The sequence below is a fragment of the Sphingosinicellaceae bacterium genome, from assembly GCA_019285715.1.
Classification (GTDB): Bacteria; Pseudomonadota; Alphaproteobacteria; order Sphingomonadales; family Sphingomonadaceae; genus Glacieibacterium.
Genome location: CP079108.1, coordinates 112,191 through 340,852 on the forward strand (window position 1 = coordinate 112,191; position 228,662 = coordinate 340,852).

A 228,662-nucleotide genomic window follows, 5' to 3' on the forward strand; every position below is an offset into this window, starting at 1 on the left:
GCCGTCGATCAGGTAATCGCCGCGCCGGACATAGTCGCCTTCCTGGACGGCGACGTGCCGGCCCTTGGGCACCAGGTACTCGGCGACGTCGGCACCGGCCTCCTCCGGACGGATGCTGATCCGGCGCTTGGTTTTGTAGTCCTTGCCGAACTCGACGCGGCCGTTGATCCGGGCGATCACGGCGTTGTCCTTGGGGATACGCGCCTCGAACAGCTCGGCGACGCGCGGCAGACCACCGGTGATGTCGCGGGTCTTGGCAGCCTCACGCGGAATGCGGGCGACGACGTCACCGGCCTCCACGTCCTGGCCGTCGTTGACCGACAGAATGGCATCGACCGCGAGCAGGTAACGCGCACTCTCGCCGCTGCTCTCGTCGAGCAACGTGATACGGGGGCGCAGGTCGTCCTTCTTGTTGATCGAGCGCCAGTCCTGCACGACCTTCTGGGCGATACCGGTCGCATCGTCGACGTTCTCGGACATCGAGACGCCTTCGATGAGGTCCTGGTATTTGATCTTGCCCGACTTCTCGGTGATCACCGGCAGGGTGTACGGATCCCAGTCGGCCAGGCGGTCGCCCTTCGCCACGATCGCGTCATGCAGGTGCATAAGCGTCGCGCCGTACGGGATGCGGTGGATCGAGCGCTCGCGACCGTCGTCGTCCATCAGCACCAGTTCACCGTTGCGCCCCATCGAGATGTTGCGCCCGCGCGAGTCGCGGATGGTGTGCAGGTTGCGGAGATGGACCTTGCCGTCGACCGGAGCATCGAGCGTCGACTGCTCGCTGACCTGCGCCGCACCACCGATGTGGAAGGTACGCATGGTCAGCTGGGTGCCGGGCTCGCCGATCGACTGTGCCGCGATGACGCCGACCGCTTCGCCGGTGTTGACCGGGGTACCGCGGGCGAGGTCGCGACCGTAGCAGGTCGCGCAGACGCCGATCTTTGTCTCGCAGACCAGCGGCGACCGGATCTTCACTTCCGGCACCGCGGCCTTCTCGATCCGCGTCACGTCGACTTCGCTGAGCAGCATGCCCGCCGGTGCGATGACCTCGCCGGTCTTCGCGTCGACGACGTCGTCGAGCACGGTGCGGCCCAGGATACGCTCGCCGAGCGAGACGATCGTGCTGCCGCCCTCGACGATCGCCTTCATGACGAGGCCGCGGGTGGTGCCGCAATCGTCCTCGAAGACGACGCAGTCCTGCGACACGTCGACGAGGCGACGCGTCAGGTAGCCCGAGTTGGCGGTCTTCAACGCGGTGTCCGCGAGACCCTTGCGGGCGCCGTGGGTCGAGTTGAAGTACTCAAGGACTGTCAGGCCTTCCTTGAAGTTCGAGATGATCGGGGTCTCGATGATCTCGCCCGACGGCTTGGCCATCAGGCCGCGCATGCCGGCAAGCTGCTTCATCTGCGCCTGCGAGCCACGGGCACCCGAGTGGGCCATCATGTAGATCGAGTTGATCTGCATTTCACGACCGTCCGGATCGACCTTCTTGGCGCTGATCTCCTTCATCATCGCGTCCGCGACCTGGTCGCCGCAACGCGCCCAAGCATCGACGACCTTGTTGTACTTCTCACCCTGGGTGATCAGGCCGTCCTGGTACTGCTGCTCATAGTCCTTGACCTGCGCCTTGGTCGCATCGACCGTGGTGATCTTGCTGGCGGGGATGACCATGTCGTCCTTGCCGAAGCTGATCCCCGCCATGAAGGCGTGCTTGAAGCCCAACGCCATGATGGCGTCGGCGAACAGCACGGTCTCCTTCTGGCCGGTGTGCCGGTAGACCTCGTCGATGACGTCGCCGATGTCCTTCTTGGTGAGGAGCCGGTTGATCGTCTCGTAGGGCACCTTGTGGTTCTTCGGCAGCGTCTCGCCGAGCAGCATGCGGCCCGGCGTGGTCTCGACGCGGCGGAGGACCATGTTGCCCTCTTCGTCGGTGGTCTCGACGCGCGCCGTAATCTTCGAGTGGAGGGTGACCGCCTTCGCCTGCAGGGCCTGGTGGACCTCGCTGATGTTGGCGAACTTCATCCCCGCGCCGGGCTCGCCGTCACGGTCCATCGACAGGTAGTACAGGCCCAGCACCATGTCCTGCGACGGCACGATGATCGGCTTGCCGTTCGCGGGCGACAGGATGTTGTTGGTCGACATCATCAGGACGCGCGCTTCCAACTGGGCCTCGAGGCTCAGCGGGACGTGGACGGCCATCTGGTCGCCGTCGAAGTCGGCGTTGAAGGCCGAGCAGACCAGCGGGTGCAGCTGGATCGCCTTGCCCTCGATCAGGACCGGCTCGAACGCCTGGATGCCCAGGCGGTGCAGCGTCGGGGCACGGTTCAGCAGCACGGGGTGCTCGCGGATAACCTCGTCGAGGATGTCCCAGACTTCCTTGCGCTCCTTCTCGACCCACTTCTTCGCCTGCTTGAGGGTCATCGACAGACCCTTGGCGTCGAGGCGCGAGTAGATGAACGGCTTGAACAGCTCGAGCGCCATCTTCTTCGGCAGGCCGCACTGGTGCAGCTTCAACTCAGGCCCGGTGACGATGACCGAACGACCCGAATAGTCGACGCGCTTGCCGAGCAGGTTCTGGCGGAAGCGGCCCTGCTTGCCCTTGAGCATGTCGGACAGCGACTTCAGCGGACGCTTGTTGGCACCGGTGATGGTGCGGCCACGGCGACCGTTGTCGAACAGGGCGTCGACCGCCTCCTGCAGCATGCGCTTCTCGTTGCGGACGATGATGTCCGGGGCGCGCAGCTCGATCAGGCGCTTCAACCGGTTGTTGCGGTTGATGACGCGGCGGTACAGGTCGTTCAAGTCCGACGTCGCGAAGCGGCCACCGTCCAGCGGCACCAGCGGACGCAGCTCGGGCGGGATCACCGGCACGACCTGCAGCACCATCCACTCGGGCTTGTTGCCGCTCTCGATGAAGGACTCGACGACCTTCATGCGCTTGATGATCTTCTTGGGCTTCAGCTCCGACTTGGTCGTCGCCAGCTCCTCGCGCAGGACCACCATCTCGCCCTCGAGGTCCATTTCCTCGAGCAGCTTGCGGATCGCCTCGGCGCCGATGCCGGCCTGGAAGCCGTCCTCGCCATACTCGTCCTGTGCGGTCGCCAACTCGTCCTCGGTCAGGAGGTCGAACTTCTTCATCGGCGTCATGCCGGGCTCGAGCACGACGTACTGCTCGAAGTACAGCACGCGCTCGAGATTTTTGAGCGGCATGTCGAGAAGCATGCCGATGCGCGACGGCAGCGACTTCAGGAACCAGATGTGCGCGACCGGGGCGGCCAGCTCGATATGGCCCATGCGCTCACGGCGGACCTTCGAGACGGTGACCTCTACGCCGCACTTCTCGCAGACGATGCCCTTGTACTTCATGCGCTTGTACTTGCCGCACAGGCACTCGTAGTCCTTGATCGGACCGAAGATGCGCGCGCAGAACAGGCCGTCGCGCTCGGGCTTGAACGTCCGGTAGTTGATGGTCTCGGGCTTCTTGATCTCGCCGAACGACCAGCTGCGGATCTTGTCCGGGCTGGCGAGCGAGATCTGGATCTGGTCGAACGTCTCCGGCTTCGCGGCCGGGTTGAAGAAGTTCATCAGTTCCTGGTTCATGGGTACCGTCCTTCTAATCCTTCCCTCCCCCCTTGAGGGGGAGGGACAGCCGCCTCTTCGGCGGCAGGGAGAGGGGTCGGGGCTCAACCCCTCACCCTGGTCGCCAAGCGGCGACCTGTCCCTCCCCCTCAAGGGGGGAGGGACCCGGTTCTTAGTTCACTCGACCTTCTCGGCGTTCTGGAGCTCGACGTTGAGCCCCAGCGAGCGCATTTCCTTGACGAGCACGTTGAAGCTCTCCGGAATGCCGGCCTCGAAGGTGTCGTCGCCCTTGACGATCGCTTCGTAGACCTTGGTACGGCCGATGACGTCGTCCGACTTGACGGTGAGCATTTCCTGCAAGGTGTAGGCGGCGCCGTAGGCCTGCAAGGCCCACACCTCCATCTCACCGAACCGCTGCCCACCGAACTGCGCCTTACCACCGAGCGGCTGCTGGGTGACGAGGCTGTACGGCCCGATCGAGCGTGCGTGGATCTTGTCGTCGACCAGGTGGTGGAGCTTGAGCATGTAGATGTAGCCCACGGTCACCTTGCGGTCGAACATGTCGCCCGTGCGGCCGTCGAACAGCTCGACCTGACCCGAGGCATCGAGCCCGGCCAGTTCCAGCATGCCCGACACGTCGGCTTCACGCGCCCCGTCGAACACCGGCGTCGCCATCGGCACGCCGAGCGAGAGGTTCTGGGCAAGCGCGCCCATGTCTTCCTCGCTCATGCCGGCGATGTCGTCGTCGTACTGCGAACCATAGATCGACTTCAGCTTCTCGCGCAGCTCACCGGTGTTGTCGGTGTGCAGGCCCTTCGCCTTGGCGTGGATGTCCTCGAGCATCTGGCCGATCTGCTTGCCGAGACCGCGAGCGGCCCAGCCCAGATGGGTTTCGAAGATCTGCCCGACGTTCATCCGGCTCGGCACGCCGAGCGGGTTGAGCACGATGTCGACCGGGGTACCGTCCTCGAGGAACGGCATGTCCTCCTGCGGGAGAATCCGCGAGATGACGCCCTTGTTGCCGTGACGGCCAGCCATCTTGTCGCCCGGCTGCAGCTTGCGCTTCACCGCGACGAAGACCTTGACCATCTTGAGCACGCCCGGCGGCATTTCGTCACCGGACTGGAGCTTGCCCTTCTTGTCGTCGAGGCGCGCGTCGATGTTGCCCTGCGCGTCTTCCCACTGGCCCTTCAGGGCCTCGAGGTCGGACTGGCGCGCATCGTCGGCGACACCGAACTTCCACCACTCACGGCGCGGGGTCTCTTCGAGCAGCGCGGCATCGACGACGCCGCCCTTCTTGAAGCCCTTGGGACCGGCTGCGAGTGTCTGGCCCATCAGCATGTCGCGCAGGCGGGCGTAGGTCGCACGGTCGAGGATGCCGCGCTCGTCGGCGGCGTCCTTGTCGAGCCGGTCGATTTCCTCGCGCTCGATCTGGAGCGCGCGCTCGTCCTTGTCGATGCCGTGGCGGTTGAACACCCGGACCTCGACGACCGTCCCGGCAACGCCCGGCGGCAGCTTGAGCGAGGTGTCGCGGACGTCGGAGGCCTTCTCGCCGAAGATGGCGCGGAGGAGCTTTTCCTCCGGCGTCATCGGCGACTCGCCCTTCGGCGTGATCTTGCCGCACAGGATGTCGCCCGGCTCGACCTCGGCCCCGATGTAGACGATGCCGGCCTCGTCGAGGTTGCGGAGCGCTTCCTCGCCGACGTTCGGAATGTCGCGGGTGATGTCCTCCGGCCCGAGCTTGGTATCGCGGGCCATGACCTCGAACTCCTCGATGTGGATCGAGGTGAAGACGTCTTCCTTGACGATCTTCTCGTTGATGAGGATCGAGTCCTCGTAGTTGTAGCCGTTCCACGGCATGAACGCGACGAGGGCGTTGCGGCCCAGCGCCAGTTCACCGAGCTCGGTCGACGGGCCGTCGGCGATGATGTCGCCCTTGCGGACGATATCGCCGACCGTGACCAGCGGACGCTGGTTGATGCAGGTCGACTGGTTCGAGCGCTGGAACTTCATCAGCGTGTAGATGTCGACCCCGGATTTGCCGGCGGCGACGTCCTCGGTGGCGCGGATCACGATGCGCGTCGCGTCGACCTGGTCGATGATGCCGGTCCGGCGTGCGGCGATGGCGGCGCCGCTGTCACGCGCGACAGTGCCCTCCATGCCGGTGCCGACGAACGGTGCCTCGGCCTTGACCAGCGGCACCGCCTGCCGCTGCATGTTCGAGCCCATCAGCGCGCGGTTGGCGTCGTCGTTCTCGAGGAACGGGATCAGCGACGCGGCGACCGACACCAGCTGCTTCGGACTGACGTCCATCAGCGTGATGTTGTTCTTCGGGCTCATCAGGAACTCGCCCGCTTCACGCGACGAGATCAGTTCCTCGACGAAGCTGCCCTCGCCGTCGACTTCGGCGTTGGCCTGCGCGATCGTGTGCTTGGCCTCCTCCATCGCCGACAGATAGACGACGTCGTCGGTCAATTTGTGGTCGACGACCTTGCGGTACGGCGTCTCGATGAAGCCGTACTTGTTGACGCGGCTGAAGGTCGCGAGGCTGTTGATCAGGCCGATGTTCGGGCCTTCCGGAGTCTCGATCGGGCAGATCCGGCCGTAGTGGGTCGGATGGACGTCGCGGACTTCGAAGCCCGCACGCTCGCGGGTAAGACCGCCCGGCCCGAGGGCCGAGACGCGACGCTTGTGGGTGACTTCCGACAGTGGGTTGGTCTGGTCCATGAACTGCGACAGCTGCGAGGAGCCGAAGAATTCACGCACCGCGGCGACCGCCGGCTTGGCATTAATCAGGTCGTTGGGCATGACGGTGTCGATATCGACCGACGACATGCGTTCCTTCACGGCGCGCTCCATGCGGAGCAGGCCGACGCGGTACTGGTTCTCGAGCAACTCGCCGACCGAACGCACGCGCCGGTTGCCGAGGTTGTCGATGTCGTCGATCTCGCCCTTGCCGTCCTTGAGGTTCACGAGCGTCTTGACGACCTCGAGGATGTCCTCGCGGCGCAGCACGGTCATGTCGTCGGCGACATCGAGGCCCATGCGCATGTTCATCTTTACGCGACCGACGGCCGAAAGGTCGTAGCGGTCGGGATCGAAGAACAGGCCGTAGAACATCGACTCTGCGGTCTCCCGCGTCGGCGGCTCGCCGGGGCGCATGACACGGTAGATCTCGGACAGCGCGTGGTCGCGCTCTTCGACCTTGTCGGCCATCAGAGTGTTGCGGATCCACGGACCGACCGAGACGTGGTCGATGTCGAGGAGTTCGATCGAGGTCTGGCCCGACTGGTCGATCTTCTCGAGGTTTTCGGCGGTGAGTTCGTCACCGGCCTCGATGTAGATCTCGCCGGTGGCCTCATTGATCAGGTCGAACGCCGAGTAGCGGCCGAAGATTTCCTCGGTCGGGATCAGCAGCGTGGTCAGGCCGTCGGTAACCGCCTTGCGGGCGACGCGCGGCGTGATCTTGGTGCCGAGCGGGAACACGACTTCGCCGGTCTCGCCGTTGACGATATCGAAGCTCGGCTTCTGGCCGCGCCAGTTGGCCTCGACGAAGGGCACGACCCAGCCGGCCTCGCCGCTCGAGCCGGCGGTTGCCGACTTGCCGTGGCCGCGGACCCAGACGACGCGCTTGTAGAACTCGTTGAGGATTTCCTCCGAGTTATAGTTCAGCGCGTAGAACAGGCTGGTGACCGGGAGCTTGCGCTTGCGGTCGATGCGGACGTTGACGATGTCCTTGGCGTCGAACTCGAAGTCGAGCCACGAGCCGCGGTACGGGATGACCCGCGCCGCGAACAGGAATTTGCCCGACGAGTGCGTCTTGCCACGGTCGTGGTCGAAGAACACGCCCGGCGAACGGTGCATCTGGCTGACGATGACGCGCTCGGTGCCGTTGATGATGAAGGTGCCGTTGCCCGTCATCAGGGGCATGTCGCCCATGTAGACGTCCTGCTCCTTGATATCGAGGACCGACCGCGCCTCGGTGTCGGCGTCCACTTCGAACACGATAAGACGCAGCGTGACGCGCATCGGCGCCGCATAGGTCATGCCGCGCTGACGACACTCGTCGGTGTCGTACTTGGGATCCTCGAGCTCGTAATGAACGAAGTCGAGTTCGGCGGTGCCGGCGAAGTCGCGGATCGGGAACACCGAGCGCAGCGTCTTCTCGAGGCCCGAGACGTATCCGTCCTGGGGGCGCGAGCGCAGAAAATGCTCATAGCTTTCGCGCTGGACCTCGATGAGGTTCGGCATCTGCACGACCTCATGGATCTTGCCGAAGGTCTTGCGGATGCGCTTTTTCGCCGTGAACTGCGCGAGCTGCGTTGCCATGCGTCTTAGTGTCCTCATTACCGCCGCGAGGAGGCACGCCCCCACGCGAAAAAGTGCGTGCCCGGGGCTCTCCGGACCGCACCGTTAGCGTGATGAAACCTTGACCCTGTCCCAATTCTGCGCGGCGGGGTCGCTTAACCTGCCGTGTCCCGGGACCGGGAAAGGCGGCCGATAGCGCGAGCGTCACGCAACCGACCGGGATGTCTGTGTAGCGGCTATATAGGCGACGTGTTGGATTAGGGGAAGGGCTATCTCGCCGCATGCCGGAGGGGCGGTCGCCAAAGCCCCGTCATTGCGTCCGGTAGCGCGCCTCGCACCAGGTGCCAATGGCAAGCGCGAGCAGCACGGGGTAGGCCCAAAACGCTTCCGCCGTCGCATAAGCGTTCGGCCAGATCGTGACATCGACGAAGCGCGCGACATGGATCAGCGTCCCGACGATCTGGAAACCGGCCGCCCACATCGGCCAGAACCGGTCGCTGACCATCGCAAGCATGATCAGGAAAACGAACAGCGCCGCGTCGATTGCAAGAATGCCGAGCTCGGGACCGATAAACGAGGTCGTCGCCACCAGCGGCGAAACGAATGCTGCCGCCAACAGCAGGACCGCCGTCAACCGCTCGCTCGCGCGACCTTTCCAGAGCGCGATGCCGCAACCGCCAAAAAGAAAGACCGAGAAGATTATCGTGATCAAGGGTGCCTCCCTTCTGAAGTCGCGGGTTCGGCCGCCTGCCGAACCCGCCCTTTATCAGGCGGCGACGGCAACCGCGGCAACGCTGCGCAAAACGCGGCCTTCGTCGAGCTGAGCGGCCGGCTTCGCATAGCTGCCGAACGCCACTGCGCCGAGGCCCATCTGCTTCTGCGCGACACTCAGGGCCTTGTGGGTGGCGACGATCGAACCGCGCGCCTGGACCAGTGCGGCGCAGGTCTGCGCGGCCTCCATCAGCGCGTCCTGGCCGATCAGGGCCGACAGCCCGGCACTGCCCCGCACCGACGGCATCATGCCGGTCAGGGTCGCGGTCGCGGCGATCGCGGCATCGATGGCGGCTTCGGCGGCGAACAGCTGGTCGGCGACCGACTGCGCGATTTCGCGACGTTCCTTGAGCATGACATGATCCTTCGATCGCGCCGAAGCGCGTGACTGCAGAACTGCCGGACGGACGTCCGACGGTCTTAGAGTAGCTTCTTGAGCGCTTCGAGCGCGCCCAGAATGGCCCCGAACCCTAGCGACGAACCGATCGCGATCATCGCGACCCAAGCGAGCCTGGCACCCGGCGAAAGCGTGTTGCGCGCGCCCCAGGGGAGCGAGCCTGCGAGTGGCGTCTCGACGTTTCGTCCGTCCGCCTTGATCTTCGCGACGGACCCCGTCCCGAGGGGGTTACCGACGAAGGGCAACGATGCGCCCGCCAGACGGGGAGGGCCGCTGGCGGGCGGACCGAAGTCCGGACTGAACCGCGTATCCGAATGCTGGGTCGCATATTCGTCGCTCGTGGTTGAGGCCGGCACCGTCACTGTGCCCGTCACGCCGCCCACGGCAACGTCCGGTGCCTGATATATCAAGGGCCGGTAGGAATTGGCGGTGGCCGCGCCCTGCCCCTCGGCCTCGACCAGCGCCCGCGCCGCCTCGATCCGGCTAGAGACACCAAGCGTTTTCAGGGCGTTGCGGATACGCATGTCGACGGTGTGCGGCGAGATGCCGAGCACGCGCGCGATATCCTTGGAGGTCATGTGGTCATAGACCAGCCGCAGGCAATCGCGCTGCCCGTCGGTCAGCTGCCCGACGCCACGGCTCACCGCGACATCCCGGGGTGACTTATGCTCATAGGACAGCGGATGCGTCCGCGGCGCCGTGACGTCAATGCCGTGCGACCGGGCCATGCCAGCCCGGAGTCGCGTCTGCCAGTCGAGTGTACCCAGGTCTGCATTGTCCGCCATGACGTTCATGCCCGTCCTGCCTTGTCTTACCCGCTGATGAACAATGCATAGTAAATTATGAACGGAGTCTACAGGCCCTGGCCTTGGTCGCGACGGGGCACACGTGATGAGCGGGCACGAAAAAGGGGCGGTCCCGCGGGACCGCCCCTCCAGTCGATCGAAGTCGGGCTTACTTGAGTTCGACGGTTGCGCCGGCGGCCTCGAGCTGAGCCTTGATCTTCTCGGCTTCCGCCTTGTTGATGCCTTCCTTGACGGCCTTGGGAGCCGACTCGACCAGCGTCTTGGCTTCAGTGAGGCCCAGGCCGGTGATGGCGCGGACTTCCTTGATGACGTTGATCTTCTTGCCGCCGTCGCCGGTCAGGACGACGTCGAACTCGGTCTTCTCTTCGACGGCAGGGCCGGCGGCAGCGGCCGGGCCGGCAGCGGCAGCGGCCGGAGCGGCGGCGGAAACGCCCCACTTCTCTTCGAGCATCTTCGCGAGGTCAGCAGCCTCGAGGACGGTCAGGGTCGAAAGCTCTTCGACGATCTTGTTAAGGTCAGCCATGTGTAGTCTCCAGATTGGGGCGGCATAGAGCGCCCGGATGTTGCTTCGGCGTTATGCCGCTTCCTTGATGGCGTAGGCCCCGAACACGCGGGCAAGCTTGCCCGCCGGCGCGTTGACAAGCTGTGCGATCTTGCTCGCGGGTGCCTGGATAAGGCCCACGATCCGACCACGCAGTTCGTCGAGCGAAGGCAATGCTGCCAACGCCTTGACGCCGTTGATGTCGAGTACGGTCGTCCCCATCGCGCCGCCGACGATTTCGAACTTGTCGTTCGTCTTCGCAAAATCGACTGCAACCTTGGCTGCAGCGACCGGATCGGTGGATGTGGCGAAACCGATAGGACCCGTCAGCAGCTCGCCGATCGGCTGGTAGGGCGTGCCTTCCAGGGCGATCCGCGCGAGGCGGTTCTTGGTCACTTTGAAGCTGGCACCCGCCTGCCGCATCTTCGTCCGGAGATCGGTGACCTGGGCCACTGTCAAACCATGATTGCGCGTGACAACGACCACGGCAGTCTCGGACAAAGTCTTGGCGAGGGCGGAGACCTGCTCTGTTTTCTGAGCGCGATCCATGCTCTCTCCTCTACTATAGACGCTGCGTTTCCGCCGCGCCGGTTGAGCCTGACCGTTGCCGGTCAAGCCCGTCCGAGGGGTCGTCGTCCGTCGCGCCGGCCCCTTTCGGGGCGAAGGCGTTCAGGACCCGGAGCACCATCGCACGATGGCTGCCGGTAAACTCTCCCCGTCTCATGCAGGCCTTTTGGCTTAAGCTCCGAAGAGCACCTGCAATCTCGGACGGCTATCTCCACCCGGAGGTGGAAAACTCTTGTCCCCCGCGTGTCATCCCGGCGAACGCCGGGACCCAGCTAACCCAAAGGCGAGGCCCTTGGTAAACTGGGTTCCGGCGTTCGCCGGAACGACAAGCCGAGTAGTATTCTAACTCAGACCACGTGTCCGACGGTCGTCGTGTCGACCTTGACGCCGACACCCATCGTCGAGCTGAGCGCGACCTTCTCGAGGTACTTGCCCTTGGCGCCCGACGGCTTGGCGCGGACCACCGCGTCGAGCAGAGCGTCGAAGTTGGCGCGCAGGTCTTCCTTGGGGAAGCTCGCCTTGCCGAGGCGGCCGTGGATGATCCCGGCCTTCTCGACGCGGTACTCGACCTGGCCGCCCTTGGCGGCCTTGACCGCGTCGCCGACCGCCATGGTGACGGTGCCGAGTTTCGGGTTCGGCATCATGCCCTTCGGGCCGAGGACCTTGCCGAGGCGTCCGACCAGACCCATCATGTCGGGCGTCGCGATGCAGCGATCAAAGTCGATCTTGCCGTTGGTGACGATCTCCAGCAGGTCCTCGGCACCGACGATGTCGGCCCCGGCGGCGAGTGCCTCCTCGGCCTTGGCGCCGCGTGCGAACACCGCGACGCGAACCGTCTTGCCGGTGCCCTTGGGCAGGGTAACGACGCCGCGGACCATCTGGTCGGCGTGGCGCGGATCAACGTTGAGGCCGAACGCGACTTCGATGGTCTCGTCGAACTTGGCGGTGGCGTTGGCCAGCACCATGCCGAGCGCGGCATCGAGGTCGTACAATTTCTCGCGGTCGACGGTGGCGGAGATCGCCTTGACCTTCTTGCTCATGGCCATCGGATCAGCCCCCCACCACTTCGAGACCCATAGAGCGCGCGCTGCCCTCGATGGTCTTCATTGCCGTCTCGATGCTGTTGGCATTGAGGTCGGTCATCTTGGCTTCCGCGATCGAGCGGATCTGCGACTGGCTGATCTTGCCCGCGAACGCACCCTTGCCCGGCGTCGTGCCGCCGGCCTTCAGCCCAGCCGCCTGCTTGATCAGGTAGCTGGCCGGAGCGGTCTTGGTGATGAACGAGAACGAGCGATCGGCGTAGACCGTGATCACGGTCGGGATCGGCATGCCCTTCTCGAGCTCGGAGGTCTTGGCGTTGAACGCCTTGCAGAACTCCATGATGTTGACGCCGCGCTGGCCGAGCGCCGGTCCGATCGGCGGGCTGGGGTTGGCGGAACCCGCCTTCACCTGCAGCTTGATGTAGCCGGTAATCTTCTTTGCCATGACGGCACTCCTAAATGTGGTTCAAACGACGGGCCGAAGCGCGCCTCCCACTTCCAAACTTTACGAATTTTACGCTTATTTCGGCTTCTCGACTTGTTCGAAGCCGAGCTCGACCGGGGTCGCGCGCCCGAAGATCGAGACCGAGACCTTGACCCGGCCGTGATCGAAATCGAGTTCCTCGACCATGCCGTTGAACGAGGCGAACGGACCGTCGAGGACCTTGACCTGGTCGCCGATATCGAAGTTGACCTTGAGCTTCGGCTTGGCGGTCGGCGACACCGCGTCGTCGACCTTGGTGTTGAGGATGCGGCTGGCCTCGCTCTCGCTGATCGGCTGGGGCTTGCCCTGCGACCCGAGGAAGCCAGTGACCTTCGCGGTGTTCTTGACCAGGTGGTAGACGTCGTCGGTCATCACCAGCTTGGCGAGCACGTAGCCCGGGAAATACTTGCGGTCGCTGACGACCTTTTTACCGCGGCGGACCTCGGTGACCTTCTCGACGGGCACTTCGACCGACTCGATGAAGGCGTCGAGGCCCATCCGGGTCGCGTCGGCGACGATCGAGTCGCGGACTTTGTTCTCGAAGCCCGAGTAAGCGTGAATGATGTACCAGCGCGACATCGTGTTCCCTAGTTCGCCAGCGTCAGCAGGGTTTTGACGAACGTCCCGAGCAGCGTGTCGACACCGAGGAAGAAGACTGCAAGCACGGTGGTCATGATCAGCACCATGATCGTCGTGGTCACGGTTTCACGGCGCGTCGGCCAACTGACCTTCGCGGTTTCGGCACGCACCTGGCGTACGAACTCTCCGGGTGAAACTCTCGCCACTATCGTCCTTCGTTTCCGTCCACGTCTTGCCCGTTCACGCTTCCGTCACAGCAAGAACCAGCCAGCGACCCCTTCGTCCGGAGCCGCCGGCTGGTCCTCAAATAACTCTCGAACCTTACGCTGCAAGCCCTTGAGGCGCAAACCTCGCGGACTGGCAGGAGTGGAGGGGCTCGAACCCCCGGCCCTCGGTTTTGGAGACCGATGCTCTACCAGCTGAGCTACACTCCTCCGGTTCCGAGAGCGGGGCGTATACCCATGGCGGCCCCGAACGGCAAGGGGCTACGGGATCGCCGGGCAGCATCGCACCGGCCGGGGCTTGTCGCCGAGGCTCCGTGGCGGTAACTGCCGCCCTCCAAGCGGGTATAGCTCAATGGTAGAGCAGTAGCCTTCCAAGCTTCATACGAGGGTTCGATTCCCTCTACCCGCTCCAGCCTCCCGCCCGGTTAAGCCCGCGCTCGCCGCGCCGTTTCTTCGCCGACGCGGAGGAACACGATGACCGATCAGGCAGGACTGCCGCAGGGCAGCGCGGGCGAGGCAGTCGCCGGGCGTACGCGCGGCGGACTCGGCCATCCGCGCCTGCTGCTGTTCGATTCGGTGCGCGCGATGCTGGTCGCCAGCGGCCTGCCGCCCGAAACCAGCGTCATCGACCTGCTGATGCGCCACGCCGAGGGTGACGACCCGCTGCTGTCGGCAGCCGTAAGCGAGCAACTCGCCGAGCCCGGCCTCGACCTCGCCGGTGTTGCCGCGCTGCGCCGCGCGCATTGCGGCGACCTGCCCCCGGGTGAAGTCGCGGCGCTGGTCGAGGCGGCGTACGATCAGGCCGAGGCGCTGACGGCACGCCTGGCCGAGAGTGCCAACGATGCCGCCCGCTACGGCGAGGCGATCGCGGCCGGCGATGCGGCGCTGCGCGGCCCGGACCTGCGCGGACCCGCCCCCGACGCGGCGGCGCTGGCGCGGCTGATCGACCGGCTCGGCCAGGCGACCGCGACGATGCTGGTGGCGAACAGCCGGCTCGAGGCCGAGCTGACGCTGGCGGCACACGAATCGGCGCGGCTGCGCGACAAGCTGAGGACCGCCGAGACGGTGGCGGTGACCGATCCGCTGACCGGCGTGCTCAACCGGCGCGGCGCGTTCCGGCGGCTGGAGGCGGCACAGGCGGCATCGACGGCGCTCAGCGTCGCAATGGTCGACATCGATCATTTCAAGCGCGTCAACGACCGCTTCGGCCACGCCATGGGGGACCAGGTCCTGCGCTACGTCGCCGACCACCTCGCGCACGCGGTCGGCAAGGACGGCGCGGTCGGGCGACTCGGCGGCGAGGAGTTCGTCGTCATGCTGCCCGGCGCCGGCCTCGACGAGGCAACCGCGGCGATCGACCGGGCGCGGGCGGCACTGGCGGCGCGGATCATCCGCCGCAGCGACGACGGCACCAGCATGGGCCGCGTCAGCTTTTCCGCCGGCACGGCGAGCGACAAGGACGGCGAGACCGCCGACGCGCTGGTCGCCCGCGCCGACGCCGCGCTGTACGACGCGAAGCGCATGGGGCGGGACCGGGTCGTGCCGGCGCGGTGAGTTGCTGGGAATGGCCCTGGCGGGGAAATTGCCGCCTTGCCCGGCAAGCTTGGTCTCGCCAGCCGTATCTGACGTTGGCGAAGGTTGCCGGCGCGCCGACGCTTTCCCTCCGCACCGGTCCGCGCCTATGACCCTCCTTCGCGCACGCACCGCTGGAGGAACGATGACCGTCGACGAGATCATGGGGCTCGCGCCCGTCGTGCCGGTGCTGGTGATCGACGATGCCGGCAGCGCGGGCGAGCTGGCGAAGGCCCTCGTCGCGGGCGGCATCGCGGCGCTGGAGGTGACGCTGCGCACTCCCGCGGCACTCGACGCGATCCGCGCGATGGCGGCGATCCCGGGTGCGGTGCCGGGCGCGGGCACGGTGCTCAACGCCGACGACGCGCGGCGTGCGGTCGATGCGGGAGCGCGCTTCCTGGTCAGCCCGGGGCTGAGCGAAGGCGTGGCGCGCGCCGCGCTCGATCTCGGCGTGCCGCTGCTGGCGGGTGTCGCGACCGGCACCGAGATCATGCGTGGGCTCGACCTCGGGCTGACGCGCTTCAAGTTCTTCCCCGCCGAGACCAGCGGCGGCGCGGCGGCGGTGGCGGCGTTCGGCGGGCCGTTCGCGCAGGTGCTGTTCTGCCCGACCGGGGGCATCACCGCGGGGACCGCGCCGGGCTACCTCAAGCTCGCCAACGTCGCCTGTGTCGGTGGCAGCTGGCTCGCGCCGCGCGGCCTGGTCGCGTCCGGAGACTGGAGCGCCATCACCGCACTCGCCCGGACCGCGGCGGGGCTGTCGTCCGCGATCTGACAAGAAAGTGGTGGAGGGGGTTGGATTTGAACCAACGTAGGGCGAACCCGGCAGATTTACAGTCTGCTGCCATTGACCGCTCGGCCACCCCTCCACGGGGCTCGCAGGCGACCGGGGCCGCTGCGAGCGCGGGTTAGTGGCGAAAGCGCCCCGCACTGTCAACGTCTCCGGCAACGCCCTCACGGCTAGCGGCACGCCCTGAACCCCGCTAGGCAGCGGCGATGGGCCGAAGACCACATCCGCGAAACGCTGCCGGGCAGAAAAGCCAGTACCCCCGCCTTTATGGCCGCCACGCCGTGATCGCGGCGCTGTCGAACCCCGAGCGCGTCCACCGCAAGCTCCACATCACCCACGCCGCGATGAAGGCGCTGGAGGCGGACTACGACCTGCCCAAGGGCTTCAACGTCCAGTACGGCGACGACGCCGACCTCGGCCGGCTGGTCCCCGCCGATGCGCCGCACCAGGGCCTCGTGCTCGAGGTCGAGCCGCTCGAGGCGCCGTACCTCGGGGATATTCTCGCCCTCGATACCGGCAACCGCGCTCTGGTCGTGCTCGACCAGGTCACCGATCCGCACAATGTCGGCGCCATCCTGCGCTCGGCGGCGGCATTCGGCGCGGTCGCGATCGTCACCCAGGATCGCAACTCACCCAGCGAATCGGGATCGCTGGCGCGTGCGGCCTCGGGCGCACTCGAACTGGTGCCGTGGGTCCGCGTGGTCAACCTGGCGCGCGCGCTCGGCGAGATCGGCGACGCCGGCTACTGGCGCATCGGCCTCGACGGGGCCGCGACCCGCACCATCGAGCAGGCGCTGGCCGACACCAAGCCCGCGTTGGTGTTCGGGGCCGAGGGCGAGGGCTTGCGCCACAACACCGCCGAGCATTGCGACGAGATCGCCAAGCTGCCGATTGCCGCGGCGATGGAAAGCCTCAACGTGTCCAACGCCGCCGCGATCGCGCTCTACGCGGCGGCGCGCCGGGGGTGAGGGCGGGGAGAGGTTCTCCTCCCGAGGCCCCGTTGTCATCCCGGGCTTGACCCGGGACCCAGCTAACCCAGCGCTCGGACTCCGGGGTCAGCTGGGTTCCGGGTCAAGCCCGGGATGACAAATCGGGGTTAAGCCTCCCCGCCCAGCGGCTCGTCGTCGCCGAGGTACAGCCGCCGCACCAGCACCAGCACGACCACCGTCAGCGGCGTCGCCAGCAGCACGCCCACCGGCCCGAACAGGATGCCCGCCGCGATCAGCGAGAAGATCGTCAGCGCCGGCGGCAGGTCGACCATCTTCTTCTGCAGCAGCGGCATCACGAGATTGCCCTGCAGCTGCTGCACGCCGATCAGCACCGCCAGCGTCCACAGCCCGGTGTCGGTGCCCTGGCTGAAGCCGAGGATGGTCGCCGGGATCACCGCCACGAAGGTGCCGAGATAGGGTACGAATTCGGCCAGCCCCGCGACCAGTCCGATGGCGAGCGCCGCCGGTACGCCGACGATCGCGAGCCCGATCGCGGTGCCGACACCGACGAAGACCATGCCGTAGGCCTGGCCCTTGAGCCAGCCGCGGAGCGAGGCGGCGACGGCATCGAAGGTCTCGATGGTCTGCGCCTGCCCGCGTCGCGGGATCAGCCGGACTAGCCCGCCGCCGTACAGGCCGGGCTGGGCGGCGAGATACAGCCCGCCGACGATGACCACCGCCAGCCCCGAAAGGATGCCGCCGCCGATACTGATCGCGCTGGTCAGCAGGGCGACGATATTGGCGCTGCTCGGCGCGAATTCCTGGGCGCGGGCAAGCAACGTCGCGCCGATCGTCGACTGGCCGAGGCGCTGTTGCACCGCCGCCCAGGCCGCGGGCAGTCGCTGGATGAGTTCGGAGAACTGCGCCGTCATCGTCGCCCCGAAGAACCAGAAGGCGCCGCCGAGAACCAGCGCGATGATCAATACCGTCAAGGTCAGCGCGGCCGCATAGGGCATCGGGAAGCGACGCCGGATCACATTGGCAATGGTGACGAGGATCAACGCGGTCAGCGCGCACGCGAACAACAGCAGCAAAAGGTCGACGAGCCGCCACAGCAGGTAGGCCGCCGCAGTCGTGGCCAGCACGATGACGCAGGCCTGGAAGATCCGGCGGTCGAAGCTGCGCTCGGCGCGCGGAGTATCATTCGGCATCTATGGCGGTTCCTTGCTGCACGCGCGCCGTGCCCGCGGGTCATAACGCGCCTCCAGGTAAAATGCAGCAATGCCCGCGTAGGGTACCGTAAGGCCTCGTTTACCGATCGCGAAACGTCACGACAGCTTGCCGAGCGGATTGCACGGCCCGAGTGTTCCAGCGGGCCGAATTGGCAGTTGATGGTTTATCGGGGATGAACAGTCTTCGGGGTCATTCGGACACCGTTTCGAGGTAGTGGATTGCACCGCACGACTGAATGTTCATTTGTTCATTTTGGTGGCTGTTGTACCGAATCGTGGTTTAAGGCCGCACTGTACTTGACGTTTCGGGTAAAGCAGGGTGTATGTCGCGCCGTTGGCACCACTGACGGTGCGACGCGCATTTTTATCAAGGTTTTTCGAATGGATACCACGCAGCAGCAGGATCTTACCGAGCTGACCGTCGAGCTACTGTCGGCTTTTGTCGCGAACAATGCTGTCCGCAGCGATGACCTGCCCGCATTGATCGCCTCGACCCACGCCGCGCTGTCGGGACTGACGGCAACGACTGCCGAGCCGGCCGCCAGCCCGGACCAGCATCAGCCCGCGGTAACGGCGCGCAAGTCGCTCGCCAATCGCGACTTCATCATCTCGCTGATCGACGGCAAGCCCTACAAGAGCTTGAAGCGTCACCTGACCGGTCACGGCCTGACCCCGGAAGAGTATCGCGCCCGCTACGGCCTCGCCGCTACCTATCCGATGGTTGCGCCGGGCTATTCGGACGCGCGCCGTGAAGTCGCCAAGCGTCTCGGCCTCGGCCGCAAGCCGCGCGCCGCTCCCGTCGAGGAAGCCGCACCGACACCGACTCCTCGCAAGCCGCGCGCCAAGAAGGACGCGACCCCGGCCTGAGGGTTTCGGCTTAATACCGGACCTGTCCTCCCGGCGAATGCCGGGTCCCAGTTGCGTCACGGACTCAAAGATTGAGTTCGCGGGGTAACTGGGTCCCGGTGTTCGCCGGGATGACTATTTGCGGCCGGGACGACAGTCCTAGGCCAGGACGACTATCGGTCTGAGAACCACGCGCGCGGTTAAAGCCCGCGCCCCATCTGCAGGAACTTGTCGCGGCGTTGCTTGCGCAGCGCCTTCGCGTCGAGCCCGTCCATTCCCGCCAGCTCCTCGGCAATCGCCGTACCCAGCCGCGTCATCGCGGTGGCGGGGTCGCGGTGCGCGCCGCCGGTCGGCTCGTAGACGATGCGGTCGATGACGCCGAGGCGCAACAGGTCGGCGGCGGTGATTTTCATCGCCTGCGCCGCATCCGCCGCGCGGCCCGCCTCGCCGCGCCACAGGATCGAGGCGCAGCCCTCCGGCGAGATCACGGCATAGACGGCATGCTCGAACATCAGCACGCGGTTGGCCGCCGCTAGCGCCACTGCGCCGCCCGATCCGCCCTCGCCGACGATTGCGGCGACCATCGGCACCGGCAGGTCGAGGCAGGCCTGGGTGGCGCGCGCGATCGCTTCCGCCTGCCCGCGCTCCTCGGCATCGAGGCCCGGGAACGCGCCCGAAGTATCGACCAGCGTCACCACCGGCAGCCCGAAGCGCCCGGCCAGCTCCATCAGGCGCGTCGCCTTGCGGTAGCCCTCAGGGCGTCCCATGCCGAAGTTGTGCTTGACCCGGCTGGTCGTGTCGTTGCCCTTTTCATGGCCGATGACGACGACCGCGCGGCCCGCCATCCGCCCCATGCCGCCGACGATCGCCGCGTCCTCGCCGAAGCCGCGGTCGCCCGCCATTGGCACGAAGTCCTCGACCAGTGCCGCGACATAATCCTTGAAGTGCGGGCGCGATGGGTGCCGTGCGACCTGCATGCGCTGCACCGGGGTCAGCCGCGCGTAGAGATCGGCGAGCGCCCGGTTGACGCGCTCCTCGAGCCGCGGCGCCTCGGCGAGTGCGTCCGGGCCGCCCGACGCACGCAAGGCAGCAGCGCTGTCGGCGAGCGCCGCGACCGGTTTCTCGAAGTCGAGCCATTCGTTCATGGTCGCGTCATTAGACCGGCCCGCCCCAGTTCTCAAACGCCGTGATTTTCAAACGCCCTGACACGCCTCCGTGTCCACCAGTCCGCCAGCAGCAGCAGCGCGAGCAGCGGCACCAGCCAGATCAGCCGCGACTGGTAACGCGCGAACGGCCCCGACAGGATACCGCACACCGCGGCGTTGACGATGACGGCGACGATGATGAACCCGGCGATGGCGGGAAGGCGACGGTCGCCGGTGGCCGAAGTGCCGCGCCGCCGGGCCAGTGCCGCGGCCACCGCCAGCGCGGCGGCGATGACGATGCCGCCATGCCAGATGCGCGAGACATGCGCCGTCAGCCGGGGCGCGCACTGGCGGCCGTCGCGCCCGCAGCCACCCATCGATTCGATCAGCTCGGGCAGGTTGGTGTCCTTCCAGTAGCTGTCGGTCAGGTAATAGACCGGGTCGCGGACGGGATCGTCGACCTCGATACGCAGTGCCTGCCGCCACCAGTTGCCGAGCGCGGCGCGGACTTCGCCGATAAAGTCGTAGCGCAAGGTGCCGATGACGAAGCGCGCCTCCTCGTCCTCGAGCGCCATGCGGGTCTGGTAGCTGCTAACGTTGAAGATGCCGTTCGGCGGATCGTCCCACAGGATCTCGTCCGAGTTGTCGAGCGGCGCGTGCTTGAAGCGGCACAGGGTGTACGGCGTCGCGTGCGCGCAGGCGGCGCGGAGATAGTCGCGGCCCGGCCCGTCGGCGAGCACCCGCGCGACCAGGAACGGCGGGCGCCGCAGCGGGTCGCCGGTGCTGTACTGGACCCAGGCACCGTAGCCCGAGTTGACCAGCACGCCGAGCATGAGCGCCAGCCCGACCACCGCCATCCGCGCCGCCGCGACCGGCCGGGCGACGCCCTGCCAGCGCAGCAGCGGCCATGCGGTCCCGAGCAGCACGACCCCGACGAGGACATGGGTGGTGTGGACCGCATAGGCATAGCCGAGCAGCAGCGCGACCGCCGTCCGGGTGCCACGCCCGAGCCGGTCGGCGCTGGTCAGCAGCAGCGCCGCCATGATCACCGCCAGCGGTGCGAAGATGTCGGGCATGGCGAACCCGGTGAACAGCGGCAGCGAGCTCGCGACCGCCAGCGCCGCCATGACGCCGAGATAGCCGCGGCGGCTGCCCCCGGGCACGGCGACTCCCCACAACAGCCAGATCAGCCACGCCGCCAGCGCCGACTGGATCGCCGCGAGCAGCCACAATGTCCCGAGCTGGTGCACCGGATAGACCGCCAGTGCATAGGCGACCGATCGTGCCGCCATCTGGCTGCGCGCCATGTGCGCGTCGCGCGCGGCATCCTCGGGGGCGGGGCGCCAGCCTGCGTCGGCGGCGGTCGGACGTCCGGCGAGCAGCGTCGCGGCCCCGTCGGCGATCTCCTGACCGAGCGAGTAATAATCGTCGGTATCGGTGAACACGCTGGGGCGGCCGACCGCGAGGATCGCTGCGAGCAGCAGCAGCGTCGCGGCGATGACCGCCGCGAACGACGCGAGGCGCGGCCGGGCGGTCATGCCGCGCGGCCCCGGCCCGACGTGGCGGCGTCGTCGATCAAGCGGGTCCGTCGCCCCGGAGCGCCGAGGCCGTCGCCGACTGGGTCGTCGCATCGATCGGCCAGCCGCGTACGGTCCACGCCGCCGCCAGTGCCAGCAGCACCGGCAGCCCCGCGAACAGCCCGGTCACCCAGGCGATCGCCTCAGGCGAATTGTCGCCGCCCTTTGCCGCGGCGAAGCCGACCGCTCCGAGCAGCGGATACAACAGCCCGATCGGGATCGCGTAGCCGAGCTTTTGCACCGCCACCCCGGCGGCATAGAACAGCCCGGTCTTGGCGTTGCCCGAGCTCAGCGTCTCGGCATCGGCGAGGTCGGCGAGCATGGCGCGCAGCAGCAGCGTCGAGGCGCCGTAGGGGATGCCCGCCAGCGCCATGCCGAGCGCCGCGACCGGCCAGTTGCTGGCAGGCAGCGAGAAGGTCAGTGCCTGCGCGACGCAATAGACCAGCAGCGCGACGATCATCGCGTAATGCTTCGAGGTCAGGCGCGCGAGCCCGGTCCACAGCGGCACGCCCGCCAGCCCGCCGAGGAAATAAACCAGCAGCAACGACGACGCGGCCGCCGGGGCATAGCCCTTCACCGCCTGGAAGAAGAACAGGAACAGCGCGCCGGTGACGCCGGGCGCGAGGTTGGACAGCATGTCGACGAGCAGCAGCCGGCGCATCAGCGGGTTGGCGAGGACAGCGCGGAAGTCAGACAGCTTGCCGACGTGACCGCCGGGCCGCGGTCGCTCGCGCACGACGGCGCAGCACCACAAGGCCGCCAGCGGCGCGCCGGCGATGACCAGCCAGCCCATCGCGTGGATCCCGGCGGCGACGCCTGCCCCCGGGATCAAGCGCGGCAGCAGCGGCGGCAACGTCAGCACGATGAGCATCCCGGCCTGGGTCAGCGCCATCCACCAGCCGAAGACCCGGCTGCGCTCGTGATAATCGTCGCTCAGCGTCGCGCCCCACGCCGTCTGCGCGACCATTGTCGCCGAATAGCCGAAATACATCACCGCCAGCCCAGCCAGCGCGGCGACCGCGCTGATCCCGGGCTGCGCCATGAACGCGGCCAGCGCGCCGAGCGACAGCAGCACCGCGCCGCCTACCAGCCACGGCTGGAAGCGCCCGAAGCGCCCGCGGGTGCGGTCGATGAGGTGACCGAGGATAGGGTCGAGCGGGATGTCGATCAGGCGAACGACCAGGAAGATGATCCCGACCGCGGGCAGCCCGAGCCCAAGTTCGTGGGCGTAATAAGGCGGCAGGTAGACCACGACCGGCAGCCCGACGGCGGCCATCGGCAGGCACGGTGCGGCGAATGCAAACAGCGTCGCCCGGCTCAGTTGCAACGCGGACCCTCCCCCGGGGCCTCCCGAGCCCCTCGCCGTCGACTGTGGCGGGCGGGCGGGCCCCGCGCAAGCGTCACCGGCCGATCCGCAGGCTTGCACGGGCGAAACCGCAAGCTAGTGTCGCGCCAACCAAAAAGGGGATTTCATGCGCTGTATCGTCCTGGCCGCCGCGCTGCTTGCGGCGCTGCCCGCGACTGCCGAAACGCTCGTCGTCCGCACCGGGCGGCTGGTCACCGACGCCGCGTTGCCGGCGCGGGGGCCGTCGAGCATCGTCGTCACCGACGGCAGGATCGTCGCCATTGGTGCTCCCGACATGGCGGTGCCGGCGGGGGCCCGCGTCATCGACCTGTCGACCAAGACCGTGATGCCAGGGCTGATCGACGCGCACGTCCACCTGACCGAGGATTCGGGGCTGCCGTGGTATGCGACGCTGCGCCCGAAGTTTTCGGAGCCGTATGCCGCGACCATCGGCCTGAAGAACGCGCTGATCACCGCGCGCGCCGGCTTCACCACGGTGCGCGATGCGGGCGGGCCGCTGCTCGCGTCGCTGGCGATGCGCGATGCGGTGGAGGAAGGCGCCTTCCCCGGCCCGCGCATCCTGGTTGCCGGCACGCCGCTGTCGATCCCGGGCGGACACGCCGACGATACCGTCGGCATGCCGCCCGAACTCGCCGACGCGATGAACGCGCAGGGGCTCAACCCGGGCATCTGCACCGGCGCGGAAGCGTGCGCGATCCTGGTCCGCAAGATCGCCGCGAAGGGCGTCGACGTGATCAAGTTCATGGCGACGGGCGGGGTCCTCGACGACGGCGCGATCGGCCTCGAGCAGCATTTCACCGACGCCGAGATGAAGGCGATCATCGACACCGCGCACGGCGTCGGCCTGAAGGCGATGGCGCATGCCCACGGCGCCCGCGGCATCGAGGCGGCGGTCAATGCCGGCGTCGATTCGATCGAGCACGGCACCTACCTCGACGACAAGGGCGCCAAAGCGATGAAGGCGCACGGCACCTGGCTGGTGCCGACCCTGATGGCCTACGAGGGCCTCAAGCTCCACGTCGGCAAGAACTTCTACACGCCCAACGTCGAGGCCAAGGCGCTGGAAACCATGAAGATCGTCGGCCGCAACATCGGCATCGCGCAGCGCAACGGGGTCCACATCGCGCTCGGCACCGATGCCGCGGTCTACCCGCATGGCCGCAATGCGGAGGAACTGGCGCTGATGGTCGATCACGGCATGACGCCGAAAGACGCGCTGATCGCCGCGACCAAGGGCGGCGCCGAGCTGCTCGGCATCAGCGCCAAGACCGGCACGCTCGAGGTCGGCAAGGCGGCGGACCTGATCGCCATCGACGGCGACCCGCAGGCCGACCCCAAGGCCGTGCTGAGCGTCAGCTTCGTGATGACCCAGGGGCGTACCATCCCGATGAAGTGATCTTGCACCGTTCCATTAACCGTCCTACCTTAACAACACACTTCCCGGGAGCCTGCCCAATGATCGCCCGCCTGCTGCTGCCTGTCCTGCTGCTGTCGACCGCGCTGCCGCTTGCGGCACCCGTCGCTGCCGCGACCACCGCCGCCCCCAACGTGCCCGCGTCGGCCGAGCTCAAGGCGCTGTTCGCCGCCAGTGACGAGGACCAGCTCCGGCGCAACCCGATCCAGGCGCTGTTCCGCGGCGACATGCGCTACGCCCCGCAGTTCGGCGACTTCATCACCGACGCCTATATCGCCGGCGAGAAGGCAGCCGGCGAAGCCGACCTCGCGTCGCTGCGCAAGATCGACCGCGCCAAGCTCAACGCCGACGACCGCATCTCCTACGATGTCTTCAAGTACCAGACCGAGATCGGCCTGCGCGGCTTCGAGCCCGGCCTGCTGAAGGCCTCGATCGAGCGCCCGATCGACCATTTCGGCGGCTTCCAGGTGTTCATGCCCGACGTATCCTCCGGCGAGGGCGCGGCGCCGTTCAAGACGGTCAAGGACTATGAGGACAACCTCAGCCGCCTGAACGGCTATATCGTCTACCTCGACCGCGCCGTCGGCCGCATGAAGCAGGGCCTCGCGGACGGCATCACCAATCCCAAGCTGGTCATGCAGAACGTCGTCGGCCAATTCGACGCGCTGGTTCCCCCGAAGGTCGAGGACAGCGTCTTCTACAAGCCGGTGCTCAAGTTCCCGGACAGTTTCTCCTCAGCCGACAAGGCAAAGCTGACCGCGGAGTATGCGGCGTTCATCCGCGACAAGCTCAACCCGGCGCAGGTGCGCGTCCGCGACTTCATCAAGAACGACTATCTGCCCAAGGCGCGCGACACGGTCGGTCTCGGCCAGATGCCGGGCGGCGCGGCGCTGTACCGCTACATGGTCGAGCAGACCACGACGACGACGATGACGCCCGAGGAAATCCACAAGCTCGGCCTCAGCGAAGTCACCCGCATCCACGCGGGCATGGAGAAGGTGAAGCAGCAGGTCGGCTTCAAGGGCACGCTCGCCGAGTTCTTCGTAGACATGCGGACCAACCCCAAGTTCCACCCGGTCAGCGCCGACGCTATGAAGCAGGCCTTCCTCGACATCGACAAGCGCATGCTGCTGGTCGTCGGCAAGGATTTCGACACGATCCCGAAGTCGCCGCTCGAGATCCGCCCGGTGCCGCCCTACAAGGAAAAGACCGACGCCGCCGGTTCGTACCAGCAGGGCACCCCCGATGGCTCGCGCCCCGGCGTGTTCTACTACAACGCCTACGACCTGCCCTCGCGCTCGGCGTTCGGCTTCGAGACCCTGTTCCTGCACGAGGGCATCCCGGGCCACCACTTCCAGATCAGCCTGGCACAGGAGAAGGAGTCGCTGCCGGCGTTCCAGCGCTTCGGCGGCAACACTGCCTATGTCGAGGGCTGGGCGCTGTACGCCGAAAGCCTCGGCTATGAACTCGGCTTCTACAAGGACCCGTACCAGGACTACGGCCATCTCGACGACGAGATCCTGCGCGCCATGCGGCTGGTTGTCGACACCGGCATCCACTCGCAGGGTTGGACCCGTGACCAGGCGATCAAGTACATGCTCGACAACTCGGCGATGGGTAAGACCGATGCGACGTCGGAGGTCGAGCGCTACATCGCGATCCCGTCGCAGGCGCTGGCCTACAAGGTCGGCCAGCTCACCATCCGCCGCCTGCGCACCAAGGCCGAGAAGGCGCTGGGGCCGAAGTTCGATGTGCGCGATTTCCACGCCCAGGTGCTGATGTCGGGGGCGCTGCCGATGGAAGTGCTGGAGCGCAAGATCGACGACTGGATCGTGACGAAGGGCGGGAAGGCGTAGAAAACTGAACTCAGGTTTGTCATCCCCGCGTAGGCGGGGACCCATGAACACCGTCTGTCGAAGTGCTGACCGGCGGGACGCGCAAGCAACCTGCTGCCGTGTTCATGGGTCTCCGCCTGCGCGGGGATGACAAAACGAACGCGGCTCACGATCGCAAGGCACGCTGCTCGCGACCACGTTGGTCGCGCGGCCTAAGCCGCCCCCTCACCCGACGTTGTTGAACGGCTCCAGCTTCTTGACCAGCGCCCGCGCGCCCTTGACGTCCTTCGCGTCGATCAGCGCCAAGACCTGCTGCGCGGCCTTGTGGTTCTGGCCGTCATAGGCATCCTGGACCGGCAGTGCGATCGCGGTGCGGAGCAGTGACGTCACCTTCGGAACACTGTCGTCGCCGATGTCGAGCAGGGTGAAGGCATAGGTCACCGGGTGGACGATCTCCTTTGGCTCCCTGGCCATCGCGAGTGTCAGGTAGCGGTCCATGTCCTTGCGGTTGGCGCCCAGCAGGGTCGACGCCAGGAACGAGCCGATGGTCGCGACGGCGCCGCCGTGCCAGGCGCCCAGCGCGGCGTTGGCGAGCGCGTAGTTCGGGTCCTTGGCGAGCACCGCCTGCATCTGGTCGCGAGCGTCCTTGCCCTCGCCCGGCGATTTGTCGATCTTGGCGCGGTAGCCCGTCGCGATCGCCTTGTTGGTGCGCGCGTCGAGGCTGTTCGGAGCCTTGGCGATGGCGCGGTCGAAGTCCTGCTCGGCGGCACTGATCGCGGCCTTGGCCGCATCCCTGCCGCGGCTCTGGTAGCCCGCGATCGCGAGTGTCGCACGGCCCGCGAGGACCAGCGAGGCGGCGGTGTTCTCGGCGCGGCCCTCGGTGATCGCCTGCTGCCAGCGCCCGGCAGCGAAACTTGCCGCCGCGTCGGCGGAGGCGGCGGCAGGCGTGGCGACGATCACCGCCGCCAGTATCAGGTTACGCATCCTTCAGAGTCTCCGTGGGCGTCGCGGCGAGCGTTTCGGCGATCAGTCGCCGGGTCTCGCCGAGCCCGTATAGCTTGATGAACGAGCCCATTCGCGGGCCCTGGCTGGTGCCGAGCAGGGTTTCGTACAGCGCCTTGAACCAGTCCCGCAGCGGCTCGAAGCCCGCCGCCTTGCCTGCTTCATAGACCTCGAACTGAAACGCCTCGGCGCTCGCATCGGGTCCGAGCGCGGCAAGACGCCCATCGAGATCAGCCAGTGCCGCCGCCTCGCGGGCATCCGGCGCACGGCGCTTCAGGCCCGGCAGCACGAAGTCGCGGGCGTAGGCGATGGCGTAGTTCACCAGCGCATCGATCTGCGGGTGCGTCGCGGCGCTGGTACCGGGCACATAGCGCGACACGAAGCCCCACAGCACGGCGGGGTCGTCGGTGCCGGCGACGGTCACCAGGTTGAGCAGCAGCCCGAAGCCGAGCGGCAGGTCGACCGCCGGCGGCTCGCCCTCGTGGACGTGGAAAACCGGATTGCCGAGGCGTTGCTCGACCGGCTGGTCGGGGAAGCCGCTCAGGAACTGGTGGTACTCCTCGACCGCCTTGGGGATGACGTCGAAGTGCAGCCGCTTCGCCTTGCGCGGGCTCTGGTACATGTACAGCGCCAGCGTGTCCGGCGCGGCATAGGTCAGCCACTCGTCGATTGTCAGGCCGTTGCCCTTGGACTTGGAGATCTTGGTGCCCTCTGCATCGAGGAACAGCTCGTAGTTGAAGCCTTCCGGCGGCCGCGCGCCCAGCACTTTCGTCACCGCGCTCGACAGCGTGACCGAGTCGATCAGGTCCTTGCCCGCCATCTCGTAGTCGACCCCGAGCGCGACCCAGCGCATCGCCCAGTCGACCTTCCACTGCAGCTTGGTGTGGCCACCGGTGACCGGCACGGTGATGGTCTCGCCGGTCGCGGGGTCGGCGAAGCTCACCGTCCCGGCGTCGACATCGCGCCCGGTCAGCGGCACCTGGAGGACCTCGCCGGTGACCGGGTGCAGCGGCAGGAACGGCGAATAGGTCGCGCGCCGGTCGGGGCCGAGGGTCGGCAGGATGACATTGATGACCGCGTCGTAGTTTACCAGCACCCTACGCAAGGTGTCGTCGAAACGCCCCGAGGCGTAGCACTCGGTCGACGACAGGAACTCGTAGTCGAAGCCGAAGCGGTCGAGGAAGGCGCGCAGCCGGGCGTTGTTGTGCGCGGCATAGCTGGCGTGCGTCCCGAACGGGTCGGGCACCCGGCTCAGCGGCTGGTTGAGGTGCGCGGCCAGCATTTCCTGCTGCGGCAGGCCCGGCGGGACCTTGCGGAAGCCGTCCATATCGTCGGAGAAGGCGATCAGCCGCGTCGGCACGCCCGGCGCGATAATCTCGAAGGCGCGCCTGACCATCGTCGTCCGCGCGACCTCGCCGAAGGTGCCGATGTGCGGCAGGCCCGAGGGCCCGTAGCCGGTCTCGAAGACAACGCCCGCGGCCGGGAACGCGCCCTTGTACCGCGCGACGAGCTTGCGCGCCTCCTCGAACGGCCAGGCCTTGGAGACGAGTGCGGCTTCGTGGAGTTCGGGGGTCGGGGTCATGATGCGGGGGTGTGTCGGGAATATTGGCGCGGAGGGCAAGGGCCGGGCTAGGAGAACGACGCGCCGATATCGCGGCCGGCATGGATGACCTGAAGGATCGTCACGACCTCGCGGTCGAACGTGTACGCGATCGTCGCCCGGCGTTCGAACGGTGCCGTCCGCAATCCCGGGAGCAATTCGTCGTGCGGGCTGCCGGCCAAAGGAGCGTCTCCCATCGCACGGCAGCGCGCCTCGAGCCGGCGCACGTAGGCGCTGGCGACGTTGGCACCTGCATGGGCACTGACGTAGGCGAATATCGTCAGGATGTCGTTGGAGGCACGTGGGTCGAACTTGACCTCATACATTATCCTTCGCACACCTCGCGTCGATGCGCGCCCAGATCTGCTTGAACGCCTCGTCGATACCGATCGCCGGCTGCGGGTCCGCTATGACTTGCCGCACGCGTTCGCGCAGCAGCTCGTCAATCATTTCATCTTGACGGTCGAGGGCACGCAGGCCGTCGCGCAACACCTCGCTCATGGAAGAATATCGGCCCGAGCGAACGCGCGCGGCGGCGCGCTCGGTCAGTGCACCCAATGTCACGGTTACAGGTTTCGCAGACGCCATCGCAAATCTCCTATGATTTTATCATAGTCTCCGGGCAGCTTTGGAGCAAGGGCGGCTAGCACCAGTTGTTCCCACTCCGTTCCCCCGCTACATTACTCCCGTGAGCCCCGACCTGCCCTATCCCGCGCTCGTCGCCAACCACGGCGGCACCTGGATCGCGGGTCCCTCCGGCGGGTCGGAGGCAGTGTCGGCGCGGGATGCGGTGCGGCGGGCGGCGGATACGCCGATGCTGATTCTGAACGCGGCGGTGACCGCGAGCCGGCTCGGTTTGCCCGAAATCTCGGGGCTCGACCTGCTGGAACTGTTTGCCTTCGTCCATCCGGCGAAGTTCGCGGTGCCGACCGCGGGCGGGCTGGCGGCGGCGCTCGGCTTGCCGGTTCCGGGCGGGCAGGGGGACGAGGCAAAATTCCTGCGGGTCGCGGCGGCGAAGATGCTCGACACGCTTGGCGATCCCGCATGGCCCGAGCGGCACGGTGCGTGGGGCGTTCTGCAGTCACTGGCGCGGCTGCGCTGGTCGTGGGGCGGCGAGGTCGGGCGGCGGCTCAGGCAGCCCGAACGGCCCGAGCGCACGGTGTTCACGACCCTGCCGAAGTGGGAGGACGCTGCGCCCCGCCCCCGGCCGCGCGACATCGCGCTGCCCGACGGGGCGGTCGACGGAGCGCTCGACAAGCTGCTCGGGCTCGGCTCGGAGCGCCGCACCGGGCAGCGCGACTACGCCCGCGCGGTGGCGCACGCCTTCCGGCCGCGTAGCATGGCGACCGCGCCCAATGTCGCGCTGGCGGAGGCCGGCACCGGCATCGGCAAGACGCTGGGCTACCTCGCCCCGGCCGCTTTGTGGGCGAGCGAGGCCGGCGGCACGGTCTGGCTGTCGACCTACACCAAGGCCCTGCAGCGCCAGCTCGATCACGAGGCCGGGCGCGCCTACCCCGACGCCGCCGCCAAGCGGGCCAAGGTCGTCGTCCGCAAGGGCCGCGAGAACTACCTGTGCCTGCTCAACCTCGAGGACGCGGTGCAGGGCGGTTTCCTGGGCCGCGCCGGGATCTTCGCGCAGCTGGCGGCACGCTGGGCCGAATACTCGCGCGATGGCGACATGGTCGGCGGCGACTTGCCGGGCTGGCTCGCGACGCTGTTCGGGCGCGCCGCGTTCTCGGGGCTGACCGACCGGCGCGGCGAGTGCATCTACGCCGGCTGCCCGCACTACCGGACCTGCTTCATCGAGCGCAGCACCCGCGCGTCGGCACAGGCCGACCTCGTCATCGCCAACCACGCGCTGGTGATGATCAACGCCGTGCGCGGCCGCGACGAGGCCGGGCGGATGACGCGGATCGTCTTCGACGAGGGGCATCACCTGTTCGACGCGGCGGATTCGACCTTCGCGCTGCACCTGTCGGCGCGGGAATGCGTCGAGCTGCGCAGCTGGATCCTCGGCCCCGACAAGGCGGCGCGGGGCCGGCGGCGCGGGCTGGCGGCGCGGCTGTCGGACATCATTGCCTACGACGACGCGGGGGCGCTCGCGCTGGAGGCCGCGGGCAAGGCGGCACGCGCGCTCCCCGCCGACGGCTGGGGGCAGCGCCTGGTCGGCGGCGACCCCTACGGCGCGGTCGAGGGCCTGCTCAGCGCGGTCCGTGCCCAGGTCCATGCCCGCGCCCTCGGCGGCGAGGCGGGCTACAGCCTCGAGAGCGAAGTCGCCGAGGTGCTGCCGGTGGTGATCGACGCCGCCGGACCCGCGGCCGCAGCCTTCGAGGCGCTGGCGGCGCCGCTGCTGGCACTCGAGGCGCGCCTGATCGCGGTGCTGGAGGAGGCACCCGACTGGCTCGATGGTCCATCGCGGGCGCGGCTCGACGGTGCGGCGGCGGGCCTGCGGTTGCGCGCGCAGCTGCTGCAAAGCTGGATCGTGCTGCTCGCGCGGCTCGGCGGCCCGGCGGACCCCGAGTTCATCGACTGGTTCGCGGTCGACCGGGTCGAGGGGCGCGAATACGACGTCGGCATCCATCGCCACTGGCTCGACCCGACGCGGCCCTTCGCCAAGGCGGTCCTCGAACCGGCGCACGGCGTGCTGGTGACGTCTGCAACATTGCGCGCGCGGGGCGTCGCCGATTCGGACGACGACCGCGAATGGCGCGATACCGAGATGCGCACCGGCGCGACCCACCTCGCACTACCGCCGCACCGCTTCGCCGTCGACAGCCCGTTCGACTATGCCGCGAACTCGCGGGTGTTCGTCGTCACCGACGTCCGGCGCGGCGACCTGCCGGGGCTGGCGGCGGCGTACAAGCGCCTGATCGTGGCGGCCGGCGGCGGCACGCTCGGGCTGTTCACCGCGATCGCGCGGCTGAAGGCGGTCCACACCCGCATCGCCGACCCGCTGCACCGCGCCGGGCTGCCGCTGTTCGCCCAGCACGTCGACCCGATCGATACCGGTACGCTGGTCGACATCTTCCGCGCCGACCCGCACGCCAGCCTGCTCGGCACCGATGCGCTCAGGGACGGTGTCGACGTGCCGGGCCACTCGCTGCGGCTGGTGGTCATGGAGGGCGTGCCGTGGCCGCGGCCGACTGTGCTCCACGCGGCGCGGCGCGCGGCGTTCGGCGGCGCGGCCTACGACGACCTGGTGACGATGGGCCGGCTGGCGCAGGCGTTCGGGCGGTTAATCCGCCGCGCCGACGACTGCGGCGCGTTCGTCCTGCTCGGGCCGGCGGTGCCGTCGCGGCTGCTCGCGGCGTTCCCGCCCGGCACGCCGGTGGCGCGCGTCACCCTCGACGAGGCGGTCGCGGCGATCGCCGGAACGACGACCGCTGCGCTCGCGGCAAACGCGGTCGCGCCGGCTGCGACAACCAAAGCGGACCCGCTCGTCGACATAAGCGGCTGAAAGCGACTTCCATCTGTCACCCTGCCGACGCATGGTGCAGCCCGTGAAGAAATTAACCCTTCTGCGTCATGCCAAGTCGTCGTGGGACGACACCGTCGAGCGCGACTTCGATCGCCCGGTCAACGGCCGCGGCCGCCGTGCCGCTGCCCGCATCGGGCGCTGGATCGCCGACGAGGGGCTGGCTTTCGACCATGTCGTCGCGTCGCCGGCGGTGCGCGTCCGCCAGACCATCGAGGGTGTCGAGGATGGGCTCGGCCGGCCGCTGCGCCCATTGTGGGACACGCGAATCTACCTGTCATCCGCGGCGACGCTGTTGCTGCTCATCCAGCAGCTCAGCGACGAGAAGCAGGACGCGCTGCTGATCGGCCACAACCCCGGCTGCGAGGACCTGCTGCTGATGCTGGTGCCGCCCGGCGGCGACATGCGCGGCGAGGCCGAGCTGAAATACCCGACCGCAACGCTGGCGCGCATGGAGCTCGACATCGAGCGCTGGGCCGACGCGGACGAGAATATCGGCAATCTGGTGCGCTTCATCCGGCCGCGCGACCTCGACCCGACGCTGGGGCCGGACGACTGAGCGTCGGTGCTGCGGCGACGCGTGATTGAGCGACTTGACCGACCCCCAAAACGCATCCGCCCCGACGCCTGACTTTGGCGTCGGGGCGGTGCCGTGGCACGCCGGGGTCAAGCGACGTACCGCGGGTGGCACACACGGCAGGGCCGTGCCGTGTGCACCGTCTCGCAACCCCGGCAACCGAAGGATTTCGACATGCCGGGGTCGCGGGGGACCGTGAGTCTGGAGTTTTTCCGGTCTGCTCTGCCCGCCCCCGGAGTTCGGTGGGCAGGAAGGCGCCGGTCATTGCCCCGTGCTCGTGGCGCTCTTATGCCCACCCGCCATCGGCGTGAGCAGGTGCAACAACCGTCGCCAACGCGCATGCAACCGTTGCGCGATTAGTTGCACCGTGTTGCAGTAAAGTTGCATTCGAGTCTTGCCGCCGTCACGACCGCGCGGCATGAACCGTTCATAATGGCGAGTGGGGTCAGCTTTGCGAACCGTCTCGAACTGGTCCTCAAGGCCCTGTCGATGTCGCGCGCCCGTCTCGCGGCCGATCTCGGCATCGACAAATCGCTCGCCGGTCGCTGGGTGTCGGGTGCGGTTCAGCCGTCGGCCTATAACATGGAGCGGCTGACCGCGCTGATCGCCGGGCGTTGCGCGGGCTTTACCATGCTCGACTGGGACCGCGACCTGTCGGCGCTGGCCGAACGGCTCGGCGTCGCCCCGACCGACGGCAACGGCTCCGGCCTGCCCCCGGAGGATCGCCGCCAGGCGCTGCTGCCGCCCTTGCCCTACGGCCTCGTCGAACTGGCGCGGCGCGAGACCCGGCGGCGCGGCGCCGCCTATGAGGGGCGCTGGCGGACCACCCGGCTGTCGAGCTCGGGGGCGCTGCGCTACATGGTCGAGCACGCGCTGATTCGCTGCGACGGCGATTCACTCGAGTTTCGACACTTTGGCGGTGGCTGGGCGGTACGCGGCTGGCTGCTGGTGCTGTCGGTCCAGCTTTACGGCGTGATCTGCGACGGTTCCGACGATTCGATCGGCTTCTACGTGCTCAATGGGGTCACCGCGGCGCGTGCCGATTGCTTCGACGGGATCTTCTCGACGGTCTGCGCCGACCGCGGACTGACCCCGAACGCGCAGGTCATCGTCTTCGAGCGCGTCGGCAACCTCGGCGCTGACGACGACGACTGGATCGCCGGCCATGTTTCACAGAGCGCTGTCGTCGATGCCGACGATATTCCCGCCAACATCCGGGCCGCGGTCGCGCCGGATATCGGCCCCGCCGCGGTCGCAGCCGGGGGCGATGCGATGCTGCGCGTACCGATTTCGCGTTCCCTGTGCGTCGGCGCCCTCGGCGGGATCGAGCGCGTCGGGGCGCTCGGCGGGATCGAGCGCTAGCCGGTCAGACCCGGATCGGCCTGACGCCGAGGCCGTGGTCGCCGCTGCAGTCGGGCTCCTCGGTGATGCGGACGCCGTGGCCGGTCAGCGGTACGAAGATGCGCAGCGCCGCATCGTCGGGGCACGGCCGATAGCTCCACACGAACTCCCAGCCGTCGGGCCACGTCAGCCGCCGCGCCTTGCCGAAATGCACGACGGGGTCACCACTCGATGCCACGAAGCGCACCGCCGTCGCCTTGGCGATGCTGTCGGCCTGCGCTTCGTTGATGACCCGCGGCGCGTACCACAGCCACGCCGCGACACCCAGGATCAGGCCGGCGGCAATCAGCTTGAGGGCGGCCCAGCGCGTCATGCCTTGCGCCAGGTCGCGAGGCGGAAAAGGTAGGTCGCGAGCGCGATGCCGATGACGCCGTACGACACCGGCCCGAGCCACTGCTCGATCTGCGGCAGCGCTGATTTCCCCAGCCTGTAGCCCGCCAGCGTCAGCGCGCTGGTCCATACCGTCGTGCCGAGCGTCGACCAGGCCAGGAACGCCGGCCAGCGCATGCCGACCATCCCGGCAGGGATCGAGACGATGCTGCGCACGCCCGGCACGCAGCGCCCGGCCCCGACCACCCACGGCCCGGCGCGCTCGAACCAGTGCCGTACCCGCTCGACGCTGGCGCGGTCGAGGGTGAGCCAGCGGCCGTGGCGGTCGATCCATGCCTCGAAGCGCTCGACGCCGAGCCGGCGGGCGAGCGCGAAGAACGCGATGTTGCCGCCCATCGAGCCGGCGACGCCACCGAAGATCGCCCCCGCGATCGGCATGTCGCCGCGCGCCGCCGCGACCCCGGCGAGAGGCATCACGACCTCGGACGGGATCGGCGGGAAGAAGGTCTCGATCAGGGTCAGCGCCGCGACGCCCGCGATGCCGCCATTCCCGATGACATCGGCGATCCAGCTCACAGGACCCAGCTCACAGGGGCGAGCTCACAGGGCCCAGCTCATCGCAGGTCGATAATCCGTATCACCGGGCCGCGTGCCGGGCCTCGATCGCGTCCCAGATCAGGCCGGGCGTGTCGGTGCCGTTGAAGCGGTCGATCGCGACGATGCCGGTCGGCGAGGTCACGTTGATCTCGGTCAGGTAGCCGGCGATGACGTCGATGCCGACGAAGACCAGCCCGCGGCGCTTGAGCTCGGGGCCGATGGCGAGGCAGATCTCGTGCTCGCGGGGGCTCAGGTCGGTCGCTTGTGCGCTGCCCCCGGCGGCGAGGTTGGAGCGGATCTCGCCGGCCTTGGGCAGGCGGTTGATTGCCCCGGTCGCAACGCCGTCGACCAGCACGATGCGCTTGTCGCCGGCACTGACGTCGGGGAGGAACTTCTGCACCATGAACGGCTCGTGCCAGACGTCGCTGAACAGCTCGACCAGCGCGGGCAGGTTGGCGTCGCTCTCGCCGATGTGGAACACCGCCGAGCCGGCGTTGCCGTATAGCGGCTTGACCACGACCGCGCCGTGGCGGGCGCGGAACTCGACGGCATCGTCGAGGCGGCGGGTGACCAGGGTCGGCGGCATCAGGTCGGGGAAGCCGAGCACGAACAGCTTTTCCGGCGCGTTGCGGACCTCCGCGGGGTCGTTGACGACAAGCGTCTCGGTGGCGGCACGCTCGAGCAGATGCGTCGCGGTGATGTACGCCATGTCGAACGGCGGGTCCTGCCGCATCAGCACGACGTCGGTGTCGTGGCCGATGTCGATGACCTGAGTCTCGCCGGTCCAGTCGAAGTGCCGGCTGCCGTCCCGCCTCACGGTCAGCGGTCGCGCCCGGGTCCGTACGCGCCCAGCCTCGTACGACAGGTCGGTGGCGAGGTAATGCCACAGCCGGTGCCCGCGCTCCTGCGCCTTGAGCATCAGCGCGAAGGTCGAGTCGCCGGCGGTGTTGACGGTCTCGATAGGGTCCATCTGGACCGCGACCCGCAGGGCCATGTGCAATGTCTCCGGGTTGGTGGCCGGGTCTAGCGGGTTGGCGGAGCGGGGGCCAATCTTTTGCTCCTCCCCGGCTTCGGGGAGCAGCAAGACCTCAGCTGTTCGACCGCGCCAGCGCCTGCAGCGCGTCAGCGATCCGTGTCCTCGTGCGCGGGTCACGGGTGGTGTCGAGCATTGCCACCAGGCTGGCGCGGGCCGACACCGAGTCGCCCGCGAGCTGCTCGAGCCGGGCGCGCTCCCACCACAGGCCGGTCAGGCGCGGTGCCAGCGCGGTCATCCGCTCGGCGAGGACAAGCGCGCGACCGGTCTCGCCGCGACGGCGGGCGCGAGTCGCCTGGTTGCTGAGCAGGCGGACCAACACCTCGCGGTTGCTGAGCGGGCGGAGATGCTCGCGCTCCGGCGTGACGTGGCCGCCGAGTGCGCGGTCGACGAGCTCGCCGATGCCGTCCGCATCGAGCGTCCGGCCATGGTCGAAGGGGTCGAGGACGATGCGGTCGCCGTCGCCGCCGAGCGCCATCACGACATGGCCGGGCAGGCCGAGCACCTGCGCCGTCCAGCCGACGCGCCGGGCGATCGCCGCGTACAGCAGCGACAGCGTCACCGGGAGGCCGCGGCGGCGCTCGAAGACCATCGCCAGGTCGGCGTTGGCGGGGTTGTCGTAATCCTCGGTATCGCCGCCCAGGCCCTCCTCGCCCGACAGCAAGGCGACCAGCAGCGCGGCCCGTTCGGCGCTGGCGGTGATGCCTGAGCTTTGGGCCAGCAGGCGCCCGGCCAACCCGGCGATGCGCGCCTTGAGCGGCGACAGGTCGCTGCCGGGGCGGTCGGCACCAGCGCAGGCGAGGGCCGCGTCGGCGAGGTCGATGTCGGCGTCGTCGAGCAGCCCGAGACGAGCCAGCGCCGGGTCCATCGCGGGGTCGATCCCGCCGGAATCCATCGACTTGCGTACCATCGACCTGCTCCTACCAGTCCCCTGACCATATCGAACGCAAGTGAACCGGCCATTTCCACGGCAGCACGATGATGGCGTCGATCCGGGTCGTCGTGCAACCATCTCCGTAACGCGCGGCGAGGATTTCGGCAGCACGGGCGACGCGTCGCAGGTCCGCACGCCGCAGCGCTTCCTGTCCGGCGACGAGCGTCGCGCGCGCCTTGACCTCGACGAAGACCAGCGTGTGTCCGCGCCGCACGACCAGATCGACCTCACCACCGGGGACTCGGGCGCGGCGCGCCAGGATCGCGTAGCCGTGGCAACGCAGCCACCACGCGGCGATGCCCTCGGCACGACGGCCCCGGCGCTCGGCGGCGTTGCGGCTCGCGGTGTCACGCATCCCGGAGTTCGAGAGCGCGGGCATAGACCGCCTTGCGCGGCAACTTGAGGTCGGCGGCGACCTGGCTCGCAGCGGCGCTCAGGCTGGCCCCCGCCATCGCGGCGCGGAGCGCGTCGTCGAGGGTGTCGGCGTCGGCCGCGGGAGCCTCGCCGGGCGGCCCTACGACGATCACGACCTCGCCGCGGGGCGGCGTGTCGGCGTAGCGCGCGGCGAGGCTGGTGAGCGAACCGTCGACCGTCTCCTCGAACTTCTTGCTGATCTCGCGCGCCACCGCCGCGGGGCGGTCGCCGAGGCCCTCGGCCAGCGCGGTCAGCGTCGCCGCGGTGCGCCCCGCCGATTCGTAGAACACCAGGCTGGCGCGGAGCGTCGCGAACTCGGCGATCGCGGCGGCCTTGGCGCCACTGCGGACGGGCAAGAAGCCCGCGAACAGGAACCGGTCGGTCGGCAGGCCCGCCAGCGTCAGCGCGGCGACCGCGGCGCACGGCCCGGGGATGGTGACGACGGTGATCCCGGCAGCGCGCGCGTCGCGAACCAGTTTGTAGCCCGGATCGGAGATCAGCGGCGTACCGGCATCGCTGACCAACGCCACCGCCTCGCCCACCATGCGCGCGATCAGGCGCGGGCGCACGGCGTCGGCATTGTGGTCATGGTACGGGGTCATCGGGGTCCGCGCGCCGATGTGCGCCAGCAGGCGCGAGGTCACCCGCGTATCCTCGGCGGCGATCAGCGCGACGCCGGCCAATACCTGCGCCGCACGCGGCGACAGGTCACCGAGATTGCCGATCGGCGTTGCGACGATGTAGAGACCCGGCGGTTGGGGAGTAATCGCTGGCGCGGCCTCGGTCGGGCCGGGGTGGAGTTTGGACATATGGCTATCCTGAAGCGCTTCGTGGGCGCGCGGCAACCGGTAAGACTCGCCGGGCTGTTGCTCGCGGCCGTGCTGGCTGCCTGCTCGTCGCCGTCGAACCGCGTCGTCAGCACGGCACCGCCGGCCGTCGTCGTGCCGGCCGAGACCAGTACGACCGCGGCCCCGCTGCCGTCCGCACCGCAGAACCGCGTCGCGCTGCTGGTGCCGCTGACCGGGGCTAATGCCGCGGTCGGCCAGTCGATCGCCAACGCCGCCAACATGGCGCTGCTCGAATCGGGCGAGCGCCGGATCAACCTGCGCGTCTACGACACGGCTGCCGGCGGCGCTGCCGCCGCGGCAGGCAGGGCGATCGGCGACGGCGCGCGGCTTTTCCTCGGGCCGCTGCTGGCCGGCGACGTCCGTGCCGTGCAGGGCATCGCAACCGCCAACACCGTGCCGCTGATCAGCTTTTCGAACGATGCCGCACTCGCCGGAGAGGGCACCTACGTGCTCGGCTTCCAGCCCGGCCAGTCGATCGCGCGCGCCGTCGCTTATGCCCGCAGCAAGGGTGTCGTGCGGTTTGCCGCGCTGATCCCGAGCGGCATCTACGGGCAGCGCGCCTCGACCGCGTTCCTGCGCGCCGTCGAGGCCAACGGCGGCAAGGTCGTGTCGGTGGTCAACTACACCCGCACCCCGCAGAAATTGCTCGCGGCCGCGCGCGCCGTCACCGACTACGACAAGCGCCTCGCCATTGCCGCCAAGACCCCGGCGCTGCGCCCCGACGGGTCGGTCGCGCCGGTCACCGCGCGGATGCCGCCGGTCGCCTTCCAGGCGCTGCTGATCGCCGATGCGGGGCCGGTCGCCGCCGCCTTCGGCCCGGCGCTGACCCAGTACGGCGCGAGCGGCGTGGTCATCCTCGGCACCGAGCTGTGGAACAACGAGCCCGCGCTGCGCAACGCCAAGGGCCTCGCGGGTGCGGTCTTCGCGAGCGTTCCCGACGACCGGTTCGCGCAATTGAGCGGCCGCTACCGCGCCAAGTTCGGCGCCGGCCCATCGCGACTGGCCAGCTTCGGCTACGACTCGGTGCTGCTGGTCAACAGCCTGGCGGACCGCTGGCCGCTCGGCGAGCCGTTCCCGCGCGCGCTGCTGGCCAACCCCGACGGCTTCGCCGGCATCGACGGGGTGTTCCGCTTCACCCCCTCGGGCGTCGCCGACCGCGCCCTCGAGGTGTCCCGCATCCAGGGCGGCGCGATCGTCACCGTCGCGCCCGCACCGCGCACGCTGAAGGGCGGCTGAAGGCCTTCATTACGCTAGCTTCGGAACGAACACGTAACAGTATTAACTCGTTAGGCTTACACGTTCAAACTGGCTCTGCTGGTTGCGTGATGAAGTTGAACGATATCCTACAGGTCAAGACACTCGAAAGGCCGTCGCCCGCACCTGCAGGGCGGCGGCAGACGTGAGCAGATTCCGCTCGCTCGCCGTCCGGATCTATGGTGTCGCCGCCCTCACCGCCGCCGCGGCGCTGCTGTTCGGCCTGGTTCTGCTGCAAAGCAGCTCCCGTTCCCAGGAAGCGTTCGGCTGGGTCAAGCACACCCAGGAGGTGATCGTCAGCCTCGATACCGTCGAGAGCCGGCTCAGTCGGGCGGAGTCGGCCCTGCGCGGCTACCTGATGACCCGGGACGAAAGCTATCTTGCCGGGTTCACGACCGACGTGGCGGAAGCGAACGCCTTGACGGCGAAACTGACCGAACTCGTCGTCGACAACCCGGTCCAGGAGGCGCGCGCGCTGCAGCTCGCGAGTGTCGCGGCCGAGAAGGGCCGGGTCATGGCCGCTGCGGCCCAGCGTATGCGCGCGAGCCCGCTCGGTACGCTCCCGGACGCCAGGGAGCGGATGCGCGGCCGCAACATGATGACGGGGATCACCCGGCAGGTCGGCGCGATGCGCGATCAGGAACGCGGGCTGCTTGCGGTCCGGACCGGCAACGCCGAAACCGAGGCGCATCAGGCAAGGGCGCTGCTGCTGTATGGGTCGCCCTTCCTGGCGCTGCTGATCGCCAGCATCGCGTGGCTGATCCGCACCAGTATCTCGCGGCCGCTCGCGAATCTGCTCGACGTGGTGACGCGCTTCGGTGCCGGCGAGCGTACTGCCCGCGCCGCGACGAGCGCGGGGAGTATCGAGTTCAGGGAGCTGGCGGCCGCCTACAACGACATGGCAGACCGCCTCGTGGTTGCCCTCGACAAGCAGGAGGTGCGTCAGCATTCGGCCCACGTGCTGCACGAAATGGCCCAGCGGCTGCAGGCGATTCAGGTCGACGGTGAGTTGGCGGAGGTGCTCGACTGCTTCATGCCCCAGCTGCTGCCCGACATCGCCGGCGTGCTCTACGTGCACAATCATTCGCGCAACATGCTGCTTCGCGTCGCGAGCTGGGGCGATCCGCAGGCCTCGCCTGAGATGTTTCCCCCGAACGACTGCTGGGGTCTGCGGCGCGGCCAGACCCATATCGTCGAGACACCGGGCGCGGACCTGGTCTGCGCCCACGCCACCGAGCCCGCGGTCGAACGACGCTGCGAGCCGATGCTCGCGGGCGGCGAAGTGCTCGGGCTGCTCTACATCGAGGGGCACATCGCCGGGGAGAACGACTTCCGCCTCGGCATGCTGATGGAGAATGTCGCGCTGGCGCTGGTCAACGACAACCTGCGTTCACGCCTGCGCGAGCAGTCGATCCGCGATCCGCTGACCAAGCTGTTCAACCGGCGCTACATGGAGGAAGCGCTCGCCCTGGAGACGGCCCGCGCCGAACGAAGCGGCGTGCCGCTGTCGATCGTCATGTGCGACATCGACCATTTCAAGCGCTTCAACGATGGCCATGGCCACGAGGCGGGCGATCTCCTGCTGGCTGCGGTCGCCGGCCTGATCCAGTCGCACTTCCGGCTCGGCGACATCGTCTGCCGTTACGGCGGCGAGGAGTTCACGGTGATCGCGCCGGGGGCCTCCGTCGCGCTTATCCACAGCCGCGCCGAAGCGCTCCGCATCGCCGTCCGCGAGCTGACGGTCGACCATCAGGGCCACCGGCTTGGGCCGGTGTCGATGTCGTTCGGCATCGACAGCTGGTCGGCTGATGGAGACCGGGTGCTGAGCGAGTTGCTGGTCGAGGCGGACCGCGCCTTGTTCAAGGCCAAGCGGCTCGGTCGGGACCGCGTCGAGTTCGCCTCCCCGATCGCCGCTGCCGGACTTGCCACGACCACGGCGCCCGTCCTGCAGTTCCAGAGCTTCGGCTAGTCACCGCTCCGCCCGCCGCTTTTCGAGTGCGGTGCAGCAGCGGGCGCACTATATCGGTCGGGATGTCCGAAGCCCTGTACAACACCGCGATCCTGCGCCTCGCCGCAAGCCCGGCCGCGCCGCGCCTCGACGCGCCGCACGCCAGCGTTGTCCGCGTCTCGCCGGTGTGCGGCAGCCGGGTGACCGTCGACGTCGATCTCGGCGACGATGGCCGCGTGCTGCGCTTCGGGCAGGAAGTCCGCGCCTGCGCGCTCGGGCAGGCGTCGGCGGCGTTGCTCGGGCAGCATGTCGTCGGGCGCTCGGCAGACGAGCTGAGCGCGGCGCGCGCCGGGCTCGCGGCGTTCCTCAAGGGCGACGCGGACAGCCCCGGCGACTGGCCCGGCCTCGGCATCTTCGCCCCAGCCCGGCCGCACAAGGCGCGCCATGCCTCGATCCTGCTCGGCTTCGACGCCGCCGCCGCCGCCGCCACGCAGGCGGCACAGGCCCGTGCAACCCAAAGCGAAGTCGCCGCGGCGTGAACGGGCACGTGCCCGGCGTCCTCGTCGAGGCGGTCGCCTACCTTGCCGCTGTCGTGCTGCTGGTGCCGCTGTTCACCCGCCTCGGGCTCGGCGCGGTGATCGGCTACCTCGCCGCCGGCATCCTGATCGGGCCGTCGGTGCTCGGGCTGGTCCGCGACCCCGAATCCGCCAGCCAGCTTGCCGAGTTCGGTATCGTGCTGCTGCTGTTCGTCATCGGCCTCGAATTGAAGCCGTCGCGCTTGTGGTCGCTCCGGCGCGATATCTTCGGGCTCGGCGCGGCGCAGGTGCTGGTCTGCGGCGCGGCGCTGACGGGCATGCTGCTGCTGCTGACCGGCCTGACCTGGCAGGCGGCGCTGGTCGTCGGCCTGCCGCTCGGGCTCAGTTCGACCGCGTTGGTCATGCAGCTGCTGGCCGAGAAGGACATCACCAACACGCCGTTCGGGACGCGCAGCTTCTCGATGCTGCTGTTCCAGGACCTCGCCATCGTGCCGCTGCTGACCGTCGTCGCGGCGCTGTCCAACGTACCCGACCCGAACGCCCATCCGGGCTGGCTGCAGGCGGTGCTGACCGTCGGCGCGCTGTCGGTGCTGGTGCTGGCGGGGCGCTATGCGATCAACCCGGTGTTCCGCCTGCTCGGCCAGTTGAAAGTCCGCGAGGCGTTCGCCGCCGCCGCGCTGCTGACCGTGCTCGGCAGTGCGCTGCTGATGCAGAGCCTCGGGCTGTCGATGGCGCTCGGCGCGTTCGTCGCCGGCGTGATGCTGGCCGAGTCGCCGTATCGCCACGCCCTCGAAGCCGATATCGAGCCGTTCCGCGGGCTCCTGCTCGGGCTTTTCTTCGTTTCGGTCGGCATGACCCTCGACCTCGGCGTCATCGGCGACAGGCTCGGCACGGTCCTGCTGCTGGTCGTCGCGCTGATGACGACCAAGACCATCGTCATCGGCCTGCTGGCGCGCGGCTTCGGCACCGGCTGGCTGCGCGCCTTCCAGATGGGCCTGCTCCTCGCGCAGGGCGGCGAGTTCGGCTTCGTGCTGTTCGCCTCTGCCGAACGGGGCCTGCTGATCGAGCATGAGGCGGCGCAACTGTTCGGCGCGGTCGTGACCTGCTCGATGGTGCTGACGCCGTTCCTGATCCGCCTCGCCAGCCGCTTCAACCCGGCCGAGGCGCCGCGCGACGACCTCGACGGGCCCGATAAGGTCGTTCACCGCGATGCCGCGGCGCGGGTCGTGCTGGTCGGTGGTGGCCGGGTCGGGCAGGGCGTCGCGCAGATGCTGCTGGCCCGCGGCGTCGAGGTCGTCGCCATCGACAACGACCCGGAGCTGATCGACGTCAGCAAGCTGTTCGGCAACCGGGTCTACTTCGGCGACGGCCGCCGCACCGACATCCTGCGCGCCGCCGGGGCGGACCAGGCAGACGCGCTGGTGCTGGCGCTCGACGGGGCCTGGGACCCGGAGGCGACGCTGGGGCCGATCCGCGCCGCCTTCCCGGGCCTGAAGATCGTCGCCCGCGCCTACGACCGCCTCCACCTGCTGGCGTTGCGCAAGGCCGAGGTCGATGTCGCCCTGCGCGAGCTGTTCGACGGTTCGATCGCGCTCGGCCGCGCGACGCTCGAGGTCCTCGGCACCGATCCCGAGACGATCGCCGCGATCGAGGAGGAGTTCCGCCGCCGCGATGCCGAGCGTCTCGACCTGCAATTGTCGACCGGCGACCAGCTGTCCGGGGCCGAGCGCCTGTTCCGCCCCGGCGTCACCTTCGTCCCCGACGCGCTCGGCGAAATCCCGTTCAGCGGCCCGCTCGACGAGCCCGAGCCGGCGCTGGCCTGAGGGCTTCGCGTTCCCGGCGCGGCGATGCTAGGACTTTGCGAAACCTTGGGAGACGGACATGGACTCGCGCGAAATCCGGCTGAAAAGCCGCCCCGTCGGCATGCCGACCGTCGATCATTTCGAGGTCGCGACCGTCACCGTCGGTGACCCCGCGGCGGGCGAAGTCCAGGTCCGCAACACCTGGATGTCGGTCGACCCCTATATGCGCGGCCGCATGTACGACCGCCCCTCGTACATCCCGCCGTTCCAGATCGGCGAGGCGCTGCAGGGCCACGCCGTCGGCGAGGTGGTCGCGTCGAACGACCCCGGCTTCGCGCCCGGCGACATCGTCGGCTCGATGTGGGGCTGGCGCGAGGGCTTCAACTGCAGCGGCAAGATGCTCCAGAAAATGCCGCGCATCGACGGCATTCCCGACCAGGCGTTCATCGGCGTCCTCGGCATGCCCGGCCTGACCGCATACGCGGGCCTGCTCGAGGTCGGCCAGCCCAAGGAAGGCGAGATCGTGTTCGTCAGCGGTGCGGCCGGTGCGGTCGGCTCGATCGTCGCCCAGATCGCCAAGATCAAGGGCTGCACGGTCGTCGCCAGCGCCGGTTCGGACGAGAAGTGCGACTGGCTGCGTTCGGTCGGCGTCGACCAGGCGATCAACTACAAGGGCGGCAATCTGCTCGAAGCGGTCCAGGCGGCGGCGCCGCAGGGTATCGACGTCTATTTCGACAACGTCGGCGGCGAGCATCTGGAGGTCGCCATCGAGGTCGCCAACGGCTTCGCGCGCTTTGCCGAGTGCGGGATGATTTCGGCCTATAATGCCACCGGGCCGGTGCCGGGGCCGCGCAACATGGTGCTGATCGTCGGCAAGCGCCTGAAGATCCAGGGCTTCATCGTCAGCGCCTACGACCACCTCCGCCCGCAGTTCCTCGCCGACATGAGCGGCTGGATCGCGTCGGGCCGGATCAAGTGGGAGGAGACCGTCGAGGACGGCATCGAGCGCGCGCCGCACGCTTTCGCGGGGCTGTTCACCGGCGGCAACACGGGCAAGATGCTGGTCAGGCTGTAGGGGTTCGCCCCGCTCGATGATTGTGATCCCCGCGCAGGCGGGGACCCATGAACACTCAGCTACGGGTTCATGCGGAAAACCGTCGAGAATCACGGTGGAAGACTGTGTCCATGGGTCCCCGCCTGCGCGGGGATGACAGCAAACGTGTCGACACAAAAAGACGGCCCGGACGAAGAACGTCCGGGCCGAATGAGTGGGGATACGTGCTCCGGCGGCTGCCGTAGCGACGCTCCCTTCGGGTCGCAGGCGGTGGATAGGCCGTTAGACCCGTATCGAATTGTATGGATTCGACAAATCGCGGGCGTTGCTCGCTTTTCCGCGCCCGCTTGCCGGGCGGCCGCGCAGCCGCCAGAACGTTCGGCGAATGTTCGACATGCTCCGCCCATTGCTGTTCGCCCTAGACCCCGAGACGGCACATGGCCTGACGCTGGCCGCCCTGCGCACCGGGCTCGTTCCGTCCGCTGGACCCGACGATCCGATCCTGCGGACCCGCCTCGCGGGCCTCGACCTGCCCAACCCGGTCGGGCTGGCGGCGGGCTTCGACAAGAACGCCGCGGTCCCGGATGCGATGCTGCGGCTTGGCTTCGGCTTCGTCGAGGTCGGCACCGTCACGCCGGTCGCGCAGGCCGGCAACCCGCGTCCGCGCATCTTCCGGCTGCCCGAGCAGTCCGCGGTGATCAACCGGCTCGGCTTCAACAACGCCGGGCTGGAAGCGGCAGCGCTCCGCCTGCGCGCCCGCAGCGGCCGGCCCGGCATCGTCGGGGCCAACATCGGGGCCAACAAAGACAGCGCCGACCGGGTCGCCGACTATGTCGCCGGGGTCCGCGCCGCAGCACCGCTGGCGAGCTACCTGACCGTCAACATCTCGTCGCCGAACACGCCCGGCCTGCGCGCCCTGCAGGACCGCGCCGCGCTCGCCGAACTGGTCGCCGCGGTGGTCGCGGCACGCGGCAGCATCGCCACGCCGATCTTCGTCAAGGTCGCGCCCGACCTGAGCGCCGCCGAAATCGACGACATCGCGCGCGTCGCCATCGATGGCCGTATCGACGGGCTGATCGTCTCGAACACCACGCTCGAGCGCGGCGGCGTCACCAGTACCGAGGCCGGCGGCCTGTCCGGCACCCCGTTGTTCGAGCGCTCGACCGCGGTGCTGCGCGCGATGCGCGACGCGACCGGCGGCGCGTTGCCACTGGTCGGCGTCGGCGGCATCGGCAGCGGCGCGGACGCCTATGCCAAGCTCGGTGCGGGCGCGAGCGCGGTGCAGCTTTACACCGCTTTGGTCTACCACGGCCCCCGGCTCGTCGGCCGGATCAAGCGCGAACTCGCCGACCTCCTCCACCGCGACGGTTTCGCCAGTGTCGCTGCCGCGGTCGGGCACGCCGCATGATCGTGCCGCTTACCGAGGCGGATACCGCTGCCGCCGTCGCCCTCTGGGAGGTGGCCGGCCTGACCCGCCCATGGAACGACCCTGCCGCCGACATCGCGCTGGCGCTCGCCTCGCCCCAATCGACGATCTTCGCTGCCCGCGACGGGGCGGCGCTGGTCGGTACCGTCATGGCCGGCGTCGATGGCCACCGCGCCTGGGTCTACTACCTCGCCGTCGCGGAAACTGCGCGCGGCACCGGCCTCGGCCGCCGCCTGATGGCCGCCGCCGAAGCATGGTGCACGGCCCACGGCGTCGCGCGGCTCAACCTGATGGTGCGCGCCGACAACGACGCCGTGCTCGGCTTCTACGCCCGCCTCGGGTACCGCCGATCCGACGTCGCCGTTCTTCAGCGCGACCTCGAGTGACGTCGCGGTGCTCCAGCGCGACCTAGGGTGACGGCGCGGATTGGCGTCGCTAGGGTCGCCGCCATGATCCGCCTCAACTCGTTCGCTCCGCTCGTCGCCTTCGCGCTCGCCGCCTGCGCTGCACCCGCGACTGCCCCCCTGAATACGCCCACCGCGGCGAAGGCTCCCGGGGTCTATACCGGGCTGGTCTCCGCTGCCGAGGGCCGCGCCGCCGAGGCTGGCGTCGCGATGCTCAAGCAGGGTGGCAGCGCCGCCGACGCCGCCATCGCGACGATGTTGGCGCTGACCGTGGTCGAGCCGCAGTCCTCGGGCATCGGCGGCGGCGGCTTCCTCGTCTACCACGACGAGGCCGGGCATATCGTCACCCTCGATGGCCGCGAGACCGCGCCCGCCGTCGCCAGTCCGAAGCAGTTCCTCAGCCCCGACGGCGCGCCGATGCCGCAGTCCGAAGCCGCGACCGGCGGCCGCAGTGTGGGCGTCCCGGGCAATGTCGCCATCGCCGCCGAGGCTCACCGCCGCTGGGGCAAACTGCCGTGGGCCAAGCTGTTCGAGCCCGCCATTGCCCTCGCCGCCGGCTACGACGTCACGCCGCGCATGAACCGCTTCATCGCCTACGGGCGGGACGGCCTCGTCCGCCAGCCTGCCGCCGCGGCGCTGTACCTAACCCCTGCCGGCACCCCCCGCCCGGCCGGCGACCACATCGCCAACCCCGCGCTCGCCGCCACCCTCCGCACCATCGCGGTCGAGGGGCCGAACGCCTTCTACACCGGCAGGATCGCCGCCAGCATCGTCGACGCGGTCAGCCACGCCCCGACCAACCCGACCGCGATGACTCTCGCCGACCTTGCCGCCTACAAGGCCAAAGACCGCGCGCCGATTTGCGGCCGCTACCGCGCCTACCGGGTCTGCGGCATGGGGCCGCCGTCCGCCGGCGGCGTCGCGGTGCTCCAGATCCTCCAGCAGCTCGAGCGCTTCGACCTCGCCAAGCTCGGCCCCGACAGCCCGCTCGCGTGGCACCTGATCGGCGAGAGCCAGCGCCTCGCCTACGCCGACGTCTACAAGTGGCAGGGTGACGCCGACTTCGTGAAGGTCCCCATCGCCGGGCTGACCGCGCCTGCCTACATCGCCGCGCGGTCGAAGCTGATCAGCGAGACCGCGACCATCCCCAAGGCCGAGGCCGGCATGCCCGCAGGCGCCCCGCCGCGCATCCCCGCCAACGACAACAACGTGCACGGCACCACCAACTTCGTCGCGGCGGACGCGCGCGGCGGCGTCGCGGTGTACACGGCGACCGTCGAGCGGCCGTTCGGGTCGGGGCTGGTCGCGGGCGGCTTCGTCCTCAACAATGAGCTGACCGACTTCAACTTCAACCCCGCCGACAAGGATGGGCTGACCGCCAACCGCGTCCAGCCCGGCAAGCGCCCGCGCTCCGCGATGTCCCCGACATTGGTCCTCGACAGCAAGGGCAACGTCGTCCTCGCCATCGGCGGGGCCGGCGGCATCACCATCATCGCGCAGGTGGTCAAGACGATCATCGCCGTCGTCGACTGGAAGATGCCGGTCCAGCAGGCTATCGCCGCGCCCCAGCTGATCGCCATCGGCGACCGCTTCGCCATCGAGAAGGGCAGCCGCCTCGAGGCCCTGCGCCCGGCCCTCGAAGCCCTCGGCCATACCGTCAGCGCCCCCAACAACCCGTTCCTCAAGCTCAACGGCGCGGAGCGCGTCCCCGGCGGCTGGAGCGGCGGCGCGGACGCCCGCACCGACGGCCAGGTCGTGGGGTACTGACGATGGCCCGCTCCCCCCGCCCCACGCCGCACGTCGCCCGCATCGACCGCTGGCCCAATTTGACGCGGATGTTCTTCGAGCAGGCCGCCCGCCTCGGCGACGCGCCGTTCCTGTGGCGCAAGACCGCCGGCACCTGGCAGTCGATCAGCTGGTGCGAGGCATCGGAGACCGTCGCCAGCCTGGCCGACGCCCTGATCGCCCTCGGCATCCAGCCCGGCGACCGCGTCGTGCTGGTCAGCGAGAACCGCCCCGAGTTCTGCATCGCCGACCTCGCGGTGATGGCGGCGGGCGGCGTCACCGTGCCGACCTACGTCACCAACACCGAGGCCGACCACCTCCACATTCTCGAGAACTCCGGCGCGCGGCTGGTCATCGTCTCGACGCAGAAGCTGGCGAGCGTGCTGATGCCCGCGGTCTACAACGCCCACGCCTGCACCACCGCGATCGGCATCGAGCCGCTGCGGGTCGGCCCCGACAACGACATCGCCCTCCACGACTGGAGCACGTTGCTCGCCGCCCACCCGCCCAGGGTCGCCGACGTCGCCGCCCGCCAGACCGCGACCCGCGACGACCTCGCGTGCCTGGTCTACACCAGCGGCACCGGCGGCGCCCCGCGCGGCGTCCGCCAGCACCACGGCGCCATCCTGCGCAACATTGCCGGCTCCACCGCGATCGTCGAGGAGGACTTCCCCGAAACCCCGGGCAGCGAGGTCTTCCTCAGCTTCCTGCCGCTCAGCCACGCCTACGAGCACACCGTCGGCCAGCACATGGTCATCGGCATGGGCGGCCAGATCTATTACGCCGAAGGCCTCGACAAGCTCGCCGCCAACATCGAGGAGGTCCGCCCGACGATCATGGTCGTCGTGCCGCGCCTGTTCGAGGTGCTCCGCGCCCGCATCGCCAAGGCCATCGAGAAGCAGGGCGGCGTCGCGGTCGTGCTGTTCAACCGCGCGCTCAAGCTTGGCCGCAAGCGCTACGAGAAGGGCCACCTGTCCCTCCTCGAGCGCCCCGTCGACGCGATGCTCGACCGCACCGTCCGCGCCAAGGTGCAGGCGCGCTTCGGCGGCCGCATGAAGGCGCTGGTCGCGGGCGGCGCGCCGCTCAACCCCGATGTCGGCATCTTCTTCGAGGCGCTCGGCCTGACCCTGCTGCAGGGCTATGGCCAGACCGAGGCCGGGCCGCTGATCAGCTGCAACCGCCCGTCCGCACGGATCAAGATGCACACCGTCGGGCCGCCGCTGAAGGGCGTCACCGTCCGCATCGCCGGCGACGGCGAGATCCTGGTTGCCGGCGAGATGGTCATGCACGGCTATTGGCAGAACCCGAAGGAATCGGCGAAAGTCCTCGTCGACGGCTGGCTCCACACCGGCGACGTCGGCCGCATCGACCCCGACGGGCACATCGTCATCACCGACCGCAAGAAGGACATCATCGTCCTCGACAAGGGCGACAACGTCTCGCCCCAGCGCGTCGAGGGCATGCTCACCCTGCAGCCCGAGATCGTCCAGGCGATGGTCCACGGCGACCAGCGCCCCTACCTCGTCGGCGTCGTCGTGCCCGACCCGGAGTGGGCGCTGAACTGGGCCCGCGCCGAGGGCATGACCACCGACCTGGGCAAGCTGTCCCGCGAACCCGAGTTCCACCGCGCCCTGATGGCCGCCGTCGACCGCGTCAACGCGCGCCTCGCGGTCACCGAGAAGGTCCGGCGCATCGTCGTCGCGGACGGCCCGTTCACGGTCGACAACGAGCAGATGACCCCGAGTTTGAAGATCCGGAGGCATGTGCTGAAGGGGGTTTATGGGGAGCGGCTGGACCGGTTGTATGGGGGGTGAGTGTGCGTGAAATACTACGTAATTGCTTGCGCTACAAAAGCAGCACGTAATATTTCACTAGGCCCGCGCTCCTTCACGCCAAGAACCATAACCCGATATCGCGCTCTAGTGACTGCGACATAAAGTTTGTTGTGTGCTGCAAACGACATGTATGCGCGACTTTGCGCATGTCCCTCGATCACGGGCGGCACCCGACCCTTGTCAACACCAACAAGGATGATTCCGTCAAACTCCAGGCCACCGATATAGTCGGCTAGCGAGAGCACGAAACGCTCACTACCCTTTGCGCGACGCACGACATCTTCATCCCCTCGATGTTTTAGCACTTCAAAGGGCTTGTTGTGCTCGCTTGCTAAGCGCTCCATCGTGTGGAACAGTTCATCACTGAAGGCAACGACCGCGATTCCTCCTCGAGACGACGACATTTCGTCCTTCATGGTTTCCGCCAACGAGAACGCCGCGTCGATCATCGACTCGTCGCTGACAAACTCGACGTATTTTGGTGGGGAAGCGCGCTTCTCTTCTGCATATCCCATGTTACTGTGAGCAAGGAGCATAGGGTCTTGAAAGTTGGTAAATAGACTGGCTCCGGACGATGTAATCGTAAAAGCTAGATTGACAATGTCCGGTGACGACCTGAAAATCCCATTCACATTGACACGGAGACTGTCAGATACTTCCTTTGCGACCGGCATCAAAGAAGTAACGTCAATATCATCAGTCCATCCGCGATCGCCTATTGCTTGCGAACGATCCACTGCAAAAGCGATCGGAAACTTGTCTTCGGATCTTGTCAACTGATGAAATATCGATAGTTCGTTCATGTTAAAAAGGTGAGTCTCATCAACATAAATCGCGTCAAAGCCATCACGCACCCGCCGCCTACGCCAAATGGGCGTCGACAATTGACTTAGTGCAGTCAGTACAACATCGTCAGTATCAAACTGACCTCCAGCAACGAGTTGTCCCCTATAGATTTCATATATTCGCCACAGAAATCCTTTATCGCCCGCAGTGCGAACAGGAAGGCCGCTTGGAATAGATGGTATGAGCTTATAGGTGTCTAAATTCTCTCGAGCTCGGCCCTTGATGACAACGGCAATCTCATGCTGTATCAATGACGTTTTAAGATCCGGATCTTCGTCTTCAATATACGAAAGTAGTTCGGGAGACATAAACTTTTTATAACTAGCGAACTCAGGCTCCACTTGACGAAGCGCTTCTTCTACATACATCGACTGAAGTTGTTTAGCATCGTAGGCGTCCGGATCCACGAACTCGGTCGCAGAAAGATCTTGTCTAAGTATCTCTGCGCAATAACCCTGCAGCGTTTGAACTCTTAGATTCCGAATAGCTGACTGCTCAGACATGAAGGGTGTTGCACCCATAGCGTGCAACACGGTCGATATGCTTCTACGACTTGCCTCGCTATGAGTAAGAAATATCGATTGAAACTCCAAGCCGCCCTCTGCTGCAACCTTCAACGCGTGTACTGCAGAAAAGGCGAGAGACGCCGTTTTGCCAGTGCCGGCTGGACCGTCAATACGGGCGGGGTGAATAAGCGGTGCATAGGCGAACCGGCGTTGGTCTGTTGTAAGCCGATGTGACCAAGTTTCGTAATTCTGGTGTATGTCAATCTGTGAGTCCAGATCGGTGAGCGTCGTACTTGTCAGGCCGCTGAGGGCGTGCCCAGGCGCCTCAGCTAGTAGAGCCTGTTTCTTCGCCGCCTCGAACGGAACGAGATCGTCTAAAAAGCGTCTAAATGTACTAATGCTTGCAGTCTCATTAGCGCCGCCACCCTCTTCAGTTCCGGCCTTATAGACGAGCAGAAAGCGTCCGGACATGTTACGCTTGGCCAGCCGCTCTACGTCTGGATTTAGGTCAATTGTGACCCTGAAGCCAGTCTTCTGACTTAACGGAAAAGGAAATATAGCAGCCGTCCTGCCGCCAACAACACGCTCAGCAGGAGTAAGAACGCCTCTGTCCCAGTACTTAATAGAAAATCTCAGCGTTCTTTGTATAAAAAGGACCACATTGTGAGCAGACTGATTGAGGAATAAACCGCTCTGCTTTAGATCGATAACGACGTAGCGTGTCTCAGCCGAGTTAGGGCCGTATATAATCAATCCATTCAATGCTGTCTCATTTGCGATGCGGGGTCCAGCGCTGATGACAGATCCATTGATCAAGGCGCGCGCCAATGATACGCCTTCGTCAAAGTCTGTCGACTGGAGCGATCGCTCCGCTATAATTTCTTCAGCAGCGTCACGACGGATCGCAATGTAATTCATGCTGCAGCCCTATTTTCAATCGGCACTAGCGCACACAGCATTTGCAACCTCTCGGGCGGAAAATCGGTAACACCGATGCGGGAGAATAAATTTGTGATCCGCTGCATAATGAATTCAATGTACGGAGATGCGACCATCCCTACAGGCATTGCGTAGTCATCCATCGAAGATATAGCTAGCTTATCCCTGAACCGAGGGTTTAGGTCACAAGCGCGACTGAATGCTTCCAGATCCAGCCCCGACAGGATTAAGTCTGCTACAATCGCGGGCACAAATCGCACCTCGCGAAGAAGCGCCACATATCCGCTACTAACTTCATCGGGCTCAGACCGATCAATATAATGTGCGTCTGCGATGCTCCCAGTAACAAGCTCTTTCATCAGCCTGTTAAACAGGGGTTTGTTTTCATTTATAAAAACGCCCACCTCGGGCGCCGAAGACGACGCTAAACGAGCTTGTCGGGCAGAGTGCAGGCTCAACCTTGCTTCGCTAAACCGCTTCGCAGAAGCCTGCGCGGCTTTACCGCTTGTCTCATGTAGTACGGCAGATATATTATCGTAATCGATATTCTGCATTATCGACGAAGCCAGTCCAGCCTGCAATATAGCGCCCTGCATCGATGATAGGGCGGCTGCCTCAGCGCGCTGTGCTAAGATGCGACGACCGTCCTCACGCAACCAATCCTCTAGCCGGACGACGGGAATATAGCTTAGAATGCTTGCTTTACTCTGCGCAACATCACAACGCGCAGTGATAATCATTCCTAAAACCGGTATATTCGAATATTCTTCCGCAAAAGCGCATGTGAAGATTGTGCCCTGCGTTAATTCTCGCGGGTCCGGACTTGCAATCATGCAACACGCTAGACCATCTAACCCAGCGCGTCCATCTGATGTTGCCGGTTCGCCTACCCCTTAGCCCGCTCAATCGCCTCCAAAATCATCGTCGCAGCCCCCTCGGCGTCCGCCCAGTGGCTGACCTTGACCCACTTGCCCTTCTCCAGGTCCTTGTAGTGCTGGAAAAAGTGCTCGATCTGGCGGGTGATCAGGGGGGGCAGGTCGGTGTGGTTGATGATGCCCTCGTAGATCGGGTGGAGGGCGTCGACGGGGACCGCGAGGATCTTCTCGTCGCCGCCGCCCTCGTCCTCCATGACCAGTGCACCGATCGGGCGGACGCGGACGACCGTGCCGGGAAAGAGCGGCGTCTCGCCGACGATCAGCACGTCGATCGGGTCGCCGTCCATCGACAGCGTGTGCGGGATGAAGCCGTAGTTGCCGGGGTACGACATCGCGGTGTGCAGGAAGCGGTCGACGAACAGCGCGCCGGACGCCTTGTCCATCTCGTACTTGACCGGCTCGCCGCCGGCCGGGACCTCCACGATCACGTTGACGTCGTAGGGCGGCGTGCGGCCGATCGGGATGCGGGTAATATCCATGCGAAGGGGATTAGCCCCGGCAGGTTAACGACGCGAGTCCCGGCCCCGAAATATTTTGCTGCGCTGCGGCAGGGCGGTTCAGGCGGGCTGCCAGTCGACCGCCAGTTCCTCGCGGAAGGCGAAGCGCTTGAGGTGGTCGGCGACGACGCTTTCCATGCGGGCGACGTCGCCGGCGGCGGGCGCGCTGAGGGTCAGGGTCAGCGCGTCGGGGGCGGCGCCGAGCGTGAGGGCGGCGGCCCCGAACTCGATGCGCCCGGCGGCGGCATCGAACTCGGTCTCGAACTTGTGGTTCCAGTGCTTGCACAGTTGCTGGAGGTAGCGCGAGGCGTTGGTCGTGGCGACGTTGGCCGTCGCAGTGGCGGTGGCGACGTTGGCCGTCGCAGTGGCGGTAGCGACGTTAGCCGTCGCAGTGGCGGTCGGGACGTTGGCGACGGCCTGGGGGGTTGCTTGCATCATGGTGTCAGCTCCTTTCGATTTCGAGCGCGGCGGCGTCGAGCGCGGCGGCGATCTTGGCGGCTTCGGTCTCGGCCAGCCCGCCGCGCGACATGCGCAGCTTGAGGGCGAACCTGAGGTTGGCCATGGCGCGGAGGATGCGGGGGCTGAAGTCGCCGTCGCCGCCGGCGTCCGCGATGCGTGCGAAGATCGCGTCGACGGTGGCGTGGTTCTCGGCCAGGTTGGCGGTGCCGGCCTCGGTGATGGTGTACTGGCGCTTGTTGCCCTCGGTCGCCTGCGCGGTGACGAAGCCGAGCTCCTCGAGCATGGTCAGCGTCGGGTAGACGACCCCGGGCGAGGGCGCATAGGCACCGCCGAGGCGGGCCTCGATCTCGCGGATGATCTCGTAGCCGTGGCGCGGGGCCTCGGCGATCAGCGCGAGGATGAGCAGGCGGAGGTCGCCGTGCTGGAACATGCGCCCGCCGCGCCCGCCCCGCATCCCGCCAAAGCGCATGCCGCCGCCGCGCATCCCGTCGTGCCGCATCCCGCGCCCGCCGAACTCGTCGCCGCCGCCCATGCCGTGGTCATGGCCGTGGCCGCGATGGCCTCTGTGATGTCCGAACATATATCTGTCTCCTATTTCGATATGTCGATTTGCGAGATATATCGAAACCGCTTCGGAATACAAGAGGTAGTCGCGCAAACCCCGCGTAAGCCTACCAATCCAACCGTTCGGCCGGTCAGTCCTCGCTGAGGTCGGTGTCCTCGGCCGGGTTGCCCGGCACCGCGTAGGCGTCGCCCAGCCAGTTGAGCAGGTCGCGGTCCTGGCACCGCCGCGAGCAGAACGGCGCATGGTCGCGGGCGACGGTGTCGCCGCACAACGGGCAGCGGGGCTCAGGAGGCGAGGACGGCGGCATGTCCAGCCGCTATGGCGAGGTCGGCGTCGGCCCGCAACCGCACCGGGCTGCCGCTGCGACGCTCCAGCTCGGCGACGAGGTCGGGATGCTCGGTCAGCCACGCGATGACCGACGGTGCGGCGCTCAGCTCGCGCACCCCGGCTCCCGACGCACGCAGCCCGGAGCAGAGCAGCGCCAGCGCGGCGGTGTCGACGGGGGTGTAGCGCAGCAGCTCGATCAGCGAGGCGCGGAGCCGGGGCCGCACCACCTGCACGAAGCCGAAGCCGTTGACCGCGGTCCGCTCGAACGGCGGCGGCAGCAACGCATCGAGCCGCTCCCCCAGCCGGGTCCGCCCGCCCTTGTCCCCCAGCGTCGGGAAGTCGATGCCGATCGAGCCCGTCATCCCGAAGCGCCGGATCGCCGCCGAGGCTGCCACCGCGGCAGCGTCCGCAAGCTGGGCGAGGTCCCCAGCGCCGTCGACGTCGATGACCGTCATCGCGGGCGTCGGGCTGATCGTGAGCAGCCCGCCCGCGAACGCGACGTGCCCGGTGACCGCGCTCTCCGCGACCTCGCTCCACCCGAGCATCTCGAGCCGGTCGCGAGGGTCGTGGGTGACGTCGCGGACGACGTGACCGGCGGCCACCAGTCGCTCGGCCAGCGTCGGGCCGTGAGCGATGCGCCCGGGGCCGCGGACTGTGCCAAGCTGGGCGCGGACCTTGGCGAGGCGCGCGCGCCCGGCCTCGGCGACGGCTTCGCGCACGACCTCGACGCGCACCAGCCCGCCGTCCGCCAACCCTGCCGGGATCGGCTCGAGCAGCGCCTCCTGCCCGCCCGCGTCGACGATTCCACGCTGGTGGGGCACGAGGATCTTGACCAGCCGGGCCGCGAACACGTCGCCCGCCCGCAGCGCGCCGTCGTCGCGCTCGACGTGCGCCTCGAGGATGGTGTCGCCCTCGATGACGACGGCGCGGACCTCGCCGATGCCGTTGTCGATCAGTGCCTCAGACATCGAAGCCGGCTCCCATGAGTAGTGCCCGCGTCTCGAACAGCGGCAGGCCGACGATCCCGGACCAAGAGCCGGACAGCGCGCGGACGAACGCCTCGGCGCGGCCCTGGATGGCGTAGCCGCCGGCCTTGCCGGACCACTCGGCGGTAGCGAGGTAGGTGTCGATCTCGCTGCCCTCGAAGCGCTTGAAGATGACGGTGCTGTGCGACAGCTTGTGCCGCGCGACGCCCCCGGCGATGACGGTGACACCCGTGAAGACGCGGTGGCGCCGGCCCGAAAGCAGGGTCAGGCACGCCCGCGCCTCGGCCTCGGTCTCGGCCTTGGGGAGGACGCGCCGCCCGACCGCGACGACGGTGTCGGCGGCGAGCACGATCGCATCCGGATGGCGCGCTGCGACAGTTGAGGCCTTCAACGCCGCCAGTCGTGCGGCATGGACCGGCGGCAGCTCGCCGGACGTCCAGCTCTCGTCGACATCGGCGGGGTCGGTGGCGTCAGCCACGAGTCCGAGCCGTGCGAGCAACTCGACCCGTCGCGGGCTGGCGGAGGCGAGGATCAGGCGCGGGGTCACAGCAGCCACCTGACACTCGCGCCGTGGGGGTGGGCGTAAGCGAGGTGCCGGTCCTCGCCGCCGGGCCAACTGAGCAGGCGCAGGGTCGGCGGCGACCCCGAACCTGCCGACACGTCGAGCTCGTAGCGCAACCACGCCAGTGGCGCAGACGCCGTCGCGAGCGCGCCCTGCGCGGCCATGTGCGCGGTGATCCGCGCCTGTGTGTCGGGCGGGAAGTACTGGAAGGCGATCGAGTGCATGACCACCGTCGCTCGCCCCTCCACCGGCGCGATGCGCGCCTCGACCCACGCCGCGGCGTCGCCCCGGTCTAGCGGTGGCGGGTCGGCGGCGGCAGCGGCGATCGCGGTTGCCATCGACTTGAGGCGCTCGGGCTGGTCGGGCCAGACATAAGCGAGCATCCGCGCCTGGTCTGCCAGCGACGTGACGTCGAGCGGATTGAGGTCGACGCCGCGCCGCTCGACGATGCTGACCTCGGCCTCGGGCGGCGGCGCACCCTCCCACTTCGGCACCAGCCGCAGCGGCGCGCCGGCCAACCCGAACTCGTCACCGCCCAGATCGTAGGCGTAAGCGTCGAGACGCAGGTTGAGCCCGGCGCTCGCGCCCAGCTCGAACACCGCCAGCGGCAGCCCGGTCTCCGCCGCGACGACGCGCAGCCCCGCCATCAGCACTGCCGAGCGCCCGACCTCGTTGGTCTGCGGGGCGGATTCGAGCCACGCCGCCAGCTCCGGATGCGCGAGTGCCGCCGCGAGTTCGGCCCCAAGCTCGGCCTCGCCGGGCATCGGGTTCGGCGGGTAGAGCGCGGCCAGCGCGGGCAGCTTGCCCGCCCGGACCAGCGCGTGCAGCCCGCCGGCCAGGCGCAGCACCAGCGCATCGGCGATCGGCTCGCCCGGCCAGTCGAGGACGCGCGCGCCTACCACTGTCGAGCGGTCGAGATCGCGACCAAGCACGGTGAACACCCGCTCCATGAACGGCGTGCCCAGCTTCTGCGACCACAGCCGCTGCTGGTCGAACGCCGCGCGGATGCTTGCCTCGGTCATCGGCGTCCTGTGACACTCGCGCGCGGAGCGTGCAAACCGGGGCCTCGTGCTGGACGCGCACCCGGCGGGCGGCTACCCACCGCGTCGTGTCCGCCGAACTGATCATCGCCCTGCCCAAGGGCCGTATCCTGCGCGAGGCGCTGCCCGTGCTGGCGCGTGCCGGGATCGTGCCCGAGCCGGCGTTCAGCGACGAGGACAGCCGTGCGCTCAAGTTTGCGACCAACCTCGACGGCGTCAGCCTGATCCGGGTGCGCTCGTTCGACGTCGCGACCTTCGTGGCATTCGGCGCAGCGCAGATGGGGATCGCCGGCAACGACGTGCTGATGGAGTTCGGCTTCACAGAGATCTATGCGCCGGTCGATCTCGGCATCGGGCGCTGCCGGCTGTCGGTCGCGGAGCCCGCCGAGCTTGCCGCCAGCGACGACCCGCGCGGCTGGAGCCACGTCCGCGTCGCAACCAAATATCCCAACATCGCCAAGGCGCACTTCGCGGCGCGCGGCGTCCAGGCCGAGTGCGTCAAGCTGAACGGCGCGATGGAACTGGCCCCGCTGCTCGGCCTGTGCCCGCGCATCGTCGACCTCGTGTCGACCGGGCGCACATTGGTCGAGAACGGCCTGGTCGAGGTCGAGACTGTCGCCGAGATCAGCTCGCGGCTGATCGTCAACCGCGCCGCCTTCAAGACCGACCCGCGCATCGTGCCGTGGGTCGAGCGCTTCCGTGCCGCCGTCGCTGCCCCCCGGACCGTCGATGCCGCTTCGACTTGATGCGTCGGACCCCGGCTTCGGCGCGGCGTTCAGGGCGCTGGTCGAGGCCCGGCGCGACGGCGAGCCCGGCATCGCCAGCGACGTCGCCGCGATCATCGCCGAGGTCCGCGCCCGGGGCGATGTCGCGCTCGCCGAGCTGACGCTGCGCTTCGACAAGGTAGACGTGTCCGCCGGCAGCCGCATCGACGCCGCCGAGATCGCCGCCGCCCGCGCGGAGGTGCCGCCCGAGACCTACGCCGCGCTCGAGTTCGCCGCCGCCCGCATTCGCGCCTTCCACGAGCAGCAGCGCCCCGCCGACCTCGACCGGACCGACGCCGCCGGTGTCCGTGCCGGCTACCGCTGGTCGCCCGTTGCTGCCGCCGGCCTGTACGTGCCCGGCGGCCTCGCCAGCTATCCGTCGTCGGTGCTGATGAACGCCATTCCCGCGACCGTCGCCGGGGTCGCGCGGCTGGTCATGGTCACCCCGACACCCGGAGGCCGGCTCAACCCGCTGGTGCTTGCCGCCGCCGAACTAGCGGGTGTGACCGAGGTCCGCCGCGTCGGCGGTGCGCAGGCGGTCGCAGCGCTCGCCTACGGCACCGCGAGCATCGCCCCGGTCGACAAGATCGTCGGCCCCGGCAACGCATGGGTCGCCGAGGCCAAGCGCCAGCTGTACGGCACCGTCGGCATCGACATGGTCGCCGGGCCATCCGAGATCGTCGTCGTCGCCGATGCGAAGTCGAACCCTGAGTGGGTCGCCGCCGACCTGCTCAGCCAGGCCGAGCACGACCCCGTCGCCCAGTCGATCCTGATCACGGACGATGCCGCCTTCGCCGATGCCGTCGCCGCCGCCGTCGAGCGGCAACTGCCGACCCTCGCCACCGAGAAGATCGCACGCGCTAGCTGGGAGGCCTACGGCGCGATTATCGTCGTCCCCCATCTGGATGCCGCCGTACCGCTACTCGATGCGCTCGCTGGCGAGCATGTCGAGCTGATGGTCGACGATCCGGACGCACTGTTTGCGAAGATGCGCCACGCCGGCTCGGTGTTCCTCGGCCGCCACACGCCTGAGGCTGCCGGAGACTATGTCGGCGGGCCCAACCACGTCCTGCCGACCGGTCGCCGCGCCCGCTTCGCCTCGGGGCTGTCGGTCACCGACTTCATGAAGCGCACCACTTTCCTCGATTGCGGCCCCGCCGGGTTGGCCGCGATCGGACCCGCCGCGGCGACCCTCGCCGACGCCGAGGGCCTGCCTGCGCACGCGGCTTCGGTACGCATCCGGCTCGGCTGAGCGCTAGCCGCGTCCGGAAGCCGCCAGACCGTACTGCCGCCCGCGCCTAGTCAAAGGTCTCCAACCGGAGACGCCCAATGACCTTTCAGATTCTCGCTCTTGACCCCGCGCCGTTCGTCCCGCTGTTCGCGTTGTCCGACGCGGAGCTTGCCGAGCGCCACATCGTCCGGCGCGTTGCCGACAAGTCCGTCGGCTTCCCGTGCCGCGTCAGCCTCGCCGATGCCGACGTCGGCGACACGATGCTGTTGCTCAATCACGAGCACCTGCCCGCCGCTTCGCCCTACCGCTCGACCCATGCGATCTATGTCCGCGAAAGCGTCGCCGCCGCACACCTCGAGCCCGATACCGTCCCCGCCGTCGTCGCCCGCCGCATGATCTCTGCCCGCGCTTTCGATGCCGACGGCATGATGGCCAGCGCCGAGGTCGTTCCCGGAGCGGACGTCAACGCGGCCCTCGACCGGCTGTTCGCCGATCCCGCGGTGGTCCACGTCGACCTTCATAACGCCGCGCAGGGGTGCTTCGCTGCGCGGGCGGTACGGGGCTAGGGGCGCGCCCTAGAAGCTGAAGCTGACCGTCCCGAAGAACTGGCGCGGCGGCAGCGGGAACTCGTTGAAGGTGCCGGTCGGCTGGGCGATGCTGAGCGTCGAGGCGGCCTTCTTGTCGGTGATGTTGGTGACGTTCAGGCTGACCACGGCGTTCTTGACGAAGCTGGCGTCGCTGAGCGGCACCTTGGCGGCGATGCGGCCGGCCATGGTGAAGTAGCCGGGCACCGACAGGTCGTTGGTGAAGGTCGCATAGCGCTTGCCGAGATAGTCGCCGACCAGCTGGACGTCGAAGATACCGTAGTTGCCGCTGACCACGAACTTGTCGGTCCACGCCGGCGAGCCCGGCACCTTCTTGCCCGCGGTTGGCACGATCACGCCCGCAAGCCCGACCTTGTAGTCGTCCTGGTAGCGTGAGCTGTTGTACGACACCGCGTTGTAGATCGAGAAATGCGAGCCGAAGCGCAGCGTGCCAGCAACGTCGATACCGTCGGTTTTAACGCTGCCGACGTTGGCCAGGATCGCCGCGCCGCTGATGATCGAGGTAATCACCGTGGTCGGGCTGATCGCCAGCAAGCGGTTGCTGAAGTCGACGTGGTAATAGCTGATCTGGCCCTCGAAGCCGGTGATCGGGCCGAGGTCGAAGGAGCGGCTGGTGCGGACGCCGGCCTCGTAGGTCCAGCTCGTTTCGGGCTTTACGTTCTGCTTGAAGTCGTCGAACACCGCCTGGCTGCCGAGCGCGAACGGCGACAGGCCGGCGGCCGCGCTGGTCTGGAACTGGCGGATGTTCTGCTGCGCGTTGACGAACACCTGCTCGTGGCCGGTCGCGTCCCACAGGGCACCGAGCTGCGGCAGGAACGCCTTGTCGGTGTTGATCTTGCCGACCGGCAGCGCCGTCGAATTGGAGAAAGAGCCCGGGATCGGCTGCACCGGCACCGCCTGGGTGGCGCGCTGGAACGTGCTCTTGAAGCCGCCCTGGATCGTCAGGCTCGGCAGCACCTGCCAGCTGTCCTGGATGTGGGTCTGGATCTCGTCGACGCGGATCTGGCTGCCGTACTGGGTGATCAGCGGGGTCAGGCTGTCGCCCGGGCGCTGATAGGGCGTCGACGGGTTGTTGACGTCGAGCGCGTACCAGCGGCGGAAGGCGGCCGAAGACTGGTGCTCGTACCAGCCGCCGAGCTCGATCTTGTGGTTGCCGAATTCGGCGCGGAGTGTGGAGATCATGCCTTCGCGGTCGATCCGGTACTCGGTGGTGCGGGTGGCGTAGCCCGAGCCGCCGAAGATCGTGCTGAGCCGTGCGAGGTTCGCCGCGCTGGTCGGCGAGCCGGCTCCGGGGAAGTAGAAAGAGAACAGCCCGGGCAGCCCGGCGACGTCGACGGGACCGGCAACGACCCCGACGCCGTCGTCGTGGTGGTAATAAGCCTGGTTCGACCAATCGATCTTGTCGCTCACGTGCCAGTCGTACTTGGCGTAGGCGAGGTAGTCGGTGCGCTGGGCGTCGCTGTAATAGTTGCGGTAATTCGAGCCCGCGGCCTTGTAAGCGCCCGACGCCAGATAGGTCTGGGCGGCGGCGAAATCGGGGAACAGGAACGGCCGAGTGTAGGGCGCGGTGGCACGGTTGGCGACGGTGATGACGGTCGCGTCCTCGTTCGGCTCGGTCTTGTCGGAATAAGCGCCGTACAGCGTCAGGCGGCCGGTCGCGTCGTCGTGGACGAACTTGCCATTGGCCTGGTAGCCGCCCTGCTTGCCGCGGAAGTCCCAGGCGCGCGCGTCCTGCCGGACCCCGGACAGGTACAGCGAATTGCCGTTGCCGAAAGTGCCGCTGTCGACGCGAACGTAGGTCCGGAACGCCGAATAGCTGCCGATGGTCTGGGCGATGGTAGCGCCCATCTTGTCGGCGGGATCGCTGGAGAAGGTGTCGATGGTGCCGCCAAGGTTGCTCGTCGACGCGGTGCCGAGATCGCCGGCACCCGAGGCCAGCGTCACGCGCCCGACGTTCTCCGAGATGATCGCGCGTTGCGGCGAGAGGCCGTTGTAGTTGCCGTACTGCTGGTCGCCGAGCGGGACGCCGTCGAGGGTGTAGCCGAGCTGCTGCTGGTTGAAGCCGTGGATGAACAGCGAGATGTTCTGCTCGTTGTTGCCCCACGGATCGGCGGTCAGGTAGGACACGCCGGGCAGCGTCTGGATCGCCTGGAGCGGACTGACGCCGGGCAGCAGCTTCTGGATCTCGAGCGCCGTCACCTGCGTCACCGAGCGGGTGGTGCGACCGGTGACGACGATCGTGTCGGCCGCGGCGCTGTCGTCCGCAGCCATGCTCGCGTCCGCGGCGGCAGCGTCAGCGGCAGCCGCTTCGGCGGCGACTGCGGGCATGGCGAGGAGCCCGGCGACGGCGACGCTCGCGAGCATGGCGGCGGCGGTGCGTGACTTGATACTCATCGAATAATTCCCTGCCGACGGCCGGCGTGGGCGATCGGTCAGGTGCCGGTAGGGGTGAGTTGCGACAGACTTGTTTCAGTTGCGCGAAACTTCCGCGACGGCGCAGGCGGTCGCGCTCAATTCGGGCTCGGCTGTCGGAGAAGCCAGGCCTGCCGCGCACACGGCGACGCACCGGGCGGTTCCCTACCGCCCGGTGCGCCTCGCGACGTGGAAATGGCGCTTTCGGTTGCTAGGCGACGACGGCGGTCCGGCGACGAGCGGCGGCCCCGACCAGGCCGAACCCGACGATCATCAGCGCCCAGGCCTGCGGCTCGGGCACGACGGCGAAGCTGAAGCCCGTCACCAGTGCGCCACCGCCCGAAAACACGCCGTTCTCGGTGTCGACGGCGCGGCTGGTCTGGGTGCCGGTGTAATCCGCCTGGAAATAGCCTTGCATGTTGTTGCGGATGTTGTCCTGGTTGGTCACGACGATGTCGAGCAGCAGGTTGCCGGCAGCTGGGTCATAGGCATAATTCGCACCGTCGATGGTGAAGCTGCCGTCGAACGCTCCGCCGAGATTGCCGGTGAAGAAGTTCGCCGTGTTGCTCAGCGCGGTGATCGCATAAGCGCTGCCGAGCGCCGCCGTCGTCGTCGACAGCGTCACCGTGTACGTCCCGTCCAGCACCTTGGTCGCCGGGATCGCCGCCCAGCTGAAGAATGTCAGCGCGTCGATGACGCCGGCGCCGTCGAACGCTGTGCTCGAGTATATCTGCTGATAGTGGAATGACTGGCCGGTCGCAGTGCCGCTGTCGTTGCAGGCGAACGGCTGGCAGTTGCCGTTGTTGTTCGAGCCGATGACCAGCGCGTTCGCGGCCGATCCAAGGGACAGCGCAGCGGACGTGACGATCGCGAGAGATTTAAGAAACATCGGGTACTCCAGGAACGGCGTCGAGTGCCGTTACCGTTCGCTTAACGAGGCTGTGTGACGGCTCGGGAGCGAAACGGAAATTTCATGCCGGTGTCGGTCCGCCACTGGGCAATGCCTCACTCGAAACTGTACGGGTCGACGTCGACCGTTCGCGCGGCGTTGGCGCACCGGGTCACCCCGGCAACCACCCTTGCCTCGACCAGCGAAGCTATTTCAGGTTTTGAACGATGGCGGCGGTTGCGTCAGCACTCTTCTTGGCCACGTTCGACAGGGTCGTCATGAACCTGCTCAAACGGTCCATCGCCATCTGCAGGCGGAGCGACTCCGTTTCGCCCATCTCTCCCAGGCGTCGCGTGTGTCCTGATCGACATTCCCGGCAAGCCGGACCTGATCGATAGCCTTGAGCCGCGCCAGGCTCTCGCTGATCATCGCCTGCTCGGCAGCGGCGGCATCGAGCATGAGGGTAAGTAGCGCCGCCTGTACGACCTCCGGGCCGCTGTGCGCGGGCAACGCGGCAAGGTGCTGCAAATGGGTAACGAGGCTCGGGCGCGACTCCACCCTCGGACCTTACATGAAACTATACGGGTCCACATCCACCGTTACCCGGACGCTGTTCGGCACCTCCACTCCCGACAGCCAGTCGCGGAGCACATCCTGGAGTTCCAGCGAACGGCGTGCCTGCACCAGCAGGCGCTGCCGGTGGCGGCCGCGGAGCATCGCCAGCGGGGCGGGGGCGGGGCCGAGGACGCTCAGGCCTTCGAGGTGCGGGGCAGCGCGGCCGACGGCGCGCGCGGTGCCGACGGCGGCGGACTCGTCCTCGCTCGACACGACGATCGCGGCCCATCTCCCGAACGGCGGAGCGGCGACCGACCGCCGCTGCTCGGTCTCGGCGGCGAAGAAGCCTTCCGCGTCGTACTCGATCAGGGCGCGCATGATGCGGGCGTCGGGCTGGTGGGTCTGGAGCAGGACGCGGCCGGGTTTGTCGCCGCGACCGGCGCGGCCCGAGACCTGGGCGATCTGCTGGAAGGTGCGCTCGCCCGCGCGCAGGTCGCCGCCGGTCAGTCCGAGGTCGGCGTCGACCACCCCGACCAAGGTCAGCCCGGGGAAGTGGTAGCCCTTGGTGACCATCTGGGTGCCGATCAGGATGTCGATCTCGTGGTTCTCGACCGCCGCCACGAGGCTCGCGGCGCGCGCGGGCGAGGTGATCGTGTCCGACGTGACGAGCGCGACGCGCGCCTCGGGCAGGATGCGCGCGACTTCCTCGGCGACCCGCTCGACGCCGGGTCCGCACGGCACCAGCATGCCCTCCGCGCCGCACTTCGGGCAGGCGGGCGGCGGCGGCGTGGTGAAGCCGCAGTGGTGGCACAGCAGCCGGCGGGTGAGGCGGTGCTCGACCATCCACGCGGTGCAGTTCGGGCACTCGACGCGCTCGCCACAGGCCCGGCACAGGGTGAGCGGCGCATAGCCGCGGCGGTTGAGGAACAGCAGCGACTGCTCGCCCGCCGCGAGGTTGGCCTGCAGCTCGGCAACCAGCGGCGGGCTGAGCCAGTTGCCGCGGTCGGGCGGCGTGCGGCGCAGGTCGACGGCGCGGATCACCGGCAGCTCCGCCCCGCCAAAGCGCGCCGGCAGGTCGAGCCGCTTGTAGCGCCCGCGCTCGACCTGGACCCGGGTCTCGATGGCGGGCGTCGCGGTCGCCAGGATGACCGGGATTGCCTCCAGGCTGGCGCGGACCACGGCGACGTCGCGGGCGTGGTAATGGACGCCCTCCTCCTGCTTGAAGCTGGTCTCGTGCGCCTCGTCGACGACGATCAGCCCGAGGTCCGCGAACGGCAGGAACAAGGCCGAGCGCGCGCCGACGAGGACCTGCGCCTCGCCGCTGGCCGCCGCGCGCCAGACCCGGCGGCGCTGGTTGGACTTGAGGTCGGAATGCCACGCGACCGGCGGGCAGCCGAAGCGCGCGGCGAAACGCTCCAGCCATGGCGCGGTCAGCGCGATCTCCGGGACCAGTACCAGCACCTGGCGGTTGAGGCGGAGTGCGGCGGCGACCGCCTCGAAATAGACCTCGGTCTTGCCGGAGCCGGTAACGCCGTCGAGTAGCGTCGGGGCGAAGGCGCGGGCATCCACGTCGGCGACGAGCGCGGCGGCGGCCTCGGCCTGCGCGGCTTCGAGCCGGGGGAGGTGGTGGTCGGGGTCGGGGGCCGGGAGCGGCGCGTCGAAGCTGACCTCGACCTTCTCCAGCGCGCCGCAGTTGACCAGTCCGCGGATGACGCCGTCCGACACCGCGCCCCAGCGCGCGAGGTCGCGGACCGAGCCCTGCCGCCCGGCGATGGCATCGAGCGCGGCGGTGCGCTGCGGCGTGATGCGCGGCGGCAGGCTTCCGGTCGGGCGATACTCGATCGAGACGCGGTGGCCGCCGAGCGCCGACGACACCGACAGCGCCATGCGCAGCACCGCGGCGGGCGGCGCGACATAATAGTCCGCGACCCACTCGACCAGCCGGCGCATCGGCGCAGTCAGCGGCCACACCGGCAGCTTGTCGGCGACGGCGCGGAGCTTGGTGTCGGGCACGTCCTTCGCCGCCAGCCGCTCGGGCTCCCAGACCACGCCCGTGATCCGCCGCGGTCCGAGCGGCACGTCGACGACATCGCCGGGCGCGAGGTCCAGCCCCTCGGGCACCGCATAATCGAGCGCGCCGAGGCCGTGCTGCAGGACGAGGACGCGGACCCGGGGCTTCACCAGGGTGAGATAGGGCTGGACGAGGGAAATGCCCACCGTGCTCCCAGGCAGGACGAGCGCGCAAAGCTGGCGCGGCCGTCTACTCGGGTCCATAGCCGCCCCCATGAGCGATGATGATTACGTCTACGACGAAGCCACCGGCGAGTGGGGGCCTGCCCCCGCTGCCGCTGCCGCAGACGGCCCCGTCGAGGTCCGCGACGCGGTCGGTAACCTGCTTGCGGACGGCGACAGCGTCACGTTGATCAAGGACCTGACCGTCAAGGGCGCGGGACAGACGCTGCGGCGCGGCACCGTTATCAAGTCGATCCGCCTGACCGGCGACGTGCAGGAGATCGACTGCCGCTACGACGGCATCAAGGGCCTCGTACTCCGCGCCGAATTCGTCAAGAAGCGTTGATACCTATCTAACTGAATGGGTTCATCCGGCGCGAGTTGTTTCACGTGAAACGAGGGGCGACCGCTCGCTTGCCCCACCACCGTTTGCAGCCTAGTTTCGGAGCCGAACGGAATCGGCACAGGGGCATCGGCATGGCGAAGTTCATCGTGGTGGCAGCGACGCTGGCGGGCGCGGTGCTCGGTACGGCGATCGGCGCGGTCGCGCAGGGCGGTTACTTCCCGCCGGCGCAGACCTACCGCCAGCCCGGCAATGCGCATTACCAGCCCTATATGGTCGATGCCCTGCAGGCGCTCCAGCACGCCCGCGGCCTGCTCGGCTCCGCCCCGCTCGACAAGGGTGGCCACCGCATCCGCGCGCTTGCCGCGGTCGACCAGGCGATCAACGAGACGAATGCCGGCATTCAGTACGCGAATACCCACGGGTAGGTGGGCTCCGGTTGAAGCTCCAATGCAACGAGCGGATTGATTACGCCTCCCGTCGCTGACTTCTGCTCGCAGGCGCGAAGGGCTGCAATTGGGCCGCAAGCCGCCACCTCACCCCAGCGCCCGGTACCTCGCCTCCGCCTCGGCGATATAGTCGCGCGTCAGCGGCAGCGCGTAGCGGTCCTTGGCCATCTGGACCTGAACGTTCATGTGGCCGTCGTTGCGGAACGCGGCGGTCGCGGCGGCGAGGTAGAACAGCCACATCCGGTAGAAACGCTCGTCATAGAGGGCGACGATGTCGGCCTTGTGGGCAACGCAGCGGCGGTACCATTCCTCCAGCGTCAGCGCGTAGTGGACGCGCAGCACCTCGATGTCGGTGATCCACAGCCACGCCTTCTCGATGTGCGGGACGATCTGCGACAGCGCCGGGGAATAGCCGCCGGGAAAGATGTACTTGGCGGTGAACGGGTCGGTCGCGCCGGGGCCGTCGGCGCGGGCGATGGTGTGGAGCAAGGCGACGCCGTCGTCGGCGAGCAGGCTGTGCACCTTGTCGAAGAACACCCGGTACTGCGGCAGCCCGACGTGCTCGAACATACCGACCGAGACGATGCGGTCGAAATGGCCGGTCAGCGCGCGGTAGTCGATCAGCTCGTATTTGACGTGGTCGCTGACGCCCGCGGCCTCGGCACGCTCGCGGGCGACCTTGAGCTGCTCCTCCGACAAGGTAACGCCGAGCACGTCCGCCCCGGAGACGCGGTGCAGGTACAGCGCCAGCCCGCCCCAGCCGCAGCCGATGTCGAGGACGCGGCTGTCGGGGCGGAGGTCGAGCTTGGCGGCGATGTGCGCGAGCTTGTCGGCCTGCGCCTGCTCCAGGCTGTTCGCCGGATCGGTGTAGTAGGCGCAGCTGTACTGGCGGTCGGCATCGAGGAACAGGTCGTACAGCCGGTCCGACAGGTCGTAGTGATGAGCGACGTTGCGCTTCGACCGCGCCGCCTGGTTGAACTGGCCGAGCCAGCCCGCCAGCGCCGCCTGCCGCCACAGCGCGAAGCGCACCGGGTTGTCGCGGCTCCAGCGGACGTTCCAGGTGACGGCGTTGACGACGTCGTTGATGTCGCCGCGCTCGACGATCATCGTACCGTCCATATAGCCCTCGGCGGCGCCCAGCGCGAGATTGCGCGCGATGGCCCGGGCCCGGGCAGCGGTCGTGCAGCGGAACGTCGCGGGCGGCACGCGGTCCGAGGGCGCGCCGAACCGGTGGACGACGCCTTTGTGGTCGATGACTTGCAGGTCGCCTTCGCGGATGATGCGGTCGAACAGCGTCTTCAATAGATACATGGCGCGTGGTCTATCGGGCGCGGGCGGTTTGGCCTAGCCTTTCCCCGGGCACGGTGGGGATACGGCACGATGGCGACACGGCGGCAGTTCCTTCACGCGGTCGCCAGGGCCGGCGGCTATAGCGCGACGTATGTCGCGATGCAGTCGATGGGGCTGCTCGCGGCGGCGTCCGCGGCACCGGCGCGGCCGTTCGCGCTGCCGCCCGGAAGCGGCAAGGGCATCCGCGTCGGGGTTCTCGGGGCGGGCATCGCGGGGCTGGTGGCGGCATACGAGTTGCAGCGCGCGGGCTACAGCGTCCAGGTCTTCGAGGGCAACAACCGCGTCGGCGGGCGGGTGTGGTCGGTGCGCGGCGGCGATACCGTCGTCCAGGCCGGCCGGCCCGACCAGCATTGTGCCTTCGACAAGGGGCTGTACCTCAACGCGGGCGCGGCGCGGCTGCCGACGCACCACCATCTGATGATGGGCTATGCGGCGTCGCTCGGCGTGCCGCTGGAGGTGGTGGTCAACGTCAACCGCAGCGTCCGTTACGACAACGAGGACCTCGTCGAGGAGCGGCAGGCGGTCAACGACACGCGTGGCGCGATCAGCGAACTGCTGGCCAAGTCGATCAGCCGCGGCGCGCTTGACGCCGAACTCAGCGGCATCGACCGCGAAGCGTTCTTGACGCAGCTCGACGGCTACGGCGCGCTCGACAAGACGCACCGTTATCTCGGCAGCGAGCGCTCGGGCTATGCGTCGCTGCCGGGCGCCTACGACAACACCGGCAAATTGCGCCCGCCGCTCGACCTGAAGAGCATTGTCAAGCACCGGTTCTGGGGCGCCGGCCTGAGCTTTGAGGAGCTGTTCGACCAGCAGGCACCGATGTTCGAGCCGGTCGGCGGCATGGACCGCATCGCTTACGCGCTTTACGAGCGGGTCAAGCCGCTGGTCGCGATGAACACCCGCGTCACCCGGCTCAGGCGCTCGGAGCGCGGCGTCACGCTGGGCGTCGGCGAAGGCGCTGCTGCCCGTACGGTGGAGGTCGATTTTGTCGTCTGCACTTTACCGGTGACCATGCTCAGCAAGGTCGACACCGACTTCACCCCGGAGCGCAAGGAGGCACTGGCCCGCACCCCGATGGCCCCATCCACGAAGGTGGCGTTCGAGGCGCGGCGGTTCTGGGAGCAGGACGACCACATCTACGGCGGGCTGGCGTGGACCCGGGCCGAGAACGAGGTCGTCTGGTACCCGTCGTCGGGCTTCAATTCGGCCAAGGGCGTGCTGATCGGGGCCTATGCCGCGGGCTACGAGGGCGAGGAGTCCGCGGACCGGTTCAGCAAGCGCTCGTTCGCCGAGCGCTTTGCGATCTCGACCGAAACCATCGAGCGCATGCACCCGGGCCTCTCACGCGAGCTGACCAAGCCGCTGACCGTCGGCTGGGCGCAGGGCCCGTGGTCGGGCGGCGTCGCGGTGTTCTGGGACGAGGCCGACGGCGGTGCGGGTCGTGGGGCGGACTATAAACTACTGTGCGCGCCGGAGGACCGGGTCGTCTTCGCGGGCGAGCATCTGAGCTATTTGCCGGCGTGGCAGGAGGGGGCGGCGGTGACCGCGCAGGCGGCGATCACGCTGCTCGCGGGGCAGGCGGCGGAGAAAAGGGTGGCGGGTTAGGGGCGGCCGCCACCCTCACCCGTCATCCCCGCCTACGCGGGAATGACGAACGCGATAGTGAGCTTCAGGCGGCAACCGTCTCCGCCCAGCCCGCTTCCTTTTCCGCCGCGCGCCGGTCGAGATCCGCCCGGCTGACCTTCTCGCTCGACGACTTGAGCTGGCCGCACGCCGCCATGATGTCCCGGCCGCGCGGGCGGCGGATCGGGGCAGAAATGCCGCCGGCGAAGACGATGCGCGAGAAGCTGTTGACGCGGTCCGGGGTCGAGGTCTCGTAGTCGCTGCCGGGCCAGGGGTTGAACGGGATCAGATTGACCTTGGCGGGCAGGTCGTACTTGCGGATCAGCCGGACGAGTTCGTAGGCGTCGGCGTCGCTGTCGTTCTTGTCCTTCAGCATGACGTACTCGAAGGTGATGCGGCGCGCGTTGTTGGCGCCCGGGTAGGCGGCGCAGGCCGACAGCAGTTCCTCGATGCCGTAGCGCTTGTTGATCGGCACGATCTCGTCGCGGATTTCCTTGGTCACCGCGTGCAGCGAGACCGCGAGGTTGACCCCGATCTCGGCACCCGCGCGCGCCATCATCGGGACGACGCCGCTGGTGCTCAGCGTGATCCGGCGCTTGGACAGGCCCAGCCCCTCGCGGTCCATGACGATCGCCAGCGCATCGCGGACGTTGTCGAAATTGTACAGCGGCTCGCCCATGCCCATCATCACGATGTTGGTGAGCAGGCGGCCTTCACCGTTTGTGGGCCACTCACCGAGCGCGTCGCGGGCCAGCATGACCTGCCCGACGATCTCGGACGCGGTCAGGTTGCGGACCAGCTTCATCGTGCCGGTGAAGCAGAAGCGGCAGTTGAGCGTGCAGCCGACCTGGCTCGAGACACACAGCGTGCCGCGGTCGGCGTCGGGGATGAAGACGCATTCGGCCTCGTTGCCGTCGTCGAAGCGCAGCAGCCACTTGCGGGTGCCGTCGCTGGAGACCTGCGCTTCCGCGACCTCGGGCCGGCCAACGACAAAGTGCGCGTCGATCAGCGCGCGCGCGTCCTTCGAGACGTTGGTCATCGCGTCGATGTCGGTGACGCCGCGGTTGTAGACCCAGTTCCAGATCTGGCTGGTGCGGAGCTTGGCCGCCTTGGCGTCGAGCCCGGCGGCTTCGAGGGCGGTGCGGAGCTGAGTGCGGTCGAGGCCGACGATCACGGTCTTGCCGTCGGCGCGCACGGTCGCCGCGCGCGGTACCGGGACCGGGTCGATGAGGCCGGGAATCTGCATCGGCGGCATGTAGGCGTCGAGGGCGGCGAAAGAAAGGCGCGCGGGGGTGAACCCCGCGCGCCCTGTCAGCTAGCCGTTGTGGCCGTCGCGACCACGGCCTTCGCCACGACCGCCGCGATCACCACGTCCGTCACCGCGCCCGCCCTGCTGGCCCTGCGGCTGAGCTTGCGGCTGCGGCTGGCCCTGCGGACGGGCCTGACCCTGGGGTCGAGCCTGGCCCTGACCGTTCTGGTTGCCCGGCCGGATGCCGAGCTGGGCGGCGCGCGGGTCGTTGGGGTTACCCTGATAGCCGCCGCGGTTGCCACCGTTCCCAGGCCACCCGTCACCCGGCCGCCCACCATTGCCATTCGCGTAGCCGGGTCGGCCACTGCCCGGTCGTCCATCGCCGAAGCCGGGTCGGCCACCGTCGGGCCGTCCGTCGCCCAGGCCCGGGCGTCCACCATTGCCGTTGTTGCCATAGCCCGGCCGTCCACCGTTACCGTGGTTGTCGTAACCGGGGCGCCCACCGTTACCGTGGTTGCCGTAGCCCGGACGCCCGCCGCCACCGTTGGCGTAGCCGGGGCGACCGCCGTGATAGCCGCTCGGGCGACCGTGGTTGCGCCAGTAATTCTGCTGGTCGCCCGACCACCGCCGGCGATGGCCGCCGCGGTCGTAGACGTAGTAGCCGGTGCCCGGGTAGTAGAAGTCACCGAACCAGCCGAAGCCGACGCCGGCATAACCGTAGGGCACCGAGCGGTAGCCGTAGGGATCGCCGTAATAGCCGTCGTAACCACCATCGTAGCCGGCGTTATAACCGCCGTCGGCATAATAGCCGCCGCCGTCGTCATAGCCGCCGCCACCCTGATAATAGCCGTCGCCGCTGGCGTAAGCGACACCGCCGCCACCATAGCCGTACTCGTCGGCACAGGCGGCCAGCCCGATCGTCGCAACGCCGATCAGGGCCGCTCGCATTAGGTTCAAACGTAACATGGGGAAGTCTCCGATCTGATACCCCCTTAACGCACCGGGCGGTTGAACGGATACTGAAGGCTATCGTAAGCCGCCGTTCACAGATCGTTTCGAAACCGCGACGGACGCTATTTGAGAGGATACGGCCCCTTCCCGCCCTCAGCGATGAAGCGGTCGATGCGCGCCGTCAGCACCGGCAGCGGTACCGAGCCGAGCGCCAGCACGGTGTCGTGGAAGGCGCGGATATCGAACTTCGGACCGAGCGCAGCCTCCGCCTTGGCGCGTGCCGCGACGATCGCCAACTCGCCGAGATAATAGCTCAGCGCCTGTCCCGGCCAGCCGATGTAGCGGTCGACCTCGGTGGTGATCTCGCGGTCGCTGAGCGCGGTGTTGTCGCGGAAGAACTGCTGCCCGCGCTCGCGGCTCCAGCCCTGCGCATGGATGCCGGTGTCGACAACCAGCCGGGCGGCGCGCCACATCTGGTAGCTCAGCATTCCAAAGCGCTCGTAGGGGGTCCGGTAGATGCCCATCTCTTGCCCCAGCTTTTCGCAGTAGAGCGCCCAGCCCTCGCCATACGCTGAGATGTACGACTTGGAGCGGAACGCCGGCTGCCCGGTCGCCTCGGCGGCGAGCGGGATCTGGAAGGCATGGCCGGGTGCCGACTCGTGCAGGGTCAGCGCCGGCAACTGGTAAAGCGGCCGTGACGGCAGGTCGTAGGTGTTGAGCAGGTAGACCCCGGGGCCACCGCGCCCGGCGGTGTAGAATGGCGCGATCTCGGCCGGCACCGGCACGATGCCGAAGCGCCCGCGCGGCAGGTGGCCGAACCACTTCGCCGCGACGTTGTCGAAGCTCTTGGCGGTCCATGCGGCGTCCTTGAGCAGCTCGTCGGGCGTCCTGGCGTAGAACTGCGGGTCGGTGCGCAGGAAGTGCAGGAACGCCGGCAGGTCGCCCCTGAAACCGGTCTCGGCCATGACGCCGAGCATCTGTGCACGGATCGTCGCGACCTCGCGTAAGCCCAGGTCGTGGATCGCCTCCGGAGTCATGTCGAGGGTGGTGTATTCGCGGATTTGCGCGGCGTAATAGGCCTTGCCGTCGGGCAGGTCGTAAGCCGCCAGCGTCGTCCGCAGGCCCGGCAGGTAGGTTTCGCGCAGGAACTTGAGCAGCGCCTTGTGCGCCGGGATCACCGCGTCCCGGATCGCCGCCGCACCCTCGGCCCGCAGTTCGGCCTGCGTCGCGAGCGCGATCCCGGCGGGCATTGCCAGGAACGGCTTGTAGTAAGCGGTCGCCTCGGGGCTGGCGGCGTCGGCGACGGCCGAGACCCCGGCGTCGCGGCCCGTCATCGTCACCGCGGGCGGGGTGTAGCCGCGGGCCAGCCCGGCGCGCATGTTCGCGGTCGCCTGCTCGAAGAAGCGTGGGATGTCGCGCATCTGGCTGATCCAGTTGCGGTAGTCCGCCTCGCGCGGGAAGCCGCGTTCGCCCTGCGAGGCGAGGTTGGACCAGAAGCTGCTGTCGGGGTTGGCGGGCATCTCCCAGTCGCGGAATTTCTGGCCGGCGACCATCGCATCGAGCTGGCCGGCATAGATGCCCCGGTCGACCTGGCTTTCGGGCGACAACTGGGCTGCGGGAATGGTGTCGAGCTCGGCGCGCGCCGCGGTCCATACCCGCAGCCGTTCGAGCTGCGCCGCGACGCCGATGTCGGGCAGGTGCGCGCGGACCGGCGCGTCGTCGTCCTCGTCGCCGCCGGTCTGGAGCTGCCGCCACGCCCATTCGCGGGTGTATAAGGTCTTGAACCGCGCCTCGGTCGCGGGGTCGGCGAGGGCGGGGGCCACCTGCACCAGTGTCAGTGCAACAACCGCCCCAACCAGCCACGTCTTTCGCATCGGTTCACCCTTGCAACTCCTTCCCGCGATTGACCGGCGCGGCCCGGCGGGTCAAGGACTGCGCTTCATGGATGACCCCGCCGACTTCGACCCGCGCGCGCTGCGCGATGCCTTCGGCGCCTTCGCGACCGGGGTCACCGTCGTCACCGCGGTCGACGTCGACGGCAACCGCGTCGGACTGACTGCCAACAGCTTTTCCAGCGTCTCGCTCGACCCGCCGCTGCTGCTCGTCTGCCCGGCGCGCACTGCGTCGGCGCTGCCGGTGATCCAGGCGAGTGGACGCTACGCGGTCAACGTCCTCAACCTCGACCAGCAGTCGGTCGCCGAGCAGTTCACCCGGCGCGGCGTCGACCGCTTCGCCGATGCGCCGTGGAGCGACTGGCACGGCCTGCCGGTGCTGGCCGGCACTTGCGCCAGCTTCGTTTGCGACCTCGAGGCCGAGCTCGACGGCGGCGACCACGCGATTCTCGTCGGCCGCGTCCGGGCGCTGCGCATCGATGCCGAGGCCGAGCCGCTGCTTTATGTTCGCGGCCGCTACCGCCGGGTCCATGTCGCGCGTTAGGCGGGAGTGACGCCGCCCGCCGCTTCCCGAAACGCCGCTGCCGGGCAGGGTGGAGGCGCGACAACAGACGACGACCCCGCTGCCGCCGCCGAGACCGCCGCGCTCGCCAAGGGCGGCCGCACCAGCTTCTTCGGTTTCCTGCTGCGCCTGATGGCGCGGCTGCCGTTCCTGTTTATTGCCGGGCGCATGACGGGCTACGGCGCCGACGCGCTCGGACGCTTCGCCTACGCCACGTTGGTCGTCGAGCTGATGGCGCAGCTGGCGACAATGGGTCTCAAGCGCGGCCTCGCTGCCGAGCTTGCGAGGGGCGACCGCCCCGATACGCACGTGGTGGCCGACGCTCTGCTGCTGGCGTGGATCGGCGCGGCACTCGGGGCGGTGCTCCTGATCCTGCTGCCGTGGGTGGTGTTTCCGGAGCGCGACATCAGCGGCTTCGACCGCTTCTTTCCGCTGATCGCGCTCGCGATCGTCGGCTCCGATGTGTCCCTGGCGGCGCTGGCGTTCCGTCGGGACATCGGTGCGACGGTGCGTGCGCGCTCGGTGGTGGAGCCGTGGACACTGTCGATTTGCGCCGGGCTGCTGGGCTTCACACAGTTGGGCGGTGACGGACTGATCGTCGCCTACGCGATCTCGCTGACCGCGGCCTGCACCGCGTCGCTGGTGCCGCTGCTACGCAATTTCGGGTTGCCGCGCGGCTGGCGGCCGCACCCCGGGCGCATGCTCGCGATGGCGCGCGCCAACCTGCCGCTGGCGGGTGCCGACGTCGCCGACTGGGGCTCGCGGCGGCTCGACCTGTTCATCCTCGGGCGTTTCGCCGGGCCCGAGATCATCGGGATCTACTATGTCGCGCAGCAGGTCGCTTCGCTGCCGCAGAAGCTCAAGACCAGCTTCGACCCGATCCTCGGGCCCGTCGTCGCGGTCAACCTCGCGAAGGGTGATACGCACGCGGTCGCCGGGCATATCCGCCAGATCGGCTTCTGGATCGGCGCAGCGCAGCTCGGCATCGTGCTGGCGCTTGGGCTGCCGGGCCGTGCCCTGATGGGGCTGTTCGGCCCGGCCTTCGCCGCAGGTGCGCCGATCCTCGCGCTGCTGCTGACCGTCGAGCTGTTCGCGGCGCAGGCTGCGGTGACCGAGGGCGCGCTGATCTACATCCGCCGCCACGCCAATTTGCTGTGGTCGCTGGCCGGGATTGCGGTGCAGGTCGCGGTCACCCTGCTGCTCGTCCAGCGCTATGGCGGCGTCGGTGCGGCGGCCGGCCTCGCCAGCGCAGCGCTGTTCCTGTCGATCGTCAAGACGCAGGTCCTCGGGCGTGCGCTCAAGGCCCCGGTCAGCGGCTGGCGCTGGTCGTTGCTCGGGGCGGGCATCCCGGCCTTCGCGGTCGGGGTCGCGGTCCAGCAGATCCCGCGCGGGCTGGTCGTCGCCGGGGTCAAGATCGGCGAGACGCTGCAGCTGACCGTCGGCATCATCGCGATCCTCGGTGTGTTCGGCGGGCTGGTCTGGACCTTCGGCTTCAAGGGCCCCGACCGGCTGTTGTTCAAGCGCTCGCTCGGCTAAGCATCGCCCCAACAAAGGGGAGCGTCATCGTGGCCGAATTGAACCGTACCGTCCGTCTCGCGCAGCGCCCGACCGGGCTGCCCGACGCCGCGACCTGGGCGATCGCCGACGAGGCGATGCCCGAGCCCGGTCCTGGCGAAATCCTCGTGCGGGTCGACTATCTGTCGCTCGATCCGGCGATGCGCGGCTGGATTAACGCGGGCCGCTCGTACATCGCGCCGGTCGAGATCGGCGCGGTGATGCGCGCCGGTGGCATCGGCGAGGTACTCAAGTCGAACACCCCCGCCTACGCACCCGGCGACCTCGTCCACGGCATGCTCGGCATCCAGAAATTCGCCGCGCTCCGCACCGACAGCAGCGAGCCGTCGCAGCGGATGTACAAGATCGACACCGGCCTCGCGCCGCCGCAGACGTGGCTCGGCCTGCTCGGCCTGCCCGGGCTGACCGCATACTTCGGCCTGCTCGATGTCGGCGCGCTGAAGGACGGCGAGACGGTCGTGGTGTCGGCGGCGTCGGGCGGCGTCGGCGCGCTGGTCGGGCAGATCGCCAGGCTTAAGGGCTGCCACGTCATCGGCATCGCCGGCGGACCCGAGAAGTGCCGCTTCGTGGTCGACGAACTCGGCTTCGACGCCTGCATCGATTACAAGGCCGACGGGCTGTACAAGGCGTTGCAGGGCGCGCTCGGCGAAAAGCGCATCGACGTGTATTTCGACAATGTCGGCGGCCCGATCCTCGAAACCTGTATGACCTTGCTCGCGATGCACGCCCGGGTCGTGATCTGTGGCGCGATCGTCGGCTACAACGATAGCTCCAAGATCCAGGGGCCGCGGACCTACCTAAACCTGCTGGTCAGCCGGGCGCGAATGGAGGGCTTCGTGGTCTTCGACTATGCAGACCGCTACGCAGAGGCGCAGGCGGCGATCGGTGGCTGGCTTCGATCGGGCAAGGTCAAGCCACTGGAGGACATCCGCACCTGCATCGACAACTTCCCGGGCGCGCTCAACGACCTGTATTCGGGCGGCAATTTCGGCAAGCTCATTCTGAAGCCCTGACCGATCTCCGTCTCGGCCGGCGGAGCGCGAGCCCGGTTGCGGCGAACCCGGTCACCAGCATCGCCCAGGTCGCGGGTTCCGGCACCGCCTCTAAGGCCGCGAAGCCGGCTGCACCGTTGGCGGCGAACTGGAACTTCAGGACCCGGCCGCCATAGTCGACGACGTAGAGGTTGTGATTGCCGTCCTCGCCGAACGACGACGGGCTGATCGGGCCGAATCCGCTGAGCGCCGATGAAATGTCGGTGAAGCCGCTGCCGTCGAGGCCCATGGTGAAGATCTTGCCCGCGACGAAATCGCCGAACACATAGCGCCCCGACAGTTCGGCGAGCTTGGCGCCGCGGAAGACGTAGCCGCCGGTGATCGCCTGGCCGACGCCATGGTCGTAGGTCACGATCGGCGCGACCGCGTTTGAGGGAGCGGGGTCATTGACCCCCGGCGTCGGAATGTTGCCCTCGAGCGCCCTCCAGCCGAAGTTCTGGCCGCTGGTGCCGGCGGCGATGCGGTCGATCTCCTCGCGTGCGCCCTGACCGACGTCGCCGATCCACAGGTCGCCGGTGGTGCACCGGCTCGTAAAGCATCGGTTAGCGGAGGTGCTCCAGGACCGCGAACCCATAGCGACCGAGGTCGACGCGGAGGACCGAAACTTCACCGAGCACGAGGTCGGCAAGGCTGTCGATGCGGCGCCCGGCCATGCGGCACAGCGTTTCGTACAGCGATGAGCACTCGGTCTCGAAGCTGCGGTCGAGCCGCCGGTCGAGCCTGTAGACGTCGACTTGAATCACGCTAACCCCCCGGCTGGTGCGGAACGACCAGAGTGAATCACGACCGCGTTCCCCCGGCAAGAGCCAAACGGTCAGGCATGTTGCAGCGCAGCGCAAATCGTCGCGGATCAGTGTCTGAAATGCCGCATCCCGGTGAACACCATGGCAAGTCCCCGTTCATCGGCCGCCGCGATCACGTCGGCGTCGCGGATCGAGCCGCCGGGTTGGATGACCGCGGTCGCACCCGCCTCGGCGGCGGCGATCAGCCCGTCGGCAAACGGGAAGAACGCGTCCGAGGCGACGACGCTGCCGATCGTGCGCGGCTTGGCCCAGCCAGCGGCGGTGGCTGCGTCATCGGCTTTCCACGCCGCGACCCGGGTGGAATCGAGGCGGCTCATCTGGCCCGCGCCAATGCCGGCAGTGCTGCCATCGAGGGCATAGACGATCGCGTTCGACTTGACGTGGAGCGCGACGGTCCAGGCGAACAGCATGTCGCTGAGCTCGGCCGCGGTCGGTGCGCGCTTGGTCACGACCTTGAGTTCGGCCTCGGTCACCATGCCGTTGTCGCGCGTCTGGACGAGCCAGCCGCCGCCGATCTGGCGCACCGCGAGGCCGCTCCGGCGCGGGTCGGGGAGGTCGCCGGTCAGCAGCAGCCGCAGGTTCTTCTTGCCCGCGAACACCGCCTTCGCTGCATCGTCGGCGTCGGGTGCGATGACGACCTCGGTGAAGATCGCGGTGATCGCCAGCGCGGTCGCTTCGTCGAGCGTGCGGTTGAGCGCAACGATGCCGCCGAACGCCGACACCGGGTCGCAGGCCAACGCGGCGGCGAACGCCTCCGCCGGCGTGTCGGCCTGCGCGACGCCGCATGGGTTGGCGTGCTTTATGATCGCGCACGCGGGGCGACCGTCGCGGAACTCGGCGATCAGCTCGAGCGCACCGTCGGCGTCGTTGAGGTTGTTGTAGCTCAGCTCCTTGCCCTGGACCTGGGCCGCCTGCCCGACACCGCGCCCGTGCGGCCCGGCCGGGGTGTAGAAAGCCGCCTGCTGGTGCGGGTTCTCGCCGTAGCGCAGCACCTGCGGCGCGTGCAGGACGAGCGGCAGCACCTCGGGGAACAGCTGGCGCTGGTCAGCGAACCCAAACCAGCTGGCGATCATCGAATCGTAGGTCGCGGTCGCCGCAAAGGCCTTGGCGGCCAGTGACTTGCGGAACGCCAGGTCGGTGGTGCCGCCGCCGGCATCGAGCGCCTCGATCAGCCCGGCATAGTCGCCGGGTGCCGTGACGCAGGCGACATAGGCGTGGTTCTTGGCCGCCGAGCGCACCATCGCCGGGCCGCCGATGTCGATGTTCTCGACGATCTCGTCGCGGGCCGCACCCTTCGCAACGGTTGCCTCGAACGGGTAGAGGTTGACCACCAGACAGTCGATCGGCGCGATCTCGTGCTCGGCCATCGACGCGGCATGGGTCGCGTCGTCGCGCAGCGCCAGCAGGCCGCCGTGGACCTTGGGGTGGAGGGTCTTGACCCGGCCGTCCATCATCTCCGGGAAGCCGGTGTGGTCGGCGACGTCGGTGACGCTCAGCCCGGCGTCCCGGAGCGCCATGGCGGTGCCACCGGTTGAAAGCAGTTCGACGCCGTGGCGGGCGAGCGCGGTGCCGATCTCGACCAGCCCGGTCTTGTCGCTGACGGAAAGGAGCGCGCGGGTGATCTTGATACGGTCGGGCATGGCAGGTCCTGGTCGGTAGCGAAGCGCGAGCGCTTAGGCGAAATTACCGACCGGGGCGAGGCGCCCGGCTACTTTCCCGCCCGCTTGAAAGACCAGTGGACGCTGTCGGCGGCGGGCGCGGTGATCACCAGCTGCTGGGTGCGGACGGGGCGACCGTCGTCGCCGATCCACAGGCTCGCCTCGACAGCGAGGCTGCCGCCCCGCGTGCGGAACTGCCAGACCCGGCCGCCCTCGAGCCGCAGCAGCGCGCCGAGCCCGTCGGCGGTCGGCAGCGCCTCGACGCCGGGCCCGAGGTGGAAGCGCACGTCGATGCGGCCAGCGGGGCGGCGGCCGCGACGGCCGGTTACGGGCTCGAGTCCGTCCTCGCCGCGGAGGTCGGCACCGTCGGCGCTGAGGAACAGCCGGCGGCGGTGCATGACGCCGTGGCGGCGCGCATAGCCGTCGTGGGCGAGGTCGAGCCAGTGGCCCGCCTCGCTCTCCTGCCGGTGCGCGACGACCTCCTCGACCCCGCGCCCGAGCGCGCCATCGGGCCGGATGCGGGTCGAGTTGGTGTCGTCGAGGATCAACGTCGAGTGCGCCGCGGTGGTGCGCAGGCCCGCCGCGAGTTCGGGGGGCAGTGGCTTCGGCAGGCCGCGCCCGCCGCCGCAGTTGACCACGAGCAATAGCGGCCCATCGGAAAGCTCGAACGCCAGGGTGCCGGCATGCGCCCCGACCGCGACCCGGGCGACCGGCGGTGGGCCGGCGTCGGCGACCAACAAAGTTCGTCCGGCGGACAGCCTCTGGTAGCCCGAGTCCGCTCCGTGCCGCGCGGCGCGCACCGCTTCCCCGCCCGCCAGCGCGATGTCGCGGTCGACCCGAGCCGCATCGACGCCGCTGCTACCGTGCCAGTGGCCGGGGCGGCCGTCGCCCATCGTCACAGATTTCAGTGCCGGGATCAGGCGGGCGATCGCCTGGCCAAGCGGGGGCGTCGCCGGCTCCTGCCGCGCCGCATAGACCGCCTCGAGCAGGAGCAGGAGTTCGAGCAGCTCGACCTGGTCGACGGGGGCGCGGGTGACGATGCCGCCGTCGGGGAGCAGCACCGCGTCGAGGCTGCGCGCCAGCCCGGTCTCGCCGCGGGTCCGCCGCGCCTCGCCGCCGGCGATCAGCAGCCCCGCCGCGATCAGCCCGGCGAAGGCGGTGACGCGGGGCAGCCCATCGGGCAATTTGTCGATGGCGCGGTCGAGGTGGCGGGCCCAGCGCGCCATCGCGTTGAGCACCGCCGACCGGTAGACGTGGTCGGTCGACGACAGGATGTACGGCGCATAGGCGGAGCCGAACAGCAGCCGGCTGGCGCACAGGTCGGGGCGCCAGCTCAGCGTCTCGAACTCGGCATGGGCGACCAGCCAGCGCGCCACCAGCGGTTCCGCGGCGCGGGCGCCCTCGGCGCGACCGGCGGCGGCGGCCAAGTCGCGGAGCCAGGCGAAACCATTGACCCAGTCGCGCCAGGCCTCGGGGGCGGACGGGTCCTGGAAGGCGGCGGTGGCGGCCCCGGCGTTGTGGCCGGCGTGGATCAGGCGGCCCGCGAGCAGCCGCTCGCCGACGCCCGCATCGCCGGGGATCGGGTCGGTCGGCACCGCGACGAGGCGCAGCGGGTAGCGGCCGCGCAGGCGCAGGCGGTGGAGCGGGGAACGGTAGCCGATGTGCTGGAGCCGGTGACCGAGTTTCTCTGACAGCGACAGCCCCTTGTCGCCGCCGATCCGCAGTAGGCGCTGGCCCTGCGGCGCGATGACGGTGCCGCCGGCACTGTCGACACTTGAGCCCGCGACAACGTTGACGCCGGGGAACCGCGCGTCGTCGTCGTCGTGGTTCACCCGCGGAGCCGCGCGATGTTGGCGGCATACTGCGACGGCCCGCCGGTAAACGTCGCGGTCCCGGCAACCAGCGCGTCCGCCCCCGCCGCTATCGCCAGCGGTGCGGTCGTGGCGTCGATGCCCCCATCGACCTCGAGGTCGATGGCGCGGCCGCTGGCATCGATCATCTTGCGGATCGCGGCGATCTTGCGGAGCTGGCTGTCGATGAAGCGCTGCCCGCCGAAGCCCGGGTTGACGCTCATCACCAGCACCAGGTCGATGTCCTCGATGATATAGTCGAGCGTCTTGGCAGGCGTCGCCGGGTTGAGCGACACGCCGGCGCGCTTGCCCAGGGCCTTGATGCGCTGGACGGTGCGGTGAAGGTGCGGCCCGGCCTCTGGGTGGACGGTGATGGTGTCGGCCCCGGCCTCGGCGAATGCCTCCAGGAAATGATCGACTGGCGAAATCATCAGGTGAACATCGAAGGGCAGGCCGCAATGGGGCTTGAGCGCCTTGATCACCGCTGGGCCGATCGTCAGGTTCGGCACGAAATGCCCGTCCATGACGTCGATGTGGAGCCAGTCGGCACCGGCTTCCGCGACGGCGCGGACTTCCTCGCCGAGCCGGGCGAAGTCGGCGCTCAGAATGGAGGGGGCAATGCGGACAGGTTGCTGCATGATCAGGGTCTAGCAGGGCATTACGTACGCCGGAAGCGTTACGACTTGCCAAATTTTGGGGGTCACCAATGCTTTAAACGCCGAAGGGCGCGCCCAGCCCCCCGGACGCGCCCAACTCGGTGACGAGCCGAAACTGGTCAGGCGGCGAGCGCCCCTCAAGCGGATACGTGGAACTCGAGCATCCGTAGTTTTAATCACCTTGTCGCCGGAAGCATCGCAAGACTCATGCCAACCGATCCTTCCACGGTGATCGGTACGCCTCCGGAAGGAAACTGTAAGGCCTGGTTTACACTTTGGTAACGCGCGCGACGAAAAAGCCGTCGAGGCCGCCGACTTCGGCGAGCATGCCGGGCAGGATTCGAAGGTCGTTGTCGGGCGTTGGAACGATGCCCTGCGGCAGTTCCGGCATTCCACTCGCGCGGCTCATGTCGGGGTTGCGCGCCAGCAGCGCCGCAAGCTGGTCCTCGCCCTCGCGGCGCTCGAGCGAGCAGGTCGAGAAGACCAGCGTTCCTCCCGGCACCAGCCAGCCGCACGCGCGGTCGAGCAGAGCCGCCTGGAGTTCGAGCAGCGGCGCGAGATCGCGCGACGAGCGGGCGTAGAGCACGTCGGGATGGCGGCGGAAGATCCCGGTCGCCGAGCACGGCGCATCGAGCAGGATGCGGTCGTACTGGCGCTTGGGCTGCCACTTCAGCGCGTCGGCGACGATCAGCTCGGCCTTGAGCTGTGTGCGCGTGAGGTTGTCGCGAACTCGCTCCATGCGCTGCGCCGAGATGTCGAGCGCGGTCACCGAGGCTCCGGCCGCCGCGAGTTGCAGCGTCTTGCCGCCGGGTGCGGCGCACAGGTCGAGCACCGCCTCGCCGGCTTTCGCCCCGAGCACGCGCGCCGGCAGGCTCGCGGCGAGGTCCTGGACCCACCACGCGCCGTCGCTGAACCCTGCGAGCTGGGGCACCGCGATGCCGCGCGGCAGGCGGACGTGGCCCGGCATCAGGCTGGTGCCACCGAGTGTCTCGACCCAGGTGTCGGTGCTTCCGGCGTGATGGAGCGTCAGATCAACCGGCGGCTCGCTGGCCAGTGATACCGCGGCGGCGGCGGCAACGTCCGGCCCCCACGCCTCGCTCCAGCGCAGCGCGAACAGGTCGGGCAGCGTCGGCACGTCCGGTAGTTTGGCTTCCTCCCGCAGCAAGCGCGACAGCACCGCATGCGCCAGCCGGCGCGGCCCGCCCTCGAGCTGCGCCAGCGTCGTCGCGATCACCGCGTGGTCGGGGGTGCCGAGGAGCAGGTGGCCCGCCATGCCGGTGCGCAGCGCCATGCGGGCGCGGGCATCCTCGGGCAGCGGGCGTTGGGTGGCAGAATCGATGATCCGGTCGAGGTCGGGCAGCCAGCGCAGCACCGAACTGGCGAGGTTGCGCGCCAGGGCCCGGTCGTCGGGTCGCTGGATGCCGCGCAGCGAGGTGTCGAGCGCGCCGTCGAGCGGCAGGCCGCGGTTGAGGACCGCATCGAGCAGCCGCGCGGCACCGCGCCGGGCCGGCAGGCCAGGGGGCTCGGGGGCTCTCAAGTCTTGATCTGACGGCTCAAGAAATTACCGATCTTCTTGAAATAGGTTTCGGGAAACAGGCGGACGAGACGGTCGATCATGCGGGCGTCGGGGCCGATCAGGACGCGGTGGCGGCCCTGTTCCATGCCGTCGACGATGACCTGAGCGGCCTGTTCGGGAGTGGTCGGCGAGCTTTTCTCGAATGTGTCGGCCTGGTCGAAGTTGGAGGGTATCGGCATCGCGCCGACGTACTTGCTGTTGCGCACGACGTTGGTCTTGATGCCGCCCGGATGGACGCGGACGACACGGATCGCGGGATGCGACACCGCGAGTTCGAGGTGCATCGCCTCCGACAGGCCGCGGACCGCGAACTTCGATGCATTATAGGCCGACTGTCCGGGATAGCCCATCATGCCGAAAACCGAGCTGATGTTGACGATCCAGGCCTGCGGACGGTCCTTCAGGTGCGGCAGGACGTGGCGGCAGCCGCTGACGACGCCGCCGAAGTTGACCGCCATGACGCGGTTGAAGTCGGCCGCGGGGGTGTCCTCGAACGAGCCCATCACGGTCAGGCCGGCGTTGTTGATGATCCCGTCGAGGCCGCCGAACTCGGTCGCCGCGGCGTCGATCCAGCCGCCGACCGCGGCGTCGTCGCTGACGTCGAGCACGGTCGTCGAGTGCGGATAGTTGCCGAGCATCGTACCGGTCGCGGCCAAAGTGTCGGCGTCCTTGTCTGCGAGGGCGAGCTTGCAGCCCTTCTTCGACAGGTTGAGCGCGAGAGCTCGCCCGATGCCGCTGCCGGCACCGGTGATCGCGATCGTACGTCCGTCGAGTTTCGCCGCAGGATAGATCATGACCGGTCCCCTTCGCCGTTGTTCGGCGTTGCATTGGGGAGTAGCGCAACGAGCTTCCACGGAGAACCCCCATGGCGACACGGCCCGACGACCTCCCCGACCATTTCCCGGTGCCGACCGAGCCCGAGCCCGAGATGGACCCGTCGCTGCCGCCCGATCCCGAGGTCGGCGGACGCGGCGGGCTCGACCCGGTGCGCTACGGCGACTGGGAAAAGGGCGGGATCGCGGTGGACTTCTAGAGAGAGCGACTTCTAGCGCTCCGACTTGAGCGGGCGGTCGAGCAGCGCGGCGATCACCGGGCCGACCGGAGCGCCCGCCAGTAGCGCCGCCACGGCTTCCGCGATCGGCATCTCGACCCCGGCCGAGCGCGCCGCCTCAACCAGTACCGGCGCGGTCGCGGCACCCTCGGCGACGGTGTCGCGGTTCGACAACAGTTCAGCGGCCGGGCGACCTTCGCCGATTGCGAACCCGAGGCTCATGTTGCGCGACTTTGGCGAGCCGCAGGTCAGTACGAGGTCGCCGAGCCCCGACAACCCCGCGAGCGTCTCGGGGCGGCCGCCGCGTGCCACCGCGAACCGCGTCATCTCGGCATAGCCCCGGCTGAGCAGCGCCGCGCGGGCATTGTCGCCGAGGCCGCGCCCGGCGACCACGCCGCACGCGATCGCCAGCACGTTCTTGACCGCGCCGCCGATCTCCGCGCCAGTGACGTCGTCGGTCAGGTAGGGGCGGAACGAGCGGGTCGCGAGCCGTGCCACCAGCTTCGCACCCAGTTCGGCGTCGGCGCAGGCGAGCGTGATCGCGGTCGGCTGGCCGCTCGCGACTTCGGCGGCGAAGGTCGGGCCCGACAGGATCGCCAGCGCCGCGCCGGGCAGCGCTTCGGCCGCGACCTCGGCCATAAGTAGGTGCGTGCCCGCCTCGATGCCCTTGGCGCACAGCACAAGCGTCCGCAAACCTTGAGGCGCGGCGGCGAGGACCGAGCGGAGGTGCTGGGCGGGCGTTACCACTAGCCAAGTATCGCAGGCATCGAGCGCGGCGAGGTCGGTGGTCGCGGTAATTCCGGCGGGTAGCTCGACCCCGGGCAGGAAGCGTGTGTTGCGCCGCGCGTCGTTGATGCTCGCGACGACGTCGGCCTCGCGCGCCCAGAGCGTCACCGCCTCGCCCTTGCCGGCGAGAACGGCAGCGAGCGCCGTCCCCCATGCGCCGCCGCCGAGAACGCCGATGCCACTCATGCCTTCACCCCCGCACCGCGCGCGGCCTCGGCGTTCGGGTCGAGCGGCCACCGCGGGCGCGCCGCCGCGTCGAGCCCGTCGACCAGCCCGAGCGCCAGCCGCTCCGCCCCCGCCCAGGCGATCATCGCGGCGTTGTCGGTGCACAGCCACGGCGGTGGTGCGACGAATTTCGTGCGCGCAGCAGTGGCCGTCGCAGCAAGCATCGCGCGGACCGCGCTGTTCGACGCGACTCCCCCCGCGACGACGAGCGCACTCGCCTCGGGCATTGCCGCGAGCGCCAGCCGGGTGCGGTCGGTCAGGCAATCGATGGCGGCCGCCTGGAACGACGCGGCGAGGTCGGCGATGCTGTAGTTGCCGGTGGCGTGGGCGCGCAGGACCGCGCTCTTCAGGCCCGCGAACGAGAAATGCGGCTCGGCGCTGCCGACCAGCGGGCGGGGCAGCGGTACTGCAGAGGGGTTACCCCCCAGCGCCGCGCGTTCGACCGCCGGGCCGCCGGGAAAGCCGAGGCCGAGGATCTTGGCGGTCTTGTCGAACGCTTCGCCGACCGCATCGTCGATCGTCGTCGCGAGTCGCCGGTAGCGCCCGACGCCCTCGACCGCGAGCAACTGGCAGTGCCCGCCGGAGACGAGCAGCAGCAGGTAAGGAAATGCCAGCCCCGGATCGATCAACCGCGGGCTCAGCGCGTGCCCCTCGAGGTGGTTGACCGCGATCAGCGGCTTGCGGGCGGCAAAGCTGAGCGCCTTGGCGGTGACCAACCCGATCATCACCCCGCCGATCAGCCCTGGGCCGGCGGTGGCGGCGACCGCATCGACGTCGGCGAGCGCGACCCCGCCCTCGGCCAGCACCCGCTTCACCATCGGGGTGAGCGCGGCAACGTGCTCGCGCGCCGCGACTTCGGGGACGACGCCGCCGAACGGCCGGTGCGCAGCGTCCTGGCTGGCGACCGCTTGTGCAACGATCGTGCGGTCGCCGCGCACGAGTGCGACCGCGGTTTCGTCGCAGCTCGATTCGATACCGAGGATGAGAGGACTGACGCTTGCCATGCCCGGCGCGCCCTAGCACAAGCGGCGGCGATGGATGCAATTCTGAAGCTCGGGACCCGGGGCTCGCCGCTGGCGCTCGCGCAGGCCCGGATGGTGGCCACCGCACTGGCGGGGCGTGGCACGCGGTCGGAGATCGTCGTCATCTCGACCGTCGGCGACCGCGTCCAGGACCGCCCGCTTGCCGAGATCGGCGGCAAGGCGCTGTGGACGCGCGAGCTCGACGCGGCGCTGATCGACCGCCGCATCGACTTCGCGGTGCACTCGATGAAGGACGTCGAGACCGACCTCGCTGATGATATCATGCTGGTCGCGATGCTGCCCCGCGCCGATGTCCGCGACCGGCTGATCGGGGCCGAGTCGCTGGCGGCGCTACCGCAGGGCGGCCGGGTCGGCACGTCGAGTCCGCGCCGCGCCGCGCAGCTTCATGCGGCACGGCCTGACCTGGTTATCGAGATGCTGCGCGGCAACGTCGCGACCCGGCTGGCCCGGATCGAGGCGGGCGACTTCGACGCGACCCTGCTGGCCGCTGCAGGCCTCGACCGGCTCGGCATCGACGCGGGCGTCGCGCTGGAGATCGACGAGTGGCTGCCGGCCCCGGCACAGGGCGCGGTCGGTATCGCGGTGCGCAGGGGCGACATCGCCGTCGCCGCCGCGGTCGCCGCGATCGACCACGACGACACCAGCACCGCGGTGCGGCTGGAGCGGCATTTCCTCGCCTGCCTCGATGCCGATTGCCACTCGCCGGTCGCGGCCTTGGCGCGGGTCCACGGTGCGGGCCTGCAGTTCACCGGCGAGATCATCCTGGCGGACGGTTCCGAGCGCCAGCGTGGCTCGGTCGAGGCAACGCGCGACGGTGCCGCCGACGCGGTTGCGGTGCTCGCCGCCGAGCTGCTGGCGCGTGCCAGCCCGGCGCTCAGGGCGCAGTTCGGCGAGTGACCCGCCCGGCGCGCCGCTAGCGATGCGCGTCCTCGTTACCCGCCCGGAGCCGGCCGCGTCGCGCACCGCCGCCCGCCTGCGCGCGCTGGGCCACGAGGTCGTCGTCGCGCCGCTGCTGGTCCCGCGCGCGGTCCCGTGGAGCGTGCCCCGCGGTGACTGGCACGCGGTCGCCTTCACCAGCGCGAGCGCCCCCGGCTTCGGTGGAGCCGAATTGAAGCCCCTCACCCATCTCCCCGCTTATGCCGTCGGCGAGGCGACCGCCGCTGCGGCGCGCGAGGCCGGCTTCACCGACGTTCGCCCGGCACGCGGCGATGCGAGCGCGGTCTTCCGACTCGCTGCCGGCGACGGCATCGCGCGGCTTCTTCACCTCGCCGGCCGCGACCGCAGCGAGGCGACGGTGCCGCCCGGGCTGACCGTCGGGCTCGCGACGGTCTATGCCGCTGACCTCGCGCCCAGCCTCCCCGGCTTCGCGGGCGATGTCGTCCTGCTCTATTCCGCCCGCACCGCTGCGCACTTCGCCGCGCTGTTTACCGGTGACCGGGCACGCGTGACGCTTGCGGCGCTGAGCCTGTTCGTCGCCGCTGCGGCGGGTCCCGGCTGGGCGCTCGTCGTCGTCGCGACCGAGCCGACCGAGGATGCCCTCTTTGCCGCCGCCCGCCTGACGTGCGAGAGTCCGGCCTGAAACCCGCACGGAGCGCGCATGGACAACGTCGACTCGCAGGACGCCACCGACCGTTTCCGGGCGCGCATGGCTGCCACCCCGATCGCGATGACCCCGCGCCGCGACCGCAGCGTCGCGCCGTGGGTCGTCGCCGCGCTGCTGCTGGTGTTCGCGCTCGGGCTGATCGCCAACCCATGGTTCGAGCGCAGCGTTCGCAGCCAGTTGCCGGGCTTCGATGCGGTCGACGGTGCCGCCCCCGACGTCTCCGCCTTGCGGAGCCAGCTTGCCGCGCTGGACGCGCGTCTTCGCGCCGTCGAGGCGCGTCCGGCCCAGCGCCTGCTCGCGCCCGCCGCCGGGACCGGGGCCAATGAGCGCGTCGCTGCCGTCGAGGCGCGGCTCGACGGGCTCGAACGCGCCGGTAACGCCGGGACCGCGCGGATCGACGCGCTGACCAGCAGCGTCGCCGCACTGACCGGGCGCGTCGATGCCAGCGCCGGACAGACCGTGCTGACCCTACAGGCGGCGCGTGCCGATGCCGACCGGGCGCAGGGCGCGCTCGCGGTGCTTGCCGCCCGTCGCGCCATCGACACCGGACGCGCTGCGCCGGGCCTTGCCGGTCCGCTCCGCACCCTGTTCGGGCAGCGCGCCAGCCCGGCTGTCGAGGCGGTCGTCGCGGTGACCGTGGCTCCGGTGACACTCGCGGGCCTGCGTACCGGCCTCGCCCGGATGCGCGACACGACCGCGGCACCCGGCACCGGCTGGTGGAACGAGCTGACCGCGGGGCTGTCTGACATCGTCACGGTCCGCGACCGCGGTACGACGACCGGGGATCCGCTGGCGCAGGCCGATGCGGCACTGGCGGCGGGCGACCTGCCGCGTGCCGTGATGCTGGTCGAGCGGCGTCCGGTCACTCCGGCGCGCGAGACGTGGCTGGCGGCGGCGCGGCGCTTGCGGGCGGGGTTGAGCGGGCTGGCGAGCCTCGAGGACACCGCCGTGGCGACGCGGCCGGCGCTGCCGTAGGGGCGGGGTCATCATCCGACAATCGTGAGTTGGTGCCGCCGACTCCACCCGCAGCCAAGCCGGCCCTGTCCTACAGCGCGCCGATTTGGTACATTGGCCTCAAGCCCGAATTAGGACCTGCTCTTTCTCATCGCCGAGCGACAAAACCACTGGAATCGCGCGCTTTTCGCGCCACCGCGCCAGCCGCCGCCGAAATCGCAAAACCCGCGTGGGTGTAAACTCTGACAACTCTGACAACTCTGGCCACTATCCGGCGCACCAGAATAGGACCGCTTCGCCCCTCAGTCCCGATGCTCGGCCTCGAGCCGGTCGCGCAGGCGGCGCATCAGCAGCCACACCGTCAGCACCAGCAATGGCGCGATGATACCGGTCGCCAGCACCGCGTCGAAGCTGGGGCGGACATGCTCGATGCCCTTGAACACATAGCCCGCGAGCGACAGCAGGTAGTAACTGATCGCCGCGACCGAGAGGCCCTCGACGAGGCGCTGCAAGCGAAGCTGGAGTTGGGCGCGTCGGTCCATCGAAGCGAGTAGCGCGGCGCTGCTCGATTCGGCCGCGACGCCGACGCGGATCGCCAGCATCTCGCCAGTGCGGGCAATCCGCTCGATCGCGTCGCGCTCGCGCGCCGCGACGGTGTCGCAGGTCCGCATCGCGGGAGCGAGCCGCCGCTCCATGAACGCGCCGAGCGTCTGCAGCCCGGCGATCGGGGTCTCGCGCAGCGCCGCGATGCGGTCGCGGACGATGTCGTGATAGGCGGACCCGGCGCCGAAGCGAAAACTCGTGCGGGCGTTGAGCGCCTCCGCCGCGCCGGCCAGCACGACGAGGCGTGCGAGCAGCCGCCGGTCTTCATCGACGCCGCTGTCGCGCGCCAGTTGCGAGGCCAGTTCGCGCGCCTCGACCTCGATCCGCCCGAGCTCCTGGCCGGCGGCGCGCGCCACCGGGAACGCCAGCAGCGCCATCAGCCGGTAGGTCTCGATCTCGAGCAGGCCGAGCGCCAGCCGGCCGGCGCTGGCCGGGTCGTCGCCGTTGTCGAGCAGGAAATAACGGGTCATGCCGCCGGCGTCGGGGCGCAGGTCGGTGAACACCGAGGCCGCACCGTCGAGCAGCTGCGCACCGATGGCGTCGCCGCCGAGCATCGCCGCGATCGACGATGCGCTCTCGCGCGTGCGGAGATCGAGGGTCGTCGCGACCAGCAGCTCGCCGGGCAGCGCCGCCAGCCAGTCGCGCGGGGCGCGGTCGAAGGCGTCCTCCAGAAACGGGTGGCTGCGGTCGGAGCTGCGGAAGAAGGTCCACGTCGAAAATTCGGTGTGGCGCTCCCAGCGCAGCGACCAGCTGCCGGCATCGAGCGCGCACCAGCGCGACTCGGGCCCGGGCTCGGCGGAGGCTAGGCTCCGGCACAACGCCGCCATGTGATCACGGTCGGCGGCGAGGCCCGATTCGCCGGACAATGTCGCCAGCCGCGACGCGACCATCGGGCTGACTAACGGCGTGTACGGGCGGGCGTGGGCCTCGGCGAGCAGCGCCGCGCGGTCGGGGTGAAAGTGCCAGGTGTTCGCCATGTGGGCTCCAGTCTAGCGCCGGGATCGAACGACGCCAGACCGCTGGAAAATGTGCGGCTGCGCGCTTTGGTCCCACGTTCGGAACCTTACTCCGGCTTCGAGATTGTATATCAACGACGGACTACGTCCGTAGCTCACTGGGGAGTTTACATGCAGAAGTTTGGTTTGATCGTCGTTGCCACCGCCTTTGCCGCCGTCCCGGCTTTTGCTGCTCCCGGGCCGTCCCCGGCCGCAGTCGCCGCGTATGCCAAGCTTCACGGTGATGCCGCCGCCGGGGCTAAGGTCTTTACGCAGTGCAAGACCTGTCACGTCACCACCCCTGGCGTGAACCGCATCGGGCCGTCACTCCACGCCGTCGTCGGGCGCAAGGCCGGTATCGAGCCGAAGTATGTCTACTCGACCGCGAACAAGACCAGCGGCATCACTTGGACCGAGGCGAAGCTGTTCGAGTATCTCGAGGCACCGCGCACCATCGTTCCCGGCACCAAGATGAGCTTTGCCGGTCTCAAGAACCCTCAGGACCGCGCCAACGTCATTGCGTACCTGAAGACCCAATAAGCCGCGTCTCAGGTGGGCGGCCTGAGCCGCCGCCTCAGATCGTACAGGTGAGCGGGGAGGCTGAGTGCCAGCAGCCCCGCCACCCACTGCCAGGTTGCGCCGACCTGAGCTTCCCACATCGCCCACAGGATCAGGAACCCGGGCAGCAGCGCTGAGAACAGGTCGGTCCGGCGACGCAATGCCAGCCAGACCAGCTCGATCACGATGACGAGCATGATCAGGCGCACGGCGTTGCCGTGCAGGAAGAAGTCGCTCAATTGACCCGTGCCGGCTTCGGCTTGCCGATCGACTGGATCAGGTGGAGCGTGTCCTTCGCGAAGATGCGGACATGCGCCATCGGGTCGCGGCGGACGAGGGCCTTGTTCATGTACGCCTCCCAGGTCAGGCGCTGAACGTCGGGGTCGCGGCACATCTTGACGAAGCGCTCGCGGCGTTTGTCGCTCGAATACCAGAAATACTGCATGATCCCGAGCACCCGGAAGACCGTGCCGTGGGCCTTCATGAACTGCTTGCGGGCCTGCCGCAGCGCCCTCGCATCGCCGGTGTCGAGGAACTGGCCGACCGCATTCGCCGCGAGGTCGCCGCATGTCATGGCGTAATAGATGCCTTCGCCCGAGGCCGGCGCGACGACGCCCGCGGCATCACCCGCGACGACGATGTCGCGGCCGTTGTCCCAGCGCTTCAGCGGCTTGAGCGGGATCGGCGCGCCCTCGCTGCGGATCGTCGTCTGGGCGTCGAGGCCGGTCTCCTGGCGCAGGCGCTTGACCGCATCTCGGAGCTCGAAGCCCTTGTTGGCGCTGCCGACCCCGATCGAGGCCTGGTCGCCGTGCGGGAAAATCCAGGCGTAGAAGTCTGGCGACAGCTTGCCCTGGTAGTAAACGTCGCACCGCGCCCGGTCGAAGCCCTCGGTGTCCCCGACGGGAGAGGCGACGACCTCGTGGTAGGCGAAGACGCACGGCATGCGCTCGGCGCCCTTGAGGTTCTGCCGCGCCACCGCCGAGCGGGCACCGTCGCAACCAATGACGGCGCGGGTGCGGACCTGCTCTACCGGGCCGCTCCGGGTGCGCCGGTAGTTGACCAGTGCGGTGCCGTCGGTATCGCGGGTGACCTTCTCGAAGGTGCCGGTGCGGCGCTCGGCCCCGACCTCGGCGGCGCGGGCGCGGAGCCACTCGTCGAACTCGCCGCGGTCGACCATGCCGACGGTGCCTTCGCCGACCGGCATGTCGACGGTCTTACCCGACGGCGCGATCATCCGCGCCAGACTCGCCTTGCCGACGATCAAATGGTCGGGGATCGCGAAGTCGCGGATCGCGACCGGGGGCACTGCGCCGCCGCACGGCTTGATCCGCCCGGCGCGGTCGAGCAGCAGTACCTTGCGTCCCGCACGCGCCAGCGTCGTCGCGGCGGTTGCTCCCGACGGGCCGCCGCCGACCACCACCGCATCATAAGTCTCGCTCATGCCGAAGCTCCCACCATGTCGGGCGTCTTGCGCGCCACCTTGCCGATCTGCAGCGCCAGCAGCGCCGCGACGACGAACAGCGCCGCCTCTGCCGCGAACACACTGGCGAATGATGTCGGCGCGTCGCCGGTGACGGCGCGCAGCACATCGACCCCCGCCGCCCCCGCGAACCCACCGATGCCGAAGGCGACCGCCTGCGCCGCGCCCCACACGCCCATCCTGAGACCCTCGCGTCCCGGACCGTCGGCCCCCGCGAGGCCCATCATCGAACCGATCGCCGCCACCGCGAAGACGCCGTTGGCAAAGCCGAGCAGCGCGACGTTGGCGGTCAGCGGCCAGGCCATGCCGACCCGCGCCGCCATCACGAGTCCCGCCAGCGCCACCGCCGAGCCAAAGCAGCCGCCAACGGTCCAGCCGCGCATCCAGCCCGCGTCCTTCGAGAAGGCGTTGCCGCCGATGCCGACGAGCAGCATCCCGGCCAGCACGCCGCCGTGCTGGATGCCCGAAAGGCTGGTCGACTGGCCCGGCGTCAGGCCGAAGCGCAGGCCCGCGAATGGTTCGAGGATCAGGTCCTGCGCGCTGTAGGCGAGCATCGAGACGAAGACGAAGATGGTGAAGCGCCGCGCCCGGTCGTCGGCCCAGATCTCGGCGATGACAGTGCCGAAGGCGGGCGAGGTGTCGCCGTGGACGGGCAGCACGCGGGCGCGCTCGACCCCCGAGACTGCGAGCAGCGACACGACCAGCGCGGTCAGTGCGATCCCGGCGACGACCGCGGTCAGGCGCTTGGGGCTGAACGGCTCGATCAGATGGCCCGCCAGTCCTGCTGTCCCGGCAATGCCGGCGATCATCATGATCCACGTCATCGCGGCCGCCGCGGGGCGACGCTCGGGCGCAACCTCGCTCGCCAGCAGCGCCAGCAGTGAAGTCCCGGCCGCGCCGACGCCCGCGCCGATCAAGCTGAACCCGGCGACCGCGAGCACCATGCCGAACACCGGGCGCGCTGCGATGGTCAGTGTCGCGTCGGTTGCCAGCATCGCGCCGAGCGCCAGCGCCGCCATTCCCGCCATGATCCACGGCGTCCGCCGCGAGCCCTTGTCGGAGCCATGGCCCCAGTGCGGGCGCGTCATCTGCACCGCATAATGCCACGCGACGAGGCCCGCCGGCAGCGTCGCTGGCAGCGCGAACTCGACGACCATGACGCGGTTGAGCAGCGACGTCGCCAGCATCACGATCGCGCCGATCGAGGCCTGCACCAGCCCGAGCCGGACGATGCCCGGCCAGCCGAGGCTGTCGGCGCCGGTCCTCACGATGCAGTCCTCACGATGCGGCGATCCCGAACGCTGCCGCGAGCATGCCGCTGACGTACAGCGTGACCCCGGTGGCGTTGTACCACGGTGCATACCTGCGCGGGTCCCTGAGCAGCCGGACCATGCACAACAGTTGCACGACGAGCACGCTTGCGACGATCGCCGCCGACCATTCGCGGTCCCATTGCAGCAACAGCGCCGCGACGACGATCTGCGGCACTGCCATCACGGCGCATGCCAGTCGTGCCGCGGTGTCGACCCCGAGCGTCACCGGTAGCGAGCGCACGCCCATCTGTGCGTCGCCCTCGACCGCCTTGAAGTCGTTCAGCGTCATGATGCCGTGCGCGCCAAGGCTGTAGAGCAGGATGACGATCAGCACTGGCACCTGCGGCACGGTCCCGGTCATCGCGCTGGCGCCGGTGAACCACGACAGCCCCTCGTAGCTCAGCGCGCAGACCGCCGGACCCCACCAGCCGCTTAGCTTGAGGCGCAGCGGCGGCGCGCTGTAGGCCCAGCCCGAGGCCAGCCCGACAACTGTCGCGAGCAGCACCCACGGTCCGATCGCGGCACCGACTGCCAGCGCCACGACATTGCCGATGAGCGCAATGTAGAGCCCCCAACGCCCGGCAATGCGCCCCGACGGGATCGGCCGGCCGGGCTCGTTAATCGCGTCGACGTGGCGGTCGAACCAGTCGTTGATCGCCTGCGATGTGCCGCACACGATCGGCCCCGCGAGCAGCATCCCGGCGACGAGGAACGGCCAGCGCTGCGCCAGCGGCTCACCCGATGACACGACCCCGCACAGGAACGCCCACATCGGCGGGAACCAGGTTACGGGCTTAAGCAGTTCGAGGATGTCGCGTGGCCTTGGCCGCGCGATGGGCGGCTCCGACTTCACGGCGGTGGCGGCTTCAGCCATGGGTGAACGCTATGCGTGACGCTCTAAAGCGTCAACCGCGTTGGACACTCATTTTAACGATTCAGCGTGAGGATTTGCCGACGCCGGGGACGAGCATCCCGACCCGCGTCTGATAGTCGCGGTAATCCTCCCCGAACAACTCGGTCAGGTCGCGCTCTTCATACTGGATCGCGATGACGATGTAGGCGGTCATCGCGACCGCCAGCAGGAGATGGCCGAACGTCATCACCGGCGCGGCCCAGAAGGCGATGATGAAGCCGGTGTAGAGTGGATGACGCACCGCCTTGTACAGCATCGGGGTGTGGAAGCGCGGTGCTGCTGGCTCGCGGCGGTGAAGGTGAAGCCAGGCCTGCGCGAGCCCGAACAGCTCGAAGTGCGAGATCAGCAGTGTGCTGACCAGCACGATCGCCCAGCCGAGCGCGAACAGCCCCCACAAGGTCCACTCTGCCCAGGGCGCGCGGACGTGCCAGACCTCGCCGCCGATCGGCTGCCAGCCGAGGAACAGCACGATCAGCATCAGGCTGGCGATGACGACATAGGCGCTGCGTTCGGCGACCAGCCCGATGATCCGCGTCCAGTGCTTCTTGAACCAGGGCCGCGCCATGACGCTATGCTGGACCCCGAACAGCGCGATCAGCCCAAGGTCGATCACCGCCGCCAGCGGCCACGGCGAGGTCGGCCCGCGGTCGACGGACACCGGCACCCACGGCAGGTCGCCGACAAAGGCGACGAGGTAGAGGAAGGTCGCGAAGAACAGCAGATAGGCCAGCACGGCAAAAGCGAATGCGGCGATCCTGCTCATGTTGACGAAGTTAGAGCGTGTTCGTGGTTTGGTATTGTACGGAAACGACGAAAACGCCTGTGCGTTGTGCCGCCCTATTCGTCCCCGACGCCGGACAGGTTGCCTAGACCGTGGCGGTGCAGCTTGGAATACAGGCTCTGCCGGCTTAGCCCGAGGATTTCGGCGGCGCTGGCCCGGTTGTCGGAGGTGTACGTAAGCGCGGCTTCGATGCACAGCCGCTCGATGAGGTCGGTCGACTCGCGCACGATATCCTTGAGCGGGACGCGGCCGACCAGCTCGGTCAGCTGCTCGACCGAACGCGGCAGGGCGCGACCAGTCGGCGCGATCTCGATGGCGGAGCGGCGCGCCGTGCGCAGCGAGAAACCAAAGCAGACCTGGCCGGGCTCGCCGGCGAGGACGGCCGAGACCTCGACCTCCTCTTCGGCACCGTGTTGGCCGCGTACTATAGTTGCGAAGTTGCGGACCGTGCCGTGGTCGCGAAGCTGCTGCACCAGAACGCCGAGGTCGATGCCCGGGCGGCCAAGAAAGCGCGATAGCGGCGCGCCCTTCAGCGCGGATCGTCGCGGGGTTTCGCTGAGATCGAGGAAGGCGGCGTTCTCGGTGATGATGTCGAGGTTGTCATCGGTGAGGACGAAGGCATCGGGCAAGCGGTCGAGGACGTCGACAAGCCGGCGGTCGGGCGCGTCGGCGGCTGGTCCGGCACCGACCGGCGAGAGCACGCCTGCGGGGGCAAGGCGGACGAGGAAATAACTGCCGCGGTCCTGTCGGAACAATGTCGCCGACATGCTGCAGAGGGTGCCCGTCTCGGTCTCGACAACAGCGGGTGTGACCTGCTCGGCAGCGGCGACCGCGCCCAGCAGCGCCAGCGCAGTGTCACGTGAAGCCGGCGCCAGCTGAGCGGCAAAGGCTTGGCCAGCGAGGCGCTCGACGCCGGCGGTCAGTCCGCGCGCGGCGGGATTGGCCTCGGTGATCCGGCGGGTCGCGGTCTCGACGATGAACACCGCCTCCCCAGACTGCTCGAACAGCAGCCGGTAGCGGGTCTCGACCTGGCGCAGCCGGACGTAGTCGCGCTCCATCGACTGTTGTGCGGCGAGCAGGCGCTGCTGGAGCGCCGCGGCGGCGCGCATGTCGCGGCCGATGGCGATGACCCGGCCATCGTTCGCGGCGTCAATAGCCAGGTAGCGGATCGGCACCTCGCCTTCCGCCAGCGGGTGATTGACCTGCCGCCAGCGCGCGGCGGTCCGTGACCCCGCGTCACGAAGCATTTCCTCGATCTTGCCGCGGCTTTCGGCGGTAACCGTGTCGATCCACGGCCGGTCGATCCAGCTGTCGAAACCCTCTTTCGCGAACTCGCCGCTGCCGAGCGCGACATCCCGGATGATACCGCCACCGTCGAGGACCAGCGCGACATCACCTGAGGCCGCGATGATCCGTGCCGCGACGTCGGCATCGACGCCCTGCAGCAATGCGCCACCGCCCCGGAACGGGACCGCAGCCAACGGGGAAGACAGGTCCATCGCCTCAGCCAGTTGGTCGAGGCGCGCGGTCAGCCACCAGCGGCGATTGCCTGATCAGCGTCCTGCATGAGATCATCGACGAGCGACTCCGCGACCAGAACCGCCTGCCGACCATCGGCAGCGGTGGCGTCGGCGCCGCACTCGGCCGCCCACTCCGGATGTTCGACGAACACCCTGCCACCGACCATAACACCGAGCCGCGGATTGCGCGAATTCGTACGCAAGGCATTGATCACACGGGGCAGCGCCTCGATATTCTCAGCAGACGCAACCGTCAGCCCGACCAGCTCGAACCAGCGCTGGGCGACGATGGCGACGAGATCGGCCTCGCTCGCACCGGGTTCGCTCGCGGTTGCCCAGCCGGCACGGCGAAAAAATTCCTCGACCATCAGCGAGCCGAAACCATGCTGCTCGCCGGGCATCGGCGCAAATAGCGCGCGCCGTTCACCGCCGCGGCGTTCCGCCGCACCGGGAAGCCGTGCCGCGAGTTCGTGGACGATTTCCTGGAGCCGCCACAAGGCCATCGTGACATCGACGAAGTCACAGGCGTCGTTGTCCCACAGTTCTCCAAGATAGCGAGCGGCGGGAGCGAGGATGTCGAGGAACACCGTCTCGACGCTGACCCCGCGTGCGACCTGCACGTCGATATCAACCAGGAGAGCGTAGGCCTCGCTCTTCAGCGCCGCGGTGGCGAAGCGCTCGGCGGCGCCGGGTGGAACCTGAGCATCGACCACCGTGAGCACGGGCGGCAGGCTGGCGCTCGGCCGATGCGCCATCAACAGCCGCGGGATGATCTCACCCTCGATCAACCGCTGAAGCGCGGTTGGAGAGATTTCGTCGGCACCGTCGCGCCGATCGGCGAAAATCACGTCACGCATAGAAGCCATAAGCGGCCCACCCCGATTGGATGCACAAAGCACGTCCATTCGTCGCGACGGCTGCCGTTTGCCGGTTTCGCCTATCGCGACTCGGCTGAGGCTACGCTCACCTACAAGGCCTTGCAATCCCATCGTCAATCACTCTCAAAATTCGAGGAATGTGTCAATTGGCCCTTACGTCCAAAAGATTTGACACGACGTTTGCGGGTGCTAGGCTCAGGACCTATTAAAGGGATTCCCACGACGACGCTGATCTGATTCAATCGCGGCGCTGAGGAGGCGTCGCGATGAGTGATCTGATCTGGTTGTCGGAGGCGCAGATGCGCCGGATCGAGCCGCATTTTCCGTTGTCGCACGGTGTGCCGAGGGTGGATGACCGGCGGGTAATCAGCGGGATCATTTTCGTGATCCGCAATGGGCTGCGCTGGCGGGACGCGCCCAAGGATTACGGCCCACACAAGACGATCTACAACCGCTTTATCCGCTGGAGCCGGCTGGGCGTGTTCAACCGCATCTTCGCAGCGCTGGCGGCCAAGGGCGGTAAGCCCGACCGGCTGATGATCGACGCGACCCATCTGAAGGCGCATCGGACCGCTGCCAGTCTGCTCAAAAAGGGGCTCTTCCCCGATGTATCGGCCGGACCAAAGGCGGCCTGAACTCCAAGCTGCACGCGGTCTGTGACGGCCAGGGCCGGCCGCTGGTCATGCTGCTCACCGAAGGGCAGACCAGCGACTACAAGGGCGCAGCGTTGATGTTCGATGCCTTGCCCAAGGCCAAGGCGATGCTCGGCGACCGGGGTTACGACGCCGACTGGTTCCGCGCCGCCCTGATCGCCAAGGGCATCGCGCCGTGCATCCCGTCGAAGGCCAATCGAAAAACCCCGATCCCGCACGACCGGACCATCTACCGCCAGCGCCACCGCATCGAGAACATGTTCGGCAAACTCAAAGACTGGCGGCGCATCCACACCCGCTACGACCGCTGCGCCCACACCTTCTTCTCAGCCATCGCCATCGCCGCTACCGTCATCTTCTGGCTCTGATCAATGAGTCCTGACCCTAGATTTGGCTCAAGACACGACCAACGAGTCAGGCAGCGATGCGCGACAGTAACGACAACGACGGGAGCGGCTACGGGGTCCAAGGGGTTCGCACCGGGCTGTACACGCCCCTCGAACGCGCCCGTCGCGACGCTACCGCGTGGACGCTGGTCCAGGGCATTCTTGCGCCGATCCAGTTCCTGGCGTTCGCGATCAGCCTTGTGCTGGTGCTTCGCTATCTCGACACCGGCAGCGGCGAGACGGCGGCGACCGCGTCGATCGTGGTCAAGACGCTGCTGCTCTACACGATCATGATCACGGGCTCGATCTGGGAGAAAGTGGTCTTCGGCCGCTACCTGTTCGCGCCCGCATTCTATTGGGAAGACGTCTTCTCCATGCTCGTGCTGGCGTTGCACACCGCCTATCTGGTGTGCCTCGCGACGGGCGCGTTTGGCGTCGAGGGGCGGATGTGGCTCGCGCTGGCGGCGTACGCGACCTACGTCGTCAATGCGGCTCAGTTCATCCTGAAGCTCCGCGCCGCGCGGCTCCAGTCCAGTGCTCCAACCGGAGCGGTCGCCGCATGAACCATGCCCTCGCCGCTGCCGCCGCCCCGCGTCCGATCCTGCGCGAACGCGGCCAGCGCGAGGTGTTCTGCGGGCTGACCGGTATCGTCTGGCTCCACCGCAAGGTCCAGGACGCCTTCTTTCTCGTCGTCGGCAGCCGCACCTGCGCCCACCTGCTGCAATCCGCCGCAGGGGTCATGGTCTTCGCCGAGCCTCGCTTCGCCACCGCGATCATCGAGGAGCGCGACCTCGCCGGCCTCGCCGACGCCAACGAGGAACTCGACCGCGTCGTCGCCCGCCTGCTCGAGCGCCGCCCCGAGATCAAATTGCTGTTCCTCGTTGGCAGTTGCCCGAGCGAAGTCATCAAGCTCGACCTCAGCCGCGCCGCTGCCCGCCTGTCGCAGTCGCAGCCCGGCGTCCGCATCCTCAACTACTCCGGCTCGGGCATCGAGACGACCTTCACGCAGGGCGAGGATGCGTGCCTGGCATCACTGGTGCCGGCCTGCCCGGTCGCGCCGACCGACACGCGCCGCCTGCTGATCGTCGGCGCGCTCCCCGACATCGTCGAGGACCAGTTCCGCCGCCTGTTCGCCGAACTCGGCATCGAGCGGATCGACAGCCTGCCGCCGCGCCGCGCCAAGGACCTCCCCGAGGTCGGCCCCGGCACGGTGTTCCTGCTCGCCCAGCCGTTCCTCGGCGACACCGCGCAGGCGCTCGAGGATCGCGGCTGCAAGCATCTGCCGGCACTGTTCCCGTTCGGCGCCGAGGGCACGACCGCCTGGCTGCACGCCGCGGCGCAGGCCTTCGGCATCGACGAGATGCATTTCCACTCCGTGGTCGCCTCCGGACGCGCGCGGGCCAAGCGCGCGCTGGAGCGTCACGCCGGCCGCCTGGCGGGCAAGACCATCTTCTTCATGCCCGACTCGCAGCTTGAGATCCCGCTGGCGCGTTTCCTCGCGAACGAGCTCGGCATGGTCCCGGTTGAGGTCGGCACGCCCTATCTGCACCGTTCGCACCTCGCCGCCGAACTCGCGGCGCTGCCCGAGGGCATTCTGATCAGCGAGGGCCAGGACGTCGACCGCCAGCTCGACCGCGTCCGCGCCGCACGCCCCGACCTGACCGTCTGCGGCCTCGGACTGGCGAACCCGCTCGAGCGCGAGGGGCTGACGACCAAGTGGTCGATCGAACTGGTGTTCTCGCCCGTCCACGGCTTCGACCAGGCCGGTGATCTGGCAGAGCTGTTTGCCCGTCCGCTGGTGCGCCGCGACAAGGTCGCGAGCTTGCCCACGAGCGCACCATGCAGCTGACCGTGTGGACCTACGAAGGCCCGCCGCACGTCGGCGCGATGCGCGTCGCGACCGCGATGGAGGGCGTGCACTATGTCCTCCACGCGCCGCAGGGCGACACCTATGCCGACCTGCTGTTCACGATGATCGAGCGCCGCGGCAAGCGCCCGCCGGTGACCTACACGACCTTCCAGGCGCGCGACCTCGGCACCGACACCGCGGAGCTGTTCCAGAGCGCCGCGCGCGACGCCTTCGCGCGCTTCCAGCCGCAGGCGATGATCGTCGGCGCGTCGTGCACCGCCGAGCTGATCCAGGACGACCCCGCCGGCCTCGCGCAGGCGATGAACCTGCCGATCCCGGTGATCGCGCTCGACCTGCCGAGCTACAGCCGCAAGGAGTGCTGGGGCGCGAGCGAGACCTTCTACCAGCTCGTCCGCGGCCTCGTGGACAAGGAGGCGAAGCCCGCCCCCCGCGAGGGCCGCCGCCCGCGCGCCAACCTGCTCGGCCCGACCGCGCTCGGCTTCCGTCACCGCGACGACGTCGTCGAGGTGACGCGGCTGCTGGCCGACATCGGAGTCGACGTCGCGGTCGTTGCACCGCTCGGGGCCGCCCCCGCCGACCTCGCGCGACTCGGCGAGGCCGATTTCAACGTGCTGCTGTATCCGGAAACCGGCGACACTGCGGTGCGCTGGCTCGAAAAGACTCTCGGGCAGAAGTACACGAAGACCGTTCCGATCGGCATCGGGGCAACTAACGCCTTCATCGCCGAGGTCTGCGGGCTGGTCGACCTGCCGGTGCCCCCGGTCCCCGACGACTCGCGGATGCCGTGGTGGTCGCGCTCAGTCGACTCGACGTACCTGACCGGTAAGCGCGTCTTCGTCTTCGGCGACGCAACGCACGCCGTCGCTGCCGCGAAGGTGGCGAGCGAGGAGCTTGGTTTCGAGGTCGTCGGCCTCGGCTGCTACAACCGTGAGTTCGCCCGCGACATCCGTGACGCCGCCAAGCTGTACGGCGTCGAGCCGTTGATCACCGACGATTACTTGGCGGTCGAGCAGGCCATCGCCGAGGCCAATTGCGAACTCGTCCTCGGTACCCAGATGGAGCGCCACATCGCCAAGCGCCTGCGCATCCCGTGCGCGGTGATCTCGGCCCCGGTCCATGTTCAGGACTTCCCGGCGCGCCACTCGCCGCAGATGGGCTTCGAAGGCGCCAACGTGATCTTCGACACCTGGGTCCACCCGCTGGTGATGGGGCTCGAGGAGCACCTGCTCGCGATGTTCCGCGACGACTTCGAGTTCAACGATGCCGCCGGGGCGAGCCATCTGGGCGGGCACGGCGCCACGGCTCCCCGCGAGACGATCGAGATCGCTCCGCCGGTCGAAATTCACGTTGGCGGCTGGACCCCCGACGCGGAGCGCGAGCTCCTCAAGATCCCGTTCTTCGTGCGCGGCAAGGCGCGTCGCAACACCGAGGCGTACGCCGCTTCGCGCGCCATCGCCCCGATCACCCTCGACACCCTTTATGAAGCGAAGGCGTACCATGCGCGCTGATGCTGCGGCGGCCCCGAAGGTCCACGTCACCATCGTGACGCTCGACAACCATCTGTCGGGCGCAACCGAGCGCGCCGCGGTGGCGCTGGCCAAGGACGGTATCGCGGTCCATTTCCACGCCGCCGCCGACTGGTCCGACGAGCGCGAGGCCGAGCGCGCCCGCGCGGACATCGCCCGCGGCGACATCGTCGTCGCGACGATGCTGTTCCTCGAGGACCACATCCGCGCCGTGCTACCGGCGCTGCAGGCGCGCCGCGAGAGCTGCGACGCGATGCTCGGTATGATGTCGGACGGCGACGTGGTGCGGCTGACCAAGCTCGGTGGCTACCGCATGGACGCCCCGGCTCGCGGCCCGCTGGCGCTGCTCAAGAAGCTCCGCGGCTCGTCGAAGCCGGGTGCCTCGTCGGGGGCTGGGCAGATGCGGATGCTCAAGCGCCTGCCCAAGATCCTGCGCTTCATCCCAGGTGCGGCGCAGGACGTGCGGGCCTATTTCCTGACTCTGCAATACTGGCTCAGCGGCTCCGATGAGAACGTCGTCGAGATGGTCCGCGCGCTGGTCGACCGCTACGCCGCCGGAGACCGCGTCGCGCTGAAAGGCAGCCTAAAGCCCGCCGCGCCGCGCGAATATCCCGAGATCGGCGTCTATCACCCCGACCTCGCGGGCCGCATTGGCGAGGCCGTCGAGCGCCTGCCCGCACCGGCCCAGCCGGTTGCCACCGTCGGGCTGCTGCTGCTCCGCTCCTACGTGCTCGGCCACGACAGCGCGCATTACGACGGCATCATCCGGGCCTTCGAGGCACGCGGCGTGCGAGTCATCCCGGCTTTCGCCAGCGGCCTCGACTCGCGCCCTGCGATTGAGCGCTATTTCTTGCAGGACGGCGTCGCCACCATCGATGCGATGGTCTCGCTGACTGGGTTCAGCCTTGTCGGCGGCCCCGCTTACAACGACAGCGCCGCCGCCGCCGAGATCCTGGCAAGGCTCGACGTGCCCTATGTCGCGGCGCACCCGCTCGAATTCCAGACCCTGCAGGCGTGGGGGGCGGGTCGCCAGGGCCTGCTGCCGCTTGAGGCGACGATGATGGTCGCGATCCCGGAGCTTGACGGCGCTACCGGGCCGATCGTGTTTGGCGGGCGCTCGGATGGCTCGGCGAATGCCTGCACCGGCTGCCTGCGCCGCTGCACGTTCCCGCAAGGCGGCCTCGTTCGCGAAATGCGCTCGTGCCCGGAGCGCGCCGAGGCGCTGGCGGCCAAGGTCGTAAAGTTCGCCGCGCTGCGCCGCTCGCAGCGGGCCGAGCGCCGGATCGGCATCGTGCTGTTCAATTTCCCGCCCAACGCTGGCGCGACCGGGACCGCCGCGTTCCTGTCGGTGTTCGAGAGCGCCTTCAACACGCTGACCGCGATGAAGGCGGCAGGCTACACCGTCGACGTCCCCGACAGTACCGATGCGCTCCGCGACGCGCTGCTCAAGGGCAATGCCGAGCGCTACGGCGCCGACGCCAATGTCCACGTCCGCATCCCCGCCGACGAACTGGTGCTGCGCGAGCCGCACCTTGCCGAGATCGAGGCGCAATGGGGCGCGGCACCGGGCAAGGCGCAGTCCGACGGCCGCCACGTCTTCGTGCTCGGCGCGCAGTTCGGCAACGTCTTCGTCGGCGTCCAGCCCGCCTTCGGCTACGAGGGCGACCCGATGCGGCTGCTGTTCGAGGGGCGGTTCTCGCCGACCCATGCCTTCAGCGCCTTTTACCGCTGGCTGCGCGAGGACTTCGCCGCGCACGCCGTCCTGCACTTCGGCACCCACGGCGCTCTCGAGTTCATGCCCGGCAAGCAGACCGGCCTGTCGGCGGAATGCTGGCCCGAGCGCCTGATTGGCGACCTGCCGAACTTCTACCTCTACGCCGCCAACAACCCCAGCGAGGGCACCCTCGCCAAGCGCCGCTGCGGCGCGACCCTGGTCAGCTACATGACCCCGCCGGTCAGCGCCGCGGGCCTGTACAAGGGGCTCGTCGAGCTGAAGGCGGGCCTCGACCGCTGGCGCACGACATCTCCTGACGCCGTCGCCGAGCGCGAGACGCTGGGCGCGATGATCGCGGAGCAGGCAACCGCGCTCGACCTCGACGGCAGCGATATCGCCGCGCTGTCGGCCAAGGTCTACGAGCTCGAGGAGACGCTGATCCCCTACGGGCTCCACGTCGTCGGCAAGGGCATGGACCTGCCCGAGCGTACTGCGATGCTGGCGGCGATGGACATGACCGGGCGCGACCCTGCGGTCATCGACGCGCTGATGGCCAAGGACCACGAACTGGCAGCGCTGATCCGCGCGCTCGATGCGCGCTACGTCCCTCCGGTCGCGGGCGGCGACGTGCTGCGCAACGCCGACATCATGCCGAGCGGCCGCAACGTCCACGGCTTCGATCCCTTCCGCCTGCCCAGCGCCTTCGCGGTCCAGGACGGTGCGGCCGCCGCCGAGCGCCTGATCGTGCGGCATTGCCAGGACGGCGCGCCTTACCCCGAGTCGATCGGCATGGTGCTGTGGGGCACCGACAATCTGAAGTCCGAGGGCGCGCAATTGGCGCAGGCACTGGCACTCCTGGGCGCACGGCCTCGCTTCGACAGCTACGGGCGCCTCGCCGGTGCCGAGCTGATCCCGCTCGCCGAGCTCGGCCGCCCTCGCATCGACGTCATCATCACGCTGTCGGGGATCTTCCGCGACTTGCTGCCGCTCCAGACCAGGATGCTGGCTGAGGCCGCCTGGCTGGCGGCCGCAATCGATGAGCCGACCGATTTCAACTTCGTCCGCAAGCACAGCCTCGCCCACGTTGCGGCGCAGGGCTGCGACCTTGAGACGGCGGCGCTCCGGGTGTTCTCGAACGCGGAAGGCTCCTACGGCGCCAACGTCAATCTGATGATCGACGGCAGCACCTGGTCCGACCCCGACGAGCTCGCCGACAGCTTCGAGCGCCAGAAGGGCTTCGCTTATGGCCGCACTGGCGCGCCCGTCCGGCAGGCGGCGCTGTTCAAGAGCGCGCTCGCGGGCATCGAGTTGTCCTACCAGAATCTCGAGTCGGTCGAACTTGGCGTCACTACGGTCGACCAGTATGTCGACGCGCTCGGCGGCATGAGCCGGGCGATTACCAAGAACCGCGGCACCGCGGCCCCGGTCTACATCTGCGATGCGACGCAAGGCACGGCCAAGGTCCGCACGCTCGGCGAGCAGGTCGCGCTGGAAACCCGGACCCGGATGCTCAACCCGGCGTGGACCGAGGCGATTCTCGCGTCGGGGTTCGAGGGTGTGCGCAACATCGAGGCGCAATTGACGACCACGCTCGGTTGGTCGGCGACCACCGGCGAGGTCGATGCCTGGGTCTTCCAGCGCACCGCCGAGACCTACATCCTCGACGACGCCATGCGGGCCCGCCTCGCGGCGCTCAACCCCAAGGCGTCGGCGCGTGTCGCCGGGCGGCTGCTGGAGGCTTGCGACCGCGACCTGTGGCGCCCCGATGCGGCGACGCTGAGCGCGCTGCAGGCGGCGCACGACGATCTCGAAGACCGGCTCGAAGGCGTGTCGGGCGGCATTACCGCGGTTGCGGCGTGAAGGACTGACAATGGCTCTGCTCGATCTCGATCGCCCCACGACCGGCCGCCCCGACGGCGAGGGCTCGCTTCAGGTCAAGCTCGACCCGAACGAAAAGATCGGCAACGCCAAGGTGTTCGCCGTCTATGGCAAGGGGGGCATCGGCAAGTCGACGACCAGCTCGAACCTGTCGGCAGCGCTGTCGCTTCTCGGCAAACGCGTCCTGCAGATCGGCTGCGACCCCAAGCACGACAGCACGTTCACGCTGACCAAGCGCTTGATGCCGACGGTCATCGACGTGCTCGAGACGGTCGACTTCCATCACGAGGAACTCCGTCCGGAGGACTTCTGCTTCACCGGCTTCAACGGCGTCATGTGCATCGAGGCGGGTGGACCGCCGGCCGGCACCGGCTGCGGCGGTTACGTCGTCGGGCAGACGGTCAAGCTGTTGAAGCAGCACCATCTGCTCGAGGACACCGACGTGGTGATCTTCGACGTGCTCGGTGACGTTGTTTGCGGCGGCTTCGCGGCCCCACTCCAGCACGCGGACCGCGCTGTCGTCGTTGCCGCTAACGACTTCGACTCGATCTTTGCGATGAACAGGATCGTCGCGGCAATCAAGGCGAAGTCGAAAAACTACGACGTCCGCATGGCCGGCGTCATCGCCAACCGCTCGGCCGCAACCGACGAGATCGACCGCTTCAATGCCGCGACCGGGTTGAAACGCCTCGCGCACTTCCCCGACCTCGACGCGATCCGCCGCTCGCGCCTGAAGAAGTGCACGGTGTTCGAGATGGACTCTACCCCCGAGCTGGAGGCCGTTAAGACCGAGTACCTTCGCCTCGCGGCGCAGCTTTATGCGGGCACCGAGCCGCTCGACGCGATGCCGATGAAAGACCGCGACATCTTTGAATTCCTCGGGTTCGAATGAGCGTCGGCGCTTCATACGACGCCTCCCGCGGACGCCTGGAGGCGTACTTTGATCGCACCGCGTTCGACGCTTGGGCACGCCTGACCAGCGACGCGCCGGTGTCCCGCATTCGCGCCACCGTACGCGCCGGGCGTGACGAGATGCGGGCGCGGCTGCTCGACTGGCTGCCTGCCGACCTTAGCGGCAAGCGGGTCCTCGATGCCGGTTGCGGTACCGGAGCGCTCGCGGTCGAAGCGGCGAAGCGTGGCGCGCACGTGGTCGCGGTCGATGTCTCAGCCAGCCTGGTCGAGCTGGCCAAGGACCGGCTTCCCCGCGACCTCGCAATCGACTTCCGGGCCGGCGACATGCTGGGCGACCATGGCGAGTTCGACCACGTCGTCGCGATGGACTCACTAATACACTATCGCCGCGCCGACATCGTCGCCGCGGTCGCCAAGCTGGCGGCGCGGACGCGTGGCTCGGTGCTGTTCACCGTCGCGCCGCGCACCCCGATGCTGCTGGCGATGCAGTTCGCCGGCAAGGCCTTCCCGCGCGGCGACCGCTCGCCGGCGATCGTTCCTGCCGACCCGCACGGCCTGATGCGCACGCTCGCGGAGCTCCCCGGCTGGCAGGCCGGCCGAGACGGCGGCACCTCGACGGGCTTCTACAAGAGCCATGCCATTGAAATGCTACGCGGATGAACCTGACGGCCCACCTCTCACCGAAATGGCAGCAGCGGCTCGGTCCGGCGGCGGTCGGGCGCATCGCGACGCGCTTCCTGCCGTTCGCCGATGCGGCGACGCCGGAGCTGCCGTTGCCGCGCCTGCTGCGGCTGTCGCTGTTCCAGATCACCTGCGGCATGGCGGCGGTGCTGCTGACCGCGACGCTCAACCGGGTGATGATCGTCGAGCTGCACATGTCGGCGCTACTGGTGGCGCTGATGGTCTCGATCCCGCTGCTGTTCGCCCCGGCGCGCGCGCTGATCGGCTTCAAGTCGGACAACCACCGCTCGGCGCTTGGCTGGAAGCGGGTGCCCTACATCTGGTTTGGGACCCTGCTGCACTTCGGTGGTTTCGCGATCCTGCCGTTCGCGTTGCTGGTGATGAGCGGCAAGGGGGTCTTTTCGGCACATTACGGCGAGGCCGGCGCGGTTCTCGGCTTCCTCCTCGTCGGGGCGGGGACCGCGACAGTCCAGACCGCGGGCCTTGCGCTCGCCACCGATATCGCGCCCGCCGAAAGCCGCCCGCGGGTCGTGTCTCTGCTGTATGTCATGCTGCTCGTCGGAATGCTGGTCAGTTCGCTGGTCATCGGCGCACTGCTCCGCGACTTCAGCCCGACCCGGCTGGTCCAGGTCGTGCAGGGCGTCGGGCTGCTGACCATGCTGCTCAACCTGACCGCGCTGTGGAAGCAGGAGGCGCGGACCGCGCGCCCGCCGGTCCCCGAGGTCGCCCCCGATTTCCGTGCCAGCTGGCGCGAGTTCATCACCGTGCCGCGCCACCGCCGCCTGTTGATCGCGGTCGGGCTTGGTGCGGCGGCATTCGCGATGCAGGATGTGCTGCTGGAGCCGTTCGGGGGCCAGATCCTCCACCTGACGGTCGGCGCGACGACGGTGCTGACCTCGCTGTGGGCGACGGGCACTCTGCTCGGCCTCGCGCTAGCGGCGAAGATGCTGGCGCAGGGCCATGACCCGCACCGCCTCGCCGGGATCGGTGCCGCGGTCGGCACGCTCGCCTTCACGGGTGTGATCTTTGCCGGCGCGCTGGTCGAGCCCGGCCTGCTCCGCGCCGGTGCTGCCGGCATCGGTTTCGGCGGCGGGCTGTTCGCGGTCGGCACGATGACCGCGGCGATGGCACTCGCCCGCGGCGGTGCGGCGGGTCTTGCGCTTGGCGCCTGGGGCGCAGTCCAGGCGACCTGCGCCGGCCTCGCGATCCTGGCTGGCGGACTGCTCAAGGATATCGCGGGCAGCATCGCCCTGCAGGGCGGCTTCGGCGCGGCACTGGTCGGCCCGGCGACGGGTTACGGTGCGGTCTATGCGCTCGAGATCGGGCTGCTGTTCCTGACCATCGTAGCGCTCGGGCCGCTGGCGCGCTCGACCGAGGATACCAACGACTCCGGTGACACGCGAGGCCGCTTTGGTCTTGCGGGTTTCCCGGGCTGAGCGAAGACGAGGAGAGAAACCATGGCACCGATGCATTTCACCGCCGGCCTCGACATCGCCGAACTGGTGCTGTGGGCGTTCTTCCTGTTCTTTCTGGGACTGATCATCTATCTGCGCCGCGAGGATCGCCGCGAGGGTTACCCGCTCGAGGACGACGTCACCGGGCGTATCAATTCGCCGGGCGGCATCCTCGAGATGGCCAAGCCCAAGACCTTTGTCCTGCCCTTCGACCTCGGCACGGTGACCCAGCCGAACGGCGACCGCGACAGCATGAACCTGCGCGCCCGCCGCACTGGGCCGTGGGCCGGGTCGCCGCTGGTGCCGACCGGCAATCCGCTGACCGCCGGCGTCGGCCCCGGCTCGTACGCGCTGCGCGCCGACCGCCCCGACCTCAACATGGAAGGCCATCCGCGCATCGTCCCGATGGTCGGGCACCCCGACTTCTACGTCTCCCGCCGCGACCCCGATCCGCGTGGCTTTGCGGTGGTCGGCGCTGACCGGGTCGTCGCCGGCACTGTCGTCGACGCCTGGATCGACACCGCCGACCGGGTCGTCCGCTACCTCGAGGTCGCGCTGCCGGGCGGCGGCAGCGTCCTCGCCCCGATGTTCATGGCAACCGTCGAGCGCAAGCGCCGGATCATCGAGGTCGATGCGCTGCTCGGCCACCAGTTCGCGGGTGCGCCACCAGCGCCCGTCGACGGCACCATCACGCTGCTGCAAGAAGAGCTTGCGCAGGCCTATTTCGGCGCTGGCTATCTTTACGCCACCGCCGCCCGTCAGGAGCCGATCCTGTGAGCGAGTACGACCACGAGCCGATCCGCGGGCTGCCGGGCAATCTCCCCGCCGGCGAAACCCTATTGTGGCAGGGCGCACCCGACTGGCGGCGCCTCGCCCGCGACGCTTTCCACGTCCGCATCGTCGCGGTGTATTTCGCCGCGCTTTTGGTGTGGGCGGTGATCGACACGCTGGCCGGCTCGGCGACCTCGCCGATCGGCATTGCGCTGACTGCCGCGCTGGCCGTGGTCTGCGTCGCGCTGCTCTGCGGGCTGGCGTGGCTGTCCGCTAAGACGACCGTCTATACAGTGACCTCGAAGCGCGTTGTGATGCGCTTCGGCATGGCGCTGCCCAAGTGCGTCAATCTCCCCTTCAGCCAGATCGCGACGGCGCAGCTTGCTGCCAACCCCGACGGCACCGGCGACATTGCGTTGGCGCTGACCGCGAAAGGCCTCGGCTACGCAACATTGTGGCCGCATGCCCGCGCGTGGAAGTTGGCGCTGCCCGAGCCGACACTGCGGTCGCTTCCTGATGCCGCGACTGTCGCAGCTCTGCTGGCCGATGCGTGCACGGCCGCTGTCCCCGGTGGCCGGCGCGTCGACGCAGAGCCTACCGCGCTTGCCCAGCCGGCCTTCGGCGGCGCGGTGGCGGCATGAGCAGCCACGTGCACCAGGACCCCACCGTCCCGCGCGGGGCGTTGCTAGCCGCCGGCGGCATGGTGGTGCTGACCCTGCTTGCGGTCGCCAGCGTCCGCCTCGGCTTTGTTTCCCCTGCCGGCGACCCGGCTGCGGTCCGCGTGGCCGAAAACGCGCGTCCGGTCGCCAGCCGCGACCTCGTCTTCCTCGACGGTGCCGACGGTTCGGTCGAGGTTCGCGACGCCGCCACCGGCACGGTCCGTGTCGCGGTCGCCGCGAACAGCAAGATCGGCTTTATCCGCGGCGTCATGCGCGGCCTGGCTCGCGCCCGGCATCTGCGCGGCCTCGACAAGGCGGCACCCTTCCGCCTGACGCGCTGGTCGAACGGCAATCTCACCCTGCTCGATCCTGGCACCGGGCAGTCGGTCGAGCTCGGCTCGTTCGGCCCGACCAACCGCGCGGCCTTCGAGGCGCTGCTGTGACGCGCTTCGACACGCTTTGCACGGTCTCCGTCGAGGTCACCGCCGACCGCTGCCGCGCCGATGTCGTCCTCGACGGCGATGTCGCGATCAATCCAGGCGACAAGGTTCGCGTCCACGGCGCGCCGATCCGCTGCGGTATTGGCCATTCGCTGGAGGTCCGCCGCACCGCGACCGTCGAGCGCGCCGGACCTCTGCGTCGCGCCTGGACCCGGGCGACCGGCTACCTGGCCCTGACCGAGCTGTACGAAGTCAGCTTCCTGCCCGGAGTCGCACGATGAACGCACGCGTCGATCCGACCACGCTGCAGGTCGCGCAGGAAGACACGGTGCTGGCGCCGCGATTCTACACGACCGACTTCGACGCCCTCGACAAGCTCGACGTGTCGAGCGTGCGCGGCGAGTGGGATGCGCTGATTGCCGAGATGTCGGCCGACCCCAACAAGCATCATTTCAAGCGCACCGAGGCCTTCGACGGCGTAATCGAGCGGCTCGAGCCGGCGTTGCGCCGCGAGTTCACCGATTTCCTCGTCAGCTCGATGACGTCGGAGTTCTCGGGCTGCATCCTCTACGCCGAGATCGCGCGACGGGCGAAGAACCCCGACGTCAAGATGCTGTTCAAGCTGATGGCGCGCGACGAGAGCCGCCACGCCGGCTTCATCAACGATAGCCTCAAGGACGCCGGCATCGGCATCGACCTCGGCTTTCTGACCAAGACCAAGAAATACACGTTCTTTCGCCCGAAGTTCATCTTCTACGCGACGTACCTCAGCGAGAAGATCGGCTATGCCCGCTACATCACGATCTACCGGCACCTGAGTGCCAATCCTGAGCGCCGCATCCACCCGATCTTCGAGTGGTTCGAACTGTGGTGCAACGACGAGTTTCGCCACGGCGAGGCCTTCGCCTTGCTGATGCGCTCGGACCCCACGCTGCTGTCGGGCCTTAACAAATTGTGGATCCGGTTCTTCCTCGTCGCGGTTTATGCGACGATGTATGTCCGCGATCACAACCGGCCGGCCTTCCACGCAGCTCTCGGGATCGATCCGACCGAGTACGACTACACAGTCTTCCGCACGACCTCGGCGATTACCCGGCAGGTCTTCCCGGTCGTTCTCGACAGCGATGCGCCGCGTTTCCGTAGCTTGATGGAGCGGCTGCGAGTCCTCGCCGGCGGCATCGAGGCGGCGCGCCGGCAGGGCGGCATCGCGGGCACCCTCAAGCGCTACGCACTGACGGCTGCAGTCGGCTTCAACTTCGCGCGGCTCTACCTCCAGCCAACGATCACCAACGCCGCGCCCGCCACCGTCCGGCTGCAGCCCGCGTGGTGAGTTGGGTCGATCATGGTTGGCCGCTGGTCTATGCGGGCGGGCTGTGGTTCGTCGCCACCGGCGCGGTGCTCGCCCTCGATTCGCGCAAGTCCGCGAGTTACGCACGCAGCCTGGTGCTGACCGGTGTCCTCGCTTGCGTAAGCCTCGTCGCAATCGCCTACACCGCCGACGACGGGTCTCCGCTCGCGGCTTATGTCGGGTTTACCGCATCGCTGCTGATCTGGGGCTGGCACGAGCTCGCCTTCCTCACCGGGGCAGCTGCCGGCCCGCGTCGCGATCCGCTGCCCGAAGGTGCGACAGGGTGGACGCGGTTTCGGCTCAGTGCGGCGACGCTTATCCACCACGAACTCGCTCTCGCGTTGACCGCAGCGCTGCTGACCGGGCTGTGCTGGCGCGCCGCGAACCCGGTTGCGGCGCAGGCGTTCGGGCTGCTGTTCGCGATGCGACTTTCGACCAAGCTCAACATCTTCGTCGGCGTCCCGCACTTCGATACGACGATGTTGCCGCCGCACCTGTCGTACTTAAGTACGTATTTCCGTTCGCGGCGCGTGGGGCTACCGATGGTGCTCAGCCTGATGACGCTGATTGGACTTGCGGTTGCACTCGGCAGCCGCGCGGCGTCGCTGACGGGTGGTGCGGCGGTCGGTGCAAGCTTGGTCTTTGCGCTAGTCGCGCTCGGGCTGCTCGAGCATCTGTTCCTGGTCATGCCGACCCGGGATGCGGCGCTGTGGCGCTGGGCAAAACCGGGCAAAGTGACAAATAACGCCTATCGGACAACCGGGGCGGCGGAGTAAGGGGAGTGGTTATGGACTATGAAGCGCTTTTCCAGGCGGAACTCGACGGTCTGAAGACCGAGGGCCGCTACCGCATCTTCGCCGAGCTCGAGCGCAAGGCGGGGAGTTTCCCCCGGGCGACCCAGTACGAGGGCGACGGTACCCGCGACGTCACCGTGTGGTGCTCGAACGATTACCTCGGCATGGGCCAGCACCCCGACGTGCTCGCGGCGATGCACGCGACCCTCGACGCCTGCGGCGCGGGCGCCGGCGGCACGCGCAACATCAGCGGTACTACTCATGCGCACGTAGTGCTCGAGCGCGAGCTCGCCGACCTGCACGGCAAGGAAGCCGCGCTGCTGTTTACCTCGGGCTACGTCTCGAATTGGGCGGCATTGTCGACCTTGGCCTCGAAGCTGCCGAACTGCGTCGTGTTGTCGGATGATGGCAACCACGCCTCGATGATCGAGGGTATCCGCCACAGCCGCGCCAAGTGCATTCGCTGGCGCCACAACGACGTCGCGCATCTCGATGAGCTGCTGTCGGCGCTCCCCGCCGACTGCGCCAAGCTGGTGGCGTTCGAGAGCGTATATTCTATGGACGGCGACATCGCGCCGATCGCCGATATCCTCGACGTCTGCGAGAAGCACGGCGCGATGAGCTACCTCGACGAGGTCCACGCGGTCGGCCTTTACGGCCCGCGCGGCGGTGGCATCGCCGAGCGCGAGGGCCTGATGGACCGGATCACGGTGATCGAGGGCACGCTCGGCAAGGCGTTCGGCGTCATGGGTGGCTACATCGCCGGGTCATTCGCGATGTGCGACTTCGTCCGCAGCTTCGCCTCCGGCTTCATCTTCACCACCGCGCTGCCGCCGGCGCTCGCCGCTGGTGCCACCGCCTCGATCCAACACCTCAAGGCGTCGAGCGTCGAGCGCGAGGCGCACCAGGAGCGCGTTGCCAAGGTCCGCCGCCGCTTGAACGCCATCGGCATCCCGATGATGGATAACCCGAGCCACATCATCCCGGTGATGGTCGGCGACCCGCACCACTGCAAGATGATCAGCGACTGGCTGCTCGACAGCCACGGCATCTACGTCCAGCCGATCAACTACCCGACCGTGCCCAAGGGCACCGAGCGCCTGCGCATCACGCCCTCACCCGTCCACACCGACGGCGACGTCGACCGGCTGGTCTCGGCTCTCAGCGAAATCTGGAGCATGTGCGCTCTCGCACGGGTCGCCGAGGCGGCCTGATCTAAGGCCGCCAAGCCTACCGCGGGACGCGCGCGGGCACTCACGGTACCGGCATGCGTTACCGTGAGCGTGGGCCCGGTAGCCGCCGGCCGTTAGTTTAGGCGGATAGCATCCCGGTCTCCTGGCGTTACTAGTGCTGGGTCTTGGCGATGCGACGTTGGTCGCGCTGCGGGTGTTCCCCTGACATTGTCGCATTCCTTCGCCGCGCCCCTGACGTGAGCGGTAGCTGGCGCCGCCAAGCTTCGGCGTCCGATGCAGGATCGGATTTACAGGCTCCGCGACCTTCGACGGAGCGTACGGCGCCGCCGCGGATCGGTCGGGTGCGCCTGCGCGAGCGCCCGAACTTTCAGAAGGCCCTTCGCCGTAACGAATAACCTGATGCGCTCCATCGAATAATCTTTCAAAAATGTCTTCTCTTTGGAGCGGTCCGGCCAATACCCGGCCTATCCGAAGACCAATACCGTTTGGTATTGTGTTGCTGCCTCGACATGTTTTCGTATCCGCAACATTAACCAAGATTGCAAACCGACATGTTAAAGTACGGTTTGTCACGATTGCATTCAGCGTGCGCGAATTAGGACGCTAGCGACATGAATGTATCTTGTGCGCAACGAAATGCCTGATTGTTGCTTCACGAAGCCACTCAGACGCGCCAATTTGCAAATTATTGTTAGGCTTTGTGTCGGATTTCCTTACATTCCGTTCACGTAATGAAACCTTAAGTCGCTCTAATTGCACGTTTCGTGGTGTTGGCACGGGTTTTGCGTACATCTTAAGCGGGGGCTGTTTGCGTTAGGAGTTTTTTAAATGCGGATTTTGAACAGGGCTTTGTTTCCCGTCGTTGCTTTGCTTGCCGTCGCCGCGGTACCGGCTGCTGCAGTGACGTTCACGTCTTCGGCTGGCGCTCCCGACAAGGGCCCCGCCGCCGGTGAGAGCATTCTCGTCGACTTCAACGGCGTTAACGGCGGTCTTCCGGCCGGCTATACGCTGAGCGGCGACTACACCCTGGCGACCGGCACCACGAAGGCTGCAGCGGCTCCCGCCGGTGACGCCACGCAGTACCTCTACACGTCGCCGTCGAAGGGCACTGGCGTCGCGACGCTGTCGACGCTCGATCTGTCGACCGTCAGCTTCTACTGGGGCTCGATCGACAACTACAACACCGTCGACGTTCTCGGTGCGAACGGCGTCGTCCTGCTTACCATGAACGGTACGCAGTTCTCGCCGGCCAACGGTGCCCAGGGCGCCTCGAACACCAACCAGCGCGTGTTCTTCACCGCTGGTGCCGGTGAGGTGATCACCGGTCTGCGCTTCCATGCAACCGGTATTGCCTACGAAATCGACGATGTCGCCGGCACCCTCGCCAGCGGCGGCAACCCGTCGACGGTCCCCGAGCCCGCGACCTGGGCCCTGATGATCGGTGGTTTCGGCATGGTCGGCATCGGTGCCCGCCGTCGTCGCAACGCCACGTCGCGCGTCAGCGCCTAAGCGCCTTTCGGCCTCGTGCCGAAACCGCAAGCGTACGAAATCGGGCGCGGGGACTTCGGTCTCCGCGCCCTTTTTCATGGGTGCAGCGGGGCGCACCCACGCTACGCGGCGCAATAGCCCTTCACGAACGCCTCGTGGGTCGGCATCGCGGCGAGCGCGGTGGCGATGCCTCGCTTAAGGTCGCCGAGAACGCGCTGCAGCTCGCCGGGCTGGAGCAGCTGCCCCAGCGGATGCCAGTCGCCCGGCACGACGCGCTGGCCGAGCATCACCGAAACCCAGGAATCGACGCGGAACAGGTCGTCGCCGCCCTGGTAGGCCATCGCGGATTCGCGGAACAAGGCGATGCGTTCGGACAGCGAGGCGGGGATCGGCATGTCCCGGCAGCGCCGCCAGAACGGCGTGTCGTCGCGCTCGGTCGCCTTGTAGTGGAGGATGATGAAGTCGCGGATGCCGGTCCATTCGCGTGTCGACTGGGCGTTGAAGCGCGCCGCCTGCGCGGTGTCGGTACCGCCGAAGGGGAACAGCTGGATTAGCCGGGTCACGGCAACTTGGATCAGGTGGATGCTGGTCGATTCGAGCGGCTCGATGAACCCCGAGGCGAGGCCGAGCGCGACGCAGTTGCGGGACCAAGTGCTGGCCCGCATGCCGGTGCGGTACCGGATCGGGCGCGGGTCGAAGAGCCGCTTGCCGTCGAGGACACCGATCAGTCGTGCGCAGGCTTCGTCCTCGGACAGGAAGTCGCTGGCGTAGACGATGCCGTTGCCGACGCGGGACTGCAGTGGGATGCGCCAGCGCCAGCCCTCGCCGTGGGCGATGGCGCGGGTGTACGGCACGGGCGGGCCGACACTTTCGGTCTGTACCGCGAGCGCGCGGTCGGTGGCGATCCACTCGCCCCAATCGTTGAACGGGACCTTGAGCGCGTCGCCGATCAGCAAGGCGCGGAAGCCGGTGCAGTCGATGAACAGGTCGCCCTCGATGCGCTCGCCGGACTCGAGCTCGAGCGCCGAGATGTCGCCGCTCTCCGGATCAAGCTCGACGTTGCGGATCTTGCCCTCGACGCGGCGCACCCCGGCAGGTTCGGCGAGCGCGCGCAGGAACCGCGCATAGCCGGTCGCGTCGAGATGGTAGGCATACGCGGCAGCGGGCTGCTGGCCGAGCGCGAAGCGGCCCGCCAGAGCTGCCTGCTGCTCGAGCGAAAAGGTGCCGTAGTCGTCGGCGGTGATACCGGCGCGCTTCGCCTCAAGCCAGAAATGCTGGAAGTCGCCCATCCACACCGACCGGCCAACCGATCCGAAGGGGTGGAAATAGCGGTCGCCGTCGCGGCCCCAGTTCTCGAACGCGATGCCAAGTTTGAACGTCGCCTGCGTCGCCCGCATGAACGCCGGCTCGTAGATGCCGAGCAGCTCGTGGAAGGTGCGCGCGGTCGGGATCGTCGACTCGCCGACGCCGACCGTGCCGATCTCGTCGGACTCGACCAATGTGATCTCGATCAGCGGCCCGAGCTGCTTGACCAGCGCCGCCGCCGCCACCCACCCAGCGGTACCGCCGCCGGCGATGACCACGCGTTCGACCCGCTTGTTGCTCACGCCGTGTCCCTCCCCAGTCCCTCGTCCAGCATCGGGCCGACCACCTCTCCGGGGGTCTGCGGCCGATACAGAAGCACGACAGTTAGCGCTATCGCGGCGGTGATTGCCATGCCCCACAATGTCGACAGTTCCGGCCTGAGCAGCGACAACGCGATCACCTGCGGCGCGAGCGCCTGGGCGAGCTTCCGCGCGATGTTCGACAGCGCGTAAACCCGGCCCGCACACCCCTCGTTCGCCATCCGCGCCTCGCAGTCGGCCAGCGCTGCCGGAACCAGCGACCAGAACATGATCGACAGACCGCAGCCCGCCACGATCGCGATCGCCGTCATCCCGACGACCGCTGTCCGGTTGCCGAGGTAGAGTGCAAGGACGGTCGCGCCTGCCTTGATCAGGGCAGCGATGGTCAGCGCGGTTCCGCGCCCGACGCGGCGCGCCAGTAAGGTCCACCACGGCGCGGTCAACAGCAGCGATGCCGAGGGTACCAGCGCGACATAGAACCCCAGTCGCGGCGCACCCAGCTCCTCGAACAGGAAAAGGATCGACTTGTTGACCACGGTAACGGCAAGGCCAGCCGACATGATCACCGCCAGCAGCCGCCGTAGCGCGGGGGAGCGGCGGACCAGCTCCACCGTTCCGGCCAGGCTGTGCAGCAGCGGCTCGCGCCGCATCGCGGTCGGCGCGACGCGCTCGCGAACCCCGAAATAGGTCGCACAGAATGCTGGTAGCGCCAGCACCGCCAGCAACAGCGCACCGTCGCGGAAGTCGGCGCCCCCCGTCGTCGCCGGCAGCAGCGCGTACACCGCCGCGGCGATCAGCCCGCCGATCGCCGCACCCTGCATCCGCGCCCCGGTCAGCGCGAGGTGATCCTTGGGCCTGGCCGAGATCCGCGCCGTCAACGCGGCATAGGGAATGTTGCCCAGGCTGTAGGACGCCCGCAGCGCGAGATGGATCACCAGGACCACGACCGGCAGGTACGCGGCGGCGACCGGCGGCGTCGTGAAGGCGGCCGCCAGCAGCACCACCGACAATGGTCCGCCGACCAGGACCCAGGCACGCACGGGAACGCGTGGTGCCGCGCGGTCGGCCAGGGTCCCGACGAGCGGGTCGACCAGCCAGTCCATTGCCGCGCCCGCCAGGAAGATCGTCGCCGCGACCTGCGGCGACAGGCCAAGGCCGCGGATATAGAAATACAGCAGGTACAGTTCGATCGACTGCCAGACGAAGTTCCAGCCGATGTCGCCGGCGGCAAAGCTCCAGCGTTCGCGCGCCGTGATCATCGGCTTGGCGAGCGCCAGCGGCCGGGCGCGCGTGGCGGCGCGGTCGATTCGCGGACGATCAGCTGGTGCGCATGGTCGGTGCGCCGCGTCGCGTCGGTGCCTTCGAGACCGCCGATGAGCATGCCGGTCGCGCTCGCCGCCATCTCGAACACCGGCTGACGCACGGTGGTGACGCGGGGCCAGGTGATCTGCGCGACCTGCGAGTCGTCGAAGCCGGTGACCGAGACATCGCCCGGCACCTCGAGCCCAAGTTCGTGCGCGGCCATGATCGCACCGACCGCCATGTCGTCGTTCTGCGCCAGGATCGCGGTCGGTCGGGCGGCACGTGCCAGCATCCGGCGCCCAGCCTCGAGGCCGCTCTCGTAGGTGTACAGGCCAGGTTCGACATGGCCGGGCGCAACCGTGACCCCGGCTGCCTCGAACGCCTGCTTATAGCCGGTCATGCGGGCGACGGACGAGGCGTGAGTCGGGTCTCCCATGATGATGCCGATGCGCCGATGGCCGAGGTCGAGCAGGTGGGTCGCGACTTCGCGCGCCGCGGCGATGTCGTCGATCACGGTGACATAACCGGTATCGATCTCCCGGGTCGGCGCGATACGGGCGCAGCGAATGCCTGCCGCCGCCAGTTGTGCGAGCACCAGCGGGTGATCCGACGCGGGCGGCGCGAGCACGACCCCGTCGATCGAAGCGGAACGCAGTAGCCCGACGACCTCGCCGGCGTGTGTGTCGACCGACTGCACCGGGATCACGACGAGCCGGTACGACTCGCCAGCCAGGCGGTGCAGCACGCCCTTCTGCAGCTCGACGACATAGCTCGGGCTGGGGTTCTCGTAGATCAGGCCGATGAGGTGCGAGCGCCGGCGTACAAGCGCCTGGGCGTGCACGTTGGGATGGTAGTTGAGGGCGGTGGCCGCGTCGCGGACCCGCTGTTTCAGCGCGTCGCTGACGTGTGGCTCGTCGTTGAAGACCCGCGATACGGTCTTGGTGGAGACGCCCGCAAGCCGGCCCACCTCGACGATCGTCGTCCGTTTCGTGTCCTCGGCCAGCTTAGCATCCCCGCCATTCGATCGGCCCGAAAGGTGAGCCACGTGCGCTTGTTATCAGGCGCCAGCCCGACCGCCGGCGAGTCCGGGATCGAACTGCATACCCCAGAGCCATAAACGCGTCATTCTGGCCACAGTACGAAACTATCTATCGGTCGCCCCCGCACATCACCCATAGGCCCGATTTTTGCGTGTTGACAACGTAGGACAAGATGTTACCGCTCACATTAAGGATTTAAATCCACAGGTTTCTTCAAAAGGAACCGCAACTGAGGGGGATCAACGTGAAACTTCACAATTATATTTCTGCGCTTGGACGTTCGTCGTCGACGGTCGCGCTCGCCGCGTGCATCGTCTTCCCGGCGCAGCTCCTGGCCCAAACCGACCCGACCAACGCGCAGCCGGGCCCAGCGCCCGCCACCGCACAGGCGCAAGGAGCGGTGCCGGCTTCGCCACTCGTCCCGGACGACATCGTCGTCACCGGTATTCGCGCCTCGCTCGAGCGCTCGATCGCGATCAAGCGCAACTCGACCGGCATCGTCGACGCGATCTCGGCCGAGGACATCGGCAAGTTCCCCGACACCAACCTAGCCGAATCGCTGCAGCGTATCACCGGCGTCTCGATCAGCCGGCGCAGCGGCGAGGGCGCGGAGGTCACGGTTCGCGGCTTTGGTCCGCAATATAACCTGGTGACGCTCAATGGCCGCCAGCTTGCCGCGACGTCGCAGCAGACGGTCGGCGGCGACGAGAGCGCCGACTACTCGCGCAACACCAGCCGGTCGTTCGACTTTTCCAACCTTGCTGCCGAAGGCGTAAAGACCCTCGAGGTCTACAAGACCGGCCGCGCGGCGATCCCCTCGGGCGGTATCGGCGCGACGATCAATGTCGTCACTCGCCGGCCGCTCGACGCGAAGGAAAGCGGCCTGACCGGCTCGATCGGTGCCAAGGCGGCCTACGACATGAGCAGCGACGACTGCATCAAGTGCGGCTCGCACGTGACGCCCGAAGCGTCGGGCCTCGCCAATTGGACCAACGCCGACCAGACTTTCGGCGTGTCGTTGTTCGGGAGCTACCAGAAGCGCGATTTCAGCAACATCAGCGCAACCGTAAACGACTGGAATATCACCAGTTATGCGAAGTTCATCGATCCTGCCAGCGGCAACGTCAACGCCGCGACCAAGATCACCAACGCACCGACCGACCCGAACACGCTCGTTGGGCGCCCGAACGACTTCCGCTATCACTTCGGCGAAGGCACCCGCGAGCGCATCAACGGCCAGGGCATCATCCAGTTCAAGCCGACCGATCGCCTCGACCTGAGTATCGACGGCCTGTACGCGCAGAACACCCAGAAGGAGCGGCGCTCGGACCAGGCGAACTGGTTCAACCGGCCCTTCGACCAGGTCACGTTCGACAGCGGCCATTCGGTCGCGACCACGACCTTCCTTCACGAAGTCATCTCGGGCGAAACCAAGGACGCCGGCTTCGAGCAGCAGTATCGCGCGCAGAAATCGACGCTCTACGATATCGGCGCCAAGGCAAAGTGGGAAGTAACGGATAATTTCAACATCGCATTCGATGGCCATATCGGCCAGTCGAAGAGCAACCCCGACAACCCCAACGGGATGAGTTCGACCCTCGTCGCGATCAGTTCGCCGACGCTGGCGTCGCATTCCGTCGACTACAGCAAGGGTTTCCCGACCCAGACCGTAACCTTCGCCGATCCGGCGACGCCGACCGCACCGGACGGGTCGCACCCGGTGATCAAGGGCAATGGCAACGGCGTCCTCGATGTCGGCGACCTCGGCAGCCAGGTTGCACGGCAAGTCTCGACCGCGCTCAACCAGAAGATCAAGGAAGCCCGGCTTGATGCGGGCTGGGATATCGGGGGTGGCAGTCGTTTCGATTTCGGCGGTGACTACCGGACCACCAACACGCGGTCCTTGCAGACGACCTACAACCAGACGCTGGGCGACTGGGGCAACGCGCACCCGCGCGACGTCGAGGCGATCGCGCCGGGTATGGTCAAGCCGTTTTGCCTGGTTTGCCGTTTCAACGACAACGATCCCAAGGCAGCCGGCGACGGCCTGGTCGCGTTCCGCACGCAGGATGCGACCAAGCTCTACAATGCGCTCTCTTCGTTTTATGCCGAAAATCCCAACAAGATCGACGGTTTCTCGGATGACCGGGTCAAGGAGGATATCTGGGCGGTCTACGGCCAGTTCACCTGGAAGGGCGATATCGCCGACCACCCGGCCAGCCTCGTCACCGGCGCGCGGTTCGAAAGCACGCGGGTAAAATCAAACTCGCTCCAGGCAATACCGGTCGATATCCGCTGGCAGTCCGACAACGACTTCCTGGTCGACGTCTCAAGCACTTACCTGCCGGTCAAGGCGTCGGGCCGTTACAACAACCTGCTTCCGTCGATGGACTTCCAGATCGAGATCAAACGCAACTTGATCGGTCGTTTCTCGTTCAGCCGGACGATCTCGCGCCCGAGCTTTGGCAACCTGTTTGCATCGGGTGCCGCTACCAAGCCGAATGACGCCACCGCAGTCGGGGGCCAGGCGGGCGGCTCGCAGAACGACGCGAACCTTAAGCCGCTGATATCCGATAACTTCGATCTGTCCGCAGAATGGTATTTCAAGCCGGACAGCTACGTGTCGATCGGCTTCTTCGACAAGCGGGTGCACAATTTCATCGGCAATACGGTGGTCAAGCAGAACCTGTTCGGCCTGCGCGATCCTAGCTCGGGCGCGCCGGGCAGCCGTTCAGGGACCGCCAAGTCGCAGCTCCAGGGCATCGGAGCCGACATCACCGATGTAAACCTGTTCACCTACACCGCGCTGCTCCAGCAGAACGCCGGCAACCTCGCGGCGGCGAATGCGACCTTCCTGGCCAACTACAACCCGTCGACACGCTCGCTGAACCAGGCGTTCGTGGATACGACGCTGGCCGCAGTCGACATCATCGCCGACGCCAACGACCCGCTGTTCAACTTCAACGTCAACACGCCGATCAACAACAAGGACGCTGAGATCTACGGCCTCGAAATCGCGGGCCAGTATTTCTTCGGGAACAGCGGCATCGGCGTCGCCGCAGCCTACACGCTGGTACGCGGTAACATCGGCATCGACGTCGCCGCCGATCCCAGCGTCGACCAGTTCGCCTTGCTCGGGCTGAGCGATACGATCAACGCGACGCTGATCTACGACAAGAACGGCGTCTCGGCCCGTCTCAGCTGCAACTGGCGCAACAAGTTCCTGTCGGCGCTCAACCGCGACGCCGATCACAACCCGGAGTTCACCGCGCCTTACGGTCAGCTCGACCTCAACATCAGCTACGACATCACGCCGCAGATCGCGGTCTCGTTCGAGGCGATCAACCTCAACAAGGAGGGCGTGAAGACCTACGGGCGCTCGACCAACCAGATCTGGCTCGTCCAGGAAGGGCAGCGGCGCTTCCTCGCCGGTGCGCGGTACCGCTTCTAGCAGCGGACCGAGAAGGCTCGCGCAGAGGGCCACGGGTAACCGTGGCCCTTTTCGCAGGCCCGAATTGCGAAGCCGGGGCTGTCGGGGCATCCTTTCCGGATGGATGTTCGCAAGCGCCTCAGACTGGGATTGCCGCCGCGATGACGAATGTCGTCAAGCTCATTAACGTCGATCATGCCGGCCTGCGGGTCGTCGCAGCCGGCTGGGGTGACGGCGTCAATCAGGTTCCGGTGTTTCCGACCGAGTTCGAAGCGGTGCAGCGCGATTTCCCGATCGTCTTCCATCGGGGCACCGATGGCGCGTTCGAGGCGCGAGCGCTGATGGGGCTCGATCGGGGCGAGAACCTGTTCCTCGACGGCGAGCGCTGGCGCGCGCGCTATGTGCCCGCGCTGCTGGCGCGCGGGCCCTTCACGATCGGTCTCGAAGCGCGTGCCGGAAGCGCCCCCGAGCCGATGATCTACGTCGACCTCGACGATCCACGCGTCATGAGCGAGGGCGGTGAGCCGGTATTCCTCCCCCACGGCGGTAATGCGCCGTGTCTCGAACGCGTGCTCGACGCGCTCCAGACCGCCCACCTAGGGCATGCGGCGCAGGGTCCGATGTTCGCCGCATTTGCTGCGGCGGGGCTAATCGAGCCGGTACGCATAGAAGCCCAGCTCGACGACACGCTGCGCTACGATATCGCCGACTTCCACACCATCGGGGTCGAGGCCCTTGCCAGTCTGACCGGGTCGGCGCTGGAGGAACTGCACCGCCAGGGTTGGCTCGCCGCCGCCGTCCACGTCGTCTCGTCGCTCGGCAACATGGCGCGGCTGATCGCGCTCAAGAACGCCCGGCGCGCGGGCGCGTAGGCGATGGTCGAGATCCGCCGCCGCACGCGCGTCGTCGAGGCGGCAACGCTGGACGCTGACGCGGCCGATGCGCTGCTTGCGTCGCCCCAGCCGGCGATCGTCCGGGGCCTCGCCGCGAACTGGCCGCTGGTCCGCCACGGCAGGGAGTCGGCGGGCGAGGCGATCGACTATCTGGCGAGCTTCGACCAGCAGCAGCCGATCGTCGGCTATACCGGTGACCCGGCGATCGGCGGGCGGTTCTTCTACGACGACGACCTCCGCGGCCTGAATTTCGCTCGCGAGCGCGTCGGGCTGAGCGCGTATCTCGAGCGCATGCGCGCGCATCTCGACGACGCCGCCGCGCCGTCGCTCTACATCGGATCGACCGACCTCACGGGCTATCTCCCGGGCTTTGCCGACGCCAACCCGCTGCCCTTCGCGAGCGCGACGCTCGTCGCCGCGCCCCCGCTTGCGAGCATCTGGATCGGCAACCGGACGATCGCCGCGGCGCACTGGGACATGTCGAACAACGTCGCGGTCTGCGCGGTCGGGCGGCGGCGCTTCACATTGTTCCCTCCCGACCAGGCCGCCAACCTCTACCCCGGCCCGCTCGAACCGACGCCGGGCGGACAGGTGGTGAGCATGGTCGATTTCGACGTGCCCGACTTCGACCGCCATCCCGGTTTCCGCGAGGCGCTGGCGGCAGCCGAGGTCGCCGACCTCGGGCCTGGGGATGTCCTCATCTACCCGGCATTGTGGTGGCACCAGGTCGAGGCGCTCGACGCCTTCAACGTGCTGGTCAATTACTGGTGGAACGCCGCGGAGCCGTTCATGGACAACCCGATGACGACGCTGCTGCACGGGCTGCTGGCGCTCCGCGACCGGCCGCTTGCCGAGAAGCAGGGCTGGCGCGCGCTCTTCGACTATTATGTCTTTGGCCCCGCCGACCGCGCCGGGGCGCACCTGCCGGAGCACGCGCGCGGTCCACTCGGCACGCTCGACGACCGCAGCGCGCGACGGCTCCGCGCGCAAATCCTGCAACAGATGAACCGCTAGCGTCGTGCCAGCAAAGAACGGGGGAACACGTGGATCGTCGTGATTTCATCAGGACCGGGCTGACTGCGGGCGCGTCGCTCGCCGCCGCACCGGCGCTCGCGGTCCCGCCGCGCCCCCTCGACCAGCATTTTCCCAAGGACTTCCTGTGGGGTTGCGCGACCGCATCGTACCAGATCGAGGGCGCGGTCACCGAGGGCGGGCGCGGGCCGACCAACTGGGACGTCTTCTCGCACACGCCGGGTCGCGTCGCCAACGGCGACACCGGCGACGTCGCCTGCGACAGCTACCACCGCTATCTCGACGATATCGCGCTACTCACGGCGCTCGGTGTCAAGGCGTACCGGATGTCGATCGCCTGGTCGCGAATCTTCCCGGAGGGTCGCGGCAAGCCTAACCAGGCTGGGCTCGACTATTACAACCGGGTCGTCGACGGGCTGCTCGCTGCCGGCATCCAGCCTTACGTGACGCTGTTCCACTGGGATCTGCCCCAGGCCTTGCCGGGCGGCTGGCAGTCGCGTGATACCGCCTATGCCTTCGCCGATTATGCGGGCTTCACCGCGGGCAAATTGTCCGACCGGGTCGACCAGTTCATGACCGTCAACGAACTGCGCTGCTTCACCGATCTCGGCCATCTGCAGGGTATCCATGCGCCCGGCCTCAAGCTGCCGCCGGCAGCGGTCAACCAGGTCCGACACCACGGCGTCCTCGCGCACGGCCTCGGCGTCCAGGCGATCCGAGCCCACGCCCGCGCCGGGACCAAGGTCGGTATCGCCGACAACAGCAACTTCTACGTCCCCGTTATCGAGACGCCGGAGCACATCGAGGCGGCAAAACGCGCCGTCCGGACCGAAAACGCGATGTTCCTGACCGCGATCATGGAGGGCGCGTATCTCGACGGCTATCTGACGCAGCAGGGTGCCGCCGCGCCGGTGGTGAAGGAGGGCGACATGGCGGCGATCGGCAGCAAGCTCGATTTCGTCGCGCTCAACGTCTACGCGCCGAGCTACGTCCGCGCCGATGGCTCGGCGCAGGGCTATGCGGTCCTGCCGCACCTGCCGTCGTCGCCGCGGATGGCCTCGCCGTGGCTCTATGTCGGGCCGGAGGTGGCGTATTGGGCGGTACGCACGGTCAGCGAACTGTGGGGTCCGAAGGCAATCTACATCTCCGAGAACGGCACGTCGGCCGACGATCCGGTCGTCGACGGCCGCGTCGACGATGCCGACCGCATCATGTACCTTCGCAACTATCTCGCCGAGTTCCGCCGCGCCGCGGTCGAGGGCTATCCGCTCAGGGGCTATTTCCTGTGGAGCCTGATGGACAATTTCGAATGGGCGGACGGCTACACCAAGCGCTTCGGCCTGCACTACGTCGACTTCGCCACCCAGAAGCGGACGCCCAAGCTCAGCGCCGCCTGGTACCGCGAACTGATCCGCCGCAACGAGCTCGTCTGATGACGCCGCAACCTTGACGGCGTTCAGCTCGACCCTGTCCGACCGCCAGGCAGTGTGGGCGTTCGCGCTCGGCTGCGTCGCGGTGACGGCCGGTGTCATCACCCATTTGCCGATGTTCGTGATGGCGCGGTCAATGCACTACCAGCTTGCCGGCGTGCCGATGAGCTCGACGATGATCGTCGGCATGGCGCTGATCGCGCTCGGCATCCTGATCGCGGGCTACGGCCTGTTGCCGCGCAACCTCGCCGAACAGCGCGCCGCCGCGGCGACGATCAACGTCGCGGCACCGGAGGACGTACCGCTCGGTTGGGCGCATTGGCGGCTGATGCTGGTGCTGGTGATTGCGCTGGTCATCGACGTGATGAAGCCCGCCTCGCTCGGTTTCACCGTACCCGGCATGATGTCCGAGTACGGCGTGCCGCGGGCGACGGTGTCGTTCGTGCCGTTCTTCGCGTTGACGGGCACCGTCGCCGGATCGTTCCTGTGGGGCGTTCTCGCCGACATCTACGGGCGCAAGGCGTCGATCTTGCTGTCGGCGGTCATGTTTGTCGGGACCTCGATCTGCGGCGCGATGCCGAGCCTCGCGTGGAACATCGCGATGTGCTTCGTGATGGGGATCGCAGCGGGTGGGATGCTGCCGGTGACCTACGCACTGCTCGCCGAGATGATGCCCAGCCGGCACCGCGGCTGGAGCCTGGTGCTGGTCGGTGGATTGGGGGCGGCCGGGGGGTATTTCGTCGCCAGCGGACTGTCGACGCTGCTGCAGCCGATCTTCGGGTGGCGCATCCTGTGGCTGGCCAACCTGCCGACCGGGCTCATCCTTGTCGCGTTGGGGGCATTCATCCCGGAATCGGCGCGCTTCCTGCTGGCTCGCGGCCGCGTCCGTGAGGCTGAGGCGGTGATGAAGACCTTCCATTCGGTGGCGACGATCGCGCCCTCGCCCGACCCGAGCCTGGCCGTCGACCCGGTCGCAAACTCCACCGGCACCAAGCTGGTCGGCAAGATCGTCGCATTCAGCGTGTGCGGGCTCGCCTGGGGCCTCGTTAATTTCGGGCTGCTGCTGTGGCTGCCCGCCGACCTCGTGACGAAGGGCTATTCGGTCGGTGTGTCGAGCATGCTGCTGACCCAGTCGGCGCTGCTGGCATGCCCAACGGTGTTCGTCGCGGCGCTGCTGTACAGCCGCTGGAGCAGCAAATAGTCGCTGGCGACGATGATCGGAGTGACGCTGGTCGGGCTGGTCCTCGTCCTCAGGCTGGACACCGCCATAGTCAACCCGGTGTTGCCGGTGGCAATGCTGATCCTCGGGTCGAACGGCATCATCGCCATCCTGCTGCCCTATGCGGCCGAAAGCTTCCAGCTGGCGATGCGCGGACGTGCCACCGGCTGGGTCGCGGCCTGCACCAAGGCCGGTGGCCTGCTCGCCCAGACGCTGAGCATCGCCGGCGTCGTCCCGAGCATCGGCACGACGGCGACGGTGATCCTGGTGCCGACCGCGGCCGCTTTGTCGCTCATCGCCTGGTTCGGGATCGAGACCCGTGGCCGCGATCTCAGGGGGCTTGAGCCGGACACGGCCCATCTATGGGGCAGCTAGGCGCCACAGCGTTGCCCGGGTGTCAGTCGTTGGCCGGAATGCCGATCATCGGAAACCAGGCCGCGATCGGGCGCAGCTTGTTGTCGGAAAGAGCGGCTGCGTCGCCAGGGTGGCGGGCAAACCAGCGCTCGACATCGTCGTCGCTCGGCACGGGGTTGATCATTTTGGCATCCTCTGGACTGTGCTTGGGAGGCTTGGGCGGTTTCCTCGCCATGAGTTTCAGGCGCTGACGACGATAGCGCCGCGACGGTGACGGATGATCGCGCCGGTCATGCCGGCGCCGATAACCGACATCGCCCAGACCGCGGGCTCGGGAAGAGGCGTTGTCGTGATGTGACGTTCAAACGCCTCGCCTGTCGCGGCGAGACCCGGTCGGGCAATCGGCGCGGTGCCGAAGTCGAAATCGACCGCAGCGATGACGCCAGTGGTCAAGGCCACTCCGAGTATTGTCTTAAGCACATGCTTACTCATACTGACGTGATGTTAACGAGAAGATCATCGGTCCATGTGCAAATCCTGTGCCAAGACCTCAAACGTCGAATATCCGCCGTTTCGACAGCCTTAATATTTACTAACTGTAAAGAAGTCCGACAGTTTCAAGTTACCGGCAAGACGCCGGTGCGATGTCGGATCAGTCGGTAGCGGTCTGTTACGAATGATGCGGTACTATCCGTGGCATGCCAGTATCGACCGTGTCACCCGTGCCGGCGGAGCCGCTGCCGCGGTCCCGCGCGCACCTCATTCTGACCAGGATACTCGACGCGCGGGTCGATGAAGCCGCCCGTGACGGGGAGAAAACCTTTGTCGCCCGGCTCGTTGCCCTGTGGCTGATGTCGGCAATCGTCGCTGCCAACCTGGGATTCGGCTATGCCGTTCCCTGGACCTGCCTCGGCGTCGCCGGCGAATTGATGACCTACCTGTCGAAGCGCCAATTCCGCGCCGATGGACCGGCGTCACTGGGCGCGCGCGCCGGCTACGTGGTCACGGCATTTGCCGTCGTCCTGGTCTGGACAAGCCTGCCGCTGCTGTTCTGGTTCTCGCCGGGAACCGGGCTGAACGGGGTCGCGACCTTGGTGCTCGCGACACTGATGATCCACGCTCAGGCATTTGCGTTCCGGTCGATTTCGACGCTGGTGGCCGTGGGTGGCCCGCCGGCGCTGCTGCTTTTGATCCTGCCGTGGGTCTCGGAGCTTCGCGGCGTCGAGCGGCTGACCTTCGCCTTGGTCACGGTGATCGCAATCGGCTACGCCTGCGCCAGTATCGGCGCGCATCGCGCCACCGCCAGATCGCTGAGCGCGGCGCAGGACGAACTCGAGCGCTTCGCCTACATCGACGTGCTGACCACGCTCGCCAACCGTCGGCGTTTCAGCGAGAACCTTCGCGACCTGATCGCGATGTCGCGGCGGCGCGGCACGCGGTTCGCGCTGCTGCTGATCGATCTCGACCTGTTCAAGCAGGTCAATGACACCCTCGGCCATGACGCCGGCGATGCGTTGCTGATCGAGGTCGGGGCGCGGCTGCGTGCCGCAGTTCGCGCCCAGGACGATGTCGCCCGGCTCGGCGGTGACGAGTTCGCCGTCCTGTTGTCCGATGCCGACGACGCACCTGCGATCGCTGCCGTCTGCGAGCGCATCGCCAGCAGTTCGCGGAACGCTATCGAGTTCGACGGGGCTCGGATGCAGTCGAGCCTGAGCGTCGGCGTCGCCCTGTTCCCCGACAACGGCACCGACCAGGACAGCCTCTACAAGTCGGCGGACCTGGCGTTGTACCAAGCCAAGCGCAGCGGCCGGAATGCGTGGCGCTATAGCCAGGCCAGCGCGGAAAAGCCGAACTCGCGCGCCCGGGCGCGCACGCGAACGGTCGAAGGCCCGCGACCGCCGGGTCCGATCGAGCGCAGCGGCACCTAGGGCTTTGGGGGCACGTCCTCTGCATGGCGCATCAGGATCGGCGCCTGCGACAACGCGAACAGGAACGTCAGTCCGGTCACGCCCCAGACCTTGAAGTCGACCCACTGGTCAGTGGTCAGCATCCGCCGCGCGACCTCGTTGGTGATCGCCAAGCCGAGGAACAGCAGCGCCCAGTTCCGCGTCAGCTTGCGCCAGCCCTCCGCATCGACCGCTGGAAAGCTGTCGTGAAGCACGAGCTTGAGCAGCGGGCGGCCTGTCGCCATGCCGAACAGCAGGATCGCCGCGAGGATCAGGTAGATGATCGTCGGCTTGAGCTTGATGAAGGTAACGTCGCCCAGCCACAATGTCGCGCCGCCAAAGACCAGCACGATCGCCCCGGTGAACCACAGCATCGGCGAAATCCGCCCGGTCTTCCAGCGCGACACGCCGATCGCCAGAACGATGGCGACCATGAACACGGCCGTCGCGACGAAGATGTCGAAGACCTTGCTCGCCACGAAGAACGTGAGCAGCGGGCCATAGTCGAGCGCGACACGAAGCGCGGCAGGGATCGTCTTGCGGGGCGGAAGCATAGGTCGGCGTCTAGCATCGTCATGCTGGCGGACGCCAGCACCCACCGATCCCCGCGCGGCGGCATGGGTGCTGGCGTCCGCCAGCATGACGTCTATGAAAAGCCGGATGGGGTCGCCGGAACAGCTGATCGTCGAGGGTCTCGCCTGCACACGCGGCGGACGCGAGGTGTTCGCCGGCGTCGGCTTCACGCTCGCGAGCGGCGGTGCGGTGCAGGTCGAGGGTCGCAACGGCGCGGGCAAGTCGAGCCTGCTTCGCATCCTCGGTGGGCTGCTCGCGCCGTCGGAGGGGCGCGTCGACAATCCGTTCGACGTCGCCTGGCTGGGCGCGGACGCGACACTGAAGCCGGGGCTGACCCTGCGCGAGGAGCTCGATTACTGGGCGCGCCTCGATGGCAAGGGCGAGCCGGAAGTGGCCGCAGCGCTGGCGGCGTTCGACCTTGCGCCGCTGGCCGGGCTGCCGGTGGATGTCCTGTCGAGCGGCCAGCGTCGCCGTGCTGCACTGGCCCGGGTTCACGCGTCGGGGGCGAAGCTGTGGCTGCTCGACGAGCCTGCGGTCGGTCTCGATGCGGCGTCGCTGGCCTCGCTGGCGGCGGCAGTGCGTGCCCACCGCGATTCCGGCGGCGCGGTCGTTGTCGCCACCCACGGCGACATCGGCCTCGACGCGCCGCAGCGGCTCAGCCTGTGATCGTCGTTTCGTGATTTTGGCCTTGATCCGCCGCGACCTGATTCTCGCGCTGCGTCGGCCGTCGGCGCTGGCGGTGCCGGTGGTGTTCTTTGTGCTGGTCGCGGCGCTGTTCCCGTTCGCGGTGGGCCCCGATGCCCGGCTGCTGGCGCGGATCGCGGGCGGCGTGGTCTGGGTCGCGGCACTGCTGGCGGCGCTGCTACCGGTCGAGACGCTGGTGGCCGCCGACCGCAGCGACGGCACCCTCGACCAGCTTGTCAGCCGCGGTATCGCGCTGGAGATCGTCGTTGCGGCGCGGCTGGTCGCGCACTGGCTGGGGTTCGCGCTGCCGCTGCTGCTGGCGCTCCCGGTCGCGGGTGTGCTGCTCGGCCTCGACGGCGTCACGCTGCGCCAGACCGCGCTCGGGCTGCTGCTCGGCACGCCGGGGCTGGCAGCGCTGGCGCTGATCGCTGCGAGCCTGACCGCGGGGCTCAGGGGTGGCGGCGCGCTGGCCGGGCTGATCGTACTCCCGCTCGCGCTGCCGGTGCTAATCTTCGGGGTCGGGCTGGCGTCGGGCACTGGCGGCGGCGCGCTCAAGCTGCTCGCGGCGTCGAGTCTCGTGCTGGTCGCGGTCGCGCCTTTCGCCAGCGGCGCAGCGCTGCGCAGCGGTATGGACTGACCACCGTATTGGAGTCACACTGTCAGTTAAGCCTTGGGAGAGTTCGATGAACAGGATTTTCGCAGCCTTCGCCGCGCTCGCGTTCGGAGCACTGGTTTCGACAAGCGCCACGGCGGCCCCCTCCAAGCCGTTGAACTACGACTGCACCAAGGCCGGCAACAAGAACAAGGCTGCATGCAAGGGTGCCGCGCCAGCGACGGCAGCGACCCCAGCCGCGAAGCCCGTACCCGTCACCAAGACCATTGCCGCGCCGAAGTCTGCGACCGCGGCCAAGCCGATGACGTACGACTGCAGCAAGGCAGGCAACAAGAACAAGGTGGCGTGCAAGGGCGCTGCACCGCCGCCCGCCACCACCGGGGTTCCGGTCGCCAAGCCCGTGGCCCCGATGGCGTCGCAGGCCCCGATTGCAGCGGCGCGGCCCACCGCTGCGGCGCCTGCGGCGGTGACTCCAACCGTCGCCGCGACAGTCCGGCCCCGCGCCCCGAAGGCACCGGCGGCGGTCAATCCCAACGTCGTCCAGGCGACGACCAAGACCGGCAAGATCGTCCACTACGACTGCTCCAAGAAGGGCAATTTGACCAAGACCGCATGCAAGCGCTGAGCCGCGGCACTTCTGGGCCTGTACCCGGCGACGCGGCCTGCTATTAGGGCGGCGGCCATGCACCGCTTCGCCAATCCCGCCCGTTTCCTGCGTATCGCGCGTGTCGCGACGCCGCTGTTGCTCGTGCCCGGGCTGCTGCTGACGCTTGCCGGGCTTTACGTCGGCCTGTTCGCATCGCCGCCCGACTACCAGCAGGGCGACAGCGTCCGCATCATGTACGTCCACGTGCCCGCCGCCTGGCTTGGTTCGGGGGGCTACCTCGGCCTCGCGCTGGCGAGCGCGGCGGCGCTCATCTGGCGGCACCCGCTGGCCTCGGTGGCGGCGCGCGCGATCGCTGTGCCGGGCGCGCTGTTCACCGCGATCTGCCTGGTGTCGGGGTCGCTGTGGGGCAAGCCGACCTGGGGCACTTATTGGGTCTGGGATGCGCGGCTGACCTCGATGCTGGTGCTGCTGTTCCTCTATCTCGGCTATCTCGCGCTCGCGTCCGCCGAGGCCGACCGCGAGGATGCCAAGGGCGCGGCGATCCTCAGCCTGGTCGGCGTCGTCAACCTGCCGATCATCAAATACTCGGTCGAGTGGTGGCATACGCTGCACCAGGGTCCGAGCATCACCCTGACCAAGTCGGCGATCGACCCGTCGATGCTGCTGCCGCTGTTCCTGTCGCTCGGCGGCTTTACCTTGCTGTTCGGCGCCGTGGTCCTGATGCGGATGCGGACCGAGTTGGCGGCGACCCGCGTTCGGGTGCGGAGCCGGCGGCTGGCGGAGGCGCACGCGTGAACCACGTCGAGTACATCGTCCCGGCCTATGCGCTGACCGTCGCCGGGCTGGTCGGGCTACTGGTCGTCAGCTGGCTGAGGATGCGCGCGGCCGAGCGTGCCGCCGACGTCGTCCGCAGCCGAAGCCGGGAGCCGCGCTCATGAAGGCCAAGCATCAGCGCCTCAGCCTCGTCGTCGGCGCGCTGGTCGCGCTCGGCGGGGCGATGCTGCTCGGCGTCTCGGCGCTCGGCGATAACGCGACCTATTTCTACGCACCGTCGGACATCGCCAACAAGCCGCCGCGGCCTGACGAGGCGATCCGCCTCGGCGGCATGGTCGAGCGCGGATCGCTGGCGCACGCTGGCGCGGCGACAGTCGCCTTCCGTGTTACCGACAACGCCCGCGAGGTCGCGGTCCGCTACACCGGCATCGTCCCCGACCTGTTCCGCGAAGGGCAGGGCGTCATCGCCGAGGGCAAATTCGCCAACGGGGTGTTCGTTGCCGACACCATCCTCGCGAAGCACGACGAAAAATACATGCCCCCTGAGGTCGCGGGCGCGATGCACAAGGTGCCGGGCAAGGTGGAATGACCGTCGCCGGTCGGGTCGAATGACCGCCAGCGGAGTCGCGTGACGGCGCGCGCCGAGGCCCGCTCCGCGTGATCGCCGAAGTCGGGCATGCGCTGCTTTGGCTCGCGGCCGCGTGCGCGCTGCTGCAGACGATTGCCGGGCTGGTCCCGCGCGCTCGGCTCGAGCGGCTCACGGTCCCCGCCGCGATGGCCAACGGCTGGCTGTGGCTGTGGGTCGTGGCCGGTCTCGGCTGGGTGTTCTGGACGACCGACCTGTCGGTGGCCGGGGTTGCCGCGACGACGCGCAGCGACCTGCCCGGCGCGCTCAGGCTGGTGGCGATCGTCGTGCAGCCCGGGGGCAGCGTGATCGTGCTGGGCGCCCTGCTGGCGTGGGGCGGCGCGCTGCTGGCCTTCGTCGCGGGCCAAGCGCGACCGGCAATCGCTGGCGTCGGACTGGCGAGCGTCAGTGTCGCCGCAATCCTGCTGGTCGGGGTCCAGCCGTTCGCGCGGCTGATCCCGGCCCCGACCGAGGGCGCGGGCTTTCCGAGCGCGACGCGGGGCTGGTTGGCGGCGCTGGCGCCACCGGGCGCGACCGTCGTCGATGCCCCCCTGCCGCTCGGCGGCATCGGGAACGGCGTTACACTCACCGCTGTCACACCGGTAGCAGGCCCCGATTCGACCGGGGTCATGGGCGAAGTCCGCGTCGACGGGGTCGTGCTGTTGCCCGAATGGCGCGAGACAATGCGGCCGCGCGACCAGTTCGCAGCGGTCGACAGCAGGCTTGGCGTTGGCGGCTGGTTCGCGGCGCGCCTGCAACCGGAGGGCGATGGCGTTTGGCGGGTTTCGGTCACCCGCTTGTCGTGGCTGTGGCTGGCGGGCGCGCTTGCGGGCGTGGTCGCGCTCGTGGCAGTGATCTGGGCACGCCGGCGATGATCGCGGTCCTCATCGCGCTCGGATTTGCCGCGACCGTGGCGTTGCTGCTCCTGCGCGGCCAAAGCGACGGGCGGATGCGGGTCGCGGTCGCGGTGGCGCTCGTCGTCGCGCTCGGCGGTTTCGCGTTTAGTGGCCGGCCTTTCCTGCCCGCATCGCCGCCGGCGAGCATCCGACCGGACCTCGCTGCGACCTCAGCGTTCGAGGCCGAGCGGCAGGAGCGCCTGCAGCGCTTCGGCGAGATCGGCGCGTGGCTGACCTTCGCCGACGCATTGATCCGCGCCGACGCCGCCTACACCGCCGTGCAGGGCTTGCGCGGCGCCCTCGACCGGCATCCCAATAGCGCCGACCTGTGGATCGGGCTGGGCAACGCGCTCGCAGTCCACGGCGGCGGGGTCGGCAGCGCCAGCCGGCTCGCCTTCGACCGGGCGGCGATGCTGGCGCCGGCCAGCCCCGAGCCCGCTTTTTTCAGGGGCCTGGCCGAACTCGAGACGGGCGATGCGCGCCGGGCCGCACGCACCTGGCGCGCGCTGGCGGCGCGGTCGCTGCCCGATCCCGACGTCGACCGCTGGACCGCGATCGCCGAGCAGCGCGCGGTGGGTCAGCCTTGAACTTTGGTTCAGGCGATGTGGACTACGGCCCTAGGAGTACAGCGCGAGTTTCGGCATTCCCGGCACCAGCCGCCTCCGGGCGATGGTCAGGCGGCTGACCGGCGCGGCCCCGGCGAGGAAGGCGGTCGGGGTGACGCCGATGAACTGCTTGAACTCGCGGATGAAATGCGACTGGTCGTAGAAGGCGTCGCCGGCCGCGTCGGCCCAGGTCGTGCTGTCGCCGTTGCCAAGGCGGACCGCGGCCTGCAGGGCGCGGTACTTGCGCGCCAGCAGCTTGGGCGAGGCCCCGTAATGGCGGCGGGTCCAGCGCTCGACCTGCCGGCTCGACATGCCCGAACTGCTCACCAGCGCGTCGACGGACGGGTTGGGCGTCGCGATCAGCCAGTCGTCCGCCAGCCGCGTGAACCATACCGGTACCGCGTGCGCTCCGGTCAACAGCCCGAGGAAGAAGCGATCGGCAGCAGCCACTCGCGCCGCGTCGCTGCGGGCGTTGCCGATCGCCTCATAGGTCGATTCGGCGCTGCCGCCGGTCAGCCCGCCGAGATCGACGACGCCGTCGGCAAGCTCACCCGCATCGACTCCGAACAGCGCGGTCCAGCCGGTCGGCATCAGGCCAGCACCGAACAGCGCGAACGGGCCGCTCGCGGTGGTCGTGATCGGACCCGATGTCGGGCCGGTCAGCAGGCACGGCGCGCAGTCGACGGTGCGGCCATCCTCATAGACGTAGTGTAGGCCGCCCTGGAGGACGAAGCGGACCTGTCCGAGCTCGGCGCGGAGCCGGTCGGTCATCACGCCGTGAGAAAGTTCGACGTAATAATAGGAGGATATGAGCCCCCGGAGTTCCGGGGCAGGTGCGAAATATCGGATCGAGACCATCTCATGCAACCCTTGCTGCCGCGGTCCACACCGACTGGTCGTTGCCAGGTCGAGGGCATACGCGGTAGCGATCCGGTGGCGGGGTCCCCCGGTCCGCCGCACGGTCGCCGTCCAAGTCGAGCACCCGGTCCCGGCACTCAATTATTACGTAACCGATTCGCGCTTTGATGAACAGCCTGTTTGTCCGAAACCCGATCTGTGGCAGGACTTTAACAATAATTTCACGGAGATCCGATGCGCTTCCTGCTGGCTTTCGCCGCGCTGCCGCTGCTCGTTGCGGCCGCCCCCGACCCCAACGCCTACCTCGAGGAGGTGGAAGGCACGCGCGCGATTACCCAGGTCAAGATCTGGAATGCAGCGACGCTCAAGCTGCTGACCGCCGCTCCTGACTTCGCCGCCAACCGTGCCCGCGCTCGCGAGCTGCTGGAGGACGACAAGCGCATCGCGGAGCCTGACGCGGTACTCGGCGGGCAAGTTTTCAACCTTTGGCAAGACGCGAAGAACCCGCGCGGCCTGTGGCGGACGGCGTCGCTGGCGAGCTTTACCGCGGGCCAGCCAGCGTGGCGGGTACTGGTCGATGTCGACGGGCTCGGCAAGGCCGAGGGCAAGAGCTGGGTGTGGAAGGGCGCGACCTGCCGCGCGCCCGCCTATGACCGCTGCATGGTCGCGCTGGCCGACGGTGGCACCGACGCGGTGGTGACGCGCGAGTTCGACGTCGCCGGGGCGCGCTTCGTCGCTGGCGGTTTCACACTGCCCAACGCCAAGTCCGGGGTCGACTGGGCCGGGCCCGACGCGCTGTACGTCGCCACCGATTACGGCACCGGCAGCCTGACCAGCTCGGGCTATCCCCGCATCGTCAAGCGCTGGCAGCGGGGCACGCCGCTGGCCAGCGCAACGGTGGTCGGTGAGGGTGTCGCGACCGACGTTCGGGCCGGCAGCCAGGTCTTCGTCGATGGCGACCGGCAATGGCCGATGTTCGTGCGCGGGGTCGACTTCTACCATGAGCAGGCGAGCCACATCGCCCCCGACGGCAGGCTGGTGCGCAGCCCGCTGCCCGACGATGCCGAGATCCACGACGTGCTCGGCGGGCGGCTGATCGCCAAGCTGCAGACGCCGTGGCAGGGCCGCCCGGCCGGGGCGCTGGTGGCGTACTCGATCGCCGACGTGCTGGCGGGCAAGACTCCGGCCATCGAGACGGTGCTGGTACCGACCGCGAAGCAGTCGATCGAGCAGGTCGCGGCGGGCAAGGACCGGCTGTGGGTCAAGCTCCTCGACGATGTCGCGGGCAAGCTCGTGGCGCTCGGGCGCACCCACGACGGCGAATGGCGCGGAGCCCCGGTGGCGCTGGCTCCCAATTCGACGGTTCATCTCGAAGCCGCGTCGGGCACCACCGAGGTCGCCTTTGCCACCGTCGAAGGTATGCTGACGCCGCCGACCTTGTACGCGGTCGTGCCGGGCACGGCACCGAAGGCCGTGCAGGCGCTGCCGGCGCGCTTCGACGCGAGCACGATGTCGGTCGAGCAGCGTTTCGCGACCTCGAAGGACGGCACCAAGGTTCCGTATTTCCTCGTCCGCAAGAAGGGCACGACCGGCCCGGTCCCGACGCTGGTCCACGCGTACGGCGGTTTCCGCGCCGCGCAGACGCCGACCTACCTTGTCGAGCAGCCCTACCGCGCCGGGCCGGTGGCGCTGTTCTGGGTCGAGCGCGGCAACGCCTTCGTGCTGGCGAACATCCGCGGCGGCGGCGAATACGGCCCGGCGTGGCACGACGCGGGCCTGCGCGAGAAGCGCCAGAACGTCTTCGACGACCTCCACGCCGTCGCCGAGGACCTGATCAGGACCGGCGTCACCCTGCCGAAGAAGATTGCGGTATCCGGTCGCTCCAACGGCGGGCTGCTGGTCGGCGTCGCGATGGAGCAGCGGCCCGACCTGTACGGTGCGGTGGTGATGGGCTCACCGCTGATCGACATGCAGCGCTATTCGCACTTGCTCGCGGGCGCGTCGTGGATGGGCGAGTACGGTGACCCCGACGTTCCCGGTGACTGGGCCTTCATCAAGGCCTATTCGCCGTACCAGAACCTCAAGGCCGGGGTGCGCTATCCGGCCCCCTTCATCTACACGTCGACCAAGGACGACCGCGTCCACCCTGGCCATGCGCGGAAGTTTGCCGCCGGCCTAGAGGCGCTTGGCGACCGCTTCTACTACGCCGAGGCGATCGAGGGCGGCCACGCGGCCGGGGCTGACCGGGTCGAGGATGCCCAGCGCGCGGCGCTGATCATGGCCTACCTCGAGCGCGAGATCGGCGCTCCGGCGACAAGCTCCGCCCCGACCAGCGCGGTCCAGGCGGCGAGCGTGTCCGACAAGCGGTAATCGTCGACGCGGTCGCCCGGCGTGACCGCGTCGGGCCCGGCCTGGCTGAGCAGCGCCGTCGCCCATGCGGCGGGGTCGTCGGGGTCGGCGAGCACCCCATAGGTGCCGCCATCGAGAACCGCGGCGGCGTTGCCGGCGCTTGTCGACCCGACCACCGGCGTGCCGACGGCGAGTGCTTCGAGCAGCACGTTCGACGCGCCCTCCCACCACGACGGCAGCGCGAACACGCGGGCGCGGGCAATGTAGGCGAAGGGGTTGGCGACATAACCGGGCAGCGCCAGCCTGTCGCCGATACCGAGCAGTGCGGCGCGGGCCTGCAAGGCCGCCATCGCGCCGGGGCCGCCGCCGCCGAGGATCAACAGGTTGAGCGGCGTCGTGCGGTTGGCGAGCGCCACCGCCTCGACCAGCAGGCCGAAGTTCTTCTGTGCCACCATGCGGCCGACCGCGACCACGAACGGCGGCGCGCCGGGGGCGGTGAACGGGTGGTCGCATTGCTCGAGGGCGCGGGCGCGGATGCCGTCGACGTCGACGCCGTTCTCGATGACCACCGCCTTGCCCAGCGCCGCGACCCGCGCGAGGCGCGAGTCCTCGAGCAGATGCTCCGAGACCAGCACCAGCCGGGTCACGTCGCCGACGACCGCCGCGGTCTGCAGGTCGTTCGCGAACTTCGCCAGCCCGCTTCGCGCCGCGCCCTTGCGGCCGTGCGCGAGGTCGTTCGACATGCGGTAGATGCGGCGCGGCGCGGTCAATCCCGCCGTCGCCGCGACCAGCATGGCATGACCGCGATTGCCCGCGGAGATCGCCACCGCGGGCCGCGCCTCGACCAGCCGGGCGCGCAGCCGGAGCACCGCCTGGGCGACGTCGGCGGGCCCCATGCGCTCCGGCGCGCCGAGCGTCGTCAAGGTGAAGTGCCCGACACCCTGCGCCATCGCGCCGCCGCGGCAGGCGATCAGCTCGACCTCGTACTCGGCCGCGAGCGCCGCGGCGAGCGCCCGCGCATTGCGCGCCACTCCGGTCCCCGACAGGTCGTGGGCGAAGACTGCGACGCGGGCGCGCGGCGTGATGAGGGATGGGGCGTTCATGGTGGTCTGACGGTCTCGACCCCGCTATTCCACAGCACCATGACAAGCTTGCGATATGAGGACAGCGGCGGCGCGCGGATCGCCTATCGACACCGCGCCGGCAGCGGCCCGACGGTCGTCTTCCTGCCCGGCTACATGTCCGACATGACGGGCAGCAAGGCGGAGGCGCTCGACGCCTGGGCAGCGGCGACCGGGCGGGACTATCTGCGCCTCGACTATTCGGGCTGCGGGGTGAGCGGCGGCAGCTTCGACGACGGCAGCATCGGGCGCTGGACCGCCGACACGCTCGCCGTCATCGGCGCGGTGACACAAACGCCGCCGATCCTCGTCGGCTCCTCGATGGGCGGCTGGATCGCGCTCCGGGTGGCGCTCGCTGGCCCGGTCGCGGCGCTGGTCGGGATTGCGGCCGCACCGGATTTCACCGAATGGGGCCTTGCCCTGACCGGTGTCGACCGTGCTGCGCTGGCAGAGCAGGGCTTCATCGAGCGGCCGAGCGATTATGGGGATGCGCCCTATCGCTATTCCGCCGCGCTGCTCGAGGACGCCCCCGCGCAGCGGGTAATGCACGGCCCGGTCGCGGTCGATTGCCCGGTGCGGCTGCTCCACGGTCAGGCCGATACCGACGTGCCATGGCGGCTCAGCCTCGATCTCGCCGAGCGGCTGCGTTCACCCGATGTGCAGGTGACGTTGGTCAAGGACGGCGATCACCGGCTATCGCGCCTGCAGGACCTTGCGCTGCTCGTGGCGACGCTGGACGCTTTGCTCGAGGAATTGCCGTGAAGCCCGCCATCTCCGCCGCCGTCCTCATGCTCGGCATTGCCGGCGTCGCCACGGCGGCGCCTCCCGCCACTGCTGTCGGCAACATCGAGGCGGAGCGCTACCAGTCCTGCCTCGCGACCGCCGGCCGCGAACCCGCGCTGGCGGTGACCGAGGCGACCAAGTGGCTCGGCGCCGGCGGCGGCGTGCCCGCGCGCCACTGCCTCGCCCTCGCCTATCTCGCGCAGCAGCAGTACATCCCCGCCGCGCTGGCGCTGGAGGCTGCCGCCCACGCCGCGGAGGCCGCGAACGACCCGCATGTTGGCGAGCTGTGGGGCCAGGCTGGCAACGCCGCACTGGCGGGCAGCGACGCGAACCGTGCGCTCGGCTACTTCACGACCGCGCTCGGCACCGGCGTCCTCGGCATCGACCGCGCCGAGGTGCTGATCGACCGGGCCCGCGCCGAGGTCGAGCTGAAGCGCGATGCCGGCGCCCGCACCGACCTCGACGAGGCCGTCCGGCTCGACCCGGACTCGCCCTACGCCTGGCTGCTGCGCGCGACGCTGGCCCGGCGCGACGGCGACCTGAAAAGCGCCGAGGCGAGCATCCTCGAAGCCGGCAAGCGCGCCCCAGACGACGCCGATGTCGCGCTCGAGGCCGGCAACATCGCCGTGGCCCAGGGGAACCTGTCGCTCGCCCGCCAGGCGTGGAGCGCGGCTGCGGCTGCGGCCCCGGGCTCGCCCGCCGCGATCGCCGCCGGACAGGCGCTGGCAGCGAACCCGGAAGGCTCGGCACCGAAGCCCTGATGTACCCGTTTCACGTGAAACGAATTTTCGGGTGGCGGCGGCATCTTGGCAGGGTCGCCGCTCGCGCCTAATTCTGCCGGTATGAAGTATCTCCACACCATGATCCGAGTCGCCGACCTGCCGGCGACCCTGCGCTTCTTCGAGTTGCTCGGCCTCAACGAGATCAAGCGCGTCGACAACGAGGCGGGGCGCTTCACGCTGGTGTTCCTCGCCGCGCCGGGCGACGAGAGCGCGCAAGTCGAGCTGACCCATAATTGGGACCCTGAGGAATACACCGGCGGCCGCAACTTCGGGCACCTCGCCTATGCCGTCGACGATATCGACGCGACCTGCCACCGGCTGATGGCGGGCGGCGTCACCATCAACCGTCCGCCGCGCGAGGGCCGCATGGCCTTCGTCCGCAGCCCGGACGGCATCTCGGTAGAACTGCTCAACGCCGGCGGTGCCCAGACCCCGCGCGAGCCATGGCTGTCGATGCCCAACATCGGCACCTGGTAGTGGCAGCCGGGGCGCTCGAGGTCGTCCAAATCCCGGTCCTGAGCGACAATTACGTCTACCTCGCGCACGACCCCGCCAGCGGCGCGACGACAGTCATCGACCCGGCCGTGCCAGAGCCGGTGCTCGCCGCTGCCGCTGCACGCGGCTGGCGGATTTCTGACATTTGGAACACGCACTGGCACCCCGACCATACCGGCGGCAACCTCGCGATCAAGGCCGCCACCGGCTGCCGCATCACCGGCCCGGCGGGCGAGGCCGACCGCATCCCCGGCATCGACCGGCAGGTCAGCCACGGCGACACGGTCACGCTCGGCGAGGCCAGCGCGATGGTCATCGACGTGCCCGGGCATACGGCGGGCCACAACGCCTACTGGCTGGTCCGCGACGAGATCCTGTTCTGCGGCGACACGCTGTTCGCGCTCGGTTGTGGCCGCCTGTTCGAGGGTACGCCCGACCAGATGTTCGTCTCGCTCGGCCGCCTGATGGCGCTGCCCGACACGGCGCAGGTCTATTGCGCCCACGAATACACCCAGGCCAACGCGCGTTTTGCCGCGACCGTCGAGCCGGGCAACGCCGCGCTTGCCGAACGCATCGTCCACATCGACGCGGCACGGGCCCGGGGCGAACCGACGGTGCCCTCGACGATCGGCCTCGAGCGCGCCACCAATCCCTTCGTGCGCGCCGCCGATGTCGGCGTGTTTGCCGCACGCCGTGCCGCCAAGGACAGCTTCCGGGGCTGAACGGGCGGTTCGGCGCAGGTTAAGGTCGGCCGTGGCTAAAAGCCGCTGGAGGATTAAACCATGCGTCGTTCCGTTTTTGCCTTGCTCGCCCTCGCGGCCTTGCTCGCCGTTGCCGGCGCGCCCGCCAATGCAGTGCCGGCCAGCGATACCGCGCCGAAGAACTGCCTGACCCAGAATCGCATCGCCGATCAGCGTATCGTCGACGATCACACGATCTATTTCCGCGAAGGACCGCACTGGTATCGCAACGACCTCGCCAGCGTCTGCCCGGGCCTGTCACCGCGCAAGGCGTTCCACTCGCGCACCACGACCAACCAGCTGTGTGCCGGCGACATCATCACCGCGTTCGAGCCCCAGAGCGGCAGCGAGTTCGGCAGCTGCGGCCTGGGCCGGTTCACCCCCGCGACGCCACCGTCCCGCCATTAACCGCTCGCGCCGCTGGACAAGCCCCGCCCGCCCGACTAAATCGCCCCCTCGCCTGGTCGGCGCCCGGGTAGCTCAGGGGTAGAGCAGGGGATTGAAAATCCCCGTGTCGGTGGTTCAAATCCGCCCCCGGGCACCACGCGATCCCAGCGATCGCGGTGCCGGATCAGGTCGATCAATGTCCCGTCGTCATGCCTCGGTGTCCCCCAGCGGATGCCCCGCTCGTGATGCGAAGCGCGCGATCAGCCAGCTTCGGAACAGGCTGATCGCGGGGTCGGACAGGTCCTCCGGGCGCAGTTTCAGGTAATAGCCGAAGCCGTCCTCGATGATCGAATCGTAGGGCATCACCAGGCGCCCATCCGCGAGTTCGGGGGCGAACATGTCGATGTCCGCGAGCGCCACGCCGTCGGCGGCAATGGCATAGCTGACCGCCGCCAGCGCTGTGTCGAAGGCGAGGCCGCGGTCGACGTCCACGGCGATCCGGCACTGCCGCGCATAGATGCTCCACAACAGGCTGCGCGGCTCGTTCTCGAGCTTGACGTGGAGCAGGTGGTTGTCGGCGAGGAACTGGGGCAGCGGCTTGCCGGCGTGGCGGGCGGCGGTCTGCGGCGAGCACACCGGCGCGACCCGGACCATCCACAGGAAGTCGGTGATCCGGTCGTCGACGCCGGGCTGGTCGAAGACGATCGCCATGTCGATCTCGGTGCTGGGCAGGCCCGTGACGTGCGAGCTCGAGATGTCGATCCGGATATCCGGATGCTCGGCGTGGAAGTCCTGGATCATCGGCAGCGCGATCTGGTGGAGCAACGACGGCGGGATATGGACCCGGATCGGCCGGCTCCCCGAGGCATTGTCGGCGATCGCGTTCATCGTCGCCTCGATCCGGTCGAACGACTTGCTGACCTCGGGCAGCAGCGCCTCGCCCGCCGGGGTCAGCGCCAGCCGCGGCCCGGCGCGGTCGAACAATTTGCGCCCGAGCAGGTCCTCGAGACTGATGATGTGCCGGCTGACCGCGCTCTGCGAGACGTTGAGCGCCTGTGCGCCGAGCGTGAAGCTGAGGCGCTGGCCAACCGCGTCGAAGGCCCGCAGCGCATTGAGCGGCAGCCAGCGGCGGTTGACGGGTTGCGGCTTGGCGATCGTAGTCCTCCGGCGGCGGTGAATTGTCAGCGTACGCTGCCTGTTTTCGTGACCACGCACAATCTCCGCCAAATGGTTAGGCCGCGGCGTCCGCGCTTCCCGGAATTGACATGCCTGCATCCACAAATGCGATTTAATCCCGCCGCGATTTTGTGCGACCCCGGTGCCGAGGGGCCGGGAGATCTGAGTTGGACTGGAGTGCGATCGCGGCTGCGCTGGGGCGCAGGGAGGCGGGCCATGCCTTGCCGCAGGCGCTCTATAACAGCGCCGACGCGTTCGCGTTCGACCTGCAGGCGATCTTCGCCCAGTCGTGGCTGTTCGCCGGCTTCGTTGCCGAGGTCCGCGGTGCCGGCGACTATGTCTCGCTGATAATCGGCGAATACCCGGTGCTGATCGTCCGCGGCCGTGACGGCGACGTCCGCGCCTTCCACAACAGCTGCCGCCACCGCGGCTCATTGCTGTGCAAGCCCGGATCCGGGACCGCGCCACGGCTGGTCTGCCCGTACCACCGCTGGACCTACGGCCTCGACGGCAAGTTGCTCGCCGCGGGGCGGATGCCCGACGATTTCGTCAAGGGCGAGCACAGCCTGATGCCGGTGCACCTCGAGACCGTCGCCGGGGCGATGTTCATCTGCCTGGCCGAGACACCGCCGCCGTTCGACACGATGCGCCGCGACCTGACGCCGCTGCTCGCGCCGCACAACCTCGACCACGCCAAATTGGCGTTCGAATCGACGCTGGTCGAGTACGGCAACTGGAAGCTGGTGATGGAGAACGGGCGCGAATGCTATCACTGCCCGACCGGCCACCCCGAGCTGTCGAAGACCTTCCCGACCGGCGCGACCGCGCATTTCGAGGCGAGCTCGGAGCATGAACGGGCCTTCGACGCGCGCATGCTGAGTATCGCCCTGCCGTCCGGCCCGGTCGAGGAAGCGTGGTGGCAGGCGGTGCGCTTTCCGCTCAACAACTCGATGACCTCGATGACCATCGACGGCACCCCTAGCGTCAAGCGGCTGATGTGCGAGATCGGCGGCGGCGACATCGGCTCGCTGCGCTGGGCGGTCGAGCCCAACAGCTTCTGCCACTCGACCGGCGACTACACCTTTTCGTTCACCGCGATGCCGGTCGGCCCGCGCGAGACGCACGTCGTCGCAAAGTGGCTGGTCCACGAGGACGCGGTCGAGGGCGTCGACTACGACGTTGCTTCGCTGTCCGACCTGTGGACGCGCACGAACCTGCAGGACAAGGAATTCGTCGAGAACAACCAGCGGGGCGTCAACTCGCCCGGCTACCGACCCGGGCCCTACTCGCCGGAGGCGGAGTCACTGACGATGCGCTTCGTCGACTGGTATTGCACGACGGCGCAGCGCTATCTCGATACGCATCCCGCATGACCACCGACCCCAAGTTCCGTCCCGAGACGCTGGCCGTGCGCGCCGGCTATGACCCGCAGCAGGGCGCTAACGCCGCCAAGCCGCCGATCTACATGACCTCGACCTTCGCCTACGCCTCGGCGCAGCAGGCCAAGGACATCCACGAGGCCTATTTCCACAATACCGGTCCCGAAGTCGGCGGCGCGGGACACATTTATTCGCGGCTCGGCCACCCCAACCTCGATATGGTCGAGACCCGGCTGGCGGCATTGGATGGTGCCGAAGCGGCGGCGGTGTTCAACTCCGGCATGGCGACCCACACGGCGATCGCGCTGGCGCACGTCCGCCCCGGTGACAGCGTCGTCCACAGCCGCCCGATCTATGGCGGCACCGACGGGCTGTACAATATCCTGATGCCCGAGCTCGGGGCGCACAGCTTCGGCTTCACCGACGGCTGCGACGAGGCCAACATCCGCGCTGCGGTCGATGCTGCACGCGCCGCGGGCCCGCTCAAGCTGATCGTCATCGAGACGCCGGCCAATCCGACTGCAGCGCTGGTCGACATCGCGCTGGTCGTGCGGATCGCCGCCGGGATCACCCCGCGCCCGCTGGTGGTCGTCGACAACACCCTGCTCGGGCCGATGATGCAGCGGCCGATCGAGCTTGGCGCCGACCTGTGCATGACCTCGCTGACCAAATATTGCGGCGGGCACAGCGACCTGCTCGCGGGCGGCGTCAGCGGCACCGCGGCGATGATCGCGCCGCTGCGGCTGTTGCGGACGACGCTCGGCAGCCACCTCGACCCGCACACTTGCTGGCTGATGCTGCGCTCGATGGAGACCGTCCACCTGCGCGTCGAGCGGGCGATGGCCAATGCGCGCATCGTCGCCGAATTTCTCAGGGATCACGCCAAGATCGCCAGCGTCACCTACCTCGGCTTCACCCCCGCCGGTACTCCGGCGCGCGCCGTCTATGAGCGCCAATGCAAGGCGGCGGGCTCGACCTTCTCGTTCCGCGTCAAAGGCGACGAGGCGGCGGCATTCCGCTTCCTCGACAAGCTCCGCCTGCTGCGCTTCGCGGTCAGTCTCGGCGGGTCGGAAACGCTGATCACCCACCCCGCGACGACCACGCACTATTCGGTGCCGCAGGCGCAGCGCGAGATCGTCGGCATCGACGAGGCGACTCTGCGCGTGTCGATCGGCATCGAGCATGTCGACGACCTGCTCGACGACCTCAGACAAGCCTTGGAAGCCGTGTAGTGGTCGTCGACGTCCACGCTCTCGACGGCAAGATCACCGCGCCCGAGACGCGCTACGACGTCGTCGTGGTCGGTGCGGGCCCGGCCGGGATCGCTGCCGCGCTCGCCGCCGCCGAAGCCGGCAAGTCGGTGCTGCTCGTCGACGAGAACCCGGTTTCCGGCCTGTCGATGGGGAACGACGTGCCGCTGTTCTACGGCGGGCGCATGACCGGCGCGGTGCAGAACCCGGGACGCATGGTCGAGCAGATGCTCGCCAGCCAGCCCGCGCTCGAGGCCGCATTCGAGGCGGGCATCGAGGTTCTGCTCGGCACGACGGCGTGGGGCCTGTACCGCAACGGCCCCGCGATGCGGACGCTACCGGGCTCGCTGCTCGGGCTGGCGGACGCCAAGAGCGCCTCGATGGTCGGCTTCGACAGGCTGGTGCTGGCGACCGGCGCGCGCGACGTGGCGCTCGGCTTCGCCGGCTGGGACCGGCCCGGGGTGATGGGCGCGCAGGGCTTCCACGCCCTGCTCGCGCGCTACGATGCGCTGGCCGGCCGCCGCGTGCTAGTCCTCGGGTCGGGCGAACTGGCGCTGGCGACGGCGCTGCTGGCGCTCGACCGCGGCCTCGAAGTCGCGGGCATCGTTGAGGTCCGGGATGCCGTGCAGGGGCCGTACGCACTCGCAGCGCGCGTTATCGCGGCCGGCGTCCCGATCCATCGCGGCACCACGGTTGCCGGCGTCAGCGGCGGCATCGACGGTGTCGAGCACGTAGTCCTGCGCCCCATCGGCGGCGGCGCGGACGTCGAGATTGCCTGCGACACGGTCTGCCTCGCGCTCGCCGTCGCGCCGGCGACCGAGCTTCTCGACGCCGCCGGTGGCAAGCCGGGCGACGACATCGAACTCGTCGGCGACGCGGCGGGACGCCTGCCCGACATGGCCTACATTGCGGACTGGTCGCGCGCGCTGGGCAACTTCGCCCCTGCCGACACCATCGTCTGCCAGTGCGAGGCGGTCACCCGGGCCGACCTGCTCGGCGTCCAGCCGCCCGCCTACCTCGACCGCCCCGAGGCGATGGCGGCGCGCTCGCTGGAGACGCTCGCCGCCGATGGCCCCGCGCACCCCGACCAGATCAAGCGCCTGACCCGCGCCGGCATGGGCGTCTGCCAGGGCCGCCGCTGCCGCACCCAGGTCGCCTGCCTGCTCGCCGAGGCCTCGAACCTGTCGGTCGACGACGTGCCCGTCGCCAGCTTCCGCGCGCCGGTACGCCCGATCCCGCTCGGCATCCTCGCGGACTGGCACGAGCGCGCCGACATGGCCGCGGGCTGGGACGTGTGGTTCGGTATCCCGACCCAGTGGACGCCCTACGCCGACATCGGCACGCCGCGCGAAGCCGAGATCGTCGCCCACGGCGGCAACATGCATGTCTGAGGTCCCTACGGGAGCCTCGGTCGTCGTCATCGGCGCGGGCGTCACCGGGCTCAGCGCCGCGTGGTGGCTGGCGCGCTCGGGCATCGACGTCGTCGTGCTCGACAAGGGCATCGTCGGCTGGGAGGCCTCGGGCCGCAACGGTGGCGGTGCGTCGCATTACCAAAGCCCGTTGTTCGCCGAGGAACAGCGCCTGTGGCCGCAGATGGACGACCTGCTCGGCTACCCCACCGAATACCGCCGCGAGCGCATCATCATCCAGCGCGACCAGGTCCTGCTCGACCATTATCTCGCGGTCGGCCGGATGTGCACCGCGATGGGCTACCCCGTCGACCCGATGGACTCGTTGCAGGCCCAAGCCGCGGTCCCGCTTACCGATGAAACCTGCCTCGGCGGCATCCACCTGCGTTTCGGCGGCCACGCCAACCCGCAGCGCACGGTGCAGGCTTATGCCTGGGCGCTGCAGGACCTCGGCGGGCGGATCCGCCAGCACACGCCGGCGCTGTCGATCGAGCATGAGGGTGGTCGCGCCGTCGCCATCCACACCTCGCGCGGGCGTATCGCCTGCGACGCGCTGGTCGTCGCCGCCGGGCCGCAGTCGGGGCTGCTGCTCGCTCCCCTCGGCATCGATTTCCCGCTCGCCTCCGCGCGCGCCGAGATGATCGTCACCGAGCCAGCGCCGTTGATGCCGATCGGCGGCGTCGACGGCAACGGCCTGTACGGGCGGCAGACCCTTCGGGGCAACCTGGCGTTCGGCGGCGGCCCGCACGAGTGGATCGGCATGACCCCGACCGGCCCCGAGGCGCGCCCGACCTCGCCGCTGGTCCGCAACCTCGCGCGCCGCGTCGCCGAGATGTTCCCCCGTGCCGCGCACCTCAACGTCATCCGCAGCTGGGCCGGCGTCATCGAGAACACCCCCGACGGCCGCCCGATCCTCGACCGTCGCGACAACATCACCATGGCGACGATGTCGGGCGTCGGGTTTGGGCTGTCCCCGGCCAGCGGCCACGCGATCCGCGACCTTGTCTTGGACGGCGCCTGCTCGTTCACCGACCTCGCCAAGCTCGGCCTCGCACGCTTCGCCGACCTCCCTATCGACTGGCGCGAGCAGCGCGGCTGGGCGGCATGAGTAAATATTCGGCCCTCGCCCTGCTGCGCGGCGCGCTGACCGGCCAGAAGCACTGGCAGCCCGCATGGCGCGACCCGGAGCCGAAGAAGTCCTACGACGTCGTCATCATCGGCGGCGGCGGACACGGCCTGTCGACCGCCTACTACCTCGCCAAGCATCACGGCATCCGCAATATCGCGGTGCTGGAGAAGGGCTGGATCGGCGGCGGCAACACCGGGCGCAACACCACCATCGTCCGCTCCAACTATCGGCAACCGGCGCTGCACAACTTCTTCGATTTCGCCCTCAAGCTGTGGGAGGGCATGAGCGACGAACTGAACTTCAACGTCATGTTCAGCACGCGCGGCGCGCTGTTCCTCGGCCACTCCGACAGCGACATGACGCAGCTCGCGCAGCGCGGTGACGCGCTGACGTGCGACGGCATCGACGCCGAGCTCCTCGACCGCGAGCAGGTCCGCAGGCTGGTCCTCAACCTCGACATGTCGCGAGATGCGCGCTTCCCGATCCACGGCGGCCTGACCCAGCGGCGTGGCGGCACCGCGCGCCACGACGCGGTCGCCTGGGGCTATGCCCGCGCCGCCGACGCACTCGGGGTCGACGTCGTACAGAATTGCGAGGTTACCGGCTTCGAGATGGCGGGCGGCCGCGTGACCGGTGTCGAGACCTCCCGCGGGCGCATCGGCGCAGGCCGCACCGGCATCTGCGTCGCGGGCAACAGCGGGCCCGTCGCGGGCCTGGCGGGGATCAAGCTGCCGATCGAGGCGCAGACGCTGCAGGCGTTCGTCACCGAGCCGGTCAAGCCGATGATCGACACGGTGATCATGTCGCAGTCGCTGCACTGCTACATCAGCCAGTCCGACAAGGGCGGCATCGTCCTCGGCGGCGACCCCGACCAGTTCCCGAGCTACGCCCAGCGCGGCCTAGCGCCGCGCATCGAGAAGGCCGCCGCCGAGGCGATCGCGCTGGTGCCCGCGCTCTCGCGGCTGCGGATGGTGCGCTGCTGGTCGGGCACCACCGACATGAGCTTCGACGGCTCGCCGATCATCTCGGCGCTGCCGGTCGACAACCTCTATCTGAACGGCGGCTGGTGCTACGGCGGCTTCAAGGCGACGCCCGGCTCGGGCTTCGCCTATGCGCAGCTGCTCGCAACCGGCACGTCGCATCCGCTGGCGGCACCGTTCGCCTTCGACCGCTTCGCCCGGGGCGCGACCATCGACGAGGCCGGAGTCGGCCCATGGCCGCAGCTTCGCTGATGCTGCTGATCAGCTGCCCCCACTGCGGCGAACGCGCCCAGGTCGAGTTCACCTACGAGCGCACCCTCGACTCCGTCGTCACGCTGGCCATGCCGCCCGAGGACGCGATGCGCGCGCTGTACGAGCGCGCCAACCCGCGCGGCCTCGACGACGAGTTGTGGCGGCACAGCTATGGTTGCCGGCAATGGCTGCTGATCCGCCGGAACCGGACGACGCACGCCATCGAGAGCGTGAAGGCGCGGTGAGCCTGAACTTCACCTTCGACGGCGTCGCCATGCGGGCCCGGCCGGGCGACACGCTCGCCGCGGCGCTGCTCAGGAACGGCGTCCGCGTCGTCGGGCGGAGCTTCAAGTACCACCGCCCGCGCGGCGTGATGTCGGCAGGCGTCGAGGAGCCGAACGCGCTGGTCACCGTCGGCACCGGCGGGCGCACCGAGCCCAATACCCGCGCCACCGACGTGTTCGTCTACGAGGGCCTGGTCGCGCGCAGCCAGAACCGCTGGCCCAGCCTCGCCTTCGACGCGGGCGCGGTCCTCGGCCTCGCCGCGCCGGTGTTCGCCGCGGGATTCTACTACAAGACCTTCTTCGGTCCGCCGAAACGCTGGATGTTCTACGAGCGCTTCATCCGGCGCGCCGCGGGCATGGGCAATGCGCCGGTCGAGGCCGACCCCGACCCGAGCGAGCACCGCGCCGCGTTCTGCGAAATGCTCGTCGTCGGCAGCGGCCCGGCTGGGTTGAAGGCGGCCGAAGCGGCGGCGCGGGCGGGCCACCGCGTGCTGCTCGTCGAGCAGGACTCCGAACTCGGCGGCAGCCTGTTGTTCGACGGTGGCGACCGGGGCTGCATCGCCTCGGCCCGGGATGCGGTGCTAGCGGCGGGCGGGCGCGTCCTGACCCGAACCACGGCGTCCGGCCTGTGGGACCACGGCTTCGTCACGCTGGCCGAGCATATCGTCGAGCCGGGGCAGGCGGGACCGTTATCCCAACGTCTCTGGCACGTCCGCGCCCGGCGCATAGTTCTCGCCACCGGCGCGATGGAGCGTCCACTGACCTTCGCCGACAACGACCGGCCCGGCATCATGCTGAGCCGGTCGGTGCGCACGTACGTCGGGCGCTTCGGGGTCGTGCCGGGCAAGCGCGCCGTCATCGCGACCAGCAACGACGACGCCTACGCCACCGCGACCGCGCTGGCCGACGCCGGCTGCGAGGTCGTCGCCATCCTCGACTCCCGCACGCGGGCGGTCATCGCCGAGACGGCGCACTGCCCGGTGTTCTTCGACGCGGTGCCGACCGGGACGACGGGGCGCAACAGCCTCGCTTCGGTGACAGCGACCGTCGCCGGCAAGCCGCACCGCTTCGATGCCGACCTGCTCGCCATGTCAGGCGGTTTCACGCCGGTCGTGCATCTGCACAGCCAGGGCAGCGGCAAGCTCGACTGGAGCGCCGCGATCCAGGCGTTCGTGCCCGGCGCGACCGACCAGGCCCTCGTCGCGGTCGGCGGCGCGGCAGGCGAGATCGACGCGGTTGCTCCAGCGACACCGATCCTCGGCACGCCCAAGACCAGCTTCATCGACTTCCAGAACGACGTCACCGCCGCCGACATCGACCTCGCCTACGCGGAGGGCTACCGTTCGGTCGAGCATCTGAAGCGCTACACGACGCTCGGCATGGGCACCGACCAGGGCAAGACCAGCAACATGGCGGCGCTCGCCCGGCTGGCAGGCGCGGCGGGCGTCGACATCCCGACCGCCGGGCTGACGCGCTTCCGGCCGCCGTACACGCCACTGTCGCTGGGCGCGCTGGCGGGTCCGGACGGCGGTGGTCACGCCGCGCCGAGCCGACGCCTCGCGCTCCACGATCGCCACATGGCGCTCGCCCCGCTGTGGCAGCCGCTCGGCCTTTGGCACCGGCCGCGCGCCTATCCGCGCGCCGGGGAGACGCTGCACGACGCGGCGATGCGTGAGGCTCGCGCGGTCCGCACCACCGCGGGCATCGTCGACGTTTCGACGCTGGCGAAGTTCGCGGTGAGCGGACCGGACGCCGCGGCGCTGCTGGAGATCGTCTGCGCGACCGGGGTCGCCAAGCTCGCGGTCGGGCGCGGCCGCTACACCTTCATGCTGCGCGAGGACGGCATGGTGATGGACGACGGCACCGTCTGGCGCACCGGCGAGACGACGTATCTGCTGACCAGCTCGACCGGCGGCGCCGAGCGGATGGAGGCGCACCTGAGTTACGCGCACCGCGTCCTCGCGCCCGATTTGCGCGTCTCGGTGGTGATGCAGCAGGAGCAGTTCGCCGGCATCGCGCTGGCCGGACCTTTGGCGCGCGACGTCCTCGAAGGCCTGACCGGATCGCCGCCGCCTGCGCACATGGGGCTGGCGAATGCCGCCATCGCGGGGGTGCCGGTGGTGGTCCTTGCCGCTAGCTACAGTGGCGAGCGGGCGTTCGAGGTCTATGCGGCGGGCGACGTGGCCGGGCCGGTTTGGGACGCGCTCCACGACGCGGTCACAGCGCGCGGCGGCTGCGCCTATGGGCTGGAAGCGCTCGAATTCCTGCGCATCGAGAAGGGCCATATCGTCGTCGGCGGCGAGGCGGACGGGCGGATGACGGCGCATGACCTCCGCCTCGAGAAGATGCTGCGCAAGGCCGGCGGCTACATCGGGGCCTCGGCGCTGGAGCGGCCTGCACTCGCCTCGCCCGACCGGCTGCAGCTCGTCGGGCTGGCGTCACGGGGCGACGGCATTCCCGAGGGCGCGATGCTCGTCGCATCGGTCGGCGCAAAGGTCGAGGGCCACGTGACCTCCGCCGGTCCCCGCGTTCTTGAGGACGGCGGCATCGCGCTCGCGCTGCTCCGCGGTGGCCGGGCACGATTGGGCGAGACGCTGGTCGCCTCGTCGCCGACGCGCGGCAAGTACGTCACGGTCACCGTGGTCGAGCCGGTGTTCCACGACCCCAAGGGAGCACGTTACCGTGATTGACGTCGCGCTCTCGATCGAACCAGCCGGCGACGTTATCGCGCTCGACGTCTGGGACGGCGAACCGAACCTCGACGGTCTCCGCGCGCTCAAGGCCGAGCCGCGCCGCTGGTGGCTGATCGGCGCCGCGACGCAGGCGGACGCGCTCGCCGCCAGTCTCGGCGACACCGGCGCGCTCGCCCCGATCGGCGGCGGCCTGGTGTGCGCGACGCTGACCGGTCCCGGCTGGCGCGAGCTGCTGACCGTCAGCGGCATCTTTGACGTCGAGGACCCCGGCTTCGGCCCTGGTGACGTCGCGGGCACCGTCATCCACCACGTTGCGGTGCGGATCGCGCCGACGTCCGACACTTCATGCGAGGTCTACTTCGCCTCCAGCTACGCAAGCGGACTCATCGACCTGTGGCAGCGCGTGATCGGGATTGGCGCTGACCACGCCGTCCCCGTAACGTCGTCCTGATGGAGCAGCCCGGCATGACCAGCGTCTCGACGCCGCAGCAGCTCCCGACACCGGCCTTGTCCCCGGCGCGCTGGTACATCGTGCTGATCTTCGGGCTCGTCTATGCGCTCAACATCGCCGACCGCTATGTCGTCTCGACGGTGTTGGAGCCGATCCGGCTGGAGTTCAACCTGACCGACAGCGGCGTCGGCTGGCTGACCGGCGTCTCCCTCGCGCTGTTCTACATCACCGTCGGCATCCCGATCTCGCAGCTTGCCGACCGCTCCAACCGCCGCAACATCGTCGCCGCCGCGATGGTATTGTGGTCGGGCATGACCGCGGTGCTCGGGCTGACCCAGAACTTCTGGCAGTTTCTCGCGGCGCGCATCGGCGTCGGCGTCGGGGAGGCGGGCGGCACCCCGCCGTCGACCTCGATAGTCGCCGACTATTTCCCGCGCGAGCAGCGCGCCTTTGCGCTTACCCTGTACGCGCTCGGACTACCGCTCGGGGCGTGGCTCGGCTCGAATGTCGCGGGTCAGGTCGTCGAACATTTCCACAGCTGGCGCGCGGCCTTCATCGCACTCGGCATCCCCGGCGTCGTCCTCGGCGTCATCATCATGCTGACCGTGCGCGAGCCAAAGCGCGGCCGCTTCGAGACGCTGGCCCCGGCGACCGCGCCCAAGACCGCGCTCCGCGAGACCTTGCGCTACATGTGGCGGTGTCGCTCGGCGTGCCACATCACTGCGGCCGGGACGGTGATCTGCCTGTGGGGCTGGGGCCTGATGTTCTGGACCCAGACCTTCCTGGAGCGCGCCTACGGACTGAGCACCGCGGAGGCCGGCGCGCGGCTCGGCACGATCTACCTATGGGCGGGCGTCGCGGCGACGCTTGCTACCGGCGCGATCCTGGCGCTGCCGGCGATGCGCGAGCCGAAGCGCATCGCGCAGTTCCTCACCGCCATCGTGCTGCTTTCGACGGTGCCGTCGTTCATCATCTACTGGACCCATTCGCTGAGCGTCGCGACCGCGATGCTGTGGATCGTGGTGCCGGCGATCTACCTCTACGTCGGGCCGACGATGGCACTGCTGCTCAACTTCCTGCCGCCGGCGGTGCGCGCGCAGGGCATGGCGATCAGCCTGCTGACCGCCAATGTCGCAAACCTGATCATCGCGCCGGTCGCGGTCGGTTGGGTCAGCGACACGCTGACCGGGCCGCTCGGCAGCAACGCGGAATCGTTGCGTTATGCGCTGATGGCGTTGTCGCTGACTGGCTTCTGGGCGGCGTATCACTATTGGACCAGCGTCCGCACGTTCGAACTCGACGACCAGCGCATCCGCGGGCTCGCCGCCGCCTGATTTCTTCGGAGTAAAAATGCCTGCCGAGCCCTACATCCTTGTCTTCAGCTGCGCCGACCAGCCGGGCATCGTCGCCCACACCACCCAGCAGATCTTCTCAGGCGGTGGCAACATCCTGGAGTCGAGCCAGTACAACGATGCCGAGACCGAGCGGTTCTTCATGCGGACCGCGTTTCGCCTGGCCGAGGGCAGCGATATCGTCGCGCTGACCACCGGCCTGGAGGCGCTGGCGGCCCGTTATGGCTGGACCTGGACGCTGCGGCCGGCCGGGCAGCGGCAGCGCGTCCTCATCATGGTCTCGAAATTCGACCACTGCCTCGTCGACCTGCTGTACCGGCAACGCATCGGCGAACTCGCGATGGACGTCGTCGGCATCGTCTCGAACCATCCGGTGAGCAGCTTCGACCGGCTCGATCTGGGCGACATCCCGTTCCATCACCTGCCCATGACCCCGGCGACGAAGGCCGCGCAGGAAGCCCGGATGTGGGAGCTGCACCGCGAACTCGACGTGGATCTTGTCGTGCTGGCGCGCTACATGCAGATCCTGTCGGACGACCTGTCGGCGAAGTTCAGCGGGCGCTGCATCAACATCCATCACAGCTTCCTGCCCGGCTTCAAGGGCGCCAAGCCTTACCACCAGGCTCATGTCCGCGGCGTCAAGGTGATCGGCGCGACCGCGCATTACGTCACCGGTGACCTCGACGAAGGCCCGATCATAGAGCAGGATGTGGAGCGTATCAGCCACGCCGACACTGCCGACGACCTCGTCCGCAAGGGGCGCGACATCGAGCGACGGGTACTGTCGCGCGCCGTCGGGCTGCACATCAGCGGTCGCGTCCTGCCGAACGGCGCGCGCACCGTCGTGTTCAGGGACTGACGCCGATGATCGCGCTGCTGGTGCTCGCGACCGCCACCGCTGCGCCCGTCGACTACCGGCAGCCCGGGACGTGGCTGTGCCGGCCGGGCCGCGCCGATGCCTGCGCGCTCGATGCGGCGCGGACGGTGGTGAGCCTGACGGGCACGATGCGCGCCGAGACGGTCAAGCGCGATCCCGCCCCGAAGGCCGACTGCTTCTACGTCTATCCGACCGCCTCGCTCGATCCGACGCCGAACAGCGACATGGTCGCGGGCGTCGAGGAGCGCGGACAGGCAGCGTCGCAATTCGCGGCATTCGGCAGCGTCTGCCGGACCTTCGCGCCGATCTACCGGCAGGTGACGCTGACTGCGCTGCGCAACGCGCTCGTCGCCCCCGCGACCGGAGCCGGGAACAGCCTGTCGCGGATCAGCGGCGACTGGGCCCTTGCCTACGGTGACGTCGTCGCTGCGTGGCACGACTATCTCGCGCACGACAACGACGGCCGGCCGTTCGTCCTGATCGGCCACAGCCAGGGCTCGATGATGCTCAAGCGGCTGATCGCCGAGGAGATCGACGGCAAGCCGGTTTCGGCGCGGATGGTGTCGGCGATCCTGCCCGGCACTGCGGTGCTGGTTCCGAAAGGCAAGGACGTCGGCGGCGACTTCAAGGCGCTGCCGCTGTGCCGCAGCGACCGCCAGACCGGCTGCATCGTCACCTGGGCGAGCTACCGCGACAGCCCGCCGCCACCCGCGAACGGCCTCTTCGGGCGCTCGCCCGATCCGGGACTGGAGGCCGGCTGCACCAACCCGGCCCGGCTCGGCGGCGGTGCGGCACCGCTCGACGGTGTCTTCGGGTTTCCGTGGTGGGTGAAGGGCGTCGTGCAATATCGCCAGCCCGCGACCGGCTGGACGGTCGGCGGCGCGCCTGTGCCGACGCGGTTCGCGCGCATTCCGGGGCTGTTGTCGGGCGAGTGCGTGACGCGGGGCGGTGTCTCGTACCTCGCGGTCCACGTCGATCCGGGTCTTGCCGGCGGGCTAGGCGATCAGGTTGCCGGACCCGACACCGTCGGGGATGCGGCCTACCCGGAGTGGGGCTGGCACGTCATGGACATCACCATCGCGCAGGCCGACCTCGTCCGCCTCGTCGCCCGGCAGACCGAGGCGTGGCGAACGGCCCGGCGCTAGCCGGACCGCTCGCCCCTCGCCCTAGAACGTGACCTTCGCGCGCACGCCGACGGTGCGCGGGCGGGCGTAGGTGTCGCGCGAGCCGGCCTGGTAGACCTGGTAGTAAGTGGCGCGGGCGATGTTGGTGATCTTGACGCCGTTCGACAGGTTGTTGCCGAAGATGCCGAACTCGAGGTGGCCGATCGTGTAGGCGACCGAGGCGCTGAAGTTGTTCGACGCCGGGATCACCGCATACAGCGCGTTGGCGCCGCTCCTGGTCAGGACACCGTCAACCAGCACGGTCGAGAAATTGTTGAAGGTCGTGTGCTGGTTCGACTGGTACTGGTAGTTGCCCTGGATGTGGAGTTCACCCTCGCCGATCGGCTTGTCGTAGAAAATCCCAGCCGTCGCCGTGAACTTCGGGAAATACGGCGTGCGGTCGCCGTCGAACGCACCGACCGTCGGGATATCGCCGTTGGCCTTCGAATCGTTGTACGAGCCGCTCGCCGACAGGGTGATCTCCGGCGTCGCCTTGAACATCGTCTCGAGCTCGAGGCCCTTGCTGGTGATCTTGCCCTTGTTGTCGGTGAAGAAATACGAGCAATCGAGGCGCAGGCGGGTCTGCACGTCGGTCCAATCGATGAAGTAGGCGCTGGCGTTGACGGTGACGCGACCGCCGGCAAGCTTGGCCTTCTCGCCGACCGTGTAGCTCCACAACTTGTCCGGCCCGAAGGTCAGCGGTGCCTCGGTGTAGCCGTACCCAGCGAGGTTCTGGGTGCACTGGCCCGCGACGCCGGTGGTACCGAGCGGCACCGGCTGGTTGCCGCCCCCGTAGCGGAAGCCCTTGGCCGCTTCGCCGTACAGCATGAAGTCGTCGCTGAACTGGTACGAGACGTTGGCGCGCGGGTTGACGCCGTGCGACTTGAGCTTGGCGTTGGTGATCAGCGGGACATGGTCGACGACGCCGTAAACGCCGCTCTCGAACAGGAAGTATTTTTCCTTGAAGTTGAAGTACCGGACGCCGGCGGTCAGGTCGAGCTTGTCGGTCGCGTGCCAGGTGCCGTCGGCGTAGGCCGCGAACTGGCGCTCGTCGACGTCCTGCAGGCCTGAGAAAATGTCGTTCGAACTGAACGCCTTGTCGACCAGCGCCGAGTCGTAAAGGCCATTCGGGGTGTTGAATTTGGCCCCGCCGCACGTCGGCCCGAAAAAGCAGTTCATGTATGACAAGGTATCGAAGCCCGGGGTCGGGATGTCCTGGCCTAGGCGGCGCTTCTGCTTCTCGTAGAAGGCCCCGACTGTCCACTTGATCGGGCCTTCGTTGTGCGACACCAGCCGCGCCTCGACCATGTAATCCTTCAGCTTCTGGTCGATCTGGTAGAGCTCAGCCGGGATCGCGTCGGTGATCGCCTGGTTATAGCTCGTCGGCGCGGTGAATAGGGGATAGCTGCCCTGGCCGATCGGCAGGCCCGTACCGTAGTCCTGGAAGAAATAGCCGATCTGCGGCTCCGGGCTGGCGTCGAAGCCAATCTTGCGGTCGGTATAGGAACCCGTGACGACGAGGTTCGCGAAGCCGAGGTCATAGTCGGCGCCGAGCTGATACAGCCGGAACAGGTCGTTGGTGCCCTCCGGCCCGTTGGTCGACACCGCGAACGGGCGCAGGTCGCTGAGCGTCGAGTTGAGGCCCTTGGCGCGGCTCTTCTCGAAGGTGAAGCTGGCGTCGACGGTCAATTTGTCGGACGGCGTCCAGCGCGCCGCGACGCGGGCCTGGGTGGTGTGGTTGCTGTTGGCGTTCTGCTTGTTCTGCAAGCCGATGTTGTCGATGAAACCGCCGTCGGTACCGACGTAGAAGTTGCCGCGGACAGCAAGCACGTCCGTCACCAACGGCACGTTGATCATGCCGCGGACGTTGTAGCTGCCCTCGCCGTGGTGGGTGTAGGAGCCGTCAACTTCCGAATAGCCGAACATCTTGCCCGAATCCGGCTTGGCGGTGACGAAGCGGACGGTACCGGCCATCGAGCCGGCGCCGTAGAGCGTACCCTGCGGGCCGCGCAGGATCTCGACACGCTCGAGGTCATAGACCTTGAGGTCGGGAGTCTGGCCCTGGACGGAGATCGGCGTGTCGTCGAGATAGACTGCGACCAGCGAACGGTCGGAGGTGTCGGAACTGGCATAGCCGCCGGTGGCGAGGCCGCGCATGTTGAACTTGTTGTAGCCCGGCGCGCCCTCGGTGATCGACAGCGACGGCGTGAATTTGGCGAGGTCCGACAGGTTGCCCTGACCCGACCGAGTGATCTCCGTGACGTTGACCACCGACACCGCGATCGGAACCTTCTGCAGCGATTCAGCGCCCGACCGGTTGGCGGTGACGATGATGTCGCCGAGTTCGTTGCTTGGGGCGGCGTCGGCCAGCGCGCTTGCCGACGTAGTCGTGGCGGGCGTCGTCTGCGCGCCTGCCGCGACGGGCAGCAGGAAGGTCGCGCTGGCCGCGGATGCGAGCAGAAGCGCCAGGCTCGTGCCACCGCGCGTCGCCGAGATCGAAGCCGCCAAGGCCGAAGCGTTGCGTAAATAACTCATGAAGTCCCCCGAAAAATCCCGAACCCGTCGTCGTCAATTCTCGCCATCGTCCGCGGGCTTCGATGGCTTTGCCACCGCGCCCTTTATGGTACGAATTCGTTCCCGCGCTGTGACAAAGGTCCCCTTATTCGCGCGGTGCGGAAAGCAAAATTAAAGAATGACGGTATCCAATATAGGCATCAGCGATCGTCAATCGGTCGTGATCGGCCACTCCAGCGCAACTTTCAGCGGCCCGAGCCACGGCTCGAAGTTGCGCCATTGGTCGAGCCCGTCGCGGAAGATCGGGCGGCGGACCTGCTCCGAACTCGGCGTGCGGATGACGCCCGCAGTCTCGAAGAAGCGCAGGCAGCCCGGCTCGAACGCCAGCCCGCAGGCATCGAGCAACCGCCGGATTTCGCGCTCGGGCGCCTTGACGAGGGCCTCGTAGGATACGTGGACGATGCGGCCCGGCAGCACCGCGTCGAAATGGGCCATCAGCCGGCGATAATCCGCGTAGGCCGAGCCGAGGTCCGCGAGGTCGTAGCTGTACGCCTGCCCCTGCGCGAAGGCCTGCTTGTACAGCGACACGCAGCACGCCAGCGGATCGCGGCGCACGTCGATGATGCGGGCGTTGGGCAGGATCAGGTGGATCAGCCCGGCGTGGAGGAAGTTGCCCGGGAATTTGTCGACGAAATGCGGTCGTCCGAGGCGGCGGCGGACCCGGGTACGGTCGAGGTACTCGCGGCCGAGCGTGGCGAAGTCGGCGGGTGCGAGCGACGGCAGCAGCGCTGGGTAGTCACCGCCTCCGTCCGCCAGCCGCCGGGCGATTGCGGTGATGTCGGGCAGTTCGGAGGCGCTCTCGACCGAGCTGTGGCTGGCGAGGATCTGCTCGACCAGGGTCGAGCCCGAGCGCGGCATGCCGACGACGAAGATCGGGTCGGGGGCAGGGTCGCCGGAGCCGGCGCGAGCCGCGAAGAACGATGCATCGAGCACCCCGATGCTGTGGTCGACATAGTCGCATGCGGCGTCCGCGTCATAAGGTTCGGCAACACGGCGCAGCGCGTTGGCGTCGTGGTAGTGGTCGAACGCCTGAGCATAGTGACGCTCGTCCTCGAGCGCCTTGCCGAGCGCGAAACCGAGATACGCACGGTCCTCGGCCGCCGTTTTTCCCCGCTCAAGGAGGGTCGCCATCGCCTCGCGCTCGCCCGCGTCGAAGCGCCAGGTCTTGAGGTTTGCAAGGCTCCAGTACGCTTCGCCGAAGCCCGGTCGAAGTACGATGGCGTGGCGATAGGCGGCGACCGCCTCGGACTGCCGCCCGACGGCGCGCAGGGCGTGTCCACGGCTGTGCCAAAGCTGCGCGTCGTTCGGGTCGGACGCGAGCGCAGCGGCGTAGTCTTCGATCGCCCCGCCGGCATCGCCGAGCTGCATCCGGATGGCGGCGCGCAGAGCGCTACACGCCGGCGTACTGGGCCGCGCAACGAGCAGCGCCGCAATCTCCGCGAGCGCCGCCTCGCCCTCGTCCGCCCGGTGCAGCGCGACCGCCCGTCGGTAGCGCGCCGGCAGGAAGTTCGGTGCCGCTTCGAGCACCGTCGCGAGCAGCGCCGCGACGGCCTCGAAGCGCCCGAGCCGAAGCCCTGTATCGGCGATCAAGGACACCGCGGCGAGGTCGCAAAGGTGCATGCCGAACCGCCCCGACAGGACGGCGTCGGCAGCGCGCCCATCTCCGTCGAACAGCGCCGCGACCCCTGCGGCGAGCCGCGGATCACCAGCGAGCCCTGCGACCTGCCGACCGTGCAGGACCGCTGCCTCGGCTCCCCGCCCGAGCATCGTCAGCTGGTCGCCGAGCGCGTGGAGGGCGAGCGACGAACCCGGGTTGATCGCCACTGCCTGCCCCAGCGCGGTCGCCGCCGCCTCGCATCGCCCGCCCCCCGCGAGTGCCATGCCGTGCTCGTACTGTACGCCCCAAACCGCGGGCAGCGCGGCGGCCAGCGGCCCGAGAATTTCGAGCGACGGCCCAAGATCGCCGGCGCGCCGGAGCGCCGCGCCGAGCACGAACCGCGCCTCAACTCCGCCCGATGCAGCCGCCGCTGGGCGCGCCAGATCGGCGGCACGGCGCGGGTCGAGGCCGAGCAGGCGCTTCGCCTCGGCAAGGACGCTGCGATGGGGATCGACAGTGCGCAGGATCGCTTCCTCGAACAACGGCCCGTCATCGGCCCGACCCGCTGCCGACAGTCAAGCGCGCGCCGTTCCGGCATAGGATCATCGCGAAAAGGCATTGGTGACCGGTCGTACCGCCGCCGACTATGATTGCTGGGATAGACGGGGGAGATAACGATGCCGAGTTCGCGTCGCGAGGTGCTGGGCGCTAGTTTTGCCGGTGCCGTGCTCGGCGTTCCCGGCGTCGCCAAGGCTGCGGCTCCCGCGGCATGGGCGCTCCCTTCCAAAGGCAAGGTCGAGACCGTCGACGTCGTCCGCATCACCATGGCTGATGGGGTCCGCCTTTGCGGCCGCCTGTGGCTCCCCGCTGACGCCGCGCGCCGCCCCGCCCCGGTCGTACTCGAATACATCCCGTACCGGACCCGCGACGCGTACAGCGCGGCGGACGATTATTGGGGGCAGGTGCTGGCCAGCTACGGCATCGGCTTCGCGCGCTTCGACATTCGCGGCTCGGGCGATTCCGAGGGACTGCTGCGCGACGAATACCTCGCCTCCGAGCAGGACGACGCGGTCGAGATTATCGCGTGGCTCGCCCGCCAGCCGTGGTCGAACGGCGCAGTCGGCATGCGCGGCATTTCGTGGGGCGGCTTCGCGACGCTGCAGACAGCGATGCGCGCGCCGCCCGCCCTGAAGGCGATCATGCCGATGGCGTGCTCCGACCGGCGCTACACCGACGACGCGCATTATGTCGGTGGGTGCCTCGGGCTGACCAACTTCAAATGGGGCGCGAACTTCAAGGGTGTGATGGCAGCCCCGCCCGATCCGGCGGTGTCCGGCCCGGCATGGCGCAAAATGTGGCTCGACCGGCTCGAGGCATCGCCACCGATCATTGCGCGCTGGACCGGCCACCAGCGCGAAGACGCCTACTGGCGGCACGGCTCGCTGACCTTCGACTATGCCGCGATCAAATGCCCGGCCTATGTCGTTGGCGGCTGGGCCGATGCGTACGTCAACTCGGTGCCGCGGCTGCTCGAGCACCTGACCGTGCCGCGCAAGGCGCTCGTCGGGCCGTGGGGCCACACTTATGCGTGGGTCGGTGGCCCCGGGCCGGCGCTCGACTGGGCCTTCGAGGAGGTGCGCTGGTGGTCGCACTGGCTGCGCGGCGAGGTCACCGGGATTATGGCCGAGCCGGTGCTGCGTTATTACAACCCGACCGCGACACCGGCCCAGTCGGCTCCCGGCGAGACTCCCGGGCACTGGACTGCCGAAGCGCACTGGCCGTCACCCAACGTCACGCACCGGACACTCCACCTGACCGACGCCGGGCTGTCGGCGGCCGCCGGGACGGCCACCGTTCGCCAGCATCGCTCGAATAACGCCGTCGGCCTGCAGACGCCCGAGTGGGTGCCGTTCGGGCAACAGGAGATGCCGCACAACCAGACCGCCGACGATGCGCTGTCGATCACCTATGACCTGCCGCCTTTGGTGCAGGGCCTCGAACTGCTCGGCGTGCCGCGGGTCCGGCTGGCGCTGGCGTCGGATAGACCGGTCGCGCAAGTCGCGGTTCGGCTCTCGAAGCTGACCCCCGACGGTAGGGCGTGGCGGCTCGCCTACGGGCTGCTCAACCTGACCCACCGGGGTGGCCACGAAACGCCGATGGCGCTGGTGCCGGGCGAGGTCTTCGAGGTTGAGATCGACCTCGGTTTCGTCGCCCAGCGCCTGCTGCCCGGCGAGCGGCTGCGGCTGGCGATTTCCGAGGGCCTGTGGCCGCTGGTCTGGCCGTCGCCGGACAGTCCGACGCTGACGCTCCACCCGGGACGCAGCCGGCTGATGCTGCCGGTGCGGCGACCGCCGGTGGTCGAAACCGCGATGCCGATCGCGGTCGTGCCGATCACGCCCGACGCGGGCGATGTCGTCGTGACGAGCGGCAACGACCACGGCACGCTCACCGTCACCGGCACCTGGCCCGACAAGAAACGCCTGTGCGCCAACGGTACCGAGTTGTCGGGGTTCGGACCCAATACGGTGGCCACGATCACCGCGGGCGCGCCGAACAGCGGTGTCTGGGCCGGCAACCGCGTTAGCCGCTATCGGCGCGGCGAATGGAACTGCGAACTCCGCATCGACTTCGAAGTCCGGTCGACCACTGATGCTTTCCACGTCACCGAGTCGATCGCGGCACTGGCCGACGGCAAGACGATCTTCGAGCGCAGTGCGTCCAATGTCATCGTGCGCGATCTGGTCTAGCGCCCGGCTGATATACACCGCCGGGCGAGTAGGAAGATGTTTGCCGCACCCGCATCGAACACGGCCCGGCGCCTGTGACAGCGCTACCTGCATGTGCGGGTCTAAAAGGCGTGAACTGGTCGGTCCGGGGTACCGGCGACAGGAGTCGCCAGCCTCTCGAGATCGCAGTCGTCCGGCACGGAAGCCGAGGTCAGGCCTTGATATTTCGCCGCGAGTTCACGGTGGGCGCGGGCAACGTGGGGATCGCCCGAGCTGTTCGCGAGCGCCAGTTCGGCGGCCATCCGCGACCGATAATAGTTCAGGGCACTGTCGTTCAGAGCGCTTGGCATCACAGCCTCCAGTCTCAAACGCCCCTTTTTTCAAGTGCCCGACTCGTGGCTGGTCGAGCCGGGAAAGGATATTCCTTGCTGGGCTCTTCTTCGAATCCATTTGGCGTATTTTGCTGCCCGCCGGTCGTATCGCCGGGCGCGGCGACCGGTCATCTCGCTACTAGCGACCGGCAGCGCGACGCCGCTGGCTCATGCCGCATTCCGAAGCAAAGTAGAGGATCGCGGCATCCTCGCGAGGAAGCGTCGGGGCCGGACGCGCCGGCCCCGACGTTCTCAGCTCAGCGGTGGAGGTCGAAGCGGTCGGCTTCCATGACCTTCACCCATGCCGCGACGAAGCCGTCGATGAAGCGGTCCTCGCCGTCGCTGCTGGCATAGACTTCGGCCAACGCCCGCAATTCGGAGTTCGACCCGAACACCAGGTCGGCGCGCGTGCCGCTCCACTTCACCTGGCCCTCGACCAGCCCCTCGAACGTCTCGGACGAGCGGTCGGTCGGCTGCCACGTCGTGCCCATCGCCAGCAGGTTGACGAAGAAGTCGTTGGTCAATGTCCCCGGCCGGTCGGTCAGGACGCCCTGCTTGGTGCCCTTGTGGGTGACACCGAGCGCCCGCAGCCCGCCGATCAGCACCGTCATCTCGGGCGCGCTGAGGTTGAGCAGGTTGGCGCGGTCGATCAGCAGATACTCGCCGGGCAGCCGCGTGTCGGGGCTCTTGTAGTTGCGGAAGCCGTCGGCACGCTGGTCCATGTGGGCGAACGAGGCGACGTCGGTCTGCTCCTGCTTCGCGTCGGTCCGGCCCGGCGTGAACGGCACGGTGAGGTCGCGACCCGCCGCCTTCGCTGCCAGCTCGATGCCGACACCGCCGGCGAGCACGATCAGGTCGGCGATCGATACCGCCTTGCCGCCGGTTGCGCTGCCGTTGAAGTCCGCGGCGATGGCCTCGAGCTTGGACAGCACCGCGGCGAGCGCTGCGGGCTCGTTGACCGCCCAGTTGCGCTGCGGCTCGAGCCGGATGCGCGCACCGTTCGCACCGCCGCGCATGTCGCTCTGCCGGAACGACGAGGCCGAGGCCCATGCCGTGGTGACCAGTTGCGTCACCGACAAGCCGCTGTCGGCGATCCGCTGCTTCAGGGCAGTGATGTCGCCGGAGTCGATCGGGGTTCCGGTCGCCGCAGGCAGCGGGTCCTGCCAGAGCAGAACCTCCTCCGGCACTTCCTTGCCGACGTAACGGACCTTCGGACCCATGTCGCGGTGAGTCAGCTTGAACCAGGCGCGGGCGAAGGCGTCGGCGAACTCGTCGGGCTTAGCGAGGAAGCGGCGCGACACCGCCTCGTAGGCAGGGTCGACGCGCAGCGCGAGGTCGGTGGTCAGCATCTGCGGGGCATGGCGCTTCGACGGGTCGTGCGCGTCGGGTACCGTGCCCGCGCCTGCACCGTTCTTGGGCTGCCACTGGTGCGCACCGGCGGGGCTCTTGGTCAGCTCCCACTCATGCTCGAACAGCGTCTCGAAATAGCTGTTGTCCCACTCGGTCGGCGTCGCCGTCCAGGTCACCTCGAGCCCGCTGGTGATGGTGTCGCCGCCCGACCCGGTCCCGTAGCTGTTCTTCCAGCCAAGGCCGAGTTCCTGAAGCGGCGCGCCCTCGGGTTCCGGCGAGATGTACTTGGAGGGGTCGGCGGCACCGTGGGTCTTGCCGAAGGTGTGGCCGCCGGCGATCAGCGCGACGGTCTCCTCGTCGTTCATGGCCATGCGGCCGAACGTCTCGCGGATGTCGCGGGCCGAGGCGGCCGGGTCGGGATTCGCGTTCGGGCCTTCGGGATTGACGTAGATCAGGCCCATCTGCACGGCCGCCAGTGGGGCATCGAGCTCGCGGTCGCCGGTGTAGCGCTCGTCGCCGAGCCACTCGTTTTCAGGACCCCAGTAGACGTCCTCGTCGGGTTCCCAGACGTCGGCGCGGCCGCCAGAGAAGCCGAAGGTCTTCAGGCCCATGGTCTCGAGCGCGACGTTGCCGGTAAGCACGATCAGGTCAGCCCACGACAGCGACTGGCCGTACTTCTGCTTGATCGGCCACAGCAGGCGCCGCGCCTTGTCGAGGTTGGCGTTGTCGGGCCAGCTGTTGAGCGGGGCAAACCGCTGCTGCCCTTCGCCCGCACCACCGCGGCCGTCGGCGACCCGGTAGGTGCCGGCGCTGTGCCACGCCATGCGGATCATGAACGGCCCGTAGTTGCCGAAGTCAGCCGGCCACCACGGCTGCGACGTCGTCAGCATGGTGGCGATGTCGCCCTTGACCGCGTCGAGGTCGAGAGCCGCGAACGCCGCCGCATAGTCGAAGCCGGTCCCGAGCGGGTTGCCGACGACGGGGTTCTTGGCGAGGATCTTGAGGTTGAGCCGCTTCGGCCACCACTCCTGGTTAGGATCGCCTTGAGTCGGGTGGGCAACGCGGTCGGGCATGATCGGGCAGCGCTGTCCGGCGGCGACGGCGCCGTCGGTGTTCATCTCGGCGACAACGGCGTCGTCGTGCTTCACTTCAGCCATTCGGAGTCTCCTCTGGTAGATCTGGGTGGGCGAAATACGTGACAGGATCGGCGCGCGCGCTGACGCACTTCATGCAAAGCCCGCGGTAGATGACCTCGGCCTCATCGATGACGAATTCAGTGCCGCCTGCGGCCTCGAGGCAGGGGGCGGTGCCGACCGCGCAGTCGATGTCGACGACGAGGGCGCAGTCGCGACAGACGAAGTGATGGTGGTTGTCGCGCGTCCGGGTTTCGTAGAGCGCCGCACCGCCGTCGACCGCGAAGCGCCGCAGCAAACCGGCCCCGGTCAGGTGGGTCAGGCAATCGTAGACCGCCTGGTGCGAGACGCCGGGCACGACTGCCCCGACCGCAGCGAGCACGCGCGCCGCGCTGGCGTGGGGCTCGGCCGCGACTGCGTCGAGCACGGCAACCCGCTGCCGCGTCACGCGCATTCCGGCGGCCAATATGAGCCCGCGTGACTGCGGGTCCGGCGACTCCATCATGCCGCCATCATATGGCTAATCTTGAATCGTTCAAGAAAGAAAATTCAAGGATATGCGGAGCGACTACCTGCCGCTTTAGACGACAGCCAAGCCGATCAACGGCGCGGCTAGGCCGCGCCGCTGAGGTGCTGGTACAGGATCAGGCTACCGATCGCGATCAGCGCGACCCCGCCCAGCGCCTCTGCATAGCGCCCGAGATAGGGCCCGGCCTGGCGCCCGATCATCACGCCGGAGGTGGCGACGACCAGCGTGACGATACCGATGACGATGCAGGCAGTGACGATGTGGACGTTCAGCACGGCCAGGCTGACACCGACCGCCATCGCGTCGATGCTGGTCGCCAGCGCCGTCAGCGACAGCTTCAGGAGGTTGTGCTGTGGCGCATCAGGTGCGACCTCGCTCTCGATATGGGGCTTCGAGGCTTGCCACAGCATGTGGCCACCGACCGCGAGCAGCAGGGCGAATGCGACCCAGTGATCGACGGCGCGGATCCAGCCCGCCAGAGCCAGGCCGATCGCCCAGCCGATCGCCGGGGTCAGCGCCTCGAACACGCCGAACACCGCGCCGATCCGCAGCGCATCGACGAAGCGTGGACGCCGCCCCGTGGCGCCCTTGCCGACCGCTGCGGCAAAGGCGTCGACAGACAGGCTCAGCCCGACCACCGCCAGCGTCAGAATTCCGGTCATCACGCACTCCCGGGCCACGACAAACGGCACCGGTCTCCGGCCTTGGGAGAAACGGTACCGTTGGTCTTGCCGGGCAAACCGCAACTGCGGTCGCTGCCTTCACCACGGCGCGCCAAAGGCGAACCGAGCATGTTGACGAAGGCCCAGCTGGTGCGGGTGGCTACTCCCCAAAGGACGCGCTCCGTCTATTGCGCGACGCCGCAACGGTCAATTGCCATCGGTGGCGAAGTCCCTTGCCGCGCGACCAGCGCCGCGATGCTACTGGCGCGCACGGCGAGGTCGGGCGCGCACCCGTCGTCGGGTCGCCCCCTAGCGGCGCACGTCGAGCCCGCCGGCCACGAAGGCGTCGATGTCCGCCTGCGCGAACAGGGAGGCGTCGCCGGGCAGCGAGTGCTTGAGGCACGTCAGCGCGAGGCCGATGCGCGCGGCCTCGGTCAGGTCGCCGCCAGCCCGGAGCGCATGCAGCACCCCGACCGCGAAGGCGTCCCCGGCGCCGATGCGGTCGACGATACCCGCAATCGCGACTTCCTGGGTCTGGGCGTGGCCGCTCCGCCCGTCGATGCGCGCCGACAGCCGGTGGCGGTCGGCATCCTCGACGTGGCGCGCGGTCGAGGCGATGGTCTGCAGCGCGGGGAAGGCCTCGAACGCAGCGTCCGCGGCAGCACGGCGGCGGTCCTCCGCGTCGCCTCCGAAGTCGAGCCCGAGCAGCAGCGCGATGTCACGGTGGTTGCCGAACAGGATGTCGGCGTGGCGAACGATCCTGGTCAGCACGCCGCGCGGGTCGCTGTCCCAGCTCTCCCACAGCCGGGCCCGGTAGTTGCCGTCGAACGACACGGGGATACCGCGCGCGCTCGCCGCTTCCGCCGCCGCGATTGCCGCCTCGCCGGGGCCGTGCCCGAGCGCCGGGGTGATGCCCGACAAATGCAGCCGGTCGGCGTCCTTGAGCAGCGCGTCCCAGTCCCACTCGCCCGGCGGCATTGCGGCGAAGGCCGACCCGGCGCGGTCATAGACGACATCGGTCGCGCGCATTCCCGCTCCCGAGGTGACGAAATACAGCCCCATGCGACCGGCAGCGATCCGGACGGCGGAGCAGTCGACCCCTTGCGCGCGGAGGCCCGCGACGCCGGCACGTCCGAGGTCGTTGTCGGGCACTGCGCTGATGAGGGCGGTCGCATGGCCGAGCCGCGCCAGCCCTGTGACGACGTTGCACTCCGCGCCCGCCACCCAGACGTCGAGCTTCGGAGTCTGGAGCAGCAACTCGCGCCCGGGCGGCGACAGCCGCAGCATGATCTCGCCGAAGCTGACGAGACGGCTGCTCATCGCGCCAGCCAGCCGCCGCCGACCGCGACCGCGTTGCCGTCGACGCCCTCGGCCGTCCACTCATTGGCGAGCAGCCTGGTCAGCCCGGCGACGCCCGCCTTCGATGCAGCGCAGTTCGGCACGCGGATGCCACCTTGGAAACATAGCGTGGAAGCGAGGTCGATGATCTTGCCGCGCTCCTGTCCGGTCACATTGCGGCCCGCGGCCTGCCCCAGGAAGAACACGCTTTCGAGGCTGGTGTCGATGACCGTATCCCGGTCGACCTCGGTAAGTCGACTGCGGCTTCGTGCTCGACGGCTACACGCCGCTGTTCGCGGTCGCCGGCTCAGCCTATTCCAGGCGCTGTTGGCGGTCCACCTGCTCAGCCCGCGGCTCGCACCGGCGCAGCTTGCGGGGTAAGACGGCGGCGCATCGCCGTGCCGATCAGCCCGAAGCCGACGATCATCAGCGCCTAGCTCGCCGGCTCGGGGACGAAGCCCACCCCAAAGGTGACAGTGGCGAGCGCGCTGTCGATGAACGCGATGTCGTCGCCGCCCGACAGGCCGTTGAAACTGATGGTATGGCTGACGCCGCCAAGCGTCGGGATGTTGTCGCTGGTGTAGCCGAAGTCGCTGCCACCGTTGAAGCCGAGCGTCTGGATCACTACCCCGTCGATCAGGAAGTCGATGGTCTGGTTGCTCCCCGCACCGGGAAAGCCCGGGTTGCCGGCGACCGTGAAGGCGACGCTGAAAAACCCGTTGGCATCGGCAACGACGGTCTGCGAGATGCTGCCGCCGCCCCGGATAAAGGCGTACTGGCTGCCGTCGTAGCCGGCCGGCGCGGCACCCGTGAAGAACGGCGCGGCGGTGGCGGCATCGACTACCCCGGCGGCGCTATATGTCCAGCCGCCGACCTTTCCCGACAACGTCAGCAGGCCGTCGACTCCGGCGGGATTGCCCGCAACCACCGGGGCTTCGAAGCTGCCGTCGACGAGCAACTGGTCGGCGCGTGCGGCGGTGCCCGCCAGCAGCAGCGCGGTGACGGCGATGAACTTGGTCGGGATCATGAGAACTCCCCCGTGATCGGATATGCCCGATCACAAAGTCTCAAGATCGAGTTGCCGGACCGTTAACAGGAGGCGCCAAACGCCTGTGATTGCCAGAGACTACGCAGCGCTGCGTCGGCGGGAGTCGAACTGCGGTCGTGGGACCTGCACGTGGAAGTCGTACGACCCGGGGCGGGTCTTGCTGACTCGCGCGCCGCCCCGCACACTCGGCGGCTACCCTAGTGCGCGCTCAGACGGTCGCGGTGCGCAGCCGCGTCCGATGCGCCGGTGCTCTAACCGCTTATTGCCCGAAGCCGGTGAAAGGGCAGGGCCGCACCCTGGCCTGGTGGTCGGGGCTGCCGACGGCACCGTCGGGCTCGAGGCCGCGGTAATACAGTTTCTGCCAGCGGTCCGTCGGAGCCTGTGGCGGATTAGCGGCAACTGCGCGTTGGAAAGCCTGGCGCGACTGGCTCCACGCCTCGAATTGCGCCTTGAGATCGGGCGCTTCGTCGATTGGCGCAATACGGGCCTCGAAGCGCTCGAGCGCCGCCCGCTCGACCGGCATCAGTAAGGCGATCGGCTCGTCGATTTCGAAGCGGACGCGGTGGTGGGCGCGGGTGAAGCGCCAGTTCATGGTGAAGCTGTACGGTGACCAGTCGGTCTCGATGATTCCGCCCAGCGCCGCAATGCCGTCCTTCGCTGCATTGGGCGTGCCGCCGATCGACAAGTTCCAGCCGGGCGGGGTGCGGAACAGCGCCGGGACATGGAAGGTCAGCGTCGCCTGCCCGAACAGCGCGACCGGTGCGTCGAGCTCGCTGGTGCCGGGATCCACCGTGATCGCCACGTCACCCGCCAGCGGCCCGCCGTTCCACTCGGCCGAGAAACCGCACGGGCTGAGCAATTCCCAGCCGTGCTCGTTGGCGATCTTCAGCGGCAGGCAGCGATAGGCGAACGACTCCGGACTCGCATCCATCCAGTCGCGGCGCGGAGCTGCCGGACGCAGCCGTGGCGACCAGCCGGGGAACACATAGGCGACGAGTTCCATCGCGTAAGCCGATCCGTTGCGGAGACGTCAAGCTGCATACCGCGCCGACCGGCAGTATTGCCAACTGTCATTGCAGGTCGGGCTAATCGTTCGGAGCGAGCAGCCAGGGCCTTCAACTTGTGCAGCTCAGAACGTCTTGCGCAGCTCCGCACCGATGATGCGCGGCTCGCTGATCATGCCCGTCAGGTTGTTGAAGTCGATCGCGCTGACGATGCGAATCTGGTTGAGGATGTTGCGCGCGAACACCGACACCTCGAAGCCATCGAAGGTCTTGTAGCCGACCTTGAGGCCACCCTCGAGCATCGCCCGGCCGCGGAACTCCTTGGCAGCATAGAGGAAATAATTGACCCGGCTGCGGTAGACCCAGTCGGTATAGACGAAGATTTCCTCGTTGTTGGGCAGCGGAATGCCGTAGCGGGCAGTGGCGTTGGCGATGTAACGCGGTGCCTGTGGCAGCGGGTTGCCGTCGATGATCGCGCGGCCGGCGGAGTCGAGCGGGTTGGTTACCGTGCACTGGCCGGAGCCGCAGACGCCGACCGAGATATTCGGATCGCGGATCGCGGTGAAGTTCCAGCTGCCGCCCAGCGTCAGGACAAGATGCTCGACCGGGTTGGCCTCGATATCGGCCTCGACGCCGTAGCCGATGGCGTGGTCGGCGTTGATCAGGCTGGCGGAATTCGAGGTGCCGCCGACCGCGGTCAGCTGCAGGTTCTTGGTGCGGTACCAGTAACCGGTCAGGTCGAACCGCAGCGTGCGGTCGATCAGCTGCGCCTTGATGCCGGCCTCGCCCGAGATCGTCGTCTGCTTCTTGGCCACGGTCTGCACGCTGCCGAAGGTGACGCGGTCCTGGATCGCCGGCCCGAGGTAGCCGGTCGCGGCGCGCGCGTAGACATTGACCGACGGCGACAGCGCATAGGTCGCGCTCGCGTCCCACGAGACGTTGTTGGCGCTGGCGCGGGCCTCGATCGGCAGCACGATGCCCGGCGTCGTCGGCCCGAAGCCGTCGACGATGTCGCGCTTCTTGTCGTGCGAGTAGCGCAGGCCGGCGCGAAGCGTCAGCGCATCGAGCTTGTACTCGCCCGACGCGAACATGCCGATGTTCTCGTTCTTGTCACGGTGCATGATGTCCTGCGTCGACACCGTCGTGCCCGAGTAGGAGAACTCGTCGTAGTCGAGCTTCTGGTTGAAGTAGTACGCCCCGGCCTGGGCGCGGAAGCCGCCAAAGCTTTCGGTCGCGAAGCGCAGTTCCTGGCTGAACTCGCGCGGCTTGGTGATGCCACCGGTGTTCGACGGGAACAGGCCGACGTTGAGGCCGGTCGGCGGGAACGTGTAGATGTCGCCGCCGTCGATGTCGCCGGTGCTGTCGACCTTGGCGCGCTCGTAGGCGGTCACGGAATACAGCGTGCCGAGCCCGTCGAACTTATAGTCGAGGTGGAGGTTGGTGCCCCACTGCGTCAGCTTCTGCTCGGTGATGCCGTCGAGGGCGACGTGGTCCTTGTCGAAGCCGGGGACGAAGTCGTTGCTGCCCTGCTCGATGATGCCGGCGCGGAAGACCCGCGGCGTGCCCTTCAGGTCGCGGCCGTGGACGTTGAGCAGCGCGTGGAAGTCGCCCGACTCGTAGCCGAGCTGCAGGCGCCCGGCGAGGTCGCGGTAGCCCTCCAGCTTGCGGTCGGCGAGGCCGGTCGTGTCGTCGTTCTTGACCCAGTCGTCGCGGCGCTGGAGCAGGCCCGACGCGCGGAACGTGAAGCCGCCGCCGATCGGGCCGCCGACCGCAGCCTCGGCGTTGACGGTGTTGTAGGTCCCCCACGAGACGCTGCCATAGCCGTTGAGGATGTCCGACGGGCGCGCCGAATCGAGCTTGACCACGCCGGCCGGGGTGTTGCGGCCGAACAAGGTGCCCTGCGGGCCGCGCAGCACTTCGACGCTCTGCAGGTCGAACACCGGGAATGACTTCAGCATCGGGTTCTCGAGCGCGACGTCGTCATAGACCACCGACACCGGCTGCGCCGCATTGGGGTCGAAGTCGGTGTTGCCGAGGCCGCGGATGTAGAAGCGCGGGAAGGTCCGCCCGAACGACGATTCGATCAGCAGGCTCGGTACGCGGGCCGACAGGAAGCGGATGTCGAGGCCGCTCGAGTTGAGCGTGTTGAGCTTCTCGCCCGAGATCGAGGTGACCGCGACCGGCACGTCCTTGGCCAGTTCCGAACGACGCGAGGCGGTGACGACGATATCGGCGAGGCCCTGGCCCACTTCGGCGTTGTTGGGCGTCGCGTCTGCGGTCTGCGTCGCGGTGCCGATTGCCTGCGCACCGGCAATGGAGGGCATCATCGCCATAAGCGAAATCCCGGACGCCAGGATTGAACGGCGGGCGCAGCGGCGCAGGCGTGACGACATGGTTTACCCCTTGGCTCGGTCTACTCCTCCCCGGAAGTTACCTGCCTACGTCCCCTGTTTGCCAGGTTTGCAGCATAGCTATCAGGATCATCGCGACGGACAAGCCGTCGATGATGTTTCCGTTACAGTGTGGCCCCCATGCTTCAATGGCGGCGGGACCGAGTCCTGGGACCCCGCCACCATCGCTGCCGATTGTGGCACCGAAGGCCTAGAAGACCTCGCCGACCATGGCCTCGCTTTTTGCCCAAAGCGCGCGGGCGCGATCGGGATCGAGGGCGTAGGGCCGGACGCCACCACGGATGCCCTCGCCATCGACGATCTCCGCAACTTGGCAGTCCTCGCAGTAGCGCCCGCCGACCGCGTCCGGCGCAGCGACGAAGCCGGCCCAGGCCGAGGTTGCGGCACCCTGCGGGATGCTCTTGTACTCGAACACCGGCGCTCCCGCCGGCCGGGCGGCGTCGATCGAGGCGATCAGCTGCGCGGTCGCTTCCGGGCTCAGGTGACGCCCGAGTTCGGTGTGGATGCCCCCCGGATGGACGGCGGTGGCGCGGATGCCCGCGTCCCGGTGGCGGCGGTCGAACTCGACGGCGAACAGGATGTTCGCGGTCTTCGAGCGGCCATAAGCGGTCCACTCGTTGTACGCGCTGTGCTCGAAGTTCGGGTCCTCGATATCGACGTCGGAGAAGCGGTGCCCCGCCGACGACAGGTTGACGAGTCGTCCGCCCGGTTGGATCAGCGCGGCGATCCGGTTGACGAGTACGAAATGCCCGAGGTGGTTGGTGCCGAACTGGGTTTCGAAGCCGTCGGCGGTCTTGCCCTGCGGGCATGCCATGATGCCGGCATTGGCAATCACGACGTCGAACTTTCGGCCGTCGGCGACGAGCGCGTCGGCACAGGCCCGCACGCTGGCGAGCGAGGCGAGGTCGAGTTTGACGAGCTCGAGACTGCCTACGCCGACATTCGGCACGATGCCCGCGGTCGCCTGCCGCGCCTTGGCAAGGTCGCGGGCGGCACCGACGACATGCGCGCCGTGGCCGACGAGGGTGCGGGCGGTCTCGACACCGAGGCCGGCAGACACTCCGGTAACGAGGACACGCTTGCCGCTGAGGTCGCCGCCGGCGAGGACTTCATCGGTGGTCGACTTGGCACCGAAGATCGGTGCTTGGGGTGATTGCGTCATGGATAGCTCCCGGTGTGTGGCTCCCAGCCCAGATAGTCGCTGGAGGTCAGATCGCCGCGCCCGATGCCGCCAGCTTCTTGCCTGATCCTGCCAGATCGCTGGTGCCGTGCTTGTACTCGCCGGTGCGGGGGGCGATGTTGCCGCCATGCCCGAACCGATGAACCAGCTACGCGAAATGGTGTGCCGGCACGCGCGGGCCGGCGCGGTTGACCTGCCCATCCCCCGGTTGAACATTCGCATCGGCACCGAGAAGACCGGGCGGCTGCCGGGGCTGTACGAGGCGATGCTGTGCTTCATCCTGCAGGGGTCGAAGCGCGTCACCATCGGCGACCAGACCCACGAGTATCACGGCGCGAGCTTCCTGCTCGCCTCGATCGACCTGCCGACCACCGGGCAGATCGTCGAAGCCAGCCCGGAGCTGCCCTATATCGCCGTCGCGCTGACCCTCGATCCAGCAACGATCGCCGCGCTGCTGCTCGACCTGCCGCCCGGTACCAACAGCGACTTGTCAGCCGGGTTCGCGATCAGTCCGCTGACCGACGACCTGCTCGATCCGCTGCTGCGGCTGGTCCGGCTGCTCGACACCCCGGCGGAGATCGGCGTGCTGGCACCGATGATCGAGCGCGAGATCCTGTACCGCATCCTGCAGGGCCCGCAGGGTGGCATGTTGCGCCAGATCGGCCGCTCCGACAGCCGCCTCAGCCAGATCCGGCACAGCGTCGACTGGATTCGCAGCCATTATGCCGAGCCCTTTCATGTCGGGCGGCTGGCCGAGCTGGCGGGGATGAGCCCTTCGTCGTTTCACCGGCATTTCCGCGCCGTGACCGCGATGAGCCCGCTCCAGTACCAGAAGCAGATCCGGCTGCAGGAGGCGCGGCGTCGCCTGCTGGCGCGGCCGGACGGCGCGGCACGGGTCGCCTTTGCGGTCGGCTATGAGAGCGCGTCGCAGTTCAGCCGCGAGTATTCCCGCCTGTTCGGGCTGCCGCCGTCGCAGGACGCCGCCCGTCTGCAGGCACCACGGGAACTCGAGGACGCGTAGGTCGCTCGAGCATCAGTCCGATTGAGCATTCCAGGAGCCCAGATGACCGAACACTCCACACTGCTGGCGGCATTCGCCCCCGGCAACGTCGCCGTGATCACCGGTGCCGCCAGCGGGATCGGACTGGCCGCTGCACACCGCTTCGCCGCCATGGGCCTGAAGCTGGTGCTCGCCGACCGCGCCGGGGACACGCTCGAGAGGGCGGGGCGTGCGGTCTCGGCTTCGGTCGGCGGCAGCGATGGTGCCGTGCTGACCGTCGCAACCGACGTGGCGCAGCGTGAGGATGTGGCGCGCCTGCACGAAGCCGCGACCGCGCACTTCGGCTCGGTCTCGGTGCTGATGAACAACGCGGGGGTCGGTGCCAACCCAGGCCTGCCGTGGCAGGACAGCGCCGGCTGGAAGGCGCTGCTCGACGTCAATCTGTGGGGCATCGTCCACGGTGTCGAGGCGTTCGCGCCGTCGATGTTGGCAAGTGGACGGCCCGGCGTGATCGTCAACACCGGCTCGAAGCAGGGCATCACCAGCCCGCCCGGCAACGGTGCCTATAACCTGTCGAAGGCGGCGGTGAAGTCGTACACCGAGACGCTTGCGCACGAACTCCGCAATGCCGGCGGAACGGTGTCCGCGCACCTGCTCATTCCGGGTTTCACGCACACCGGCATGACCGGCGCGGACGAAAAGCCGGCGGCGGCGTGGACGTCGGCGCAGGTTGTGGACTTCATGCTGGAGCGGCTCGGCGAGGGCGACTTTTACATACTCTGCCCCGACAACGCCGTCGACCGCACTACCGATGAACGCCGCATCCAGTGGGCCGCCGACGACCTGATACTCAACCGGCCAGCGCTGTCTCGCTGGCACCCCGGCTACGCCAAGGCCTTCGCGGACTATATGCGGGCACAGTGAGCTGATGCCCGGCTCATGCTCGCCCTGACCGGGACGGCGATGCGGGAGCCACGTCAGAGTTGCTCGATCTGCCGGGCCGCTGCGATCAGTCGATGCCCTGACAGGGATGCCGATGCTGCGTCGAGGACAATCATCGAGGCACCACTCATCACGACGACTTCGCCGTCGACGACCATGACTTCCATCGCCTCTGTCACCAAGTCGACATCGTAGTCATCGGGGACGAAGGGCCGCGCCATACCCAAAAATAGGGCGTTGATATCCGGCTGTCTGTACGTTGGTCGATCAAGTTGCTGGATTCGACACGGTTTCAGTGGCGCGACGTGCTGCTGATGTTTGGCAGATCCGCTTCGAAGATCGCCATTCAACTGGCGATAGAGCCAGCAGCCACGCGGTCGAGATGTGCGACATCAGAGTGCGGCACCGCATCCTGGCGGGTGCATGGGCTCCGCCATCCGGAACCCACCCATCTCGAGTCGCCGCCCGAGCTGATCGCGGACCGTTGCCTCGCGGGTCAGGACGCCGCCCGACCATGACAGCGTTACCGTCTCATCGGCCGGTAAACCGGGGGCGTCGCGCAACGCCGAAGCCATGAGCGCGAGCTCCCGCGCGGCCTGCTCGAGGATGGCGAGCGCGTCGGTGTCGCCGTCGGCTGCTGCTGCCGAAACCATCGGCGCGAGGGCGGCGACCTCGTCGCGCGCCATGCCCCGAGGCCCATGATCCGGCTGGCCAGCGGAAAGCCGACCCGCGCCGCAATGTCGTGCACGAAGTCAGCACCTCTCGCGCGGGCGTCAGCTTGAAGCTGCCGGGGGGCAGCTTGTCGGTCGGGTGCGCCGTATCCTCGGGCCAGGTGAACTTGGTGGAGAGGACCGCGCCGATGCCGTAGCTCAAGGCGAAGTCGTAGTGCCGGTCGCTGAGCTCGACATGGTCGCCGGTGAAGGGCGCGGACCGCCCCATCATCGCCTTGAAGGTCTTGTCGGCGAAGGCCTTCATGTCGGCATCGCCGCGCGGGAACTTGGTGCGGTCGACTTTCCAGTCGCCCTCGGACGTCTCCCAGCCGTCGTCGAGCACGGCCCATTCGAGGCCGAGCGACTTGGCCTTGGGGCAGCGCGCCGTAGATCTCGGCGGTGGTGAAGTCGCGCTAATAACCCCAGGCGCACCAGACCGATGAAGCACTTCGGCACGCCGGGCTGGACCGAGCGCACCAACCGCTCTGTCGACGACGCGCTGGCCAAGGGCGCGGTTGTGGTAAAAGTCTGGAAAAACATCGGCATGGTCGCCAAGGATGCGCAGGGACCGCGTCTTCCTCGACGATCCGCACTTCGACGACGTCATGCGGCACATCGAGGAGCGGCACATTCCGCTGATCGCGCACCAGGGAGAACCCAAGAATTGCTGGTTGCCGCTCGGCCAAATGACGACCGAGAACGACAGGTCCAGCTCCAGTCGAACGCCGATTACGCCAAGGTTCGCAACTTCTTCGTCAAATACCAGGATCGGCTGCTGTACGGACCGACCTGACGCTGAGTGCGCCCAACCCGAAGGCGCGGGCTCAGAACCCGCCGGCCACGAACGCCGGTTTCGCTAAGGAGGCTGAAGACGCCTGGCGCTCCGACTGGCACTATCTGGCGACGCCGCTGGTACAGCATGTTGACGCCATTGCCGCCGACGCCAAAGGGCTCGCCCTGCCGCGGACTGTCATCGACAAGATCAACTATCGCAGCGCCCGGCGCGAGTTCCACCTTGGCACGTGACGCGGCAGCGGGCGATCAGGCGAGGTGCAGCCTGAAGCCCAGGCTGTCGCTCGCCGCCTGCACCGCGTCGGGCACCGGACTGTCGGTGACGAGGTCGTTGATCTCGGCGATGTTAATGATCCGGTGCAGGCAGACGCGGCCGAACTTCGATTGGTCGGTGACGGCGATGACCCGCCGGGCAGCCTGCACCATCTTGCGGTTGAGCATCGCCTCGGGCTCGTAGTGGGTGGTGATGCCGTATTCGATGTCGAAGCCGTCGACCCCCAGGAACAGCTTGTCGACCCGCAGGTCGTCGAGCGCGCCGACGGTCTGGTTGCCATAGAAGGCCATGTTCTTGCGGCGGAAACTGCCGCCGAGCATGACGATGCTGATGCGCTCCTTCTGGGCCAGCTCCGACAGGATATCGAGGTCGTTGGTGAGGACGGTGATGTCCTCGTCGTCGGGCAGGTGGCGGGCGATCTGCAGCGTGGTAGTGCCTGAATCGAGAACGACGGATTCGCCGGGCCTGACCATGGCAGCGGCCAACTTGCCAATCCGCATTTTCTCGTCGGTATGGCTCGACCGCTTGGCTTCGACTGCCGGCTCGGCAGTAACGTTGACCGGGCCGACACCGGCCGATGCGACCAAGATTGCGCCACCATAAGAGCGCTCGGCGATGCCGCGGACCGTAAGGAAATGCAGGTCCTTCCGGATCGTCTGCATCGATACGCTGAACCGCTCGGCGAGCGGCGCGACCTGGACGCTGCCGCGATCACGTAACAGGCTGCCGATCAGCTGGCGCCGCTCGCTGGTATCGCGTGTAATTGACAAGCTCGTTCGGCCCCGCTGCAATGACTTGCCTTACCAACTCCCCGAGCCGCTAGCAATCAGGTCAAATATGTTTCGTTTAATTTCGGTTTGACACCGCTCGGCGGAGCGAGATAGCAATACACTGGGAACGACAATGCCAAAGCGAAACGTGCCGCTCGAAAAATAGGCACTAGGGGCGGCTTGGCATCAAGGGGTTGAGCAGATGACGAGTTCGTACCGGTCGCGGCTTGGTTTCTGGCGAACGTCAGCGGCGGTTCGTTGATGCTGGCCGTGCCCGTCCTGGCGCAAACCGCCGCTCCTGCGCCGGGCCTCGTTGCCCTCGCGCTGGCCGATGCACCGTCCGCACCCGCTCAAGCCGCCGGCGCCGGGCCGATGCTGCCGCCGGCAGACGAAGGCCCCGAGATCGTCGTCTGGGGCGTGCGCGCCAGCCTGCTGCGCTCGATCGAGACCAACCGCGATGCCTCGACCATCCTCGATGCGATCTCGGCCGCGGAACTACGCCAACTCCCCGACCGCAACGTGGCCGAGGCGCTCGGCAACATCCCGGGCGTGACGGTCGGCCGCGATCAAGGAGGAGGCGTATCACGAGATGTCGGCGATCATCGCCTACGACGTGACCCAGCAGGTCCAAGTCTATGTCGAGGGATAGAACCTGCTCGGCTCGGCGATCAAGCGCTTCAACACCTACAGCAACGTCCCGGCCTTCTACGAATATTCGGGCCGCTCGCTGTTCTTCGGCATCCGCGGGCGGCTGTGACGGTGCGGCTCGAGAGCTGACGAGGCGAGCGGCGGTGGACCGGCGTAACTTCCTGAAGGCGGGTGCGGTCGCGGGCGCTGCCGCCGCGGTCGCGCCGCTGGCCGCCGCCGCGGTGCCGGAGCACGACTGGCACAGCTACGACTGGGGTTCGCGACCACCGGTAAAGGACCGGCTCTACCAGGGGCCGTTCCCACAATATTCGTCCGACGGGGTCGTTCCCGGAAGCGAAGTCGTGATGGTTACCACCCCGTCGCGCGACATCGTCCCGAATTTTGGCATGGGCCTGACGGTCTATGTCTCGGGCGACACCGGCCCACCCCGCATTCCGGGCGAGACGCTGGCGAAGTCAATCGAGGACCTGATCAAGCTGCCGTTCGTGCAGAAGGTCTATCTCCGCCCGAACTGGCGCGAGGTGCAGCAGCGCGCCGGGCGGCTCGACTTCCCCGACTGGTGGCAGATCACCTTCGACTTGGCGCGGCGGTACAACAAGCCGGTCGGCTTCCGCATCATGCTGGAGAACCCCGACTTTCCGGAGCCCGGCATGCCCGCGTTCCTGATCGACAAGGTGACGAGCGTGCGACTCAAGGGCAACTGGCCCGGCAACCCGGCGGAGACCCGGCACCGCAAGCAGCACGCCCTGCCGCGCTACGACCATCCCGCCTACCAGGCCGCCTTCCGAGAACTCAACGCGCTGCTCGCCGACCAGCTCAACGGCAATCCCCAGGTCGAGTACATGGACACCATGATGTACGGCTTCTGGGGCGAGGGGCACAGCTGGCCCTTCGAAGGCAATGTCTTCCCGAGCAATGCCGTCGCCGAGCAGACGTGGCGGCAGATGCTGGAGGTCCAGCTCGGCCTGTGGACGCGGACGCCGCTGGTGACCAACACCCAGCCCGACTTCAACAAGGTCGGCAACGCCGACATGCTCGACCGCACGGTGCGCAGCGGCAACTGGATCCGCAGCGACACCATCTTCATCGAGAACACCCAGATCGAGGCGCTCAGCAACCGTCCGTCGTGGATCGCGGCGGTCAGCGAAGTCGGCATGACCACCGGCGAGCCGTCGAAGCTCGAGATCGACGACGGCGTCACCCTGAACGAGCAGATCGTCGACCACGTCCTCGCCGTCGGGGCGAACTACTGGTCGGTGTGGAACTGGCACAACGAGGCCGCAGCCAATGTGCTGAGCTATTACGACCGCTACCCCGAGCCGATCGACCGCGCGGCGCGGCGCATCGGCTACCGCATCTACCCGGCCTTCATCTGGGCCTTCGAGCGCGACGGCGCGCCCGGACTGGTGATCGGCCTCGCCAACGACGGGGTTGCCGCGGTGCCCGGTGTCCTGCGCCTGACGGTGTTCAGCGACGACGGCACGATCAACGCCAGCGGCTGCGTCGATGCGGGCTATCCGGAGCCGACCGGTATCCGGCAGGCGATGCTGATGCTTCCATCCGACGCCAAATGGGCCGGACTTAAGCTGAAGGCGGAAATCGAGGTGAAGGGTGTCCTCTACCCGGTGCGCTGGGCGTGCCGCCAGCACCTCAACGCCGATGGGTCGCTGACCTTGCGGCGCAACCTGCGGAGCTCGTGACCCCGCCTAAGACGTGTGATCGGAAACGATCCGCCAACCAGCGGCTGACTTGTGGAAGACCAGCGTGAAGATGCCGTGTGCCTCACCGCCAGCCGCCGCCGGGCGGGTCAGGCGGAAATGGCCGATGGTCAGGGCATAGTCCGGCCCGAGTGGCTCGACCTCGTTGACCTGGACGGTCAGGACCCCGGGGTTCGCCGCGGGACCGGTCAGTCGCGGCGCATACAGCGCGCGCACCGCGGCAAAGCCGTGCACGACCTCGGTGCCTTTGATGTAGGTCGTCCGAGGCGACTCCTCATACGATCGCATGAAGCCGTCGAGATCGCCCTTTGCCCAGGCCTCGGCGCTGGTGGTGAGCACGCTGGTGATTGCGGCCGCGTCCTTCGCGACCGGAGAGCTGCCCGTCAGCGCGAGCGTCGGGCTAGCAAAAGCTAAGGCCAGCGCGACGGCGCTGATGAACGGCAGTCGCGCCATGACACCGCGTTCCATAATGTCTCGCCTCTCGATTGCCCGTGCCCGGTACAATCGACTTTGTCATGCCGGTCAAGGGCGACAAGAGAGGCGCAAACGGCATTACAATTTTGCGACGCTATGCGGTTTACAAAACCGTTACGGTTTGGGACATACGCACTTCCGTAACCGTGTGCCCCGGGGGCGCCGCGGACCGGACCAGGATATCGCCCGTCGTTGCCGGCGGGCTCAAGGGGGAAACCGAGTTGCTTCTTAACCAGTCGACGGGGCGTCGCGCCGTCATCGCCTTGCTTGCCGTCACCGCCGCCACTTCCGTCGCCGCACAGACAGCGGACGATCTCAACGAGATCGTCGTGACCGCGCAAAAGCGGACGCAGTCGCTCCAGGACGTGCCGCTCAGCGTCGCCGTCGTCGATGCGCATGCTATCGATAACCTCGGTGCGCAGAACTTCACCGACCTTTTGACTACCGTGCCCGGACTGAGCGCCTACCAGAACGGCCCGGGACGCTCGCAGATCATCATTCGCGGCGTCACCAGCAACAGCATCTCGGAAGACGAGCCGCAGACGCAGGAGACCGTCGGCCTCTATCTCGACGAGACGCCGATCTCGGTCAGTGGGTTCAATCCCGAGGACAACCTCTTCGACCTCGAGCGTGTCGAGGTGCTCCGCGGTCCGCAGGGCACGCTCTACGGCGCCGGCGCGATGAGCGGCGCGATCCGCCTGGTGACGCGCAAGCCCGACCTGCAGGCCTTCGGTGGCAAGGTCGAGGCGACCGGCTATGCGGTTGCCCACGGCTCGCCGAGCTATGACGTCAAGGGCGTCGTCAACGTGCCGCTGATCACCGACAAGGCGGCGCTCCGCGTGCTCGCCTATCGCACCGATTTCGGCGGCTATATCGACAACACCACGACCGGCGAAAAGGATCTTAACCACGTCCGTTCCTCGGGCGTCCGCGCCGCGCTGCGGCTGGTTCCGGCCGACGACTGGACGATCGACCTGTCGGCATTCGCACAGAAAATGGCGGATGGCGGCCGGCCGATCGACGAGGGCAACTACACCCGCGCCTATCGCTCGCCGGAAGGTTCGAACTTCAAGAACCAGATCTACAACGGCACCATCGTCAAGCGCTTCGATGCGTTCGAGGTCACCTCCGCGACATCGTACCTGAACGTCGACCTGCTCAATCGCCGCCAGCTCGACAAGACGCTGGCGACGATCACCACCGACCTGTTCTCGGCCCTCGCCGACCGCACCAGGGTCAAGGACTTCACCCAGGAAGTCCGGATTGCTTCGGTCGGCGACCACCCGCTGACGTGGATCATCGGCGGTTACTACAACAACCGCCACCGCCACTATCTGAACGACTTCCCGGTGCCCGGGATCGATGCCGAGCTCGGCATCTCGTCCGCAGCCTTCGGTGCCCCCGTCGACAGCCTCTTTTACGGCAACCAGGACATCCGCATCAAGCAAGGCGCAATTTTCGGCGAGGCGACCTACACACTGGGCCAGTTCGCGTTGACCGCCGGTTTGCGTGGCTTCACCTGGCACCAGAAATACACGCTGGCGTCCGCTGGCCTGTTCAACGGCGGCTCGACTTCGACCGGCCTGCGCAAAAGCAAGGAAAGCGGCGTCAATCCGAAATTCAACGCCACCTACAAGATCGACGCGAACAACCTGGTTTATGTCCAGGCGGCCAAGGGTTTCCGCTTCGGCGGCATCAACGACGTCATCCCGGCGAACGTCTGTGCCGCCGAACTAGCCACGATCACCCGCAACGGCGACCCGACCGTGTACGGTCCCGACCACCTGTGGAACTACGAGATCGGCAACAAATCGAGCTTCTTCGACCGTAAGCTGACCGTCAACGCAAGCGCCTACGTCATCAAATGGTCCAAGATCCAGACCAACCGCGACCTCGACTGCGGCTTCGGCTTTCGCGAGAATGCGGGCAAGCTGACTAGCAAGGGCTTCGAATTCGAGGCCAGCGCGCGTCCGGTCAAGGGCCTGACCCTCTCTGCGGGCATCGGCTACACCGACTCCGCGCTCGACGAGGACGTAATCAATCTCCAGGCCTCGAAGGGCGATCACGCGCCTTACGTCCCCAAGTTCACCTTCACCGGCTCGGGCGAATATGCCTTCCCGCTGAGCGAGAAGGTCGAGGGCTTCGTCTGGGGCAACTACCAACACGTCGGCAGCCGGACGACCGACTTCTCCGACCTGCAAAGCCGCTTCCGCGACATGGGCGCCTATGACGTCGTCAACCTGCGCGCCGGCGTGCGTGTCGGCAGCACCGAGGCGTCGGTGTTCGTCAAGAACCTCGCCGACAGCGGTGGCGTCGTCCGTGCGTTGGCATCGACGCCGTTCGATGCAGAGGGCGTCATCCGTATCCAGCCGCGAACCGCCGGTGTGACTGTTCGCACCAACTTCTGATCCGAAGCGGAAAAGGGCGCGGCCCGTGTGGCCGCGCCCGCCCGTTAGGCCGCTAGCTGCTGACGTGCAGCGCCACGGCGGCGACGAGCGCCGACACCTACCATACCGAAGCCCATGATCGTCAGGGCCCAGGTTGCCGGCTCGGGAACCGCCGACTGGTTGTCGCCGCTGGCAAGGATGCCGGCGATATCGTCGATTTCGTAGGCGATGCCGGTGGCGTGGAAGCGCAGCCCGGTGATCACTTCGCCTGCCCCAGCGGTGAAGAACACGCGCTGGTTGGTGGCTGCGCTGCCCCGGCCGCCGTTGGCCGGAGAGAAGTCGGCACCGGCCAAGGTCAGAAGACTGACACCCCCGGCACCCAGAACGTCGACGGCGTTGTAGTTGTCGATCGAGCCCCAGTAAAAACTGACGCTCGACAGATCGAGCGTCGTCAACGTAGCAATGCCAGTGCCCTTCAGCGGCGACGTGAACAAGTATCGCGTCCCGTCACCGGCTGGAGCCGCCGTCACCGTCGATGTTCCGGTCGCAAAATCATAGTCACCGCTGAGGCCGTAGCCGCCTGGCAGCGCACCGTTGAAGTCGACAATGATAGATTGACCGGCTGAAGGACCTGGATCAGGTGCGCCAGGTGTCGATGTGTAAGTCACGGCGCCTGCAGGTACAGTGGTTGCAAGCAACGTACCGACCTGAAGTAATACCCTGTTGAACGTTCGCATCCTCGGTCCCCTCGAGCTACAGCCGACGCCGGCTGATACGTATATGTACCGAGAACAAATTGCTCAATCGTTTATTTGACGAACACGCCTTCGGTTATTGTTCCTGATGCGCAAGATTGTCGCTCTCAACTCAAGTCACATGGGTCAATCAACGCCAAATACCAAGTGTAAAACATTCCCTACGACCTAACCAAGTTAGATAGTCTGGTAAAAGTCGGGAAACCGATCTTAAATGCTGGTAATCGCCGCGATTACGGGTCTCACTATGATCGCTAACGGTTATCGAGCGTTCTAGTGAACGTTACGGAGCTATAAAGACCGATCCTGTGGTTTAATATCCCGCAACCATCGTCAAAAACCCGTTGACTGTCTCCCCAGTGGATGTGGAGGCGGTATTTTTGTGGTCTGAGAGCAGCTGTGCCGGACTGGCCTAAGCTGGGTTGCTGGCAGAGAGCTCCCGGTTTGGCATCGCCGAGATAGCCGAAACGGCACAATCGACGGGCGGATCCGGGTTTCGGTCGGTTCCGGAGCCGATGAGCGGCCCGGCCGACTCCGGGAAATGGCCGGCATCCTGCTGGCGTCCGAGCCCGTCCAAGGTCTCGACGACGTGGATTCGGAACCGGTAGAAGATGAAGGCGAGCGGTTGAGCGATAGCGTCGAACCGTTCCATGCCATCACGATCAGCCGTCTCGCACACCGCATGGGCGTGGCCGGGCGGTCGATAATCCACATGGAGTTCGGCTAGCCCTCGACCGGGGCACCGGCGGGTGCGCTCGACGTCGCGCACCGGGTGCTCGACGGCGACGCCATGGGATACTGGGAGAGCCCGGTCCTGCGCGATCGGATCGCGCGCCACTACCTGGACCGCTACGATGTCACGGTCGAATCCGATCGCATCCTGCTAACCAGCGGCGCATCGCCGCCCTGGTGCTCGCGCTGCTCACGGCGTTCGCGCCTGGCGACAGGGTTGCCATGGCGCGGCCCGGATACGTCGCCTATCGCAACTGCGTACGGACGCCGCACATGACGCCGATCGAGCTGGCGTGCGGTCCCGCCGAGGTCTGCCGGACCCGGGGTGTCCGTGTCGTCTCGGACGAGATCTACCACGGCCTGAGCTTCGGGCCGCCCGCACAGACTATGCTGGCCTATGAACCAGAGGCATTCATGATCAACAGTTTCTCGAAGTATTTCAGCATGGCGGGCTGGCGGCTGGGCTGGCTGGTCGTTCCTGCGGAAAAGGTGCAGGCGGCGCGCAACCGCATCGCCAACCTGTTCCTGACGCCGCCATCGCTGAGCCAGCACGCCGCCCTTGCCGCATTCGACTGCATGCCGGAGCTCGACGGCAATGTCGAAGTCTATCGCCACAACCCGGACCTGCTGCTCGCGGCTTTGCCGGCCCTCGGCCTGCGCGAGATCGCACCGCCCGACGGTGCCTTCTACATCTACGCATCGATCGCGCACGTGACCGACGACAGCCTCGCCTTCTGCACCCGGATGCTGCAGGAGATCGGCGTCGCCACGGCACCCGGCATCGACTTCGATCCGGTCGACGGGCACTACTTCATGCGGTTCGGCTTCACGGTGTCGACTGCGCTGGTGAGAGAAGCCATCACGCGCCTAACGGCATGGCTTCCATACCAGCCGCTACGCAGCTAACCACGACGCCGGCGTCCCGTTACCCGCCGATGCTTACGCCAGGCGCAGCGAGCCCACCTGCCGGCGCCGCATGACAGCACCGCTCAGTCCGAAGCCGACGATCAGCATCGCCCAGGTCGACGGCTCGGGCAGCGCATAGACGACCGGCGGCAGGACCGGGGGCGTCGTCGGCAGCGGCGAGTCGCTGGGGACGACCGAGAACGAAATCGAGGCAATGCCGCAGGCTTGCCCAATTACCGGCTCCAGATTGGCCGTAGGAGCACGGAAAGCCGATCGACCGGTAATGCCGCCGCTGTTGCGCGGGTCGCCGAAACAGACCTGCGCACCGTCGCACATCGTTCCCGTGGCGCACGGTGCCGCGTTTGTGCAAGCGAGAGTGGTACATGTCGTTCCGGCGAGGATCGACGTGTCGGACCGATATAGAAGTTGAATGCTTTCATGCGCTGCGAGAATTCCGAGGCCGAGGTCGAGGTTGGTCGGGCTCCAGTCATAGACTCTCTGAGTATCGGTAACGAAGGAGTTGAGGCCATTGAAGACCGACCCATCCGTCGTGATGATCGAAAGGTTGTTGGCGTCGGCGATGCCCTTCGCGCCGTACAACAAAGTTCCGGTGGTCTGCCCGCTCCGCAACTCGGTGACCGAGAAGTCGAAGGCCGCCGACGTCGAGTTGCCGGATTTGGAGAGTGACTGGAAGCCGAGATGGCCGGCCGTGATCTGAGAATCGAAGCGAAGATCGACGGCGCTGTCGCTGTCGTTCAGGATGGTGAGGGTCGTTATCCCCGACGTCGAGACGAAACAATTCACCGTGCAATAGGTGTTCGCCTTGAAGTGAAAATTGCCGCCGTCGACTTCGCTGAACTTGTCGACCGCGATATCGGTGCCCAGCACATTGAGGAAGATCGAGGTGACGCCGCCGTTCCCGGTGTTCGTCCCGGCGAAATTCGAGAGGCCGAATGCGAAGGACGGCCCCCCGCCGATGGTCGAAGTGACGACAATCGCTGCAGAAGCGCTCGAGAACGTCGTAAATCCAATAAGGAGCAGCAACCCCGATAGCAACCGACTAACATAAAGCAAGCCAGAGTACGCTATAGACCTGTTCGTCATCAGGAATCCCCCCGTGTGCAGGCCCACTCCAGCCTACCGAGAATCCTCTATGGCAGATTTACGTAGCCGCGTCATGACGCTTTAACACATTAAGTTAATATATTCGGCGGGTGCCAATCGCGGCACAGATTCTGCGTGTCCCGATGATGCCGTCGTCGTTCGGATCTAGCAAAATCTGCAGCTTAAGCGCTGTTTCGCAGTCACGACGCGCATCATCCGGTCGATTAGCGCGAGCGAATATCCTCGAACGTAGCATCAATAGCTCGACCTGGTCCGGGTCCTTCGGGCCATAGCTAGCATCGTAGATCAACTTAGTTACGGAGACGTACCGAAGCGCACGATCGGTGTCGCCGCGCGCCGACGATGCTTCGGCCGCGTAGAAGTCGACGTCACCGACCGCTGAATTGGTTGGACCATAGAGCCGCGTGTAGATGCTGCGCGCCTTGTCGAGCGCGGCGAGCGCGCCCACGAAGTCACCGCGCGCCGTCCGGATGCGGCCGGTCAGTATGAGCGAGGCGGCGACCGAAGGATGGTCGTCGTCGAGCACGGTGCGATAGATCGCGACCGCGCGGCCGATCCCGGCGTCGGCCTCGGCAAAGCGCCCATTCTCGAAATCGGCCCAGGCACGGTTCTGGATCGAAGTCGCCGTCAGGACGTGGTTGGTACCGAACTTGGCCGCGTAAAGGGCGCTCGCGGCTGCGAACAGCCTGTCGGCCTCCGCAAAACGCCGGACCCGGACCAGCGCCTGCGCCTCGTTCATCAGGACGCCGCCGAGTTCGGAACGGTGATCGCCCGGCAGCGCTCGAAACAAGTTGGCCGCGCCGTCGAGCCGCTTTGCCGCCTCGGCGTAACGCCCCGCCACATAATCGACCATGGCACGCCGCTCCGCGACCTTGGCGGCGAGGCTCGGCGCATAAGCGGCATCGTGGTCATAGGCCTGGTTCGCCTGGGCGATGAAGTCGAGGCTCTGCTTGGGGTCGCCACGCTTGTAGGCGAGCGTCGACAGCTTCAGCAGCGCAAGCGCACGGCCTTCGCTTTGAGCCGGTTCAAGCGCGAGCGCGGCGCGGAGGTCGCGTTCGGACTCCTTGGGCAGGCCTAGGTTGAAATAAATCTCGCCGGTCGTCGCCAGCAGCTTCGCACCGACCGCGGGTTCGCGGGCCAACTCGCTACTGGCGCGCTTGCTGACCCTGTCGAGGATGGTCAGGGCAGTGATGGTCTTGGGATTCTCGGTCGCGGGATTGGCAATCGCGAAGGTGCCGATCAGAAACTCGAGGCTCTTGTCCGCTAGGCGCCGCTGGCTTTCCGCGACCCGCCGTTGGCCGTCGGCGTAGATCGCCAGGCCGATCGTCAGCACCGCGACTCCCAGCGAGAGCCCCGTCACGATCGCCAACCGGCGCTGGCGGCGCGCCGCATCGCGCCGTGCCAACGCATCGAGCTTGAGCCCGGTCAGCCCTGCGATGATCTTCAGCAGGGCAAGGCGGCGGCCGTCCTTGCCCGGACGAATGTCCGCCGCGATCGGCTCGGCACGCACATCGGAGAGCGTGCCGTCGGCCGCAAGCCGGAAGCGCAATCCGGGCGGGAAGCACTCGAGATCGCCGCCGGCATAGGGCTCGCCAGATGCAATGAGCGCGAGCGTCCGGCCTTCGCCGTGGACCCGCTTGAAGCTCAGTATTTCCTCGTTGACCCACTTCGACCTGGCCGACTGGGGGCTGCAGATCACGACTTGGAAACGGGAGTCGGCGAGGGCGGAACGCAATTCCTCGCCGAGATCGCCACTCGCTGGCAGTTCGTCGCGGTCGCGGAACACCGGCGGCAGGCGGTGCGGAATGTCCCCGAAAGGCGAAGGCGTGCCGACCAAGGCGCGCGGTATGCGGAACGTCTCGAGCGAATGGTGCAGCCAGCGCGCGACCGCACTGTCGGCGTGGCTGTAACTGATGAAGGCTGAGAACCGGGTCACCGACGACAGCCATAACGAGTCCGGGGCATGGCAGCCACCCGCCGCAATTTATGTGCCGTTTACTTCGGACGCCTGACCACGTGCTGAGCACGGCGCCGCGACAGCATCGCGACGATCACCACGACCGGTATACCCAGCCCCAGCCACGCGAGGCCATCATAGACCCCGTCGCCTAGCAGACCCGCCACCAGCCCTGTCAGCGTCGCGACGGCAATGATCGCGGGGTTGCGGAAGACCACGCGGTTGGATCGGTGGTTGGGCGGCGCCGGCTTCATTCTGCCGGCTCGGCGCGAAGCATCGGGCGGGGGCCTTGCCTTGCAACCGCAGGACGCCGGCGTCCGAGCCACAGGTAGAGCCCGCTGCCAAGCACGACGACCGTGACACCGTCGAGCAGCGCCCACAGGATTTTCATCGGCAGTCCGCCGTAGTCGCCGAAGTGCAGCGGTTGCGACAGCAACAGGCCCTGCATGTACCACGGCATCGGCTGCATCGCGGTGAGTGCGCCGGTGCGCGCATCGATCAGCGCCGGTACCAGCAGCTTGGCAGTCAGCGGTGTCGCGCCTTGCATGAAGACCGCATAGTGATGCCGGCTGCTGAAGCTGACGCCGGGGAAGGCGACGAACTGCGGGCGCATATGAGGCGCGGCTTGCAAGGCAGTCGCGACCGCGGCGTCGACCGATCCCAACCGCGTGACCGGCGGCGCGTGGGTGTAGGGCGCGGTCATCGCCGCGAGCTGATCCGCCTTCCAGACGTCGGTCAGCGGCTCGGCGAAGCTGTTGATCGCCCCGGTCAGCCCGACGACCATCGCCCACGCTACGGTGACCACGCCGAGGAGGTTATGCAGGTCGAGCCAGCGGGTGCGCGGCCCGCGCTCGGCGCGCACGGTGCCAAAATCCAGCTTCCGCATGAACGGCGCATACAGCACCACGCCGGACACGATCGCGGCGACGAACAGCATCCCCATCGCGCCTAGGAACAGCTTGCCCGGCAGCCCGGTGAACATGTCGGTGTGCAACTCGAGCAGGAACGCCGTGACGCCGCCACCGGTCGCCGGCAGGACCTGCCCGGTGCGCCGGTCGAGCGACATGAAGTGCATTGCGTCCGCTGGTGCGTCGGTGCGGATCGCCGTGGTCAGGTTGACCACCGGCCGGTGGGTGTCGAAGCTCAGATACAGCGCGACCTCGCGCGGGCGCGTCGCGAGCCCGCGGGCGACCAGCGCATCGAGGCCGAGCGACGGTCCGGCAATTTTGGGCAGCACGGCTTCCTGCCCGGTCGCCGCGTCGATCTCGTCGTGGAAGATGAGCGGCAGGCCGGTCAGGCACAGCATCAGCAGGAATGCCGTCGACACGACGCTGGCCCACTTGTGGACCAAGGCCCAGCCCCGGACCGTTCGCCCGGTCACGCCGTCAGAACTTCCGCGTCACGGTTCCCAGCACCTGACGTCCCGCCCCGAAATTGCATCCTGCCGGTCCCGAACACCGCGCCACATAGCGCTTGTCGAGGATGTTGGAGCCGTTGATCGCCAAACGCCAGTCCCGCGTGTCGTAATGCACGATCGCGTCGAACAGTGTCGCCGACTGGCCGTAATAGACCACCGGGTTGAACGCGCCGGGCAGGCTGCCGGCGCTATCGCTGGTGTAGCGCCCCCCGGCACCCACGCCGAGGCCGCCGAGCTTGCCTTGCGCGATCGTATAGTCGGCAAACAGCGAGAATTTGTGCTTGGGTGTCGTCGGCAGCGGTTGCCCTACTTCGCCGTCGAAATTAGCGTTCCGGGTCACTTCGCTGTGGGTGTAACTGTACGAGGCGTTGATCGCGAGCTGTTGGCGGATGCGCGCGACGACCTCGATCTCGCCGCCATAGACCTCGACCGCGCCGCTCTGGGTGCCGAACACCGGGGTAATCGACGGCGAGGTGCTGACGACGTTCTTCTGCTTGATGTCGAAGGCGGCGGCAGTGGCGAAGATCTTGAAATCGTCCGACATGCCGTGGCCGTCGTACTTGATGCCGGCCTCGACCTGCTTGCCGGTGCTCGGCTTGAAGGCGTTGCCCGTAAGCGAGTCGGTGCCGAGCACGGGCTCGAACGACGTCGCGTAGCTGACGTAGGGCGCGACGCCCGAATCGAGGACGTAGTTCGCGCCGGCGCGCCAGGTGAACTTGTGCTGCTTGCGGCTGGTATCGGCGTTGAAGTCGTCGACCTTGACCCAGTCGTAGCGGCCGCCGAGCGTCACGAACAATTTGTCGAGCTGGATGTGGTCCTGCCCGTAGACGCCGGTCTGGCGCAGGCGCTGGTCGTTGAAGGCGGACGGGTAGCCGGGCTGGGCATCTGCGAGCGGGGCATAGACCGGCTCGAACAGGTCGATGGTCCCGGCCCCGACGAAGCCGAAGTCGGCGACGTTGCGGACGTTGCGATAATCAACACCGCCTAGAAGCTGGTGCTTCAGCGGGCCGGTGTCGAAGGTCGAACTGAAGCGGTTGTCGACGGCGAAACTGCTGACCTGCTCGCGGTAGCTGAAGTTATAGCGTGATACGGTGCGGTAATAGCTCGGCAATGTCGGGTCGGTGGTGTTGAGCAGCCCGCCGCCGCCATAGACGCCGGTGGGCGTGTCCTCGCTGTAATGGCTCCACTTGGCATTCGAGTGGAAGGCAACGCTGTCGGAGAAGTTGTGCTCGAACTCGAATCCGGCACCGGACTGGCGGCGCTCGTACAGGTTCGACGGATCGCCGAGGTTGGTCGAGCGCGAGACCTTGCCGACCGGGTTCGGCAGCAGCGTGCCATAGACCGGCAGGAAGCCGTTGGTATCGCCGCGGACCTGGTCGTACTGGTAGTAAAGCAGCCCGGTCAGGCTGGTGTCGGGGCCGAGCTTGAGCGTCGCGGTCGGTGACGCCAGTAGCCGCTTGGCGTGGACGAAATCACGCTCAGAATCGCGGTCGCGGTAGAGGCCGGTGAAGCGCACATCGAGGAAGCTGGTGACCGCTCCGGTAACCGTGCCGGCGACCTGCTTGTAATCGTCGGTGCCGTATTTGGCGCTGATCTCGCCGCCGAAATCGGCGGACGCGCGGCGGCTGATCTGGTTGTAGATGCCGCCCGGGGGTGCATTGCCGTACAGGACCGAGGCCGGGCCCTTGAGGATCTCGAAGCTGTCGAATGCATACAGGTCGACGCCGACCGAGTAGATCGAGGTCGAGATCGGGGCTGCCAAGCCATCGATATACTGCTTCGGAGTGAAACCGCGCACGGTCAGGAAGTCGAAGCGCAGGTCGGGGCCGTAATTCTCGCCGAACACACCGGCGGTATAGCGCACCGCCTGCTGGGCATCGACGAAGGCGAGCAGGTCGATCTGGTCGCGGCTGATCACCGACACCGACTGCGGCGTCTCGATGAGGGGAATATTGTCCTTGTTCGCGGATACGCTGGCATCGGGGACATAGTGCGGTGCGGTGACGACGATCATCTCGTCGGCGGTGGCTGTCTGCATCGGCGTGCTCGTCGTCACCTGCGCGGCGGCACTGCCGGCGACGGCACCGGCCAGCAACACCACGCGGAGGGGCACGCGCCGCACGAAATTCCGGCTCAACAACACCGCAAGGGTCCCCGTTTTTCGAATTTGACGCGACCGTCTCCCATGTCTGCGACTAACTCGCAATAGCCGGACTGCGTTTGTGTTCCGGACTGTTGCTCAAAACTCGCAGCTTCCAACCGCGGCGGGATGCGTACATGCAGGCGCGAAACATTGGTGGAGGATGGCTTGGACCTGCAACTCAAGGATCGCGTGATTTTCGTCGCGGGCGGCAGCCGCGGCATCGGGCTGGGCATCGTCGAGGCGCTGCTGGGCGAGGGCGCCAGGGTCGCCTTCACGGCGCGCGGCGAGGCCGACCTCGAGGCGACGCGCGCCCGGCTGGCGGACCGGCACGGTGCCGACCGCGTCTGGACCATGGCCGGCGACATGCGCGACTCCGCCGTCATCGACCGCGCTGTCGAGCGCGTCGAGGCCGAGGTCGGGCCGTTGTGGGGCGCGGTCGCCAACGTCGGGCTCGACGGTGCGCCGATGGGCTTCGACCTCGACGACGAGACTTGGGGCAACGGCTTCAGCCAGAACCTCGATTCCGCTTACCGGCTGGCGCGCCCGGTGCTGCGCCGCCTGACTGCGCGCGGCGAGGGCTCGATGCTGTTCATCAGCTCGATCGCCGGCCTCGGCGCGCTCGGCACACCGCTGACCTACGGTACCGCCAAGGCCGCGATGAACCACCTGTCGAAGGAATTGGCGCGCCTCGTTGCGGCCCAGGGCGTCCGGGTCAACACCATCGCGCCGGGCAACATCATCTTCCCGGGCGGCGAGTGGGAGCGCCAGTCGACCGGCGACCGCGCCGACAACTGGAACCGCTGGATCAAGCGCGAGGTGCCGCAGCGCCGCTTCGGCGTCCCACACGAGATCGGCAACGTCGCGGCGTTCCTGCTCAGCCCGGTCGCAAGTTTCCTGACCGGGACGGTGCTCGCGGTCGATGGTGGCCAGACGCGTTGATGATTTGGGTGGGTCGCGGAGCATGACCGCCGAGATCGCGGCGGCGCTGGGCGCGCTGGCACCCCGCCTATCCCCGGGCGGGCGCTCGGTCGCCAACCTGCAGCGTCTCTCGGGCGGAGCGACGCAGGAGATCTGGCGCTTCGAGGTCGAGGGCGGCGACGCTCCGGTGCCGTTGATACTACGCCGTGCGCCCGGAGGCGACCGCGTCTCCGAGCAGACGGTCGGGCTCGAGGTCGAGGCGGCACTGCTCGCGGCGGCGGGGACCGCAGGCGTCCCGGTGCCGCCTGTCGCCTATGTGCTCGAACCCGCCGACGGCCTCGGCCACGGCTTCATCATGGGATTTGTCGCGGGCGAGACGCTCGGCGGGCGCATCGTCAAGCAGGAGGCCGCCGCCCCGGTCGGACTGGCGCGCCAGTGCGGCGACGTTCTTGCCCGGCTTCACAAGATCGACCCGGGCCAATTCCCAAGTCTCGAGCGGCTCAACCCTGCTGACCTCGTCGCGCAGTGGCGCGCCGGCTACCGCGCCGCAGACTGGCCGCGCCCGGTGTTCGAGGTCGCGCTGCGCTGGCTCGACGCGCACTGCCCGGCGCCGCCGGCTCACCCGCGCCTAGTCCACGGCGACTTCCGCAACGGCAATCTGATGATTGGGCCGGAGGGCGTCCGCGCCGTCCTCGACTGGGAACTGGCGCACGTCGGCGACCCGATGGAGGACCTCGGCTGGCTGTGCGTCAACTCGTGGCGCTTCGGCGCGGTCGACAAGCCGGTCGGCGGTTTCGGCGACTACGAAGCCCTGTTCGAGGGCTATGCCAGCGCCGGGGGAGACCCGGTCGACCGCGCCGCGGTGAAGTGGTGGGAGGTCTTCGGGACGCTGCGCTGGGGCATCATGTGCGCCGGAATGACTGTAGCATTTCGCGGTCCCGACCCGACGATCGAGCGCGCCATGATCGCCCGGCGCACCTCGGAAACCGAGATCGACCTGCTGCGGCTGCTGAGGGACTGATCATGCAGGACGAGCCGACACCGCCCGAGATCCTCGCTGCCGTCGCCGCCTTCCTGAGGGAGTCGGTGATCCCTCAGGCGACACCGCTGGTGGCGTTCCAGTCGCGGGTCGCTGCAAATGCCGTCGATCTTGTCGCGCGCCAGCTGGCGCGCGCGCCGGCGGACGAAGCCGAAGAGGCGGTACGGCTGCGCAACCTGCTGGGACGCGACGGTGATCTCGGTGACTTGAACGCCGCCTTCGCCGCAGCAATTGCCGCAGGCGAAATCGACCCAACGACTGAAGATGCTGCGCAGCATTTGTGGAAAACCACGCTAGCCAAAGTGGCGGTCGACCAGCCGAAATACTCCGGATACCGTGCCGCTCTTGCCGACGATAAGGACGCCTGATGGATTTTGCATTGCCTGCCGACCTCGTCGCTTATCTCGCCGAACTCGACGCGTTTATCGAGGCCGAGATCAAGCCGCTGCAAGCCAAGGACGACAACGAGCGCTTTTTCGACCATCGCCGCGAGCACGCCCGCACCGACTGGGACAACGAGGGCCTGCCCCGCCCGGAGTGGGAGGAACTGCTCGGCGAAGCCCGCAAGCTGGCGGACGCTGCGGGCCACTTCCGCTTTGCATGGCCGCAGGAATACGGCGGCAAGGGCGGCTCCAACCTGTGGATGGCGGTGATCCGCGAGCATCTCGCGTCGAAGGGCCTCGGCCTGTTCAACGACCTCCAGAACGAGCACTCGATCGTCGGCAACAATCCGTTCGTGGTGATGTTCAAGGAGTTTGCGACCCCGGAGCAGTTCGAGCGTGATGGCGCCAAGGTCCAGGACGGCAGCATGCGCACGACGTTCGGGCTGACCGAGCCGAACCATGGTTCCGACGCGACCTTCATGGAGACGCGGGCCGTGCGCGAGACCCGCGATGGCAAGCCCGGCTGGCGCATCGACGGCGAGAAGATGTGGACCACCGGTATGCACGTCGCGACCCACGTCATGACCTTCGCGCGGACCAGCGGCAACGACGGCGAGGCGCGCGGTATCACCTGCTTCATCGTCCCCGCCGACACGCCCGGCGTGAAGATCGAGGAGTGGTTGTGGACCTTCAACATGCCCACCGACCACCCGCGCGTCAGCTTCACCGACGTCTGGATTCCGGAGGACGCCTATTGGGGCGAGATCGACCGCGGGCTCGGTTTGGGGCAGAGCTTCGTCCACCAGAACCGCATCCGGCAGGCGGCATCGTCACTCGGCGCTGCGGTGTTCTGCGTCGAGGAGAGCGTCAAATACGCGCTTGAGCGCAAGCCGTTCGGCAAGCCGCTGGCGGACAATCAGGCGATCCAGTGGCCGCTGGTCGAACTCGCCACCCAGTGCGAGATGCTGCGCCTGCTGATCCGCAAGACCGCGTGGGAAATGGACGGCATGGACCACAAGGCGGTCGAGCGGACGCTGAGCGACAAGGTCAGCATGTGCAACTACTGGGCAAACCGGCTGGTCTGCGAGGCCGCTGACCGCGCCATGCAGGTCCACGGCGGCATCGGCTATTCGCGGCACAAGCCGTTCGAGCACATCTACCGCCACCACCGCCGCTACCGCATCACCGAGGGTGCGGAGGAGATCCAGATCCGCAAGGTCGCGGCGTTCCTGTTCGGCTATCTTGGACCGAAGAAGGGGAAAATCGGTACGCCGATCGCGGTGAACTAGGAGCGGGCGCGCACTCGACCGGTCAGGCTGTTGACAGGCGATAGAGTCCGGCACCGTGCGGCGCGATGCTGCGTGCCACGCGCCCTCGAGCCGAACCGTCGGCGCGTCGCTGCCAGAGGTCGCGCACCGAGACCGCGCCCGTTACGCCGAGCGCGGAGAGTTCGATGCCGACTTCCCGCGGCTCCTTGCCGGTGTTGAACAGCGCGAGGTACCAGTCGCCGCCCGGCGCGCGGGCCGACCAGATGCGGGTATGATCTTCGATGAAATGCGGGCGGTTCGCGCTCGAGGCTTGGTTGACCGCGATCACCTCCGGGTTGGTTAGCAGTGCCGTCGTGGGCGCATCGAGATGGCGGAGGTCGCCGCCCATGATCAGCGGCGAGCGCGCGATCGACCACAGGGTCATCACCGTGCGCTGCTCGTCGGGGGTGAACCGGGTGTCGCGCTGGCCGAGGGCGAGCCGCCCCAACGGCAGCATGTCGGCGTCGGGCCAGCGGCCGTCGCCCATGTAGGGATTCCAGTTTTCCAGCCGCGTGAACTGCGCCTCGAGCAGCGGCCACTCGTCCCAGAAATCGTCGGAGATGCGCCACATCTGCGCGTTGTTGCGAGCGTGTGCGGCGCGGATCACCGGCGTCTCGCCGGGCGACATGCTCAGGATCATCGGCCGCCCGCTGCGCGCGATCGCCAGCGTGATCGCCTCGATCTCGGGTGTATGCGCGTCATAGGGCCGGCTAAGGTCGTCGACTTTGACGAAGTCCACCCCCCAGCGTGCGTATTCCGCGAAGACGCCGTCGTAATACGCCTGAGCCCCGGGCTTCGCCATGTCGACGCCGTACATGTCGACATTCCACGAGCAGATGCTGCTCGTATCCGCGATGTCGCGCGCATGCAGCGACGTACCGAGGACGGGCGAATTGGTGGCGACCGCGGCACGCGGGATGCCGCGCATGCGGTGGATGCCGAACTTTAGGCCGAGGCCGTGCACGTCGGCCGCGAGCGGCGCGAAACCCTTGCCGTCCGCGCTCGATGGGAAGCGTACCGGATCGGGCTGGAACTTGCCGAAGGCGTCCATGACGGGCTGGATGTCGGTGTTGTAGGTGTAGCCGCTGGCATGCGGGTCATACCATTGGTGGTCGATCGTGAAGACCGAATAGCCCGCCGGCAGCAGCTCGCGCGCCATGATCCCGGCGGTTTCGCGGGCCTGCGCCTCGGTGATCGTGACCGCGAAGCTGTTCCAGCTGTTCCAGCCCATCGGCGGCGTCGGCGCGAGCTCGCCGCTCGGGCCGACCGAAGCGCCACGCGCGGGGTTTGGCAACACCGAAGCGGCGGTTGCAGCGGTAACCGCTGTCAATATCTCGCGCCGTGTGGCCTGCATGAATTTCTTCTTCTTGCCGACTTGATGGGCGGGCGGTCGAAACGCACCGTCGCGCTAGTAGCTTTCCTCTGCGTAGACCGCGCCGACATCGCCGTTCCAGCGACCGTGGTAGGCCTCCAGCATACGGTCGGCGTTGGTCAGCCCGCTCGCGGCGATCTCGTGGAGGGGGCTGAGGAAACCCTGTTCAGTGTCACCCGCGCCGTTGAGGCGGGAGCGGCGGGCAAGGCCGGCGTCGGCGACCGCGAGCACGTGCTTGGCGAGATCCTGTAGCGTGCCGCCGTTCGGACTCGCGGCCTTCAGCGCCAGCGTCGGTACCTCGTCGCGAAGGCGCACATGGTCGGCGGGCGTCCACGCCTTGCACAGGTCCCACGCGGCAGCCATCGCGTCGGCATCGTAGAGCAGCCCGACCCACAAGGCCGGCAGCGCGCAGATGCGGTCCCAGCGACCACCGTCGGCACCGCGCATCTCAAGGTACGACTTCATCCGGACTTCGGGAAAGGCGGTCGACAGATGATCAACCCAATCACTGACCTTGGGCTTCTCGCCGGGCAGCACGCTGAGCTTGCCGGCCAGGAAGTCGCGGAAGCTGAGGCCTGCGGCGTCGATGTACTTGCCGTCACGGTAGACGAAGTACATCGGCACATCGAGGGCGTAGTCGGCGTAGCGCTCGAAGCCGAAGCCGTCCTCGAACACGAACGGCAGCGTGCCGGTGCGGTGCGGGTCGGTGTCGGTCCAGATGTGGCTGCGGAAGCTGCGGAAGCCGTTGGGCTTGCCCTCGGTGAACGGCGAGTTGGCAAACAGCGCGGTAGCGAGCGGCTGCAGCGCCATCGAGACCCGGAACTTCAACACCATGTCGGCCTCCGACGCATAGTCGAGGTTGGTCTGGATGGTGCAGGTCCGCAGCATCATGTCGAGGCCGAGCCCGCCGACCCGCGGCATGTGCGCGCGCATGATCTCGTAGCGGCCCTTGGGCATCACCGGCAGCTCGGCGCGGGCCTTGTCGGGCCAGAAGCCGAGCCCGAGGAAGCCGAGCCCGAGGCGGTCGCCGATCTCGCGGCACTGCTTCAGATGGCGGTTCGACTCGGCGCAGGTGTCGTGGATGCTCTCAAGCGGTGCGCCCGACAGTTCGAACTGCCCGGCCGGCTCGAGGCTGATCGCACCGTCGGCCCCCTTCAGCGCAATCACTTTGCCGCCTTCGAGGACCGGCTCCCAGCCGAACGCGGTCATGCCGGCGAGCAGGTCCTTGATGCCGCCGGGCTCCTCGTAGGAGGGGGCGCGGTGATCGGCGGTTCGGTACACGAATTTCTCATGCTCGGTGCCGATCCGCCATTGGTCGGCGGGCTTGTTGCCCTTCTCGAACACAGCGATAAGCTGGCTGCGGCTTTCGATCGGGGCGTCGTCGCCGAGCTCGTTCAGGTGATTGCTCATGGCGGCTCGCTTAGCCGGGCATTTCGGCGGGCGCAATTGAGCCTCGCTTGGCTCGCCGATGGCCGGGCCGAAGACGAGGGGAGGAAGAGTTCATGCTTGCAGTCGGCCTGATGTCGGGCACCTCGATGGACGGCATCGACGCGGCGCTGATCGAGACCGACGGCGAGAGCCACAACCGGCGCCTCGGTTTCGTCTTCACGCCGTACGACGACGCGATGCGCGAGCGGCTGCGCGAAGCCTGCGCGACTGCGCTGGGAATGGAGCGGCCCGGCCCCGACGTGGCCATCGACGCGGTCGCCCGCGACCTGACGCTGGCCCACGCCGCGGCGGTCAAGGCACTGCTCGAGGCGACCGGCACTGCGGCCTCGGATGTCGGTGTGGTCGGTTTTCACGGCCAGACCATCGCGCACCGGCCCGAGCGCGGCTGGACGTGGCAGATCGGCGACGGCGCATTGCTCGCGCGGGCCACCGGCATCCGCGTCGTCAACGATTTCCGTTCGGCCGACGTCACCGCGGGGGGGCAGGGCGCGCCGCTCGCGCCGGGCTATCACCGGGCCTTGGCGGCGGGGCTGGAGCGCCCGCTCGGGGTGCTCAATCTCGGAGGCGTCGGCAATTTGACGTGGTTCGGCGAGGGTGACTGGCTCAGCTTCGACACCGGGCCGGGCAATGCCCCGATCGACGACTGGATCCGCGCCACGACGGGGGCCGACCGCGACGAGGGCGGTGCGCTGGCGGCGACGGGAGCGGTCCACGACGCTGTCCTCGACGCGATGCTCGACAACCCGTGGTTCGACCTCGCACCGCCCAAGTCGCTCGACCGCGGCGCGTGGGACGTGCAGGCCGTGCGCAGGCTAAGCGCCGCCGACGGTGCCGCGACCCTGACCGCGTTCACCGCCGCGACAGTAGCGCTGGCCCTCGGTCACGTCGCCCAGTCCCCGCACCGCCTTCTCATCACCGGCGGCGGCCGCCACAACGCGACACTGATGCGGGTGCTGGCGGAGCGCACCGGCGTGCCCTGCGAGCCTGTCGAGGCGGTCGGCTGGCAAGGCGACGAGCTTGAAGCTCAGGCCTTCGCGTGGCTCGCGGTGCGCGTGCTCGGGGGCAAGCCGACGAGCTGGCCCGAGACGACGGGCGTGCGTGAGCCGGTCAGCGGGGGCGTGGTCAGCTCCGCGACCTGAGCGCGTCGTTGATCTCGATCCAGTAGCCGTCCGGATCGCGCACGAAGGTCTGCTTGACCCCCTCGGGGCGGACCGTCACCGGCCGGCCCTCGATGTCCGACCACGGGATGTGCTGGCGTCCAGGCTGAGGATCATCGCGTCCATGTTTGCACACGCCAACGCGAAATGGGTCCAGCGCGACTCGTTGATTGGCTGCTTGCGGCCGCTGACCATGTGGAGGAGCATGCGGTTGCCCATCTTCATCAAGCGCGCGATCGGGAAAGGTGCCGGCCCCTCCGTGAAGCCGAGACGTCCCGGTAGAACGCGACGCTCGTATCCAAATTCGCCACCGAAAGCGCGATATGATCGATGACCGCGACCGGAGCCGTACCCTGTGCGGCGGCAGGCACGCAAAATGCGAGATTGAGCGCGGCAGCGACACTGTCGGCCAATGACATCTTCCTCGGCGACTGTACTCGACGAATTTGGTGCAGCGGTCGATGCAAACCCAGCCATATGCTGGTCCAGCGGGCACCGGCCCGCAACCGGCACGACGGCATTCCGGGCCTGCCGAAAGGATATTCGTGAACGGCATACGGCTTCGTGCAGCAACCTTGAGCGATGCCGCCGCGCTGGGCGCGGTGCACGTCGCCTCGTGGCAGGAGACGTACGCCGGCATCCTGCCCGATGCGATGCTGGCGAGCCTGACGGTCGAGATCCGAACCGCAATGTGGAGCGAAGTCCTCGGCGGCGGGCCGGCATCCGGCGGGCCGTCGGTCCTCGTTGCCGAAGACGAGGGTCGCCTCGCCGGCTTCGGCTCGTACGCCGCGCAACGCGATGAGGTGCTGGCCGAGCGCGGTTTCACCGGCGAGATCGGCGCGATCTACGTCCTGCGGTCACACCAGCATCTTGGCCTCGGCCGCTCGATGATGAGCCACATGGCCCAGGCGCTTTCAGAACAGGGCCACGCCGGGTTGACGCTTTGGGTTCTGCGCGAGAACACGGCGGCGCTCCGCTTCTACGAGTCGCTGGGCGGCGCGGTCGTGGGCGCGCGACAGGACGAGTGGCGCGGCGCGACGCTCAACGAGGTCGCCTATGGCTGGCCAGTGCTGTCGCGACTGGTCGGCTGACCGCGCCTCCGGCTAGACCCCGCGCTTGTCGAGGTAAGCGTCGACCACCGCCATCAGCTCGACCATCTCGTGCTCGAAGAAATGGTTCGCGCCGGGGATGGTCTCGTGGTCAATGGTGATGTGGCGCTGGGTCTTGAGCTTATCGACGAGCTTCTGGACCGAGATGCCGGTGACCACCTCGTCGGCCTCGCCGTCGACGATGATGCCGCTCGACGGGCACGGCGCCAGGAAGGTGAAGTCGTACATGTTCGCCGGCGGGGCGATCGAGATGAAGCCCTTCACCTCCGGGCGACGCATCAGCAGCTGCATGCCGATCCACGCGCCGAACGAATAGCCGCCGACCCAGGTCTGCGAGGCCTCGTGGTTGAACTGCTGCATCCAGTCGAGTGCGGAGGCGGCGTCGCTCAGCTCGCCGATGCCGTTGTCGAAGACGCCCTGGCTGCGGCCGACGCCGCGGAAGTTGAAGCGCAGCGTCGCGAAACCGCGGCGCACGAAGCTGTTATACAGCGCGATGACGATGGGGTGGTTCATCGTGCCCTGCTGCGGATGCGGCTGGAGCAGGATGGCGACCGGTGCGCGCGGGCGCGGGCCGGGCTGGTAACGGCCTTCGAGGCGGCCTTCGGGGCCGGCAAAGATAACGTCGGGCATCGGTTCTCACGGAATAGCGGATGGGATCGGTTGCACGCTATATAGGCATGAACGCTGATCATGGAACGTCCCATCTATCTCGACTACGGCGCGACGACGCCGCTCGACCCCGCGGTCGATGCGGCGATGCGTCCGTGGGGGGTGGATCGCTTCGGCAATCCGCACTCGCCGCACCGGTGGGGGTTCGAGGCGAACGCCGCGGTCGCGGTGGCGCGAGGCCATGTGGCAGGGCTGCTCGGGGCGCCGCCGGAGACGCTGACCTTCACCGGCGGCGCGACGGAATCGGTCAATTGGGCGCTGAAGGGCGTGCTGACCGCGCCGGGCCAGACCCGCCGCCGCATCGTCACGCTGGCGACCGAGCATAGCTGCGTGCTGGCGACGGCGGCCTATCTCGAGAGTGTCGGGGCGGAGGTCACGGTGCTGCCGGTGCAGGCAGACGGGCTGGTCGACCTCGCGGACGTCGCGGCAGCGATGGGGGACGACGTCGCGCTGGTTTCGGCGATGCTGGTCAACAACGAGATCGGGGTGATCCAACCGGTGCGCGCCATCGCCGACCTCGCGCATGCCGCCGGAGCACTGATGCACTGCGACGCGGCGCAGGGCTTTGGCAAGCTGCCTTGCGCGGTCGACGAGCTTGCCGTCGACCTGCTGAGCCTGACCGCGCACAAGATCTATGGGCCCAAGGGCATCGGCGCGCTGTACCGGCGGGCGGGGATCGCGCTGACGCCGCTGCTCCACGGCGGCGGACAGGAGGACGGGCGCTCGGGGACATTGGCCCCGGCATTGTGCGTCGGAATAGGCGAGGCCGCGCGGATTGCGCGCGCGGAGATGGCAGCGGACGAGGCCCGCGCGACAGCGTTGCGCGACCGGCTGCTCGACGGGCTCGACCCCGGTTTCCGGATCAATGGCAACATGACGCAGCGCTGGCCGGGCAACCTCAACCTCAGCTTCGACGGGGTCGACGGGGCGCGGCTGCTGCCGGCGCTACGCGGGATCGCGGTATCGAGCGGGTCGGCCTGCGCCAGCGCGGGGGGACGGGCGAGCCATGTGCTGGCAGCGCTCGGGCTGGATGCGGCGGCGGCCCGGTCGAGCCTGCGGATCGGCTGTGGACGCTTTACCACAGAGGCCGAGATCGATGCCGCGATCGCTGAACTCAATATCGTCGTAGCGCGGCTGCGGCGTCCGGCGGCCGCGTGACTAAAGTCCGTTTCTTGTCATCGGATGGCAGCAAGTCCGTCGAGGCCACGGGGGCCGCCGGCACGCGCCTGCTCGATCTGGCGCAGGCCAACGATCAACCGCTGGAGGGCACCTGCGAGGGCGCGATGGCGTGCTCGACCTGCCACGTCGTCGTCGCCCCCGCTGACTTCGCCAACCTGCCGCGCGCCAGCGAAGAGGAGGAGGACATGCTCGATTTCGCGTTCGGGGTGACGCGGACGTCGCGCCTGGCGTGCCAGATCTGGCTGAGCGACAGCCTCGACAGCCTCGAGGTCCGCATGCCCGGCGGGTCGGTGGACATGTCGCACTGATGGCGGACGCGCGGACGTTGATCGCCAGCCTCGGCCTGCAGCCCCACCCAGAGGGCGGCTGGTACCGCGAGACGTGGCGCGCACCGACGGCCGCAGGCGAACGCGCGGCGGCGACGACGATCCTGTTCCTGCTCGAGGCTGGGCAGCGCTCGCACTGGCATAAGGTCGATGCGACCGAGATCTGGCTGTTCCACGCCGGGTCGCCGCTGCGGCTCGACAGGGCGGCGAGTGACGCGGGGCCGGTGCGGTCGGCGTGGCACGGGGTCGATATTGCGGCGGGTGAGCAACCGCAACTGCGGATCGAGCCGGGCGAATGGCAGGCGGCCGAGGCGAGCGCGGGCTGGACGTTGGTGTCGTGCCTGGTGTCGCCGGGGTTCAGCTTCGACGGGTTCGAGCTGGCGCCGCCGGGGTGGGCGCCGGGCTAGCGGCGTCCGGCTGCCTGCACGGCCAGCCCGAGCAGCGCTTGTGTTGCGAGTACCTCGCCAGCGCTGCCGGACCGCTTGATCGCCCGCTCCACCCCCAGCAACCGGGCGAGTGCCGACCGCACCATTGGGGTCCGCCAGCGCGCCAACTCGGCCATCAGCGCAGGCTTGTCCTTCCAGAACACCGGTGGGCGAGCGCCTTCGACCGCACTCTGCGGGCTGGCCCCGCCATCGACCGCGGCGCGGAGGTCGAGCAGCGTCCAGAAGCGCCGGGACACCGCGCGGACGATCTGGATCGCGGCAACGTTCTGCGCCGCCAGCCGGTTGAGCTGGAGGTCGGCCGCCGCCGCGTCGCCACCCGCGACCCCGGCGACGAGCGCGCCGAGTTCGGCATCGCCGACGTCGGCTCCGATCGCGGCAAGGTCGGTTAATTCGAAGGTCAGCGGTTTGTCGGGCGTCGCGTCGAGGTAAAGCGCCAGCTTCTCGAGTTCGCGGCGCAGTACCGCGCGGTCGCCGCCACAGGCATCGAACAGGGCTCGCGCCGCGCCCCGCCCCGGCAGCGCACCGAAGTCGCGCCCGGCCTCCTCGACTAGTCCGGCAACGTCACCGGGCCGCGCCTCGGGGATTCCGTAGGCGAGGCCGTGCGGGTCGGCCTCGACGCGAGCGAGCAGCTTCGAGGTTTTCTTGAGTGCACCGGCGACGACGATCACGGGGTTGCCGCCGCCGGGGCCGTCGAGGACGGCGGTAACCGCCGGCAGCGTGTCCTCCTCCGCGCCGTCGACGCGGACCAGCGTGCGGTCGCCGAACATCGACACTGCGGCGGCAGCGGCGGCGAGCGCGTTGGGGTCCTTGGCGAGGACCGATGCGGCGAAGCTCTCGACCGCCAGCGGATTGCCGGCATCCTGGAACTGGCGCGCCATGCGGTCGGCCAGTTCGCGTGTCGCCGAGTCGTCGTAGCCGTGGAGGAGGACGAGACGGACCGCCGGGTCGAGGCGGGTGGTCGCAGCCCCGATGCGCGACCGGTCGGCCTTCACGGCGTCGGAGGGCCGGCAGCGGTTGCGGCCGGATAAAGCTGCCCGACCCGCGCGACCTCGGCGATGTGAGCGGTGATCTGCCGCGCCACCTCGACCGTCAGCCGGTCGAGCGCGCTCGTCTCCGCAGCGACGACGGCATAGTCCGAACTGACACGGTCGATGCCGGCGTCGGAGCCCGCAGTCGCGTCGAGCAACACCGCACCGGTGGCGATGCTGACGACACGGTAGCGCGCGCGGAGCGTCCGCCGCTCACGCGCGATCGAGTTGTCGCCGCGGATACCGAAGCCGATGATCTGGTCATCGAGCTCGACCTCGAGCCTCAGGTGCGGGGTGTCGCTGGTCGTGCCGAGCCGCTCGATCAACGCATTGCGGACGAGGAAGCCCGAGCGGTCGGGGATCGTCGCGACGGTGATGTCGGACAATGCGGTGCCGACAGTACCTCGGCTGCCGCCCGAATAGACCGGCTGGAGACCGCAGCCGGCTAGCAGCAGCAGGGCGAGGACGGGTGCGAACGGCTTCATGCGACGAGGTTTACCAGACGGTCGGGCACGACGATAATCTTGCGTGGCGGCTTGCCGTCGAGCGCGCGCCGGATCTTGTCGAGATCGAGCACAATCGCCTCGACGTCGCCGCGCGGCAGGCCCTTGGCGATCGACACCGTGTCCTTCAACTTGCCGTTGATCTGGACCGCAATGACCACCGAATCGTCCTCAAGCAGGGCCGGGTCGGCGACCGGCCATGCGGCGTCCGCGATCAGCCCCTCGGCCCTGGTTGCGGCCCAGGCCTCCTCGGTAAGATGCGGCATCATAGGCGACAGCAACAGGATGAAGGTCCGGATCGCATCAGTGCGCGCGGCGCTCGGGGCGGCCTTTTCCAGCGTATTGGCAAACTCGTAGAGGCGCGCGACGGCCTTGTTGAACTGAAGCTTGTCGAGGTCGGCACTGAGCGCGGCGACGGTGCGGTGGGCGAAGCGGGTCAGGCCGTCGTTCTCGCCCGCTGTCTCGGCACGCGAACCGGCCAGTCGCCATACCCGCTGGACGAAGCGCCAAGCGCCCTCGATGCCGGCCTCGGACCACGCCAAGTCGCGCTCGGGGGGCGAGTCGGAGAGCATGAACCAGCGCACGGCATCGGCACCGTAGCGGTCGATCATCGCATCGGGATCGACGGTGTTCTTCTTCGACTTCGACATCTTCTCGACGCGGCCGACAGTCACCGGCTCGCCGGTCGCGGTGACGATGCCGCCCGCGACTTCCGAGGGTTCGAGCCAGCGGTCGCCGGCGCGGTAGGTCTCGTGGGTGACCATGCCTTGCGTGAACAGCCCGGCAAACGGCTCAGTGACGCCGATTTGCCCGATGCGGTGCAGGGCGCGGGTCCAGAAGCGGGCATACAGCAGGTGCAGGATCGCGTGCTCGACGCCGCCGATATACTGCGCCACCGGCAGCCACTGGTCGGCGACGGCGCGGTTGAACGCCTTGCCGGTCGGCGCACTGGCGAAGCGGATGAAATACCACGACGAATTGACGAAGGTGTCGAGCGTGTCGGTTTCGCGGAGCGACGGCTGGTCGCAGACCGGGCACTGGACATGCTTCCAGGTCGGGTGGCGCTCCAGCGGGTTGCCGGGCATTTCGAAGGTCACGTCCTCGGGCAGCACCACCGGCAGGTCGGCGCGCGGCACCGGCACGGCGCCGCAGGTCGGGCAGTGGATGACCGGGATCGGCGTACCCCAGTAGCGCTGGCGCGACACGCCCCAGTCGCGCAGGCGCCAAACGGTGGTCCCGGTGCCCCAGCCCTCGGCCTCGGCGCGGGCGATGACGGTACGCTTGCCCTCGTCGACGGTCATGCCGTTCAGGAAGTGTGAGTGCACCAATACGCCCGGTCCGGTGTAGGCTTCGTCGCCGATCGAATCCTCGGCCTTGCCTTCGGGAGTGACCACGCGGGGGACCGGGAGCGCGTATTTGCGGGCGAAGTCGAGGTCGCGCTGGTCGTGCGCCGGGCAGCCGAAGATCGCCCCGGTGCCGTAGTCCATCAGCACGAAGTTGGCGACGAACACCGGCAGGCGCAGCGTCGGGTCGAGCGGGTGGATAACCGACAGCCCGGTGTCGTAGCCGCGCTTCTCCTGTCCCTCGATGTCGGCGGTCGCGGTGCCGGCAGCGCGGCACTCGGCGATGAAGCCGCCCAGCGCGGGGTTCCGCGAGGCGCACGCGGCGGCCAACGGGTGATCGGCAGCGACCGCGGCAAAGCTCGCCCCGAACAGGGTGTCGGGGCGGGTGGTGAACACGTCGAAGCTGGCGGGCGGGGCGCAGTCGATGTCGTGCAGCGCCGCGCCGCTCTCGGCCGAGAGGTCGCCGTCGGCGTGAGGCTGCTCGGCCAGCTGGAAGGTGAAGCGGAGGCCTTGCGACTTGCCGATCCAGTTCTCCTGCATCAGCCGGACCTTGTCGGGCCAGGCGTCGAGGGTGCCGAGGCCGTCCAGCAGTTCGTCGGCGAAATCGGTGATCTTCAGGAACCACTGGCTCAGCTGGCGGCGCTCGACGGTCGCGCCGGAACGCCAGCCCTTGCCGTCGACGACCTGCTCGTTGGCCAGCACGGTCATGTCGACCGGGTCCCAGTTGACCGCGCTCAGCTTGCGCGTGACCAGCCCGGCCTCGAGCAGGTCGAGGAATAGCGCCTGCTCGTGGCCGTAGTAATCGGGCTCGCAGGTCGCCAGCTCGCGGCTCCAGTCGAGCGCGAAGCCGAGACGCTGCAGCTGGCCGCGCATGGCGGCGATGTTCTGCCGGGTCCACGCGCCGGGGTGGACGCCGCGTTCCATCGCGGCGTTCTCGGCGGGCATGCCGAAGGCGTCCCAGCCCATCGGGTGGAGGACCTCCATGCCCTGCATCCGGCGGACGCGCGCGATGACGTCGCCCATCGTGTAGTTGCGGACGTGACCCATGTGGATGCGCCCCGATGGATAGGGGAACATCTCCAGGATGAAGGTCTTGGGCTTGGGCGAAGCGTCGTCGGCGTGGAAGGTGCCGGCCTTCGACCACGCCGCCTGCCAGCGGGCTTCCGCCGCCCTGAAGTCGAACCGCGGCGTCATCTAGGCGCCGGTCAGCCCGGATTCATCTGGCCGCGACGCAGGTCGCGGGCGCGGCTGAGGATGGTCTCCTCGAGCTTCTGGACGGTGCCGGCGCGAACCGGCGCCTCGACCCAGCCGCTCGCGGCAAGTTGCTGGCGCGATGCCGAGACCTTGATCGCATCGGAACGCAGCTCGGTATCGAGGATGGTCACCGACACCTTGACGCGCTCGTTCGGCACCTGCGGGTTGGCATACCAATCGGTAACGATGACGCCGCCGTTGGAATCGACCGTCGCCAGCGGCATGAAGCTCAGGGTCTCCAGTGTCGCCTGCCACAGGTAGGAGTTGACGCCGATCGTCGACATCCGCGCCGGGGCGAGCTGGCCTGCCGTGCTGACCTTCTTGTTCTTGTGGTGGCAGCCTGCCAGCGCGAGGCCCGCGGCCGCTACCAATATCGTCGCCCGCAACCCGCGCATCGCCCACTCCCGAAAATCTGTGTGGCGGCTTATAGGGGGCACGTGCCCAAGGCGCAAAGCCTCGCTGAGAGGGGCTGCACGAGCGGCGTGGAACCTGATCTTGCGGTCGTATCCGCGAGCGACTGTGTGCCGCACACCACAATTGGCAAGAAACCGACGCCGGATCGAGGACTTTTGTAACGCGCGGCCGTTATGTGTTGGGCGGGCGCGATTCGCCTGATAGGTGGGCAGAACCTATGAACAGGGGTGTATTCAGGACCGCCGGATTGACCGGCATAGCAGCGATCTTCGCCGCGACGGTTCCGTGCGCCGTTTTGGCGGCAAAGGTCCCGGCTCGCCAGTCCTCCCGCGCTGCGACGATGCCGTTGCGCGCCACGATGAACGCCGACAGCGACCGGCTGCGGGCTGCGGGATTGACGCCCTTCTCGCCGCCGCTGATCGACAGCGCCCGCTTTACGTTCACCGCGCCCGGCCGCGGCGCTTCGACCGCGCGCCTCGACACCGTCGACCGCGCCTTCCGTTTCACGCCTTCGGGCCAGAGCGCCCGACGTGCCGTAACGCTCGGCGTCACCTCGCGCGTCGTCGCCGCCTCGACCGATGCGTCGCGGGTCGTGCCGGTCGAAAGCTTCGCCGTCGCGCCTGCCGCCTACAATGTCGGCATGTCGGTCGCGTGGCACGGCTTTGCGGTCAGTGGCGGATATTCGCGCATCGATTCGCCGGTCACCGCGCTCGGACCGAACCGCCGCGAGGCCGTCGATGCCGGCCTCAGCTATCATGGCCGCAACTGGAAGACGGCGTTCCAGGTCGCTGCCGAGACCGGCTCGCCGTTGCTGCTGTCGCCGCTCGAGCGCCGGTATTCGGTCGATCTTGGCGGTGCCTACTCGTTGCGGCCCGGCGTGTCGCTGTCTGGCGGCGTGCGCTACAAGCTGGCGCCGGTCTCGCCGAGCCTCGTCGATACCGACAGCGCCGACAAGTCTGTCTATCTGGGCACCGCCGTCAGCTTCTAGGCGGCGCGTCTACGCCCACGCGTCGATGCCACCCCAGGCCGACGCTCCGAGTGCACGCAGGCGGCGAAAGCGCGTCGCCGTCATCCCGCCGAGCGCCGCAACCGGGACGCCCGCGCCCCGCACCAGCAGACCGAAGCGTACGACCCCGAGGCTTCGCGCGCCGGGGTGGCTCTGGCTGGCGAACACCGGGGACACGAAAACCAGTGCCGCGCCGCGCCGTCGTGCCGCGACCAGCTCAGCGCGGCCATGCGCCTTGGCGATGCGCGGGTCCTGCTCGTCGACCAGCAACAGCCCTCGCCGCCGCGCGGCCCGCGCCAGCCGCTGCGCCAGCGCCGCGCGCTCGGCCTTCGGCAATTCGTGATGACGCAGCACGATCCCCGACCCCCGCGGCAGTCGCTCGACGGCAGTGAACAGCCCGGCATCGGTCCGCGGATCGGTGAACAGCCAGGCGACGGGAGGCTGGCGGCGGCGCATCGCGTCAGCCTATAGCACCCACGATGGATCACCACAGCACCACCGCCAAGCCCGCCGCTGCCGGCCTCGTCGAGGTCCGCGAACGCATCACCCGCGCCGAGAAACTGTCGGGGCGCAAACCCGGCGCGGTGACGTTGATCGCGGTGTCGAAAACCCATGACGCCGACGCCATCGGACCGCTCCTCGTGGCCGGCCAGCGCGACTTCGGCGAGAACCGCGTCCAGGAGGCCGAGGCGAAATGGCCTGCCCTCGTCGCGCTTTATCCTGATGTCCGTCTCCACCTCGTGGGCCAGCTCCAGTCGAACAAGGCCGAGGCCGCCGTGGCGCTGTTCGACGCCGTCCACAGCGTCGACCGGCCGTCGCTCGTCGACGCGCTTGCCGCCGCGATGGCCAAGACCGGCAGGCGCCCCGACTGCTTTGTCCAGGTCAACATCGGCGACGAGCCCCAGAAGGGCGGTGTCGCTCTCGGCGCGCTTGTGGCGCTGCTCGACCGCGCCCGCACCGCCGGGCTGCCGGTCGTCGGGCTAATGGCGGTGCCCCCCGCCGAGATTGAGGCCGCGCCGTTTTTCGCGCTGCTGGCGAAACTGGCGCGCGAGCACGGGCTGCCCGGTCTCAGCATGGGCATGTCGTCGGACTTCGAGACGGCGGTCCAGCTCGGCGCCACCCACATCAGGGTGGGCAGCGCCCTATTCGGAGCGCGCGGTTAGCTGAACACCCCGACGACATCGCCGGTCGGGTCGACCGGGTCTGGGCCGAACCGGTTCGGCCCGACGGTGCCGCGGCTGCAGAACCATACCAGCAGCAGGATCGCGCCGACCAGCGGCACGAGGATGATCAGGAACCACCACGCCGACTTGTCGACATCGTGTAGCCGGCGAAAGCTGACCGCCAGCGAGGGCAGGAAGGCACCGAGCGCGACAAGAGCGTAGAAGATGCCGCCGACGCCGTAAGCACCGCCGGTTCCGAGTATCCGGTCGAGCATGACGGCGACCGTCAGCGCGATCAGATAGGAAAGGTAGTACCACCAGTATTCCGCCCGCCGCGCGCGACCGCCGAAGGTCACGTACTTTCGCAACGGCTCCATCATCCAGAACGTCGCCGGCTTATCCATGATCGCAGCCCCCTGCCGTGCGGCTAAATCGGCCGGCACGACGGTACGGTAGCGTAAAGTGTTAGCGAGGGGAATGCGGGCGTACGCTAGCTGAACACCGCGACGATATGGCGGGCCGGATCAAGCGGGTCAGGTCCATGATCGTTGTGTCCGACACTCCCGGCTTTGCAAAACCACCCGAGCATCGTGAAGAGGGTTGCAAAGACAATCAGCAGACTGAGCACTTTGGTCGAGTAAACGAACAGTTCGGACTCGGCCAAGATGCCGTAGCTCGTATCCGGTACGACCACGGCCGTCACGAACAACACGACCGCTGCAAGCGGCATCAGAAGCCACCGCGCGCTCCGGCCGATGTCATGCAATCGACGCGCGCCGACCGCCACCTCGGGAAGGACGAACGCCAGCGTTGCCAGCGCGCTCGGTACTGGTGACCCGGCAAGCTCGTCAATCTCGCCCATGACGGTGTTCACGATAGTGACCAGCAGCCAGAACCACCAGAACTCGCTGCGGCTCGACCGGCCAGAGAACGCGGCATAACGGCGGAGGGGCTCGATCGCCCATCGCAACGGTGTGCTGCGCATATCGCGCTCCCCCGGCTGGCACGCGGTCTAGTTGACCGGTCCGAGGCGACGGTAGCTCAGCGCCTCGGCGATGTGAGTGCGGCCGATCTGCTCGGCCCCCGCGAGGTCTGCCAGCGTCCGCGCTACCCGCAACACCCGGTGATAGCCACGTGCCGACAGGCGGATCGCCTGGGTGGCCTGGGTCAACAGCTTTGCCCCCGCTTCGTCGGGGGTCGCGACCGATTCGAGCAGCTTGCCGTCGGCTTCGGCATTCGACCGGACCCGCGTGCCGGCGTAGCGCGCCGTCTGGATCGCGCGGGCCACCGCGACGCGCGCGCCGACCTGCGCGCTGGTTTCGGCGGGCGGCGGCAGGCTGAGGTCGGCGGCGCTGACCGCGGCCACGTCGACGTGCAAATCGATCCGGTCGAGAAGGGGTCCGGACACCCGCGCCTGGTAGTCGACCGCACATTTCGGCGCGCGCGAGCAGGCCAGCGCGGCGTCGCCGAGATAGCCGCAGCGGCACGGGTTCATCGCGGCGATCAGTTGGACCCGCGCCGGGTAGGTGACATGCGCGGCGGCGCGGGCGACGCTGACCACGCCGGTCTCCAGTGGCTGGCGCAGCGAATCGAGCACGCCGCGCGGAAACTCCGGCAGCTCGTCGAGGAACAGCACGCCGAGATGCGCGAGGCTGACCTCGCCCGGCCGGGCCCGCGCGCCGCCACCGACCAATGCCGGCATCGAGGCGCTGTGGTGAGGGCTTCGGAACGGCCGGCTCCGCAGCAGCCGCCCGCCCTCCAGCTCCCCCGCCATCGACGCGACCATCGACACCTCGAGCGCCTCCGCGGGCGTCATCGGCGGCAGAATGCCCGGCAGCGCGGCCGCCAGCAGCGACTTCCCGGAGCCGGGCGGACCGCTCATCAACAGATTGTGGCCCCCGGCAGCGGCGATCTCGAGCGCGCGCTTGGCGGTTTCCTGGCCCTTGATCTCCTGCAAATCGGGGCCGCGGAACACCGCCTCCGCCATCGTCCTGACCGGCGTCGCGAGCAGCTGCGTGCCCTTCAAATGATTGACCAGAGCCAGCAGGTCGGGCGCGGCAAGGACCTCGATATCGCCCGCCCACGCCGCCTCGCCGCCTTGGCTGCCCGGGCAAATCAGCCCGAGCTGGCGCTCCGAGGCATGCAGCGCCGCGAGCAACACCCCCGGCACCGGTGCCAGCCGCCCGTCGAGGCCAAGCTCGCCGACCGCGATATAGCCGCTCAACATCTCCGCATCGACCATGCCCATCGCCGCCAGCAGCCCGAGCGCGATCGGCAGGTCGTAGTGCGAGCTTTCGACGGATGGTGGGCTGAAGCTATCGTTGAGGGGTTGCCGCACCGACCCGGCCTCCGCACCCGTAGTAGCAGCAGCATTTCCCGACCGTACATTGAGGTGGTTATACCGGTAGTCCATAGGAGGGGCCCACGGCCGACACCACGCGCTTTCACGGGCGCTGGTGGTGGCGGCCGTGGGAGGTCCCTGTGGACCCACCGGGATAACCACCGGGAGGGGGACGCTCGCAACATCCATCATCACCGCTCACTGCTTTGGCGGGCGACAGGTTGACGGTGATCCGGCGCGGCGGCAACGACAGGCCGATGGCGTCGAGCGTCGCCTGCACGCGCTCGCGGCTTTCCTTGACCGCCTTGTCGGGCAGCCCGACGATATTGAAGTTCGGCGTCGACCCCGCGATCTGCACCTGCACGTCGACGGTGCGCGCCTCCAGCCCCAGAAACGCTACCGTACCGACGTGCGCGACCATATTTCCCCCGGTGCGAGCGCCTGTCCCCAGGCGCCGTGCGGCGCTCATCCCCAAGCGCTGCGGGGCGGACCTTAGCGGTCGTTTCGGGTCTGACAAGGAAGCCGGTTGCGAGAGTCGGCACCGCCGCCGCAATTGCGACAAACGCCGCACTTATTCGCGCGGCGTGGCAAGCCCGACATTCCTTCAAATCGTGATCCGCGGGAAGCCGATGCGGCTCGTCCAGCTCGCGGCCGGGCTGGTCATGATGCTCGTCGGGCCGATCGTCGGCAGCACGGTGCCGGTACCGTTTCCAGTCGGGCTGGTGCTGTTCGGGTCGGGCCTCGCGCTAGTGCTGCGCAACTCGTTGTGGGCGCGCTGGCGCTATGTGCGCTGGAAGCGGCGTCATCCGCGTGCCGGCAAGATCACCGAGTTTGGCCTCCAGCGCCACCGCCGTTTCGGGGATTATTTCCGCCGCGACGCCCCGGTCAGGCGCGACCGATCGTAACACGCCCGAAGCGTGTGCTTGCGCCGCCGGACGCTGCCTCCTAAGACCTGAGTCGCAATCAAATTGCGGGGCAGCGGTGCGCGGGGGAGTGGTCTTGGGGGCGGTCGTGGCGCTTGCCGCGTGCAGCAAGTCCGCGCCGACGCCGCCGGCTAGGGTCGAGGTCGTTACCATCGCGCTTGCAACCGTCGTACCCGCCAGCGGCAGCGGCACCCTCGGCATCACCGGCACCGTCCGCTTGAAGCGCGAAACCCAGCTTGGGTTCAGCACGGCGGGGCGGGTCGCGGCGATCAACGTCCTCGAAGGCGACCGCGTCGGTGCCGGGCGATTGCTGGCGCGCCTCGACCCGACCGGGCTCGACGCAGCCAACCAGTCGGCGCGCGCCGATGCCGTTCGGGCGGACGCCGACTACCAGCGCATGCGGGCCCTGCTCGGCAAGGGCTGGGTAACGCGGACGCGGCTGGAGAGCGCCGAGGCCGTCGCCGCGGCGGCCCGCGCCAAGCTCGTCCAGACCGGCTTCGACGAACGTCTGGGGCGCATCGTCGCGCCGGCCGCGGGCGTCGTCCTGCGCCGTGCCGTAGAGCCCGGGCAGATCGTCGCCGCGGGCGCGCCCGTGCTGACGGTCGGCGAGATCGGCAGCGGTTATGTCCTGCGGCTGCCGGTAAGCGACAGCGACCTCGTGGGCATCCGCACCGGCCAGCGCGCCGCGGTCATCCTGCCGGCGCTGTCACCGAATCCCATAACCGCGACGGTCGGCGAGATCGGCGCCCGCGGCGACGACCGCACCGGCACGTTCCAGGTCGAGCTACGCCTGCCCGCCGTCCCCGGCATGCGCTCCGGGCTGATTGGCAGCGCCCGGCTGGTCACCGGCGCTGCGACGCCGGGCGGGCCGGTCGCGGTCCCCGCCAGCGCGGTGTTCGCGGCGCGCGCCGACGAGGGCTTCGTCTACGTCTACCGCCCCGCCACCGGCACCGTCGCGGCGCGACTGGTCAAGCTCGGCAGCCTCGACGATGCCGGGGTCACCGTCACCTCCGGGCTCCAGCCCGGCGAGCAGGTCGCACGGTCGGGTATCGACCGCCTCCGCGACGGCATCAAGGTCGCGGTCGCGCGGTGAAAATTCCGCGGGCTTGCCAACGATGGGCTTGATCGACTTCGCGGTTCGCCGCTGGCAGATCACCCTGGTGATGTTCGCGCTGCTCGGCGCTATCGGCATCAGCGCTTTCCTCGGCATCCCGCGCTCGGTCGACCCGCACTTCCCGTCGCCGTTCATCAACATCATCGCGCTCCAGCCCGGCGCGACGCCGTCGGACATGGAGCAGACGGTCGCCAAGCCGATCGAGGACGTGCTCCAGGGCCTCGACGATATCGTCAAAATCCAGTCGCGCTCGACCGACGGCACCGCGATCATCACCGCCGAGTTCAGCTGGTCGAGCGACCCGGAGAAGGACTACGACCAGACCGTCCGCGAGGTGAATGCGATCCGCGGCCAGCTGCCGTCCGCGCTCAGCCATCTCGAGTTTCAGAAGACCCGGACCACCGAAAGCGCCGTCCTGCAGTTCGCACTGGTCAGCGACACCGCCTCGTTCCGCCGCCTCGAGAAGTACGCGAAGGACCTGCGCGAGCGGCTCAACCAGGTGCCCGGCGTCCGCCAGACCCGGGTGTGGGGCATCCCGGCGCCGGAGCTGCGCGTCGCGGTCGACCCCGGGCGGCTGGCGCAACTCGGGCTGCCGGTGTCGGCGATCACCGACGCGCTGCGAGCCGGGGGTACAGACCTGCCGCCGGGCGCGGTCCACTCGGGCGATGCGCGCTACAACGTCGAGGCGGGCGGTGCCTTCCGCTCGGTCGCCGAGGTCGCCGCGCAGCCGGTCCGCGCCGTCAGCGATGCCGGGGCCGGCCGCGCCATCCGGGTCCGCGACGTCGCCGCGGTCGGCTGGAACTACGAGGAACAGCCCCACATCGCGCGCTTCAACGGCAAGCGCGCGATCTGGGTGACGCTGAACCAGAAGGACGATTTCAACGTCCTCGACATCCGCCGCGACGCCGTCGCGGTCGCCGATGCCTATAAGGCACAACTTCCGCCCGATGTGACGCTGGCGATCGGCTTCGACCAGAGCCGCGACATCTCGACAAAGCTCGACCAGCTGGCGCGCGACTTCGGCATCGCGCTGGCGCTGGTGCTGTTGACTTTGTTGCCGCTTGGCTTCCGCGCCTCGCTGGTGGTGCTGGTGTCGGTGCCGCTTAGCCTCGCGATCGGCTGTGCGGTGCTGGCGTTCTCGGGCTTTACGCTCAACCAGCTCGCGATCAGCGGCTTCATCATCGCGCTCGGGCTGCTCGTCGACGATTCGATCGTGGTCACCGAGAACATCGCGCGCCACCTGCGCGAAGGGCAGGACTGTATCGACGCGGCGATATCGGGGACGCGGCAGATCGCGGTCGCAGTGGTCGGCTGCACCTTCGTGCTGCTGCTGGCGTTCCTGCCGCTGGCGTTCCTGCCAGAGGGCGCCGGCAAATTCACCCGCTCGCTGCCGGTCGCGGTGTTGGGCACGGTCGCCGCGTCGCTGGTCGTCTCGCTGACCATCGTGCCTTTCCTCGCCAGTCGCATCCTGCCGCGCAACTCGCCCGAGCACGGCAACGCCTTCCTGCAGGCGATCCAGCACGGCATCCAGCGCTTCTACGCGCCCGTCCTGCACTGGTCGCTGACGCGGCCCCGCACGGCCCTAGTGGGCGCAACCCTGTTGTGCGCGGTCGCGCTCGGCCTGATCCCGTTCATCGGGTCGAGCCTGTTTCCGTCCGCCGACACGCCGTATTTCCTCGTTGAGGTCGCCGCTCCCGAAGGCGCCGCGCTGCGCCAGACCGACCGCGCCGTGCGCTTTGTCGAGGCCGCGGTAAAGGGCGAGCCTGGGGTCCGCACGGTGCTCGCCAACGCCGGCCGCGGCAATCCGCAGATCTTCTACAACCAACGCAGCCTCGACCAGCAGTCGAGTATCGGCGGCGTTGTCGTCACGCTCGACGACTGGGACCCGGTCGCCGGCCCGGCGCTGGTCGAGCGACTGCGGGCGAAGCTCGACCGCTGCCCCGACGCCAAGCTGACCCTCAAGATCTTCCAGAACGGTCCGCCGGTGGACGCGCCGGTGCAGGTCAAGGTGATCGGCCCGGACCTCGGCGTGCTGAAGACCCTCGCGGCGCAGATCGAGACGGTCAGCCGAAACACGCCGGGCACCCGTGACGTCGCCAATCCAGTCGCGGTCGACCAGGTCAAGCTCGACCTCGGCATAGATCCGGACAAGGCTGCGCTGCTCGGGGTCCAGCCCGGGGCGGCACGGCGCGCGGTCCGGCTCGCATTGGCGGGCGAAACTGCCGGGCGTTTCCGTGACAGCGAGGGCGACAGCTACAACGTCGTCGTCCGGATGCCGCTGGACCAGCGCCAGGAAGTCTCGGCCCTCGACCAGGTCTACGTGCCCTCGTCGAACGGTGGTGCGGTGCCGCTCCGGCAGATCGCGCACCCGCGCCTCGACAGCGCCCCGGCGCGCATTCAGCGCGAGCGGCAGGCCAGGGTCGTCTACATCTCGTCGCAGGTCCGGCCAGGCTTCGTCACCGCCAGCGTGACCGACGCGGTCTTCGCCAATGTCGCTAAGCTGGTCCGGATGCCGACCGGCTACCGCATCGAGGCGGGTGGCGAGGCGGAGGCCAAGGCGCGCAGCTTCGGCGGCCTCGGGCCGGTCATCGCGGTGGCGGTGTTCGGCATTCTCGCGGTTCTGGTCATCGAGTTCGGCCGCTTTCGCGAGGTCGCGGTGGTGGCGGGCGTCATTCCGCTCGGCATGGTCGGCGGACTGGTGGCGCTGTTCGTCACCGGCAACACGCTGAGCTACACCGCGGTCATCGGCTTCGTCGCGTTGATCGGTATCGAGATCAAGAACTCGATCCTGCTCGTCGACTTCACCACGCAACTGCGCGCGCAGGGCATGGCGCTCCGCGAGGCGATCGAGCGCGCCGGCGAAGTCCGCTTCCTGCCAGTGCTGCTGACCAGCATTACCGCCATCGGCGGCCTGCTACCACTCGCGGTGTCGGGGTCGGGGCTGTACGGGCCACTGGCTTGGGTGATCATCGGCGGCCTGATCAGCTCGACGTTCCTGTCGCGCGTCGTGACCCCCGTGATGTACCTGCTGATCGTCCGGGGCGACCGCGACGCGGTACCGGCGCGTTGAAATGACAGGCTCGCGGCTTTGTCCCGCCCGCACGCGGCCTGGTGGCCGATGCCGTTGACAGAGCCGGTGGTGGCGTGAAGCGGAGTTCCGCTAGAGCGTGTTTCGAGCGATATAACGCATTCGCCTTGCTGGCTCTTTGCAGCGAGACGGATCGATAGTTGCCCATTTTGATTCGATGCGCATGCAGTAGGCCAAATGATTTTCAGCAGATAACAGAGTCGAATGCGCGATTAACGGAAACACCACGACTTGAACCTATCCTGCCTCTCGATCTGATAGTGGTGGTTGGGCATGCGTGGCGCGAAAACTCCCCGGCCCCCACGACGCCTTGTCAAGCCCGCTCCCGACAAGCGGCCCCTGACCGCTGCTAGGCTCGCCGCGATCGGCCGCTATCAGATACTCGACACCGCTCCAGAGGCAGACTTCGACGATATCGCACTGCTTGCCGCTACCGTTTGCCGAACGCCCTTTGCCGCAATCAGCTTCGTTGCCGACGACCGCCAGTGGTTCAAGGCCGAGGTTGGGCTCGGCATTGCCGGCACGCCGATCGGCCACTCGTTTTGTGCCCACGCGATCGAGCAGGACGACGTCTTGGTCGTTGTCGACGCGCGCGAGCATCCCTTGTTCGCGGACAACCCGCTGGTTACGAAGGGGCCTGCGTTGCGCTTCTATGCTGGGGTGCCGCTGCGCAGTTCCGATGGTACGCCGATCGCCACCCTGTGCATCATGGACCGTGAGCCCCGTCCGAACGGGCTCACCGAAACCGAGAAAACGACGCTGAAGGTGCTGGCAAAGCAGATCGAGATGCAACTCGAGCTCAGGCGATCGGTCATCGAGCACGGCCGCCATGCCGCGCAACAGGCGGAGGCCGCCGAGCATCTGCGGCGTGCCACCGAACTCGACCTGCTGACCGGCCTGCCCAACCGCCGCCTGTTCCACTCCCGGCTGACCGCCGCGGTCGATGCTGCTGCTTGTGAAGGTAACCCGATGGCGCTGCTGCTGATCGACATCGACAACTTCAAGCAGCTTAACGACACCCTCGGTTTCGAGGCGGGCGATGCGCTGCTGCGGGCGTTCGGCGAGCGGCTCAGTTCGGTTGTCGATGCGAACGACACGGTCGCGCGGCAAGGCGGCGACGAATTCTCGATCATTCTCGCCAACGCCGGCACCGACCGTGACCTCAGCCAGTTCCTGAAGCGGCTGCTGACCCTGCTGCGGACGCCGCTGCCGCTCGATAACCGAAATCTCGATCTGCGCGCGACCGTCGGCATCGCGGTCTATCCCGCCGATGCTGAGAACAACGAGCGTCTGTTCTATTGCGCTGACCTCGCGCTGGCGACGGCAAAGGCCGAGGGCCGCGACCGGATCCTGCGGTTCCGGCCCGACATGGCGGCGGAGCTCGAGCGGGTCGAGGCGATGGTCCGATTATCCCACCATGTCCTCGACGAAGACCTCGTCACGCCGTTCTACCAACCGAAAATGGACCTGCTGAATGGCAGCGTGGCGGGGTTCGAGGCGCTGTTGCGCTGGCAGACCCCGAGCGGTCGCGTGATGCTCCCGAGCACCATCGAAGCGGCGTTTTCAGATCCCGAATTATCGGTGGCGGTCGGCACCCGGATGCTCAAGCGCGCACTCGCCGACATGAGGAACTGGCTCGAGACCGGGGTCGACTTCGGCAGCATCGCGATCAACAGCAGCATCGGTGATTTCGCGGCCGACGATTATGCCGAGCGCGTCCTCGGTGCCTTGGCGGACTTTGGCGTCGCACCCTATCTGCTCCAGGTCGAAGTGACCGAGGGGGTATTTCTCGGTCGCGGCAGTAGCTATGTCGAACGCGCACTAGCCTGCCTGAGGGCGTCGGGCGTCCGCGTCGCGCTCGACGATTTCGGCACTGGTTTCGCCTCGCTGACCCATCTCAAGCAGTTCGAGATCGACATCCTCAAGATCGACCGCGCCTTCATCGCGGGGCTCGGGACCAACCGCGACGACGCGGCGATCGTACGCGCCGTCATCCTGCTCGGCCAGCATCTCGGCATCGAAGTCGTTGCCGAGGGCGTCGAGACGATCCGGCAGTCCGACTATCTTAAATCGGCTGGCTGCCGCTTCGCGCAGGGGTTTCTATTCAGTCAGGCCCTACCGGCGATCGAGGTCCCGGACGTGATTACCGAACTCGAATCGCTGTACATGGGCAAGGTGCTGCCGCAAGAGTCACTTGTGTATACTAACTGATTATGTTTCGAGTAACGCCTAGTATCTGCAAATTCACGCAATTGTTCCGGAATAATTATTGAGATCGACGGCGACAAAGATACTTTGTTCGTTATAGCATCACAAGCATCAGTTGTTGATGTAATTTTTTTCTATATGTTATATGGCATTTATATGTTTATCAAACGACTATTTTTGGTATTTCCAGATCATGTAGGCAATCAGTATCAATAGAACTATAAGCAGAATAACGAGTTGATAGAAACGTGTTCGGGAGAGACTCTTCCGTCTAGGCGGATCGAAGAATCCTATGTCGACCAGAGGCAGCTCATTGATGGATGCACCTGTCACATTGAGGTCATCTTTGACTTGTGGATTAGACGCGTTGGCGCGCTGCTGCTGAGCCGACGGTTGATGATAATTGTCACTCACAGTGCGGAGCCTTACGTAATTTGATGATGGCTAATCGTACGGTATATCGGTTAACCATGAATGACGTTGTGCACGGAGTATAGTAACATTTTTTGCTGGCCGTTTGGCTTATTCGACCATGCAGGATTTGCTTGAGCTGAGAATTTCGTAGTAGGCTCATCAGAGTGTGCGTGTAAATTGATTCGGAAATCGATGGCCTTGGGCGGTATGGATCCACTGTGCCTGCAACTCGATTAATCATTTATCGATGCATAGAGAAAACCCTGTCATGTAACTGATGCGAACTTACAAGGTTCGTCGCGGCAAACCCGCCGTGTCGGACAGCAAACAGATATTTCTATTTAAACGGCTTTTGTCAATTCCGAACGTCGGTTCCTGGCAAGCTCTGGACTCTCGTGAAAAGAGGCCGTTGTATTTACTGTCTAATTCAAGTGAAGTCCGAGTAGCGCTCAATCCTGGTCTAGCGAAGGTGATTTAAGCCGTGGGCGACCGCGCCAGCAGGGTTGCGACCAGCCCGCCACCCGCCCGGTTTGCAAGGGTCAGCTCGGCGCCGATCTGACGGGCTAGCATCCGGCCGATAGTCAGGCCCAGTCCGGTGCCCCCGGTTTCAGGTGACCGGGACGTCTCCAGCCTGACGAACGGGTCGAACACCCGGTCGAGATCGGCCTCGCGCAGCCCGGCCCCGCGGTCGGCGATCGTGATCCTTGCGCCGCCCTGAGCCGGCTGCAGTTCAATTTCCGCCGAGCCGCCGTAGCGGACGGCGTTGTCGATCAGGTTGGTGACGATGCGACGCAGCGCCGCCGGTCGCGACGGCATGATCACCCGCGGCGCAGCCGTCAGGCTCACGGCATGGCCTATATCGACTGCATCGTCGACGAGACTTTGCAACAGCGCGGTCACATCGATGCGGACCAACGGCTCGAGGTGGCTTGCCGCGCGGGCAAGCTCGAGCCCCTCCTCGATCAACTCGCGCATCGCATTCGCGTCGGCGACCAGCTTCGTGCGCAACGTGTCCTCGGTCACTGCGTCGAGGCGCAGGCGCAGGCGCGTCAGCGGGCTGCGCAGGTCATGCGAGATCGCGGCGAGCATCCGCGTCCGCTCGTCGAGAGTGTGCTTGAGGTCGGCCTGCATGGTGTTGAACGCCGCAATCGCCTGCCGCACGTCGGACGGTCCTTCCAGCGCCAGCGCCGGCGCGTCGAGCGAGCGCGACAGCCCGGCGGCGGCGATCCCCAATTGCGCGATCGGGCGCGCTGCCATGCGCGACACGACGACCGCCAGGCCGAAGGCGCACAGGGTCAGGGCGAAGATAAAGACCGGGCTCAACGGCAGTTCCGGGTCCCTCAGCGCGGGCGGGCCGTCGACGGCGATGAACCGCGCTGGGCTGCCCGAGCTGGCCAGATCCAGCAGGTAACAGGTGGCGCGTGGGCCAGGGTCGAGCGGCGGCGGGGGCGGCCCCGGCCGGCCGCCAGCGTGCCGTGGCGGTACCGGACCGCAGTTGTCGCGGTCCACGACGAACGCCGACGCTGCGCCTGCCCAGGCGTAGCGCTCGCGCAGGCGCCGGGTGAGGTCGGCATCGGGCGTCCCGCCTTGGGGCCGGGACGCGAGTACGCGTCCACCGGGAACCGGTCCATTGGCGAAGGCGACGCTTGCGGCACGGTCGACGATCCGGTCGAGGCGGGCGCTTTCCGCTTGGCTACGCCGCTGGACGCCGGCGATTGTCGCGGACAACAAGGACGAGGCGACGATCCCGGCGGCCAGGACCGCGAAGATGCGGCCCGCCATCGACGTCGCGAAATCGCGGATGACGGTCAGCATCGCTCGACGGATTCGGAAAAGACATAGCCACGGCCGCGCACAGTCTTGATCAAGGCCACTCCGGCGGCACCATCGTCGCCGAGCTTGCCGCGTAGCCGACTGATGCGCAGATCGATCGCGCGGTCGAGCGCTTCTTCGGGCGCGCCACCGGTCAGGCGGTGCAGCACCTCGCGGGCCAGCACCTGACCGGGTCGCGCCAGGAAGACGTCGAGCAACCGATATTCGGCGCCCGAGAGCGCGACGACGGTCTGATCAGCCGCGATCAACTGGCGGCGGCGGCGGTCGAGTACCCAGCCCCCGGATTTGAGGTCGCCGTCTTCATCGTTGACCGGTTCGACGCCCGGGAGTTGTGCGGCGCGCCGCAGGACGCTGCGGATGCGAGCGACGAGTTCGCGCGGTTCGAACGGCTTGCCGAGATAGTCGTCCGCGCCGATCTCGAGGCCGATGATCCGGTCGATAGGATCGCCGCGGGCAGTCAGCATGATGATGGGGACTGCGCTGGTGCTGCGGAGCCACCGGCACAAGGTCAGGCCGTCCTCGCCCGGCAGGGTCAGGTCGAGCACGACCAGCGCAACGTCGGACGTGCGCGCCATCGTGGTCCGCAGGGCAACGCCGTCCGCGACACCCGTGACCCGGAAGCCATGCTCGGCGAGCAGGTCTGCGATGAGTTCGCGGATTTCGCGGTCGTCGTCGACGACGATGATGTGGGGCAAGGTCGACACCGCCCCGATGTGCCTCACCACCACGCCGCCGTCATCGACATATTGGTGTCGAAGTGTCTCGCGGCCACAGGCCGACACGCTGCGACATCGAAATGGCAGGTCCTGATACGAAGCGACACGATTTGCCCGACGAGCGCCGGGTTTCGCGGCTTTCTGGGGGAGTGCCCGACACGCGGCACCTGTTTCGAGGACGATCCATGAAATCCCGCATCGTGTTGAGTAGCGTGCTGCTCGCCGTGTTTGCTTCGGCCGGTACGGCAGCAAATGCGCAGCTTCCGCCCCCACCGGTCGACGGCCCGCGTGCCGACGCGCCGCTACCCCCACCGCCACCGCATCGCGGCGATCGCAAGCATCGCCGCGATGACCGTGGCCCCGACGCGCACCGCCCGCCCCCGCCGCCGCGCGGTGCCGGCCCCGACGACCGGCGGCCGGTTGCTCCCGAGCCGGGCGGCCGGCCGGCGCCCCCGCCGCCGGGTGACGCGCCGCCGCCGCCGCGCTGACGGACGCATCCACAACCCGGTACGGCAGCCGCCAGGAGTCGTTTGCAGCGCGGCCCTGGCGGCCTGCCGCAATGGCGATCGAGCGCTTCCAGCGGCGACTGATTGCCGTGCCAAAAGTCGAATTACGGAGGATCTGAGATGGACGACCAGCATACGACCGGCCTGCCCGCAGTTGTCGAGCGCGGCCCCGGCAAGAAGCCCAAACCCGACAAGCACGGCAAGCACGATCTCGCCCACAGCCATCGCAAGGCCGCCGAGCATTATGCGAAGGCTGCCGAGCACCACCGCCGGGCCGCATCCGCCCATGCCGGAGGTGTGCCCGAACAGGCGACGACCGAGGCGCTGCTGGCGCTCGGACAGGCCGCGCACGGCGAGCGGCACGCCCGGGATGCCGTACAGCTCTACGCCCAGCCGCACGACTAGGCGCTTGCTCCGGTCTTGAAAGGAACGGCGGCCATGACGGCTTCCCACGAAAAGGGCGCGGGCCGCAGCGCAACGCGGCCGTTGGAGGCGCTCAACTTCTTCATGGCCGACATGCAGGCCGGCATCGGCCCATTCCTCGGCGTCTTCCTTCAGCAGCGCGGCTGGGCGACCGGGGCGATCGGGCTGGTAATGACGCTCGGCGGCGTTGCCGGCATGGTGGTGACCGCGCCCGCCGGAGCGCTCGTCGATGCCACCAGCCGCAAGCGGATCTACGTCGCGGTTGCCGGAATGTTCACCGTCCTCGCCTCGGCACTAATCTTCATTTCGCAAGACTTCTGGGTGATCGCCACGTCGCAGGTCGCGACCGCGATCGCCGGCGCCGCGATCGGCCCAGCGGTCGCCGGCATCACGCTCGGCATCGTTCGGCAACGCGGTTTCAACCGCCAGAACGGCCGCAACCAGGCCTTCAACCATGCGGGTAACCTGGTCGGCGCGGCACTCTCCGGATTCCTCGGCTGGAAGTTCGGCTTGATCGCGATCTTCTGGCTGGCAGCAGCGTTCGGTGTTGCCGCGATCGCCTCCGTTCTGCTGATCCCGCAAGCCGCGATCGACGACCGCGCGGCGCGCGGCCTCGAAATGGCCAGCAGCGACATGGACGACGTGAAGGGCTGGCGCGTGTTGCTCGACTGCAAGCCACTGCTTGTGCTGGCCGGCGCATTGGCGTTCTTCCACCTCGGCAACGCGGCGATGCTGCCGCTGTACGGGCTCGCGGTTGTCGCCGCCGGCAAGGGTAATCCCGCGGCGTTCGTCGCCACGACCATCGTCATTGCGCAAGCGGTGATGATCGTCGCGTCGCTGTTCGCGATGCGCATGACCGAAAGCCGCGGTTACTGGTGGGTGCTGCTCGTCACCTTCGTCGCCCTGCCTATCCGCGGGCTGGTCGCCGCGACAGTCATCCAGCATTGGGGCGTGTTCCCGGTGCAGATACTGGACGGCATCGGCGCGGGGTTGCAAAGCGTTGCGGTACCGGGCCTCGTCGCACGGATCCTGAGCGGCACCGGCCGCGTCAACGTCGGACAGGGAGCCGTGATGACCGTCCAGGGCCTCGGTGCCGCGCTCAGTCCGGCACTTGGCGGGTTTCTTGCGCAGGAGCTCGGCTACCCCTCCGCCTTCCTGATCCTCGGCGGCTTCGCGCTGGGCTCGCTTGGCCTGTGGCTTGGCTTTGCCGGTTTGCTCAAGCCTGCGTGCGAAAGGCTTCCGGACGCGACCGACGGCCAGCCGGCGGCCGCTTGAACCAATGGTAACCCTGACGCCGACGAACCTCGCGATCTTTGCGATCGTCATCGGCGCGGTGGCCGGTGTCATCGTCCGGCCCTTCCGCTGGCCCGAGGCGATCTGGGCCGTCGCTGGCGCGCTGCTCCTGCTCGCCCTCGGCCTGCTCCCCTGGTCCGAGGGGCTGCACGCGGTTGGCAAGGGTCTCGACGTCTACCTGTTCCTCGTCGGAATGATGCTCCTCAGCGAGATCGCCCGCCGCGAGGGCCTGTTCGACTGGGTCGCGGGGTACGCCGTCAACCACGCGAGGGGGTCGCCGCGGCGGCTGTTCCTGCTGGTCTTCCTGCTCGGCATTGTCGTCACGACCTTCCTGTCCAACGACGCGACCGCGGTCGTGCTGACCCCGGCGGTCTTCGCCGCGACCCGCAAGGCGAAGGTCGACCCGCTGCCCTACCTGTTCATCTGCGCGATGATCGCCAACGCCGCGAGCTTTGTCCTGCCGATCTCGAACCCGGCCAACCTCGTGCTCTACGGCGACCACACGCCGCCGCTGATGCAGTGGCTGGGCAGCTTTGCACTGCCCTCGCTGCTGTCGATCGTCGCGACCTATGCGACGTTGCGCTGGACGCAGGCGGCGAAGCTCGGCGGCACCTGCGAGGCCGGCGTCGAGCAGCCGGCGTTGTCGCCCGGTGGCCGGGCCGCGCTGGCCGGGATCGGTGCGACCGCCGCCGTGCTGCTGACGGTGTCCGCATTCGACACATCGCTCGGCCTGCCGACGTTCATTATGGGCACCCTGACCACGGCGATCGTCCTGATCCGCAGCCGGACCTCGCCGCTGCCGGTTCTGGCGGGCGTGTCCTGGGCGGTCCTGCCACTGGTC

209 protein-coding genes, 4 tRNA genes and 3 pseudogenes (2 of these 216 cut by a window edge) are annotated in these 228,662 nt (G+C 68.1%); 109 read left to right on the plus strand and 107 right to left on the minus strand.

Features of this window, described 5'->3' with window-relative positions; genetic code table 11:
• The 12 genes from rpoC to KX816_00680 form a co-directional block, all read right to left on the minus strand.
• Positions 1–3,600: the 5' portion of a DNA-directed RNA polymerase subunit beta' gene (gene rpoC / locus KX816_00625; protein QXQ06626.1), read on the minus strand. Its footprint begins 597 nt before the window's first position; only the first 3,600 of its 4,197 coding nucleotides appear in the window; it begins with the start codon at positions 3,598–3,600; its stop codon lies beyond the left edge, outside the window.
• A gap of 156 nt (positions 3,601–3,756) precedes the next feature.
• A complete protein-coding gene (rpoB, locus tag KX816_00630) occupies positions 3,757–7,908 on the minus strand; it encodes a DNA-directed RNA polymerase subunit beta (protein ID QXQ06627.1) in 4,152 nt (1,383 codons plus the stop codon).
• A gap of 289 nt (positions 7,909–8,197) precedes the next feature.
• Positions 8,198–8,599 (minus strand): hypothetical protein, encoded by a 402-nt coding sequence (locus tag KX816_00635; protein QXQ06628.1) that lies wholly within the window; start codon positions 8,597–8,599, stop codon positions 8,198–8,200.
• Between the two features lie 54 nt (positions 8,600–8,653).
• Complete coding sequence (locus KX816_00640; protein ID QXQ06629.1) at positions 8,654–9,013, minus strand: hypothetical protein; 360 nt, start codon at positions 9,011–9,013, stop codon at positions 8,654–8,656.
• A 65-nt stretch (positions 9,014–9,078) separates the two neighbouring features.
• Positions 9,079–9,783, minus strand: a complete 705-nt coding sequence (locus tag KX816_00645) for a helix-turn-helix transcriptional regulator (GenBank protein ID QXQ08322.1) — start codon at positions 9,781–9,783, stop codon at positions 9,079–9,081.
• Positions 9,784–10,009: 226 nt separating this feature from the next.
• Positions 10,010–10,384 carry a 50S ribosomal protein L7/L12 gene (rplL, locus tag KX816_00650; GenBank protein QXQ06630.1) on the minus strand — a complete coding sequence of 125 codons (375 nt, stop codon included), beginning with the start codon at positions 10,382–10,384 and terminating at the stop codon, positions 10,010–10,012.
• A 51-nt stretch (positions 10,385–10,435) separates the two neighbouring features.
• Positions 10,436–10,951 (minus strand): 50S ribosomal protein L10, encoded by a 516-nt coding sequence (gene rplJ / locus KX816_00655; GenBank protein ID QXQ06631.1) that lies wholly within the window; start codon positions 10,949–10,951, stop codon positions 10,436–10,438.
• A gap of 365 nt (positions 10,952–11,316) precedes the next feature.
• Positions 11,317–12,015, minus strand: a complete 699-nt coding sequence (gene rplA, locus KX816_00660) for a 50S ribosomal protein L1 (protein ID QXQ06632.1) — start codon at positions 12,013–12,015, stop codon at positions 11,317–11,319.
• A gap of 4 nt (positions 12,016–12,019) precedes the next feature.
• Entirely contained in the window at positions 12,020–12,454 is a 435-nt protein-coding gene (gene rplK, locus KX816_00665; protein QXQ06633.1) for a 50S ribosomal protein L11, read from the minus strand.
• A gap of 75 nt (positions 12,455–12,529) precedes the next feature.
• Complete coding sequence (gene nusG, locus KX816_00670; protein ID QXQ06634.1) at positions 12,530–13,072, minus strand: transcription termination/antitermination protein NusG; 543 nt, start codon at positions 13,070–13,072, stop codon at positions 12,530–12,532.
• A gap of 8 nt (positions 13,073–13,080) precedes the next feature.
• Complete coding sequence (gene secE / locus KX816_00675) at positions 13,081–13,278, minus strand: preprotein translocase subunit SecE (GenBank protein QXQ06635.1); 198 nt, start codon at positions 13,276–13,278, stop codon at positions 13,081–13,083.
• A gap of 152 nt (positions 13,279–13,430) precedes the next feature.
• Positions 13,431–13,506, minus strand: a tRNA-Trp gene (locus KX816_00680).
• 128 nt (positions 13,507–13,634) lie between these two features.
• On the opposite strand from KX816_00680, the gene KX816_00685 reads away from it, so the two are divergent.
• The 3 genes from KX816_00685 to eda all read left to right on the plus strand — a co-directional run bounded on the left by KX816_00685 (position 13,635) and on the right by eda (position 15,640).
• Positions 13,635–13,708: transfer RNA gene (locus tag KX816_00685), tRNA-Gly, on the plus strand.
• Positions 13,709–13,770: 62 nt separating this feature from the next.
• Entirely contained in the window at positions 13,771–14,850 is a 1,080-nt protein-coding gene (locus KX816_00690) for a GGDEF domain-containing protein (GenBank protein ID QXQ06636.1), read from the plus strand.
• A 163-nt stretch (positions 14,851–15,013) separates the two neighbouring features.
• On the plus strand, positions 15,014–15,640 hold the full coding sequence (gene eda / locus KX816_00695; protein QXQ06637.1) for a bifunctional 4-hydroxy-2-oxoglutarate aldolase/2-dehydro-3-deoxy-phosphogluconate aldolase: 627 nt from the start codon (positions 15,014–15,016) through the stop codon (positions 15,638–15,640).
• Between the two features lie 8 nt (positions 15,641–15,648).
• Here eda and KX816_00700 read toward each other — a convergent pair.
• Positions 15,649–15,734, minus strand: a tRNA-Tyr gene (locus tag KX816_00700).
• A 127-nt stretch (positions 15,735–15,861) separates the two neighbouring features.
• On the opposite strand from KX816_00700, the gene rlmB reads away from it, so the two are divergent.
• The gene (gene rlmB / locus KX816_00705; GenBank protein QXQ06638.1) at positions 15,862–16,623 is read left to right on the plus strand and encodes a 23S rRNA (guanosine(2251)-2'-O)-methyltransferase RlmB; all 762 of its coding nucleotides are present in this window, start codon (positions 15,862–15,864) and stop codon (positions 16,621–16,623) included.
• Between the two features lie 128 nt (positions 16,624–16,751).
• On the opposite strand, the gene KX816_00710 is transcribed toward rlmB, so the two are convergent.
• A complete protein-coding gene (locus tag KX816_00710; GenBank protein QXQ06639.1) occupies positions 16,752–17,795 on the minus strand; it encodes an AI-2E family transporter in 1,044 nt (347 codons plus the stop codon).
• Positions 17,796–18,197: 402 nt separating this feature from the next.
• Here KX816_00710 and KX816_00715 point away from each other — a divergent pair, with 402 nt between their 5' ends.
• Complete coding sequence (locus KX816_00715) at positions 18,198–18,683, plus strand: MucR family transcriptional regulator (protein QXQ06640.1); 486 nt, start codon at positions 18,198–18,200, stop codon at positions 18,681–18,683.
• Between the two features lie 179 nt (positions 18,684–18,862).
• Here KX816_00715 and KX816_00720 read toward each other — a convergent pair whose 3' ends face one another.
• From KX816_00720 to KX816_00730, 3 genes are read right to left on the minus strand one after another with little or no spacing between them, the layout of a single operon-like run.
• The gene (locus KX816_00720; protein QXQ06641.1) at positions 18,863–19,807 is read right to left on the minus strand and encodes an acetyl-CoA carboxylase carboxyltransferase subunit alpha; all 945 of its coding nucleotides are present in this window, start codon (positions 19,805–19,807) and stop codon (positions 18,863–18,865) included.
• A gap of 32 nt (positions 19,808–19,839) precedes the next feature.
• Positions 19,840–21,345 (minus strand): hypothetical protein, encoded by a 1,506-nt coding sequence (locus tag KX816_00725; protein ID QXQ06642.1) that lies wholly within the window; start codon positions 21,343–21,345, stop codon positions 19,840–19,842.
• 37 nt (positions 21,346–21,382) lie between these two features.
• Complete coding sequence (locus KX816_00730; protein QXQ06643.1) at positions 21,383–22,711, minus strand: MFS transporter; 1,329 nt, start codon at positions 22,709–22,711, stop codon at positions 21,383–21,385.
• 145 nt (positions 22,712–22,856) lie between these two features.
• Here KX816_00730 and KX816_00735 point away from each other — a divergent pair, with 145 nt between their 5' ends.
• Together KX816_00735 and KX816_00740 are read left to right on the plus strand one after the other, a co-directional pair.
• Entirely contained in the window at positions 22,857–24,146 is a 1,290-nt protein-coding gene (locus KX816_00735; protein ID QXQ06644.1) for an amidohydrolase family protein, read from the plus strand.
• A 59-nt stretch (positions 24,147–24,205) separates the two neighbouring features.
• Positions 24,206–26,020, plus strand: coding sequence for a DUF885 domain-containing protein (locus KX816_00740; protein QXQ06645.1), 1,815 nt, complete (start codon positions 24,206–24,208; stop codon positions 26,018–26,020).
• A gap of 204 nt (positions 26,021–26,224) precedes the next feature.
• On the opposite strand, the gene KX816_00745 is transcribed toward KX816_00740, so the two are convergent.
• Genes KX816_00745 through KX816_00760 form a run of 4 tightly spaced genes read right to left on the minus strand, consistent with a single transcriptional unit; the run spans position 26,225 to position 29,189 of the window.
• Positions 26,225–26,983 (minus strand): hypothetical protein, encoded by a 759-nt coding sequence (locus KX816_00745; GenBank protein QXQ06646.1) that lies wholly within the window; start codon positions 26,981–26,983, stop codon positions 26,225–26,227.
• Entirely contained in the window at positions 26,976–28,583 is a 1,608-nt protein-coding gene (locus tag KX816_00750) for a lysine--tRNA ligase (protein QXQ06647.1), read from the minus strand. Before KX816_00750 ends, KX816_00745 begins: the two co-directional genes overlap by 8 nt.
• Positions 28,584–28,630: 47 nt before the next feature.
• Complete coding sequence (locus tag KX816_00755; protein ID QXQ06648.1) at positions 28,631–28,927, minus strand: type II toxin-antitoxin system RelE/ParE family toxin; 297 nt, start codon at positions 28,925–28,927, stop codon at positions 28,631–28,633.
• Positions 28,920–29,189 (minus strand): type II toxin-antitoxin system ParD family antitoxin, encoded by a 270-nt coding sequence (locus KX816_00760; protein QXQ06649.1) that lies wholly within the window; start codon positions 29,187–29,189, stop codon positions 28,920–28,922. Before KX816_00760 ends, KX816_00755 begins: the two co-directional genes overlap by 8 nt.
• A 100-nt stretch (positions 29,190–29,289) precedes the next feature.
• Between KX816_00760 and KX816_00765 the strand changes: the two genes are divergently transcribed.
• The 3 genes from KX816_00765 to KX816_00775 all read left to right on the plus strand — a co-directional run bounded on the left by KX816_00765 (position 29,290) and on the right by KX816_00775 (position 34,015).
• Entirely contained in the window at positions 29,290–32,058 is a 2,769-nt protein-coding gene (locus tag KX816_00765) for an ATP-dependent DNA helicase (protein QXQ06650.1), read from the plus strand.
• A 43-nt stretch (positions 32,059–32,101) separates the two neighbouring features.
• Positions 32,102–32,635 carry a histidine phosphatase family protein gene (locus KX816_00770; GenBank protein QXQ06651.1) on the plus strand — a complete coding sequence of 178 codons (534 nt, stop codon included), beginning with the start codon at positions 32,102–32,104 and terminating at the stop codon, positions 32,633–32,635.
• A gap of 450 nt (positions 32,636–33,085) precedes the next feature.
• A complete protein-coding gene (locus KX816_00775; protein ID QXQ06652.1) occupies positions 33,086–34,015 on the plus strand; it encodes a helix-turn-helix domain-containing protein in 930 nt (309 codons plus the stop codon).
• A gap of 4 nt (positions 34,016–34,019) precedes the next feature.
• Here the strand turns inward: KX816_00775 and KX816_00780 are convergent, their stop codons facing one another.
• The 6 genes from KX816_00780 to rsmI form a co-directional block, all read right to left on the minus strand.
• Entirely contained in the window at positions 34,020–34,367 is a 348-nt protein-coding gene (locus tag KX816_00780; GenBank protein ID QXQ06653.1) for a hypothetical protein, read from the minus strand.
• On the minus strand, positions 34,364–34,858 hold the full coding sequence (locus KX816_00785; GenBank protein QXQ08323.1) for a DedA family protein: 495 nt from the start codon (positions 34,856–34,858) through the stop codon (positions 34,364–34,366). The genes KX816_00780 and KX816_00785 overlap by 4 nt, the downstream gene beginning before the upstream one ends.
• 163 nt (positions 34,859–35,021) lie before the next feature.
• Entirely contained in the window at positions 35,022–35,975 is a 954-nt protein-coding gene (gshB, locus tag KX816_00790; protein QXQ06654.1) for a glutathione synthase, read from the minus strand.
• 94 nt (positions 35,976–36,069) lie between these two features.
• Positions 36,070–36,924 carry a transglutaminase-like domain-containing protein gene (locus KX816_00795; protein QXQ06655.1) on the minus strand — a complete coding sequence of 285 codons (855 nt, stop codon included), beginning with the start codon at positions 36,922–36,924 and terminating at the stop codon, positions 36,070–36,072.
• Between the two features lie 10 nt (positions 36,925–36,934).
• Positions 36,935–37,303, minus strand: a complete 369-nt coding sequence (locus KX816_00800) for a YraN family protein (GenBank protein ID QXQ06656.1) — start codon at positions 37,301–37,303, stop codon at positions 36,935–36,937.
• The gene (rsmI, locus tag KX816_00805; protein QXQ06657.1) at positions 37,296–38,171 is read right to left on the minus strand and encodes a 16S rRNA (cytidine(1402)-2'-O)-methyltransferase; all 876 of its coding nucleotides are present in this window, start codon (positions 38,169–38,171) and stop codon (positions 37,296–37,298) included. The genes KX816_00800 and rsmI overlap by 8 nt, the downstream gene beginning before the upstream one ends.
• Here rsmI and KX816_00810 point away from each other — a divergent pair, their 5' ends adjacent.
• The 9 genes from KX816_00810 (at position 38,172) to KX816_00850 (ending at position 50,233) form a co-directional block, all read left to right on the plus strand.
• A complete protein-coding gene (locus KX816_00810) occupies positions 38,172–39,446 on the plus strand; it encodes a penicillin-binding protein activator (protein ID QXQ06658.1) in 1,275 nt (424 codons plus the stop codon). It begins immediately after the preceding gene.
• 163 nt (positions 39,447–39,609) lie between these two features.
• Complete coding sequence (locus KX816_00815; GenBank protein QXQ06659.1) at positions 39,610–41,433, plus strand: diguanylate cyclase; 1,824 nt, start codon at positions 39,610–39,612, stop codon at positions 41,431–41,433.
• Between the two features lie 62 nt (positions 41,434–41,495).
• On the plus strand, positions 41,496–41,951 hold the full coding sequence (locus KX816_00820; protein ID QXQ06660.1) for an iron-sulfur cluster assembly scaffold protein: 456 nt from the start codon (positions 41,496–41,498) through the stop codon (positions 41,949–41,951).
• On the plus strand, positions 41,948–43,771 hold the full coding sequence (locus KX816_00825) for a monovalent cation:proton antiporter-2 (CPA2) family protein (GenBank protein ID QXQ06661.1): 1,824 nt from the start codon (positions 41,948–41,950) through the stop codon (positions 43,769–43,771). The genes KX816_00820 and KX816_00825 overlap by 4 nt, the downstream gene beginning before the upstream one ends.
• Before the next feature lie 58 nt (positions 43,772–43,829).
• On the plus strand, positions 43,830–44,825 hold the full coding sequence (locus KX816_00830; protein QXQ06662.1) for an NADP-dependent oxidoreductase: 996 nt from the start codon (positions 43,830–43,832) through the stop codon (positions 44,823–44,825).
• Between the two features lie 364 nt (positions 44,826–45,189).
• The gene (locus tag KX816_00835; GenBank protein QXQ06663.1) at positions 45,190–46,212 is read left to right on the plus strand and encodes a quinone-dependent dihydroorotate dehydrogenase; all 1,023 of its coding nucleotides are present in this window, start codon (positions 45,190–45,192) and stop codon (positions 46,210–46,212) included.
• The gene (locus tag KX816_00840) at positions 46,209–46,616 is read left to right on the plus strand and encodes a GNAT family acetyltransferase (GenBank protein ID QXQ06664.1); all 408 of its coding nucleotides are present in this window, start codon (positions 46,209–46,211) and stop codon (positions 46,614–46,616) included. Before KX816_00835 ends, KX816_00840 begins: the two co-directional genes overlap by 4 nt.
• Before the next feature lie 63 nt (positions 46,617–46,679).
• Positions 46,680–48,401, plus strand: coding sequence for a gamma-glutamyltransferase (ggt, locus tag KX816_00845; protein QXQ06665.1), 1,722 nt, complete (start codon positions 46,680–46,682; stop codon positions 48,399–48,401).
• A gap of 2 nt (positions 48,402–48,403) precedes the next feature.
• Positions 48,404–50,233, plus strand: coding sequence for a long-chain fatty acid--CoA ligase (locus tag KX816_00850; protein ID QXQ06666.1), 1,830 nt, complete (start codon positions 48,404–48,406; stop codon positions 50,231–50,233).
• A gap of 14 nt (positions 50,234–50,247) precedes the next feature.
• Here the strand turns inward: KX816_00850 and KX816_00855 are convergent, their stop codons facing one another.
• The 9 genes from KX816_00855 to KX816_00895 form a co-directional block, all read right to left on the minus strand.
• Positions 50,248–52,524 (minus strand): UvrD-helicase domain-containing protein, encoded by a 2,277-nt coding sequence (locus tag KX816_00855; protein QXQ06667.1) that lies wholly within the window; start codon positions 52,522–52,524, stop codon positions 50,248–50,250.
• Positions 52,521–53,378, minus strand: coding sequence for a hypothetical protein (locus KX816_00860; protein ID QXQ06668.1), 858 nt, complete (start codon positions 53,376–53,378; stop codon positions 52,521–52,523). Before KX816_00860 ends, KX816_00855 begins: the two co-directional genes overlap by 4 nt.
• Positions 53,379–53,431: 53 nt before the next feature.
• Positions 53,432–53,959, minus strand: coding sequence for an inorganic diphosphatase (ppa, locus tag KX816_00865; GenBank protein ID QXQ06669.1), 528 nt, complete (start codon positions 53,957–53,959; stop codon positions 53,432–53,434).
• A gap of 78 nt (positions 53,960–54,037) precedes the next feature.
• Positions 54,038–54,412 carry a DUF2218 domain-containing protein gene (locus KX816_00870; protein QXQ08324.1) on the minus strand — a complete coding sequence of 125 codons (375 nt, stop codon included), beginning with the start codon at positions 54,410–54,412 and terminating at the stop codon, positions 54,038–54,040.
• Between the two features lie 7 nt (positions 54,413–54,419).
• Entirely contained in the window at positions 54,420–55,016 is a 597-nt protein-coding gene (locus tag KX816_00875; protein ID QXQ06670.1) for a PadR family transcriptional regulator, read from the minus strand.
• 115 nt (positions 55,017–55,131) lie between these two features.
• Positions 55,132–55,308 (minus strand): DNA gyrase inhibitor YacG, encoded by a 177-nt coding sequence (gene yacG, locus KX816_00880; protein QXQ06671.1) that lies wholly within the window; start codon positions 55,306–55,308, stop codon positions 55,132–55,134.
• Positions 55,286–56,296 (minus strand): ribonuclease, encoded by a 1,011-nt coding sequence (locus KX816_00885; protein QXQ06672.1) that lies wholly within the window; start codon positions 56,294–56,296, stop codon positions 55,286–55,288. The genes yacG and KX816_00885 overlap by 23 nt, the downstream gene beginning before the upstream one ends.
• The gene (locus KX816_00890; protein QXQ06673.1) at positions 56,289–56,861 is read right to left on the minus strand and encodes a Maf family protein; all 573 of its coding nucleotides are present in this window, start codon (positions 56,859–56,861) and stop codon (positions 56,289–56,291) included. The genes KX816_00885 and KX816_00890 overlap by 8 nt, the downstream gene beginning before the upstream one ends.
• Positions 56,858–57,898, minus strand: coding sequence for a DUF2332 family protein (locus KX816_00895; GenBank protein QXQ06674.1), 1,041 nt, complete (start codon positions 57,896–57,898; stop codon positions 56,858–56,860). The genes KX816_00890 and KX816_00895 overlap by 4 nt, the downstream gene beginning before the upstream one ends.
• Positions 57,899–57,984: 86 nt before the next feature.
• Between KX816_00895 and hisG the strand changes: the two genes are divergently transcribed.
• From hisG to KX816_00910, 3 genes are all read left to right on the plus strand, one after another.
• Positions 57,985–58,662: an ATP phosphoribosyltransferase gene (gene hisG, locus KX816_00900; GenBank protein QXQ06675.1), complete on the plus strand. Its 678-nt coding sequence runs from the start codon at positions 57,985–57,987 to the stop codon at positions 58,660–58,662.
• Positions 58,646–59,932, plus strand: coding sequence for a histidinol dehydrogenase (hisD, locus tag KX816_00905; GenBank protein QXQ06676.1), 1,287 nt, complete (start codon positions 58,646–58,648; stop codon positions 59,930–59,932). Before hisG ends, hisD begins: the two co-directional genes overlap by 17 nt.
• A 77-nt stretch (positions 59,933–60,009) precedes the next feature.
• Positions 60,010–60,477: a DUF1203 domain-containing protein gene (locus KX816_00910; GenBank protein ID QXQ06677.1), complete on the plus strand. Its 468-nt coding sequence runs from the start codon at positions 60,010–60,012 to the stop codon at positions 60,475–60,477.
• A gap of 9 nt (positions 60,478–60,486) precedes the next feature.
• Here KX816_00910 and KX816_00915 read toward each other — a convergent pair whose 3' ends face one another.
• From KX816_00915 to KX816_00930, 4 genes are all read right to left on the minus strand, one after another.
• Entirely contained in the window at positions 60,487–62,910 is a 2,424-nt protein-coding gene (locus tag KX816_00915; GenBank protein ID QXQ06678.1) for a TonB-dependent receptor plug domain-containing protein, read from the minus strand.
• A gap of 229 nt (positions 62,911–63,139) precedes the next feature.
• Positions 63,140–63,346 carry a PEPxxWA-CTERM sorting domain-containing protein gene (locus tag KX816_00920; protein QXQ08325.1) on the minus strand — a complete coding sequence of 69 codons (207 nt, stop codon included), beginning with the start codon at positions 63,344–63,346 and terminating at the stop codon, positions 63,140–63,142.
• A 759-nt stretch (positions 63,347–64,105) separates the two neighbouring features.
• Positions 64,106–64,375, minus strand: coding sequence for a hypothetical protein (locus tag KX816_00925; GenBank protein ID QXQ06679.1), 270 nt, complete (start codon positions 64,373–64,375; stop codon positions 64,106–64,108).
• A gap of 9 nt (positions 64,376–64,384) precedes the next feature.
• The gene (locus tag KX816_00930; GenBank protein QXQ06680.1) at positions 64,385–66,646 is read right to left on the minus strand and encodes a primosomal protein N'; all 2,262 of its coding nucleotides are present in this window, start codon (positions 66,644–66,646) and stop codon (positions 64,385–64,387) included.
• A 10-nt stretch (positions 66,647–66,656) separates the two neighbouring features.
• On the opposite strand from KX816_00930, the gene KX816_00935 reads away from it, so the two are divergent.
• Both KX816_00935 and KX816_00940 read left to right on the plus strand, forming a co-directional pair.
• Complete coding sequence (locus KX816_00935) at positions 66,657–66,950, plus strand: alkylphosphonate utilization protein (GenBank protein ID QXQ06681.1); 294 nt, start codon at positions 66,657–66,659, stop codon at positions 66,948–66,950.
• A gap of 131 nt (positions 66,951–67,081) precedes the next feature.
• On the plus strand, positions 67,082–67,375 hold the full coding sequence (locus KX816_00940) for a hypothetical protein (GenBank protein QXQ06682.1): 294 nt from the start codon (positions 67,082–67,084) through the stop codon (positions 67,373–67,375).
• Positions 67,376–67,483: 108 nt separating this feature from the next.
• Here KX816_00940 and KX816_00945 read toward each other — a convergent pair whose 3' ends face one another.
• Positions 67,484–68,707: a cyclopropane-fatty-acyl-phospholipid synthase family protein gene (locus KX816_00945; GenBank protein ID QXQ06683.1), complete on the minus strand. Its 1,224-nt coding sequence runs from the start codon at positions 68,705–68,707 to the stop codon at positions 67,484–67,486.
• 138 nt (positions 68,708–68,845) lie between these two features.
• On the opposite strand from KX816_00945, the gene KX816_00950 reads away from it, so the two are divergent.
• Positions 68,846–70,354: an FAD-dependent oxidoreductase gene (locus KX816_00950; GenBank protein ID QXQ08326.1), complete on the plus strand. Its 1,509-nt coding sequence runs from the start codon at positions 68,846–68,848 to the stop codon at positions 70,352–70,354.
• Between the two features lie 64 nt (positions 70,355–70,418).
• On the opposite strand, the gene rlmN is transcribed toward KX816_00950, so the two are convergent.
• The 3 genes from rlmN to KX816_00965 form a co-directional block, all read right to left on the minus strand.
• Positions 70,419–71,618, minus strand: coding sequence for a 23S rRNA (adenine(2503)-C(2))-methyltransferase RlmN (rlmN, locus tag KX816_00955; GenBank protein ID QXQ06684.1), 1,200 nt, complete (start codon positions 71,616–71,618; stop codon positions 70,419–70,421).
• Between the two features lie 69 nt (positions 71,619–71,687).
• Entirely contained in the window at positions 71,688–72,587 is a 900-nt protein-coding gene (locus tag KX816_00960; GenBank protein ID QXQ06685.1) for a peptidase, read from the minus strand.
• Between the two features lie 107 nt (positions 72,588–72,694).
• Entirely contained in the window at positions 72,695–74,446 is a 1,752-nt protein-coding gene (locus tag KX816_00965; GenBank protein ID QXQ06686.1) for a DUF885 family protein, read from the minus strand.
• A gap of 67 nt (positions 74,447–74,513) precedes the next feature.
• On the opposite strand from KX816_00965, the gene KX816_00970 reads away from it, so the two are divergent.
• From KX816_00970 to KX816_00980, 3 genes are all read left to right on the plus strand, one after another.
• Positions 74,514–75,008, plus strand: a complete 495-nt coding sequence (locus tag KX816_00970) for a flavin reductase family protein (protein ID QXQ06687.1) — start codon at positions 74,514–74,516, stop codon at positions 75,006–75,008.
• A gap of 150 nt (positions 75,009–75,158) precedes the next feature.
• On the plus strand, positions 75,159–76,562 hold the full coding sequence (locus tag KX816_00975; GenBank protein QXQ08327.1) for a lipopolysaccharide biosynthesis protein: 1,404 nt from the start codon (positions 75,159–75,161) through the stop codon (positions 76,560–76,562).
• A 29-nt stretch (positions 76,563–76,591) separates the two neighbouring features.
• Positions 76,592–77,614 (plus strand): NADP-dependent oxidoreductase, encoded by a 1,023-nt coding sequence (locus tag KX816_00980; GenBank protein ID QXQ06688.1) that lies wholly within the window; start codon positions 76,592–76,594, stop codon positions 77,612–77,614.
• Here the strand turns inward: KX816_00980 and KX816_00985 are convergent.
• From KX816_00985 to KX816_01015, 7 genes are all read right to left on the minus strand, one after another.
• Positions 77,598–77,882 (minus strand): PEPxxWA-CTERM sorting domain-containing protein, encoded by a 285-nt coding sequence (locus tag KX816_00985; GenBank protein QXQ08328.1) that lies wholly within the window; start codon positions 77,880–77,882, stop codon positions 77,598–77,600. The genes KX816_00980 and KX816_00985 overlap by 17 nt on opposite strands.
• A gap of 313 nt (positions 77,883–78,195) precedes the next feature.
• Positions 78,196–78,396, minus strand: coding sequence for a hypothetical protein (locus KX816_00990; GenBank protein QXQ06689.1), 201 nt, complete (start codon positions 78,394–78,396; stop codon positions 78,196–78,198).
• Positions 78,397–78,503: 107 nt separating this feature from the next.
• Complete coding sequence (purH, locus tag KX816_00995; GenBank protein ID QXQ06690.1) at positions 78,504–80,096, minus strand: bifunctional phosphoribosylaminoimidazolecarboxamide formyltransferase/IMP cyclohydrolase; 1,593 nt, start codon at positions 80,094–80,096, stop codon at positions 78,504–78,506.
• A 68-nt stretch (positions 80,097–80,164) separates the two neighbouring features.
• Entirely contained in the window at positions 80,165–81,814 is a 1,650-nt protein-coding gene (locus tag KX816_01000) for a heparinase II/III family protein (protein ID QXQ08329.1), read from the minus strand.
• Between the two features lie 128 nt (positions 81,815–81,942).
• The gene (rpe, locus tag KX816_01005) at positions 81,943–82,602 is read right to left on the minus strand and encodes a ribulose-phosphate 3-epimerase (protein QXQ06691.1); all 660 of its coding nucleotides are present in this window, start codon (positions 82,600–82,602) and stop codon (positions 81,943–81,945) included.
• Between the two features lie 286 nt (positions 82,603–82,888).
• Positions 82,889–84,157, minus strand: a complete 1,269-nt coding sequence (locus tag KX816_01010; protein QXQ06692.1) for a methyltransferase domain-containing protein — start codon at positions 84,155–84,157, stop codon at positions 82,889–82,891.
• Complete coding sequence (locus tag KX816_01015) at positions 84,154–84,990, minus strand: SDR family oxidoreductase (GenBank protein ID QXQ06693.1); 837 nt, start codon at positions 84,988–84,990, stop codon at positions 84,154–84,156. Before KX816_01015 ends, KX816_01010 begins: the two co-directional genes overlap by 4 nt.
• A 71-nt stretch (positions 84,991–85,061) precedes the next feature.
• On the opposite strand from KX816_01015, the gene KX816_01020 reads away from it, so the two are divergent.
• Positions 85,062–85,229, plus strand: coding sequence for a DUF1674 domain-containing protein (locus KX816_01020; GenBank protein ID QXQ06694.1), 168 nt, complete (start codon positions 85,062–85,064; stop codon positions 85,227–85,229).
• A gap of 12 nt (positions 85,230–85,241) precedes the next feature.
• Here the strand turns inward: KX816_01020 and KX816_01025 are convergent, their stop codons facing one another.
• Positions 85,242–86,219, minus strand: a complete 978-nt coding sequence (locus tag KX816_01025; GenBank protein ID QXQ06695.1) for an NAD(P)-dependent glycerol-3-phosphate dehydrogenase — start codon at positions 86,217–86,219, stop codon at positions 85,242–85,244.
• A complete protein-coding gene (gene tsaD / locus KX816_01030; protein QXQ06696.1) occupies positions 86,216–87,262 on the minus strand; it encodes a tRNA (adenosine(37)-N6)-threonylcarbamoyltransferase complex transferase subunit TsaD in 1,047 nt (348 codons plus the stop codon). The genes KX816_01025 and tsaD overlap by 4 nt, the downstream gene beginning before the upstream one ends.
• 30 nt (positions 87,263–87,292) lie before the next feature.
• On the opposite strand from tsaD, the gene hemC reads away from it, so the two are divergent.
• The 3 genes from hemC to KX816_01045 are packed head-to-tail and all read left to right on the plus strand — an operon-like array spanning position 87,293 to position 89,879.
• Positions 87,293–88,198, plus strand: a complete 906-nt coding sequence (gene hemC / locus KX816_01035; protein QXQ06697.1) for a hydroxymethylbilane synthase — start codon at positions 87,293–87,295, stop codon at positions 88,196–88,198.
• Between the two features lie 22 nt (positions 88,199–88,220).
• Positions 88,221–88,880 (plus strand): uroporphyrinogen-III synthase, encoded by a 660-nt coding sequence (locus tag KX816_01040; GenBank protein QXQ06698.1) that lies wholly within the window; start codon positions 88,221–88,223, stop codon positions 88,878–88,880.
• Between the two features lie 18 nt (positions 88,881–88,898).
• On the plus strand, positions 88,899–89,879 hold the full coding sequence (locus KX816_01045) for a hypothetical protein (GenBank protein QXQ06699.1): 981 nt from the start codon (positions 88,899–88,901) through the stop codon (positions 89,877–89,879).
• Positions 89,880–90,160: 281 nt separating this feature from the next.
• Here the strand turns inward: KX816_01045 and KX816_01050 are convergent, their stop codons facing one another.
• Entirely contained in the window at positions 90,161–91,438 is a 1,278-nt protein-coding gene (locus KX816_01050) for a DUF3422 domain-containing protein (protein ID QXQ06700.1), read from the minus strand.
• Positions 91,439–91,588: 150 nt separating this feature from the next.
• Here KX816_01050 and KX816_01055 point away from each other — a divergent pair, with 150 nt between their 5' ends.
• On the plus strand, positions 91,589–91,996 hold the full coding sequence (locus tag KX816_01055) for a cytochrome c family protein (GenBank protein ID QXQ06701.1): 408 nt from the start codon (positions 91,589–91,591) through the stop codon (positions 91,994–91,996).
• Positions 91,997–92,004: 8 nt separating this feature from the next.
• Here the strand turns inward: KX816_01055 and KX816_01060 are convergent, their stop codons facing one another.
• The 7 genes from KX816_01060 to KX816_01090 form a co-directional block, all read right to left on the minus strand.
• The gene (locus KX816_01060; protein QXQ06702.1) at positions 92,005–92,253 is read right to left on the minus strand and encodes a hypothetical protein; all 249 of its coding nucleotides are present in this window, start codon (positions 92,251–92,253) and stop codon (positions 92,005–92,007) included.
• Positions 92,250–93,455, minus strand: coding sequence for a geranylgeranyl diphosphate reductase (locus KX816_01065; protein QXQ06703.1), 1,206 nt, complete (start codon positions 93,453–93,455; stop codon positions 92,250–92,252). Before KX816_01065 ends, KX816_01060 begins: the two co-directional genes overlap by 4 nt.
• On the minus strand, positions 93,452–94,855 hold the full coding sequence (locus tag KX816_01070; protein QXQ06704.1) for a BCD family MFS transporter: 1,404 nt from the start codon (positions 94,853–94,855) through the stop codon (positions 93,452–93,454). Before KX816_01070 ends, KX816_01065 begins: the two co-directional genes overlap by 4 nt.
• On the minus strand, positions 94,773–95,681 hold the full coding sequence (gene chlG / locus KX816_01075; protein ID QXQ06705.1) for a chlorophyll synthase ChlG: 909 nt from the start codon (positions 95,679–95,681) through the stop codon (positions 94,773–94,775). Before chlG ends, KX816_01070 begins: the two co-directional genes overlap by 83 nt.
• 61 nt (positions 95,682–95,742) lie before the next feature.
• Entirely contained in the window at positions 95,743–96,483 is a 741-nt protein-coding gene (locus tag KX816_01080; GenBank protein ID QXQ06706.1) for an isoprenylcysteine carboxylmethyltransferase family protein, read from the minus strand.
• Between the two features lie 74 nt (positions 96,484–96,557).
• The gene (ppsR, locus tag KX816_01085) at positions 96,558–98,000 is read right to left on the minus strand and encodes a transcriptional regulator PpsR (GenBank protein ID QXQ06707.1); all 1,443 of its coding nucleotides are present in this window, start codon (positions 97,998–98,000) and stop codon (positions 96,558–96,560) included.
• 29 nt (positions 98,001–98,029) lie between these two features.
• Complete coding sequence (locus KX816_01090) at positions 98,030–99,016, minus strand: cobalamin B12-binding domain-containing protein (protein ID QXQ06708.1); 987 nt, start codon at positions 99,014–99,016, stop codon at positions 98,030–98,032.
• Positions 99,017–99,165: 149 nt separating this feature from the next.
• Between KX816_01090 and KX816_01095 the strand changes: the two genes are divergently transcribed.
• The 16 genes from KX816_01095 to KX816_01170 all read left to right on the plus strand — a co-directional run bounded on the left by KX816_01095 (position 99,166) and on the right by KX816_01170 (position 116,687).
• Positions 99,166–99,920 (plus strand): IS5 family transposase gene (locus KX816_01095; protein QXQ06709.1). Its coding sequence is split into 2 segments (ribosomal slippage): positions 99,166–99,499 and positions 99,499–99,920, totalling 756 coding nucleotides; the frame shifts between segments, so codons are not numbered across the junction.
• 56 nt (positions 99,921–99,976) lie between these two features.
• A complete protein-coding gene (bchF, locus tag KX816_01100) occupies positions 99,977–100,501 on the plus strand; it encodes a 2-vinyl bacteriochlorophyllide hydratase (GenBank protein QXQ06710.1) in 525 nt (174 codons plus the stop codon).
• Entirely contained in the window at positions 100,498–101,787 is a 1,290-nt protein-coding gene (locus KX816_01105) for a ferredoxin:protochlorophyllide reductase (ATP-dependent) subunit N (GenBank protein ID QXQ06711.1), read from the plus strand. The genes bchF and KX816_01105 overlap by 4 nt, the downstream gene beginning before the upstream one ends.
• Positions 101,778–103,316 carry a ferredoxin:protochlorophyllide reductase (ATP-dependent) subunit B gene (locus KX816_01110; protein QXQ06712.1) on the plus strand — a complete coding sequence of 513 codons (1,539 nt, stop codon included), beginning with the start codon at positions 101,778–101,780 and terminating at the stop codon, positions 103,314–103,316. Before KX816_01105 ends, KX816_01110 begins: the two co-directional genes overlap by 10 nt.
• Entirely contained in the window at positions 103,306–106,908 is a 3,603-nt protein-coding gene (locus tag KX816_01115; GenBank protein QXQ06713.1) for a magnesium chelatase subunit H, read from the plus strand. Before KX816_01110 ends, KX816_01115 begins: the two co-directional genes overlap by 11 nt.
• Before the next feature lie 10 nt (positions 106,909–106,918).
• Entirely contained in the window at positions 106,919–107,818 is a 900-nt protein-coding gene (gene bchL, locus KX816_01120; protein ID QXQ06714.1) for a ferredoxin:protochlorophyllide reductase (ATP-dependent) iron-sulfur ATP-binding protein, read from the plus strand.
• Positions 107,815–108,498 (plus strand): magnesium protoporphyrin IX methyltransferase, encoded by a 684-nt coding sequence (bchM, locus tag KX816_01125; GenBank protein QXQ06715.1) that lies wholly within the window; start codon positions 107,815–107,817, stop codon positions 108,496–108,498. The genes bchL and bchM overlap by 4 nt, the downstream gene beginning before the upstream one ends.
• Entirely contained in the window at positions 108,495–109,955 is a 1,461-nt protein-coding gene (locus KX816_01130) for a BCD family MFS transporter (GenBank protein ID QXQ06716.1), read from the plus strand. The genes bchM and KX816_01130 overlap by 4 nt, the downstream gene beginning before the upstream one ends.
• A gap of 30 nt (positions 109,956–109,985) precedes the next feature.
• Positions 109,986–110,750: a photosynthetic reaction center subunit H gene (gene puhA, locus KX816_01135; GenBank protein ID QXQ08330.1), complete on the plus strand. Its 765-nt coding sequence runs from the start codon at positions 109,986–109,988 to the stop codon at positions 110,748–110,750.
• Positions 110,747–111,385, plus strand: coding sequence for a PH domain-containing protein (locus KX816_01140; protein QXQ06717.1), 639 nt, complete (start codon positions 110,747–110,749; stop codon positions 111,383–111,385). The genes puhA and KX816_01140 overlap by 4 nt, the downstream gene beginning before the upstream one ends.
• Positions 111,382–111,846, plus strand: coding sequence for a phosphonoacetaldehyde methylase (locus KX816_01145; GenBank protein ID QXQ06718.1), 465 nt, complete (start codon positions 111,382–111,384; stop codon positions 111,844–111,846). Before KX816_01140 ends, KX816_01145 begins: the two co-directional genes overlap by 4 nt.
• Positions 111,843–112,124 (plus strand): hypothetical protein, encoded by a 282-nt coding sequence (locus tag KX816_01150; GenBank protein ID QXQ06719.1) that lies wholly within the window; start codon positions 111,843–111,845, stop codon positions 112,122–112,124. The genes KX816_01145 and KX816_01150 overlap by 4 nt, the downstream gene beginning before the upstream one ends.
• On the plus strand, positions 112,121–113,173 hold the full coding sequence (acsF, locus tag KX816_01155) for a magnesium-protoporphyrin IX monomethyl ester (oxidative) cyclase (protein ID QXQ06720.1): 1,053 nt from the start codon (positions 112,121–112,123) through the stop codon (positions 113,171–113,173). The genes KX816_01150 and acsF overlap by 4 nt, the downstream gene beginning before the upstream one ends.
• Entirely contained in the window at positions 113,170–113,967 is a 798-nt protein-coding gene (locus tag KX816_01160; GenBank protein QXQ06721.1) for a DUF3623 domain-containing protein, read from the plus strand. The genes acsF and KX816_01160 overlap by 4 nt, the downstream gene beginning before the upstream one ends.
• Before the next feature lie 11 nt (positions 113,968–113,978).
• Positions 113,979–115,199: a 5-aminolevulinate synthase gene (gene hemA / locus KX816_01165; GenBank protein ID QXQ06722.1), complete on the plus strand. Its 1,221-nt coding sequence runs from the start codon at positions 113,979–113,981 to the stop codon at positions 115,197–115,199.
• A 1,203-nt stretch (positions 115,200–116,402) separates the two neighbouring features.
• Entirely contained in the window at positions 116,403–116,687 is a 285-nt protein-coding gene (locus KX816_01170) for a PEPxxWA-CTERM sorting domain-containing protein (GenBank protein ID QXQ08331.1), read from the plus strand.
• A gap of 101 nt (positions 116,688–116,788) precedes the next feature.
• On the opposite strand, the gene KX816_01175 is transcribed toward KX816_01170, so the two are convergent.
• Genes KX816_01175 through KX816_01185 form a run of 3 tightly spaced genes read right to left on the minus strand, consistent with a single transcriptional unit; the run spans position 116,789 to position 120,596 of the window.
• A complete protein-coding gene (locus KX816_01175) occupies positions 116,789–118,273 on the minus strand; it encodes a tryptophan 7-halogenase (protein QXQ06723.1) in 1,485 nt (494 codons plus the stop codon).
• Positions 118,270–119,550 (minus strand): MFS transporter, encoded by a 1,281-nt coding sequence (locus KX816_01180; protein ID QXQ06724.1) that lies wholly within the window; start codon positions 119,548–119,550, stop codon positions 118,270–118,272. The genes KX816_01175 and KX816_01180 overlap by 4 nt, the downstream gene beginning before the upstream one ends.
• The gene (locus KX816_01185) at positions 119,547–120,596 is read right to left on the minus strand and encodes a LacI family DNA-binding transcriptional regulator (GenBank protein QXQ08332.1); all 1,050 of its coding nucleotides are present in this window, start codon (positions 120,594–120,596) and stop codon (positions 119,547–119,549) included. The genes KX816_01180 and KX816_01185 overlap by 4 nt, the downstream gene beginning before the upstream one ends.
• Positions 120,597–120,895: 299 nt before the next feature.
• Here KX816_01185 and KX816_01190 point away from each other — a divergent pair, with 299 nt between their 5' ends.
• The 5 genes and pseudogenes from KX816_01190 to KX816_01210 all read left to right on the plus strand — a co-directional run bounded on the left by KX816_01190 (position 120,896) and on the right by KX816_01210 (position 129,012).
• Complete coding sequence (locus KX816_01190) at positions 120,896–124,084, plus strand: TonB-dependent receptor (protein ID QXQ08333.1); 3,189 nt, start codon at positions 120,896–120,898, stop codon at positions 124,082–124,084.
• A gap of 140 nt (positions 124,085–124,224) precedes the next feature.
• Positions 124,225–124,935 carry a SapC family protein gene (locus KX816_01195; GenBank protein ID QXQ06725.1) on the plus strand — a complete coding sequence of 237 codons (711 nt, stop codon included), beginning with the start codon at positions 124,225–124,227 and terminating at the stop codon, positions 124,933–124,935.
• 3 nt (positions 124,936–124,938) lie between these two features.
• Positions 124,939–125,970 (plus strand): cupin-like domain-containing protein, encoded by a 1,032-nt coding sequence (locus KX816_01200; protein QXQ06726.1) that lies wholly within the window; start codon positions 124,939–124,941, stop codon positions 125,968–125,970.
• A 29-nt stretch (positions 125,971–125,999) separates the two neighbouring features.
• A complete protein-coding gene (locus KX816_01205; GenBank protein QXQ06727.1) occupies positions 126,000–127,421 on the plus strand; it encodes a beta-glucosidase in 1,422 nt (473 codons plus the stop codon).
• A 13-nt stretch (positions 127,422–127,434) separates the two neighbouring features.
• Positions 127,435–129,012: pseudogene (locus tag KX816_01210) on the plus strand (MFS transporter).
• Positions 129,013–129,034: 22 nt separating this feature from the next.
• Here KX816_01210 and KX816_01215 read toward each other — a convergent pair.
• The gene (locus KX816_01215) at positions 129,035–129,175 is read right to left on the minus strand and encodes a hypothetical protein (protein ID QXQ06728.1); all 141 of its coding nucleotides are present in this window, start codon (positions 129,173–129,175) and stop codon (positions 129,035–129,037) included.
• A gap of 56 nt (positions 129,176–129,231) precedes the next feature.
• Complete coding sequence (locus KX816_01220; GenBank protein ID QXQ06729.1) at positions 129,232–129,444, minus strand: hypothetical protein; 213 nt, start codon at positions 129,442–129,444, stop codon at positions 129,232–129,234.
• 245 nt (positions 129,445–129,689) lie between these two features.
• On the opposite strand from KX816_01220, the gene KX816_01225 reads away from it, so the two are divergent.
• Positions 129,690–130,919 (plus strand): GGDEF domain-containing protein, encoded by a 1,230-nt coding sequence (locus tag KX816_01225; GenBank protein QXQ06730.1) that lies wholly within the window; start codon positions 129,690–129,692, stop codon positions 130,917–130,919.
• On the opposite strand, the gene ispZ is transcribed toward KX816_01225, so the two are convergent.
• Complete coding sequence (ispZ, locus tag KX816_01230; protein ID QXQ06731.1) at positions 130,916–131,491, minus strand: septation protein IspZ; 576 nt, start codon at positions 131,489–131,491, stop codon at positions 130,916–130,918. The two genes, KX816_01225 and ispZ, sit on opposite strands and share 4 nt — an antisense overlap.
• Positions 131,492–131,597: 106 nt before the next feature.
• Here ispZ and ccmA point away from each other — a divergent pair, with 106 nt between their 5' ends.
• The 8 genes from ccmA to KX816_01270 all read left to right on the plus strand — a co-directional run bounded on the left by ccmA (position 131,598) and on the right by KX816_01270 (position 136,296).
• Positions 131,598–132,176 carry a heme ABC exporter ATP-binding protein CcmA gene (ccmA, locus tag KX816_01235; GenBank protein ID QXQ08334.1) on the plus strand — a complete coding sequence of 193 codons (579 nt, stop codon included), beginning with the start codon at positions 131,598–131,600 and terminating at the stop codon, positions 132,174–132,176.
• 10 nt (positions 132,177–132,186) lie between these two features.
• Positions 132,187–132,831: a heme exporter protein CcmB gene (gene ccmB, locus KX816_01240; protein QXQ08721.1), complete on the plus strand. Its 645-nt coding sequence runs from the start codon at positions 132,187–132,189 to the stop codon at positions 132,829–132,831.
• A 46-nt stretch (positions 132,832–132,877) separates the two neighbouring features.
• Positions 132,878–133,432 (plus strand): hypothetical protein, encoded by a 555-nt coding sequence (locus KX816_01245; GenBank protein ID QXQ06732.1) that lies wholly within the window; start codon positions 132,878–132,880, stop codon positions 133,430–133,432.
• 57 nt (positions 133,433–133,489) lie between these two features.
• A complete protein-coding gene (locus tag KX816_01250; GenBank protein ID QXQ06733.1) occupies positions 133,490–134,209 on the plus strand; it encodes a heme ABC transporter permease in 720 nt (239 codons plus the stop codon).
• Positions 134,206–134,352: a heme exporter protein CcmD gene (ccmD, locus tag KX816_01255; GenBank protein QXQ06734.1), complete on the plus strand. Its 147-nt coding sequence runs from the start codon at positions 134,206–134,208 to the stop codon at positions 134,350–134,352. Before KX816_01250 ends, ccmD begins: the two co-directional genes overlap by 4 nt.
• Complete coding sequence (ccmE, locus tag KX816_01260) at positions 134,349–134,777, plus strand: cytochrome c maturation protein CcmE (GenBank protein ID QXQ06735.1); 429 nt, start codon at positions 134,349–134,351, stop codon at positions 134,775–134,777. Before ccmD ends, ccmE begins: the two co-directional genes overlap by 4 nt.
• 68 nt (positions 134,778–134,845) lie before the next feature.
• The gene (locus KX816_01265) at positions 134,846–135,688 is read left to right on the plus strand and encodes a hypothetical protein (protein ID QXQ06736.1); all 843 of its coding nucleotides are present in this window, start codon (positions 134,846–134,848) and stop codon (positions 135,686–135,688) included.
• The gene (locus KX816_01270) at positions 135,685–136,296 is read left to right on the plus strand and encodes a cytochrome C biogenesis protein (protein ID QXQ06737.1); all 612 of its coding nucleotides are present in this window, start codon (positions 135,685–135,687) and stop codon (positions 136,294–136,296) included. Before KX816_01265 ends, KX816_01270 begins: the two co-directional genes overlap by 4 nt.
• Before the next feature lie 30 nt (positions 136,297–136,326).
• Here the strand turns inward: KX816_01270 and KX816_01275 are convergent, their stop codons facing one another.
• Positions 136,327–137,085, minus strand: coding sequence for an AraC family transcriptional regulator (locus KX816_01275; protein QXQ06738.1), 759 nt, complete (start codon positions 137,083–137,085; stop codon positions 136,327–136,329).
• Between the two features lie 321 nt (positions 137,086–137,406).
• Here KX816_01275 and KX816_01280 point away from each other — a divergent pair, with 321 nt between their 5' ends.
• Complete coding sequence (locus KX816_01280; GenBank protein QXQ06739.1) at positions 137,407–139,542, plus strand: prolyl oligopeptidase family serine peptidase; 2,136 nt, start codon at positions 137,407–137,409, stop codon at positions 139,540–139,542.
• Here KX816_01280 and KX816_01285 read toward each other — a convergent pair.
• Positions 139,455–140,624 carry a glycosyltransferase gene (locus tag KX816_01285; GenBank protein ID QXQ06740.1) on the minus strand — a complete coding sequence of 390 codons (1,170 nt, stop codon included), beginning with the start codon at positions 140,622–140,624 and terminating at the stop codon, positions 139,455–139,457. The genes KX816_01280 and KX816_01285 overlap by 88 nt on opposite strands.
• Positions 140,625–140,663: 39 nt before the next feature.
• On the opposite strand from KX816_01285, the gene KX816_01290 reads away from it, so the two are divergent.
• From KX816_01290 to KX816_01315, 6 genes are all read left to right on the plus strand, one after another.
• Positions 140,664–141,404, plus strand: a complete 741-nt coding sequence (locus KX816_01290; protein QXQ06741.1) for an alpha/beta hydrolase — start codon at positions 140,664–140,666, stop codon at positions 141,402–141,404.
• Positions 141,401–142,186, plus strand: coding sequence for a tetratricopeptide repeat protein (locus tag KX816_01295; protein QXQ06742.1), 786 nt, complete (start codon positions 141,401–141,403; stop codon positions 142,184–142,186). Before KX816_01290 ends, KX816_01295 begins: the two co-directional genes overlap by 4 nt.
• Positions 142,187–142,267: 81 nt before the next feature.
• Positions 142,268–142,684 (plus strand): VOC family protein, encoded by a 417-nt coding sequence (locus tag KX816_01300; GenBank protein QXQ06743.1) that lies wholly within the window; start codon positions 142,268–142,270, stop codon positions 142,682–142,684.
• Positions 142,651–143,424 carry a hydroxyacylglutathione hydrolase gene (gene gloB / locus KX816_01305; protein ID QXQ06744.1) on the plus strand — a complete coding sequence of 258 codons (774 nt, stop codon included), beginning with the start codon at positions 142,651–142,653 and terminating at the stop codon, positions 143,422–143,424. The genes KX816_01300 and gloB overlap by 34 nt, the downstream gene beginning before the upstream one ends.
• A 60-nt stretch (positions 143,425–143,484) precedes the next feature.
• On the plus strand, positions 143,485–143,850 hold the full coding sequence (locus tag KX816_01310; GenBank protein QXQ06745.1) for a hypothetical protein: 366 nt from the start codon (positions 143,485–143,487) through the stop codon (positions 143,848–143,850).
• A gap of 61 nt (positions 143,851–143,911) precedes the next feature.
• Positions 143,912–143,986: transfer RNA gene (locus tag KX816_01315), tRNA-Phe, on the plus strand.
• A gap of 50 nt (positions 143,987–144,036) precedes the next feature.
• Here the strand turns inward: KX816_01315 and KX816_01320 are convergent.
• The gene (locus tag KX816_01320) at positions 144,037–145,104 is read right to left on the minus strand and encodes a LysR family transcriptional regulator (protein QXQ06746.1); all 1,068 of its coding nucleotides are present in this window, start codon (positions 145,102–145,104) and stop codon (positions 144,037–144,039) included.
• 122 nt (positions 145,105–145,226) lie between these two features.
• Here KX816_01320 and KX816_01325 point away from each other — a divergent pair, with 122 nt between their 5' ends.
• From KX816_01325 to KX816_01375, 11 genes are read left to right on the plus strand one after another with little or no spacing between them, the layout of a single operon-like run.
• Positions 145,227–146,378 carry an aromatic ring-hydroxylating dioxygenase subunit alpha gene (locus KX816_01325; protein QXQ08335.1) on the plus strand — a complete coding sequence of 384 codons (1,152 nt, stop codon included), beginning with the start codon at positions 145,227–145,229 and terminating at the stop codon, positions 146,376–146,378.
• Complete coding sequence (locus KX816_01330) at positions 146,375–147,616, plus strand: cystathionine gamma-synthase family protein (GenBank protein ID QXQ06747.1); 1,242 nt, start codon at positions 146,375–146,377, stop codon at positions 147,614–147,616. Before KX816_01325 ends, KX816_01330 begins: the two co-directional genes overlap by 4 nt.
• A complete protein-coding gene (locus KX816_01335; protein QXQ06748.1) occupies positions 147,616–149,025 on the plus strand; it encodes an FAD-dependent oxidoreductase in 1,410 nt (469 codons plus the stop codon). Before KX816_01330 ends, KX816_01335 begins: the two co-directional genes overlap by 1 nt.
• Positions 149,018–150,151, plus strand: coding sequence for an FAD-binding oxidoreductase (locus tag KX816_01340; protein ID QXQ06749.1), 1,134 nt, complete (start codon positions 149,018–149,020; stop codon positions 150,149–150,151). Before KX816_01335 ends, KX816_01340 begins: the two co-directional genes overlap by 8 nt.
• Complete coding sequence (locus KX816_01345) at positions 150,148–151,404, plus strand: sarcosine oxidase subunit beta family protein (protein QXQ06750.1); 1,257 nt, start codon at positions 150,148–150,150, stop codon at positions 151,402–151,404. Before KX816_01340 ends, KX816_01345 begins: the two co-directional genes overlap by 4 nt.
• The gene (locus KX816_01350; protein ID QXQ08336.1) at positions 151,404–151,649 is read left to right on the plus strand and encodes a sarcosine oxidase subunit delta; all 246 of its coding nucleotides are present in this window, start codon (positions 151,404–151,406) and stop codon (positions 151,647–151,649) included. Before KX816_01345 ends, KX816_01350 begins: the two co-directional genes overlap by 1 nt.
• Positions 151,589–154,378: a (2Fe-2S)-binding protein gene (locus KX816_01355; protein QXQ06751.1), complete on the plus strand. Its 2,790-nt coding sequence runs from the start codon at positions 151,589–151,591 to the stop codon at positions 154,376–154,378. Before KX816_01350 ends, KX816_01355 begins: the two co-directional genes overlap by 61 nt.
• The gene (locus tag KX816_01360) at positions 154,371–154,832 is read left to right on the plus strand and encodes a sarcosine oxidase subunit gamma (GenBank protein QXQ06752.1); all 462 of its coding nucleotides are present in this window, start codon (positions 154,371–154,373) and stop codon (positions 154,830–154,832) included. Before KX816_01355 ends, KX816_01360 begins: the two co-directional genes overlap by 8 nt.
• A gap of 14 nt (positions 154,833–154,846) precedes the next feature.
• Positions 154,847–156,166: an MFS transporter gene (locus tag KX816_01365; GenBank protein QXQ08337.1), complete on the plus strand. Its 1,320-nt coding sequence runs from the start codon at positions 154,847–154,849 to the stop codon at positions 156,164–156,166.
• 16 nt (positions 156,167–156,182) lie between these two features.
• Entirely contained in the window at positions 156,183–157,043 is an 861-nt protein-coding gene (purU, locus tag KX816_01370; protein QXQ06753.1) for a formyltetrahydrofolate deformylase, read from the plus strand.
• Positions 157,044–157,048: 5 nt separating this feature from the next.
• The gene (locus KX816_01375) at positions 157,049–158,206 is read left to right on the plus strand and encodes a DUF3089 domain-containing protein (protein QXQ06754.1); all 1,158 of its coding nucleotides are present in this window, start codon (positions 157,049–157,051) and stop codon (positions 158,204–158,206) included.
• A 21-nt stretch (positions 158,207–158,227) separates the two neighbouring features.
• On the opposite strand, the gene KX816_01380 is transcribed toward KX816_01375, so the two are convergent.
• Entirely contained in the window at positions 158,228–160,759 is a 2,532-nt protein-coding gene (locus tag KX816_01380) for a TonB-dependent receptor (GenBank protein ID QXQ06755.1), read from the minus strand.
• A 189-nt stretch (positions 160,760–160,948) separates the two neighbouring features.
• Positions 160,949–162,919, minus strand: coding sequence for a sulfotransferase (locus KX816_01385; GenBank protein ID QXQ08338.1), 1,971 nt, complete (start codon positions 162,917–162,919; stop codon positions 160,949–160,951).
• 153 nt (positions 162,920–163,072) lie between these two features.
• Between KX816_01385 and KX816_01390 the strand changes: the two genes are divergently transcribed.
• Positions 163,073–165,142: a CocE/NonD family hydrolase gene (locus KX816_01390; protein QXQ06756.1), complete on the plus strand. Its 2,070-nt coding sequence runs from the start codon at positions 163,073–163,075 to the stop codon at positions 165,140–165,142.
• A 101-nt stretch (positions 165,143–165,243) separates the two neighbouring features.
• Here the strand turns inward: KX816_01390 and KX816_01395 are convergent, their stop codons facing one another.
• The 10 genes from KX816_01395 to KX816_01440 form a co-directional block, all read right to left on the minus strand.
• Positions 165,244–165,471: a hypothetical protein gene (locus KX816_01395; GenBank protein ID QXQ06757.1), complete on the minus strand. Its 228-nt coding sequence runs from the start codon at positions 165,469–165,471 to the stop codon at positions 165,244–165,246.
• Positions 165,472–165,749: 278 nt separating this feature from the next.
• Positions 165,750–167,915: a catalase/peroxidase HPI gene (katG, locus tag KX816_01400; GenBank protein ID QXQ08339.1), complete on the minus strand. Its 2,166-nt coding sequence runs from the start codon at positions 167,913–167,915 to the stop codon at positions 165,750–165,752.
• A gap of 76 nt (positions 167,916–167,991) precedes the next feature.
• Entirely contained in the window at positions 167,992–168,477 is a 486-nt protein-coding gene (locus tag KX816_01405; protein ID QXQ08340.1) for a transcriptional repressor, read from the minus strand.
• 110 nt (positions 168,478–168,587) lie between these two features.
• A complete protein-coding gene (locus KX816_01410; protein QXQ06758.1) occupies positions 168,588–169,166 on the minus strand; it encodes a manganese efflux pump MntP family protein in 579 nt (192 codons plus the stop codon).
• 309 nt (positions 169,167–169,475) lie between these two features.
• Complete coding sequence (locus tag KX816_01415; protein QXQ06759.1) at positions 169,476–170,486, minus strand: sugar kinase; 1,011 nt, start codon at positions 170,484–170,486, stop codon at positions 169,476–169,478.
• Positions 170,483–170,851 carry an SDR family NAD(P)-dependent oxidoreductase gene (locus tag KX816_01420; GenBank protein ID QXQ08341.1) on the minus strand — a complete coding sequence of 123 codons (369 nt, stop codon included), beginning with the start codon at positions 170,849–170,851 and terminating at the stop codon, positions 170,483–170,485. Before KX816_01420 ends, KX816_01415 begins: the two co-directional genes overlap by 4 nt.
• Before the next feature lie 86 nt (positions 170,852–170,937).
• Complete coding sequence (locus tag KX816_01425) at positions 170,938–171,531, minus strand: hypothetical protein (GenBank protein QXQ06760.1); 594 nt, start codon at positions 171,529–171,531, stop codon at positions 170,938–170,940.
• Positions 171,532–171,811: 280 nt separating this feature from the next.
• A complete protein-coding gene (locus KX816_01430; GenBank protein QXQ06761.1) occupies positions 171,812–172,555 on the minus strand; it encodes a hypothetical protein in 744 nt (247 codons plus the stop codon).
• 126 nt (positions 172,556–172,681) lie between these two features.
• Positions 172,682–174,889 carry a TonB-dependent receptor gene (locus KX816_01435; GenBank protein ID QXQ06762.1) on the minus strand — a complete coding sequence of 736 codons (2,208 nt, stop codon included), beginning with the start codon at positions 174,887–174,889 and terminating at the stop codon, positions 172,682–172,684.
• Positions 174,890–175,157: 268 nt separating this feature from the next.
• The gene (locus tag KX816_01440) at positions 175,158–176,129 is read right to left on the minus strand and encodes an SDR family NAD(P)-dependent oxidoreductase (GenBank protein QXQ06763.1); all 972 of its coding nucleotides are present in this window, start codon (positions 176,127–176,129) and stop codon (positions 175,158–175,160) included.
• Positions 176,130–176,274: 145 nt separating this feature from the next.
• On the opposite strand from KX816_01440, the gene KX816_01445 reads away from it, so the two are divergent.
• Together KX816_01445 and KX816_01450 are read left to right on the plus strand one after the other, a co-directional pair.
• Positions 176,275–177,168, plus strand: coding sequence for an AraC family transcriptional regulator (locus KX816_01445; protein QXQ06764.1), 894 nt, complete (start codon positions 176,275–176,277; stop codon positions 177,166–177,168).
• A 63-nt stretch (positions 177,169–177,231) separates the two neighbouring features.
• On the plus strand, positions 177,232–178,071 hold the full coding sequence (locus tag KX816_01450) for an SDR family NAD(P)-dependent oxidoreductase (protein QXQ08342.1): 840 nt from the start codon (positions 177,232–177,234) through the stop codon (positions 178,069–178,071).
• A gap of 53 nt (positions 178,072–178,124) precedes the next feature.
• On the opposite strand, the gene KX816_01455 is transcribed toward KX816_01450, so the two are convergent.
• Complete coding sequence (locus tag KX816_01455; protein ID QXQ06765.1) at positions 178,125–178,310, minus strand: hypothetical protein; 186 nt, start codon at positions 178,308–178,310, stop codon at positions 178,125–178,127.
• A 171-nt stretch (positions 178,311–178,481) separates the two neighbouring features.
• A complete protein-coding gene (locus tag KX816_01460) occupies positions 178,482–178,775 on the minus strand; it encodes a hypothetical protein (GenBank protein ID QXQ06766.1) in 294 nt (97 codons plus the stop codon).
• Positions 178,776–178,974: 199 nt separating this feature from the next.
• On the opposite strand from KX816_01460, the gene KX816_01465 reads away from it, so the two are divergent.
• Positions 178,975–179,205, plus strand: coding sequence for a hypothetical protein (locus KX816_01465; GenBank protein QXQ06767.1), 231 nt, complete (start codon positions 178,975–178,977; stop codon positions 179,203–179,205).
• 33 nt (positions 179,206–179,238) lie between these two features.
• A complete protein-coding gene (locus tag KX816_01470) occupies positions 179,239–179,592 on the plus strand; it encodes a hypothetical protein (protein ID QXQ06768.1) in 354 nt (117 codons plus the stop codon).
• A 248-nt stretch (positions 179,593–179,840) separates the two neighbouring features.
• Here the strand turns inward: KX816_01470 and KX816_01475 are convergent, their stop codons facing one another.
• Positions 179,841–180,635 carry a DeoR/GlpR family DNA-binding transcription regulator gene (locus KX816_01475; protein QXQ06769.1) on the minus strand — a complete coding sequence of 265 codons (795 nt, stop codon included), beginning with the start codon at positions 180,633–180,635 and terminating at the stop codon, positions 179,841–179,843.
• Positions 180,636–180,896: 261 nt separating this feature from the next.
• Between KX816_01475 and KX816_01480 the strand changes: the two genes are divergently transcribed.
• Together KX816_01480 and KX816_01485 are read left to right on the plus strand one after the other, a co-directional pair.
• Positions 180,897–181,412, plus strand: coding sequence for a TonB-dependent receptor plug domain-containing protein (locus KX816_01480; GenBank protein ID QXQ06770.1), 516 nt, complete (start codon positions 180,897–180,899; stop codon positions 181,410–181,412).
• Positions 181,413–181,426: 14 nt separating this feature from the next.
• The gene (locus tag KX816_01485) at positions 181,427–182,983 is read left to right on the plus strand and encodes a twin-arginine translocation signal domain-containing protein (protein QXQ06771.1); all 1,557 of its coding nucleotides are present in this window, start codon (positions 181,427–181,429) and stop codon (positions 182,981–182,983) included.
• Between the two features lie 6 nt (positions 182,984–182,989).
• On the opposite strand, the gene KX816_01490 is transcribed toward KX816_01485, so the two are convergent.
• The gene (locus KX816_01490; protein ID QXQ06772.1) at positions 182,990–183,469 is read right to left on the minus strand and encodes an SgcJ/EcaC family oxidoreductase; all 480 of its coding nucleotides are present in this window, start codon (positions 183,467–183,469) and stop codon (positions 182,990–182,992) included.
• A 227-nt stretch (positions 183,470–183,696) separates the two neighbouring features.
• On the opposite strand from KX816_01490, the gene KX816_01495 reads away from it, so the two are divergent.
• The gene (locus tag KX816_01495; protein ID QXQ06773.1) at positions 183,697–185,883 is read left to right on the plus strand and encodes a TonB-dependent receptor; all 2,187 of its coding nucleotides are present in this window, start codon (positions 183,697–183,699) and stop codon (positions 185,881–185,883) included.
• 44 nt (positions 185,884–185,927) lie between these two features.
• Here KX816_01495 and KX816_01500 read toward each other — a convergent pair whose 3' ends face one another.
• Positions 185,928–186,599 (minus strand): PEPxxWA-CTERM sorting domain-containing protein, encoded by a 672-nt coding sequence (locus KX816_01500; protein QXQ06774.1) that lies wholly within the window; start codon positions 186,597–186,599, stop codon positions 185,928–185,930.
• Positions 186,600–187,242: 643 nt separating this feature from the next.
• On the opposite strand from KX816_01500, the pseudogene KX816_01505 reads away from it, so the two are divergent.
• A pseudogene (locus tag KX816_01505) lies at positions 187,243–188,255 on the plus strand (aminotransferase class I/II-fold pyridoxal phosphate-dependent enzyme).
• Between the two features lie 33 nt (positions 188,256–188,288).
• Here KX816_01505 and KX816_01510 read toward each other — a convergent pair.
• The 5 genes from KX816_01510 to KX816_01530 all read right to left on the minus strand — a co-directional run bounded on the left by KX816_01510 (position 188,289) and on the right by KX816_01530 (position 194,792).
• Complete coding sequence (locus KX816_01510; GenBank protein QXQ08343.1) at positions 188,289–188,591, minus strand: PEPxxWA-CTERM sorting domain-containing protein; 303 nt, start codon at positions 188,589–188,591, stop codon at positions 188,289–188,291.
• Between the two features lie 862 nt (positions 188,592–189,453).
• Entirely contained in the window at positions 189,454–191,316 is a 1,863-nt protein-coding gene (locus tag KX816_01515; GenBank protein ID QXQ06775.1) for a tetratricopeptide repeat protein, read from the minus strand.
• Positions 191,317–191,375: 59 nt separating this feature from the next.
• Entirely contained in the window at positions 191,376–191,591 is a 216-nt protein-coding gene (locus tag KX816_01520) for a hypothetical protein (GenBank protein ID QXQ06776.1), read from the minus strand.
• A complete protein-coding gene (locus tag KX816_01525) occupies positions 191,588–192,718 on the minus strand; it encodes a PepSY domain-containing protein (protein ID QXQ06777.1) in 1,131 nt (376 codons plus the stop codon). Before KX816_01525 ends, KX816_01520 begins: the two co-directional genes overlap by 4 nt.
• Before the next feature lie 4 nt (positions 192,719–192,722).
• Positions 192,723–194,792 (minus strand): TonB-dependent siderophore receptor, encoded by a 2,070-nt coding sequence (locus tag KX816_01530; protein ID QXQ08344.1) that lies wholly within the window; start codon positions 194,790–194,792, stop codon positions 192,723–192,725.
• A 270-nt stretch (positions 194,793–195,062) separates the two neighbouring features.
• Here KX816_01530 and KX816_01535 point away from each other — a divergent pair, with 270 nt between their 5' ends.
• The 4 genes from KX816_01535 to KX816_01550 are packed head-to-tail and all read left to right on the plus strand — an operon-like array spanning position 195,063 to position 198,526.
• Positions 195,063–195,836 (plus strand): SDR family oxidoreductase, encoded by a 774-nt coding sequence (locus tag KX816_01535; GenBank protein ID QXQ06778.1) that lies wholly within the window; start codon positions 195,063–195,065, stop codon positions 195,834–195,836.
• A 22-nt stretch (positions 195,837–195,858) separates the two neighbouring features.
• The gene (locus tag KX816_01540; GenBank protein QXQ06779.1) at positions 195,859–196,836 is read left to right on the plus strand and encodes a phosphotransferase family protein; all 978 of its coding nucleotides are present in this window, start codon (positions 195,859–195,861) and stop codon (positions 196,834–196,836) included.
• Between the two features lie 2 nt (positions 196,837–196,838).
• Positions 196,839–197,222 carry a hypothetical protein gene (locus tag KX816_01545; GenBank protein ID QXQ06780.1) on the plus strand — a complete coding sequence of 128 codons (384 nt, stop codon included), beginning with the start codon at positions 196,839–196,841 and terminating at the stop codon, positions 197,220–197,222.
• Positions 197,222–198,526 (plus strand): acyl-CoA dehydrogenase family protein, encoded by a 1,305-nt coding sequence (locus KX816_01550; GenBank protein QXQ06781.1) that lies wholly within the window; start codon positions 197,222–197,224, stop codon positions 198,524–198,526. Before KX816_01545 ends, KX816_01550 begins: the two co-directional genes overlap by 1 nt.
• A 22-nt stretch (positions 198,527–198,548) precedes the next feature.
• Here KX816_01550 and KX816_01555 read toward each other — a convergent pair whose 3' ends face one another.
• Together KX816_01555 and KX816_01560 are read right to left on the minus strand one after the other, a co-directional pair.
• Positions 198,549–199,898 (minus strand): glycoside hydrolase family 27 protein, encoded by a 1,350-nt coding sequence (locus tag KX816_01555; GenBank protein ID QXQ06782.1) that lies wholly within the window; start codon positions 199,896–199,898, stop codon positions 198,549–198,551.
• Positions 199,899–199,952: 54 nt separating this feature from the next.
• Positions 199,953–201,326: a glutamate--cysteine ligase gene (locus KX816_01560; protein ID QXQ06783.1), complete on the minus strand. Its 1,374-nt coding sequence runs from the start codon at positions 201,324–201,326 to the stop codon at positions 199,953–199,955.
• Positions 201,327–201,418: 92 nt separating this feature from the next.
• On the opposite strand from KX816_01560, the gene KX816_01565 reads away from it, so the two are divergent.
• Entirely contained in the window at positions 201,419–202,504 is a 1,086-nt protein-coding gene (locus tag KX816_01565; protein QXQ06784.1) for an anhydro-N-acetylmuramic acid kinase, read from the plus strand.
• Positions 202,505–202,579: 75 nt separating this feature from the next.
• Here the strand turns inward: KX816_01565 and KX816_01570 are convergent, their stop codons facing one another.
• A complete protein-coding gene (locus tag KX816_01570) occupies positions 202,580–202,747 on the minus strand; it encodes a hypothetical protein (protein QXQ06785.1) in 168 nt (55 codons plus the stop codon).
• Between the two features lie 320 nt (positions 202,748–203,067).
• On the opposite strand from KX816_01570, the gene KX816_01575 reads away from it, so the two are divergent.
• Positions 203,068–203,613, plus strand: a complete 546-nt coding sequence (locus tag KX816_01575; protein QXQ06786.1) for a GNAT family N-acetyltransferase — start codon at positions 203,068–203,070, stop codon at positions 203,611–203,613.
• 12 nt (positions 203,614–203,625) lie between these two features.
• Here the strand turns inward: KX816_01575 and KX816_01580 are convergent, their stop codons facing one another.
• Entirely contained in the window at positions 203,626–204,261 is a 636-nt protein-coding gene (locus KX816_01580) for an alpha/beta hydrolase (protein QXQ06787.1), read from the minus strand.
• Between the two features lie 60 nt (positions 204,262–204,321).
• Here KX816_01580 and KX816_01585 point away from each other — a divergent pair, with 60 nt between their 5' ends.
• From KX816_01585 to KX816_01595, 3 genes are read left to right on the plus strand one after another with little or no spacing between them, the layout of a single operon-like run.
• Positions 204,322–205,458, plus strand: a complete 1,137-nt coding sequence (locus KX816_01585) for a cysteine desulfurase (GenBank protein QXQ06788.1) — start codon at positions 204,322–204,324, stop codon at positions 205,456–205,458.
• Positions 205,455–205,787, plus strand: a complete 333-nt coding sequence (locus tag KX816_01590) for a 2Fe-2S iron-sulfur cluster binding domain-containing protein (GenBank protein QXQ06789.1) — start codon at positions 205,455–205,457, stop codon at positions 205,785–205,787. The genes KX816_01585 and KX816_01590 overlap by 4 nt, the downstream gene beginning before the upstream one ends.
• Positions 205,787–206,212, plus strand: coding sequence for a cupin domain-containing protein (locus tag KX816_01595; GenBank protein QXQ06790.1), 426 nt, complete (start codon positions 205,787–205,789; stop codon positions 206,210–206,212). The genes KX816_01590 and KX816_01595 overlap by 1 nt, the downstream gene beginning before the upstream one ends.
• Here the strand turns inward: KX816_01595 and KX816_01600 are convergent.
• The 4 genes from KX816_01600 to KX816_01615 are packed head-to-tail and all read right to left on the minus strand — an operon-like array spanning position 206,209 to position 210,774.
• Positions 206,209–207,243: a DNA polymerase III subunit delta gene (locus tag KX816_01600; protein ID QXQ06791.1), complete on the minus strand. Its 1,035-nt coding sequence runs from the start codon at positions 207,241–207,243 to the stop codon at positions 206,209–206,211. The two genes, KX816_01595 and KX816_01600, sit on opposite strands and share 4 nt — an antisense overlap.
• A complete protein-coding gene (locus KX816_01605) occupies positions 207,240–207,764 on the minus strand; it encodes a hypothetical protein (protein ID QXQ06792.1) in 525 nt (174 codons plus the stop codon). Before KX816_01605 ends, KX816_01600 begins: the two co-directional genes overlap by 4 nt.
• Positions 207,761–210,319, minus strand: a complete 2,559-nt coding sequence (leuS, locus tag KX816_01610) for a leucine--tRNA ligase (protein ID QXQ06793.1) — start codon at positions 210,317–210,319, stop codon at positions 207,761–207,763. The genes KX816_01605 and leuS overlap by 4 nt, the downstream gene beginning before the upstream one ends.
• A gap of 11 nt (positions 210,320–210,330) precedes the next feature.
• Entirely contained in the window at positions 210,331–210,774 is a 444-nt protein-coding gene (locus KX816_01615; protein QXQ06794.1) for a DUF3576 domain-containing protein, read from the minus strand.
• A 266-nt stretch (positions 210,775–211,040) separates the two neighbouring features.
• On the opposite strand from KX816_01615, the gene KX816_01620 reads away from it, so the two are divergent.
• Positions 211,041–211,781, plus strand: coding sequence for a hypothetical protein (locus KX816_01620; protein QXQ06795.1), 741 nt, complete (start codon positions 211,041–211,043; stop codon positions 211,779–211,781).
• 9 nt (positions 211,782–211,790) lie between these two features.
• On the opposite strand, the gene KX816_01625 is transcribed toward KX816_01620, so the two are convergent.
• Positions 211,791–212,255: a thiamine phosphate synthase gene (locus KX816_01625; protein QXQ06796.1), complete on the minus strand. Its 465-nt coding sequence runs from the start codon at positions 212,253–212,255 to the stop codon at positions 211,791–211,793.
• Positions 212,256–212,278: 23 nt separating this feature from the next.
• On the opposite strand from KX816_01625, the gene KX816_01630 reads away from it, so the two are divergent.
• Positions 212,279–212,962, plus strand: coding sequence for a YggS family pyridoxal phosphate-dependent enzyme (locus KX816_01630; protein ID QXQ06797.1), 684 nt, complete (start codon positions 212,279–212,281; stop codon positions 212,960–212,962).
• Here KX816_01630 and KX816_01635 read toward each other — a convergent pair.
• The 4 genes and pseudogenes from KX816_01635 to KX816_01650 form a co-directional block, all read right to left on the minus strand.
• On the minus strand, positions 212,959–213,366 hold the full coding sequence (locus KX816_01635; GenBank protein ID QXQ06798.1) for a DUF805 domain-containing protein: 408 nt from the start codon (positions 213,364–213,366) through the stop codon (positions 212,959–212,961). The genes KX816_01630 and KX816_01635 overlap by 4 nt on opposite strands.
• A gap of 86 nt (positions 213,367–213,452) precedes the next feature.
• Complete coding sequence (locus tag KX816_01640) at positions 213,453–213,947, minus strand: DUF805 domain-containing protein (protein ID QXQ06799.1); 495 nt, start codon at positions 213,945–213,947, stop codon at positions 213,453–213,455.
• Between the two features lie 27 nt (positions 213,948–213,974).
• Positions 213,975–215,375: a YifB family Mg chelatase-like AAA ATPase gene (locus tag KX816_01645; protein QXQ06800.1), complete on the minus strand. Its 1,401-nt coding sequence runs from the start codon at positions 215,373–215,375 to the stop codon at positions 213,975–213,977.
• Positions 215,376–215,511: 136 nt separating this feature from the next.
• Positions 215,512–215,724, minus strand: a pseudogene (locus KX816_01650) (ATP-binding protein).
• Between the two features lie 190 nt (positions 215,725–215,914).
• Here KX816_01650 and KX816_01655 point away from each other — a divergent pair.
• The 4 genes from KX816_01655 to KX816_01670 all read left to right on the plus strand — a co-directional run bounded on the left by KX816_01655 (position 215,915) and on the right by KX816_01670 (position 222,639).
• Positions 215,915–216,208, plus strand: coding sequence for a hypothetical protein (locus tag KX816_01655; GenBank protein ID QXQ06801.1), 294 nt, complete (start codon positions 215,915–215,917; stop codon positions 216,206–216,208).
• A 94-nt stretch (positions 216,209–216,302) separates the two neighbouring features.
• Complete coding sequence (locus KX816_01660) at positions 216,303–217,319, plus strand: efflux RND transporter periplasmic adaptor subunit (GenBank protein ID QXQ06802.1); 1,017 nt, start codon at positions 216,303–216,305, stop codon at positions 217,317–217,319.
• Between the two features lie 22 nt (positions 217,320–217,341).
• On the plus strand, positions 217,342–220,410 hold the full coding sequence (locus KX816_01665) for an efflux RND transporter permease subunit (protein ID QXQ06803.1): 3,069 nt from the start codon (positions 217,342–217,344) through the stop codon (positions 220,408–220,410).
• A gap of 291 nt (positions 220,411–220,701) precedes the next feature.
• Complete coding sequence (locus KX816_01670) at positions 220,702–222,639, plus strand: EAL domain-containing protein (protein ID QXQ06804.1); 1,938 nt, start codon at positions 220,702–220,704, stop codon at positions 222,637–222,639.
• Between the two features lie 885 nt (positions 222,640–223,524).
• On the opposite strand, the gene KX816_01675 is transcribed toward KX816_01670, so the two are convergent.
• Together KX816_01675 and KX816_01680 are read right to left on the minus strand one after the other, a co-directional pair.
• On the minus strand, positions 223,525–224,865 hold the full coding sequence (locus KX816_01675; protein ID QXQ06805.1) for a hypothetical protein: 1,341 nt from the start codon (positions 224,863–224,865) through the stop codon (positions 223,525–223,527).
• Positions 224,859–225,587, minus strand: coding sequence for a response regulator transcription factor (locus tag KX816_01680; GenBank protein ID QXQ08345.1), 729 nt, complete (start codon positions 225,585–225,587; stop codon positions 224,859–224,861). The genes KX816_01675 and KX816_01680 overlap by 7 nt, the downstream gene beginning before the upstream one ends.
• A 212-nt stretch (positions 225,588–225,799) precedes the next feature.
• On the opposite strand from KX816_01680, the gene KX816_01685 reads away from it, so the two are divergent.
• From KX816_01685 to KX816_01700, 4 genes are all read left to right on the plus strand, one after another.
• The gene (locus KX816_01685) at positions 225,800–226,087 is read left to right on the plus strand and encodes a hypothetical protein (protein QXQ06806.1); all 288 of its coding nucleotides are present in this window, start codon (positions 225,800–225,802) and stop codon (positions 226,085–226,087) included.
• A 138-nt stretch (positions 226,088–226,225) separates the two neighbouring features.
• The gene (locus KX816_01690; GenBank protein ID QXQ06807.1) at positions 226,226–226,510 is read left to right on the plus strand and encodes a hypothetical protein; all 285 of its coding nucleotides are present in this window, start codon (positions 226,226–226,228) and stop codon (positions 226,508–226,510) included.
• Between the two features lie 33 nt (positions 226,511–226,543).
• On the plus strand, positions 226,544–227,803 hold the full coding sequence (locus tag KX816_01695; GenBank protein QXQ06808.1) for an MFS transporter: 1,260 nt from the start codon (positions 226,544–226,546) through the stop codon (positions 227,801–227,803).
• A 4-nt stretch (positions 227,804–227,807) separates the two neighbouring features.
• Positions 227,808–228,662, plus strand: the 5' portion of a protein-coding gene (locus tag KX816_01700; GenBank protein QXQ06809.1) for an arsenic transporter. 405 nt of this gene lie beyond the right edge of the window; 855 of the gene's 1,260 nt are visible here — the first part of the coding sequence; it begins with the start codon at positions 227,808–227,810; its stop codon lies beyond the right edge, outside the window.

What these genes read in the sequence shown, in the direction of transcription:
- rpoB (QXQ06627.1), bottom strand. Translation starts at nt 7,908, where the DNA reads ATGGCAACGCAGCTCGCGCAGTTCACGGCGAAAAAGCGCATCCGCAAG.
- KX816_00640 (QXQ06629.1), bottom strand. Translation starts at nt 9,013, where the DNA reads ATGCTCAAGGAACGTCGCGAAATCGCGCAGTCGGTCGCCGACCAGCTG.
- KX816_00645 (QXQ08322.1), bottom strand. Translation starts at nt 9,783, where the DNA reads ATGGCCCGGTCGCACGGCATTGACGTCACGGCGCCGCGGACGCATCCG.
- rplL (QXQ06630.1), bottom strand. Translation starts at nt 10,384, where the DNA reads ATGGCTGACCTTAACAAGATCGTCGAAGAGCTTTCGACCCTGACCGTC.
- rplJ (QXQ06631.1), bottom strand. Translation starts at nt 10,951, where the DNA reads ATGGATCGCGCTCAGAAAACAGAGCAGGTCTCCGCCCTCGCCAAGACT.
- rplA (QXQ06632.1), bottom strand. Translation starts at nt 12,015, where the DNA reads ATGGCCATGAGCAAGAAGGTCAAGGCGATCTCCGCCACCGTCGACCGC.
- rplK (QXQ06633.1), bottom strand. Translation starts at nt 12,454, where the DNA reads ATGGCAAAGAAGATTACCGGCTACATCAAGCTGCAGGTGAAGGCGGGT.
- nusG (QXQ06634.1), bottom strand. Translation starts at nt 13,072, where the DNA reads ATGTCGCGCTGGTACATCATTCACGCTTACTCGGGCTTCGAGAACAAA.
- KX816_00690 (QXQ06636.1), top strand. Translation starts at nt 13,771, where the DNA reads ATGACCGATCAGGCAGGACTGCCGCAGGGCAGCGCGGGCGAGGCAGTC.
- eda (QXQ06637.1), top strand. Translation starts at nt 15,014, where the DNA reads ATGACCGTCGACGAGATCATGGGGCTCGCGCCCGTCGTGCCGGTGCTG.
- rlmB (QXQ06638.1), top strand. Translation starts at nt 15,862, where the DNA reads ATGGGCCGAAGACCACATCCGCGAAACGCTGCCGGGCAGAAAAGCCAG.
- KX816_00710 (QXQ06639.1), bottom strand. Translation starts at nt 17,795, where the DNA reads ATGCCGAATGATACTCCGCGCGCCGAGCGCAGCTTCGACCGCCGGATC.
- KX816_00715 (QXQ06640.1), top strand. Translation starts at nt 18,198, where the DNA reads ATGGATACCACGCAGCAGCAGGATCTTACCGAGCTGACCGTCGAGCTA.
- KX816_00720 (QXQ06641.1), bottom strand. Translation starts at nt 19,807, where the DNA reads ATGAACGAATGGCTCGACTTCGAGAAACCGGTCGCGGCGCTCGCCGAC.
- KX816_00725 (QXQ06642.1), bottom strand. Translation starts at nt 21,345, where the DNA reads ATGACCGCCCGGCCGCGCCTCGCGTCGTTCGCGGCGGTCATCGCCGCG.
- KX816_00735 (QXQ06644.1), top strand. Translation starts at nt 22,857, where the DNA reads ATGCGCTGTATCGTCCTGGCCGCCGCGCTGCTTGCGGCGCTGCCCGCG.
- KX816_00740 (QXQ06645.1), top strand. Translation starts at nt 24,206, where the DNA reads ATGATCGCCCGCCTGCTGCTGCCTGTCCTGCTGCTGTCGACCGCGCTG.
- KX816_00745 (QXQ06646.1), bottom strand. Translation starts at nt 26,983, where the DNA reads ATGCGTAACCTGATACTGGCGGCGGTGATCGTCGCCACGCCTGCCGCC.
- KX816_00750 (QXQ06647.1), bottom strand. Translation starts at nt 28,583, where the DNA reads ATGACCCCGACCCCCGAACTCCACGAAGCCGCACTCGTCTCCAAGGCC.
- KX816_00755 (QXQ06648.1), bottom strand. Translation starts at nt 28,927, where the DNA reads ATGTATGAGGTCAAGTTCGACCCACGTGCCTCCAACGACATCCTGACG.
- KX816_00760 (QXQ06649.1), bottom strand. Translation starts at nt 29,189, where the DNA reads ATGGCGTCTGCGAAACCTGTAACCGTGACATTGGGTGCACTGACCGAG.
- KX816_00775 (QXQ06652.1), top strand. Translation starts at nt 33,086, where the DNA reads ATGGCGAGTGGGGTCAGCTTTGCGAACCGTCTCGAACTGGTCCTCAAG.
- KX816_00780 (QXQ06653.1), bottom strand. Translation starts at nt 34,367, where the DNA reads ATGACGCGCTGGGCCGCCCTCAAGCTGATTGCCGCCGGCCTGATCCTG.
- KX816_00785 (QXQ08323.1), bottom strand. Translation starts at nt 34,858, where the DNA reads ATGCCTCTCGCCGGGGTCGCGGCGGCGCGCGGCGACATGCCGATCGCG.
- gshB (QXQ06654.1), bottom strand. Translation starts at nt 35,975, where the DNA reads ATGGCCCTGCGGGTCGCGGTCCAGATGGACCCTATCGAGACCGTCAAC.
- KX816_00795 (QXQ06655.1), bottom strand. Translation starts at nt 36,924, where the DNA reads ATGGTACGCAAGTCGATGGATTCCGGCGGGATCGACCCCGCGATGGAC.
- KX816_00800 (QXQ06656.1), bottom strand. Translation starts at nt 37,303, where the DNA reads ATGCGTGACACCGCGAGCCGCAACGCCGCCGAGCGCCGGGGCCGTCGT.
- rsmI (QXQ06657.1), bottom strand. Translation starts at nt 38,171, where the DNA reads ATGTCCAAACTCCACCCCGGCCCGACCGAGGCCGCGCCAGCGATTACT.
- KX816_00810 (QXQ06658.1), top strand. Translation starts at nt 38,172, where the DNA reads ATGGCTATCCTGAAGCGCTTCGTGGGCGCGCGGCAACCGGTAAGACTC.
- KX816_00820 (QXQ06660.1), top strand. Translation starts at nt 41,496, where the DNA reads ATGTCCGAAGCCCTGTACAACACCGCGATCCTGCGCCTCGCCGCAAGC.
- KX816_00830 (QXQ06662.1), top strand. Translation starts at nt 43,830, where the DNA reads ATGGACTCGCGCGAAATCCGGCTGAAAAGCCGCCCCGTCGGCATGCCG.
- KX816_00835 (QXQ06663.1), top strand. Translation starts at nt 45,190, where the DNA reads ATGTTCGACATGCTCCGCCCATTGCTGTTCGCCCTAGACCCCGAGACG.
- KX816_00840 (QXQ06664.1), top strand. Translation starts at nt 46,209, where the DNA reads ATGATCGTGCCGCTTACCGAGGCGGATACCGCTGCCGCCGTCGCCCTC.
- ggt (QXQ06665.1), top strand. Translation starts at nt 46,680, where the DNA reads ATGATCCGCCTCAACTCGTTCGCTCCGCTCGTCGCCTTCGCGCTCGCC.
- KX816_00850 (QXQ06666.1), top strand. Translation starts at nt 48,404, where the DNA reads ATGGCCCGCTCCCCCCGCCCCACGCCGCACGTCGCCCGCATCGACCGC.
- KX816_00855 (QXQ06667.1), bottom strand. Translation starts at nt 52,524, where the DNA reads ATGAATTACATTGCGATCCGTCGTGACGCTGCTGAAGAAATTATAGCG.
- KX816_00860 (QXQ06668.1), bottom strand. Translation starts at nt 53,378, where the DNA reads ATGATTGCAAGTCCGGACCCGCGAGAATTAACGCAGGGCACAATCTTC.
- ppa (QXQ06669.1), bottom strand. Translation starts at nt 53,959, where the DNA reads ATGGATATTACCCGCATCCCGATCGGCCGCACGCCGCCCTACGACGTC.
- KX816_00870 (QXQ08324.1), bottom strand. Translation starts at nt 54,412, where the DNA reads ATGCAAGCAACCCCCCAGGCCGTCGCCAACGTCCCGACCGCCACTGCG.
- KX816_00875 (QXQ06670.1), bottom strand. Translation starts at nt 55,016, where the DNA reads ATGTTCGGACATCACAGAGGCCATCGCGGCCACGGCCATGACCACGGC.
- yacG (QXQ06671.1), bottom strand. Translation starts at nt 55,308, where the DNA reads ATGCCGCCGTCCTCGCCTCCTGAGCCCCGCTGCCCGTTGTGCGGCGAC.
- KX816_00885 (QXQ06672.1), bottom strand. Translation starts at nt 56,296, where the DNA reads ATGTCTGAGGCACTGATCGACAACGGCATCGGCGAGGTCCGCGCCGTC.
- KX816_00895 (QXQ06674.1), bottom strand. Translation starts at nt 57,898, where the DNA reads ATGACCGAGGCAAGCATCCGCGCGGCGTTCGACCAGCAGCGGCTGTGG.
- hisD (QXQ06676.1), top strand. Translation starts at nt 58,646, where the DNA reads ATGCCGCTTCGACTTGATGCGTCGGACCCCGGCTTCGGCGCGGCGTTC.
- KX816_00910 (QXQ06677.1), top strand. Translation starts at nt 60,010, where the DNA reads ATGACCTTTCAGATTCTCGCTCTTGACCCCGCGCCGTTCGTCCCGCTG.
- KX816_00915 (QXQ06678.1), bottom strand. Translation starts at nt 62,910, where the DNA reads ATGAGTATCAAGTCACGCACCGCCGCCGCCATGCTCGCGAGCGTCGCC.
- KX816_00920 (QXQ08325.1), bottom strand. Translation starts at nt 63,346, where the DNA reads ATGCAAGGCTATTTCCAGGCGGATTACACCGGCACCCAGACCAGCCGC.
- KX816_00930 (QXQ06680.1), bottom strand. Translation starts at nt 66,646, where the DNA reads ATGGACCCGAGTAGACGGCCGCGCCAGCTTTGCGCGCTCGTCCTGCCT.
- KX816_00935 (QXQ06681.1), top strand. Translation starts at nt 66,657, where the DNA reads ATGAGCGATGATGATTACGTCTACGACGAAGCCACCGGCGAGTGGGGG.
- KX816_00940 (QXQ06682.1), top strand. Translation starts at nt 67,082, where the DNA reads ATGGCGAAGTTCATCGTGGTGGCAGCGACGCTGGCGGGCGCGGTGCTC.
- KX816_00945 (QXQ06683.1), bottom strand. Translation starts at nt 68,707, where the DNA reads ATGTATCTATTGAAGACGCTGTTCGACCGCATCATCCGCGAAGGCGAC.
- KX816_00950 (QXQ08326.1), top strand. Translation starts at nt 68,846, where the DNA reads ATGCAGTCGATGGGGCTGCTCGCGGCGGCGTCCGCGGCACCGGCGCGG.
- rlmN (QXQ06684.1), bottom strand. Translation starts at nt 71,618, where the DNA reads ATGCAGATTCCCGGCCTCATCGACCCGGTCCCGGTACCGCGCGCGGCG.
- KX816_00960 (QXQ06685.1), bottom strand. Translation starts at nt 72,587, where the DNA reads ATGTTACGTTTGAACCTAATGCGAGCGGCCCTGATCGGCGTTGCGACG.
- KX816_00965 (QXQ06686.1), bottom strand. Translation starts at nt 74,446, where the DNA reads ATGCGAAAGACGTGGCTGGTTGGGGCGGTTGTTGCACTGACACTGGTG.
- KX816_00970 (QXQ06687.1), top strand. Translation starts at nt 74,514, where the DNA reads ATGGATGACCCCGCCGACTTCGACCCGCGCGCGCTGCGCGATGCCTTC.
- KX816_00975 (QXQ08327.1), top strand. Translation starts at nt 75,159, where the DNA reads ATGGCGCGGCTGCCGTTCCTGTTTATTGCCGGGCGCATGACGGGCTAC.
- KX816_00985 (QXQ08328.1), bottom strand. Translation starts at nt 77,882, where the DNA reads ATGGGCCTCGACGGCAGCGGCTTCACCGACATTTCATCGGCGCTCAGC.
- purH (QXQ06690.1), bottom strand. Translation starts at nt 80,096, where the DNA reads ATGCCCGACCGTATCAAGATCACCCGCGCGCTCCTTTCCGTCAGCGAC.
- rpe (QXQ06691.1), bottom strand. Translation starts at nt 82,602, where the DNA reads ATGCAGCAACCTGTCCGCATTGCCCCCTCCATTCTGAGCGCCGACTTC.
- KX816_01015 (QXQ06693.1), bottom strand. Translation starts at nt 84,990, where the DNA reads ATGATCTATCCTGCGGCGAAACTCGACGGACGTACGATCGCGATCACC.
- KX816_01020 (QXQ06694.1), top strand. Translation starts at nt 85,062, where the DNA reads ATGGCGACACGGCCCGACGACCTCCCCGACCATTTCCCGGTGCCGACC.
- KX816_01025 (QXQ06695.1), bottom strand. Translation starts at nt 86,219, where the DNA reads ATGAGTGGCATCGGCGTTCTCGGCGGCGGCGCATGGGGGACGGCGCTC.
- tsaD (QXQ06696.1), bottom strand. Translation starts at nt 87,262, where the DNA reads ATGGCAAGCGTCAGTCCTCTCATCCTCGGTATCGAATCGAGCTGCGAC.
- hemC (QXQ06697.1), top strand. Translation starts at nt 87,293, where the DNA reads ATGGATGCAATTCTGAAGCTCGGGACCCGGGGCTCGCCGCTGGCGCTC.
- KX816_01040 (QXQ06698.1), top strand. Translation starts at nt 88,221, where the DNA reads ATGCGCGTCCTCGTTACCCGCCCGGAGCCGGCCGCGTCGCGCACCGCC.
- KX816_01045 (QXQ06699.1), top strand. Translation starts at nt 88,899, where the DNA reads ATGGACAACGTCGACTCGCAGGACGCCACCGACCGTTTCCGGGCGCGC.
- KX816_01050 (QXQ06700.1), bottom strand. Translation starts at nt 91,438, where the DNA reads ATGGCGAACACCTGGCACTTTCACCCCGACCGCGCGGCGCTGCTCGCC.
- KX816_01055 (QXQ06701.1), top strand. Translation starts at nt 91,589, where the DNA reads ATGCAGAAGTTTGGTTTGATCGTCGTTGCCACCGCCTTTGCCGCCGTC.
- KX816_01065 (QXQ06703.1), bottom strand. Translation starts at nt 93,455, where the DNA reads ATGAGCGAGACTTATGATGCGGTGGTGGTCGGCGGCGGCCCGTCGGGA.
- KX816_01070 (QXQ06704.1), bottom strand. Translation starts at nt 94,855, where the DNA reads ATGCACCGTGGTACAACGCCACCGGGGTCACGCTGTACGTCAGCGGCA.
- chlG (QXQ06705.1), bottom strand. Translation starts at nt 95,681, where the DNA reads ATGGCTGAAGCCGCCACCGCCGTGAAGTCGGAGCCGCCCATCGCGCGG.
- KX816_01080 (QXQ06706.1), bottom strand. Translation starts at nt 96,483, where the DNA reads ATGAGCAGGATCGCCGCATTCGCTTTTGCCGTGCTGGCCTATCTGCTG.
- ppsR (QXQ06707.1), bottom strand. Translation starts at nt 98,000, where the DNA reads ATGGACCTGTCTTCCCCGTTGGCTGCGGTCCCGTTCCGGGGCGGTGGC.
- bchF (QXQ06710.1), top strand. Translation starts at nt 99,977, where the DNA reads ATGCGCGACAGTAACGACAACGACGGGAGCGGCTACGGGGTCCAAGGG.
- KX816_01105 (QXQ06711.1), top strand. Translation starts at nt 100,498, where the DNA reads ATGAACCATGCCCTCGCCGCTGCCGCCGCCCCGCGTCCGATCCTGCGC.
- KX816_01110 (QXQ06712.1), top strand. Translation starts at nt 101,778, where the DNA reads ATGCAGCTGACCGTGTGGACCTACGAAGGCCCGCCGCACGTCGGCGCG.
- KX816_01115 (QXQ06713.1), top strand. Translation starts at nt 103,306, where the DNA reads ATGCGCGCTGATGCTGCGGCGGCCCCGAAGGTCCACGTCACCATCGTG.
- bchL (QXQ06714.1), top strand. Translation starts at nt 106,919, where the DNA reads ATGGCTCTGCTCGATCTCGATCGCCCCACGACCGGCCGCCCCGACGGC.
- bchM (QXQ06715.1), top strand. Translation starts at nt 107,815, where the DNA reads ATGAGCGTCGGCGCTTCATACGACGCCTCCCGCGGACGCCTGGAGGCG.
- KX816_01130 (QXQ06716.1), top strand. Translation starts at nt 108,495, where the DNA reads ATGAACCTGACGGCCCACCTCTCACCGAAATGGCAGCAGCGGCTCGGT.
- puhA (QXQ08330.1), top strand. Translation starts at nt 109,986, where the DNA reads ATGCATTTCACCGCCGGCCTCGACATCGCCGAACTGGTGCTGTGGGCG.
- KX816_01145 (QXQ06718.1), top strand. Translation starts at nt 111,382, where the DNA reads ATGAGCAGCCACGTGCACCAGGACCCCACCGTCCCGCGCGGGGCGTTG.
- acsF (QXQ06720.1), top strand. Translation starts at nt 112,121, where the DNA reads ATGAACGCACGCGTCGATCCGACCACGCTGCAGGTCGCGCAGGAAGAC.
- hemA (QXQ06722.1), top strand. Translation starts at nt 113,979, where the DNA reads ATGGACTATGAAGCGCTTTTCCAGGCGGAACTCGACGGTCTGAAGACC.
- KX816_01170 (QXQ08331.1), top strand. Translation starts at nt 116,403, where the DNA reads ATGAACGGTACGCAGTTCTCGCCGGCCAACGGTGCCCAGGGCGCCTCG.
- KX816_01180 (QXQ06724.1), bottom strand. Translation starts at nt 119,550, where the DNA reads ATGATCACGGCGCGCGAACGCTGGAGCTTTGCCGCCGGCGACATCGGC.
- KX816_01195 (QXQ06725.1), top strand. Translation starts at nt 124,225, where the DNA reads ATGACGAATGTCGTCAAGCTCATTAACGTCGATCATGCCGGCCTGCGG.
- KX816_01200 (QXQ06726.1), top strand. Translation starts at nt 124,939, where the DNA reads ATGGTCGAGATCCGCCGCCGCACGCGCGTCGTCGAGGCGGCAACGCTG.
- KX816_01215 (QXQ06728.1), bottom strand. Translation starts at nt 129,175, where the DNA reads ATGATCAACCCCGTGCCGAGCGACGACGATGTCGAGCGCTGGTTTGCC.
- KX816_01225 (QXQ06730.1), top strand. Translation starts at nt 129,690, where the DNA reads ATGCCAGTATCGACCGTGTCACCCGTGCCGGCGGAGCCGCTGCCGCGG.
- ispZ (QXQ06731.1), bottom strand. Translation starts at nt 131,491, where the DNA reads ATGCTTCCGCCCCGCAAGACGATCCCTGCCGCGCTTCGTGTCGCGCTC.
- ccmA (QXQ08334.1), top strand. Translation starts at nt 131,598, where the DNA reads ATGGGGTCGCCGGAACAGCTGATCGTCGAGGGTCTCGCCTGCACACGC.
- KX816_01245 (QXQ06732.1), top strand. Translation starts at nt 132,878, where the DNA reads ATGAACAGGATTTTCGCAGCCTTCGCCGCGCTCGCGTTCGGAGCACTG.
- KX816_01250 (QXQ06733.1), top strand. Translation starts at nt 133,490, where the DNA reads ATGCACCGCTTCGCCAATCCCGCCCGTTTCCTGCGTATCGCGCGTGTC.
- ccmE (QXQ06735.1), top strand. Translation starts at nt 134,349, where the DNA reads ATGAAGGCCAAGCATCAGCGCCTCAGCCTCGTCGTCGGCGCGCTGGTC.
- KX816_01270 (QXQ06737.1), top strand. Translation starts at nt 135,685, where the DNA reads ATGATCGCGGTCCTCATCGCGCTCGGATTTGCCGCGACCGTGGCGTTG.
- KX816_01275 (QXQ06738.1), bottom strand. Translation starts at nt 137,085, where the DNA reads ATGACCGACCGGCTCCGCGCCGAGCTCGGACAGGTCCGCTTCGTCCTC.
- KX816_01280 (QXQ06739.1), top strand. Translation starts at nt 137,407, where the DNA reads ATGCGCTTCCTGCTGGCTTTCGCCGCGCTGCCGCTGCTCGTTGCGGCC.
- KX816_01285 (QXQ06740.1), bottom strand. Translation starts at nt 140,624, where the DNA reads ATGAACGCCCCATCCCTCATCACGCCGCGCGCCCGCGTCGCAGTCTTC.
- KX816_01290 (QXQ06741.1), top strand. Translation starts at nt 140,664, where the DNA reads ATGACAAGCTTGCGATATGAGGACAGCGGCGGCGCGCGGATCGCCTAT.
- KX816_01300 (QXQ06743.1), top strand. Translation starts at nt 142,268, where the DNA reads ATGAAGTATCTCCACACCATGATCCGAGTCGCCGACCTGCCGGCGACC.
- gloB (QXQ06744.1), top strand. Translation starts at nt 142,651, where the DNA reads ATGGCTGTCGATGCCCAACATCGGCACCTGGTAGTGGCAGCCGGGGCG.
- KX816_01310 (QXQ06745.1), top strand. Translation starts at nt 143,485, where the DNA reads ATGCGTCGTTCCGTTTTTGCCTTGCTCGCCCTCGCGGCCTTGCTCGCC.
- KX816_01320 (QXQ06746.1), bottom strand. Translation starts at nt 145,104, where the DNA reads ATGCAGGCATGTCAATTCCGGGAAGCGCGGACGCCGCGGCCTAACCAT.
- KX816_01330 (QXQ06747.1), top strand. Translation starts at nt 146,375, where the DNA reads ATGACCACCGACCCCAAGTTCCGTCCCGAGACGCTGGCCGTGCGCGCC.
- KX816_01340 (QXQ06749.1), top strand. Translation starts at nt 149,018, where the DNA reads ATGTCTGAGGTCCCTACGGGAGCCTCGGTCGTCGTCATCGGCGCGGGC.
- KX816_01345 (QXQ06750.1), top strand. Translation starts at nt 150,148, where the DNA reads ATGAGTAAATATTCGGCCCTCGCCCTGCTGCGCGGCGCGCTGACCGGC.
- KX816_01350 (QXQ08336.1), top strand. Translation starts at nt 151,404, where the DNA reads ATGCTGCTGATCAGCTGCCCCCACTGCGGCGAACGCGCCCAGGTCGAG.
- KX816_01355 (QXQ06751.1), top strand. Translation starts at nt 151,589, where the DNA reads ATGGCTGCTGATCCGCCGGAACCGGACGACGCACGCCATCGAGAGCGT.
- KX816_01365 (QXQ08337.1), top strand. Translation starts at nt 154,847, where the DNA reads ATGACCAGCGTCTCGACGCCGCAGCAGCTCCCGACACCGGCCTTGTCC.
- purU (QXQ06753.1), top strand. Translation starts at nt 156,183, where the DNA reads ATGCCTGCCGAGCCCTACATCCTTGTCTTCAGCTGCGCCGACCAGCCG.
- KX816_01375 (QXQ06754.1), top strand. Translation starts at nt 157,049, where the DNA reads ATGATCGCGCTGCTGGTGCTCGCGACCGCCACCGCTGCGCCCGTCGAC.
- KX816_01380 (QXQ06755.1), bottom strand. Translation starts at nt 160,759, where the DNA reads ATGAGTTATTTACGCAACGCTTCGGCCTTGGCGGCTTCGATCTCGGCG.
- KX816_01390 (QXQ06756.1), top strand. Translation starts at nt 163,073, where the DNA reads ATGCCGAGTTCGCGTCGCGAGGTGCTGGGCGCTAGTTTTGCCGGTGCC.
- KX816_01395 (QXQ06757.1), bottom strand. Translation starts at nt 165,471, where the DNA reads ATGCCAAGCGCTCTGAACGACAGTGCCCTGAACTATTATCGGTCGCGG.
- katG (QXQ08339.1), bottom strand. Translation starts at nt 167,915, where the DNA reads ATGCCCGACCGCGTTGCCCACCCGACTCAAGGCGATCCTAACCAGGAG.
- KX816_01405 (QXQ08340.1), bottom strand. Translation starts at nt 168,477, where the DNA reads ATGGAGTCGCCGGACCCGCAGTCACGCGGGCTCATATTGGCCGCCGGA.
- KX816_01410 (QXQ06758.1), bottom strand. Translation starts at nt 169,166, where the DNA reads ATGACCGGAATTCTGACGCTGGCGGTGGTCGGGCTGAGCCTGTCTGTC.
- KX816_01415 (QXQ06759.1), bottom strand. Translation starts at nt 170,486, where the DNA reads ATGAGCAGCCGTCTCGTCAGCTTCGGCGAGATCATGCTGCGGCTGTCG.
- KX816_01425 (QXQ06760.1), bottom strand. Translation starts at nt 171,531, where the DNA reads ATGATCCCGACCAAGTTCATCGCCGTCACCGCGCTGCTGCTGGCGGGC.
- KX816_01430 (QXQ06761.1), bottom strand. Translation starts at nt 172,555, where the DNA reads ATGGAACTCGTCGCCTATGTGTTCCCCGGCTGGTCGCCACGGCTGCGT.
- KX816_01435 (QXQ06762.1), bottom strand. Translation starts at nt 174,889, where the DNA reads ATGGCGATGATGCCCTCCATTGCCGGTGCGCAGGCAATCGGCACCGCG.
- KX816_01440 (QXQ06763.1), bottom strand. Translation starts at nt 176,129, where the DNA reads ATGACGCAATCACCCCAAGCACCGATCTTCGGTGCCAAGTCGACCACC.
- KX816_01445 (QXQ06764.1), top strand. Translation starts at nt 176,275, where the DNA reads ATGCCCGAACCGATGAACCAGCTACGCGAAATGGTGTGCCGGCACGCG.
- KX816_01455 (QXQ06765.1), bottom strand. Translation starts at nt 178,310, where the DNA reads ATGGCGCGGCCCTTCGTCCCCGATGACTACGATGTCGACTTGGTGACA.
- KX816_01460 (QXQ06766.1), bottom strand. Translation starts at nt 178,775, where the DNA reads ATGGCGCGCGACGAGGTCGCCGCCCTCGCGCCGATGGTTTCGGCAGCA.
- KX816_01470 (QXQ06768.1), top strand. Translation starts at nt 179,239, where the DNA reads ATGAAGCACTTCGGCACGCCGGGCTGGACCGAGCGCACCAACCGCTCT.
- KX816_01480 (QXQ06770.1), top strand. Translation starts at nt 180,897, where the DNA reads ATGCTGGCCGTGCCCGTCCTGGCGCAAACCGCCGCTCCTGCGCCGGGC.
- KX816_01490 (QXQ06772.1), bottom strand. Translation starts at nt 183,469, where the DNA reads ATGGAACGCGGTGTCATGGCGCGACTGCCGTTCATCAGCGCCGTCGCG.
- KX816_01500 (QXQ06774.1), bottom strand. Translation starts at nt 186,599, where the DNA reads ATGCGAACGTTCAACAGGGTATTACTTCAGGTCGGTACGTTGCTTGCA.
- KX816_01510 (QXQ08343.1), bottom strand. Translation starts at nt 188,591, where the DNA reads ATGTGCGACGGTGCGCAGGTCTGTTTCGGCGACCCGCGCAACAGCGGC.
- KX816_01520 (QXQ06776.1), bottom strand. Translation starts at nt 191,591, where the DNA reads ATGAAGCCGGCGCCGCCCAACCACCGATCCAACCGCGTGGTCTTCCGC.
- KX816_01530 (QXQ08344.1), bottom strand. Translation starts at nt 194,792, where the DNA reads ATGCAGACAGCCACCGCCGACGAGATGATCGTCGTCACCGCACCGCAC.
- KX816_01540 (QXQ06779.1), top strand. Translation starts at nt 195,859, where the DNA reads ATGACCGCCGAGATCGCGGCGGCGCTGGGCGCGCTGGCACCCCGCCTA.
- KX816_01545 (QXQ06780.1), top strand. Translation starts at nt 196,839, where the DNA reads ATGCAGGACGAGCCGACACCGCCCGAGATCCTCGCTGCCGTCGCCGCC.
- KX816_01550 (QXQ06781.1), top strand. Translation starts at nt 197,222, where the DNA reads ATGGATTTTGCATTGCCTGCCGACCTCGTCGCTTATCTCGCCGAACTC.
- KX816_01555 (QXQ06782.1), bottom strand. Translation starts at nt 199,898, where the DNA reads ATGCAGGCCACACGGCGCGAGATATTGACAGCGGTTACCGCTGCAACC.
- KX816_01560 (QXQ06783.1), bottom strand. Translation starts at nt 201,326, where the DNA reads ATGAGCAATCACCTGAACGAGCTCGGCGACGACGCCCCGATCGAAAGC.
- KX816_01565 (QXQ06784.1), top strand. Translation starts at nt 201,419, where the DNA reads ATGCTTGCAGTCGGCCTGATGTCGGGCACCTCGATGGACGGCATCGAC.
- KX816_01570 (QXQ06785.1), bottom strand. Translation starts at nt 202,747, where the DNA reads ATGAAGATGGGCAACCGCATGCTCCTCCACATGGTCAGCGGCCGCAAG.
- KX816_01580 (QXQ06787.1), bottom strand. Translation starts at nt 204,261, where the DNA reads ATGCCCGACGTTATCTTTGCCGGCCCCGAAGGCCGCCTCGAAGGCCGT.
- KX816_01585 (QXQ06788.1), top strand. Translation starts at nt 204,322, where the DNA reads ATGGAACGTCCCATCTATCTCGACTACGGCGCGACGACGCCGCTCGAC.
- KX816_01595 (QXQ06790.1), top strand. Translation starts at nt 205,787, where the DNA reads ATGGCGGACGCGCGGACGTTGATCGCCAGCCTCGGCCTGCAGCCCCAC.
- KX816_01605 (QXQ06792.1), bottom strand. Translation starts at nt 207,764, where the DNA reads ATGAAGCCGTTCGCACCCGTCCTCGCCCTGCTGCTGCTAGCCGGCTGC.
- leuS (QXQ06793.1), bottom strand. Translation starts at nt 210,319, where the DNA reads ATGACGCCGCGGTTCGACTTCAGGGCGGCGGAAGCCCGCTGGCAGGCG.
- KX816_01615 (QXQ06794.1), bottom strand. Translation starts at nt 210,774, where the DNA reads ATGCGCGGGTTGCGGGCGACGATATTGGTAGCGGCCGCGGGCCTCGCG.
- KX816_01625 (QXQ06796.1), bottom strand. Translation starts at nt 212,255, where the DNA reads ATGCGCCGCCGCCAGCCTCCCGTCGCCTGGCTGTTCACCGATCCGCGG.
- KX816_01630 (QXQ06797.1), top strand. Translation starts at nt 212,279, where the DNA reads ATGGATCACCACAGCACCACCGCCAAGCCCGCCGCTGCCGGCCTCGTC.
- KX816_01635 (QXQ06798.1), bottom strand. Translation starts at nt 213,366, where the DNA reads ATGGATAAGCCGGCGACGTTCTGGATGATGGAGCCGTTGCGAAAGTAC.
- KX816_01640 (QXQ06799.1), bottom strand. Translation starts at nt 213,947, where the DNA reads ATGCGCAGCACACCGTTGCGATGGGCGATCGAGCCCCTCCGCCGTTAT.
- KX816_01645 (QXQ06800.1), bottom strand. Translation starts at nt 215,375, where the DNA reads ATGGACTACCGGTATAACCACCTCAATGTACGGTCGGGAAATGCTGCT.
- KX816_01665 (QXQ06803.1), top strand. Translation starts at nt 217,342, where the DNA reads ATGGGCTTGATCGACTTCGCGGTTCGCCGCTGGCAGATCACCCTGGTG.
- KX816_01670 (QXQ06804.1), top strand. Translation starts at nt 220,702, where the DNA reads ATGCGTGGCGCGAAAACTCCCCGGCCCCCACGACGCCTTGTCAAGCCC.
- KX816_01675 (QXQ06805.1), bottom strand. Translation starts at nt 224,865, where the DNA reads ATGCTGACCGTCATCCGCGATTTCGCGACGTCGATGGCGGGCCGCATC.
- KX816_01690 (QXQ06807.1), top strand. Translation starts at nt 226,226, where the DNA reads ATGGACGACCAGCATACGACCGGCCTGCCCGCAGTTGTCGAGCGCGGC.
- KX816_01695 (QXQ06808.1), top strand. Translation starts at nt 226,544, where the DNA reads ATGACGGCTTCCCACGAAAAGGGCGCGGGCCGCAGCGCAACGCGGCCG.